We start from the raw sequence: 222,057 nt of genomic DNA, 5'->3' as shown, positions 1-222,057 counted from the left end.
AATCGACGTCGGCTATCCGGAAGACCGCGAACGGGCCGAGGAGTGGCTTGCAGAACACAGGGGACAAGAGGAAGAGAAGCCGCCGACACAGTAGCGTACTGATCGTTCGCTCGACACGCAAGTAGTCCCAACCCAAAAGCGACTAATCACCACTTCCCTTCCCCAATCCTATGAACGTCTCCATCGTTGGCAGCGGCTACGTCGGCACGACGATCGCCGCCTGCCTCGCAGACCTCGACCACAACGTACTGAACATCGAAATCGACGAGGACATCGTCGACAGCATCAACGCCGGCGAGGCTCCAATCCACGAGTCGGGCCTCGAGCAACGGATCGCCGACCACGCGGGAACCACCCTCCGCGCGACGACAGACTACGACGAGGTCCGCGACACCGACGTCACCTTCCTCTGTCTCCCCACGCCCCAGACCGAGGATGGCAGTCTCGACCTCGCCATTATGCGCGCCGGTGCGGAGTCGCTCGGCCGTGCGCTCGAGTCCAAAGACGACGACCACCTCGTGGTCGTCAAGAGCACGGTCCTCCCGGGCACGACCGAAGAGGTCGTCGCGCCGATCCTCGAGGCCGAATCCGGCACCCCGATCGGCGAAGGGATCGAGGTCGCGATGAACCCCGAGTTCCTCCGGATGGGGACCGCCGTCGAGGACTTCCTCGAGCCAGACAAGGTCGTCCTCGGCACGGCGAGCGACGAGGCGGCCACCACCCTGCGCGAACTGTACGCCCCTATCTTAGAACGAGACGAGACGGACCTCGTCGAGACCGACATTCGCGAGGCCGAACTCATCAAGTACGCGAACAACGCCTTCCTCGCGGCCAAGGTCTCGCTGGTCAACGAACTGGGCAACATCGCGACGGAGTACGACGCGGACGCCTACGAGGTCCTCGAGGCGGTCGGCCTCGACGACCGGATCTCCGACCGCTTCATGCGCTCGGGACTCGGCTGGGGTGGCTCCTGTTTCCCAAAAGACGTGAACGCCCTGCGGGCCGGGGCGCGTGAACAGGGGTACGAGCCCGAACTGCTCGACGCAGTGGTCGACGTCAACGACGACCAGCCCCGCCGGCTCGTCGACCTGCTCGAAGAGCACGTCGCCCTCGAGGGGGCCCGCATCGCAGTCCTCGGACTCTCCTTCAAGCCTGGCACCGACGACGTGCGCAAGTCGCGCGCGCTGGACGTGATCGACCACCTCCGCGAGCGCGGCGCGACGGTCGTTGCCTACGATCCGGTCGCGATCGAGAACGTCCGACCCGACTATCCAGAGCTCGAGTACGCCGACTCCGCCGACACCGCACTTGCGGACGCCGCCGGAGCCGTCGTCGCGACCGACTGGCCCGAGTTCGACGACCTCACCTTTAAGGGGATGGCCCGGCCGGTCGTCGTCGACGGCCGCCGGATCGACGTTGATCGGGATGCCCTCGAGGTCTACGAGGGGATGACTTGGTAAGGTCACGAGAACCCACTGATTCAGTGGCGAACAAATCACAGACGCGGTTCCAGTTCTAGTCGAATATGGACGTAAATATCCGCCACTAGTCAATCAGTAGCCTTTTGCGGGTCGGCGGGGGAGTACCCCCCGATGGAAGACGACGCGGTGTGTGCGGACTCGAGCGTTCTCTCGGACGGCGGCGAGGCCGTCGCCGTGGGCGAGGAGGCCAGCGAGATCACGCCCGACGAGGTCTGCGTGCTCATCCCGACGCTCGAGGAGGCGGCCACGATCGGGGACGTGATCGAGGGCTTCCGCGATGAGGGATACGAGAACGTCGTCGTCGTCGACGGCGACTCGACGGACGACACCCGTGAGATCGCCCGCGAGCACGGCGCGGAGGTGTTCGTCCAGTCGGGCACGGGGAAGGGTCAGGCCGTCCGCGAGACCCTCGAGTACGTGACGGTGCCGTACGTCCTGATGCTCGACGGCGACGGGACCTACGAGCCGGCCGACGCAGACAAGATGATCGAGCCGCTGTCGCGGGGCTACGAGCACGTGATCGGTAACCGTTTTGCGGACATGGACGACGATGCGATGCGTACGTTGAACGGCTTTGGCAATCGGATGATCAATCGCGCGTTCGGCTTCGTCCACGGGGCCAACTACGAGGACATCCTCTCAGGCTACCGGGCGTTTACCGTCGACTCGTTCGAGCGCCTCTCGCTCGATTCGGACGGCTTTACGATCGAGACCGAACTGGCCGTCGAGTGCGTGAAACACGGGATCGAGACGACGGTTGTCCCGATCAGCTACCGCGCGCGACCTGACGAGTCCGAGACCAACCTTCACCCGGTCAGAGACGGCGGGACGATCCTACTGGCGTTGTACTCGCTGGCCAAGACGAACAACCCCCTCTTTTATTTCGGTAGTCTCGGTATCAGCGGCATCATCGCTGGGGCTCTTATCGCGATGTACGTCCTCTGGGAGTGGGTGCAATTCCACCAGAGCCACGAGGTGATGGCCGTCGTCTCGGCCGCCGCGATCATCCTCGGCGTCCAGTTGCTCATGTTCGGCGTCCTCTCGGACATGCTCGTGACTCTCCACCGCGAGCAGCGACGCCGGCTCGAGCGGATCGCGCGCGAGGCGCGCGACGAGTGAAACAAAACGCGACGTCACGACGACAGACGCGGTCAGAACGGCAGTAGCGAGCGGACCTGTGCGACGACGCCGCTCGAGCTGTTTCGGCGGTACTCCTCGAACGGCTGATGGAGCTGGTTCAACAGTTCCTGCCGGGAGTCGAACCGGGTCGTCGGGACGCGATCGAGCATTTCGCCCAGCGACACGTCGTTGCCGTGTACGTCGTAGGGGATGCGCTCGTGGCCGAGCTCGGCACGAACGTCGTCTTTCGTGGCCGGAAATGAGAGATCGGACTCTCTGAGACGGGCGTCGACGGCGGCGATGCCGAACTCGATACTGTCAGGTTCCTCGTCGTCTCCGCTCGATGGTGGCCGGACTCCCATACCTGTGCCCTTCGGTACGGAGTCAAATATAAAAACGCCTGCGGAGACGAGCGGGCGTGTACGGTTATCGCCAACGGATTGTATCGGTGATCCGCGGCCGGACGGCGAGCGCCGACCCCCAACGGCCGCCGTCCGTCGACACGTCTTTGGGGACCGCGACGGAGTATGGCGTATGACCGAGTACACTACGGTGTCGATCCCGAAAGACCTCGCCGACCGCGTCGAGGAGACGATCGAGGGGACGAGTTTTCAAAGCACCAGCGACCTCGTCCGGTTTCTCCTGCGCAGCATCGTTATTCAACACCAGAAAGAGGGCGAACTCACCGAAGCGGAGTTCGAAGAGATCACCGAACAGCTTCGGGGGCTGGGCTATCTCGAGTAACGCCGGCACACTGATTCGGTAATCGACGCGCCCGACCGCGGACACCGAGGAACGGGGCCAGCGCTTTTCAGCCTCGAGCCGGTAGCTCGAACCGGAGGGTCGAGATGCATGCCTCACATCCCGAATTTCCCGTCCGATGACCCCGACGACGACGGGCGCGAGCGGACCCCGGGAAGCATCATCGACCGAATCATCGGTGATGACGAGTTCCCGGTTTCCTCCCGGGGATGACGCTCACGACTCGCACTTTTTCCGGTGGCGACACGCAGCGGACAGCGAACCACGGGCAGGCTTTCTCGAACGGGACTCAGTCGGTCAGTGACTGCCCCGGCGGCGCGGCGTCGACGATCTCGAGGGGCTGGCGTCGGCCGCTGCGGTCGAAGGCGGCGAACGACCGCTTGTCGACCTCCCACGGTGGGACGGCGACGAAGATGATCTGGGCCAGATCGTCCCGACGCGTCACCTCGAGTTCGCCGACGGGATGGGAGACGAACCGGCCCTGTGTCTGACGGGCGGGCGTCGAGAGGTCGACGCCGAAGACGGCGTTGACGGGGTTGTCTGAGGTCGGCAGGAAGAAATCCGTAAAGACCGGAGTCTCTGGCGGCAGCCCACTCGCATCCTCGAACTCGCTCGCCGCGGTGACGGAGACGCCGGTCGTCACGGGAGACGGATCGGCGTCGCTGGCCAGATCCAAGAGCACGTCGACGAGCCCGCGGGTTACGTAGACCACACGGCTCCTTTGGGTGCACGGTAGTTCAATGTATGCCACGCGTGCCGTGGTCCGCGTCGGTTTCAGGACGGCGGCCCGTCAGATCGGAAGCATGTCGAACGCGGTCGACGCGTAGAGTCTGGGCGCGTTCCGCCGAGAGTTGGCGAGCGCGTCCTCGAGGGCGCGCGCGGCGTCGCCCATCACGCCGGCTCCGTGGCCGACGAGGACGCGCTCGGGGGCGACTTCGCGCAGTGTCGTCTGCGGCGGCGTCAGTCGCAACACCGGGTGAACGCCGAGGACCTCGTCGTCGGCCAGGAAGTAGTCGACGGTCCCGACCGTTTCGGGGACGATAAGGGTCCCGTCGGCGGGATTGTAGAGGGCGACCTCCTGCCAGAAGCGGTTGTCGACCAGCTTCAGGGACCGAATTCCGGTGTCCGAGAGCTCGTCGTCGAACCGGGCGACCGCGGCGTCGATTTCCTCGGTAACGCCCGTGAAGAACTCGGGGAGGTAGACCGGGACGCCGTGCCGGTCGGCGATTGTAGCGGCGTCGCGCTTGTGCCGGTCGAGCGTGACGACGACGCCGGCTACGTCGCCGAACTCGGCGAGCAGGTCGTCGATCCCATCGGCGTCGACGGGGTCGATCACCCAGACCTCGCCGTCGACCGCGAGGGCATGGCTAGCGCGTTGCATCCGCTCATCGGGGTGGGCGATCCAGCCGACGCCGCCGTCGAACCGGTCGATCTCGCGGAACTCGGTCGCTCGCTCGTCAGCGCGAAAACTCATATCGGTGTGCTATGTGATCTCAGGCCATAAACGTGGGTAAACCGGGCGTCACCGACCAGCCGTTGGCCGGGGCGACAATCGGCGGACCTCCGATTTGGGATGCTCCCTCGGACGACCCGTCGAAGACGGCCGGCGACGCTTCTATGTCTCCTCCTGGCGTAGCGTTCCGTATGTTGTCCGGGCTTTCCTGGCTGGCACTCGAGGCCAAGTACCTCGAGCCGGCGGGGACGTTCTACGAAAAGCGACTGGGACTGCCCGTGCGCGAGCGCGGGACCGACGAACTCGTCTTCGCGGCGGGCGACACCGACCTGATCCTCCGTCGCCCGACGGGGTTCCCGCGCGGCGGTCTCCACACGCACTACGCGTTTTCGATCCCCGAGGCCGAGTACGACGACTGGTGGGAGCGCCTCTCCGAAGGCTACGACCTCGAGGAGGCGCGGTTCGGCCCCGCGCGGTCGCTGTACCTCTACGATCCCGACGGCAACTGCGTCGAACTCGGCCAGCAGGACGTGACCGGGCCGGGGATCGACGGCATTTTCGAGGTGGTGCTCGAGGTCGAGGCCCTCGATCGCGCGCGAGCCTTCTACGAGGCGCTGGGGTTCGAAACCGTCGACGAGGGCGACGACCGCAAGCGGGTGCGCCTCCACGGGCCGATGGCGCTGGAACTCTGGGAGCCCCATCTCGGCATCGCCGACGCCCGCGGCGGCGTCCACGTCGACCTCGGCTTCGAGACCGACGAGCCGGCGGCCGCACTCGAGGCGGTGGGCGATCGCGTGCGCGCCGTCGAACGGGAGAGCGACGAAGAGGTGGTCGTTCGCGATCCAGACGGTCACGTCGTGACGTTCGCGTCGTCGTAGAGCGCCGACCGACCGTCGGCCGTTCGCAGACCTGCGTTCCGTCTCGGCTCGTCACCGCGTTCATCCACGTCGCCCGCGTGGCTGGGACCGTCTGCCATCGGCCCGATGATCGTCGCGCTCTCGACGGGACTCCGATGGAAACGGCCGAATTCACGTATTGCTCCGGGCTCGCGGAGCCGCCCTCCGCTGGCCCGGCTCCCGAACCAAAAAGTGGCCGGTCTCTCGACGCCCGCTTGTCAGGTTACAGCCGCTCGGTGCTCACGTCGACGCCCGGCGGCGTCACCAGCAAAAACCCGCGGAAGTGAACGAGATTTCCGCCCGATTCCTTGACGTCACGTGCGAAGCCGGAGGCCAGTTCGTTGACGTCGCCGTCGACGTTCAGGACGAGCACGTTCCCCTTCGAGATTGCTTCGAGCCACTCCTCGGCCGGGGTCTCCCCGTCGAGGACACCGAGGAGAATGCTGCCCTCAATCTCGAGTTCGTCGTCGATGTGTTCCTCGACGGCCCGAAGGTCGAGGTCGAAATCACTCATACGGGGTGGCTCGAACCGGGGTTAGAAAAACGTTCGGCAACCTTTTGCGCTACGGGCCGGCGAAGCTGCCCCTCCACAAAAGGTTGATCAAAAGCCTTCGTCACACCCTCGGCCGCGCTGTCGGCGCGGCCTCGAGGGTTCCTCGCCCCGCTCGCTCGCGCGGCGCGTAGCGCCACGCTTTCGGTCGCTCGCGGAGACGGTCAGATGCGAACCGCTCAGTCCATCGGGAACTCCTTCTGGAAGCCCCGGAACTCCGTCCGGTGGGCCTCCTCGTCAGAGAGGATCGTCACCGCGACGTCCTCCGTGACGGGATCGTTCGCATCCGTCGCGGCCTCGATCAGCGACCGGTAGGTCTCGATCGCGTCCTCCTCGGCCTCGAGCACGCCGTCAATGACCGACTGCACGTCGGTCGTGTCCGCGGGCGGCTGGAGGCTGTGCTGGGTCGCCTCGAACGACTCCGAGCCCGGCGGGGATTCGTCGAGCTGTTTTAGCCGCTCGCCGAGCATCCGCGCGTGGTCGAGTTCCTCCTGAATATCTACCTCGAGGCTCTCTTTGACCTCCTCGGCGTGGATCCCGTCGAGGACGATCGCGTTCGAGAGGTAGTTCATCACGGTCTCGAGTTCGTCGTTGTACGCTTGCGTCAGTAACGCGGTGACCTCGTCGGATGTCATACGCGCGGCCCTACCACGACCCGATATAAAATATTGTCACGCGCACGCCTCGAGTGTCCTGCTTGCGATGGGCATTCCAGACGGCACACGACGTTCGATGTTGGGTTCCCGACCGAACGGGGAAACTGCTGACCAATCGTCCCACATTTCAGACGGAATTAAACGATATCGGTGTTGGAACGCCATCGAAGGAGCGAGACCGACCGAACGGCCACTCTCGAGCGCGCGCCAGCGCTCGAGCGAACGAACGCGGATCGAATGCCGGGTAGTTGGGCTGCAGTCGCGAAACGACTCCCGCAGACGACCGCAGTGATCAATACTGTATTAGGACGTACACTACACTACTAGGTCGATGCCGTCGTGCGATTTCCGGTACATCACGATTGATCAGTATGGTTGTGCGTTCTAGCTCTCGGTGAATACAGCGTTACCTTTATATATCTCGTCGCACCTCGGATTCAGATACAATGTCTTCACAAGACAGCCCATCCTCTGACACCAGTCAGGGGGGTCGAGTTCTTCCAGGGCACGTTAGATTCCACTGACGAAATAGAGTCAGCACGTGTCTTCGATACGACCCTCCGGGACGGCGAGCAGTCGCCCGGCACTTCGTTCTCCTACGACGACAAACGGCAGATTGCGTCCATCTTGGACGAGATGGGAACCCACGTCATCGAGGCTGGGTTCCCCGTCAATTCGGACGCCGAGTTCGAAGCCGTTCGTGATATCGCTTCGTCCACCAGTTCGACGACCTGCGGGTTAGCCCGCGTCGTCGACGCGGACATCGAAGCGGCGCTCGATTCCGGCGTCGAGATGGTGCACACGTTCGTGTCCACCAGCGACGTTCAGATCGAGGATTCGATGCACGCCACCCGGGAGGAGGTCGTCGAACGCGCAGTCGAGTCGGTCGAGCGCATCAAAGAGGCGGGCGTGACCTGCATGTTCTCGCCGATGGATGCGACCCGAACTGACGAGGAGTACCTGATGGAGGTCGTCGAGGCGGTCTCCGAAGCGGGTACCGACTGGATCAACATTCCAGACACCTGTGGCGTCGCCACGCCGACCCGGTTCAAGGCCATGATCGAGAAGGTCAGCGCCCACACCGACGCGCGGATCGACGTCCACACCCACGACGACTTCGGGCTGGCCACCGCCAACGCGCTGGCCGGCATCGAAGCCGGCGCGTCCCAGGCACAGGTGTCCGTCAACTCCATCGGCGAGCGGGCCGGCAACGCCGCCTACGAGGAGTTCGTGATGGGCGTCGAGTCGCTGTATCAGACCGATACGGGAATCGACACGACGCGTATCACCGAACTTTCCGATATCGTCGAGGAGAAAAGCGGAATGGCGACGCCGGGCAACAAGCCCGTCGTCGGCGACAACGCCTTCTCCCACGAGAGCGGCATCCACGCCGCCGGCGTCATCGAAAATTCCGACACCTTCGAACCCGGCGTCATGACCCCGGAGATGGTCGGTGCCGAGCGCAAGCTCGTCATGGGCAAGCACACCGGCACCCATTCGGTCCGAGAGCGGCTCGTCGAACGCGGATTCGAGCCCACCGACGAACAGGTCAAGGCGGTCACCCGCCGCGTCAAAGACTACGGGGCCGAGAAGCGCCGCGTCACCGTCGACGTCTTGGAGCGCTTCGCCGAAGAGGCTGGCGTCGAACGCCAGCAGGACCAAGAGGAGGTGCGCGCCTGAGGAATGTCCTCCCCGTTTGCCACCGGCCGCGAGCCCCTGCTGTCGCGCTCGAGCGACCGGACTCGTAACCATTATGAGCCTCGGGAGAGCTATGGTATCAGTAATGACGGTCAGCGCTCCCCTGTCGGCTCGCGTTCGCACGGTCGACAACGGCGCGCTCGCTCCGATTCGTATTGTAGGGGCCTCGTAGCCCCATCTTCAGTACCCCGTAGCTTTGGACCGGACGCCGCATCGTTCTCCGAGCGATCAGTAATCCAGCAGATGATACACCACCGTACACCACCCGATCGCCGCACACCGGCGGGAGGCAACCGATGAGCGAACGCGCAGCAAAGGTCACACCCGAAGACGAACAGGACGACGATCAGATCACCGACAGCGCCGCGCCCGATGCGGCCGCCGAGGCCGACTCCGCGGGTGACGCGGAGACCGAGACGACGGTCGACCCCGTCACGTCGGGTGCCGAGGCCGTCGTCCGCGCGTTAGAGAACGCGGGCGTCGAGTATGCCTTCGGCGTGCAAGGCGGGGCGATCATGCCCGTCTACGACGCCCTCTACGACTCGGACATCTATCACGTGACGATGGCCCACGAGCAAGGCGCGGCCCACGCGGCCGACGCCTACGGCATCGTCTCTGGCGATCCCGGTATCTGTCTGGCGACCTCGGGGCCCGGCGCGACCAACCTGGTCACGGGCATCGCGGACGCCGACATGGACTCGGATCCGATGGTGGCCCTGACGGGGCAGGTCTCGACGGAGATGGTCGGCAATGACGCCTTCCAAGAGACTGACACCACCGGCGTCACGACCCCAGTCACGAAGGACAACACCTTCTCGAGCGACCCAGACCGCGTCGGGAGCGACGTCAGCGAGGCGTTTGCGCTCGCCCGCGAGGGGCGGCCAGGACCGACGCTGGTCGACCTCCCCAAGGACATCACCAACGCTGAAACCGACCGCGAACCCGACGCGCCCGAGGTGCCCGATACCTACCGCGTACAGGAACGGGCCGATCCCGAAATCGTCGACGCCGCGGCCGAACGCATCGAGAACGCGAGCAAGCCCGTCATGCTGCTTGGCGGCGGCGTCATCAAGGGCGAGGCCAGCGAGGCCTGTCGCGAGTTCGCCACCGAACACGAGATCCCGGTCATCACCACGATGCCGGCCATCGGGGCGTTCCCCGAGGATCACGAACTCTCCCTCGAGATGGCCGGGATGCACGGCACGGGCTACGCCAACATGGCGATCACCCACTGCGACACGCTGATCGGGATCGGCACCCGGTTCGACGATCGTCTGACCGGCGGTATCGAGACCTTCGCGCCCGACGCGGAGCTCATCCACGTCGACATCGACCCTGCGGAGATCTCGAAGAACATCCACGCGGACTACCCGCTGGTCGGTGACGCCGAAACCGTCGTCGAGCAGTTGTCCGCGGCCGTCGACGCCTCCCCGGAGGCCAAGAAGTGGCGCGCTCAGTGCCAGCAGTGGAAGTCCGACTACTCGATGGCCTACGACGCGCCCGAAGACGAGCCGGTCCAGCCAGAGTTCGTCGTCGAGGCGTTAGACGAGGCCACGAGCGATCGCGCGGTCGTCACGACCGGCGTCGGCCAACACCAGATGTGGGCTTGCCAGTACTGGACGTTTACCGAGCCCCGAACCTGGGTCTCGAGTCACGGCCTCGGCGCGATGGGGTACGGACTCCCGTCGGCGATCGGCGCGCGGCTGGCGGCCGACGACGACCAGGAGGTCGTCTGTATCGACGGCGACGGCTCGTTCCTGATGACCCTACAGGGGCTGTCAGTCGCCGTCCGCGAGAATTTAGACATCACGGTCGCCGTGCTCAACAACGAGTACATCGGCATGGTCCGACAGTGGCAAGACGCCTTCTTCGAGGGGCGTCACTCCGCGTCGGACTACGGCTGGATGCCCGAATTCGATAAGCTCGCCGAGGCCTTCGGCGCGAAGGGCTTCCGGATCGACGACTACGACGACGTCGCGGAGACGATCGACGAAGCGATCACCTACGACGGCCCGTCGGTGATCGACGTGCATATCGATCCCGACGCCAACGTCTATCCGATGGTGCCAAGCGGCGGCGACAACGGCCAGTTCGCACTGACGGAGGACCAATTATGAAACGCGGCTTAGACGGTCCGGCTCCGGAGGAGCGACCGACCCCGCAGGGTCGACGCAACGAGCAAGGCATCCGCATCGACCCCGAGGCCGAGGCGACCCACGAGCCTCGGCGCACCGCCATCTCGGCGCTGGTCGAACACGAGCCCGGCGTCCTCTCGGACGTCTCCGGGCTGTTCTCCCGGCGGCAGTTCAACATCGAGAGCCTGACCGTCGGCCCGACCGAGGACGAGGACCTCGCACGGATCACGATCGTCGTCGAGGAGCCCGACCCCGGCATCGATCAGGTCGAGAAACAGTTACGCAAGCTCGTGCCGGTCATCTCCGTGCGCGAACTCGAGCCCGACGCGATGCGCCGGGAGCTCGCGTTGGTCAAGGTCACCGCCGACCGACCTGATCAGGTTGCCGCCGTCGCGGACATGTACGACGGGAAGACCGTCGACTCGAGTCCGGAGACGGCGACGATCGAAGTGACGGGCGCGCGCCAGAAGATCGAGGCCGCGATCGACACATTCAGTCAGTTCGGTATTCGAGAAATTTCACGGACCGGGACGACGGCGCTGGCCCGGGGCACCGACCAGACCGCAGCGCCGGAGACCGCACAGCCCGCCGACGGGGCGAACCAGGAGACATACACACAGACAGCAGACGATGACTGACGACTTCACCACCGACATCTACTACGACGACGACGCAGACGTATCAACGCTCGACGACGAGACCGTGGCCGTACTCGGCTACGGCAGCCAGGGCCACGCCCACGCGCTGAACCTCCACGAGAGCGGAGTCGACGTGGTCGTCGGCCTCCGCGAGAGTTCGTCCTCGCGAGACGCCGCCGAGGCCGACGGACTGACCGTCGAAACGCCGGCCGACGCGGTCGCACAGGCCTCCTACGTCTCCGTGCTCGTGCCCGACACCGTTCAGGCCGACGTCTACGAGAACGACATCGAGCCGAACCTCGAGGCGGGCGACACGCTGCAGTTCGCCCACGGGCTGAACATCCACTACAACCAGATCGAGCCCCCGGAGGGCGTCGACGTGACGATGGTCGCACCCAAAAGCCCAGGTCACCTCGTCCGCCGGAACTACGAGAACGACGAGGGGACCCCCGGCCTGCTCGCGGTCTACCAGGACGCGACGGGCGACGCAGACGAACGGGCACTCGCCTACGCAAAGGGGATCGGCTGTACCCGCGCGGGCGTCATCGAGACGACGTTCCGGGAGGAGGTCGAATCGGACCTCTTCGGCGAGCAGGCCGTCCTCTGTGGCGGCGTCACCTCGCTGGTCAAACACGGCTACGAGACGCTCGTCGACGCGGGCTATTCGCCCGAGATCGCCTACTTCGAGTGTCTCAACGAGCTGAAACTGATCGTCGACCTGATGTACGAAGGTGGGAATATGGAGATGTGGAACTCCGTCTCCGACACCGCCGAGTACGGCGGTCTCACCCGCGGCGACCGGATCGTCGACGAGTCGGTTCGTGAGAACATGGAGGAGGTCCTCGAGGAGGTCCAGAACGGCGAATTCACGCGCGAGTGGATCCTCGAGAACCAGGCCGGCCGGCCGAGTTACTCCCAGCTTCGACAGGCCGAGCAGGAACACGATATCGAGGAGGTCGGCGGTCGACTGCGCGACCTGTTCGCCTGGGCCGACGAGGAGACCGAACCCGAAGACGAGTCCGCCGAAGTGCCGGCGGACGACTAAGCACACGACAATGAGCGAGACCGATCAATCGACAACGATGGCCGAGGTCAGCCACACCAACCCCGTCACCGGGGAGACGGCTGGCCGGCTGTTCAGCCGCGGTCCTGCGGTGGCGGCCGACGGCGGCGAGACGCCGGCGCGTCACACCGAGGACGCGGATGAGGCCGACGAGGCCGACGGACGTACTGACACGGGAACGACGATGCGCGACGTCGATCACACGCCACCGAAGGAGGCTGACGGCGCGAACCGCGTCTTCGAACGCGGAACCGAACACGGACGATCATCCGACACCGACACGGTAGTAGAGGAATGAGTCAGGGCACACTGTACGACAAGGTCTGGGATCGCCACAAAGTCACGACGCTGCCGACGGGACAGGATCAGCTGTTCGTCGGACTCCACCTCATCCACGAGGTCACGAGTCCGCAGGCGTTCGGGATGCTCCGCGAGCGCGACCTCGAGGTTGCCTATCCCGAACTGACCCACGCGACGGTCGATCACATCGTCCCGACGGCCGATCAGTCCCGGCCCTACGCCGAGGACGCGGCCGAGGAGATGATGGCCGAACTCGAGGAGAACGTCCGCGAGGCCGGCATCGACTTTTCGGATCCGACGACGGGCGATCAGGGGATCGTCCACGTCATCGGACCGGAGCAGGGACTGACCCAGCCCGGCAAGACGATCGTGTGTGGCGACTCACACACCTCGACGCACGGCGCGTTCGGTGCACTCGCCTTCGGCATCGGGACCTCCCAGATCCGCGACGTGCTCGCGACGGGCACCGTCGCCATGGAGAAACAGAAGGTCCGCAAGATCCAGATCGACGGCGAACTCGACGAGGGCGTCGAGGCCAAGGACATTATCCTCGAGATCATCCGCCGGCTCGGCACCGAGGGCGGCGTCGGCTACGTCTACGAGTACGCCGGCGAGGCCATCGAGAGCCTGGGGATGGAAGGCCGGATGTCCATCTGTAACATGTCCATCGAGGGCGGCGCTCGCGCGGGCTACGTCAACCCCGACGAGACCACCTACGACTGGCTCGAGGAGACCGACTATTTCCAGGAGAACCCCGAGCAGTTCGACGAACTGAAGCCGTACTGGGAATCGATCCGCTCGGACGACGACGCGGAATACGACGACGTTGTCCACATCGACGCCAACGAACTCGAGCCGGTCGTCACCTGGGGCACCACGCCCGGCCAGGGCGTCGGTGTCACCGAGCCGATTCCGGCACCCGAGGAGCTGCCCGAGGACAAACAGAATACGGCCCGTCGCGCCCAGGAGCACATGCGCGTCGAGCCCGGCGATACGATGGAGGGCTACGATATCGACGTGGCCTTCCTCGGCTCCTGTACGAACGCCCGTCTGCCGGACCTGCGACGCGCCGCACGGATCGTCGAGGGCCGCGAGGTCGACGACGACGTGCGCGCGATGGTCGTCCCCGGCAGCCAGCGCGTCCAAGACGCCGCCGAGGAGGAAGGGCTGAAGGATATCTTCGAGGAAGCCGGCTTCGAGTGGCGAAACGCCGGCTGCTCGATGTGTCTGGGTATGAACGAAGACCAACTCGAGGGTGACGAGGCCTGTGCCTCCTCCTCGAACCGGAACTTCGTCGGCCGCCAGGGCTCGAAGGACGGTCGAACCGTCCTGATGAACCCGCAGATGGTCGCCGCGGCGGCGATCACCGGCGAGGTTGCTGACGTGCGCGAGATGAAGGAGGTGACGACGGTATGAGCCGCGAGGCCGACCGACGGGAGGCCTCGACCGGAGCGAGCGGGGAGGAACGATCCGCGAGCGCCGCCGAGGTTCGGGAGATCCGAACCGACGGCGGCGACGAGGTAGAGATTCCGGAGGTGAACTACGTCTCCGGCTCCGGCGTCCCAATCCGGGGTAACGACATTGACACCGACCAGATCATCCCCGCGCGGTTCATGAAGGTCGTCACCTTCGACGGGCTGGGCGAGTTTGCGTTCTTCGACCTGCGGTTCGACGACGACGACAACCAGAAGGAGCACCCGTTCAACGAGGACCGCTATCAGGACTCCTCGGTGATGGTCGTCAACAGCAACTTCGGCTGTGGTTCCTCGCGCGAACACGCGCCTCAGGCCCTGATGCGCTGGGGGATCGACGCGATCATCGGCGAGAGCTTCGCCGAGATCTTCGCGGGCAACTGTCTGGCGCTTGGCATTCCGACCGTCACGGCCGACAGCGAGACGATCGAGGCCCTGCAGGACTGGGTCGACGCGAACCCCGACGGCGAGTTCGATATCGATGTCGAAGCGGAGGAAGTGACCTACGGCGAGACGACGATCGACGTCACCGTCGACGACGCCCAGCGCAAAGCCCTCGTCGAGGGCGTCTGGGACACGACGGCGCTGATGAAGTCCAACGCCGGCGCGGTCCGGGAGAACGCTCGAGAGCTGCCGTACGTCGAGGAGAGCGCAGTTCCCGAGGCCGAGTAGCGCGTTCCCACTCCGATTTTGAGCGCGGTTTCGACCGTTCGTCACGCTCGTTCTTGTCCAACTGCTCGAGCGAAGAACGTACTCGAGCCGCCGACTCGTCCGTGCTACCATACCGGAAGCGGCAGAGCCGTACCGACACCGCGAGATATTTCGGCACAGCCCGATACCGTTTCGTATGTCTCGCTCCTTCGACGCGCCGCTTTTCGTGGTACTCGCCGTTCTCTGGGGCCTTTCGTTTCCCGCAATCTCGGTCGGCCTCGAGTCGCTCCCGCCGCTTCTTTTCGCGGCTGCCAGGTACGACATCGCCGCGGTCTTGTTGCTGACCGCAGCCGCCGTTCGGGTCGAGCGGTGGCGACCGACGGCGCGGAACGATCTAGCGGCCGTTGCGGGCGGCGGCGTCTTTCTGATCGCCGGTAACGGGTTCCTCTTTCTCGGCCAGCAGACGGTTCCAAGCGGCGTCGCCGCAATCTTGCAGGGACTGGTTCCCGTCCTCACCGCACTCTGGGCGATCCCGCTGCTCGGTGAGCGGCTGTCGGGACTCGGTGCCGTCGGCGCTGCGATTGGGTTTCTGGGCGTCGGCCTCATCGTCCAACCCGATCCGGCGAACCTGCTGGCCGGCGACACCGTCCCCCGACTGCTCATCGTCGGCCAGGTCTGCAGCGTCTCGCTGGGTGGCGTGTTGATCCAGCGGGCCGGGCCGACCCTCGAGCAGCTGCCGCTGGTCGGCTGGTCGATGCTCGTCGGCGGCCTCGTCCTCCACGCGGTCAGCCTCGGTGCGGGCGAGTTTCCCAGCGCCGACATCGTCGGCCCGACCTCGCTGGCCGCCCTGTGTTATCTCGGCGTCTTCGCCACTGCAGTCGCGTTCATGATCTACTTCCGAATCCTCGAGCGACACGGCGCGTTCGAGGCGGCGCTGATCGGCTATCTGGTGCCGGTCGTAGCGACGGTCGCCGGCGTCGTTTTGCTCGACGAATCGATCGGCGCGTTGACCATCGGCGGGTTCGCGCTGGTCGCCGTCGGCTTCGTCCTACTCAAGCGCCGCGCGATCGCCGACGCGGTGGGGGGATCGATCGGCGTCGGCAGTCCGTAGCGACGCGTTCGTCGGCCGCCACCGCTACCGGTATCGATACCCTCTTTTCGGCCCCCCGCCGATGTTTGGGCATGACTCACGAAATCGCCGTCATTCCGGGCGACGGGATCGGACAGGAAGTGACGCCGGCCGCCGTCGACGTTCTCGAGTCCCTCGATATTGACTTCGAGTTCGTCGAGGCCGACGCGGGCGACGCGGTCGAAGCGGAAACCGGTGACGCGCTCCCAAAGGAAACGTACGACCTCGCGGCGTCGGCCGACGCGACCCTGTTTGGGGCGGCCGGCGATTCGGCCGCGGACGTTATTCTGCCGCTCCGGGAGGCTGTTGACTCGTTCGTCAACGTCCGGCCCGCGAAGGCGTACCCCGGCATCGACGCCGTCCGTCCCGAGACGGATCTGGTCTTTCTCCGTGAGAACACGGAGGGCGTCTATTCGGGCCACGAGGACCGGCTGACCGACGACGTGTCGACCCTGACCCGCGTCGTCACCGAGTCGGCCTCGGAGCGACTTGCGGAGTTCGCCTGCAACTACGTCGAGGACGGGAATCGCGACGGGTTCACGATCGCCCACAAGGCCAACGTCATGCGCGAGACGGACGGCCTCTTCCGTGACACCGTCAAATCGGTCGCCGACGACGCGGGCGTCGAGACGGAGCAAGTGCTGATGGACGCCTTCGCGACGCGGGTCTGTCTCGACCCCGAACAGTTCGACGTCGTCGTCTGCCCGAACCTCGCCGGCGACGTGCTCTCGGACCTCGCGGCCGGTCTCGTCGGCGGGCTCGGCCTGCTCCCCTCGGCCAACATCGGCCCCGACCGCGCGCTGTTCGAGCCGGTCCACGGCACCGCGCCCGACATCGCCGGCGAGGGCGTCGCGAACCCGGCAGCGACGATCGTCTCCGCAGCCATGCTGCTCGAGTATCTCGGCTACGACGACCAGGCCGACGCGGTCCACGAGGCCGTCGAAGCGACGCTCGCCGAGGGGCCGCGCACGCCCGACCTCGGCGGCGACGCCTCGACCGAGGGCGTGACCGAAGCGATCATCGACCGGCTGTAACGCGGCTCGCAACCGTCGACCGACGCGTCCACTGGTTTCGAACGGACCGAAACGACGAGCCGTGACCGCGATCGCCGTCCCCGATTATGCAACCGTCTCCGTCTACGAGACGGTGATCCCGATCTTCGTCACCAGCTGACTCACGGCGTTCGTGACGACGCTGGCAGTTCGAAGGCCCGCCGTAGGTGCGAGCGACGCCCTGTCGGAATCAGCGCGCTGTCAAGTATCCCCTCGGCGATCGACGGGGCTGGAGCCAGGGCCGGGGCTCTCGTCGGTGGCTCCCCTGTAGCGTGGCGGACCGATCGGCCGATCACGGAGCGGCGTGTTTCTGGAGCTAGGACTGTTCGAAAGAAACGCGCAGAAACAATCACAAGATAGGGCATAAACAAATAAATCCGTGCAGAACGCAGAGGGGAGTCGAAGCCCTTCCAGTCACATGTTACCCGAACAGCGCAAACGGACGATCGTCGAACTCGTCTCGGATCGGGACGGCTGCTCGGTCGAGGAATTGGCCGGCGAACTCGACGTGTCGAAGGCGACGATCCGGCGGGACTTAGACGACCTCGAGGAGGAGCGCCTCGTCGAGCGATCCCACGGCGGCGCCGTCCCGGTGACAGCGGTCGGTCGCGAAGAGACGTACGTCCAGAAGGAAGTCCAGAACCTCGAGGCGAAGGTCGCGATCGGCGAGCGCGCCGCGACGGAAATCCACGACGGCCAGGTCGTCTTCTTCGATTCGGGGACGACGACGATGCAGATCGCGAAGCGAGCGCCGGCCGACACCGCGTTCATTCCGGTGACGAACTCGCCGCTGCTGGCGCTCGAGCTCGGGAAGGACGCCAACGACGTGAAACTCACCGGCGGAACGCTGCGCCACCGCACGCGGGCGCTCGTCGGTCCGAGCGCGGAGACATTTCTGGACCGGACGAACTTCGATCTGCTCTTTCTGGGGACGAACGGAATCACCGGCGACGGGAGTCTGACGACGCCGAACGAGGACGAGGCGCGAATGAAGGAACTCATGGTCGAGAGCGCAGAGCGGGTCGTCCTCGTCACGGACGAGACCAAGTTCGGCGAACAGAGTTTCATCCAGTTCGCGTCGCTTACCGACGTGGACGTGCTGGTGACCGACGCCGACCCGACCGGCGAGATCGCAGAGGCCTGCGCGGCGGCCGACGTGACCGTCAGCGCGGAGGTGCCGGATGATCGCTAGCGTGACGCTGAACCCGGCGGTCGACTACACGGTCGAACTCTCTGAGCCGTTGACCGACGGGGCCGTCGCTCGCTCCGACGAGCACCGCTACGACGCGGGCGGGAAGGGAATCAACGTCTCGAAGTACCTGGTCGAACTCGGCGTCGAGACCGTCGCGACCGGCGTCGCCGGCGGCTTCCTCGGCCGCTATCTCCTCGAGCGGCTCTCGGAGACCGCGATCGACGCCGATTTCGTCGAGATCGACGGCGAGACGCGACTCAACACGACCCTGCTCGAATCCGACGGCGAGTACAAGATCAACCAGAACGGCCCTCGGATCACCCCGCCTGCGATCGAGGAGATCGTCGACACGCTCCGGATGTACGACCCCGAGACGGTCGTGATCGCCGGCAGCCTGCCGCCGGGGACCGGTCCCGAGACGATCGACCGCGTTGCCGCGGCCGGCCCCTGGGAAACGGTCGTCGACGTCGGCGGAGCGACACTCGCCGAACTCGAGGCCGAGTACGCGCTTTGCAAGCCCAACCGTGAGGAACTCGCGGCGGCGACGGGACGGCAAGTAGACGATGTGCGATCGGCGATCGCGGCCGCGGAGGAACTCCGAGCGACGGGGTTCGACCGCGTCGTCGCCTCGCTCGGCGGCGAGGGTGCAACACTGGCCGCGCCGACCCAGACGCTGCACGCGCCGGCGGCGGACGTCGACGTGGTCGACACCGTCGGCGCGGGCGACGCCCTTCTCGCAGGCGTACTCGCCGGACGGGCTCGGCAAGAATCGGATGCGGCGTCGCTCAGATCGGGTGTCGCCGTCGCTTCCCGCGTGGTCTCGGTATCGGGAACTCGAGCGCCGCCGTTTACCGGTATCAGCGACGAACGCGAGTCGATCGCCGTGTCCGCGTACTGATCACCGACGACGTGACTATCTGACCGACAGAACATTACATCCACATTCGAACTAAAACAAACATGTTCGAAAGCACTTTTGCAGCCGATGGTGAAAGAATTCGGCAACGATAGCATGAAAGACGATGTAGAATCACGGCTGCACGGTCATCTCCTCTCGGTCAAAGAGGATCTGATGACCGGCGTGTCGTTTATGATCCCGTTCGTGACGATCGGCGGGATTCTCCTCGCGCTCGCGTTTATGGTCGCGGAGTTACCGTGGACGGCCGGCAGCACCGAGACGGTGTTCGAGGAAACCGGTTCGCTCGCGTGGTACCTAGCCGAGATCGGACAGCTCGGGTTGACGATCATGATTCCCGTCCTAGGCGGGTACATCGCGTACGCGATCGCGGACAAGCCCGGACTCGCACCCGGGTTCATCCTCTCGTGGGCGATCCAACAGGAGGCGATCATCAAGGCTGCCGGCCTCATCATCGGATTCGAAGCCAAAGGGGCAGCCGCCGGCTTCCTCGGTGCGATCGTCGCCGGCCTGCTCGCGGGCTACGTCGCCCGCTGGATGAAGGGGTGGTCGGTGCCGTCAGTCGTCTCGCAGATGATGCCGATCCTCGTGATTCCCGTCTTCACGACGCTGTTGCTCGCGCCGATCGTCATCCTCGGACTCGGCGTACCGATCGCCATCGTCGACAACGCGCTGACGTCCGCACTCGAGGGCATGCAGGGCTCGAACGCCCTCCTGCTCGGCGCGATCCTCGGCGGGATGATGGCGGTCGACATGGGCGGCCCGATCAACAAGGTCGCCTACGTATTCGGGACCGTTCTCGTCGCGGACCAGATCTTCGCACCGATGGCCGCCGTGATGATTGGCGGGATGGTGCCGCCGCTGGGCCTCGCGCTCTCGAACTTCATCGCGCCCCAGAAGTACTCCGCGGAGATGTACGAGAACGCGAAGGCGGCCGTCCCGCTCGGCCTCGCGTTCATCACGGAAGGGGCGATCCCCTACGCCGCCGCCGATCCGCTTCGGGTCATTCCGTCGGCTGTCCTCGGCAGTGCAACGGCCGGCGCGGCCGCGCTCTGGCTCGGCGTGACGATGCCGGCCCCCCACGGTGGCGTCTTCGTCGTGATCCTCTCGAATAGCCCGCTGCTGTTTTTGGCCTGCCTCGCGCTCGGAACGGCGGTCACGGCGACAGTCGCTACGCTGATCAAACCCGACTACCACGAGCGCGTCGCCGGTGCCAAGCCCGCACGCTCTACGACGGACGGGGGACAGACGAACGCAGGACAGACGAACGACTAATCACTGGACGACAGCCACACCGCTCAACACCATAGCAACCATACGATGACTGTGACCGAACCCGCAATCGACACCGTACTGACCGCCGAACTGATCACGCTCGAGGAACCGCCCGAAGAGAAGGAAGCCGCGATCGAGTTCCTGCTCGACCGCGCGGTCGAGGCCGGCCGCGTCACCGACCGCGAGGCGGCGCTCGAGGCCCTGCTCGCCCGTGAGGAGGAAACGACGACCGGCGTCGGCATGGGGATCGGCATCCCGCACGCGAAGACCGACGCGGTCGCCGAACCGACGATCGCCTTCGCGCGCTCCTCGGCCGGCATCGACTTCGATGCAATGGACGGCGAGCCGGCGACGCTGCTGTTCATGCTGCTCGTCCCCGCCGAGGGCGGCGAAGAGCACCTCGAGCTCTTAAGTTCGCTCTCGCGGGCCCTGATGCACGACGATGTCCGCGAGCGACTCCACGAGGCGGAGTCGAAGGCGGCGATCGAGGAGACGATCACGGAGGCGGTCGCGTGATGGAGCGCACCGTCACCGTGGTCCCCGAAGACGGGCTCCACGCGCGTCCGGCCGCGAAATTCGTCGAGACGGCGACCGCGTTCGACGCCGACGTGCAGGTCGCCCCGGCAGACGGAGACGACGAGCCGGTCGACGCGGCGAGCATGCTGGCCGTGACCGCCCTCGGCGTCGCCAGCGGCGAAGACGTCCGACTGATCGCGGAGGGCGATGACGCCGAGGCGGCGCTCGACGACCTCGAGGAACTGCTGTCGACGCCGGAGACCGAGTCCGCGGCCGAATCGAGTTCGGGGACCTGAACCGATGGCAGCCAACGAGTCCGCACCGAGATCGCACGATGGCACCGGCGTCACGCCGCTTTCCGGCGTCGGGACCGCCGTCTGGTACGATCCGAGCGCCGATCTCGAACTCGCGGAGCCGCCGGCGGCCGACGCGGTCGAGCCGGCCGCCGAGCGCGAGCGGTTCGAGGCGGCCCGCGAGCGCGCACACTCGGAACTCGAGCGCGAGCGCGAGCGGACCGCCGATCGCGTCGGCGATGAGGAAGCGGCGGTGTTCGACGCCCATCGGCAGTTCCTCGACGATCCGCAACTCACCGACGGCGTCGAATCGGCAATCGACGACGGCCGTCTCGCCGAGCACGCGGTCGAGGCTGCCTTCGAAGACCCCATCGCGCGGTTCGAGGGAATGGACGGCCGGATGGCCGAGCGAGCCGACGACCTCCGCGACGTTAGAGATCGGCTGTTGCGGCTGCTGACCGACGGGGACCGCGTCGATCTCGCCTCGCTGTCCGACGGTTCGGTCCTGTTGGCCGAACGGCTGACGCCCAGCGACACCGCTCAGCTCGATCCCGAACGCGTGGCCGGCTTTGCGACGGTCGACGGCGGGCGGACCTCCCACGCCGCGATCTTCGCCCGCTCGCTCGGGATCCCCGCCGTCGTCGGCGTCGGCGACGACCTCGAGCGGATCGACGACGGCGAATCCGTCCTGATCGACGGCGAGGGCGGCGCGGTGATCGCCGATCCGAGCGACGATCGCCGGGAACGCGCGGCCGGCGGCCGCGACGTCGCGATCCGCGAAGAGCTGGTCACGACGGCCGACGGCCGACACGTCGAGGTCGCGGCCAACGTCGGCACGCTCGCGGAACTCGAAGGGGCCGTCGAGGGTGGTGCCGACGGAATCGGCCTCTTCCGGACCGAATTCCTCTTTCTCGACCGCGAGGCCCCGCCTGACGAGGACGAACAGTTCGAGGTCTACCGCGAGGCGCTCGCGGCGTTTCCCGACGGCCGGGTCGTCGTGCGAACGCTCGACGTCGGGGGAGACAAGCCGATCCCCTACCTCGAGGCACCCGAGGCCGACAACCCCTTCCTCGGTCAGCGGGGGATCCGCCGCTCGCTCGGTCCCGACGCCGACCTCTTCGAGACCCAGCTCCGGGCGCTGTTGCGAGCGGCCGCCGCCGAATCGGGAACGCTCTCGGTGATGTTCCCGATGGTGGCGACCGTGCCGGAACTCGAGGCGGCCCTCGAGACCGTCGAGGACGTCGCCGCGACTCTCAAGGAAGAGGGGATCGCGTACGACGTTCCGGAAGTGGGCGTGATGATCGAGACGCCCAGTGCCGCGTTCCTCGCCGAGGAGTTCGCCGAGCGCGTCGATTTCCTCAGTATCGGGACGAACGATCTCACCCAGTACGTGATGGCCGCCGCGCGGGAGAACGATCGGGTCGCCGACCTTCGCGATCCCTGCGAACCGGCCGTCCTCCGCGCAATCGAGCGCACCGCCGCGGCCGCCGACGCGGGCGACGCCTGGGTCGGCATGTGCGGCGAGATGGCCGGCGATCCCGACCTGACGCCGCTGCTCGTCGGACTGGGACTCGACGAACTCAGCATGAGCGCGGTGACGATTCCCGAGGTGAAAGCCGCGATTGCCGATCTCGAGGCCGACGCGGCCGAATCGCTCGCCGATCGAGCAACTGACGCGGCCACAAGAGAGACCGTTTACGAACACATCACGGAGTACGAGCAATGAAATTCGTCGCAGTAACGTCCTGTCCGACAGGTATCGCACACAGCCAGATGGCGGCCGAAAATCTCGAACAGACTGCGGCCGATCTCGGCCACGAGATCGACGTCGAGGTTCAAGGCGCTATGGGCCAAGAGAACGAACTCTCGAGCGAGGCGATCACCGCCGCCGACGCGGTGATCATCGCTGCGGACACGTCGGTGACCCAGGAGCGCTTCGCGGACAAACCGCTCGTGGAGGCCCCGGTGAAAGACGCCGTCAACGATGCCGAGGCGCTCATCAACCGAGCCGTCTCGGAAGCCGACGGCGAGGCGTCGACCGCCGACTCGTCTGAGACGGCGGCGGCCGCGTCCGCCGACACCGAAACGGCTGACTCCGGCGCTCCGCGTCGCGGCGGCGATCCCTCGAAGGGGCTGTTCGCCAGGCTCAAGCGACTCCTCTCCTGACGACGTCGGTCCGCTGTCGCTAATCGTTCTGAGTCGCCGGACTCCGCGATACCGACGGCTATCGCGCGCATAGCGTTGCCCCGAGCCGTGCCTCGAGCGAACTCGTTCCTCGGCGTCGGCTCGCCGACCCATCGAAACCGAACGTCTCGAGACCCACTCCCTCGAGTCCGGCAACCGAGAGCGACGATTCGAGAGAGGGTCCGCGAACGCGGTGAGTCGCGCGTTCGGTTCCGACGGCACTCGCCCTTGAATTGCTATAGAATCGAATACAACTGCTAATCTATCGAGATCGTTTTGTTATCCGTATCGGTGTTCGACGACGCAAGTGTGTCCGACACAGTCTGGGCCGTCCTCGAGGGATCGACGGACCCGTTTCCTGTGTGATCGGCAGACGTCGGTTTGACGCCGCAATACGGCAGGAACCGAGTATCGAACGCGTACCACGAAACCCATCACGGTTATGGAACGAGATTGGCGCGATCGTCGGTTGACTGACGATCGCCTACGAACGATTCACTCCGAGACCGGTCGTCGAGGGCGTCAGAATCGATTTCCGCTCGCGTCCGCTCGAGTATCGGACGGAGATGAGTGCACCACCTCCTTCCAGCAGTGACGACCGATCCGTAAGAGAAGTATCTACATCAGTATATACTATTCAGAATGGTACTTATGAAAGAGTGACTCGAGTCAGCGGTCGGTGAACGGTCCTACCGCGGACGCCGATCTGCGCCGTCGAAACCGACCACTGGGTCGCGTTCGACCGTCGACTCGCGGATTCCGAAGTCAATCGTTCGGCTGTGTCGCGGGCGTCGCGTCCGTTAGCGAGCGTCGTCTGAACGCCACGACGGCGAATAGGGCCATGAGCGCGAACCCGAGGACGCCGATCGCCAGGAGCGCCTGCCCAGTTCCCAGCCGCGAGATCAGCGGCTCGGCCGCGATCGGCGAAACGAACATGCCGAGGAACTGCGTTGTCGTCACGCCGCTGAGGGCCCGACCGCGGTACTGCTCGGTGACGCGCGCCGCCACCCAGTAGTTTATCGTCGGTGTGAGCAGCATGAGTCCGGCACCGGCGATGACGATCCCGGCGACGATAATCCAGTACTGCTCGGTCACGCTAGCGACGACGAACCCGATCCCGGTCGCGGCGAAGATGCCGACGATGATCGCGATGGGACTGTACCGCTCGCGAATGCGATCGAAGTTCAGCGAGACGAGTCCGGCGACGACCGAGACGATTGCGATCGCGATCCCGGTCATCGTGCCGTCGACGGACGTCACGGTCTGCAGGTAGAACGGAATCTCGACGTTGATCTGGTTGTACCCGATCATTCCGATGAACATGACCAAGTAGACGCCGGTCAGGAACGCAAGCGGCAACTCGGCGAGAATGTCCTGCAACTCGGCGACCGACGGCAGCGAGGAGTCGCTTGCGGTGTCGACCTCCGGTTCGTCGATGAAGAAGACGACGAGCGGGACCATGAGGAGTGCAACGAGGTACGTGAGGAAGACGATTCGCCAGTTGAGGTCGGCCAGAACCCCGCCGGCGATCATGGCGACCGCTGCACCGAACGGCATCATGGCTCCCTGCCACCCCATCACGGTCTCTCGACGCTTGCCCGAGAAGTAGTCTGCGATGAGCGTCGTGACGCTGACCATGATTCCGGCGACGGCGATACCGAGGAAGACGCGCGTCCAGAGGATCAGATACAACGAGTCGAGGAAGTACGCCGAACTGGGACCGATCCCGTAGATGATCATCGAGACGATCAGGACGCGCTTTCGACCGTACCGATCGACGAGCACGCCGACGATCGGCGCGAAGATGGCGATTATCAGCCCGGTCAACGTACTGACGAGCTGGGCGAGGACGCCGGCGTTTGATACCGACGAAAACGCCGCTTCGATCGCCGGCAACACCGGATTGACGATTCCACCCGAGAGCGCGGGCAACGTTGCCGCCAACAGGAGCGTCGCGATCGTCGCCCACGGTGTCTCGTCTCGAGTCGTCATGGTCGCACCACTCCGTCGGTCATCGTTCGGTCAACCGGTCGCTCGGCAGATCGAGCCGAGCCGTTCCGACATTGAACTGGTCGCATTATCGCACAGCTATTCGATCCAAGAGTCTTCACAGCAGTAATTTTATCTACCATAATTGTTTCTCCTTGTGTCTGGTACTCTGTCTCAGCGTGTGGAAAAACAATTTACATTAACTATAGTAAAGCATTACGATTCAGGAGAGAATCCGGATCGAATCACCGTCATACGCGGCATCGATCGATGCACGCCTCGTCGCGGTCACTGACTGCGAGGCGGTCGTGTACAGCGGCACGGACTGACTCACTCGGCTCGACCGCAAAAGGGGACGCTCGCTCACAAACGTGCCCCGCGAGAGTGGCGCGAACGGCGCGCCGACATCGTCGGCGGTCTCGGCTATACGTCCACGTCGAACGTCGCCCGCACGTCTCGTGAGGAACGGCCGACGAGAACGGTGTTCGTTCCCTCTGCGACCGTCCAGCCGTCGCTCTCGTCGTAGTATGCGAAGTCGTCGCGCTCGAGCGAGATTGTCACTGTCGTCTCCGCGCCGGCCTCGAGCGACACCGTTTCGAAGCCGACGAGTTCGCGGTCGGGGCAGGCGACCGGCGCGGCCGACCGGCGCGCGTACACCTGAACGACCTCCGTCCCCGTCCGGTCCCCGACGTTGCGGAGATCGACTGCGACCTCGAACCCGTCAGTGGTCTCGCTGACGGTCACGTCGTCGTACTCGAACGTCGTGTACGACAGGCCGTGGCCGAACGGGAACAGCGGTTCGACGTCGCGGTCGTCGAAGTAGCGGTAGCCGACGAAGACGCCCTCGTCGTATCGGACCGCATCGTCGACGCCGGGAAACGCCGCTTCGTCAGCGGTCGGATAGTCCGCGGCGGCGCGGCCGAACGTGACCGGGAGCCGACCGCTCGGATCGGCGTCGCCAAACAGAACGGTCGCAAGCGCCTCGCCGTCGGCCTGCCCCGGATACCAGGTCTCGAGGACGGCGTCGACGTCCTCGAGCCACGGCATCTCGACGGGACCGCTGGTCCGAAGGACGACGACGGTCCGTTCGGCGGCGTCGGCGACGGCCGAGACGAGGTCGTTCTGCTCACCGGGAAGTTCAATATCGTCGCGGTCTTTGAACTCCGTCGCGTCGTCCTGAGCGACGATCACCGCGCAGTCGGCGGCCTCGGCCGCCGCCACTGCGTCGTCGATGCTCGCATCCGCGCTATCGTCGCGTTGCTCGTCTCCGTCGTCGAAGAACGACGATTCGGCGATCGGGGGCACGCCGCGTTCGAACGTGAGATCTGCCGCTCGCTCGGCCAGTCCCTCACGCGGACTGGTCTCGGTGACTGGCGTCACCTCCGAGGAGCCGCCGCCGCCCAGTTTCGCGGCGTCGGCGTTGGGACCGATCAACGCGATCGAGTCGGAGTCGTCGAGGGGTAACGCACCGTCGTTGGTCAGCATAACGGTCCCCTCGACCGCGATGTCGCGGGCCAGGCGGCGATGTTCTGGCGTGTCGAGTTCACCGTCGCGCGCATCGTCGTCGAAGCGTCCGACCGACTCCAGCAGCGTCAGGAGGCGCTCGATCTTCTCGTCGAGAATCGATTCGTCGACCTCGCCGGCCTCGACTGCCTCTCGAAGCGGCTCGCCGAAGTAAGCCGACACGTCCGGGACGGGCGGTAGTTCCCCGCCCTCGTCGTCGGGCGCGTCTCCTTCGTCGATGTCACTGGCCTCGTCAGGCAGGTACGCCTCGAGCTCGACGCCCGGCATCTCGATGTCGAGGCCGGCCAGCGCCGCGTCGACGGTGCTTCGGGTCCCCCACCAGTCGGAGACGACCGGCCCGTCGAATCCCCACTCGCCTTTCAGTACGTCTGAGAGGAGTCGCTCGTGATCGCTCATGTGGACGCCGTTGACGCGATTGTACGCGGTCATCACCGACAGGACGTCGGCCTCCTCGACCGCCGCGCGAAATGCCGGCAAGTAGATCTCGCGCAGCGTCCGCTCGCTCACCTCGGCGCTCACCTCGTAGCGGTTCGTCTCCTGGTTGTTCGCGACGTAGTGTTTGACCATCGCCGCGACGTCCGCGGACTGAATTCCCTCGATAGTCCCCACCCCCATTCGGGCGGTGAGCCGCGGGTCCTCGCTGTAGTATTCGAAGTTCCGACCGCCGTTGGGCGTTCGAATGATGTTAACTCCCGGGCCGAGCACGACGTCCTGTCCGTACGCGGCCGCTTCCCGGCCGAGCGCGGTGCCGAACCGCCGAGCCAGGTCCGGGTTCCACGAGGCCGCAAGCGCGATCGACGAGGGGAACGCGGTCGCCTGCTCGCCCAGTGCTCGCACGCCGAGTGGCCCGTCGACCATCGTCAGCGGTGGGATACCGACCCGCTCGTTGCCGGGCACGTAGCCGGTCGCTTTTCCATCCGGATCGAGCGAGCCGTGGATGAGTTCGATCGTTTCCTCGAGCGTGAGTTCGTCGACGAGTGATTTGCTGTCTGACTCCATTTTTATCGCTCCTCCGTGTGATGCATACAGTACGTATGAATCCGATCCATAATTTATAATGTTGCGCTTCCCGGAGAACGTTTCCGTTCGATCACCGTTCGCACGTCGAGCCCCGCGGACACAACCTATTTGAGCCGTCACGCCAATTTCGTATTGATGGTACGACGAGTAGTACACCAGTTTCGCTCGAGTCGCGGACAGCGAACGGACGACCGAAGCGGTGAGCGATCATGACCGACGGCGATACCGACACCGAACCGACCGACGCGGAGTACGCGAAGTTTTGGGTGAACACGGAAGACGACGACTACGAACCGGTCGACGTCACCAATGTCAAAGAGGAGTGGGAGAACTTGACGATCTATCTCCCCGAGGCGCTCCGCGACGAGATCGAACTGGCCTTTCGCGAGACTAGCTACGAGTGTATGCGCACCGAGAACTACGATCTTCAGAAACTGCGCGACTTCTATCCGTTATTGGTCGTCCTCGGTCTCGAGAGTCTCGAGAGTATTGAAGGTAAGGACATCACTGATATCCTCGCCTACAGCGCCGCCGAGTGCGAATTCGAGTGAGTAGGATCGATTCTCTACGTTCACTGCGACCGATCGCCGCGACACAGTCACGATCAGCACCGCGATACACACTCGACATTACACTCATATGGTCGTAAACGAATTCGCGCAGCTCGCCGATTCAGCGTCCCGATCGGTTCATGAGTATTGAAAGTAATACCATCGCGGCTTCGCCGATCGACAATGACCGACGACCGATCCGCCATCATCTCTAATCCCGTTTTATATCTATATACATATGTTAATTTTGTGTTTATTCCGAATTTGATCTCTCGAGACTGCATATTCCTCGAGATATCCACGATACCGATTAATTTCGAAAGTCAGTTCTTGTTCCCCCACCCATATATTCTGGCAATAGATTGGGAATTAAACCTTCAACATGGGACTGAACGCTCCAACCCATCTCTCGAATCTGCTCTCACGATAGTATTCATTTGGTGTCTAATTACTGGGAGTTCTTCGTTACTATTCGAATCTACATATGTTATCGTATCTAACAGCTCTGAACATGGCGTCGGAAACGACGCCGGATCGCGATCGGCCGTCGTACCGCGGCCGGCGGCGACCTCGAGTCTGGCCGGACCTCCGATTGCACCGTCTCATAACGCAGCGATCGTCGATCGACGCCGGTGCAGTGACGGGCGGCCGGAAGCGGCACTGACCGCATTCGTAGCGTCTGCACCCGTCACGCAGTGCCAACAACTGTTAATATACCACCCACAAACGTGCTCTCGAATGGTCGACGAGGGGACTCCGACGTACGAAGACCGCGATGCGTCCATCGACGAGCGGGTTACTGACCTCCTCGAACGCATGACGCTCGCGGAGAAGACGGGGCAGTTGACCGGCGTCTTCTCATCCGACGCGCGTGCCGAACCCTATGGGAGCCACACGCTCAAGGACCTCGAGTCGCTCGTTCGCGAACGCGGGATCGGCTGGGTCACGCCGTTTGCGACGGGGTTCTCTACGCACAACAGCCCGGCCGTCGTCCCGCGTATCGCGAACCGCTTGCAGCGGATCGCACGCGAGGAGACTAGACTCGGCATTCCCTTGCTCGTTCCGGTCGACGCGGTCCACGGCCACGCGAACGTGGCCGGGGCGACCGTCTTCCCCCATAACCTCGGCTTGGCGGCGACGTGGAGTCGGGACTTGGTTCGACGGGCCGCCCGCGTGACGGCGACCGAGATGCGCGCGACCGGCGCGACGGTGAACTACTCGCCCAACGCGGATGTTGCGAGGGAACCGCGATGGGGACGGACCTACGAGACCTACGGCGAAGCCGCCTCCCTGGTCGGCGAACTGGCGAGGGCGGAGGTCGAGGGACTACAAGGCGACACCGACGGGGCCGGACTCGCAGACGAAACGGCGGTCGCGGCGACCGTCAAACACTTTCCGGCCTACAGCGCCCCCCGGCGAGGCGAGGACGCAGCGCCGAACGACGTCTCGATGAGCACGCTTCGCCGCGTATTCGTGCCGCCGTTCGAGCGCGCGATCGACGCCGGTGCGGCCGCGGTGATGCCGTCGTACAGCTCCGTCGACGGCGAGCCGATCCACGGCTCACGGCGCTTCCTCACGGCGCTGCTCCGCGAGGAACTCGGCTTCGACGGACTCACCCTTTCAGACTGGCACGGCGTCGCCTTCCTCCACAGCCAACACGGGACCGCGTCGTCGCTGCGGGACGCGGTCGATCAGGCGACGCGAGCGGGGCTCGACGTGGCCTCGATCGGCGGTCGAGAGTACGCGGATCTATTGGTCGACTCGGTCGAGGCGGACGCGGTTGCCGAGCGACGGCTCGACGAGAGCGTTCGTCGGGTGCTCGAGCTTAAATTCCGGCTCGGACTGTTCGACGATCCCTACGTCGATCCGAGCAAGGGCCGGGCGGTCGTGGGCCGAGACGCCCACCGTGAGCTGTCGCTGACGTGTGCACGCGAGTCGATCGTACTGCTCCAGAACGACGACGGCCTGTTACCGCTCGAGGACGGCATCGACGACCTCCTGGTGACGGGGCCGAACGCCGATTCCCTCGACGCCCTCTGTGGCGGATGGACCGTCGCCGATCTCTCGACGGATCACGGAACGACAGTCCGTGGCGGTCTCGACACGGTGACCGACGCGGAGACGACGGTCGCGTTCGAGCCCGGCGCATCGACCAGATCGACGACAGACCTCGACGCGGCGGCGGCTGCCGCGTCGGCCGCGGACGCGGCGGTCGTCGTTCTCGGCGAGAACTGGTACGTCCACGAGTTCGGACCGGCAGCCGTGACGGGACCGACCGGCGAGTTCCCGACGCGAAATCGGCTCGAGCTTCCGCCGGCACAGACGCGCCTGCTTGAGCGCGTCGCCGAAACGGGGACGCCGACCGTGCTGGTCGTCGTCGGCGGACGGCCCGTTGCGATTCCGGACGAAGCGCGACTCGCCGACGCGGTGGTACTGGGATTCTATCCGGGGTACGAGGGCGGTCGAGCGATCGCTGACGTCCTCGTCGGCGAGACGAACCCGTCCGGCAGACTTCCGATTTCCATGCCGAAGTCGGTCGGGCATTTGCCGACGGTCCACGACCACGATCCGTCCCCGCGGCCGCTCGGCGAGGACGCTCACCCGCCTGCGTACGATCCGCTGTTCGCGTTCGGGCACGGTCTGAGCTACACCGATTTCGAGTACGAGGCGATCTCCTGTTCGACCGAGCGTCACGACCCCGCGGACGACCTGGCGGTGTCGGTGACCGTGACAAACCGCGGCGACCGCGCCGGCACGGAGGTCGTCCAACTGTACCTCCGCGATGTCGTCAGTTCCCGCGTGACGCCGGTTCGAGAACTGGTCGGCTTCGAACGCGTTTCGCTCGAGCCCGGTGACCGAACGCAAGCGACGTTTTCACTCAACCCAGCCGACATGAGTGTCGTGCACCCGGACGGAACGACCGTCGTCGAACCGGGACGGTTCGAAGTGCTGAGCGGGGGCCGCTCGGCCGAGTTCACCGTCACGGAGTGACTCGAGTCGGCCGAGGCCGTTCGACCGTCACGGAGGCAATGCCGGCCAGTCGATCAGACAGTCTCGAGTTCGGCTTCGTCCGCATCAGCGAGTTCGACCAGCGCGTCGGCCTCGAGAGGGTGACATTCGCCCGGGACGACGAGCAGATGGAGCGGTTCACCGAAGTCCCGCTCTGCGAGCTCGGTCATCGTCCCGGCCGCGAGGAGTGGGTCGGGGCTCCCTGCGCGGGCGATGACGACGCCGACGAGGTCGGGGTACGCGTCCGCAAGCAGGTCGGCACCGACATCGGCGGTCATGTACTCGTCTTCCTCGGCGCGTTCGTGGCCGATCTTGATGTCGAGGTAGACGACCGTGTGCAGGCCGTCCTCGCGGTTGGCGTCGATCGTCTCCGTCACGCTGGCGGGGAGGCCGTCGGCCCCGTGGGCGTAGGGAAACGGCAGCGTCGTCGCCTTCCCGAAGCGGTAGTTCTGGAGCCCGGTCAGGGAACTAGCGGCCGTCTGGGCGGTGACGCCGTGGATCACCCGCGTCTCGATCCCGCGGTCGTGGGCTCGCAATCGGAGGTCGACGTGGGTCGTCGAGATCATCGTGTCGCCAGCGGTCAGGAAGGCCACGTCCTCGCTTTCGGCCGCCGAGAGCATGTCCTCGGGGTGCTGCTCGACGCCCGCGCGGTCCCGAACTTCGATCTCGATATCGTGGGCGGACTCGAGGTCCGCGACCGTCGTTCCAATCAGTCGGCTGGTGTAGAACTCGGCGTAGACCCGGTCGGCCGCCCGCAGGGCGTTGCGGCCCTCGACGGTGATCGACTGCTCGTCGTAGAGGCCGAGACCGATGAAAGTGAGCATAGCGGGCGTAGTCCCAGCGCGGGGAATACCCTTTCGAGATGGGGTGGCTCCGGGGTCGCCGGCTCTAGCGGTGCGTCGGCTACGCGTCAGAACCCGATATGCGAGGTCGACGCGGGACCGTCGTCATCGTCTCCGTTGTCAATATCGCCCTCGTGGGCGAAGCTCACGTCGTCGTCGGTGAGGTAGACGACGCCGTCGTCGACGGTCACGTCGACGGACGAAAGCGTCGTGTCGGCCGCCTCGCCGTTGTCGCAGTAGCCCGAACAGGTGTCGAACATCGAGCCGTGTTTGGGACAGATGAGCTGTCCGTCGCGCATCGCCGCGCCGCGGCCCGTATCGAGCCGCTGGGCCTCGTGGGTGCAGCGATTGATCCACGCCTCGACACCGTCCTCGGCCGTCGGCTGACTGCTTGTCGAGCCGTTCTCGACATGGTTCTCACAGGGCACGAGGATAACCTCGTCTTCCTCGCCGTACTCGTCTTCGATGGTGAACAGCCACGACCGACTTTCGTGGACTGACTCGACGGTCGTGAGTCGCGTTCGCTCGCTCATCGCTGTCTACGTACGTGCGTCGCACGGAAAACGCCCCCGTCGAGAGGGTGCCGTCGGACGGCAGCCTCAGAGCGCGAACGCGATCGGGAGGGCCGGTTGGAACAGGAGCACGAGAAGCCCCGCGACGAGCGAGACGACGCCGGTGCCGACCGCCAGTTCCTCACCCCAACTCGGGAGTCGCTCGATCGTGACGACGCCCGTCAGCGCGACCATCCAGACGAGATTCATCTCGCCGAAGAAAACCATCGCGAGGAAGAAGACGCCAAAGCAGGTGAGGACGCACTGCACTCCGTGATGCAACCCCGTCCGGACTGCTCCGGTCGCGCCGTCCGCGTGGGGAGCGACGGACGCACAGCACGTCCGCAGGAGCGATCGTTTGAACCGCGAGACCTGGTAGATCCCGGTGAGCACGAGGACGCCGCCGATAACGAAGGGTGTGTACTCGCGAGTAAGTCCGTAGACGCCTCCCGGAACGACTGCATTTACCAGGAGTGGCACACAGGCCGAACCCAGCCAGACGACGTAGTACCCGCCCAGAAAGGCGACCAGCGCTCGCGCCGCGCCGAGAGCCGATCCCCGATACGCGGCGGTATACTCCCGAGCGAACCGCGTCATCGCCGGCTGCATCATCGCCCACATCATCACGCCCCACATGACGGTGTAGCCGACGACTGCCTCGAGCGTCCCGATGTGGAACACCGCACGTTCCATCGCGCCGGGTGCGGCCATCGGGATTTCCGCCGACAGCATCAGCCATTGCATCCCCGGCATCGGGACGTGGCCACCGTACAGCAGTAGCCACCAGACCGCATCGAGACCGAGCATCGCCGTCACGACGGCCGTCGTCCGATCGGGTTCGACCGAGCGGTTCTCTGTCACGCCCTCGAGCGCGGATCGGAGCGAGACGCTCACCGAGCGATCACCTGCAGTTCGGTGTAGCAAATCGCCGACTGGCGTCCGGTGCCCGGGCGAGTCGGCCGGGCCCGACTCGTTTCGTGTCGACTGTAGACGAGATATCCGCGGACCACTATTCGAGCACGTCGTAACCCGCCCGTTCGATTTCGTTCCGAACGGCAGACTTCGACGACGATTCACCGCGAATCGTCACCCGACCGGCCTTGGCGTCGGCGTCGACCGTACCGACGCCGTCGATCGGCCGCACTGCGCCGGTGATAACTATCTCACAGCCTTCGCACGTCATGTCCGGAACCTCGAGCGTGTATTCGTCCATGCTGCAGCCGACTAACGAGTCGACGGTGTATAAATTACTAAATCGTTGATATTTTCTGGAGTGAACGCTCCAGCACACTGGAACCGATCGATTAGTCCAGCCCGTGTGCCCCCTCGACGAGTTCCCGCAATCGGTGGACGAACCGGGCGGCGGGAGCCCCGTCGACGACATCATGGTCGAACGTCACCGTGAGATTGAGGTACTCGCGGGGCTCGATCTCGCCGTCGACGAGTCCCGGTTTCCGATCGATCCCGCCGACCGTCAACTGGAGCGTGTAGTTCGTCGGACTGATCCCCCAGCCGCCACCTGTGCCGAACATGCCGACGGCGGTGACAGCCACGGTGCCCGCCATGCGTTTCCAGCGTCGGGGAAACGACTGCGGAAGTCGCCATAGCTGCCGCCGGAGGAATCCGGGCAGTCGGAGACCCAGCGACTGTCCCCTCGTCTGTCTGCCCACCTCCGGATCCGTCTGGGTCGTTCGAATCTCCTCGTGAATCGACCGGAGCGTCCGTCGATTCGCCGCCCTGACGACGTGCGGGAGACCGATACGGGAACCGTCGATCTCCCGTTCTATTAGCACGTTCACGTCCACCTCGTCGAACTCGAGAATCCGTCCCCGCCAGTCCGAATACGCCTGGACGTGCGGGTGGTCGTCGAGGGCCTGAGCCAGACAATACACCAGAAACGCGGTGAACGAGACGGGGTCCTCCGTTTCTGTCCCTTGCTCGCGAATGCGTTGCCTGGCTTCGGTGACATCGACCTCCACGAGTCCATGAACGTCGCTTCGCCGGCCGGCCATCCGCATGTAGTCGATCGTTCCGCGACGCTGAAGTGGAACGGGTTCGATCGTCGCTCGCTGGTCTGCCATACGTACCGTAGCCCGACGAGCGCCATACGTATTCGTCCCCACTGACGGACTGTCCATCCGAGACGAATGCTCTCCTGCCGTTTTGTTCCGTTTTCCGACCGCGTGAGCATGGTAGTAGCGATTTCACGGCCGGAGCGTCCCGAACGTCTCGAGGACGCGCCGCCAGTGGTCGCTGTCCGCTTCGGCGTACCCAGTCGCCGAGCCGCCCATGACGAACTGCTGTGTTCGCTCGCGGTTGGCCGTCGGTAGATACGGGGCAGTGATCGCGTGTCCTGCATCCGGGTACACCAGGTGTTCGTATTCACAACCGTACCGGTCGAGCCGGTCGACAGCGACCTTGTGGAGTCTCACGGAGTCCCACATCCTGTCCGCACCACCCGAGACGAGGAGCACCGGACCCGCTATCGACTCGACGGCTATCGTCGCCTCGGCGACCGTCTCCTCGTCTGCGTCCTCGAGCGACTGCGAGTAGCCGGGTTTCATCTCCATCGGTGGCTGGACGTCCCAGACCGAGTGGTCGTCAGTGTACGGGACGTAGGAAACCGGCTCGCCGTCCGCGGTCCACGACGGCCCCGGCGGGAACTCCCGCTGGGAGATGCCCGCCCAGACGACGCCACTTCCGTTGACCGAGACGACGGGACCGACCGATTCGAGTCGGATCCCGACGAGGAGCGCGAGTTCACCACCCTTCGATGTCCCCATGAGTCCCACGGGCCCGCGAACCCTGTTCCTATCGTGGACCCATTCGACGGCGTTCTCGACGGACTCGAGTGGTACCTCCACGAGTTCTGCTGGGAGACGATCGTGGTGGCCCTGCCAGTCGAAGTACTGCACCGCGAGCGCGACGAACCCGTGTGACGCAAGTAGCTGTGCTGTCCCGTCTGCAGGTCGCCCGTCCGACCCGTGGAACACGACCACTGCCGGTGCTGGATCGCTCCCCGGTGGCTCGTAGACGCTGCCGACGAACGACTCGCTAGTCACTGCTTCGGACGTGACCCCCTGACTCCCGAACGTGCGTTCGATCGTCGTCGAACCGAGCGTCGCGCCGTCGCGTTCGACGTGGACGGTCAGTTCGTCACACACGTCGCGGCCGGGTTCGTAGGGGCTCGACCCCTCCTTCGGCGTCGCCCGCTGAACGAGGTCGGTCACTTCGCTCGTTGCCTCGCCCTCCATCGCCGACGCGGACGCGAGCTCGAGCGTATCGTCCGATACGTGGTAGGTCGCTCTCGATTCCCACTCACGGTCACTCCGATCCGTCAGCGAGACGCAGATATCGACGGTCTTGGCGGGAACGTTCGTGATCGTGATGTCGACCGGCTCGTCCACCACGCTCGAGGGTGGATGCTCGAACCCGAGTTCTGTTTGGGCATCCTCGTTCGTGTCCCCTTGCTCGTTCACTGGAGACGCGCTATCGTTAGTTCCTGATTTGTCGCTCATCCGTTACAGGGTCACTGTACCGCCGGCGTGCAAATAAGCGAATGGAGAATTATATTTTGGTATGGGATCTTTGAGAAGAGCTTTGCAGTTGCAGGTGTGACAGGATGGGCAAAATCGCTCGTCGTGATAGCTAGCGAACGACAGGTCAATGTAGGGTGCTCGTGATGGCGGCGTATGGGTGGAGACGTGGATCCGGAGGCAGTTGCAGAAAACCTCTCTGCGTTAGCGAACCCGTTGCGAATTCGAATACTACTGGCTCTCGCGGAGACGCGCCAGCCGAGTTGGGACCACCGGGGGATGCGCTACAGCGACCTCCGCTCGGCGGTCGACGTCGAGGACGGTGGCCGGTTCAACTACCACATCAACAAACTCCGCGACCAGTTCGTCCGGGGAGCAGAGGGACGATACTGGTTGACCACCGCCGGGTCGCGTATCGTAGATGAAATCTACGCCCGGACGTTCTCGGGCGGTCACGAGGGGGTCTCGGGACCAGTCGAGTGGTACTGTCCGGCTGACGAGGAACGGCTGGAAGCGACACTCGAGGACGGAATACTCTCCGTCTCGTGTCCGAATCACGGCGTCCTGTTCGACATGATGCTCTCGTTCACTGCTCCCCGGGGCCGTGACCTCGACGACCTGTTCGCATGGGCCAACCGGCGAGCACTGTGGTACCTCGAATCCGTCTCCTGGGATGTCTGTCCCCACTGCGCGGGCCACTTCGGAGAGGTGACTATCGCGACGCGGAGTCCGGGGCCGGCCACCCGACTAGAAACGCTTAGATGGGACGTCTCGACGATGGTAATGGTCGGTATGCGCTGTCAACAGTGTGGCGTCTCGTTTCGGATTCCCGCGTTCCACTACGCGCTGACACGATCGCCCACTATCGCGTTCCTACACGATCACGGTATCGACTACAGGACGCTCGAACTGGAATACGGCTCGACCCCGTGGGACTGCGAGAGCAAGGAACTCGACGACGGCGTGTTGGTCCGATTCGCAATCGACGACGAACAGCTCGAGATCGAACTCGACAACACGCTCGACACCCGGTCGTACCGACGCACGTCGCTGACCGAGGAGCAGTGACCGTTCGCAGCGGACGCGGTCCATGGATTTGTCCTGAACGTGTCCAACTGCTACGAAGACGAAGCCCCCGTCGGGAGTCGATTCGGTCCAGAATCTTCGAAACGCGATCTCGAGTGATTCACATCGCACACACCGAGAGACCGCGTCCCGGCGAGCAGCATCGAAATTCGATATATCGACTATTGGTTTATTCTCGCCGTTCGTTCTCGAGCACTGCCGGCGAAAACGTCAGCGTTACGGCGGCGCGTCAGCCAGTTCGCATATGGAAGTGCCGTGCGTCCGCGTCGCTCGCGAGGCCGGGGAAGCGACGCGAACGACGCTCGCCGACGCGGACCTGATCGACGACACCTACGAGATCGCCGTCGAGGACGGCTGGCTCTACATCCCGGTGACCAACGCCGACGCGACGCGGGAGGCCCTCGAGGACGCCACGATCGTCACCCGCACGGTCGACGAACGCGAGACGCAGACGACGCCCGCGGATCTCCTCGCGTTCGACCCCTCCTACGAACGGCTCGGCAGGGCTGTGCTCATCGACGACGATGACCCCGAGCGCGCACAAGCGATCGCAGACGCCGTTCTCGAGTCCGACCTTCCCGTCGAGACGGTATTGAACAAGGCCTCGAAGGTCAAAGGCGAGACGCGCGTACGCGACTGGGAACTGCTCGCGGGCGAGGACACGGAGGTCGTCCACCGCGAGTACGGCTGCGAATATCTCCTTGACCTCGCGAACGTCTACTTCTCGCCCCGGCTCGCGACCGAGCGCCACCGCGTCGTCGAGCAAGTCAAGGCGGACGAGCGCGCGTTCGACATGTTCGCCGGCGTCGGCCCCTTTGTCGTCCCGTTCGCGAAACGCGGCGCGGACTGTGTCGGCGTGGACATCAACGCCGAGGCGATCGACTATCTCCGCGAGAACGCCCGCCGCAATGGGGTCACAGATCGCGTGACTGCCATCAACGACGACGTACGCGACGTGGCCGCCGACTACGAGAACTGGGCCGATCGCATCGTGATGAATCTCCCCCACAGCGCCGACGCGTTCCTCGAGTCGGCCGTCGCCATCGCCGGCGACGACTGTGTCCTCCATTACTACGACATCCAGCACGAGGACGACCCCTTCGGCCCGGGCGAGCGCGCGATCCGTGTGGCCGCCGAACCAGAATACGAGGTCACCGTCGAAACCCGCCACACCGTCCGGTCGTATGCCCCGCACGAACTGAACGTCTGTCTGGACGTGCGCCTCGAGCGGTGATTGTGGGGGTCCGGGGCTACGCAACTTCCTCTCACGACTGGATCGATTCGCAACCCTTATGCCCGATATCGACCCTACGAATAAACGCAGACGAACGCGCCGGTGTAGCTCAGACTGGCAGAGCGAATCCTTCGTAAGGATTAGGTCGAGGGTTCAAATCCCTCCACCGGCTTTCTTCCGCCGAACAAATCCGTGAGCTGGCAGTTTTTCTGGAGGAATTTGAATCAGGGTAGCTTCGCTGCGACCGCGGTTCACAATCCCTCTACCGACTCGTTCTGTTCGAACGCGTCTCGAGGAAAGCTACGACGAGAGCGAGGTCGTCATCCGGAACCTGATTCGCCGGTAGGCGGATTGTGGACGGGCGATCGAGCAATCTGAAGCCCGCTCCCTGAGACGAAGGGGCCGAAGAGATCGCCACATTGGCCGGCGGCCCGGACGCGTTGCTCAAGCGCGCCGCGGAACTGATCTCGGACGGAGACTATCGCCGGGCGACGCAACTCGTCGATTACGCGATGGAGGCCGCTCCGGGCGACGAGTCCGTCCAAGAGGTGGCCGCCGAGCTGTACGAAGAACGCGCGACGACAGGGGAGCCTGATGTCGGCGACCCTCTCTCGGTCTGCGGCCACCTACGCCAAGGAGGGGCGACCGTTCCAATAGACAGTCCGTGAGGCGACAGCATTCGTCCGTGTCGCCAATCGACGGGCGGAGCAGAGTCGGCGCTCGAGAGCTGTGATAAACCATAGGGTGCGATATCAAATCTCGAAAGCGGAACGTAACATGGCAAGCGGCCGGGAATCGATACGGTATCACTGCAGTGCTGAAAACTCTGGAACTGGATGATTCGTCTGACTCAGAAGCTACCGCCGGTAGAGCCGCTAGAACGGTGTGAAGTACGACGGCAGGACCGTGCGTGTATGGCGCAGATGATGATGATGTGGCGTCCTGCCGTACTCGTTTGAAAGTGTGCGGTGAGTATAGCAGTGACCCCAAACAGATTTGGTCGGGGACGATCACGCGGGCCGACTCGAGACCGTCGACCGCCGCCGCACCTTGAGACGACCCACAAACGAGGGTGGAAAGAAATGAATCACCGATTCACCGCAGCGCCGGAGCATGGCCGACGGCTAGCGTCGCCCGCTCGAGGGGTCGGTCGAACCAGACTACTGAAACGCAGAGAGCACGAGCGCGACGGCGAGGGCGAGGACGGGATAGTCGACCCGCGAGAACGAAAGCGGCGGCAGCGTCGGGTTCCACGCGAAGCAGCGCGACTGCAGCGCGAGCGAGAGCCGGTCGGCCCGATCGAACGCGCGCGTCACACCGAGAATCCCGATCGTGCTGGCGCGGTCGACCGCACTGCGTTCGGTTCCCAAGCGAGCGGCCATCGCCTCGCGGATCGTCCGGAGATCGCCGCGGAGCACAGGGAGAAACCGGAAGACGAGCCCGACGCCGACGCCGAGGAGCTGGCCTGGTTTCCCGGGGATCGTCCGCTGGATCGCCGCTCGAGAGTGCCGAACCGGCGTCGATCGGACGTAGGCGGCGCTGACGAGCAAGATGAGCACCACGCGGTAGCTCGCCAGCCCCGACGCGACGGCGGCCGACCGATCGAACCAGGGCGCACCGAGGGAGACGCCCGCGAGCAGCGGCGCGAGCGCGAGAACGACCAGCGCGAACCGATAGGCGACGAGGGTTCGCCGGAGCGACAGCCGCGCCGCGGCCATCACGACCGCCGTCAGGGCCGAGAAGACGACGAGTGCGCGCGGCGTCGTGTGCGCCAACGCGGTGGCGGCGAATCCGATCTGGACCGCCAGTTTGGCCCGCGGATCGAGCCGGTGGGCGAGGCTCTCGCCGGGTTCGTAGGTCAGCATCGTGTGGCGTCCGGAACCCGTACCTCGAGTCCCTCGAGTTCTTCCAGCGCGTCTGCGGGCGGGCCGTCGACGGCGACGCGGCCGTTCCGCATCGCGATCACGCGATCGGCCAGCCCGAGCACGTCCCGGAGATCGTGTGTCGCGAGCAGGACGCCGGTGCCGTCGGCCGACAGCGCCTCGAGACGCTCGAGGACCGAGCGGCGCGCGGGGTCGTCCAGCCCGGTAAAGGGCTCGTCGAGGACGAGGTGGGTCGGCTCCATCGCGAGCGCGCCGGCGATGGCGACGCGGGACTGTTCGCCGCCCGAGAGCGCGTCGATTCGCTCGTCGCCTCGGGCGGCCAGATTCACCGCCTCGAGCGCGGCCGCGACGCGGCGGTCGATCGCTCGCCGCTCGAGGCCGAGGTTTTCGGGTCCGAAGGCGACGTCCGCGCCGACGGTCGCGGCGACGAACTGATCGCGCGGGTGCTGGAAGACCATGCCGACGTTCGAGCGAGCGGCGATCAGGTCCTCGGCGACCGGCGTTCCGTCGACGAGCACCTCGCCGGAGTCGGGCTCCAAGAGCCCGTTGCAGTGGCGCATCAGTGTCGTCTTCCCGCTGCCGTTGGCCCCCGCCAGGAGAACGAACTCGCCGTCGTCGATCGACAACGAGACGTCCTCGAGGACGGAAACGCCGTCGAACGCGTGAGAGACCGACTGAAACTCGATCATCGGTGCTGCGATTGATCGTCCGTCGTCATGTAGCGATGCGTCCGCCCTCGACGATGGCGACCGCGGCCGCGATTTTGATGAGATCGCCCGGGATGAACGGAAGGATGCCGAGTTCGGCGGCTTTGATAGGGGTCAGGTCGAGGACGTAGCCGAGCCAGGCGGCTCCGAGGAGATAGATGACGGTCAGCGCCGCGAGCAGCGTCGCGACGAGGACCGGCCGCGACAGCTCGGCGGGATCGCCGGCTTCGCTCCGCCAACGGACGACGGCTCCGATCAACATGACCGCGATCGGATACGACCAGAGATAGCCGGCGCTGTCGCCGATGAGGACGCCGATTCCGGCGGCACGATTGGCGAAGACGGGGAGTCCGACTGCACCGGCGGTCAGGTACAGCAAGATCGAGACCGCCCCCCAGAAGGGGCCGAGGTAGAGCCCCGTAAGATAGACGACGAGCACCCCAAGCGACACCGGGACCGGCGAAAACGGGATCGGAATCGATCCGACGAAGACGGTCGCTCCCAGCAGCGCTGCGAGAACGGCCGCCCGTGCAAAGGGCTTGATAACGTCGTCGTCGACGAGTTCGACCGAACGTTGATCCGTTGCCATACCCCACCCCTCTCTCGTAAACCGGAATGAATACTTCGGTTTCCGAGACGAGCAGTGAGTAAAACGACATATTCCGTCGGCACTGTCGATATCCCGGCTGACGCGAAACAGACCGCTTCCTCTCAGCGTCGGTGATGGTTTCGCCGACTCCCGGTCCGTCGGAGAGGTGCGGTAGAGGCGTCGATCGGCCGTCTACGACCGTCGGTTGACTAACGACCCGCAGTAATACCGTATTTCCTCGGTCCGCTAACTGAAACGACCGGCGGTCTTATGCGGTCGTTCGGTCCCGTGGTGGGAAAATGGGAATCGGTAGTCCAAAACCCGGCGTTCGGGGTCGAGACGGGGCGAAATCAGGAGTGGGGCATGGGGGTAGCGAAACGGCGTTCGCGGACGCGGGTGTCGGAGGGGCCGACGAATGAATCGGTGTCGGACGACCGCGTCCGTCATCTTGGTGGCGGCCGCGCTGGTCGGGAGTGCCGTCGCGCTGCCGCTACTTGGCGGCGGTACCGGGCGAGCCGCCGTCGGCGAGGCGACCGACGGTTCGCCGACCTCGCTCGAGGCGGCCGTCGTGCAAAACGAGTCGCCGCCCGCCGAGCCCGCGTTCGAACTGGTGACGTTCGATGAGGAGTCGGCGTCGGATGCCGGTGAAACCGACCAGGAGACGATGCAGGAGCCGAACGATACGCCCGTCGAGGCGGGCGTCGCGGAGGGTGTCGAACTCGTCCAAGCGCAGGGAATCAACGTGACACAGGAACAGCGAGCGGCGGCGCTCGAGGGCGCTCGCGCGGCGGTGACCCAGCACCAGACCGTCGCGGCAGAGCAGGTGCAGGCGGCGACGGCGGGTGCCGTCCACGGCGCGCTGATCCAGAAACAGTCGGTGAACGCGACCCAGCTCCAGCACGCGGTCGCGGGGGCGACCGGCGGCGGGCTCTCACAGGCCCAGTCGGTGAACGCGACCCAGCTCCAGAGCGCGACCTGGGGCGCGGCCCATGGCGGGCTCGCACAGAGTCAGCGCGTGACCGGCGAACAGATTCAGGTCGCGTGCAGGGGTGCGGCCGCGGGTGCCGCGAAGGAAGCGGGCGCGAACGACGTCGGGACGGTACCGACGATCCAGGAGGCCGCCCAGGGGTCCGCTTACGGCGTCCTGACGCAGTACCAGCGCGTCGCGGCCGAACAGCGCCAGCGGGTGTCCCTCGAGCACGTCCAGCACGCGGCGGCGGGTGCCGCAGCCGGCGCGATCGACGGGGCGACGCACGCGAACGTCAGTCAGACACAACTCGACGCGCGTCAGGACCAGCGCGCCGACGTCGAGCAACGCCAGCGGGTGACGATCAAGCAGGTCCAGAAGGCTGCCGCCGGCGCGGCGAAAGGCGCGCTCGTCCAGCAACAGCGGGTGTCGGTCCGTCAGACCCAGGCAGCGGCCCGCGGCGCGAGTCGTGGCTCGCTGACGCAGCTCCGGACGACCCGACTCGAGCAGTACCAACGGCTCTCGATTACGCAGGTTCAGGAGGCGTCCTTCGGCGCGGCGAAGGGTGCGATCGCCCAGAGTCAGGAGGCGACGGTCGAGCAGATCCACGCCGCGGCGACCGGGAGCGCAAGCGGCGTGCTGGTCCAGCGCCAGGTCGTCTCGATCGGGCAGATCCAGCACGCCGCGGTCGGGGCCGCGGAGGGCGCGGTCACGTCCGCGGTCCAGCGGCAGACGGTGACCGCCGAGCAGGTTCAGGCCGCCGCGGCCGGGGCCGGCGAGGGCGCGGTGACCCAGACACAACTCGTCGGGATCACGCAGATCCAGTCTCTCGCGCGAGGCGGGGCAAGCGGTGCGCTCACGCAGTCTCAGGCGGCGACGGTCGAGCAGATCCAGACGGCGGCACGACTCGCCTGTACGGAGACCGCCGACGTCGTCCAGACACAGCGGATCAGCGTCCAGCAACTCCAGCGGGTGACCGCTGAGACCGCCGCCGACGCGACCGCCTACGCGGTCCAAGAGGAGACCGACGACGCGACGGTCATCAGCCAGCGCGTCGAGGTCACCGTCGTCCAGCGGATCGAGACGGTCGACCGGCTCGAGGGGACGGCCTCGATCGACTTCGCGGACCAGACGTCCGACGGCCAGCGGATCACGGTCGAGGAAGTCTCGCTCTCCGAGGGCGGCTTCGTGGCCGTCTACGGGGGCGTCGCCGTCGGTACCGATCCGGAGCGCGTGATCGGGGTCTCGCGCTTCCTCGAGGCCGGCACCCACGAGAACGTCACGATCGAACTCGACGAGCCGCTGGCGGAGAGCGCGGCGGTCGTGGCGGTCGCCCACCACGACACGGACGGTGACGAGACGTTCGACTACGTCGACTCCGGGGGCGAGACGGACCCGCCGTACGTCACCGGTGCCGGTGCGCCGGCTCTCGGCGGTGCGTTCGTGACAGTCTCCGAAGGGACCGACGAAGCTACCGGATCGCTGTCGGTCGCCGACCAGACCGGTTCCGGCTCGAGCCTGACGGTCGACGAAGCGAACGCGTCCGTCGACTACGCGCTCACCGTCACTCACGAAAACGGCACGCGGCTCGCAGCGACCGAGCCGATCGCGGCCGGCGAGGCGGTCGCAAACGAGACGGTCGATCTCGAGCCGCCACTCGCCGAGAACGCGACGCTCGAGGTGGCCGTCGTCGCGGCGGCCGACGGCGAGGAACTCGCGAACGAGACGATCGAATACTCCCTTGCAGCCGAGGGCCCCAGGGCGGTGATCTCGGTCGATAACCAGACCGGCAGCGGTGAGACGCTCGCGGTCGACGCGGCGAGCGCGTCCGTCCCGTACGTGATCGCGGCCGAGTACGACGGGCAGCGCGTCGACAGCGAGGTGTTCGAGGCGAACTCGACGGCCACCGGCGCGGTCCTCGAACTCGACCCGCCGATCGAGGCGAACGCGACCGTCGAGGTGTCCGTCCGCGCCGCGGCTGACGACGCGGTGCTGGCGACCGAGACGATCGCGTACGGCCTCGCGGAGCCGGCCCCCGACCGGCCGACGGCGAACCTCTCGGTGGCCGACCAGACGGGCGACGGTGAGACGATCACGATCACGCAGGCCAACGCGTCCGTCGACTACGCGCTCACGGTCACCGGCGAGAACGGGACGCAACTTACAGCGACCGAGGCCTTCGACGCGAACGAGACGATCGGCCCGCTCGAGTTCCCCCTGGAGCCGCCGCTCGAATCGAATTCGACGCTCGAGGTGGCCGTCATCGACGCGGACGACGGCACCGTCCTCGCGACCGATACCGTCGGATACACGGTCGACGGCGGGCTCAGACGGTTCGACGTGACGTTCGTCAACTGCACGTACGCGACAGTCGACGCCTCGCTCGAGGCGGGCGACCGAGTCGCCGCGAGCACGGGCTTTTACACCGGTGGCGGTTTCGGAAACACGATCGTCGAGGACATGATCACCGTCGGCGAGGACGTCGAAGCGCCGTTCGACGGGACGATCGTCTTCCAGATCGGCGACGAACGCGACGTTACGACCGACGGCGATCGGGTGATCGTCGAGGTACCCGACTACGGCACCTTCGGGACGTATATTTCCGGAATCAGCTCACCCGAGGCGGCGCGCGTCGGCGGTATCGACTATCCGAACCCCGACGAGGCGTGTCTCGATTCGATCCGACCAGAGCGCCCCTCGCTCTCCGTTGTCGAGACGACCCCGACAGAGGACGGCATCAACGTGACGTTCGGCTACGAGAACCCGAACGACGCCTCGCTGGCCGTCGACAGCGAGTTCGTCGAGGGAACGACGACCGCCCGGCCGCCAGACGGCCTCGAGCCCGGCCGGCACACGTTCACCGTCAAGTGGACGCCCGAAAGCGACGACGAGCGCCTCGTCTGGCAGGTCGACCTCTCGCACTTCGGCTACGAGGAGCCTCTGACCGCGGCGACGCCGCCCGCCGGCGAACTCAAGTCGGCCGATCCGGCCGCGTTCGGCGTCGAAATCGCGGGGACGAACGATCCAGTCACGCGAGGTGAGCCACTCGCGGTCGAGGCTCAGGTGGCAAACGTCGGCGGCGAAAACGGAACGCAGAACGTCTCGCTCGCGGTCGATGATGCCGTCGTCAACGCGACGACGGTCTCGCTCGAGCCCGGTCAGACGGAGACGGTGTCGCTCACGGCGGACAGCACCGACCTCGGGCTCGGCGAGCATTCGGTCGCGGTGTCGACCGCCAACGAGACGGCAGAGACCACGATCACCGTCGAGGAGGCCGTCGAACCGGCGTCGTTCGGCGTCTCGATCGCGAGCACGAACGGCCCCGTCACACGAGGTGAGCCGCTCGCGGTCGAGGCCGAGGTCGAGAACGTCGGCGGCGAGACCGGCACGCAGAACGTGACGCTCTCGATCGGTGGGACTCCCGTCGATACGACGGGTATCTCGCTCGAGCCTGGCCAGTCCGAGCCGGTCACGCTGCGTGCCGAGACGGCGACCCTCGAGCCGGGCGAGTACCCGGTCGCGGTGTCGACCGCGAACCAAACGGCCGAGACGACGGTGACAATCGAGCCGAGCGGCGAACCGGCGTCGTTCGCCGTCGCAGACGTTTCGGTGTCCGACGCCGGCCAACCCGGTGAGGAGGTGACGGTAACGGCGACGATCGAGAACGAGGGCGATCTCGAGGGAACGGAGACGGTGACCTACAGCGTCGACGGTCGGGTGGCCGCCGAAACGCCCGTGACACTCACGGGCGGACAGACGGCGACGCTCACGTTTTCGGTACAGCTCCCGGCGGGAACGTCGACGCACACGGTCGCGACCGCCGACGATCAGGCCTCGGTGACGATCGAAGCGGCCGCGCCGGAACCTGCAGAGACAGACGATGGTGCAGAGTCGGGACCGCCCGAAGACCCCGGGCCACCCGAAGAGCCAGGGCCACCTGAAGAGCCCGGGCCGCCGGAGGAAACAGGGCCGCCAGAAGGGGACGGTAACGCCGAACCTGCTGGGCCACCCGACGGCGGTGGCGGCTAAGTGGCGTCAGCGTTCGCTCGAGCTCCAGTTTGCTCGTCGAGCGCTGCCGCGATTCCGTTCGGAAAATCGAGCTGGTACCCTCGATACGACGATCGATACGGTGGGCTTGTCAGTGCTGGTGGCCGGTCGCCTCGCCGAACGTGACGCCGAATCGCTCTTCGAAGAGGTCCATCACTGCTTCCTCCTGGGCCTCGAGTTCCGCGTCGGTATCCTCACCGTGGTGGACGATGTGGTGTGCGCGGCTGGCAAAGGAGAGCAGCATGACGTCGCCGACCGTCTCGGCATCGCTCTGGTCGCCCTCCGCGACGAGGTCGACGAGTCCCGCCGGAATCGTCACTTCGTCGGCCGCGCCATCTTCGGAACTGATCGAAAAGGTCGTCGTCTTGACTTCGTCGGTCATACTCCTACGGTCGGGAACCGTCCCTATAGATGCTATGGCTTGTGCCCGAAACGACCTGACGGCCGATCGCACGGTGCTGTCGACCCACCCCGCGCGTTTTTGGCCGTCGGTAACCAATATGCACGTATTCCATCCGTCGAGCTCGATGAAGAAACGATCGAACGGCTCGATGCACTGCGCGTCGAGGACGAGTCCTACGACGAACTCGTGATCGAGCTCATCAACATCTACGAAACGAGCGAGTATACGCTGTTCCACGCCGGCGACTGACGCTGGCGAGCAGCGCCGACGTGCCGGGGCAGCGATCGTCGAACGGACGACGCCGCGGCTCAGTTACCGTCGGCGACGGTCTGCCGAACGCTTTCCCACCGCCCCTTCGACTCGAGGTGTGACTGGAGTTCCGTCGCGTACTCCTGGGTCAGGCGTTCGGCCGCCTCGAGGCGTTCCTTCTCGACGGAGCCGCCGTTGCCGCCCATCCCGAGTGCACCCATGATCGAGTCGAAGACGCCGCCGCTCGAGGAGCTCGAGCCGGAGGCTCCGCCGCCGGACTGGCCGGCCATCGCGCCCATTCCCGTCTGGACGTTCTCGAGTTCGGGGATGATACCGTCGAGGTTGTCCGTGTTGGCGACGATCTGCGCTCGATCGGGATCTTCGGGGTGTTCGATCTCGAACTCCGTCGCGGTCATGATCAGGCTCCACTGTTGGTTTGAAAACTGCGACTCCCGGATCCGCGCGGCGAACTCCTGATCGACGGTCATGCGCTCCCCGACGATCCGATCGGTCCACGACGTGTCGCTCATGGGTTTCGGTTAGCGGGGCGGCCGCATCAGCGTTTCCCCTCCGTGCACCCGTCGCTGGCCGGCGGACGACCGTCGAGATCCCTCTCGCCCGCGGCGGGACAACGCTCATATAGGATCTTGTTGTATGTTATCGTGTATCGCAATGTACGACCGCATCCTCATCCCGACCGACGGCTCGCCGGAGTGCGAGCGCGCGATCGAGTACGCCTTCGAGCTCGCGCACACCCACGACGCGACCGTCCGCGCGCTCTACGTGGTCAACGTAACCGGCTACAGCGGCCTCTCCATGGAAACCGCACTCGAAGGGATTAGCGACGCGCTTCACAACGAAGGGCAAGCCGCGGTCGAACGGGTCGCGGCGCTCGCACCAGACGGCGTCACGGTCGAGACCGACGTACGCGAGGGATCGCCGAGTCACGCCATCGTCGAGGCGGCCGACCCAAGCGAGTGCGACCTGGTCGTGATGGGAACCCACGGTCGCGGCGGAATCGACCGACTGTTGCTCGGCAGCGTTACAGAGCGCGTCGTCCGGCGCGCGTCGGTTCCCGTCCTCACGGTGCAGGTCGATTCCGACGCGCCCGACGACCGATCCGAACGGCAATCCCTCACCGTCGAGTGAGCGCCGCGATAGCTCGCCGGCTTAGATCGGGCGTAGGTGTTCACAGTCGCCCGCCGAGACCGTCACGCGTCCGTCGTCGGTCTCGACCTCGAGCGTCCCCGACTCCGTCACGTCGACCGCCTCGCCGACGATCTCGCCCGACGGCCGCTCGACCCGGACGCGCTGGCCGAGCGTCAGCGCTAGGTCGCACCACGCGGGGACGACGGCGTCGAGGTCGGTTCGATAGCGATCGAACTCCTCGAGTAAGCGCTGGACGAAGGTCCGACGGTCGACGTCGCCGGCCTCGTTGCGGACGCTGGTTGCGCCCTCGGGGAGCCCGTCGGCGTCGAGGTTAGCGTTGACGCCGATCCCGGCGATGAGCCACTCCACGCGGTCCGTTTCGCCTTCCATCTCCGTGAGAATGCCCACGAGTTTCCGATAGTCGCCGTCGTCACCGACGGGGACGACCACGTCGTTGGGCCACTTGATCCGGGCGTCGACGCCGGCCTCGCGCGCCACTGTCGCCGTCGCGACCGCCGACGCGAGCGTGTACAGCGGGGCCTGCGCGGGCGTGATTTCGGGCCGGGAGACGATACTCACCCAGATGCCGCCCGACGGCGACGACCACTCGCGCTTGAGGCGGCCGCGCCCGCCGGTCTGTTCGTCCGCGACGACGGCCACGTCCACCGCGCCGTCGGCCGCGAGGTCGCGCGCACGGTCGTTCGTGCTCTCCAGCGTGTCGTGGTACTCGATCGAAAACGGTGCCTCGAGCCCGAACTCGATCGCCGGCGCGTTATACGCGTCGACGCCGGCCAACTCGTAGCCGTTCGGGCTGCTCTCGATCTCGAAGTCCGCATCGCGCAGTTCCTCGATGTGCTTCCAGACCGCCGCCCGCGAGACCTCGAGGTCGTCGGCCAGTTCCGGCCCCGAGACCGGTCCGTCCGACAACGCCGCGAGGATCGCCCGTCGCGTCTCGTTCATGGCCTCGAGAGGGGGCCGCTCGTACTTCAATCGGCGGGTCCTCGCGGCTCAACGGTCGATCGAAGAAGCCCCCGGCTGTCAGGCAGCGAGAGCATTGCGAACGGGATAGACGGTGAGACGGTGTCCGACGACGATGCCCGTCGATATCGTGGTCGAACAGCCTATACAGCACATACCATACGTAGTATGACAATACCGAGGGCTGTTTCGGGAATAGCGTCCGAGGTAGTACTACCGCGACCGGAAGCTGATATACAGACGAGTTCAGTCTCGCAGTTCGCGGAGTTTCTCGCGGCCCGGCGCGATCAGTTCGTCGAGATAGCTCGCCAGCGTCCCCTTCGCGTCGGCGGGGTGGAGGTCGCCGGACTCGAGGTCTTCGGCCAGCGACTCGAACTCTTCGTAGGTCAGATCGCCGCCGTACTTCTCGGGGCGTTCGACGACGACCTCCTCGAAGCGCGGGAAGACGTGGTACTCGAACAGTTCGAGGACGGGGTTCTCGCGCTCGTTGCCGTCGTCATCCGGCTCTGGGTCGCGGGTCGGCGGACAGTACGCCGAGTTGACCTTCTCCTCTACGTCCTCGGTCGAGTCCTCCATCGAAATGGTGATCCCCTCGCTCGAGGACATCTTCCCCTCACCGCTTGTGAGATCGGCAACGATGGGCGTATGGAGGGCGGGACGGACCTCGTAGTCGAGGTCGGGCAGCTTTTCGCGGGCGAGCATGTGAACCTTCCGCTGGTCGAGCCCACCGACCGCGAGATCGAGATCGAGGTACTCGATGTCCAAGGTCTGCATCAGCGGGTAGACGAGGTGGCTCACCTTGGCGGTCTCGTCGCCCTGGATCTCGGCCATCGCGCGCTGGGCGCGGTTCATCGTCGTCCCGACCTCGAGGGCGTGGAGATCGAGGACGTACTCCTCGTCGAGTTGGAACTCAGAGCCGTAGACGAACTCGGCGTTGTCCTCGTCGAGGCCGTAGGCGAGGAACTGGGCCTTCATCTGCTCGGCGATGTCTCGGATCTCCTCGAACGTGCCTTTCCCGTTGAGGTAGGCGTGGACGTCTGCCAGGAGGACAACGACCTCCATGCCGGCCTCCTGGAGATCGATGAGCTTGTTCGCCGTCAGCAGGTGGCCCAGATGGAGTACGCCGGAGGGCTCGTAGCCGACGTAGGCGCGTTTCCCCGCCGGCTCGTCGGCGAGGTCGCGGACCTCCTCGTCGGTGACGACCTCCTCGGCGTTTCGCGTGAGTAACTCGTAGGCGTCCATACGTGGCAGGAACCGGACCAGGAATTTATACCCCTTGAAACCGCCGCCGGACCCCTCAAAACGGCGTCGGGATCGATTCGACCTGATCGCGGGCCGTGCCGGCGAGATAGCCGGTGGCAGCGCCGACGCCGGCTCCGACGGCACCGCCGGCCGGGCCAGCGACCCCGCCGACCGTCCCGCCGAGTTTCGCTCCCGCGGCCGCACCGCTGGAGGCGTGGTCCGATCGCAGACACGGTGGCTCGAGTGATACCATAGACGACTGTTCAGTGTGGTGACTAATAACCATTCGTCTTTCGGGCCATCGCGAACGCGAACCGGCGAGCGCGAGTCTGGCCCACTGCGGGACGGTTACGTCGATAGCTCGCGAAACGTGGTCATCCCGTCTTGCTGGACGCGGATCCGGTATCCCTCGTAGGAAAACACGATACACGCGTCGGCCTCGGCGGACGGCGGCGACGAGAAGAGGTCGGCGATCAGATCGTCGATGCAGCGGTAGATCGGGGGGAGGTTCAGCGGACTTCCGTCGTCGAGGTCGGCGACGATTTCGACGATCTGGGTCGCCGGATCGTCCTGCTCCGTGTTAAGTCGTCGCGTTATGCGCTCGTCACTGGTTACATCGCTCGGCTTACTCATCGATACCAATGCGACGGCGTCCGTGTTCGTAACTACTGGCCCGGCCACTGCGTGCCCCGCCTGCAGACTCGGGTCGAGTCCGCAGTCGAACGGATCGTCCCACGCGACGGTCGCTGACGAGAGAGTTCGCGACGAACTGCCGGCCGAATACTCTTCCGGTCGGTCGTCGTACTCACACCGATCAATGAGCTACCGAGAGGACTTCGTCAACGCCCTGCGCCGTCGCTTCCTCCCACAGACACACTTCCTCTTGCAGGGGACGTTTGGCGGTTACGCGGTCAGCCACACGACCGCCGACGAGTACGCCCTCACGGTTCACTGCTCGGAGGCGACGATCGAGGACGTCCTCGAGCAACTGGGGTTCTCGCGCAACCCGATCGCCGCGCTCAAGGTCCGAATGGACGGCAACACGTCCGAAGGCTCGTGGGTGTGGCGACCGTCGCTGTTCGCCGACGAGCAACTGCATATCGTCCTCCACGACCTCGAGAACGAATCGGGCGTCGACGTCTACGCCCACTGGGAGTGTTCGTGGATCCGCCACCCGTACAAGCACTACGTCGCCCGCGGCTACGACGCCGAGAAAGGGGTCGCGCTCGCGCGGCGCTGGCTCGTCGACGGCGACGAACTCGAGTGCGGGCCGGGAATCGACTACGAGATCGATAACTCGCTCGCGCGGCGGGCGAGCGAGGCGCTGTGGCTGTCGTACTACCGTCTCGAAGAGGCGAAAGCGGCGATCGCGTCGAAACTGCCGTTCGTCGACGGCGTCGAGCGACCACAGATCATCGAGCGCGAGGGGGCGCGCGATTCGGTCTCGCCGACGATTACGGGGAAGCGCTGACTTCGGTGGCGGTCAGAGGTCCCCGGACCGAATGCGCTCTTCGGCCGCCTCGAGCGCTCGCTCCCGGTCGAAGGCCTCGATAACCGCCCGTAGGTCGTCCTCGTCGGCGTCGGCCAGTTCTCGCGCGTGCTCGGTGATGTTCGGCACGGCGCGGATGATGTTGTCGACGATCGGCACGTCGGCCACCTGTGGCGACCGCGATAGCGGGTTGAGATCGATCACGATCTCGGTCTTGCCCATCTCGTCTAGGGCCTCAGCGCGATCGCCGTCCTCGAGGGGAACGAGCACCGCGTCGGCCGCGTAGATCCCGTCGGCGTCGACTTTCGCCCGTTTGTGATCCAGATTTGGAATGTGCGCGTCGGCCTCGAGTCCCTTGACCTCGTCTGCGCCGTGCTCGCGGAGGTGGTCGGCGATGGCCGCGATGCGCTCGGGCGTGCGATTGAACAGGTTGACCTCGAGGTCGGCGTCGACGGCGTCGGCCAGTTGGACCATCTCGCCGGGGACCAGCGCCGCGACGTTGCCGTTGATCGAGAGCACCGGTCGATCGGCGAGCAGGAGGTGCGCCGCGGCCGCCCGCTCGGCGTCGTCGGCGCTGGGAATCGTCTCCTCTCCCAGCAGATAGTCGAACGCGCTGCCCCGTCCCTCGGCGTGCATCCCCTGTAGGTGGGTGATCCCCTTCTCGACGCCCCGCTCGATCCGGTGGCGAGTGAGCAGATCCTGGTATCTGGGGTGGTCCTCCGGGATCTCCTCCTCGTGCTCGACGTCGGCGGAAACGGTGTCGTAGTCGCTCACGAGGGGTGACTCAGTACCGTCGATAAAAAAGCCGATTGATCGCCGGGTCGTTACTCGGTGAACGTGATCCAGCCCTCGGGTGCCTGGGCCTTCACGTCGTTCATCGCCCCGCGGGCCGCGGTTCGGGTCTCGTAGGTCTGGGTGCTCTCGGCCATCATCGCACCGTACTCGTCGATCAGCTGCCAGACCCAGCCGTCATCGTCGGTGTGGAGCTCGAACGAGACGCTGTCGATCTCGAGGATGCTCGCCGACTCGATCAGGTCGCGGACGTCCGCTAGGGCCTCGCGAGCGGCCTCGGAGGTTTCGTAGGCTTCGGAGCCGGTCGCGACGGTGCGGCCGTCCTCGTCGATGAGCCGCCATTGCCAGCGATCGTCCTCGTCGGCGACGAGTTCGAAGGAAGCCACGTCGAAATCGACCCGGCCGGCCATCGGCGCGAGCCGGCGGACGTCCTCGATCGCGTCGTAGAGGTCGTCCTTGCTCGCGGCGGTGTCGACCGCTTCGGCGAGTACCTCGCGGTCGCGGTCGACGAGTTCCCACGACCAGCCGTCCTCGTCCTCGCCGTCGAGACGGATCGCGGCGTCCTCGATCGAGAAGATCGGCGCGTCGGCCGCGTTCACCGCCAGGTCCTCGACGCCGTCCATCGCCGCGTCGCGGTCGCTAAAGGAGACGTTTGCGTCGGCGATCTCTTCGCGGTCGCGGTCGAGCAGACGGAAGTGCCAGTCGTCGGTCTCGTAGAGCTGGACGGAGACGTCGCCGATCGTGAACTGACCGGCCGACGCGGCCGCCTCGCGAACATCGTCGAGACCGTCGACCAGTTCGTCGCGGGTCGGATACGGCTCACCGCCGACGGCGACGATTTCGCCCGCCGGCATGACGAACCGCCAGTGCCAGTCCTCGGTCGCGTACGTCTGGAAGATCGCCTCGTCCATCGTCCGCACGTTCGACTCGAGGTGCTCGAGCAGGCGGTTCATCGCGTCGCGCGCGGCGTCGCGCGTCGGGTGAGTGTTCGGGTCCTCGGCGACGAGTTTCCCGCCCTCGTCGATGAGCCGCCAGCCCCACTCGTCGTCCTCGTTGACGAACAGCTCGAAGGCGGCGGTCTCGATCTCGAGCAGTTCGGCGTCGGGGGCCTGCTCTTTGAGCGTCATCATCGCTTCGGCGGCCTCCCCGCGGGAGGTGTGTTCCTCGCCGCTGTCGGCCAAGACGTTGCCGTCCTCGTCGATGAGCCGCCAGCGCCACTCGCCGTCGTCGGCCTCGTAGACCTGGAACGCGGCGTTTTCGAACTCGATGAGATCGGCCTCGTTGGCCTGTTGGCGAACGCGCTCGATCGCGTCGGCGGCCGACTCGGCGTCGCCGTGGGGGACGTTACTCGCCGCGATGACGTCGCGGTCGTCCGTGACGAGTCGCCAGTTCCACGGTCCGGTGTCGTCGGCTTCCGTGCTGTCGTCCGCGACCGTCCCGCCGTCCGGAGCCGGCTCAGGGTCCTCGATCGCCGCGGCGGACGTCTCGGCCGCGTCGAACGTGTACTCTTCGCCCGCGGCGTCCGGGGTCGGATAGACCTCGTACTCCGCGCTCTCGATTTCGACGATGTCGGCGTCACGGGCGTTCTCGCTGAACTCGTCGGCCCACCGCTCGGAGCCGCCGCGTTCGCGCGTCCCGTCAGGGCCGCGCGCGACGACGTGCTCGGTCGCGTCGATGAGTCGGTAGCGCCACTCCTCGTCGTCCTCGTAGAGTTCGAACGTCGGTTCACCGGCGACGGTGATCGACGCCGAGTCCAGTTCCGGCAGCAGGTCCTCAGCGGCTTTCTCGGCGCTGCGCCGGGAGCCGAACTCGTGCGTGCTGGTGGCGATGACGTCGTCGGCGGCGTCGACGAACCGCCAGGTCCAGCCGGCGGCCCCCTCACAGAGCTCCACGCCGATGTGCTCGACGTCGAGCACTCGCGCGCGGTCGAATCGCTCGGCGAACGTCCGGGCGGCCTCCTCGGCGCGTTCCTGCGTCGAGTGACCCGTCTCGCTCGAGGCCAGCGGCGTGCGGTCGTCGTCGACGAGTTGCCAGTACCACTGATCGCGTCGCTGCTCGTAGGTGAACGCCGCGCCTTCGATCTCGATCACGTCGGCCTCGGGGCCACGGTCTTTCAGGAAGCTGACCGACTCCTCGGCACCGTCGCGTCGGTCGAACTCGCCGGCACAGGAGCCGACGATCGAACCGTCGTCGCGCGCGAGCGTCCACTGCCAGGAGCCGTCGCGGTCCTCGTAGAGCCGGAACGCCGAGGTCGTCAGCTCCATCAGTCCCGCGGAGCTGATCTGTGACTTGACGCGTTCGATGCCCTCCGTCGCATCCGGCCGCGTGACGGCGCTTTCGGTGCTCTGGGCCAGCGCCTCGAGGTGGAGGACGTGCCACTTCCAGTCGCCGTTTTCGTCGCGGAAGACGGCGAACTGGGCGCTCTCCATCGCGTCGCCGGTGAGGATCGCCGGATCTTCCGTCTGTCCCTCTTCTTCGACGAACATCCCCCGCTGACCGGTGAGAATCGGAACGAGCGCGGTAACGCCCGCGATGATGCCGATCCCGAACGTATAGACCGAGATCACTTCGACGCTGTAGTCGGTCCCGAGCGCGCGCCAGTTGTATGGGTACGCCCAGGCGAAGAATCCGACGCCTACGAAGGAGACGGCGAGCCCAACGGCGCTGGCCTGTATCCCGCGCCGTCGCACCGGTAACATGAGCACGATGCCGAACAAACAGAGCGCGAGCCCCGCCGCGGCCGTGACGCCGGAAATCTTAATCAAGGCGTAGGAATTCGATGTCCCTGCGTATCCGACGACGAAGGTCACCACGCCCGCCGCCCCGATGATGTACCCGACGATGAACAGCCAATAGCCGTAGACGTCCTTGCTTGAGTCGGGTTCCCCGACGTAATGTTCGTACAACTTAAACAGGTCTTGATGAATGTCAGTCAGTGATGCCATTTCAAATCTTGACCGGATAACTCGAACGCACCATAATAAAGTTCTGGCTACCAGTAATATGTATGTTATATAATACAACTAACATATGTGTCGACAGCGATCCGTCGACCGACCCGGTCCGCGAGCGTCGACGAGGAATGAATGCAGATCAAAAACGGAAGCAATGTGCCTCTCACTCGAGTTTTCAATAGTGATAACGAGAGGGTGGCAGCGAGTCGACGGCGTTTGGTTCAGAAGGGAGACGCGTGGACCGAACGATACCGGCGCGCCCGCGTGCGATTCAGCCGTCGGACGGGTACATCGTCTGATAGATAGTGGGGGTATTTAATTGGGTGCAGGCGCGGAGCCCCCGCCGCGACGGGCCGCCGAAGGTGGCAAGTAAACAGCGAGGTCACCTACCGCAGGACGGCACCGGCCGGGTGGGTCGCACAGACCGACGGGTCGTAGCCGGCGTCGGACAGCCCGGTTCCGAGCGCGAAGACGGTCTCCCCGAGCATGGCCATCGAGGCCTGACCATCGGCTGCCGAGACATCGGCAACAGTTTCCGTGACCTGGTCGGTCAGGAGACCGGCGTCGCGCGCGAACAATCTCGAGGCGTACATAAACGAGAGGAGCGTCGGCTCTTCGACGACCCTGGACAGGGCCTCCTCGCCGGCGGCCGTCAGCTCCTCGGTGTCGCCCGAGAGTACGTCGGCAGTCGAGAGTTCGCCGAACGAGATGTACTCGACGCGCGCCCGCGACGGAACCGCATCGAGCGTGTTGTGCTGTGGCCCGCCCGGCTCGAGGCGAATCGGGACGCCGCCACGGGCCTGTGCAACCACGTCACCCAGGCCCGTCCCGGCCCGTACCTCGGCACCGTGGGCGATCGTTACGAGTTCGTTCATCGAGAGTTTGCGTTCGAACACCCGGTTGGCTGCCAGTGCCGTCCCCAGCGCCAGCGCACCTGAGACACCGAAGCCCGCTCCGAGCGGAATCTCTGACTCGGCCTCGACGTGCGCGGTCGCGTTCAGGGTCTCGAGGACGGTCGCCACCGGATCGACCTCGAGTTCCGTGCCGTCGAGGACGACGGTCGAATCGTCGCCGGTGGCGGGTTCGACCGTCACCTCGACACCGTCAGTGAGCGTCAGTCCTGCACCTCGAGACCCGGCTTTCGTCGGGTCTTCGTCCGAATGGGCGCTGAAAAAGCCGGTAATGTGTCCGGGTACGAACGCCGTCGCCTCCTCGCGCATTACGCCGTCGCTTTCGGCCCGAACGGTATAACGTTGAAGGTTCTCATCCCGGTTCGCTTGGCCGACAGCGAACGTGAGGCACCGCGTGACCGACGTGTGCCGTCTCGCTTACCGACGCCGATCACGAGCTCGGTGTGGCGCTCGATCGCTCGGGCAACGTCCGAACGGATATCATGCGTCCACGTTGTCCAGCGTCCACGTTGGTTCCGTACCCATCGTCCCATAAATACGCTCAGTATAGAGAAAGAACACCCAATCTCGGCTGCGTGATCTCGTAGTACGTCGATGACAGATAACGACACCCACGGCAACGAACCGACGACGGACGAATCGACGATCGACCGACGAAGCCTCGTGAAAGCGACCGGGACGGCGATCGTCGGCGGTGCGGGACTGGCCGCCGCGTCGAACTCGGCGTCCGCTCAGATCGGCGGTCCCGACATTATCACCGTCGATGATGGCCTATTCGGTTGGAGCGCCGACGGGAGCCTCCCGGTCACCGACGAACTGCTCGTCTTCATCCACGGGTGGTTCGGCGACTCCTCCGTCTCGAGCCAGGCCGCTGACGTGCTACGTTCGCTCGAATCCGGCGGCTATTCGCCGGCCCGGACCGTCGCGATCGAGTGGCCCGCGACCACTATCAATTACTTCGGTGCCGAACGAGACACCGAGGACGTCGGCGAGGTCGTTGCCGGCCTCGCCGAGGACTTCTCCGACGCAGGCGGCGGGCGTATCCACCTCGTGGGACACTCGCTGGGCGGCCGCTGTGTCTACTGGACCTCGGCCAAGCTTGCAAGCGGCTACGAACTCGAGACCGTCGCCGGTCTCGGGACGGCGGCCGACGGCTCCGAGATCTGTGGCGACCCGTGGAACGCCGGTCTCAGCAACGCCTGCGAGGTGCGCAACTACCACTCCCAGAACGACTCGACGGTCGGCTCGGCCTACGGCGGCCTCGGCGACACTGCCCTCGGCACCGAAGGGGCCGGCTGCAATCCTGCGCCGAACTACACCGACATTGATGTCACGGGCAGCGTCGGGAGCCACCTCTCGTACCTCGGCGACGCCACGGTCGGTGCAGACCTCGCCGCGGCGATCAACGACGGGAGCTGTGGTGACACGAACGGGGGTGACGACGGTAGCGACGACGGGAGCTGGTGGAGCTGATAGTTCGGTTGCACGTGTCGCGAGTCGACGAGAACGACGAAACCGGGATCAGCGTCCGACGGTACTTCGTGGCGAGGTCCCGTTCGTCCTACCAGTTTTCGGGGTTGTCGCCTACGGCGACAACCGCTGGCGATCTCGCGGGAATACCGTTTGACTTCCACCGATCGTCCAACGAACTCCCGCTCGACTGGCCGCGGCCAGCCCTATGGGCTCAGCCGCTGCCGGTCCTGCGAGACTCCCTTTGGTCGTCTCGCTGGCTCTCAGGTCTGTCGCCTACGGCGACAGACGCTGACGATCTCTCGGGAAGAGAACGGCCTCCCGGATGTTGTCCAGTCCGAGGATCGTCATGATGAGGCGCTCGCCGCCGAGGCCGAAGCCGGCGTGGGGCGGCATGCCGTATTTGAACATCTTCGTGTAGTACTCGAACTGGTCGGGATCGAGTCCCTGCTGTTCGAAGCCCTCGATGAGCTTCTCGTGGCGGTGTTCGCGCTGGCCGCCCGAAACCAGTTCCATCCGCGGGTGCATCAGGTCGAAGCCGGTCGACAGCTCGGGGTCGTCGTCGCGGTCCTTGATGTAGAAGGGCTTGATCTCGCTGGGCCAGTCGGTGATGAAGTAGTGACCGCCGACGTCCTGCCCGAGCGCCTCCTCGGCCGGTGTCGAGAGGTCGTCACCCCAGACCAGTTGCTCGTCGAGTTCGCCCGTCGCGTTGATGCGCTCGATAGCGTCCCCGTAGCTGATACGCGGGAACTCCTCCGCCGGCGCGGCAAACTCCTCTTCGAGACCCAGTGCCTCGAGTTCCTCGCTACAGTTCTCGGCGACGGCCTCGTAGGCAGCTTTCACGACGCCCTCGACGACGTCCATGGCGTCGTTTTGATCACAGAACGCACCCTCGAAGTCGATCGAAGTCGCCTCGTTCAGGTGCCGCGGCGTGTTGTGTTCCTCGGCGCGGAAGATCGGGCCGATCTCGAAGACGCGCTCGACGTTCGAGCCGGCGATGAGCTGCTTGAACAGCTGTGGCGACTGGTTCATGAAGGCCTCCTCGCCGAAGTAGGTGATCGGGAAGAGCTCGGTGCCGCCTTCGGTACCCGTGGCGACGATCTTCGGCGTGTTGATCTCCGTACAGCGGAACTCGCGGAACTGCTCGCGGACCGCTCGCAGGATCTCCGAGCGGATCTCAAAGACGGACTGCACGTCCGGTTTGCGCAGGTCGAGCGTGCGGTTGTCCAGCCGCGTCGAGAGGTCGGCGTCGACCTTCCCCGACGGATCGAGCGGCAGTTCGGGGTCGGCGGGGGCGATGACGTCGACGGAGTCGGGCGTGATCTCGACGCCCGTCGGCGCGCGAGGTTCCTCCTCGACCGCACCGGAGACTTTGACGACGCTCTCGCGGGAGACGCCGAGTCCCGTCTCGACTAGATCGTCGTCCATCTCGTCTTTCTCGAATTTGATCTGGATCTTGCCCGTGGTGTCCCGGAGAATCAGAAATGCGATGCCCCCGAGATCGCGGATCTCGTGGACCCAGCCGGCGACGGTCGCGTCGTCGCCCGGCTCGGCGTCGGCAGTGTAGGTTCTGTCCTGCATACCTCCCGATTCACGCAGGCGGAACTTAAGCACAGTCGTTCGCACCGAGAATAATCGTTTTGCCGAGCGGGCGCGACTAGGGTGATATGGACGACCTCGAGCGACTCGCTGACGACGTACAGCGTGCAGAGACGGTCGTCGCCTTCACCGGCGCGGGACTCTCGTCACCGTCCGGCGTGCCGACCTTCCGCGGCGACGACGGCGTCTGGGAGCGGTTCGACGAGGGACAGTTCGCCTACGGCCGGTTTCAGCGCGACCCTGCCGGATTCTGGGCCGACCGCGTCGACTTACAGCGGGAGCTGTTCGACGGCGAGTACGAACCCAACGCAGCCCACGAGGCGCTGGCCGCGATGGGGAACGCGGGGAGTCTCGAGGCGATCCTCACCCAGAATACCGATGGACTACACGGCGAGGCGGCCGATTCGGTCTGCGAGGAGGGAGCGACCGCTGAGGACGAGACGACGATCCTCGAGCTTCACGGCAACTCCCAGCGGGTTCGCTGTACGGACTGTGGCAAGCGCCGAGACGGCGATCCGGTATTCGAACGCGCCGCAGACGGCGAACTCCCGCCGACCTGCGACTGCGGTGGCATCTTCAAACCGGACATCGTCCTCTTCGGCGAACAGCTTCCGGGTGCGGTCATTCAGCGTGCCCGGTCGCTCGCACGCGAGAGCGACGCCTTTCTCGCGATCGGCTCCTCGCTCGTTGTCGAACCCGCCGCCTCGCTCCCGCGGTTGGCCGCGTCGACCGGCGCGACGGTCGGCATCGTCAACCTCGAGTCGACGCCGCACGACGACACCGCCGACGCGGTGCTCCGGGAAGACGTGACCGACGTCCTCCCGCGGCTGTGCGATCTCGTCCTCGAGTAACGGGCACCGCTCGCGGCGATCGTCGATTCACTCGACCAGTTGCGTTTCGATCAACTGCGCACGTCCGCGTCGCAGTCGGTCGCGTCCGGCGGCTACGCGTCGTTGGCCGCCTCGACGGTCTCGCGGACCGCTTCGATTCCCTCGTCGTGGGCGAGGTCGCCGACGACGATGACGTCGGCGTACTGCGCCATCGCGTACGCGGAATCGTAGCCGTGGATGCCGCCGCCGTAGAACAGCGTCGAGTCGTCGAGGGCGTTTGCGGCCGCTTCGACGACGCCTTCGTCGCCGAGGGTACCGGAGTATTCGACGTAGACGATCTCTTGGCCAAACATGTGCTCGGCGACCGTCGCGTAGGCCGCCACGTCGTCGGCGTCGAGATCGCAGTTCGCCTCGGTCAGTTCCGCGACGTCGGCTTCCGGGTTCATGACGATGTAGGCCTCGGTCGTCGTCCGCGCCCAGTCGAGTTCGCCCTCGAGTCGCACCCACTCCTTGTGGGCCTCGGTGATCCAAAACGGCGAGCCGGCATTGAACACGGTCGGAATGAGATAGCCGTCGAGTACGTCGTCCTCGAGGACGACCTCGGGGTTCGAGGGCTCTTGGTAGAGGGCGACGTCGTGCTCGGCGCAGGCGTCGATAACGTCGCTCATGTTCTCCCGAGTGATGCCCATCGTGCCACCGACTTCGATCGCGTCGGTGCCGGTCGCACAGAGATCTTCGTAGGTCACACCGTCCGGAAGTTCCTTGTCCGGATCGAGTTTGAGAATATGGTTCCAGTCGTCCCAAGGGGTAGTCATACCGCGTCGTTTCCCGACAACCAGCAAAAACGCTACGGAACGCCCCCGTTTCGAGGGTCCCACGGTCGACCCAATCTAGAACCAACTCGGAGGCACACTCGAGGCCGACACGGCGGGCCAGCCGCGGCCGATGCCGTCGAACCCAGACTATAGCCGTTCGGCGCTGACGGCTCGCATCGAACTGTCTTCCTCGAGTTCCCAGATCCGCAGGACGAGGTGGGCCTTGCAGTAGTACTCGGCGGTCTCGAGCCCGGTCTGCCCGTTCTCGAGGACGAGCTCGCATGTGGCCCCGTTCGAACACTCTGGTGAATGTTCACACATTGGTACTCGTTTCGTCTACTCGTCTCGCAGTCAAGACTTTGTCGGTAAATCGAGACGGTCGGCCCGGCGGACCGGGCTCCGGCTAGCGGTTTCGCCCGGTATACTGGGGGATACCACCGACTGGCAAACTCGACGGCGGCTCAGACGCCCTGCCCCATCAGGTGGCTGCGCAACACGTCGGCCTCCTTGTTGCCCGAGCCCGTGTTGACGATGACGACCGTCTCGTCACCGTCGAATTCACCGCGTTCGGCGAGCTCCCACGCGCCGCTGGCCGCCGCCGCGGCGCTGGGAATCAACTCGAGGCCCGTCGACTGGGCCACCCGCACAGCGGCCTCGAGGATGTCAGGGTCGTCCGTCGCGACGCCGCCGCCGTCGGTCTCGCGGATCGCCTCAAGCACGCGCTGGCTCCCCGCGGGGGCTGGCACCTCGAGTTCGCCACAGATCGTGTCGGGGTGCTCGACCGGTTCGTGTTCGTCGCGACCCTCGTCGAGCGCCTCGACGATCGGCGCACAGCCCGAGGCTTGTGCGGCATAGAGGGCGGGCAGGTCGTCGGTCAGGCCCAGCTTCCGAACCTCGGTCGCGGCCTTCGCGAGGCCGACGAGTCCGACGCCGTCTCCCGTCGGATAGCAGATCGCGTCGGGGACGCTCCACTCGAGTTGCTCGGCGATCTCGTAAAACAGCGTCTTCGCGCCCTCGTGGCGGTATGGTGTGTCGAACGACCGGAGCGAGTACCAGTCATCGTGCTCGTCTCTGCCCTCCGCGAAGGCCCCGACGGCGTCGCCGAAGCGGCCGCCGACCACGTTCATGTCGCCGCCGTGGACGTTGACCATGGCCTTGTTCGTGAAGCCGGAACGCGAGGGGAGATACGCGTGCGCGCCCAGCCCCGCGCGAGCCGCGTAAGCCGCGGCGGCCTGGCCGCCGTTGCCCGTCGAGGGGAGGGCGACGTCGCTCGCGCCGTGCTCGGCAGCGGCCGTGACGGCCACCGACGCGCCGCGATCCGTGCTCGAGCCGGTCGGATTCCGGCCGTCGTCCTTGATGAGAACGCGCTCGACGCCGAGTTCGTCGGCCAGGTCGGGACAGTCGACCAGCGGCGTCGCGCCCTCCGCGGTCGTCACCGCCGACTCGCGCGGAAACGGGAGCAGTTCGGCGTAGCGCCACTGCGAGTCGAACGGTCGGTCGGCGAGCGTCTCGTGATCGATCTCGATCGCGCCGTAGTCGTAGGTCGGGTCGAGCGACCCGCCGCAGTCCGGACACCGATGGGACTCGGCGGCGCCGACGGCGGCTCCGCAGTCGACACACTCGAGCCCGGCGAACGCGTCTGTCGTCTCCATAGACGATCCTTCGCGGCGGCGAACTAAGGGCTGTTCATCGGCGCATCCGGCGTCGCCGCTGGGACGTGCGTGAAGACGAGAACGAACGAGAGAAACGGAGAGATCAGTTGTCGCCAGTCTTCGACTGCCACTCGTAGTCGCGGCGCTTGGCGGATTTGCCGAAGCCACACGACGAACACTGCTTTTTCTTCGTGTGGTAGGACTTCTCACCGCAGCGACGACACTTGACGTGGGTCGTCTTGTTCTTCTTTCCTTGGCTCGGGGTTCCTGCACCAGTCATGGAGTGATCGACACGACGTTGTCGCCGCGTATAATGGTTGTGTCTTCGACCGGCGTCTCGTCCTCGACGCCGCCCTCGACGGGGATCGTCGCGTCCTCGAGCACCAGATTCATGTGCTGATCGTAGCCGGCGAGGTCGCCGACGTATTCGTCGCCACTTTTGAGTCGTACCGTGACGCGTTCGCCGAGTGACGCCTCGAGGACGTCCAGCGGTCGTCCACTCATACGAAACACCGCAGGTGATGGACACTTAATCGTACCGGTCCGCAATCCGCCGAACCGGTCGTGGCGGAAACTACACCCAGTTCAGTCTATAATAGCACCCCGATTCGGCCCGTGACAGCGCCGTCGGAGACACAGACACGCTCGGCGGTCGTCGATCCGATCACTGATCGGCGGCGCGTTTGAGAATCTGCGGTGTGACGACGATGTCGAGGACGGCGATCCCGAGGGCGACCAGTTGCGCCGTTCCATCCAGCATGAAGACGGCGAGCGCGGCGATGGTGGTTCCACTGGCAATACTGTATCCCCATCGGATGGCCGGGTTATCCAGAACCATACTCTTGTTACTCCACAGTCAAAATAAGAATGTTTCTATTCCAACTTGTATCGCGTGCGGAAAGGGTCATCGCCGTCCGTCCGCCTCCGAGGGAGACCACGAACGGACGGAGCGGCGGCCGAGCCCGGCGTATCACGTTCGGTCGTCTCCTGCACGATGACCGTCGGCCGGCACCGAGTCCTCCCTCAATCGGCGAGACGGGACTCCCGTAACCTGTCGTTACACCCGTCAGTAACAGAGACCTAACCAAACGGCTAAGTGACTTCTCGTGGACCGTCCGCCTATGGGAGACACCAACTTCACCCTCATCGAGTTGCGCTTCGACGGCGACGCACGGTTCGGCCTGGGATCGCTCAGCGACGCACTGCCGTTCGGCGGTACCTCGTCCACGGCGGAGAGCGAGACCGAACCGGAGCTCGAGACGGAAGAGACCGAGGACGACTCCGGCGGCAAGGGCAAGAGCGCTATCGGCGCGCTCGTTGCGCTCGTCGTTCTCGTCGGCATCGCCGTCGCCGCCCAGAAGTTCCGTGGCGGCGACGAAGAGTCGGAGTACGAAGCCGAAGAAGAGCCCGACGTCATCGTCAACTGATTGCCGTCACGGTAGACGCCGATCGACGGTGACCTCAACGCGCATCTCGTCGGTAATCGACTGCCGGCGTCGGCGCGTCACACCGAACGGAACCGAGCCGAACGCTTTTGCGCTCCCTCGTCGTAGTGAGTGCCGTGAATCTCTATCGCAGCGCCCGGGCCGTCGCCGGGGCGTCCGGTGACGAGGCGATCGACTGGCGGTCGGCCGCCGACGCTGCCAAGGCGGCGACCGATCCCGGCCCGCTCGACCTCGAGCGCGGCGAGAGCGAGGCCTACGCCCGCGACGTTCGGGACGCGAGAGCGGCCGTGCGGACCGTTTCGGGGGTCGAGTTCGACGTGCCCGACACCGTCGAGATCCAGAACCGCCACCACTGGATCGACGCCAACGTCGCCACCTTCGAGCGGGTCATGAGCGCCCTCGAGACCCACACCGGCGCGTTCCCTGGCGTCGCCCGGACAATCAACACAGGAACGATGACCGTCTTGCTCGCCTTCCTCGGACGGAACGTTCTCGGCCAGTACGATCCCCTGTTGTTGGCCGACACGCCCGCGGACGACCACGCCCTGTATTTCGTCCGGCCGAACATCCTCAACGCGGCCACGAAGCTCGATGTCGACGCCGATCGCTTCCGCCGCTGGATCGCCTTCCACGAGGTGACCCACGCCGCCGAGTTCGGGGCCGCGCCGTGGCTCTCGGATCACCTCGAGACCCGTATGGAAGACGGCATCGCACGGCTCTCGGAGGGCTCGTTCGATCGTGAGGCATTTCGCGACCTCGACGCGGCGATGACCGTCGTCGAGGGGTACGCCGAACTGCTGATGGACCACGCCTTCGACGAGGAGTACGAAGACCTGCGTCGCAAACTCGACGCGCGCCGGCAGGGACGGGGGCCGCTCCAGAAGCTCTTCCGTCGCCTGCTCGGCCTCGGCCTCAAGGAGCGCCAGTACCAGCGCGGCAAGAACTTCTTCGAACACGTCGTCACCGTGTCCGACCTCGAGACGGCGAGTCTGGTCTGGGAGAGACCCGAGAATCTCCCCAGTCACGACGAACTGGACGCACCGGGGACGTGGATTCAGCGCGTCAATCGCTAAACCGCCGCTCGGAGATGCCGTTCCTCGGTTCCGGTAACTGATTTTGACCAAGAACTGTATTCTGCTCACGGGCTTCGCCCGTTCGCATGGTTCGTGGGCCGTCGGTCCGGCGCTAACGTCGCTCCCCGTGCTCTCACCCATTCCTCGCACGGCGTTACGCCGGGACTCGCGATTCACTCGTCACGGCACGGCGCGCCACCGCACGCAGCTTCTCCCATCAGGTCAGTCGGTCGGTATCCATCAGGTCGTTATCCAGATCAGGTACCAGAGCAACGCACCGCCAGTGACGACCCCGCCGAGTGTCGCCGCGCCGATTACCGTCGGCGGAGCGCCGCTCTGAAGCGCGATCAGCCCGCCCGAGAGTCCGACCAGTAGCACGAACGCGATCTTGAGTTGATCGGCCGCGCTCGTCAGTTCGCTCGAGCGCGTTCGGCCGCGTCCCGGGCCGCGACCACGGTTCATAGCTCGTGGGCGGCGCTGACGTGCATGCCGGCGAACTGCCAGTCCGGCGTCTCGGCGTCCGTCGTCGCTCGTTCGATCAGCGTTCCGCTCCAGCGGCTGTCGAACCGATGGCGCTCACCGCTCTCTGCGTCCGTCCAGGCCATCGCGACCTCGTCGGCGACCGTCGCGAACCCGTCGCGCTCCTCGACGACGAGATGACGGCTCTCGATCGACCAGCCCGCGGTCGTCTCGGTCTGTTCCTCGAGCGCTGCGGCGATTTCGCGACCGCCGAACAGCGACTCGCTGATGCCGAACTTGACGGTCGAATCGTCGTCGCGAAAGTACGGTGCAAGGGGGTCGCCGTCGCGAAGCGCGTCGTAGTAGTCGCGGACGACGGCCTCGGCGCTCGCGCGTGGTGACATGGCTCTACGACTAGTGAGAGCAGCGGGCCTCTAAGAGCCACCGGACGGGGCCACCGCCCCGCGAGACCGACGGCGGACGGCCTACATGAAGCCGCGATCGACCTCGTCGGTCTCGATCAGGTCCTCGAGTTCCGAATGCAGCAGTTCGTCGGCCTCCTCGAAGCGCTCAGAGAGGTCGTCGAGTTCGGTCGGCCGGTCGTACTGGTCGTACTCCATCGGTCCGAAGGCGGGGCTCTCGACGGCGTCCATCACGTCGTCGAACAGGTCCTGTGGGCGGGTCGGCGCGTCCGCGTGCGTCTCGAGGACCGTCTCGAGACGCTGCCCGATCGTTTCGGCTTGGTCTTCGTCCTCCGGCGGGGACTGAACCGCGAAGCGACCGCCTGAGTCTCGTTCGGGGAGGAACGTGCCGATCTCGTCATCGAGGTTGCGGGCGACGCGGGTCCCGACGCCGCGGACCTTGAAGGGGTTCTTCGCGTACGTTTTCAGGAAGAAGACGCCGGCCCGTGGATGCGCGAGGTACATATCTTCGCCGACGCCGCCGGCGCGGTCGCCGGCGACCGCGCGCCAGCCCTCGGGATCGACGTCTCGCTCGGTGACGTCCTCGAGTACGTCCTGCCACTCGCGTATCCGCATGATCGACGGTTGGAACGGCGGGAGAATGAACGTATCGATTGACTCGAAAGACGCCGCGAAGCGACGGGCCGAGGGGAGTCGAACCGAAAGGAATACGACGACTCCCCGACCAGAGACCGTAACCGACGCTTTCCCTATGTCCGGCCGCTACCAACTCTCGCTCGGTGAACTGTTTCGCGCCGCGCCGGCCAAGAGCGCGCTTCTGACGCTGACCCCACTCGCGCTGGCGCTCGGCCAGTTATGCAACAGTTACGTCAACGGCCTCTCGCCGGCCGTCTCGATCGCCTTCGCCGTCGCCATGATCTCCTTTGCCGTCGTCGCAACGAGCCACCACGCCGCGGAACACCGGATCAGCCGACTCGAGGGCGAACACGTCCTCGATCAGCCCTGATACGGTCCACTGGCGGCAGTTCCGGCGTCTCCGGGACCCGTTTCGGAGGGACGCCGGCACCCAGTTACTATTAGACCGTATGAGCGCCCAGCTACACCAGGCCGTATGAGCGGGCACTCTACGCGCCCGGTCCCGGCTCGGTCACGACCGCTCGCGCTTCTCTGGCCTCGTAGGCGTTGTACCCGGCCAGTCCCGCGATCAAGAGCCCGGCCGCGATCGTGTTCCAGAACAGGCCGCCGGTCATTCCGAGCAGCGCGGCCGAGATAATCAGCCAGACGCCGAGGATGGCGATCAGAGACGCGATGGCGGCGCTGATCGGGATGTCGTTGGTCTGCCGGTAGTAGTTGTAGCCGGCGGCGGCGGCCACGGCGAGTCCGATCAGGACGTTGTTCCACAGCGGCGTCGCGTCGGCCTCGAAGACGAGCACTGAGAGGGCGACCCACGCGCCGAGGGCGGCGACGAAGAGACCGAGCACCGATGTCTTGCGCCGGCGTTCTTCGTCCGCGATCCGGGTCGACTCGCCGCGCCGGTCGCGGCCGGGATTGGGTCGGTCCCCGAAACCGGTTCCGGAGTCGATGTCCGCAGACGCCGATTCGCTGCGGTTGGTCGCATCGTTGCCGGTGTCGGTCTCGGAGTCCCCGCTCGTCCGACGCTCGTCGTCGTTGGGGTCACTCATGGGGAGAGATACGGTTCGACATCTCAAAAGCGACCCGTCCGTTCCGTTCACGTTGCTTTTCTGGGGCCGTCGAAACCGTCCGTAATATAATTTTACCGGGGCGGGACGACGGCGACGGGGCCGGCGATGCGGGAAGCGAGAACGGACACGAGCCAAGTAGGCGGACCGATAGCGTTTTTGATCGCTCGGCCGTGACGAGGTACTGTGCACGTACGCGGAACCGTCGCGGGGGAAGTCGAGGTGCGGTCGGTGTCGACGAGCTACGGCGAGAGCGACCTCGCCGACGTGCCGCTTCGGCTCGCAGACGGGAGCGACGAGGCGACCGACGACGCGCCCGCGACTCGAGGCGACGGCGGGACGGCGGCCGTCGTCGACGAGCGCGAGACGACGGTGACGCTGTGGAATAAGTGGACCGAGTCGGCCGACCTGCTCGAGCCCGGGATGGAACTCCTCGTGACGAACGCGAAAGAAGAGGAGTATCAGGGGGAGAAACAGTTCGCGACGACGGGCGACTCCTACGTCGTCGTCGAACCCTCGTTTCTCGTCAGCGTGACCTCGATTCGCAACTGGGTGGAGTGTCCGCGGCTCTACTACTTAAACAAGCTCTCCGGCGTCCCGCTGAACTATCCGGTCGTAAAGGGGACGCTCGTCCACGAGGTCTTCGGCGACCTGCTCCGCGGGCGCGATCTCGAGGAGTCGATCGAGGCCCGCGTCGAAGAGCGCGGCCTCCAGCTCGGCCTGCTCGGCGAGACGCCCGAAGCGGTGAAAGACGAGATCCGCGAAAACGCGAAAGCCATCGAAGGGTGGCTCAAGCAGGGCCGATTGACGGAGGAGGACCGGGCGGCGACAGCCGCCGACAGCTCGGAGCGGGCGTTTACGCCCGCGGAGGGCAGCTGGCGCTCCGAGCAACTGCTCATCAGCGAGACGTTCGGGATTCGGGGCCGGGCCGACGCCGTCCGGCGTGGCGCGCCGGTCGAACTCAAGACCGGCAAGAACCTCAAAAAGGAGCCCCGGTTCAAGGATAAGGTCCAGGCCGCCTGCTACGCGCTGTTGCTCGAGGAACACGGCGGCGATGTCGACATCGGAACGCTGCTGTACACGAAGAACTCGGCGCTGGATCGCAACGAGGAGACCGGCGATCTGACGCCGGCAAAGGAGTTCACGATGGGCGACGGGCTGTTGAAGTACGTCGTGCGGCTGCGAAACGAGATCGCGGCGATGGAGACGAAAGGCGACGTGCCGACCGGCTACGAGGCCGACGCGAAGTGTGAGTACTGCTTCGAGCAGGACACCTGCATGGTCGTCTCCGGCCGGCTCGACCAGGAGTCCAAAGCCGGCCAGATCGGCCAGTCGTTACCCGACGAGGAACTCGCGTACTTCGAGCGCTTCTACCGGGCCATCGAGGAGGAACGGCGGGAGGTCCACCGCGAGTACGCCAAGCTCTGGGAGCAGACGGCCGAGGAGCGGGCCGACGACGACCGCGCGCTGATCGACCTCGAGTTCGTCGAAAAGCGGCCGCTCGAGGGCGGGCGCTGGGAGCTGCGAGCCCGTCGGACCGGCGGCGCGACCTCGAAGCTCCGCGAGGGCGATCTGGTGCTCGCAAGCGACGGCCATCCGGTTCGGGGCGACTCCGAACTCGCGATGATCGAGCGATTGGGAAGCGCGGATCCACGATCCGCGGATGATTCGAGCGGGGGAAGCCCGCGAGACGACGAGGTCGTCCTGACTGCCGACGAGCCGGTCGACGTAACCCGACTCGACGTCTATCCCTCGGAGCTGACCACTGATCGGCTCCTCGTCGCGATGCACGACGCGCTCCTCAAGGGCGACGAGCGGCGCAAGGACGTTCTGTTTGAACGCGCGAAACCCGAGTTCGACGACATCGGCGAGACCTTCATTTCGAACAACGACGCCCAGAACGAGGCCGTCACGAAGGCCGTCGGCGCGGAGGACTGCGCGCTGATCCACGGCCCGCCGGGCACCGGGAAGACCTACACCATCGCCCGCGCCATCACCGCGATGGTCGAGCGCGGCGAGCGCGTCCTGCTGTCGGCCTTCACGAATCGGGCGGTCGACAACGCTCTGGAGGCCGTCCTCGAGCAACTCGAGGCCGCCGACGGCGTTGACACCGATCGCGTCGTCCGCGTCGGCTCGGAAAGCGGCGTCCGCGACGACATGGAGTCCTACCGACTCGAGCGGGCGGGCGACCCCGAGGATCGGGTCGCGGAACTACAGAACGCGCAGGTGGTGGCGGCGACCACCGCGACGTGTGGCTCGCGGGTCATGAAAGAGCAGGCCTTCGACGCGGCGCTGGTCGACGAGGCCGCCCAGCTCACCGAGCCCGGGACGCTCGCGGCGATCAACCTGGCCGAGCGGTTCGTGCTGGTGGGCGACCACGAGCAGCTTCCTCCCGTAGTGCGCGCGGAGAACGACCTCACCGAGTCGTTGTTCGAGCGCCTCGTCGACCTCTACCCCGAGGCCGGTGTCATGCTCGACCGCCAGTATCGGATGAACCAGCGGATTCAGGTCTTCGCTTCCCGAGAGTTCTACGACGGCCAGCTCCGGCCGGCCACGTCCGAGGTCGCGGGCCGAACGCTGGACGACCTCGAGGGCGTCTCTCGCGACGCGCTCCCCGCGAATCTGCGAGACCCCGTCTCGTTCGTCGACGTCGAGGGCGATCGGGACCGGTACACGGACAGCGAGGAGGCCGCGCGGATCGCCGAGTTGATCGGGGCCTACGAAGCGGCCGGGCTCGAGCGAACCGAGATCGGCGTCATCGCGCCCTTCCGCGCGCAGGTCTCGGAGATCTCGAAGCACGTCCCCGACGGCGTGGCCGTCGACACCGTCGACCGGTTCCAGGGCTCGAGCCAGGAGGTCATCATCGTCTCCTTCACCGCGACCGGCTCGCTCGAGGGGCCGATCTTCGAGGACTACCGGCGGATCAACGTCGCGCTGACGCGGCCGAAACGCGCGCTGGTGCTGGTAGGTGACTCGGCGGCGCTCGCGTCTGATTCGGTCTACGAGCGCATGCTCGAGTGGGCGCGCCGATGATGTGACCGCCTGCGATGACCACGACGGGATGGGTTACTCGTCCGTGTCCACGCTTCGACAGACGGCAGCCGTGTCTCGGTCGGTGAATTTCGACGTGTATCCGTCGACGCGGTCGAGCCGCTACTCGTCGCGCTCGCTGCCGTCCTCCTCACCGGATCATCCTCGCACCGGCCGCCATCGGTCGACTCGAGTTCGGTGTGCTCGAGTCGACGAGCGCGTGACCCGGGGGCCGAGCCGATACGAGCACCGTCGGACGACCGTTACGACGGCGTCCCGATCCCGAAGACGTCACGCGACACGCGGTCCGGCTACCGGGAGTAATCGACCCTTCCCTCGTCCTCCGTTTCCCGGACCCAGTACAGGCGGGCGTACGGGACGTGGATGAAGCTCTCGTCGTCGAGTTTGACCCTAATGCCGCGGAGCTTTCCGGAGTCCGTGATGTCGCCGGCGTCGACCGATTCCTCGGCGAGGCCGTCCGGTGATTCGTAGGCGATCGTGGCCATACGTCTAGGTGCAGACGGGGCGAGGATAAGTTCGGGGCGCGCGAATTCGCGCACGGTGAACCGCCGTCCTCGATGTGACTCGACCGGGGGTTTACCGCCGTCGGCGGTGACCGATCGGTATGCTCGAGGCGCTTCGTCCGCGTCGACCCAGTGACCGCGTCGCGGTCTGGCTCGTCACCGCGATCGCACTCACGTCGATCGCGACCGGCATCGTCGCGATCCTCACGCAGCCCGCCCTCGAGACCGGCGGGGCACTCGGGGATCTCCAGGCCGTCGCGGAGTTCAGCGGGACGGTCGTCGGCTTCGCGCTGCTCGTCACCGCCTGGGGCATGCAGCGGGGCTACCGGCTGGCGTACGTCGCCACCGTCGTCCTCGTTTCCCTCTCTGTGGCCCACGGCGTCGTCCAGCTCCGGGCGCTGTCCGTTCCGCTCGTGGTCCTCTCGGTCGGCGGTCTCGTCGTCCTCGTCCTGACGAGCCGTCGGTTCACCCGGTCGACCCACCTCGATGCGACCCAGCTCGGCGCGCTGTTCTCGATCGTCGGCGTCTTCTGCTACGGGACGGCCGGCGCGTACGCGCTTCGAAGCGGGTTCGACGGGGTCGAAAACATCGTCGACGCAGTGTATTTCACCGTCGTGACCGCAAGCACGGTCGGCTACGGCGACGTCCACGCGACGACCGACACGGCGCGGCTGTTCGCCGTTTCGCTGGCCGTTCTCGGCCCAGCGACGGTCGCGGCCACTGTCGGCAGCCTGTTCGGTCCGATGATCGAGGCACACCTCGCCCGGGCCGGGAGACGTGCGACGGGACAGTGGAACCGAACCGGCGGCGACAAATTCGGCGGTGGGATCAAACCCGAATCGCGGATCGTCGTCTTCGGAGCCGACGAGACGAGTCGCCCCGTCGTCGCGGCGCTCGCCGGACGAGCGTCGGTCACGGTCGTGACCGGCGAGGAGTCGGCCGCGGCGCTTCCCGACGGCGTTCAGGTGATCGTCGGCGAACCGACGAGGACCGCGGAACGGACGCTCGAGCGTACCGCTCTCGAGTCCTGCGACGCGGTCCTCGTCGGTTCGGACGCGGGCGACCAGCGGCGGCTCGCGGCGGCCGTTCGGTCGCGAACGGACGCCAGAATCGTCGTGATCGCCGACGGGGAGCCAGCCGACGCGCTCGAGCGGGCCGGTGCGGACGCCGTCGTCGACCCCGAAATCGTGCTGGTCGAGGCGACGCTGGGTGCGCTGCTGGGCGACGGCGAGATCACGGGTCAGTCGTCGGCGTCGGCAGCCTCCCAGAGCGGGTAGAGATCGTCTTCGATCGGTCCGGTGAGCGACTCGTCACCGAGGGCGAGTTCCGGCTCGTCGCCGTCGAGGTCCCCGACGGTGCCGATCGCGGTCGCCTCGAGGCCCGCATCGGAAAGAGCCGCGAGACAGTCCTCGAGCGCGTCGTCGGGGACGGTCGCGACCAGCGCGCCGGAACCGAAGATCCGCAGCGGGTCGACGCCCGCAGCCTCGCACAGCGCTGCAGTCTCCTCGCGGATCGGCACGGCGTCGCGGTCGACCGCGAGCCGGACGTCGGAGGCGCGGGCCACCTCGAGCAGCCCGGCCGCGACGCCCCCCTCGGTCGGGTCGTGCATCGCGGTCGCGTACTTGCGGACGATCCGGGCCTCGGGAGCAACGCTGATCTCCTCGAGGAACCCTTCGGCGCGCTCGCAGACGTCGGAATCGACCTCGAGGTCGCCACCGAAATCGGCCGCGAGGATGGCCGTTCCCTCGATTCCCGCAGCTTTCGTCAGGATGACCCGGTCACCGGGTTCCGCACCACCGGTCGGGACGAACCGCTCGGTCGTCCCCATCGCCGTCAGCGAGAGCAGCGGCCGCTCGAGCTGATCGACGTACTCGGAGTGGCCGCCGACGATCGACGCGCCGAGCGCCGTCGCCGCGGCGTCTATATCGGTGGCGATCTTCTCGAGGGCGCGCTCGTCGGTGCCGGTCGGGAGGAGGACGACGGCGGTCAACCAGCGCGGATCGGCCCCCGAGACCGCCACGTCGTTGGTCGCGACGGGGACGCCGAGCCGGCCGACCTGCGAGGCCGCAAGCGAGATCGGATCGGAACTGACCACGAGCGTTCCGTCGCCGTCGGGCCAGTCGATCGCTGCCGCGTCCTCGCCGTCCGCGGGCCCCTGCAGTACCGTCTCGTCGGAGTCGGCCGCTCCCGTCCGCTCGAAGACGTGTGCGAGCAGGTCGTCCGGGCTCACCTTGCCGGGCATACCACGAACTGGGACGATGCGCCGTTTGTAGCTGTCGAAGGATTCGTTTCTCGTGGCCGGGCGGTTACGGAACTGTCGAGCGTTGTGCTCTCCCTGCCATCCACCAGCACGTGGCGTGAGAGCGCCCCCCGAACAGTGCACGACGGAGAAACGAGGAGGAAAAGCAACGGACGAACAGCCGGATGGCCGGATGGGTTAGTCGGGAAGGGGCGGCCACGTCGTTGCGACCGTTTCCTCGATGAGTTGCAGTTGAGCGCGACGGAGCCGCTCCGATACCGAGGACGCCGAGATGCCCAATTCCGCTGCGATCGCTTTCAGCGATGTCTTCCGTGGGATGTGAAAATACCCCATCTCGTAGGCCGTTCTGAGCGCCTCCCGTTGGCGATCGGAGAGGCCGTCACCGGGCGATTCAGCTGCGCCGTCTCGAGTGAGACGATGGAGCCGAAAGCCGCACTGCTGTTGCCAGAACGACGAGAATTCGGTGAATGCCGTTCGGTCAGCGAACCACCCCGACTGTCGCCATCCATCGGCGGTCACTTCGATCCGCTCGATAGCGGCTTCGACGGTGGCAAGCGCCTCGAGTCCGGCGAGATCGTCGATGTGGTCGCCGAGCTGGTCCGCGAAACTGAGTTCCGGTGTCGCCTGATATCGTCGCGTGGAGCCGGCCGTTCCGATCAACGCCCACTCGGTAACGTCGTAGGCGTCGGTCAGAGCCTCCTCGACCGCCGTCTGTGAACCGCCCATCACAGTCGTTATAAACAGCGGCCGGTCACCGTGGTTGAACTGAAGTTGCAATAGGATCGTCGCCTCGGGCACTGCCCGCGCGACCCCGACGAGTGGAAGTCCATCACAGTAGATGTCAAATTCTGCGACGAGTCCCATACGACACCGTTTCGACAGGTGATAATGGGGATGTCGAAACGAGTCGGTGAACCGCACGTCGGACTGCACAATAGCCCACCCGACTCTCAGAGTAGCAACCCGGGCCGATCTCGCTCGATTCGAGCGCTGCCCGCATTTAAATGCCCTCATCACTGAGAGAACCCCTTAGCTCGGTCCGCGTCCGACGTGGGGATGCATGCAGACGATACAGTCCGAAGCCGGCATCGAGGGGACGTACGAACGCCACGGTGACGGCCCGCCGCTGATTCTCCTTCACGGAGGAATGGCACCGAAAGAATACTGGGACCCGGTCGTTCCGCAGTTAGACGGGTATACCGCGATCATCCCGCAACGACCGGGGTTCGGAACGTGTCTCGACGATCCGACCGAAACCAGCGCCGACGACGTGTTGAATCACGAGGTCGACTATGTGCGCGCACTCGCCGACAGTGTCGATGGCGATCCAATTCTGTTCGGTCATTCCTACGGTGCACTTACCGCGATCGAGGCCGCGACAGAACTATCGGTGAGAGCGGTCGTCGCATATGAGCCGGCGATCCTCCCCGATGACTACCGAGCGGAAGCCGACCTCGCAGATCGAATGCAGACGCTCATCGAGGCGGGCGAACGACGCGAGGCTGTAAAGCGGTATATCGAGCAGGTGCTCCACCCAGAAGGCATCGATGATCTCGACGCCTGGCTGGCAGAGTGGCCGGTCTGGCCGGAGTGTGTGGACCTCGCCGAAGAGGTCGTTCGCATGAACCGTGCTGTCGAACGGTATCGGCTTCCGAACAGTCTCGACGTTGCTGCTCCGGTACTCGTCTTGACCGGCACCGACGGGCCCGGTTTTCTCCGCGAGAGTGCCCGCGCCGTCCACGAAGCGATCCCGCATAGCCGTCTCGTCGAATTCGATGGGGTGAGCCACAGTGGCCCCTCCGAAGCGCCGGGCCTAATCTCGGCAGAAATCGACGCCTTCCGTCGTGCGAACTCGAGTTCGGAGACGCCGCGGTAGACGGATCGAACCACCGCTGTACCGCCGCTCTATGGACGGCGCTCGCTCTCGACGGCCGCCGAACAGCGATCGACGTTCGAATCGGCTCAGTTCTGGGGCGCGACCGCGTCCATCGTCTGCCGGATCTGCTCTTCGTCCGCGCCGCGCGGAAAGCTGACGGCGATGGCGTCGATGCCGTCGACCGCCTCGTAGCGCTCGAGTTGCTCGCGGGCGGTTTCTGGATCGCCGGCCGCACAGAGGTCGTCGAGGATGTTCTCGTCGACGAGTTCGAGGGCGCGCTCGCGGTCGCCGTCCTGCCAGGCGTCGTGGATTTCGGGGGCCTCGTCGTACCCCTGGCGCTCGAGGGCGTCGCGGTAGAACGTTCCCATGCCGCCGATATAGAAGGCGACGTGCTGGCGGGTTAGCGCGCGGGCTTCGTCGGGGTCGTCGAGCGCACAGCAGGTGACGCCGGCGGTGACCTGCACGTCGTCGGGGTCGCGGTCGCCGAGGTCGGCCCCGCGCTCGATATCCTCGATCCGGTCTGCCATCCCCTCGGGGGTGAGCATGATCCCGTGCCAGCCGTCAGAGAATCGACCGGCGAGTTCGACGGCCTTGGGACCCATCCCGGTGACTTCGATCGGCGGCGGCGTCTCCGGCGGGTCACAGCGCAGGCGAAAGCCCGAGAGTTCGAAGTCGTCGCCGTCGTAGTCGACCGTCTCGCCCGAAAGCACCTGTCGGACGATCTCGACGGTCTCGCGGGTTCGCTTGAGCGGGTTCCCGAACGCTGCGCCGTGCCAGTTCTCGATCACGACGGGGCCACTCGGGCCGAGCCCGAGCCGGAACCGACCGTCGGAGAGTTCCTGCAACGTCGCCGCCGTCTGCCCCAGCAGCGCCGGCGAGCGCGAGTAGGTGTTGAGGATGCTCGAGCCGATGTCGATCGTCTCGGTCCGTTCGGCCATCGCCGAGAGCACGGTGACGCCGTCGCGGCCCCACGTCTCGGGGAGCCACGCGCAGTCGTAGCCGGCATCTTCGGCCGTCCGCGCGTAGTCAGCGATCGAGTCGATCGTCGGCTGTGCGGCGACGGGGAGGTGGACATCTCTGTCAGTCATCGTCATTCACAGACGAAACACGGCCTTTTGGCTGTATGGGAACCGGCGGCGGGAGAACTTTCGTTCACGCGCCCCGCGAAGACGTTGATAACGGTGGTGAAGACAGTGCTGAATGTGGTGAAGACAGACTCGAGGAACGAGATCGAAACGCCGCATACGGTCCACTGGACGGCAGTTCCGTCGTCACCGGGATCCGGTTCCGAGGGACGCCGGCACCCAGTTCCACCAGACCGTATCAAACGTCGTGCTCTTCGCTGATCTGGGGGACGCCCTGGACGGTGATGGTCTCGCCGACCACGTACGACGAGGCAGGGCTGGCGAGGAACTGCGTCACGTCGGCGATCTCTTCGACGGTGCCGATGCGGCGGGCGACCTCCTCGCGGTCGATGGTGTCGGCGGAGACGCCCATCTGGCTCTCGACGCCCGGCGTCGCCACGAAGCCCGGCGCGATGCAGTTAACGCGGACGTTATCGTCGGCCCACTCGTAGGAAAGCGTCGTCGTCAGGTTGACCACCGCCGCCTTAGCCGCGCCGTAGGGGCTCATCAGCGGCGAGCCGCGCTGGCCAGCGACGCTGGCGAGGTTGATCACCGAGCCACCGCCGTCTTTCAGGTATTCGGCGGCGGCGTGCGTGCAGTGATAGGTGCCGTTGACGTTGATGTCGATGATCGTCTTCCAGCCGTTCGGCGAGATGTCGTCGAAATCGGCCATGAACGACGCGCCGGCGTTGTTGACCAGCACGTCGAGCCCGCCGAACTCCTCGACGGTGGCCTCGACGAGCGCCTCGACCGCCTCACGGTCAGTCACGTCGCACTCGATCGCCAGCGCGCTCCCGGGCCGCTCGCTCTCGTTGATCGCCTCGGCGACGGGGTCGACGTTCTCCTGTTCGCGCGAACAGACGACGACATCGACGCCGTCCGCAGCGAACCGTTCCGCGATCGATTTCCCGATGCCGCTCGAGGAACCCGTGATGATTGCGGTTTCGCCGTCGACGCTGAACTGTCCAGTGCTCATGTGCGATCACCTGTGGCCCGCAGTACAGTTACCATTGTTAGATCCGTACGACCATTCGCAGCGACTGTTAATAAAGATGGGTATAGATACCGCACCGTTAAGTGAATGGGTGCTGCTGGCACAGTATGGACGCGGCGCGACGTAGCGTCGCAAGCGGACCATGCCCGACTCATGACAGACGAGAGATACCGAAACCGACCGGGCCGACGGACGGCGGACGATCGCAACGCGACGCTCGAGGGCGACCGATCGGCGGTCGAGAGGGCCACTCGATGAGTCAGCGACCGGACGACGACGGCGCGGACGAGTGGGAGGCCGTCTTCTGGGATATCGGCGGCGTCATCCTCGCACTCGACACCGTCCAGGCCGCCCACGCCGATTTCATCGCGGACGTCATCAAGCGCCATGGCGTCGACGCGACGGTCGAAGACGCCATCGACACCTGGCGGACGACCGTCGGCAACTACTTCCGCGAGCGCGACGGCACCGAGTTCCGTTCCGCGCGCGAGGGCTACCACCGGGGCGTCGAGGCCATCGTCGGCGAGGAGATTCCGCGCGAGGAGTGGCAACCCCGGTTCGACGAGGTCGTCCAGTCGTCGATCGAACCGATCGCGGGCGCGCCTGAGACGATCGCACGGCTGGCCGAGCGGGACATCCACGTCGGCGTCATCAGCGACGTCGACGACGCGGAGGGCCGGCGCATGCTCGCGGATTTCGGCGTCCGCGAACACTTCGACTCGATCACCACCTCCGAGGAGGTCGGCCGCACCAAGCCCGACCCGGCCATCTTCGAGACGGCCATCGAGAAGGCCGAGGTCGCCCCTGCGCGGTCGCTGATGATCGGTGATCGTTACGATCACGACGTGAAAGGGGCCGCCGACGTGGGGATGCACGGCGTCGCCTTCGGGGCCGACGACGGCCCCGCTGTAGCCTATCGGATCGAATCGCCAGACGAGGTACTCGAGATCGTCGACACGACTCGAGACGACCAGTTCGGACGGTCGGGTGAGTGATCGGCGCGTCGGCTACAGCCGTGCCTCACGGTAACTTACAACCCACAAACATTGTAAAAGATCAGTCGCAGCGTAACTATTTTCGTTAAGGGGGAGAGATACTGGCACACGACAATGACAGACATGCACCGAATCTCGTCGGACGACATCGTATCGGCCGCCCGCGCCGGGACAAGCGAACCGCTGCTATGAGCGAGAACTACTACGAGCGTCTCGTCGACGAGGACGCGCTGGCGGCGTACCTCGAGGACCGTCTCGGGGCGGTCGACGCCTACGACATCGAGCGCCACCAGGAGGGCCATTCGAACGAGACGCTGTTCGTCACGTGGGGCGACCGAGAACTCGTCATCCGCCGGCCGCCACCGGGCGAGACCGCCGACACGGCCCACGACGTCCTCCGGGAATACCGCGTGACGAACGCGGTGGCCGACACCGACGTTCCCGTCGCGACGCCGGTGCTCGCCTGCGACGACCACGACGTCATCGGGAGCGACTTCTACGTGATGGAGCAACTCGAGGGGGACGTGCTCCGCGAAGACGAGCCCGAGCGGTTCGCCGAGCCGGACCACCGACGGCGGATCGGCGAGGAACTCGTCGACAATCTGGCGAAGATCCACGACCTCGACTACGAGGCGATCGGGCTCGGCGAGTTCGGTCGTCCAGCGGGGTACACCCAGCGGCAGGTCGATCGCTGGGGGAAACAGCTTTCGTGGGCGTTCGAGGTGACCGAAGACGAACGGGAAGTGCCCGACCTCCACGAGGTCGGCGACTGGCTCCGGGACAACGTCCCCGAGGACCATCCCCACACGCTCGTCCACGGCGATTACAAGCTCGACAACGTCATGTTCGCCCCGGGAACGCCGCCGGAGCTCGTCGGCGTCTTCGACTGGGAGATGGCGACGCTTGGCGACCCGCGCGCGGATCTGGGTTGGATGCTGTCCTACTGGCGCGACGCGAAAGACCCCGAGCCGGAGATCCCGGAACTGGTCACCCGATTCATGGAGCGCAAGGGGTATCCGACACGGCGCGAACTGGTCGATCGCTGGGAGGACCAGACCGGCGACGAGTTCGAACACGAGCGGTTCTATCGCGCACTCGCCGTCTACAAACTGGCCGGCCTCGGTGAGATGTTCTTCCGACGTTACCTCGAGGGCAACAGCGACGATCCGATGTACCCGAAGATGCGCGAGCGCGTACCGGCGCTGGCCGCGCGGGCCAAACGGATTCTCGAGGGTGACGAGCCGCTGTAGCGGGCCGAATCCATCGCAGCGGACGAGATCCGAAGGTGGTTCAGGATACCGGTCCGACGGTCACCGCAAACCGGAGTCGAACAACGCCCGAAAACTGAACAATAGTTTTCACTGGCCGCGAATCAGATACGGTTTGTGAGGCGTCCAATTGAACTCTTAACAATGGTAAGGCCGTGTCGGTGGTATTAAGACGATTCCGACCGACGACACGCCCATGTCACTCGAAAGCATTGACCGCGTTGCGGTTCTCGGCGCGGGGAACATGGGACACGGGATCACCGAAGTAACGGCCATGGCCGGCTACGACGTCACGATGCGGGACATCAAAGACGAGTTCGTCGAAGACGGCTACGAGTCGATCGAGTGGAGTCTGCAGAAGCTCGAGGAAAAGGAGCTGATCGACGAGTCGGCCGACGAGGTCCTCTCACGGGTCGAGACGACGACGGACCTCGAAGCGGCCGTCGCCGACGCCGACCTCGTGATCGAAGCCGCGCCCGAAGACCTCGAGGTGAAACACGACATTTTCACCGATCTCGAGGAGTACACGGACGAAGACACGCTACTGGCGACCAACACCTCGAGCCTGCCGATCTCGGATATCGCGGAGGTCGTCGACACGTCCGAGCGCGTCCTCGGTCTGCACTTCTTCAACCCGCCGGTGAAGATGGACTTGGTCGAGGTCATCTACGGGGAGGACACCAGCGACGAGGCCGCCGAGGCCGGCTACGAGTGGGTCGAGTCGATCGCCAAGACGCCGATCTACGTCCGCAAAGACGTCCGCGGCTTCGTCGTCAACACGATCGTCGGACCGTTCGGCGGTGAACCCGCGTTCATGGTCTCGGAGGGCGAGGCGACGATCCGCGAGGCCGACGCCACGATGGCCCACGAGCGCGGCTACCCGATGGGGCCGTTCGAACTCGGCGACCTGACCGGGATCGACGTGGGGTACCACGTCCGCAAGGAGGGCGGCCAACCGATCCCGCCGATCACCGAGGAGAAGGTCGAGGCCGAGGAGCTCGGCCAGAAGACCGGTAAGGGCTTTTACGACTATGAGGACGGTGACGGTGCCGACTACGAACCCGAGGACGCGGGCGACTTCGATTGGCTCCGCGTCGAGGCCCGCATGATCAACCGCGCGGCCTTCCTCGTCGGCGAGGACGTCGCCAAACCCGAGGAAGTCGACACCGGCGTCCAACTCGGGCTGGGCTTCCCCGAGGGAATCTGCCGCCGCGCCGACAAGATCGGCCTCGAGACGGTCCTCGAGAAACTCGAGACCCTCTACGAGGAGACCGGCTCCGACCGCTTCGAGCCCCATCCCTACCTCGAGGAACTCGTCGAGGAAGGCAAGACCGGCGAGGAGGCCGGCGCGGGCTTCTACGACTACGGCGACGACGAACTCGGTCCCTTCCACGACCTGAACTACGAACTCGAGGACGGCGTCCTGTCCGTCGAACTCGACCGCCCCTCGCGGATGAACGCGCTCTCGGAGGACCTGCTCGCTGAGATCGACGAGCTGTTCTCCTCGGTCGACACCGACGAGGTCCGGTGTGCGACGATCGAGGGCGCGGGCGATCAGGCGTTCTGTGCCGGCGCGGACGTCTCCGGCTTCAGCGACGCCGATCCGACCGACCTGATGGACGTGACGCCCGCCTTCGAGACGGTCAACGACTTCGAGCGTCCCGTTCTCGCGAAGATCGACGGCTTCTGTCTCGGCGGCGGCTTAGAGCTCGCACTGGCCTGTGACCTGCGGGTCGCGACCGAGCGCTCGTCCTTTGGCGCGCCCGAAATCAACCTCGGCCTGATCCCCGGCGGCGGCGGCACCCAGCGACTCACCCGCATCCTCGGGGAGACCCGCGCGAAGGAACTCGTCTTCCGGGGCAACCATATCGACGCCGACCGCGCCGAGGAGTGGGGGCTGATCAACCGCTCGGTCGAGCGCGACGAGTTCGACGACACCGTCGCAGCGTTCGTCTCCGACCTCGCCGGCGGCCCGCCGATCGCGCTCAAGATCGCCAAGAAGGTCATGAACGAGGGCGAGGACGCCAGCATCGAGGCCGCGATCGCCATGGAGAGTCAGGGCTTTGGCCTCCTGACGAGCACCGACGACGTCCTCGAGGGGACCGCGGCGTTCGCGGAGGACCGCGAGCCCGAGTTCGAGGGCAAGTGAGATGACCGACGGACCGGACGACCCGTCCGCGTGGCCCGAGTGGGAGTCGTTCGTAAAGCGCCACGGCTACCTGTCGTGGCTCGACATCGAGGTCGACCACCTCGAGGACGGACGCGCGGTCCTCGTTATCGAGCGAAACGAGGACTTCGAGAATCCCATCGACAACGAGGGGCCGAATCCGGTCCACGGCGGCATCGTCGCGACGCTGATCGACACCGCAAGCGCGTTCGCGCTGCGGAGCACGTTCGAGGATCCATCGACGGCGTTCCTGACGACGACCGACCTCAACGTCTCGTACCTGCGGCCGGCGACGGGCGACCTGCGGGCCGAAGCCGAAGTGCTCCGTGTCGGCGGGTCGACCGGCGTCACCGACGTGACCGTCAAGGGTGCGGGCGGCGAGGCCGCCGTCGGGCGGACGACCTACCGGCTGTTCCGCGATGGGGTCGGCGACGGGTAAAAACAAGCGACGTTACCGCTCGTTGCGGTCCTTTCCGAGATCCTCGTAGATCCGCGGATCGGTCTGGAACTTGAGGACGTTGTGGATCGCCGAGTTGCGAATATTCGCGATGACGCTGCCGTAGTCCGTATAGCAGTCGTGGATCCACTGCGAGACCTCCTGTCGGTCGCGAAACATCATCACCGTCTTCCACTGATACTCCCCGTCCGAGAGGAAGAAAAAGAGAGTGTGCTTGTCTCCCCTAATGTACTCCATCGCGTCGCGCCAGTCGTCCGCAAAGTTCTCAGCATTGAATTTGAACTCGAACAGCGCGAAGATGTAATACTCCTCGTTGGGGATGATCGCCTCGCGGAAGACCCCCTCGTCGCGCATCCGTCGAATCGACTCGCTGACGGTGACGTGGGAGACGTCAATATCGTACTCGGCCTCGAGTACTTGCGTCAGTTCCCGCGACGACAACTGCGGATCGTTCGAGAGTTCACAGAGAATCGCGATGTCGCGGTCCTTGAACTCCCAGTTCGGTGGCTCCCCGCTCATGATTATACGACTGTCGTGGCTGACATAATGTTATACTTCCGTTCCCGTCAGGAACTCGCAGAGACGCTCAGCGTAGGCGGTCGACCGGTCTTCTGGGACCCAGTGGTATGCCTCCGACAGCGGGGCGAGTTCGGCATCCGCGAGGTCGTCGGCCAGTCGCTCGGCGTAGGCGTAGGGCTGCATCACGTCGTCTTCGCCCCACAGCAGCAGCGTCTCCGCGGTAATCGCGTCGTACTCGATCTCGGTCGTGTGGTTCGTGTTCGTCGCGACGGCGTTGCGAACCAGCGAGACGTGACCCTCGTCGGTCAGCCACGGCGCTTTCATCCCGTCGACGAACTCGGGGTCGGCCTCGCCGTAGGCCCCCTCGACGAACGCCCCGTCGAGCCGACGCTCGAGTTCCTCGCGCTCTAAATCGGCGGTCGAGGGCAATCCGAGGTTCGAGACGAACTCGACCGGCCAGGAATCGTAACAGACGGCGTTCGAGAGGACGAGCTGATCGACCATTTCGGGGTTGTGCGCGGCGAATCGCAGTGCGACGCCGCCGCCGATATCGTGGGCGACCAGCGCGATCCGGTCGACGCCGAGGTCCGCGAGGAGGGCCTCAAGTAGCTCCTCTTGGGCGCGAATCGAGCGGTCGAAGTCGTCGCTCATCGCGGAGTTGCCGTAGCCGAGCAGATCGGGCGCGATAGTCCGGCGGTCCTCGGCGACCTCGGAGACGATATCGCGCCAGAGGAACGACCAGGTCGGAATGCCGTGAACGAAGACGACCGGCGGCTCGTCGCTCCCGTCGGGGCCGTCCTCGTGGTAAGCGACCTCGAGGTTGTGGCCGTCGACCGAGACCGTCGTCGTCGACTGCTCGTCGCTCCAGGTCTCGTGGTCGACCATCTAGAGCCCCTCCGTCGGTCGGACGCTCGGTGTCCGGCCCGTCGATCCGTCGCCCATGTCGTCCCAGCGATCTCGGCTCTGTCGTGCAGTCCTATCGCATACGTTCATCGGTGACACACCGCCGATTCGGTTTCCAACATAAAGGCAGTTTGGGAAAGACCTACCGCTGTTAACTGTTCGAGCGATCAGGCCGGCGAGAGGATCGGAACGAGTACGGACCGCAGGCGGTCGCGAAGGCCTATTCCTCCTCAGAAGCCGCTGTCAGCCCCGCCATCGACTCCTCGCCGATCTCCTCGAGAACGCGTTCGTGAAACGCCTGCAGGGCGGCGCTCTCGTCTTCGGCGAGGACGACGTCGCTGGCCGACAGCGTCGCGAGGCCGAACGCCCGCGGCGTCGGCGAGTCGAGCAGTTGCCGGGAGACGGTCAGTTCGCCGGCGTCGATCGCGCTGACGATGTCTTCGATCTCGTCGACGTTCAGTTTGTCCTCGACGATCTCGCGGTAGGTCTCCTCGATGACCGCGAACTCCTCTAGATCCTCGGCGAACCCGAGCAGCATCTCGCTCGAGACCTGTTGTTCGCTCGCAGACTTCTCGTAGCCCTTGTAACGTTTGAGGATCATCAGCGATCGGGTCGCATTGATCCGGAAGTAGCGCTGGAGCAGGTCGGTCCCCGAGAGCGACACTCGAAGGTCCTCGCGCACCTGTTCGGGCTCTATGTCCTCGATGATCCCCTCGAGGTCGACTTTCCGATTCAGCGGCATCGAGAGGACGAACCCGTTGTCTGCGACTGCGACGCGGATGTTCGCGGTCGCCTCCTGAGCGCACCGATAGGCGAGCAACCGGGAGAGTCCGTCGTTGACCTTCCGGCCGTAGCTCGAGTGGACGTAGTAGTGGCGTTCGTACTCCTCGCGGTCGCGGACGACCTCGATCGCGAGCCGATCGGGCGTGCTGACGCTCTCCGGCCCGGCGTACTGATACTGGTAGTCGAATAGCCGCGCGATGGCGCGGACGCTGTCGTCGTCAAGTGGGAACTCCCGGAGCCACGCGCGGACTCGCGGCGGCCCGCCGTCCTCGTAGCGCTCTCTGAGGGCGTCCTGAAACGCGAGGATTTCACACCCAAGGTCGTAGGACAGCGGGAGCCGCTCGGAGTACCACGAGGGGACCGTCGGTCGGGAACTCGTGCGATCGACGTAGACCTGCGACCCCCGGCGATAGCGGTACTCGAAGTGGTCACCGCCGAGGACGAACACGTCGCCTTTCTCTAAGGTATCGAGGTACTGCTCGTCCAGTTGGCCGACCCACTCGTCGCTCGCACGCGTCTTCACGTCGCAGGTAAACGAATCCGGGATCGTCCCGATATTAGTCATATAGATAACGCGCGCGAGGCGGCCGCGCTTGCCGATCAACCGCTTGCCAACCGGGTACTCCTCGTAATGGTGGTCACCGTCCGGCGGGTCGTTCTCGTCGCGCCAGACCTTCGCGTAGACGTTCTTTTCCTCGAGGCCAGCGTACTCGGCGGTCAGATACCGCATGAGCGATTCGTACTCAGCCTCCGAGTAGTTCCGGTAGGGGTACGCGCGGCGCAAAATTCCTTTCAGTTCGGCCTCGGGCCGGATTTCGGCGATCGCCATCCCGTAGACGTGCTGGGTGGCCACGTCCTGGGCGTTTTCCGGGATCGACACCGAGTCGACGAACCCGTCCCGGGCCTTCGTTAGCATGACTGCACACTCGAGGAGTTCGTCTCGGTCGAGCGCGATCACGCGCCCGGTGACGGTCTGGCCGACGCGGTGGCCCGCCCGGCCGACACGCTGGAGCAAGGCAGCGACGGACTTGGGCGAACCGACCTGCACGACCAGATCGACGTGGGGCATGTCGATTCCCAACTCGAGGCTGGTCGAGGAAGTAACGACATCGAGGTCGCCCGACTTCAGCCGTTCCTCGACGTCCTGGCGAACGTCCTTCGAGAGGCTGCCGTGGTGACAGCCGGAGTTGTCCTCGTCGTAGGCGTCGAATCGCTCTCGGAGGTTATGGAGGACCCGTTCGGCTCCGGAGCGCGTGTTGGTGAAGACGAGGGTGTTCGTGTGCTCTTGCACGTGCTCGTGGAGGGTTCGATAGAACCGCTCTTGGACGACCTCTCGAGACGTGTTGATCAGATCGTCGGTCGGACACTCGAGTTGCAGGTCGAACTCACGGGCGAACCGGGCGTCGACGATCTCGCAGTTGCGCGGTTGGCCGCCGGGAGTGTCGCGGCCGACGAGGAACTCCGCGACGCGCGACAGCGGCTCGATCGTCGCCGAACAGCCGATTCGAGTGATCTCGCCCTCGGTCATCGCCTCGAGTCGTTCGAGGCTGACCGCGAGATGGGTCCCGCGCTTGCCCGCCGCCAGCGAGTGGATCTCGTCGACGATGACGTACTCGACGGTTCGCAGCTTCTCGCGGAACTTCGGAGAATTGAGCAGGATCGCGAGCGTTTCGGGGGTCGTGTTCAGAATGTGGGGCGTCTCCTCGAGCATCTTCTGGCGGTCGCTCGAGTCGGTGTCGCCGTGACGGATGGCGTGGCGGAGCTCGCCCATCGATTCCTCGCCGTCGCGTTCGGCGACGATGTCCTCGATACCCTCGAGAGGCACCTCGAGGTTGCGGTGGATGTCGTTTGCGAGGGACTTCAGCGGCGAGACGTAGAGACAGTAGACCGAGTTCTCGAGGCCGTCAGGCTCCTCCCGGTCGCGTTCGTAGAGCGTGTTCAGAATCGACGTGAAACTCGCGAGCGTCTTCCCGCTGCCGGTCGGCGCACAGATCAGCGTGTTCGTCCCCTGGTGGATCTTCGGGATCGCACCGCGCTGTGGCGGCGTGAAAAACCCCCCGTTCTCGGGGACGAATTCGCCGAACTCGTCGAGCCACCACTCCTGAACCGCGGGTTCGAGCAGATCGAAGACGTCGGCGTCTTCGACCGACGCGGCGTCGGGATCGAAGGACAGAGAATCGTCGGAAACCGGCAACTCGAGGCGCTCGTTCCCGTCCATTACCGTCGTCTCCGAGGCCGGCGTGTAAGAGGGTTTGGAGGGCGGGGTGAAAGTGAAACGACGGCCGGTCTGCGCCGTCCGGGCAGGCGTTGTGGGGGACCCATCGGTCGAGCTACTTCACTGACGGTGTGTGACAGCCCTAATCTAATTACCCCCGCGTTCGTGACCTTCACGAAATGCTGTCTTCACGGGCGATCGGTATTATCGTTCTTGCGGTCGGTCTCCTCACAGCCGGGGTCGTCGGAGCCACGACGGTCGTCGATCCCGACTCCGACGGCGTGTCGCCGGTGACCGAACTCCGCGACGGCACCGCCGTCCTCGACGGTGACACCGACGATGACGGGCTCACAGACGGCGAGGAGAGGCGGTTCGAGACCGATTCAGCTGTCGCCGATACGGACGGAGACGGGCTCACAGACGGCGAAGAGGTCACCCGTTACAACACGAATCCGACGGATTCGGACACGGACGACGACGGGCTGACCGACAGTGCGGAGGTCACGACGTACGAAACTGATCCCGAGACCGGAGATACGGACGGCGACGGGCTTACCGACGACGACGAAGTAGACAAGTACGGGACGGACCCGCTCACGACGGATTCAGACGACGACGGGCTGAGCGACGGCGACGAACTCGAGGCATCCGAGACGGACCCGACGGATGCGGACACGGACGACGACGGACTGGTCGACGGTGCGGAAGCGACCGAGTACGGTACCGATCCGCTGGTCGGCGACACCGACGGTGACGGTCTGTCGGACGGGGTTGAAGTGCACCGTCGGTCCCGCTTTCCCGACTCCGATCCGCTTCGAACCGATATCTACGTCGAGGTCGACACGATGGATGGAGCGACGCTCGGTCGGGCACAGACCGATCGAATCGCCACCAAGTTCGAGAACGCGCCGCTCGAGAACCCCGACGGATCGACCGGCGCGTCGCTGCATTTCGTCTACGACGAGACGATTCCCCGAACGTCGTCGACCAGTATGAGCGATCTAAACGGCTATCGGATCAAGTACTTCGATCGAGCGCGTGAGGGGTATCACTATCTGGCCGTCGTGGCGGACGTCGGCGGCGATTCGGGATCGACGAACATCGTCGGTAAGGCCAAACGCGGAACGATGATGGTGGAACCGCAGCCCGACCCCGACGCAACGGGTTCGACGGCCATGCACGAACTGGGGCACTCGCTCGGGCTGTTCAATAGCGACTTCGAGGGCGTCGACTCCGAACAGTACGCCTTCTGGCGGTACCGGAGCGTGATGAACTACAACGCGCCGCCGACGTACTACGGGTTCTCCTCGAGCGGCCTCACCGGCTTCGACGACTGGGAGTATCTCGAGGAACAGATGTACACGCCGTCAACGGACGCCGTCACCGTCGAACGGTGACGCGAACAGCGGTTCGGCCTCGTCCTGCTGGCCGGCCGCGGTCACAGTGATTCCGCACCGGCGACCGGCTCCTCTTACCGGTCGGATGCCGCTGACGGGCTACGCTCGGCGGATGCCGCGATCTCCACGGTACCCGCGCTGTCGATGCACACTCGCTTTCCGCGATATGCAAATTCGACGGCTCGGGCTGCATTGCTCGAGTCCGCCGTCGAGGGAAACAGTTCGTCGAGCGCATCGGCATCGACGATGTCGTGAAGCGGCGGCCGTAACTCAGCGGGATCGATGCCTTCCTCGGCCGCCACTGCCCGAACGACTCGCATACTGGTCGGTGGTTCGGTCACCATACGTCGCCCGCCAACGAGGGTGTAAATAACTCCCCGTGATACTTTACTGACGTCCGACCGACGTGCGTCAGACGAATGCCTATCGGCCGATATCGAAGGTGCTCCACTCTCGACGTGTGTCCGTTCGGTTGGCCGCTTGCATACAGAACACCAACAGTTGGTGGCAAGCGGGCGGCCGAAGACCGTCGTCAAACGAATAGAAGGTGTTTTCACGTTACCTTTCCATCTCGATAGCAATGCTCGACAGAGGGGTATGGTACTACGCTGTCGCATGGAGGCAGCGGGTCGTTGCTTTTTGTGACTCAGCTGAATCCCAGTTGGATCGGTCGCTACCATCCTGGTGTTCGCCGAATATCCGTGTCTCCATATGATCGGGTACCGCGTGGTTGTCCGTCTTCTCACGGCGGTCACAAGGCGTATTCGTGCTCAATTCAGCTGGCAAAGGCGAGCTACAGACTTGGAATCATCCGATAGAAACCACGCGTATCTGGCACTCTCTCTATCGATAGCGATCATCTTTGGGTCGATCTTCGGTATCGGTATACTCGAGTATGCAGACACCAATCCACTCGCATCCAGTAAGCCAAACCAGACCGAAGAGTCCGTTGACTCCGATAATCCGTACGGAAAGCAAACGTTAATCGTCGCTATAGACGCCTCAAAAACGGCCCAGACGAGAGAAACCGAAGTCGCTACCGCTCTCGAGTACTGGAGTGAGCATAGCGAAGTCTATGCCGGATATCCCATCGAATACGACCTCCGAGCGAACGCGACCAATCCGGATATCGAGATTACGTGGGTAACGGAGGTACAGACATGTGACCACTCTGACGACACGCATCTCGTCGGTTGTGCAGACATCGTCGAGCAGGATGCTCCAGATACCGTTTCAGTTACCGTCGAAACGGGCTTCATCCGTAGAGATAGCGTGGAGTTGCTCAAACACGAGCTGGGACATACGCTCGGGCTTTCTCACAGCGACGAGCCAGACCGGATAATGTCTTCTTTCTGACTCTCACCAACACCGGAATTACACTATCTGAACTACCACCGTGGCGGTTCAAACAATGCCAGTTCTGTACTCGAGGGCGCGCTGGTAGTCTTTGACGACCTCCTAGGGTCCTCGTAGGCTTGGGAACTGCGGTGCGCGCGAGCATGGCGGCGTACCGAGGACTGGTGGGTCGGCCGCAAGCGAGTAGGCGGCCAATTTCTGGTAACGATCGTGACTAATTTCGGAAATGGATACAATCGCCTGCCAGCGGCGGGTTCAAGGGACCGCTGTAGGGCTTCCAGCAGCCGCTGCTTATCACATCTGAAAGTCTCCAGTACTTGACTATCAGGTACCTATTTATGACACTGGTATCGTCTTGGGAGTAGCATCGGTACGAGCACGCGAGAAAGCGGGGACGTAAGGATGGTTCCAAATCCCTGTCCGCAATCGTTCATTCGGTGAGTGGACCGATAAGCTTTCTCACTGTTCACGGCCGGTGTGTGATTGACAATGGATCTGAAACAATACCGTGCGAAGCTGATTGGCGACGAAGAACAGCGCGCAGTGTCACCTGTCATCGGTGTCATTCTTATGGTGGCAATCACAGTTATTTTGGCTGCTGTGATCGCTGCATTTGTAATGGACATGGGCGGGAATCAAAGTGCACCTGCACAGGCAGGTATTTCTGTTAATGATGAAAATACAAGCAATAGCGACCTCAGTGTTACTATTACCTCGTTAGGAGACAATACGGACAAAGTGACGTGTGTGAACGGCACTGGTACCGTCAATACATCGAGTAGCGTTGGTACGTCCATGGGCTGCTATGTCGGAGACAATATTGTGGCGACCACGGAAAGTGGCAAAAACACCACTATTCGGTCGAACATCGGCGACTAACTAGTCGCCTACGGCCCCTTTAGGCCGTTGCAGGCAGATACTAACCACTCTCAAGTATAGGGCCAGCGTTTCCTAGCAAAGTTTACGTGGAGAAAGTATCACAATACGTTTTGGTGGTACTACTACCACCATCTGTAGGTACTCAACCGGAACATCACAGCCTACACTCGTACGAGAAAAGGAATCTAACCGTGGCCGCGGTCAGATTATTCGGTTTGCGATTCCTCGCTCGGCGCGGCGATCACGACGGCGACGAGGCCCATCCCAACTGGTTGCCCTGTCCTACCAGGGTAATGCCGCCCATCGCGAACGCCGCTTTCAGTTTCGGAGTGATGTCGAACACCCCTGCTGACTCTCTTGTGCCGTGGACGTAATTCAGCCGTACGCCCAGTGGTGAACTGCCACGGAAATCACCACTCGGCACGACGGCAAAAGGGTAGCGAATCCCTGCGTTATCAGATGACGAGGGGAATCGAAGATATCGGACAGTCGCCCGGACCCTCTTTCACATCGAATACTCATTCGACCAGCAATGACTCTCATTACAAACCGGCGCGTCCTCCGCACGGAAATCACACCCGATGAGATGCACCTCCGCGACGCGAAACCCGACCTCCGAAGCGTCCTCGAGCCGATCCAATACGGTCAACAAGAACGGCGGGTTCATCTACGGTCCGCCAGGCGGCAAATCCACACTGCGCCATCAGCCGTCTTATTAGTGGGTAGTAGATTCTCTGAAGGGGATATTTCACAGCTACCGTCAACTACTCTCGACCGATGTTCGATACCAAAGCCCTATTACCGAGATGTCTGCGATCACCTGAATCACCATAGGATCATACTTGTCGCGAGCGACACCGATTGTCTGTTCGCTCTCGAGGAGGTGCGTAAGCGCTGCGTTGATCATGACGAATGTCGACGGACCATCATATTCGTCTCCGGTGACGGATTCTATCACATCTCGAGTTTCTGCTGTTATTCGTCGGTGAGTTTCAGACCAGTTCGCTTGGGTATGGTTTAACGAGTATGTATAGGTAGTCGATTCGCGTCGCTCGCGGGTGAGCAGCCGGCAGGTCCGTTATGAGTAGTGGTCAGGGATGCGGCATAATCACGGTGGGGCCGGCCGGTCTGTCCCCAATCTGTGCACTTCGCGAGCCCTCGCCAACAGTAGGCTCTCGTTCGGCGAGACCAAAGCGGCGGCTCTCGAGATGCTCGCTGAGGCGCTGAATCTCCGCACGTAGGTGTCGCAGTCACCGCAGCAGTGGACTCAATCGTCGTCGTCATCGAAGACACGACGGAACAAGTCGCTGACGGCCGCCACAGTGACGGCACGTTGAGTTATCGCTCGACGGCTAAGCGCGACTGTCACGCCGATCACTTCCCGATAATCTGTCGACTATGCGGTGATATCTGAAACAGAGAATTGGGTTCTCGGCCGACTCGAGGATCTGCGACACGAAGAGTTGAACATACGAAACAGGTAGAGTGGGACCGCCGAGAATTGAACTCGGGTCCTACGGACCCCATCCGCAGAGGATACCACTACCCCACGGTCCCGCACGTGAACCGATGGGCGTCTGCCGTTTAAGGGTGTCGTTTCGGTCGGACAGTGGGACTCCGTCTCTGTGTTCGGACTCGGTCAGACGAGGACCCGCTCGAGATCGATCACGACACCCTGTTCGGCGTCTGGGTCGCCGATCAGTTCGCCGAGACACACCGCCGCGCCGTCCGGCGTGTAACAGGCGACCAGCGAGTCTTGCTCGACGCCGTCATCGATCTCGAGGACGCCCGGTGCGTAGACCGGCGCACCCTCGGCCACCTCGCGGGCCGCGTTCGTGGCGATGACGACGCGTGGAATCCCCTCGAGGATGCGTTCGGCGGGATCGACGACGTCGTACAGCGGTCCGGAGTCATCGTCCGCGTGCCAGAACGCCAGCGCGTCGAGGAAGTCGTGAGCGTCGTGCAGCGTTCGATCGTCGAACGGATCCGTCGCCGTACGGCGGAGATGTCCCATGTGTGCGCCGGTTCCGAGTGCCAGCCCGAGATCGTGACACAGTTTCCGGACGTACGTCCCACTCTCGCAGCGAATCCGTATGAGGAGTCGTCGCTCGTCGGTCTCGAGGACGTCGAGGTCGTAAATCTCGCGTACGCGTAGGCGACGGGAAACGGCGCTCTTGCGTGGGGGCTTCTGGTAGATCGGCTCTTCGAACTCGGCGATGATCGACTCGGCGTCGGCCGGGACCGGCGCGTGGCACTCGAGGACGGCGACGTACTCCTTGCCGCCCTCGAGGAAGACCGGCGCGAGTCGGGTAGCGTCGCCGAGCATGATCGGGAGGCAACCGGTCACCTTGGGATCGAGCGTGCCCGCGTGTGCGGCGCGGTCGATTGACTCATCGACGCCGCGATCGGTCAGCGTCTCGGCGACCGCGTCGCGCAGCCAGCCGCTGACCTGATGTGAAGAGGGACCCGGCGGCTTGTCGAGGTTGACGACGCCGAAGGTGAGCAATTCGGCGGGCGTCCGTTCCTCGGGTGGACCACGCAGAGCCATCAGAAGCTGGACTCGAGGTTGACCGGGGCCTTTCCTTCGTCACCGTTAGGATCGTAGCGCTCGACGGCAGTGACGAGCATATCGAGAACGGCGTCGGGCTCCCAGCGGGCCGTGTTCACCGAGAGATCGTAGATCGTTAGATCACGAATGTCGATCCCGTAGTACTCCCGATAACGCTGGGCCTCGCTCGCCTCGCGGGCTTTCGTCTCCTCGGTGGCGCGGTCGGGGTCTTTGTCCTCGCGCTCGGCGATTCGCTCGCCGCGAACCCGGGCCGGTGCGTCCAGCCAGAACCGAAAGTCCGCCTCGTCGCCCGCCAGCCAGCCGGCCAGCCGCGACTCAAGAACGAGATCGGTCTCCTCGACGGCGATTTCGCGCAGTCGATGGTCGAGATCGCGGTCAATCTGGTCGTTTTCCTCGGCGAGCTTGTTAAATTCGAGGGGGGTATAACCGCGTTCCTCAGCCAGATTGCGGAAGATGTCGCCGCCGCTGATGTGGTCGAGATCGAAAGCGTCGGCGAGTAACTCCGCGGTCGTACTCTTCCCGCTTCCCGGCGGGCCGGAGACGGTGAGTAACATAGTCGTTCTGCGAGGGGGCAGGTAAAATGGGTTTTGAATCCGCGAACGCGGCCGTCGACCGCGTCTGCGTGTACGACCGAGTACGGCGGTGACGCCGTATCGAGACGAGCGTCCGAAACGGCGGCTGGTCAGGCAGTCGAGGGAGACATATCGATATTCAGGGATTTGCGGAGCAGTTGCGAGAATCCCATCGAACAGAGGAAGTACCAGACGATCCAGGCCGGCATCGGACCGACGAGGCCGGACTGCCAGTCGACCGCGCCGGCGATCGGTAGTATGGCGGTCGCTTCCGCACCGGTGAGCCCCTCCGTCCGAATCTTCCAGTACATCCAGAGGAACATCGGAATCGTCAACAGCATGATCCAGACCATCGGGCGGAACTGCTCTTTGAACATCCCGAGGTTATCCGCCATGGCCTCCATCTGTTCTTCGCGAGCACGCTCTAACTCGTTCTCCAGACGCTCTATCTCGGCGTCGCTCGCGCCGCGTTCCTCGGCTTCTTTCTTTTGCTTCCGGAGATCCTTCTGCTCGTCTTGGACGGCTTGCAACCGTTCTTGATATTTGCCCATGCGTTCCGTGTTCATCAGGTTCGCCTGAAGCAGCGACGAATAAAGGCCGGTGATGAGGGCAACGGTAAGGATCACGGCGTAGAACGGCAACACTGCGTCGATCGGTCCGAGGACAGCGTTGACCGTGCTCCCGACGACATTCCGAATCGAATTAAACCAGTAGCCGGGCATCAACAGGAGCGCGGCGAGGCCGGCCAGTTTGTCCCACTGCGACCAGCTCGATTCGTCCTCGTCGATGTCGATGTCGGCGGCCGCGGTACCGCCGCCATCACCGTCTCCGTCGAGTGCTCGATCGAACGCCTCTCGATCGGCGATCTCGAATCCCTCGTCACCGTCGATTAGCACACCTTTCTCGATCAATCGCCCCCACTGCCCGCTCGTCAACTCGTCACCGACATCCGCCCACTGGACCTCGCCGCCGTTTCTGTCGGCCGCCTCGCGGACGCTCTCGAGTGCGTCCGCCATTGAGGAATCCTCGCGGACGAGGGCGTCTATCTTCTCGGCTGTACGCGTCATCTGGTTGGTTCTAGACCTCGTCCGGTATACAAGTGTTTTTCTTCGGCCGGCAGTGAGTGGCGGTTTCGCCGATGCGGTAGGTCATCCTCGTTATCGCACGTGCTCTCGCGATACACTACCCTCGAACGCCTCGTTCCCCTGGTATGCGGATAGTTTATTACAGTTTTTCCTAGGGGAACTCTGACCAGACGGATTTCGGAACAGTTCGTTACGGTTCATGTACCACGGAACGAACACCCTCAAATTTTTATAAAATGAATAGTAATAGAGAGGCTACTAATGGAGCGAATAGGGAGGGGGCAGTCGACGAATAGGGTATCGGAACGGGGTGCGAGCCAGCAGGTCGGGGTTGTATTGCTGCTTGGTCTCGTGATCATATCCGGAACGCTCGTTATTGCGGCCGGAATGGTCGCGTTGGACGCGGTTCAAACGCAGGCATCGGGCGAACATGGCGAACAGGTGATGCGACAGTTCGATAGTGATCTCCAGACGGCGATGCTGGACAACACTACCGGACCAGTATATGCCCCGAACGGGGAAATATCCGATAGCGGAACCATCACAGTCACTGTTTCAAACGGGTACGGGGACACGGAACAAAGCAAGAAGATCACGATGGGGACGCTTCACACCGAAGACGAAGCAGGGAACAAATTCGCCTATCAGGCAGGCGGCGTCTGGCGCAAGACCGGCGAGAGTACGAGCGTCGTCTCGAAGCCGAGTATCCGATACTATACCGAACAGTCCGGCGGAGACGAAGTCGGTCGAATCGATCTCTCAGTGACGAACCTCCGTGGCAACGTCGAGAGTGGCACCAACAGCGTAACGCAACAACCGTCGACGGACGGACTTAACGTAAGCGACGTCGGCTTCGTCAGCCATGTCGCGATCGAAGTCTCCGACACGCCGTATCACGACGCCTGGTACAGATTCCTGAAAACGGAGTTCGAAGCCTCGAGCGCGAACACCTGCGATATCAGCGACGGCAGCGATAAGAACATCATCTGTCACGATGAGGCCAATCGCGAGGTCACCGTCATCGCGACCATCGACGGGACGAACCCGTTCGCGAATCAAGTCGGGATCGATCCGACGATCTACGGCGGATTGCACGCCGAGGAGATAACCGACAATCAGCCATCGCCTAACTTCTACGGGTCAAAACTAACCGTCCGCGGCTACAGCAACCACAACGTCAGCAACCACTCGACGGGTCTGTTTACCGTCGATGGTGATCTTGCAGTAAGTGGACATGCCGAGATCAACGGTGTCCCAGTTGTCAATACGGAGCTGACATCGAACGGGAAACCGGATATCTCGCCAATGGCATACGCTGCGGGTCTTCGGCGTGGAACCGAACCACCAAGATACAAGTACATCAACACCACTGCGGACGGGTCGACGGCCGCGTTCTGGCTGTTCGATAACGAAAATCACGAAAACGTCGTCGTCGCAAACATGTCGCGACCGTTCGACAGCGTCGATACCATCGATACGAAACTCAACGACAATGCACTCGATTACCTCAAGAGTAACTCCAATGTGACGGACATCGAAAATTATGGAGGCAGTACCGTAAGTACGGGACTCTACTACGGTGACGACCTGGACAGTAGTATCGATACGATTGACACTTCGGCTGGCGACGTACATATCGGCATAGGGAGCAACACCGAGTTGCGTAATATCAACGTAACCGGAAGCAATCGAGCCTATATCTACACAACCAGTGACGTAAATATCAAGAATAATGTAGAAGTGTCTGGTGAGCGAGCAGATGCACTCTGGGTCTACGGAGCCACGACTAGTCGGATCACGATCGAAGAGGACTACGAAGGGGTCGTCTATGCACCCGGAAGCCGACTGAAAATCGAGGAAGACGTCGAAGTTACCGGGGCCGTCGTCGGTGGAAAGACCACGATAGAAGATGGTGTCACGATCAATTTCGACCGGACGATCCGGACCGACGTTCCGATTCCGAAAGAAAACCGGGACATATCAGTCGATGTGAACAAGACCAGAGATCCGCTCGACGTGACGTTCGTGCTCGATCGTTCAGGCTCGATGGGAAGATCCACGACGATTACCGGATCGAGTTGGCAGCGGCAGCCGCTCTCTCCGCCGCGTGGTCTTTCGATGAGACTCGGTTCAACTGCTAACCACTCTATCGAAGTTCGATCGTGCTACTTCTTCGGATGCTATAACACGCGGACTATCGACCCTGGAGAAACGTTCAATTATGTGGATCAGGCTCGAGTAAAAGGGGCTGGCAGTACTGATAGTGTTGCCATCAAATACGGAACGGATCCAGACGGACTTCGCGCAGATGCAACAAAGGATTTTATCACGCTAATGAATCGATCGAACGACGACCGTGCAGGTGTCTTCGAATTCAATAGTAACGGATACGAGCTCCACTCGCTGAGCCGTGATCTTGACGATGTCCACGACAGCGTCTCGGTCACGGCAGGCGGAGGGACGGACATCTCGAGCGGGATGAAACGCGCGCTCAACGAGTACAGGACTCCATCTACGTCCGGTCGGGACCGAATTATGATCGTCCTCAGTGACGGTAAAAATAGCAATCCCAGAGCAGACAGGCGAACCAGGAGACAGGCACAGCGAGCAGAGGATCTGGGCGTTACCGTCTACACGATCGGACTCGGTGAGAGCAACATCAATAAGCCACTTCTACGGGACACCGCCACCGACGACGGGGAGTTCCACATGATCGACAATGCGAGTCAGCTTGAGGATATTTTCGAAGGGATCGCTGACAAAGAAATCCAGAAGGAGAGCAACGTCACGTTCGATATTAATATGACACCCACGATGACCGGCACCTCGAGCGACTACGTAGTCAACATCGATACGAAGACGGTCACCGTCAATGGATAGCGCCAATCACGCAGTTCCTGGCAGAGTGATCTCGAAGCGGGGAACCGTCTCAGCGTTCTCCCCATTGGTCTCCGATAGATCCGTAGTCGAGAAATTATCTCAGTATAAACGCCAATAATCATATATGGTTCGGGAAACTGGGAGTCAGACGGATACCCTGGGGGAAAACGGACAGTCCGCAGTGCTCGGTCTCGTCTTGTTGATCGGGCTGGTAGCTACGGTCAGCGTCGGACTACTGCTTATCGCCGGTGACGCGACGACTGACGTACAGCAGCAGGCAGAGACTGAACGCGTCGAACAATCGTTTCTCGAGATGAGTCAAAACCTCGAGACGGCGTCGTCGGCACGGGACGCCGCTCGAAAGATGAATCTCGATGTCGATTCCGGTCGGAACGCAGTGCGGTATCGCGATGGCGGCGAGATCAAGATCGAGATCGGCACCAACGATTCAAATCCGTATACGCGTGATCTGGGCGCGATCGAATACGTCACCGAGGACGGAACGAAAATCGTGTATCAAGGTGGCGGCGTCTGGCGGCAAACCGACACCGGCGTGACGGCTATTTCGAAACCGAACGTTCGATACACGGATGGGACGCTCAACGTACCGGTTCCACGGGTTACCAGCGAACAACGGCTCAGTGGCGGCACTATACGGATGGAAGCGGGTAACACGACTCGAGTGCATCCAGGTGCGCTGCAAGAGCAGGTGACGATCACCATCACGAGCGAGTACTACGAGTGGTGGGCGACCCATTTCGAGGACGATCTTTCGATCGGGACCGTGACGACGAACGAGAGCGCAGAGCGGGTGACCGTAACCATCGATCCGCCGACCGATCCGTCGCTCGGCGTCGACGCGAACTTCAACCAGGCGTTGACCATCGACGGGACGCTGGCGACGAGTAGCGGTGGAACGACGACGGGAGATATCCGTGCGACCGAGAGCGTCGAAGTCAACACCAACGTCGACGGAGACGTACTCTCGGACGGAGATGTGCACGTGACGTCCTCGACACGTCGGGTGACGGGCGATATCATCGCCGAGGGAGACGTCGACATCGACTCCGATGTACGAGGCGATGTCATCGCGGGTGGCAACGTCACCGTGGCGTCGTCGGCCGGGACGGTCAGCGGCAATATCGTCGCCGGTGGCGATGTCACCGTCGGCAACGGACCTAGTATCGGAAATGATATTTACGCGAACGGAACCATCATCACCGGCTGGAACACCGTCGGCGGCGAACTGTACGCTACCGGATCGATCTCCGCACCCGGCACGCCTTCGTCCGCCGAACACGAGAACGTCTCGAATATCGACAGCCCGATCAGCGCGGCCTACGGCACTGGTCTAGACGGACTACTCTCGAATCGGCTCGGTGCCGGAACGGACCGAGAGCCGCTCGACGACGCAATCAACGGGATGGTCTCGGCCGCGGAAGCCGACGGCAAGACGTTCCAGACGGTACGGTCGGGTGACACTCTCGAGGCGGGCACGCATTACGTCGATCACATCGACGCCAGTTCGAACGGCCCACACAACACGGTGACGTTCGATGTCCAAGACGGCGATATCAACGTCATCGTCCGCGGCGATATTTCAGTGGCTGCAAACGGACAGATACGCGTCGCGAACGCCGATTCGGGAAACGTCGTTCGGTTCTACTCGGCCGGCGATTTCTCGATGCGAGGCGGGACCAGTGTCTGTCCGACGACGGGCAACCGCTGCCCGACCAGTGATCGGGATGCGAAGGTCCTCCAGTTCTATGGTACGTCCGAGTCGACGTACACGTTCAACGGTAACTCGGTCTTCCACGGACTCATCTACGCCCCGTCGGACGACAACGACAACGTGATCGCTGGCGGCGGCTCGATAGAACTGTTCGGCTCCGTCATCGCCGGCGGCTTCGATACGAACGGCAATACGGAAGTGACATACGACGACACGCTCGAGGATCGATACGAGGAGCCGACCGATCCCACGACGGACGATGCGAGCGACGACGGGCCGATCGTTAACTATCTGAATATAACCGTTTACGAACTCCGCGTGGAAAACGAGTAGACCACCGAACCGGCCGAATCACCGGGTCGGCGAGACGGTCTCGGCCACGTTCGGTGACCAGGAAACGAACGCGTCATTTCACGCGGATCGTTTTCGACCGTTCAAAATCGTTTTCGGCACTCTCGTAACCTCCTGGCCCATACAGCCGGCAGTTGCGTACTATATCAACAGCACTGGACGTAGAGATAAACGGTTTTGAACCGTATGATCGGACGACCGTCTTATCTACGCGACTGTCTCTGTATCCAACATGAATTCGGGACGTGAGGGAGGGGGAAAACTCGTCACCGAGGAGCGGAGTCAATCGTCGATCCTCGGCCTCGTTCTCTTGATCGGAATGGTGGCAGCCGTCAGCGTTAGTCTCCTTCTCGTCGGTGGGAACACTATCACTGACGTCAAACAGCAGTCGGAACAAGAGCGGATCGAACAGTCATTCGTCGAGTTGAGTCAACAGATGTCGTCGGCCGCTACGAACGAGGACGTCACTCACGCTATGACCTTCGACTCCGGCCGATCCGGCGCGATTACGAAGACCAATGCCGGGCGGATCAAGATCGAAGCCACCAATTTCAGCGAGACGATCAAACTCGGCGCAATCGAGTATCGGGGCGATGACGGGAGCATCGTCGCCTATCAGGCCGGTGGCGTCTGGCGGGAACGCGGAAACGAGACGCGGATGATCTCTGCACCGTCGCTCGATTACGACGCCGAAGAGGAGACGCTGTGGCTCTCCGTGGTAGATATTAGTGAAGATCAGGAGCTCTCCTCGGGGACGGTAACGATGCGCCACGAAACGACCATCCCCATGCAGGATTTCGTGGAGAACGAATCGATCACGATGACGGTCACGAGCGAGTATTATCGCGGCTGGGAGTCGTACTTTCGGCATCAGGCCGGCGACGCCGTCGTTCGAAACGTCGATCACGCCAATCGGACGGTGACCGTCCGACTCGGCTATCTCAAGGCGGAGTCGGCCTTCGATTCGGGCGTGACCTACGGAGATAGTTACGACGCGCACAAGAACGCGGACGTCGACGGACCGACCACCCAGGGGACGATGCCGCCGCTCGATTCGGTCATTTCTCAGATGGTAAACGACACCGAATCGGGCGCGATGCACGTTGACGAAGACCTCGGAACGGTCGATACCACGCTCACGAGGGGGAGCGGGACGTACGTCGCAGACAGCATCGAAGAATCGGGCCATCTCCAGTTCAATTTGACCGACGGGAACGCGACGCTCATCGTCGACGGAGATATCAACGCTGACGGCCCGACGATTACCGTCACCGACTGGAGCGGGAACAACTCGCTGAAGGTGTACACGACAGGGGACCTAGACGCCAGCAACTCCGGCGACATCTGCGTCGACCCGTGCGATACCGACGTCAGCGCCAAACGGATACAGATATTCGGCACGTCGGACATGATCGTCGACTTCGGACCGGGCGGCAGCTCCCGGTTCGAAGGCGTTCTCTACGCCGCGAGTGACAGGGACAGTTGGCCGAAGCGAAATAGCTGTGACAGTCAGGTCTGCATCCACTCGAATCCTAACCTGTACGGCTCGATCGTCGCCTCATCCGTCGAAATCGGGTCCGCGAGCGCGGATCTGACATATGATTCGAGCCTTGACTCGGCCGATATCCCGCTTCACCCCGAGTCGTACGAGTTGCCGCCGCGGATCACCTATCTCAACATCGCCCACCACAAGATCGACATCAAAAACGAATAGCGGCCGTCTTACGCCGCGTTCTCGATCGTCGCCTTCACGTTTTCCCAGACCTCGTCGGGTGATTGCTCGCCGTCGACACGCTCTAGGTCGCCCTGTTCCTCGTAGTATTCGATGACCGGCTTCGTGTTCTCGTGGAAGACCGACAGTCGCTCGCGGACGGTCTCTTCGGTGTCGTCGTCGCGCTGCTCGAGTCGCTCCTCGACCTCGGGATCCTCGGGCGGATTGTACTCGACGTGGTAGATGTCGCCCGTCTCGGGATCGAGTCGCCGACCGGTCAGCCGATGGACGAGTTCCTCCTCACCGACTTCGAGGTAGAGGGCGACATCGAGGTCGGTCATGCCCTCGAGCTCCTCGGCTTGTTCTAGGTTGCGCGGGTAGCCGTCGAGAACGAAGCCGTCAGCCTGAGAGAGCGCCTCGTCGACGATCGCGTTGACGACATCGTCGGGGACGAGTTCGCCGCGGTCCATGTACTCGCCCGGCGTGTCGTACTCGGTATCCATGTCGGAGATGTCCATCTCCTTGTTGTTCCGCAACGCGTCGCCCGTGGTGATGTGGTCAACGCCGAACTCCTCTGTGATCTGTGCGCTCTGAGTCCCCTTGCCGGCACCGGGTGCACCCAGGATCAGGATTCGTGGCTGAGCCATACGGAGCCGTTCAGTGGCTGTACATAAAGGCTTAAAGAATCGGGCACGTCCCTCCGACTATGACACGCTTCGACGCCGCCGAGCCCGCCGAGCGACGGAAGCTATACGTCGACGCCATTACCGCACACCGCGAGCGCGGAAGTGGCTTCCTGACGCTTGAGGCCGACGCGGCCGCATTCGAGGAGGACGAAGATACTGATGCGGAGACGGCCGACGGACTCGGATCAGACGATGAGTCGGCGGACGAAACGGACGAATTGGGCGCACCGTGGGTCCAGTTTGGCGACGGCACGATCAATATCGACTGCACCGACGCGGAGCTCGATACGCTAAAGGCCGTCCTCGAGGAGTTCCCGGCGTTTAAAATCGACGACCTGATCCGTCCCGAGGAAGCAGCGGGGAGCAACGTTCGGATTAGCGCGAAGGCGGATGCAAACCGGATCGCACAGTTCGTCGATACGGTCTTTCTCGAGGTATACGAGTTGCCGTCGGCGGGTCGCGTCTGGGTCGTCGAGGTGTAGACTGACGTCCGACCGAGCCGGGTGACGGCGACGAGCGGTATCGGGGCACTATAATAGCACGAGTTGCAACTGCCGATATGGACTTAGAGCGAGTCACTGGTCAGCCCCATCGCTATTCGGGACTGATCACGATGCGAGTACAGGGTCCGACAGCCGGATGCTGTGGGACACCGTGGTCGATCGTTCGACGACCAGCGCTCGGCGGTCAGTTCCACTCACAATGAGCGACGAAGAACTGGCGAAGGACCTCGGACCGCTGGCCGCGCTGACCATCGGCGTCGGAACGATGATCGGGGCCGGTATCTTCGTTCTCCCGGGTGAGGCCGTCGCGACGGCCGGCCCGATGGCCGCGATCGCGTTCGTCCTCGGTGGAGGGATCGCGCTGTTGACGGCGTTTTCGGCGAGCGAACTCGGAACGGCGATGCCGAAATCCGGTGGCGCGTACTTCTATATCAACCGCGCGCTCGGTCCGCTGTTCGGCTCGATCGCCGGTTGGGGGAACTGGATCGGACTCGCGTTCGCCTCAGCGTTTTACGTCTACGGGTTCGGCGAGTACATCGTCCGGATGGCCGGCATCTCGTTCGGTCCGGTCGAACTGTCAGTGCTCTCGCTGTCGGCCGCACAACTGATCGGGCTCGGCGCGGCGCTGCTTTTCATCACCGTCAACTACGTCGGCGCGAAAGAGACCGGCACCCTCCAGAACGTTATCGTCATCACGCTCGTCGGCATTCTGACCGTCTTCACTGCGTTCGGGGTCCTGAACGCGGATCTTACGACGCTGCGGCCGATCGTTCCGCCGGACAAAGGAGTCTCCCCGCTGTTGCCGGTGACTGGCCTGATCTTCGTCTCGTATCTCGGCTTCGTCCAGATCACGTCTGTCGCCGAAGAGATCAAAGAACCCGGCCGGAACCTTCCGCGTGCTATCATCGGCAGTGTCGTCCTCGTGGCGGCGATCTACGCGCTCGTATTGCTCGCCGTCCTCGCCGCCGTCGAGACCGAGCTCGTGGCCAACAACGATACGGCAGTCGTCGACGTGGCGAGCCAACTCATCGGTCCGGTCGGAGCCGCCGCGTTGTTGCTCGGTGGGCTGCTCGCGACGGCCTCTTCGGCGAACGCGTCGATCCTCGCTTCGTCCCGGATCAACTTCGCGATGGGTCGGAACAAGCTGGTTAGCCCCGAACTCAACGAGATCCACCCGCGCTACGGGACGCCATATCGATCGATCGCGGTAACCGGTGGTTTCATCGTCCTCTTCCTGCTAATCGGCGACATTCGGACGCTCTCGACCGCCGGCAGCGTCCTCCACCTCGTCATCTACGGCCTCCTCAACATCTCGTTGATCGTCATGCGCGAAGCGAAACCCGACGGGTACGATCCAGACTACCGCGTGCCGCTCTACCCGGCGACGCCGATCCTCGGCGCGATCCTCTCGTTTGCGCTCATCGCATTCATCGATCCGCGATGGGTGATCGGCCTCTGTGTCGTGTTCGTGGCTGTCGCCGTCCTGTGGTATCTCGTCTACGCCCGCGAGAAGACCGAAGAGCAGGGCGTCCTGAGCGAGTTCATCCTCCACCGAGCCGATGAAATGCCCGAACCGGCGGTCACCGCTGCCACGACCGTCAAGCCCGACGGTGGAACTTACCGCGTCATGGTCCCGCTTGCCAACCCCGATCACGAAACGGATCTGATAACTCTCGCCAGCGCAATCGCGAACCAGCGAAACGGCACCGTTGTCGCAACACACATCGTCCAGGTCCCCGATCAGACCGCTCTCGAGCAGGGGGCCGACCACGTAGCGGAGCTCAACGCCGAATCCGAACGGCTACTTGAGCGTGCACGACAGGACGCCGAGACGTTTGGCGTCGACATCGAGACGAAGACAGTCTTCTCCCATCGGTCGTTCGAGGAGGTCTTTGACACCGCGCGGACGGACGATGCTAACCTCGTCGTGATGGGATGGGGACCACACGCACACGGACGGGCCGAAGATCGCATGGACGAACTTACCGGCGACCTCCCCTGTGACTTCCTGGTCCTCAAGGACCACGGGTTCGACACGTCGCGGATCCTCGTTCCGACCGCCGGCGGTCCGGACTCGGAACTCGGTGCCGCCGTCGCCGAACTACTGTCGACGGAATACGACAGCGATGTCTCGCTGTTGTACGTTCGCGACGATGACGAGTCCGTCGACGAAGCCGAATCCTTCCTTGAGGCGTGGGCGACCGATCACGACCTCGCAGACGCAACCCGACTGGTCGAACACGGCGACCCCGGAACGGCAATCGAGCGGGCAGCCGCCGATCACACGATAGTCGTCATCGGAGCGACCGAACAGGGACTGGTATCGCGCCTCATGGGCGGGTCACTGATCGACGACATCGCCGAAACCGTCGACTGTTCTGTCCTGCTCGCCCAGAAGCGCCACGAGCGGTCGCTTCGCGAACGGCTGTTCGGCTGATGAGGCCGGACGCGCATTGACCGAAAACGGGGTGATTTCCTTGAGTCCACGACCGGTTCGCGACCGTCGTCGGTCAGCCGATGCGAACACGTTCGTTGTAGCCTTGAATATCGAACTAGACGTGTGTATGAATACACACGAGCTGAATCGAACAACGACAGAAAAAAGGTCGCCGACTCCAATAGCACAGTGATGGAGCACGAAGGACGGTCGATGGTAGTACGGACCAAGACACGGCTCGGTATCATCCCGACAGCCGTCAGACCGGAGCTCCCGGGCGGTTTCCAAATAGATAAGTGGCCCCGGCGACCATCCACCGATATATAAGCGGCTTCAAAAGAGGTGAACACGATCTACAGCGCACTTACGACCCCGCTGCAGCAGACTCGCGTCGACGTGTTCCAGGAGATCTTTCTGGTCTTCCTGGGACTCGGGACGATCGTCGGTATCGTCGTCATCTCGTATACCCTGTACAACGCGTACAAGTATCGAGATACCGGCGAAACCGACACCGACGAGGATCTGCCATCGGTCGGGGAGTTACCGACAGGCGGAAAGGGCGGCAAGAAACTGTTCCTCTCGTTCGGCATCAGCGCGATCATCGTCATCTCGCTGGTGATCTGGACGTACGGGATGCTCCTGTACGTCGAGGATCCCGGCAATACCGGGCAGGCGGAGGACCAATTCGAAGTCGAAGTCACCGGGCAGAACTTCGCGTGGTACTTCGAGTACTCGAACGGGATTGAATCCGTACGTACACTCCGCGTGCCTGCCAACGAGCGGATCTGGATTCAGGCAACATCTGGTGACGTCTGGCACACGTTCGGCATACCCGATCAACGGGTAAAAGCCGACGCAATTCCGGGCGAGTACGACGAGACCTGGTTCGAAGCCGAGGAAGCCAACACGACGCACGAAATTCGGTGTTACGAGCTCTGTGGCAAGTACCACACCCAGATGACAGGGACGGTTAAGGTCATGAAACCCGAAGCGTTCCAGAGTTGGATGGACAGTCAGCTGGAACTGTCGCTGACGGTCCAAAATGCAAACGAGACCCCGATCACCGAGGGATACGAGCTGACGCTCGTCAGTCAGGAGTCTAACTTCAAGCAAACGTACTCGGCGAGCGAGTTCGAGAACGGAACGCTCACTCTCAACGACATCGAACAAGGCGGGAAGTACAACGTGACGGTCACGTCGACCAACGGGCAGTTCGAGAAGACGACGACGCAGTTCGACATGACTGGCCCGAACAACCCGGGCAACAAGGTCATCACGGTCGGAAGCGGCAACTCGAGTGAAAGCAACACGAATGGAAGCGAAACGCAGTCGAACGGCGGAGGTGGACACTGATGAGTGACCTTCCGCCGCGGACGACCATCAAACGGTGGCTAGTCACGACCAACCACAAGGACGTCGGCGTCCTCTATTTGGGGACGGCGCTGTTCTTCCTGCTGTTCGGCGGCCTTCTCGCGTTGCTGTTCCGGGCCCAGCTGTGGCAGCCCGGTGGGACCGGCCTGCTGACGAACGATCAGTTCTACCAGTCGGTGACGGTCCATGGACTGATAATGGTGTTCTGGTTCCTCTCGCCGATCGCGAGCGGCTTCGCGAACTACTTCATACCACTACAGATCGGTGCAAAAGATCTCGCGTTCCCGCGGCTCAACGCACTGAGTTACTGGTTCTACCTGTTCTCGGGCGTTCTCATGGGACTCTCGTTCTTCCAGGGCGGCTCGTTCATCGGCGGGTGGACGATGTACTCGCCGCTGAACGTACCCATGTACAACTCGGTGATGGAGGCGACGGCCGGCAGTAACGCGACGATCCTCGCGTTGACTCTGTTCGTCATCTCGATCACGCTCGGGTCGGTGAACTTCCTAACGACGATGCACCGGTCTCGCGCCGAGGGGCTCGGCCTCTGGAACATGCCGATGTTCTCCTGGTCGTGGCTGCTGACGATCTGGATGATGCTGTTCGCCTTCGCGGCGCTGCTGGCAGCGCTTCTGTTGCTGTCGGTCGACCGGATCTTCCTCACGCAGTACTTCGCGACCAACAAGGGCTCGAGCCTGCTATGGGCTCACCTGTTCTGGTTCTTCGGGCATCCGGAGGTGTACATCGTCTTCTTCCCCGCACTGGGGATCATGTTCGAGATCTTCCAGACGTTCACCGGACGGCGGCTGGTCGGTCGGAAGTGGGTCATCATCGCGATGGTCCTCGTGGCCGTCCAGTCGTTCCTCGTCTGGATGCACCACATGTTCCTGTCGACGATCAACCTCCCGATCAAGACGCTGTTCATGGCGACGACGATCGGGATCTCGTTACCCTTCGACCTGATGGTGTTCTCGCTGATCTACACGATGGTCAAGGGACGGGTTCGGTTTACGACCCCGTTCCTGTTCGCGCTCGGTGCCCTCGTGTTGTTCATCATCGGCGGGATTACGGGAGTCTTCCTCGGAGCGGTCGTGCTGGACTACGAGTTCCGTGGCACCTACTGGGTCGTCGCGCACTTCCATTACGTGATGGTCTCGGGCGTCACGGCCCTGGTCGGCGGCCTCTACTACTGGTGGCCCAAGATCACGGGGAAGATGTACTCCGAGCGCCTCGGGAAGCTCAGCTTCGCCGTCTACTTCCTCGGCTTCAACCTGCTGTACTTCCCGATGTTCCTCGCCTGGGAGACGCCACGACGGGTCTTCCACTACCCCGAGGGCACGCAGCTGTTCCACCAACTCTCGACCGTCGGGGCGTTCGTCTTCGGCGTATCGTTCCTGCTCGTGTTCTTCACGCTCGGAAAGAGTCTGGTGTCTGGCCCCGACGCGCCGGATAACCCGTGGGCGTTCTCGCGGACGGCCGAATGGGCGATCCCCTCGCCGCCGCCGCTCGATAACTGGCCCGACCGGCCGAGTTACGCCAGTGGGCGGCTCGAGTTCGTCGACGATGCGACGACCGCGACCGACGGCGGCGTCGCGACTGGCAAGGAAGCGGCCGGCGCAGCGACGGCCAGCCACGAGGAGGAACACGCCGATCACGCCAGTATCTGGCCGTTCGGCATCGGCATTGCGACCGCCGTGTTCTTCCTCGGTCTTAGCGGCATGACGCCGTACGTCTACACGTTCGTCAGCGAGCACATGCACGCCGGCGGGTTCATCACGCTGGCGGATTCGGCACCGGCAAAGAGCATCGTGTACCCGGCACTGACGGCGCTCGGAACCGTCCTCCTCGGCGTCACGCTGTTCAACTTCGGCCGCGAGCAGTTCGACGCACCTGAGATGGCCATCGCCGAACAGTGGCCGTTTGGCGGTATCAACAACGAGAAGCTCGGCGTCTGGTTCTTCTTGGCGTCGGACGTGGTCGTCTTCGGTGCCGCGATCGGTGCGTACGTCTTCATGCGCATCCACAGCGGCTGGCACGACTGGCACTTCGAATCGCTCACCATGGCCGGCTTGTTCAACACGTACGTCCTGTTGACCTCGAGTTTCTCGGTCGTGGTGGCCCACGTGATGGCCGAACGCGGGAACAAGAAGGGGCTGCTTGGCTCGCTCAGCGCCACAGTCCTGCTTGGACTCGTGTTCATGGGCGTCAAGGCCTTCGAATATAGTAGCAAGTTCGATGCCGGTCACTACTGGTTCAGCGGGATCGAGTACTCGTTGTACTTCGTGACGACCGGCCTCCACGCGCTCCACGTGATCCTCGGACTATTCATCGCACTGTTCATGATCTACCGGATTGTGTCGGTCGATGCGTATCTCGAGAATCACATGCCGGTGGAGTACTTCGGACTCTACTGGCACTTCGTCGACATCGTCTGGGTGTTCCTCTTCCCGCTGTTCTACCTGATGTAGCGCCTCGCCGCTACACAGGTTTCGTTCGTTTGTCGGTTCGAATTCGATCGCTTCTGGCCGAGATAACGACGCGTCTCACCGTTCTACCGCTGGATAGCAGTCGCATCTTGTGACTATCGTCGGTCGCGGGACGCCGACCAGCGAATCGGCTCCCGCTCGAGAAATGAACGAGTGTCGTCTCAAGCCGGCAGCAACAGCCGAGCACGCGTTCCAGGTTGAAGACGGTCCCGTGGGCGTCGGCCAGCCGTCTGTTTGTGTACTCGTCTCGAGTGAGGCCGCCATGCTCGAAGAAGACACGGAAGGACCGCGTCGATGAGCGCGATTATCCCGCCCAGACGAGCGCGTACACGAACGTAAACAGGAAGTAGATCAGGAAGACGGAGATAGCCGCCTTGAAGTGGAACGTAAACAGGTCGTACTCTTCGTCGTCGCGCTCCTCGTCGAAGGCCTCGCGCTCGGCGTCGGAACACTCCGCGGTGTGATCAACACCGATATGAAACGTCACGTACCGCTCGGAACGGAACGGTCGACCGCAGTACGGACAGGTCTCGCCGGGCGCTTCGTCTGCCGGTACCTCGTACTCCCGTTCGAGCGCGCCGTCGGTCGCCATTCGATCGGTTGTTGTGGCGACGCGAGCAAGTGTTTGCCGGTTCGAGGCGCGACTAGCTCGGGACGAACGGCGGGCTCATCGTCCCCTGTGAGACCAGATAGAGGCTCACCATCGTGAAGAAGACCATGACGACGATGAGTGGGTACTGACTCCTGATCGCCTGGAGTTTGCCGGGGAACAGATCGAACGAGACGGTGTGTGCGACCCACACCGCGAGGACGTGGCCGAGCAAGATCGCGGCGATCTCGAGGTAGCCGAACCAGCCCGGCAGGGCGTATCGGGTCGGGTTCGGGGGCGGATGCAGCGGCATCGCCGCGGTGTCGATCAGCGACGGCCACAGCGAGAGCCCGAAGCCGACGTAGTGAGCGAAGTGGTAGCCGGCCGCGATGGCAAGCAGCGGCGCGGCAAAGCGAAATCCGAGATAGCGCCGGGAGAGGTACGTCTCCGCGCGCTCGCGGGTCCGATCGATGGCAACCCAGTACACCTTCCAGAACAGGCCAAAGCCGCCGACGAGCAAGACGAGATAGACGAGGACCGGCGGCAGCCCGATTCCGACGAGGGCTTTGATGGTCCGGACGCCGACCGGCGTGACGATAAAGCCGCTGAAGGTGAGCTCCCAGACCAGCGCGAGGACGAAGGCGACAAGCGAGGTATCGGTGACGAGGTCGGCGTCGTTCAGCCGCGAACCGGGGTATCGAAGTTCGAACCCGTTGTCGGTTCGCTGTACGGGCGCGACGGCCCCGTACAGTCGGAACCACAGCGAGAGGGGATCTCCGCGTCGAAACCACGTTGACGGCGAGAAGATGGCCGCACTGAAGATCGTAAACAGCGAGTAGATGACGAGGATGGCCAGCAACACGTCCGGAGACGAGGTCAGCGGCGCGACGATCTCGAGCCAGACGAACGTCAGCAGCGCGACGACGGCGGGCCAGGACTTGAAGGCCGGCGGATAGGGTTCGTCGGCGGTCGGCAGCGCTTCGGCGATCCGCCGCCAGGGGTTGAGCGCCGGCCATGGGTTGCCGATGGTGTATGTGGCGATCGTCAGTAGGGCGCGGCCGGCAACGAACGTTATCAGGACGGTCGCGCTCACTAACCCGATGTTGGGCCCGACGAGCCCGGCGGCGACGATGAGCGCGAGGCCCAGCAGTCCGAGCACGCCGAACAACAGCGAGCCGGCGGCCAGCAATCGGTCTCTGGAGGTCTCGAGCGTGCGGTTATGGTAGGTCCCAATTACGTCGCGGTCGGTGACGAGCATCGTCAACAGCGCCGACGCGCCGACGGCACCGCCGCCGGTCGCGAGGTACAGCCACGTCGGAACGGTGACGTCGCCGCCCGATCCCGAGAGGCCGGAAGCGACGTTGCTGGCGGTGACGACGCCGGAACCGGCTGCGAGAATCGCGAACGCGGCGGCCAGTCCGACACCGGTCCGGCGTACGAGAGCCGAGCGTCCACTCATTGCCAGCTAGTCGGAGCGCCGACCCATCTACGTGTCGCTTCTTCCCCGTCGGCCGACGGTTCGTCGCCGTGTCCGGGTTTGGTTCCGCGTCCGCCACCACGAGTCTGCCCGTCCGGCCGTCTGCGTGATCGGTATGAGGAAGGTATAAGTATTCGTCACCCACATTCCCCACTAATGGCGAGCCTTCGGACGTACGGCCTGATTTACGTGGCACTGATACTGCTAGCGACGGGGAAGTTCGTCTTCTTCCACTTCGAGGGGATTTTCAATTACGAGATGGCGGTCGCTGGAACCCTGCTCATAGCGGTCACCAAGACGTCGCTGATCGCCGGCTACTTCCAGCACCTCAAAGACGAGCCCCGCTCGATCACCTACCTGATGCTCACCGCGGTGTTCATGGTCTTCCTGCTAACCCTCGCCGCGGGCTACTCGATCCAGTAAGCATCGTTCGCCGGTTTCGCGACTGCTCGTCTGCTCGATTCGTCCGCCTCTCGATCGTGACCGTCGATTCCGCAGCCTTGTTGCCGCATTCGGCGTCGCGGTGTGTTCGATCGCGAAACGGACCGTTCTCGGAACGCACTGAGCCGTCGGTCTCTGAACGGCCGGTGGCTTCGGGTGAGCACCGCTTTCGTCACCGATTGTCGGTCCGGGGGCAACATCCGTCTCGGCCGACGGTCGGCGACACGTTTCCGGCTCCGTCGACGGACGGCGGCCGGATTCGCCTGTCACGATTACATTCATTTCGGAATTGACGCGAGCGCGAGCCCCTTTCTATGGTCGGTGTCAGCTATTAGGCGCTCTCCGTCGTCATTACTCTCGAGTTGATACAATGGCGGACATCGGTGTCGTCCACATGGATCTCACGTCGAAAGGCGGCGGAGAAGCCGTCAGTATGAACGTACTCGAAGCGTTGGAGGACGACCACGACGTCACTCTGCTGACGCTGACCGAGCCGGATTTCGACGCGCTCAACGCGTACTTCAACACCGCGGTCGACTCGGTGACGGTCAGACAGGCGGGCCGGTTGGCACCGGCGATCAACGACCGCTACGGGCTCAAATACTACGTTCTCCAGAACGCCTTGCTGGGGCGCTACGCTCGGCGATGCGCCGACGAGTTCGACCTCCTCGTGAGTACGATCAACGAACTGGGCCTAGGACCGAACGCAGTTCAGTACGTCCACTTCCCGTTCGACTGGTCGGTCAACCTCGAGAACCGCGAGCACATCTTTCACCCGACCGTCGAGGAGGATTCCCTCTACGAGCGCGTCGCGACGCGGCTCGGCGGGATTGACGTCGAAAGCCTAACGGGGAACGTGTTGTTCGCCAACTCCGAGTGGACGGCCGACGCCGTCGAGGAGGCCTACGGCGTCCGGCCACGAATCCTGCATCCGCCGGTCGACACGAGCGAGTTCGAGCCGCGTCCGTGGGACGACCGGGAGGACGGTATCGTCACGATCGGGCGGATCGAGCGAAGCAAGCGCATCTGCGAGCTGATCGAGATCACCGACGGCGTCCGCGAACGCGGCCGCGACATACATCTTCACGTCGTCGGCCCGACCGTCGACGAAGAGTATCGCCGTGAGGTCAAGGCGATGGCCGCCGACCGCGACTACGTCTTCCTTGAGGGCGAGGTCCCCCGCTCGCGGCTGGTCGAGCTAGCCTGTAGCCACCGTTACGGCATCCACGGCAAACAATACGAGCACTTCGGGATGGCCGTCGCCGAGCTGGTCGCCGCCGGCGCGGTCACGTTCGTTCCCGAGACCGGCGGCCAACACGCCGTCGTTCGCGACCGACCGGAGCTGCTGTACGGCTCGCTCGAGGAGGCGATCGAGAGCATCTCACGGGTGATGGACGAGCCGGCGCTCCAGCGTGACCTTCGAATGTCTACCACCGAGATCCGCCGCCGGTTCGGCCGGCGACGGTTCAAACAGCAGTTCCGGTCGATCGTCGACGAGGTGCTTGCGTCCCCGACGCCGACGCCGGCCCGGCGTCCCGTCGGCGTGACGGCCGAAGACGCCTCGAAGATGGACTGATCAGTTCGCGAGCGTCTCGAAGTGGGTCTCGAGGCCGGTTACCGTCTGCCTCCACGGGTAGCGCCGTTCGACGTAGCGCCGGCCGGCCCGCCCCGCCGCGTTGCGCGCTGCGGTCGACAGCGACGCCCACGCGCACATACCGTCCGTGAGAGCGGCGACCCCGACCGATCGAGCCAGTGCCGGGCCGCGAACGTCCGCTATCGCGGACAGGCCGCCGATCACCTCGGGCGTCGCGCCGACGGGCGTGCCGAACACCGGCGTTCCGGCGGCGAGGGCCTCGAGCGTCGCCAGGCCGAACCCCTCGAGGTCGGTCGTCGGGAGGACGAAGCAGTCGGCCGCGGCGTAGACCGCGGGCAGGTCGTCGTCGGGGACGTACCCGAGGAACGTGACGGCGTCGTCGATCCCGAGTCGCGCGGCCGTCCGCTCGAGGCGCTCGCGCAGGGGGCCGTCACCGGCGACGCACAGGCGGGCCTCGGGATGCCGGTTTCGGACGGCCGCAAACGCCTCGAGCAGCAGGCCGTGGCCCATGCGCTCGCTCAGCCGGCGGACGGTCAGAAAGGCGGGCTCGCCCGGAAGCGACGGCGTGGTGGCGTCGGCGTCGAGCGTCTCGTGGACGCCGCCGTCGGCGGTCGCCGGCGCGTCGGCGGGACCGGTCTCGAGGTCGATAGGGAGCCCGGTCCCGACGTCGGTCGCAGCGACGTCGGGCGCGTATCGCTCGAGGTCGACGCCGCCGGGGATGACGGCCGGCTCGCAGACGCCGTCGTAGGTCCGCAGGAGGCGGTCGCGCATGAACGCGCTGAGCGTGACGATCCCGTCGCACGAGGCGAGGGTCCGACCTTCGATCGCGTGACGGAGTCGAGCGTTGAGTTCGCGGCGAACGTCGCTCCGGTTGCTCGAGCGCGTTCGGAGACGGTACTCCGCCGGCCAAGCGCTGTGGAAGGTACACGACCGCGGGATCGAGTCGGCGGCGAGTGCCGACAGCAGCGGCCCCGTTACGGGTCCCTGAAGGCTGAGCACGTCCGGTCGATCGCGCGAGGCGAACGCGCCGACGTGGTCGGCCGCCTGCGACAGCGACCGGGGAAGCCGCCGGCCGATCGAGAGGGCGTGTCGCTCGGCGATCTCGAGGTCGTAGCGGTGGACGTCCATGCCGGCGACGGTCTCACGCGTGGGCACGTCGCCGCGCCGGCGGGTCAGCACGGTCACTTCGTGGCCGCGCTCGACGAGGCGGCGGCCCGTCTCGTAGATGTAGCGTCCCGACCCGCCCGAGCCCGGATCGGGATAGAGATCGTGAGCGGCGATTGCGATATACACGTGGACCGTTCAGTGAAACGATGACTCGAGCCAAAAAGGCCGGCCGTGGCCATGCCGCCCGAGTACGGTGATCTGAGGGAAGCGCCACCGTCGGCGGTACACTGCAGGGGCTGGCACTATGACGGTGGCCGTGGTCGACGCCACCGTCCGATGGTACGGTACGACTTCGACGGTACGACGGCGCTGGTCACCGGGGCGGCCCGCGGGCAGGGTCGCTCGCACGCGCTGCGCTACGCCGAAAACGGCGCAGACGTCGTCGCGACGGACGTCTGTGACACCGCCGACGCATCGACCTACGAACTCTCCGGCCGCGAACAGCTCGAGGAGACGGTCGCGCTCGCCGAGGAGCGCGGCGCGGACGTGATCGGCCTCGAGATGGACGTGACCGACGAGGCCGCGGTCGAGGCGGCGGTCGAAACCGCGGTCGCCGAATTCGGCGGTATCGATATCCTGGCGAACAACGCCGGTGTCGCCCCCGTCGGCGCGCTATTGGAGATCGACGAGGAGACGTGGGACCTCGCGGTCGACGTGAACTTAAAGGGGATGTGGCTCACCGCGAAGCACGTCGGGCGACACATGATCGATCGTGGCGAGGGCGGCCGGATCGTCAACACGTCCTCGACGGCGGGGCTTGTCGCTTCGCCAGGGCTGGGCCACTACACTGCCGCGAAACACGGCATCATCGGCCTGACGAAGACGCTGGCTGCCGAACTCGCGCCCCACGACGTCACGGTCAACGCGGTCTGTCCGACCGCCGTCGACACGGCAATGACGAGTGGCATCGTCGAGAGCATCGACGACGATATCGCCGAGATCGCCGAACAGTCCGGCCCCGACAACCTCTTAGACGAGATCATGCAGCCCGAAGACGTCAGCGCCGCGTTCATGTGGCTCTCGAGCGACGACGCCCGGTTCGTCACCGGCGTCGCGTTGCCGGTCGCCGCGGGCGCGACGGCGATTTAAAGGACGAACAGTTCTTCGCGAGCCGTTATCCGGCCGCGGTCGCATCGCGTCGGTATGTCCACCTCCATCGCCGCCGTCGGCCTCGGCGGCCTCGGTCGCGTCCTCCTTCGATCGCTCGCCGACTGCGACGCCGAGATCGTCGCCGGCGTCGACGTCGCCGACGGTGCGCGCGAGCGGTTCGAAGACTCGTTCGACGCACCTGCCTACGATGACCTCGAGTCGCTGCTCGCCGCCCACGACCTCGATGCCGCGGTGATCGCGACGCCCCACGCGCTCCACCACGAGCAGGCGACGGCCTGCCTCGAGGCGGGACTCGACGTCTTCGTCGAGAAGCCGATGGTGACCGACGTGGCGGACGCGGTCGACCTGCTGCAGACCGCCGAAGCGGCGGGCCGTGTACTGGCAATCGGATACCAGCGCCACTTCCACCCGGCGTTCGTCGAGATCAAACGGATCGTCGACTCGGGGCGGATCGGCGACGTTCACGCCGCCACCGCCCACCTCTCGCAGGACTGGATCGGCATCCAGCGCGGGACGTGGCGGACGAATCCGGCCCTGTCGGGCGGCGGCCAACTCTACGACTCCGGCTCGCACCTGCTCGACGCCTTGCTCTGGACGACCGGCGCGACGCCCCGGTCCGTCTCGGCGCAGATGACGTTCGACACGCCCGGCGTCGACACCGACGCGGCCCTCGCGATCGAACTCGAGTGCGACGGCGAGCCGGTGACCGCGAGCGTCTCCGTCAGCGGCGACGGCATCGACGGCGAGCCCGCCGAAGGGTACGCCATCTGGGGCACCGATGGCCGGCTCACCTACGACGGCGAGCGGATCCGCGTCACCGAGCGCGGGTCGACCACCTACGAGACCGAGGTCCCCGAGGCCGACTTCGAGACGCTGACCGACGAAAAGCTCGAGGATTTCCTCGCGGCCGTCCGCGGCGACGGCGAGCCGGCCGTCACCGGCGACGTGGGACTCGAGATCACCGCGCTGACGGAGGCCGCGTACCGCGCCGCCGACGAGGGCCGCAGGGTCGACGTGCAGGCGTTGATCGACGAGGCTCGGACGGCCCGAAAACCGACGGCCGACTGATCGCCGACTGCGGGTCGTCCGGCCATCGCAGGCGCCGACGTTCACGTGGCCGTGACAGTCGTCAAACGCGACACTGATTGTTTTCCGTCCGATCCGCGTACGTCTGACCCGATGACGCGGACAGCCACGATCGTCGACACGTACCGGCTCGCGCCGCGAGTCAGGGGATTTCGCCTCCGCGTTCCCGACGCGGAACTCGCGTTCGACCCCGGCCAACACACCACCGTTCGGTTCAAGGCCGACGGCAAAGAGGTCGTTCGCCCGTACAGTCCGACGACCCTCCCCGGGACCGACGAGTTCGCGCTGGCGATCAAGCGGTACGAGGACGGCCTCGCGTCCTCGTACATGCACACGCGATCGTCCGGCGACGAGATCGAGCTCGGGGAGTTCGAGGGGAACCTCGCTCTCGAGGACCTGGACCGAGATATCGCCCTGCTCGCGAGCGGAACCGGCCTCACGCCGCTGCTCTCGATCCTCCGCCAGTACGCGCGAGACGGCAGTGGCGACGCGCACCTCGTCTTCGGCGAGCGGACCGCCGACGAACTCTTCCACCGAAGCACGCTCGACGAACTGGCCGCAACGTACGACTCCGTCGCGGTGACCTACACCCTGTCGGACCCCGAGTGGGACTGGCTCGATCGCGTCGGTTACGTTCAGGAACACCTCGAGGATCTCTTCGACGAGTTCGAGACGCGGGATTTCTACGTCTGTGGCGTCCCGGAGATGGTCGTCGAGACGACCGATCGGCTCCGGGAACTCGGCGCACCCGACGAGCGGATTCACAGCGAGGGGTGGGAGTCGGACGCGGTCTCCGACGAGGGGGACTGAGCGCGGTGCTCGTCGCCGTCACGGCGTCGCATCCGTGACCACCGCCCGGAGAAACTCGCGGATGCGTGCGCCCGTCTCGTCCCACCCGTGATGGTCCTTGTAGGTCTCCCGCGCGGCGAGGCTCAATCTCCGGAGGCGGTCACGATCCGCGAGCACGGACCCGAGTGCCGCCGCGACGGCCGCCGGATCGTTCGGTGCCACAAGGAAGCCGTTTTCGCCGTCGGAGACGATCTCATCCGCGCCGCCGGCGGTGGTCGCCAGCGCGGGCAGTCCGAACCCCATTCCCTCGAGGTAGACGATCCCGAACGCCTCGTACGTCGACGGAACGGCGAGGACGTGGTGGCGTCGGAACTCGGCGGCGAGTTCGTCGTCGTCGAGTCGCCCGGTCATCGTCACCGCGTCCGCGCGGCCCGACCGGTCGACCAGCCGACGAATCGCCGCGGCGTACCCGCAGTCTGCCGGACCGCCGACAACCGTCAGCCGCCAGTCGCCTGCCGGGAGCCGCGCGAGGCCGGTGACGAGGACGTGGAGCCCCTTCCGGGGGAGCAGGTTCCCGACGAACAGGACTCGGAGCGGTCCCTCACCGGCTCGAGCGGCGATCGCCTCCCTCGAGAGGCCCGGCGAGCGGTGCCCCCGGCCCGGTCGGGCGACGATTCGGGGCCGGTCCGCGTCGCCGAGGAGCCACTCGACCGTCGCCGCCGTGGCGCGGCTGGTCGCGATCACCCCGTCGACCGACCGCAGGTAGCGGCGCTCGACCTCGCGGTAGAGTGGCCGCCACCGCGATCCGGCCGCTCGAGCTTCGGCGGTTCGGGCCGAGTGGACGAGCGAAACGACGGGGACATCGCCGCTCGGGACCGACACCGGCGACTGCAGCCGGTTCGCGAGCAGGAGAGACGGGTGACAGAGTTCGTCCTGAACGAGCACGTCGTAATCGCCGTCGAGACGCCGGTAAACGGCCGGTGAGATGTTATCGAGCAGGTGACGGCGGTAGCTCCGCCGCGGAAGCGAGATCGTCGCCACTTCGTCGCCCGCCTCCCGGTGGTACTCGACGAGTCGCCGGTCGTACAGGTATCCGCCGGAGGTGTGCTCGAGTCCCCCGTAGACGACGAATCCGATTCGCATCGGCGCGTCGGCCCCGGATTGATCGGTCGCGCTCACGCGTCGCGCTCGTAGGCCGCCCGAGCGACGTCGTCCTCTCGGAGCGCGACCCGCGCCGACTCGACCGTCGGCGCGTCGAGGTCGGCGAGCAACCGGTCACAACAGATTCGGGCGAAGTGCTCGAGGCTCGGGTTCAGCCCCTCGAACTCGGGGAGGTCGTTCAGCGTCTCGTCGCGGTACCGGTCGACGAGCAGGTCGAGCGCCGCCCGGAGGTCGTCGATATCGACGAGGTAGCCACGCTCGTTTAGCGACGTGCCCCGGAGTTCGGCCTCGAGTCCGTATCGGTGGGAGTGCCACTCCCCTTCCGGCCCGGCATCCGGCACCGTGAGGGAGTGCTGGGCGACGAACGACCGGGAGGCGGTGACTGCGTACATCGCGTCGACGTTCCACACCCGGACGGAAATAAGGCCACGCGGCCGGCGCTCGAGGCGGAGCGGCGGCATCCGCGGCGCTGCTCGCTCGGCGGCTTAGTCGTACGTAAACACCACCTGGATCGCCTCTCGAGGACGTTCCGCGAGCAGCCGATACGCCTCCGGTGCCCGCTCGACTGGGAGTCGGTGGGTAATTAGCTCGCGCGGGTCGAGCGCCTCCAGTCGCTCTTGGGCCACCTCGAGGCGGCGCTCTTTCGACCACCGGCCCCGGTATCGGGGAGCGATGGTGCTGACCTGGCTGCTCACCAACTCGCCGCGGTTGCGATGGAAGCGGCCGCCGAGTTCGAGTTCCACGGGCGTCTCTCCGTACCACGAGCCGACGACGAGGCGGCTGTCGTAGGCCATCGCGTCGATAGCGTCGTCGAGCGCGTCCGGATCGCCGGTCAGTTCGTAGGCGAGGTCCGTCCCGCTCGCTTCGTCACCCCCGTCTCGCTCGGGAGTCGCCGCTCGACGCCGGGTCGGATCGCGGCTTCGGAGTCGCTCGACCACGTCGGTCTCGGTCGGGTCGAGGGCCTCGTCGGCACCCATCGCCACCGAGCGCTCGCGACGGCGCTCGTAGAGGTCGACGGTGATCAGCGACTCGAGCGGGAACTGCGAGAGCAGGCCCGTCGTCAGCAGGCCGACGACGCCCTGGCCGAAGACGGCGACGCGCTCGCCGACGACGGGCCGGCCGTCCATCAGGAAGTTCACCGCGGACTCGACGTTCGCGAGCAGCGCCGCCGCCTCGAGCGGCCAGTCGTCGGGAACGGGAACGAGTGCGTCGGGAGCGGCCGTGAAGTGGCTCTCGTGGGGACGGAACGCGAACACTGGTCGCTCGAGCCACTCCTCGTCGACGTTCGTGCCGACCGCGGTCACACGGCCGGCGGCGGCGTAGCCATACGCGAGCGGAAAGTCGAACGTGCCGGTGAGGGCATCGATGGTCTCGTCGACGGACAGGTCCGTCGGCACGTCTCCGCGGTAAACGAGCAGTTCCGTTCCTGGACTGATCGCCGACGCCGTAGTCCGGACGCGCACTTCGTCGGGCGCGGGGTCGGGGATCGGCTCCTCGCGGACCGCGACGCGCTCGGGTCCGGTGAAGACGACGGATCGGGACCGATCCGACATCGATCAGGACCCGCCTCCCGCCGGTTTGCTCGGTGTCTTCGTCACAGCCGCCGTCGTACCGCTCGTCTCGGTCGCGCCCGTCGCAGCCGTCGCGAGAGGGCGGTCGATGCCGGCAGGCGGATCTCGTGGGCGTGTCGGTGCCATGGTCGCGACGGGCGTGGCGTACCACGACGAGACGTTTGACGTTAGGGGGCCGCCGAGCGATCCGCCACGTCGGACGGCCGACCGCGCGACGAGTGATCGGTCGCCAGCGACGATCACTCGCGGTAGCCGAGCGCCTCGAGTGTCTCGTCGGGCGTCTCGGGCGTCGCGCCCCGCCGCTCGCCATCGTCGAACACGGCGACGGGGACGCGGGTGAGCGCGGGGACGTGACATCCCGACGGGTGTTCGACGAGCCACCAGTCGCGCGGCCGGCCGAACGCCTCGCCGTGATCGGCCGTGACCACGACCGTCAGTCCACGACGGGCCCACTGCGCGACGTACTCGCACGAGACGTCCCAGACGCTCTGTACAGAGGCCAGATAGCCTCGTCGCGCCCGATCGAGATCAACGATGCCCGCGGCCATGGCCGCCTGCTGGGAGAGTCGCTCGAAGTCCTCTCGGTCTGGGTCCCAGTGCCACGCGGTGATGTCGGGGAAGATCGGCAGCCACTCGCCGTCGATGCGGGCGACGTACGGGGCATGGGGCGGCCCGACGTGACCGACGATCCGCGTCCGGCCGTCGTCGACGAGTTCGTCGACGCGCTCTAACACCGGCTCCGGCGGGGCGTTTCCGAGCCGGTCGACCCACGCGACATCCCACAGCCCATGGAGTTCGCGCAGGCCGAGGGCGGACTCGTACTGAGCGTACCGGGAGTTCGAGGTAACGACGCTTGCGCCCTCGAGAATCCGGGAGTCGGCCGCGGCCGCCAGCCAGCCGTCCGTGGCCGAGGCCGGCGACGTGCGGACCTCGATCGGCCAGCGGGTCGCCCGCCGGAGCGCGTCGGCGCGGCAGGCGTCGAACACGAGGAGGAGATCCCAGTCGGTGCGACACAGCCGCTCGTGCTGATCGCCGCCGGCGGCGGGCTTCGTCGCCCGTCTGAGGAGCGCTTTCCACGCGCGATAGGCTCGAGGTTCCTCGCTCATCGGTCGCCTTCGCTATCGGAACTTCATGACGACGTGTTCCCGGTCGGGGTCTCGAAACGGCTCCTCGTCGCGTTCGGTGGCCGTCCGCCAGCGCAGTTCCCGGCCGGCGAAGAGGTCGCGCCACTCCGCAACCTGACGGTACTCCCAGCGCGGATCGGGAGTCCCCGCCGTCGCCTCGGAGATCACGAGCGTGCCGTCGGCGGCGACCACGCGGTCGATTTCGTCGGTCGCCTCCCGGATCGACGCCGACGGCACGTGGTTGAGCACGCCCCACGTGACCGCGAGGTCGAACGCGCCGTCGCGAAACGGCAGCGCCTCCGCTCGCGCCCGTGCGAATCGGACGCCCGGATATTCCCGCCGAGCGGCCGATAGCAGCGCCCGGTCGGGATCGATCGCGACGTGCTCGTCGGCGCGGGCGGCGATCCAGGGCGTGAGTCGGCCGTAGCCACAGCCGACCTCCAGCGAGCGCTCCGGCGAGCAGTCAGCGAGCGCCTCACGGAGGTTCGTGCCGTCGATATACAGCTCGTGGGCGAACTCCGGCGGGATCGTCGCGTCCGTCATGTCACCGATCTCGAGCGCGCCGTCGCGAGCGTCTTCGCCGCCGCACTCACCGCCGCCGCTGTGCGGTCTGCCGTCTCGCCCGTCCGCGTTCGGTACCGCACTCGCCGTCGGATCGCGAGCAGCGCAGGCGAGACGCGACGGGTGGCGACGAATCCGCAGGCCGGCCGTCGAGCGAACCTGATCGCGTTCGAACATTCGTAAACGCCTCCGTCCGACGCACACCGCCCATCCAGTTAGTCGATGGGGCATGCGCCTCGAGAGCGGTTCTCTCACCGTCGAGACGGACGGCTCCGGCGCGTCGTGATCGCACCGGCGCGCGCCGGTCTACGACTACCGGCTCTCCTCGCGGTCCCCGTCGTCGGCGTCAGTCGCCTCCGCCTCGTCCCCCGAGTCCCCCGTCGCCGATCCAGGACCGTGGACGTCGGCCCGGTCGCCGACGTCCTCCTCGGCGCGGATGTCAGACTCGGGATCCGTCACCTCGTCGGGGTCGACGTCCACGCCCCGTTCGGTCTCCTCGTCTGCCGATGCCGTTCCACCCGTCGCCGGCTCCGCGGACTCGTCCATCTCTCTGTCGGGATCGACGCGCGCGCCGCCTTCGACGGCGTCGTAGTACTCGTCGTCCGTAATCGACGCCGACTCGTCGGGTCGATCCGATTCGGGGTCGCGACCCGTTCCCGGAACGTCGGCGTCCGCGCCGCGTTCTGGTACCGAGTCCGGCCCGGCGGCCGAATCGCCGCCGACCCGCGGTTCCGAGTCGTTGGCTCGAGCGGTCGTCGACCGATCGGTCGTCTGCTGCCCGTCTCCCGGCTCGAGTTCGGCGTCGGGGTCGGCGTCCGGATCGACGCTTGCGGCCGAAAATTCGGCCTCGATCCGAACCGCGTCGGCGGTGATCTCGCCGACGGCGTCGGTCTCGAGCGGGACGGTCTCCTCGGAGCCGCGGTCCCAGTCGAGGACGGCCGTGATCGAGTCGGTCAGTTCGGGGTCCGGCTCGACGCGTGCGGTCTCGGCCTCGACGTCGACGACGGTCCCGAGCGGCTCGCCGTCCGCGCTCTCGACGCGCTTGCCGACGTCTTCGTCCGTGATAGTGGGCCACATCGTATCGGACGTAGCGTCGGTTTCGGGAAGCCGTTCCTGCCTGCACGGACCGGGGTTCCCGATCCGCGTTCCGGACCGTCCGACCCGGTCAGGCTAGTTCGAGGGCCGTCCGTAGGTCCTCCTTGACGGCGTCGACCTTGCTGCGATCGTACAGCGCCGCCGCCGGATGGAACGCCGGGACGACGGTTCGCCCTTGGCTCGCAACCTCTTGCCCGTGCAGATCGGTGATCGTTTCGTCGGTCTCGAGGAGTTCGTCCGTCGCGACGCTCCCCAGCGGGACGAGCACGCGCGGGTCGACCCGCGCGAGTTCGGCCTCGAGCACCGGCCACCAGGCCTCAATCTCGGCGACGTAGGGGTCGCGGTTCTCGGGCGGACGGACCTTGACGAGGTTTGTGATGTAGAGGTCCCGCCGGTCGAAGCCGAGTTCCTCGAGCGCCCGGTCGAGTTGCTTCCCGGCCTGCCCGACGAACGGCTCGCCCTGCTCCACCTCCTGTTTTCCCGGGGCTTCGCCGACGAGCATCACGTCCGCGGAGAGCGGGCCGACGCCGGGGACGAACCGCTCGCGGTCGAACTGATCGTCCGGCACCGCCTCGAGCGCGTCCGCGAACTCCGTCTCGAACTCCCAGTCGGTCGCGGGCTGGTCGCTCATGGCGCGGGCTACAGCCGTCCCGAGCAAACACCTTTTCGCTGCGAGTGCCGCCCCGATCGGCGGGCAACGACCGGTTCAGCGATCGCCGCTCGCGTCGTCCGTGACCCGGCGGACGAACGTCGGCGTCCCCGGATCACCGGCGTCGCGCCAGCCGAGTGCGCGCAGCGCGTATCGCACGTCCGTGTCGGCAATCGGGTCGGAGTCGGCGTCTCCCGTATCCCGGGCGGCGCGGGTTCGCTCGAGCGCCGTCTCCAGCGGGACGCGGTCTCCGTCGACGCGCTCGAGCGCGTCCGCAACGTGCGAGACGATCCCGTTGTCGCAATCGCGATCGGCCCCGTCGTCCGCCTCGCGTACGTACCGCCCCGTCTTCGCATCGACGCGCCGCCGGAGGTCCGCGTAGGTCCGCTCGCCGACCCGGTCGGGAGCGCGGACGCGCTCGAGGTGCGCTACGAGGTCGCGGTTGGCCGCGACCGCCTCGTCCCAGCGCTCGACGACCGCGACCGCGAGGGACTCGAGGGCCTCGAGCGGTGCGACCAGTAGGTGATCCTCGGGCACGCAGTCGGAGACCCACGGCTCGTCGCGCAGGAGGAGCACCTGTCCGCTGGCGGCCTGCTCGAACCAGGTTCGCGCGAGCGTCTCGTACTCGCTTGCACAGATCGCGAGGTCGCCGCGCGAAAGCGCGCGCTCGTAGGTCGCACGGTCGGCGTTCGAATGAGCCTCGACCCACTCGCGGTCCGCGTACGCTCGAGGAATAGCCTCCACGCTGGTCAGCAGCGTCCGGATCCCAAACCGCTCGTTGAGCGTCGCCCCGATATCGAGGATCGTGTCGGCACATTTCTTCTCCCACAGCGAGCCGGCGACGTGGAGCCACTGCGGGCGGTCCGCGTAGGTCTCCTCGAATCGATCGAACGGGAGCGGGCTGCCGATTTCGCGGCGCTCCGCGAGGGCAGTCTCGACCACATCGTCTACTAAGATTTCATTCGCGTGCTCGCGATACGCGCGCGCGTCGACAGGCGCAGTGAACCAGATGCCGTCGGCGAAGGCGGCCTCGCACAGCGCCAGCCGGCCCTGATAGCGATCCCGGTACGCGCAGTAGCGGTACTTCTGCGGGTGCTGGAGGTCGTGGACGTTGGCGATGACGTCGAACGGCCGGACCCGGGCCGCCCACTGGTCTGCGTCCGCGAGCAGCCACTTGACCAGCGTCCGGCGGCCGGCGCGGCGGCCGTCAACGACGGCATCCACGTACGCGCCGGGCTCGCGGATGCCGCGGTCGATCGCCCGCAGTTCCGCCTCGCTGTAGCCGTCCTCGGTGAACATCGCGGTCGGCTCGAGGCCCGCGCCGTAGGGTTCGGCCTCGAGCAGCGTGACGCGCTCGCGGTCCGCGCGGACGTCGGCCGCATCGTAGGCGGCCATTTCCCGCGGCAGGAGGAGCCAGTAGACGTGGAGAGACGGGGCGCGCTCGAGCCAGTCGGCCACCCAGGCAACGGCGTCGGTGACCGTGCCGTTGGCCGAGAGGTCGTCGCGCCGATAGACTTCGGGGACCAGAAGCACGCGCATGGCTTTCCGCGCGAACTCCCACGGACGCCGGCTTAACGGTCACACCGGCAGGGAACGGCTCCGTCGACGGCCCGTGATAGGAAGGCCCCACCACGATTACCGTCGGCGGCGTACGTCCGCGGGATGCTCGAGGGACTCGGATCGATCGCGGATCGCGCGACGGGCGGCGCGGGCTCGAGCGGCGGTGCCTCCGTCAGGTCTCGCGTCCGAAATCGGCTACGGACGCGGCGGGCAGACCGCGCGTTTCAGCGCCGGACCCTCCCCGACGGCGAGCCGGTGGCGGACGCGCCGCGACACGTCGTCTGCGTCGTCGTCGACGCGCTGCGGGCCGATACCGTCGACGAGTCGCTGACGCCGCATCTGGCCGCGATGTCAGGAACGGCGGCGGTGTCGCCCGCCACGTGGACGTTTCCCGCGGTCGCGTCGCTGCTCTCCGGGCGGTACCCGCACGGTCACGGGGCCGTCCGCCGGACAGACGACTTCGAAAACGCTGTCGCCGATATGACCGGCCTGCCGCCGCAGCCGGATTCGGACATCGACCTACTGCCGGAGCGACTGGCCGGCGCGGGCTACCGGACGCGGGGCACCTTCGCGATGATCGTCCCCTTCCTCGCGCTGTCGGGCCGGTTCGAGTCCCACGCGCTCTACCGTGACGCCGCCGCCGAGCGGGTGCTCGCGGACCACCTCGAGTGGCTGGCCGACCGCCGCGGCGAGCGGACGTTCTCCTACGTCCACCTCGGCGACCTCCACGAGCCCGTCGACCCCCCTGCGGACTACTGGGCGACCCACGACATCGACGGGACGATTCCCGATATCCGCACGTGGCGGTTCGAGGACGTCGCGGAGCCGTCGCCGACGGTCGAGCGTTACCGAACCCACCGCCGGCGGCTCTACCGAGCGGCCGCCGAGTACGTCGACAATCGGCTGGCCGCGTTTCTGACGCGGGTCGAGGACTTCGTCGAGGAGACGCTGGTCGTGATCGTCGGCGACCACGGCGAGGGTTTCTGGGAGCGCGCGGCGTTTCACGCGGACAACTTTGCGGACCCTCGACCCGCCTACTGCGTCGGCCACGGCGGCGCACCCTACGAGAGCGTCGCGCGCGTGCCGCTGTGCGTCGGCGGGAGCAGCGTCGACCGCGGATCCGGGCTCACTACGGGGCTCGAGGACGGACCGGCCCTCGCGGATAATAGCGGAGACGGCGGGGAAGAGCGCCGCTCGCTGATCGACGTCGCGCCGACGGTCCTCGAGAACGTCGGCTTCCGGGTTTCCCCGGCTCTCGACGGGGCCTCGCTCGCCTCGAGCGTCGCGAATCGACGGCTCCTCGTCGAGAGCGCCCGCTACGGGTACGAAAAGCGAGCGGTCTACGACGGCGATCGAAAGCTGCTCGCCTCGCGGGGCGACGACGTGGCCGTCGCCCTCTCGTTGCCCGATGAGAGGCCCGAGCCCCTGCCGGCCGACCGAGAGGCCGAGTTGCTCGCGGAACTACCGCCGTGGCCGGACGCCGAGCCGACGGAAGCAGGTGGCGCGTCGGCGGGCGACCGGAGCGACGAACCGGCGGTCTCACGGGACGTACAGCGGCGTCTGGACCGGTTGGGATACCGGTAGCGGGACACCGAAAGCGCGACAGGTCGGCGCTCGAGCCCCGGAACGCGAGACCCGGACTCGAGTCAGGGTAGCACGGCCTCCGCGGCGCGCACCCCAGGTCGGCCAAACAGCGAACCGAGGCAGATCCCGAGTTCGCGGACGGGCTCGTCTGGCTCGTGGGCGGCCGCACGGGCGAACGACCGGACCGCGCCCGGCGACCAGGGGCGCTCCTCGAGGTGCTTCTTTCCTTCCCGGTGGTAGGTCCCTTGCAGGGCGCGCTCGCGGACCGCGTCGGGCGCGCGGGCGTACAGCTCCGCGTAGGTAGCGATGATTCGCTTTCGCCCCTCGACGTGGTCCCACGACGAGGAGAGCGTCTCGGGGGGCTTGCCGCGTTCGACCAGCGGCGCGTCGACGTAGTCGAACTTCGTCCGCAGGGCGAGTTCGATTTTCATCCCCGAGTCGTCCGCGCCGTGGCGGTGGCGAAGCGGGCGGAGGCTCTCGACGACCTCGCGCTCGAGCAGCATCGTCGAGGGGATACAGGGGAAGGTGTTCAACGCGAGGGCGCGCTCGACGACGTTCCCCCGGACCGCCTCGTCCGGCAGGATTTCGCCCCACTCCTCGTCGCGAATGCCGGAATAAACGACGCCGACGCCGTCATCGAACAGCGGGAGCTGTTTGCGAAACTTCCCCGGAAGCAGCCGGTCGTCATCGTCGAGAAACTGGACATACTCGCCGCCCGCGCGTTTCGCTCCCGCGTCTCGTGCGGCCTGCGCGCCCCGGTCTTCGGCCTGTGCCACGTAGGTCACGCCGGTCTCTCGAGCGACCGGCTCTGCGTGGGCCTCGCCGGAGCCGTCGACGACGATCACCTCGTACGGCGGGGGGTCCTGGGCCCGCGCGCTATCGATGGCTGTCCGCAGGCGGTCGTTGCGAAAGTACGTCGGAATGACGACCGAGACCGAACCGGTCGATCGGGAGAGCGACTCGAACATCACCGATCGTTCGGGGCGCGGGTCGCGGTCTCGACTGCGGTCGGCAAGACGGCAACAGCGGACGCAGTGGGATCGGCGGAGCGGCTCGAGCGATCGGTCACGTGTTCGGCGACCGTCGACGCGGTTGCGACCGGCATACCGTGATGACCGCCGCCCGTCGCAAAGTACCGCCCCCTGACGCTGACGGGGGGAGAGGCGCTCGCCGACGGCACCTCGCTCGGGAACCGACGGCTCGAGACGGTCGCGTTCGGCCCGGAAACTGCTCGCTGTACCACTAAGAGGTCGGTCGGTGTCCGTTTCCACGGTGACCGACCATGGCTGACGACGACGGCAGTCAGACGACGACCGACCACGAGACCATCCGCGAGTGGGCCGAGGACAAGGGCGGGCAGCCGGCACGCGTCGGGGGGACCGGTGACGGCGACGACGGCGGCCTCCTCCGGCTCGACTTCGGCGACGAGGACGAGGAGTTAACGGAGATCTCCTGGGACGAGTTCTTCGACGAGTTCGAGGACAGCAACCTCGCGCTCGTCTACGAGGAGGACAGCCGCTTCTCGAAGCTCGTCGACCGGGACTCGGCATGAGCGACGGCGGGATCGACGCACCGCTTTTCGGCGGCCGACGGAGGGACCTCCCGTGACGGCCGACGGTGCCAACCGCGCTCGCCGGGCGAGCGACCGATCGGTCCCGGCCGACGATCGCCCACTCGCGAGCGTCGTCCTCCCGACGTACGACCGCGCGTCAGTCCTCTCGGATGCCATCGAGAGCGTCCTCGAGCAGTCTCATGACGCCCTCGAGCTGGTCGTCGTCGACGGTGGCTCGACCGATCGGACGCCGGCCGTCGTCGACTCGTACGACGATCCTCGCCTCGAGTACGTCCGCCGGGACGCGCCCGCTGGCGTCAGCGCCGCCAGAAACCGGGGGATCGACCGCTCGAGCGGCGAGTTCGTCGCGTTCATCGATTCCGACGACCGCTGGCGACCCGACGCGCTCGAGCGGCGGGTGACGGCGCTCCGCGAGGCCCCGCCGGCCTACGGCGTCGCCTACTGCGGAATCGAAAAGCGCGCGGGCGAGCCGATCACCCGCACGGGCGAGTCCGGCGACGTTCGGAAGGCCCTGCGACACCTCGCGGTGCCGACCTACACCTCGACGCTGGCCGTCCGTCGCGACGCGATAGCGGGGGTCGGCGGCTTCGACGAGGCCCTCCCCTGTTTCGAGGACTGGGATCTCTGCCTGCGGCTCGCCCGCGAACGACGGTTCGTCTACGTCGACGAACCGCTCGTGGCGAAAGGCGAACCGGGCGATAACGTCTCCGCCGATCCCGACCGCCTTGTCGCGGCGATCGAACGCCTCGAGGCGAAGTACGATCTCCCGGACGGCACGCGGGCGCGGCTGCTGGCCGACGCCGGCGCGACCCACTGCGAGGCGGGCCGCGTCGACGACGGTCGACGCTACCTCGAGCGGGCGATCCGCCTCGATCCGACGCGGGGAAACGCCATTGCGGCGTACCTGCTCGCGCTGACCGGCTCGAGCGCCGCCTACGATGCGGGGATGGGCGGCGTCTACGCTCTCCAACAGCGACTCGAGCGAGCGCTGGCTCGCGTCCGAGTGAACGAGGTGGTGAACCGATGACGACAGCGGTGAGCAGATGACCGCGGCCGACTGCTCCCGACCCAACGTCCTGTTGCTGGTCGTCGACGCCTGTCGGGCGGACGCCCTCGAACCCTACGGCGACAGCGCGTTCGGATCGGACGGCTCGCGCGCTGCCGGCGGCCCGGCCACCGCGGATACGGTTTCGGCCCCCGAGACGCCCGCCGCATCGGCGCTCGCCGACGAGGGGACCGTCTTCCGGCACGCGATCTCGCCGGCCCCGTGGACGCTGCCGAGCGCGAGCAGCCTGCTTACTGGGCTGGACCCCGACGAACACGGCGCGACCTCGCGCAGGTTCGCCATCGATCGGGGTCGGCCCCTCCAGCGCGACCTCTCGGCGGCCGGCTACCGGACGATTCACATTTCGCCGACGACCTGGATCGGCGACTGGCTCCCGCAGGGCGCGGGGTTCGACCGGGTCGATGAGTTCACCGGCCCACGTCACCGCTACTTCGACGGCGGGTGCGACGTGCGCGACCTCTCGCGGGGCGTCGCCCGCGGCCCCGAGTGGTACGCGACGGTGCTCCGGCGCGCGCTGGCCTCTGACGCGCCGCTTCGCAGCCTCGGCAACGCCGCAGCGTTCGCGGCCGCAGAGGCGACCGGCGACGCCTGGCTCGACGACGTCCGCGCGAGCGAGCGCGCCGCTCGACTGGCTGACGAGCGCTTTGCCGAGGCTGCCGACGGCGACCGCCCCTTTTTCGCCTACGTCCACCTCATGGACCCCCACCTACCGTTTTACGTGCCCGAGCCGTTTCGAACCGACTCGGTCCGCCCGCCGGGCTGTGACGACTACGCGGACGAACTCGAGTACATGGACGCCCTGATGGGCGATATCTGGGCGATCCGGACCGGCGACCGCACACTGACCCCCGACGAGCAGACCTCCCTCCGGACGCGGTACGCCGACGCGGTCCACTACGCCGACCGCGTGATCGGCCGTATCCTCGAGCGCCTCCGCGAGCGCGGGCTCGCCGACGAGACGTTGGTCGCGCTCACCGGCGATCACGGGGAACACCTCGGCGAGCGGGTGACGGAGCCGGGCAGCGGCGGAGGGAGCGGCCGCGCCGGCGACCGGACGCTGCTCGACCACCAGGCGTCGATCCGACTCCCGCTGCTCCGCGTGCCCCTGATCGTGCGCTATCCCGGCGTCTTCGAGGGCAACGAGCGCGGCGACCTCGTCCAGCCCCACTACCTCGCCGAGACGGTCCGCGGGCTCGTCGGCCTCGAGTACGATTCCTCGCGGTCGCTGCTGCCCGGCGACGAGCCGCGGCCAGTCGCCCGCGCGTCCTACGAGGGCGTCGTCCGCTCGCATCCGCCCGATGGCGTCCCCACGGAAGCGCTCTTCCGGCCTCGAAAAACGGCTATCGCGGGCGAGTGGAAGCTCGACCGGGTCGGCGAGGACCCCAGCACGGACCGCGCGCGGCGAATCGACTGGACGGCGACCGACACCCACCCGGTGTCGCTCGAGGCGGTCCCCGATCGGGTGCGGGCGCGACTCGAGGAGACGCTCGCAACGATCGAGGAGAGCGAATCGACGGAGATCGGCACGGAGACCGACGGTACGGGCACCGATGACGGGACCGGCAAACGGGACGTGCCGGCCGCCGTCGACGAGCGCCTCTCACAGCTGGGGTATCGGTGACGGACCGTGCGTATCTGTCTCCTCTCGGACGGCTACCCGCCGTGGGAGCGCGGGGGTGCCCAGCGGATCGCCGCTCAACTCGCCGAGGGGTACGCCGAGCGCGGCCACGAGACCCACGTCGTCACGACGGTGCCCGACCGCGGGGAGACCGGCCGCTCCGTCGCCGACGGTGTGGTCGTCCACCGGCTCTGGACGCCGCGGTGTCGCGCCGTCCTCCCGTACCTGACGCTTCGGAATCCGCTCATTGAGCGGGCGCTTCCCGACGTGCTCGTCGACGTCGCGCCCGATATCGTCCACGCGCACAACGTCCACTACCTCTCGAACGCGAGCCTGCGGATCGCCGACGAACACGGCCTGCCGATCGTGAAGACGTTTCACGACGCCGGAACCGTCTCCTACGGCGAACTGACGACCGTCGCCGAACGAGCGCCCGTAGATATCAGGCCCGGACCCGCCGAGACGGAAACCGAGACCGCCGGCGATCCGAGCGCGCAACCCGAGGCGCTTGCCATCGACGGGGGTGCGAGCGCCTCTGCGGACCCGGTCTCGGTATCCGAATCGGACACGGGTGCGAATGCGCTCCCGGCGGCCGCGTACCGCGTCTCGCCCGTCCAGCAGGCCATAGAACAGGGCGCTCGATACCTTCCAGCGCGCACCGAGATGAACCGCCGGTGTCTCGCCGCCCGCGTCGACGTCGGCGTCGCGGTCAGCGAGGCACTCCGGCGGGGACTGGCCGTCAACGGCGTCGAGTGCGAGCGCGTGATTCACAACGGGATCGACGCCTCGCGGTTCGAGCGGCCTGATCCCGACGCGCCGTCGGAAGCCGCGTTTCGCCGGCGGCACGGACTCGAGGACGCGCCGTTCGTACTCTTCGGCGGGCGGACGAGCGACGAGAAGGGGGGCGCGTACCTCGCGGCCGCGTTCGAACGGCTCGTCGACGACGGCGTTGACGCCCGCTTGCTCGTCACCGGCGACGACGGGTACGTCGAGCGGATGCGAGCGGTCGCCGGCCCGGCCGCCGACCGCATCGTCTCGCCGGGGTGGCTCCCCCGGCCGGCGCTCCGAACGGCGTTCCGCTCGGCCCGCGTCGTCGCCTCGCCGTCGGTCCACCTCGACCCCTTCCCGACGGTCAATCTCGAGGCGTTCGCGGCGGGCACGCCCGTCGTGACGACCGCGTTCGGCGGCGCATCGGAACTCGTCGACGACGGCGTGAACGGACGCGTCGTCGATCCCCGCAATGTGTCGGCGCTGGCGGACGCCCTCGAGTCGTTTCTCGTCGGCCCCGAGCGGGCGACCGCGTTCGGCACGGCGGGTCGCGAGACGGTCCGCGATCGCTTCACCGTCGCAGAGCAGGTCGCGGTGTCTCTCGACCTGCTCGAGGCGGTGTGGACCGGCGACCGACCGCCCGACTAACGTTCGCGACGGTCGTTCACGAATTCAGAGGTGCGCAGCAGGTATTTACCGTCGTTCGGCGTGCGTATGGGCATGACGTTCGTTCCGATGTCACCGCCGACGGAGCAAAGTCGCCGGTCCGAATCGGCAGTGGATCGACGGGCACCCGCGGCGATATCTCGAGTGGCCGGGCTGCGAGGTGATCGGCGGTGAGCGACGTCGGCGTCTGGTTCGTCGGCGCGCGCGGCAACATCGCGACGACCGCGATCGTCGGCGCGCGGGCGATCGCCCGCGGCGAAACGTCGACGACCGGCATGGTCACCGAGCGACCGCCCTGCGACGCGCTCGAGTTTCCGGCCGTCGGCGACCTGACCTTCGGCGGCCACGACGTTCGGGAACGAAGCCTCCGCGAGGCCGCCGCCGAACTCGCGGCAACCGGCGGCGTCCCTGCCCGTGAGACGATCGACGCAGTCGCGGACGATCTCGACGCGATAGACGAGCGCATCGTCAACGGGACGGCGCTGAACTGCGGCCCTCGCGTCGCCGAGCTCGCCGATCACGAGCCGCTCGAGACCGACCGGACGGTCGCAGCGATCGTCGATCGACTGCGAGAAGACTACGCCGCGTTCTGCGACAGCGAGGGGGTCGATCGACTGATCGTCGTCAACGTCGCCTCGACGGAGCCCGAACTCGCGGACCCCGAGCGGTACGACGGCCGCGAGGCGCTCGAGCGGGCGATCGACGAAAACGACCGCGAGCTCCCGGCCAGTTCCCTTTACGCGTACGCGGCGCTCGTCGACGGGCATCCATACGCCAATTTCACGCCCAGCACCGGCAGTACCCTCGGCGGACTCCGGGAACTCGCCGCCGAGGCGGGCGTCCCCCACATGGGGTCCGACGGCAAGACCGGCGAGTCGCTCGTCAAGGCGGCGCTCGCGCCGATGTTCGCCGGCCGCAACCTGCGGGTCAGAAGCTGGGAGGGCCACAACGTCCTCGGCAACACCGACGGGCGCGTCTTGGAGGACGACCGCAACAAGGCCGGCAAGCTCGCGAGCAAGGGCGGCATTTTAGACGGCATCCTCCCCGACCTCGAGCACAACCGCGTGCGAATCGACTACACGCCGTCGCTCGGCGACTGGAAGACCGCCTGGGACTACGTCCACTTCGAGGGCTTCCTCGAGACCGAGATGACGATGCAGTTCACCTGGGAGGGGTCTGACTCGGCGCTCGCGGCCCCGTTGACGCTCGACCTCGCGCGGCTCCTCTCGTTTGCCGACGAGCGCGGTGAGGGTGGCCGCCAACCCCAGCTCGCCTCGTTCTTCAAGGCCCCCGACGGCGTCGATGAGCACGACCTCTCCCGGCAACTCGACGCGCTCTCCGAGTACGTCGCGGACCACGCCGCCGAGGACCCGGTCGAACCCACACCCGAACCCGCGACCGACGACTGAGCGATGCGCGTCCTGCTGGCCGCCCACGCGCTGCCGCCGGACACCTACGGCGGCACCGAGCTCTACACCGTCCGCCTCGCCGAAGCGATCGCCGATCGCGGTCACTCCGTCACCGTCGCCGCGCCCCGCGGCGCGGACGCGACCGTCGACGGGGCGACCGTCGTCCGCCTCCCGGATCCCGCTCCGACGCCGCGGCCCGACGACGGAATCGACCCCGCCGGAGCCGAGGGCGTCGTCCGGCCCGCGATCGACGCCGCCGTCGCCGACCTGCTCGAGGCGCGCGACCCAGATCTCGTCCACCTCCAGCACCTCAAGGGCCTCTCGGCCGGAATTCCGACCGTCTGTGCCGACGCCGGTGTGCCCTGCATCGCCACGCTCCATGACTTCTGGACGCTCTGTCACCGCGAGCAGCTTCGCCGACCCGACGGCGCGCGCTGTTCGGGCCCCGACTCGCTCGCGAAGTGCGTCGGCTGCTACGCCGACGCCGTCGGCCGGCACGTCGCGCCGGCCGCGGACGACCCCGGAATGAAGACGCGCGATCGGTGGGACCAGCGCGAACACGAGCGCGATGGCGAATCGGGTCCGCGAAACCGCCTCGGCCTCGAGTCGGTCGTCGCCGACCCCGTAGCGCGGCGAACGGATCGCCTCCGCCGGGCGCTCACGGAGTGTGACCGCCTCGTCTCGCCCTCGCGGTTCCTCCGGGACGTCTTCGTCGAGTACGGCACCGACCCGAATCTGCTCGTCCACCGGCGAAACGGGATTCGGACCGGTCGGTTCGGCGAATCGACCTTCGATCCCGACGACCCCTTGCACGTGGGCTACGCCGGTCGGATCGCCGAGTCGAAGGGGGTCCACCTGCTGCTCGCGGCGCTCGAGTGGCTCCCCGACGCCGACCTCGCTGTCCACGTCCACGGCCGGTTCGAGCCGGACGCGGAGCCGTACCACGCCCGGCTTCGAAAGCGGGCGGCCGGCGAGCCCCGTGTTCGGTTCCACGGCCGATATGGCGACGCCGCCGACGTGTTCCCCACGTTCGACGTCTTCGTCCTCCCGTCGGTCTGGCTCGAGAACAGCCCGCTGGTGATCCAGGAGGCGTTTGCCGCGGGCGTGCCGGTCGTGACCGGCGACCGCGGCGGGATGGCGGAACTCGTCGACGACGGCGTCGACGGGCTCACGGTTCCCGTCGGCGACGCCGCTGCGCTGGCGGCGACGCTACGACGGCTCGCGGCCGACCCCGATCTGGTCCGCCGGCTCAGGGCGGGCGTCGCGGAGCCGACGACGCTCGGCGATCACGCCGACGACCTACTCGCACTCTACCGCGAGCACGGTCCGGCGGACGCGAGCGAGCAGGGTGGCGACGAAACGAGCGAACGCGGTCGTTCGGTCGGTGACGCATGAGTACCGTCCTTTTTCTCACGCGCGAGCTTCCCTACCCACCGAACGCCGGCGATCGGATCGTCACCTACGGCTACGTCCGGGGACTCGCCGAGCGCGGCCACGAGGTCCACGTCCTAACCCACCGCTCGAGCGAGTCCGCCGCCGACGTGGCGGCGCTGCGCGAGTACTGCGAGTCGATCGTGCGCGTCCCCGGCGACTCCTCGCGGCTCCCGCCGACGGCGCGCAAAGTGACGCGGGCGGCGCGGAAGCGCTCCGACGTGATGGCCATGTTCGACTCGAGCGCGATCCGGACCGCGACACCGCGCCGAATCGCGGCGCTCGAGCCGGACGCGGTCGTCGCCCAGCATCCCTATCTGGGACAGCGCTTTCGGGACGAGACGGTCCGTCGGGCGGCCCGCGCGGCCGGCGCGGCGCTGGTCACGAACGCCCACGTCGTCGAGTACGCCGCCCACGAGCGCCACCGCGAGCACGCGGACGACCGCCGGACGCGGGCCGAACTGGCCCTCGAGCTTCCCCGTCTCCGCCGCGAGGAGCTGGCGGCCTACCGCGCGTCCGACCTGACGCTCGTCCTCGGCGCGGCAGACGCGACCCGGCTGCGCGAGCAGGGAGTCGGGCCGGTCTCGCGCGAGCGCGTCGGCCTCGAGATCGACGCCTACGAGCCCGCCCCGCTCGACTCAGATAGCGATCGCCTCGTCTTCTTCGGCTCGTACGACTGGTTTCCCAACGAGGACGCCGCGCTGGTCTTCGCACGTCGCGTCTTCCCGCGGATTCGAGCGGCCCATCCCGATGCCGAACTCGCGCTCGCCGGCCGCGGTGCGACCGACGAACTCCGTGATCTCGGCAACCGACCTGGCATCGAGTTTCGGGGCGGAGTCGACGACCTCGAGTCGGTCGTCCGGGACGCCGCGGTGATGGTCGCGCCGCTGCGCGTCGGCGGCGGGATCCGGATCAAGGTCCTCGAGTCGATGGCCTGGCGGCTGCCGATCGTCACGACGGCCCAGGGGTTCGAGGGTGTCGAGGCGACGCCGGGCGAGGACCTCCGGGTCGCCGACGACTGGGACGAGTTCGTCGACGCGACGGTGGAACTGCTCGAGGACCCGGACGAGCGTCGGCATCTCGCCACCAACGCTCGCGAGACGATCGCGGATCGCTACGTGGTCGACGAGGTGGCCGCCGAACTCGAGGAAACGCTCGGACTCGAGCGGTGACGGGTCGGTACGTCCGCGTCAGTGTGTCGTCTGCTGATCCACTTCCGCGCCGGTCGCCAGCGCGTGGACGGCGACCGCGGCGCGAGCGATGGCGGCGCGAGCGACGCCGTCCTGTGCGAGGACCGTTCCTAGATACGTCGCGAGGCCGAGTCCGCCGGTGACGACCAGCGGAGCGGCGACCGCGGCCGGCAGGGTGACCGTGAGCACGACCATGACGGCGGCCATCGCGAGCGCGCTCCGGAACTGAGCGCGCAGCGGTGCGGGGAAGACGGGGACGACGGTGTCGTTTCGCCGGAGCGCTCGGTGGAGCAGTAGACAGCGAACCGTCTCCGCGACGACCGTCGCGACGACGACGCCGATCGCGCCGACGGTCAGGACCAGCGCGACGCCGAGGACGAAGTTCACGGCGACCGTCACCGTCGAGATGCGGAAAACGGCGTCGGGCCGGCCCATCCCCTTCACCGCGCTGTCGAGGGGCTCGCGCTGCGTCTGGACGACGCGGTACGCGGCGATGCCAAGCAGGTAGGGGACGGCGGCAAGGTACTCCGCTCCGTAGACCGCCCTGACGATGGGCTCGCCGAGGAAGGCGACGAGGACGAGCATCGGAATGGCGATCACGCTCGTATAAGAGATGGTGGCTGTCACCGAGTCGGCGATCGAGCGCCCGCGACTCGAGAGGTTGCTCGTCTTGCTGATGAGGCCGTCCATGACGACGCCGGAGATCAGCGTGGCCAGCCCGGTCAGTGAGAGCGCGACCTCGTAGTAACCGACGCCGGCCGTAAGGCCGATCGCGCCGAGCAGGAAGATGTCGAACCGCGTGTACGCTTTTCCGACGACGTTCGACGGGACGTTGTACCTCGCGTACTCCCAGACGTAGGCCGCGGTGTCCCGCGAGGGAAGCGACGGCCGGACGCCGAGGAAAAAGAGGATGACCGGCACCGTAAGAAGCGTCGCGGCGACGAAGCCGGCGGTCATCCCCGTGACGCCGAAGCCGAGCGCGACGAGGCCGAACTGGAGGCCCGTTTTGACGATCTCCCGCAGGAGATCGATCCAGTTGGTGACGCCGAATTTCCCTGTCCCGGCGAGGAGAAACTGCAACGGGAGGAACAGCGAGATCGCGACGAACAGGCCGACGCCCAGCGACGCCGCGTTCGAGACGCCCGTATACGCCGTCAGATGGGCGCGACCGGCGACGGCGAGTAGTGCGACGACGAGCCCAGATGCGACCCAGACGCCGAGCGTGAGGCCGAGCAGTTCATCGTTTGACGTCTCGGTCTCCGCGAGGCGCTTCTGGCACGCCCCGCCGATCCCGTGAGGGATCCGATTCGCGAACTGGACGACCGAGAGTAGGAGGAAAAAGCCCCCGAAGGTCGCCGGCCCGAGTTCCCGCGCGAAGTAGGCCGTAGCGACGAACCCGAACCCGTACATCGCCAGCTTCGCCGAGACGCCCTTGAGCGTCTCGAGTCCGAACGAAACGTTAGCTGCGTTCGTCATTAATTCGTGAATACCCGCACGCTGTGTCCGGTAATACGATAGTACGACCGATTAGCATGCACGCGAGTCGGGGAGTTCCGCTTGAGAGTCTTCTGGTCACCGTCACGGTTGCCACGCGCTCTCACATCAGGGGACCGATCGCGAAACGCCGCGATCGAAGGAACGAATCGTCGTCGGTCGAAACGAGTAATAGCGTTTTTCCGCGGCGAAATTCCTCGTTAGCTCGATTCGAGCGCCGAGGGCGACCGATGCTACGGCCGGTCACCGCCGTTCGAGACCGCACTCGAGGCCGGTCCGGAGACGGATTCTGGCCCAGCGCTTGCCGCCTCTCGAATTCGCTCGATGATATCGAGCGTCCACCGGCTCACCTCGGGCGAGACGGGCGGCCGCTCGCCGTGCTCGATGGCCTTCGCGGCCTCGTTGAGCAGGTAGTAGTGACCATCCTGACTCTCCTCGGTGTGACGCTCGAGGGCGTCCTCAAGGCGGGCCCTCGCATAGCGGACGGCCTCGGTTTCGGCGGCCGCGAGCGCGGTTCGGAGTTTCTCGAGGTGGCGGCGGTTCCGCTCGTTCTGGAAGTGATACGGCCCGGAGTCGGCGTCGTGTCGGTCGACGGTCATCGTCGGCACGTCGACGTGCAGGGAGCCCTCCGTGCCGTAGACGCGGACGCGGTTGTCCCGCGCCGAGCCGCTCAGGACCGAAATCGAGCAGAGCGCGTCGTCAACGGATACGTACTGGATCGACGCGCCGTCGTAGTCGACGTCGTCGTACTCGTCGGCCGTCCGCGTCCGAACGTCGATGGCCTCGTCCGATCGCGGGACACCGCCGAGGCCGAGCGCGAGGTAGATCGGGTGGGGGAGTCCCTCCTCGAGATCGCCGCCGGCGAGGTCGAGCACCCAGTCGCCGCGGTAGGTTTCGTCCGGCGCGCCCTCGCCGGCCACCGTCACCTCGACGGCGCGCACGTCGCCGATCTCGCCCGCCCCGATGCGTCGGCGGACTGTTCGGACCACGGGATAGTAGAGCCAGTTGTTGACGACCGAGAACGGTACTCCCGCATCGGCGGCCGCCGCCCGCATCCGCTCGAGTTCCGCGACCGTCGTCGCCGCGGGTTTCTGCACGAGGACCGGCACGCCCGCCTCGAGCGCCGCCACGGTCAGGTCTGCGTGGGTCTGAACCGGCGTCGCAACGTGGAGCCAGTCGAGCGTCTCGGTCTCGAGGAGCCGATCGGGGTCGACGAAGGCCGCGCAGTCGTACTCGGCCGCGGCCTCACGGGCGGCGTCGCGCTCGAGGTCGCAGACGGCGACGAGGTCGGTCCGGGGATTCCTGGCCAGCGCCGGAAGGTGGTTGTTCCGCGAGACGATGCCCGCACCGACGACCGCGGTTCGGAGGACCATGGCCAGTCGGACCACGTCGCGGCCGAAATAGGCGGCCCCGTCACTCGCGCCGTACCCGCCGGAATCGGGCGGAAACGGGAGAGGGGACGTACACGTCTCCGAGCGGTGACAACCGATATTGGACGACCGACCGGCGCATGAATGCCGCATCGATTTGCCCGACACCGACGGAGAGGAACAAAATGGCATTCACGCCGCCGGTCGAATGTCCGATCTGTCGTAACACGCTCGACCTCGATCGAACGCTCGAGGACCACCTCGTCGGCAGTCACTCGCACTTCGAAGTCGCCCGCTACCTCGCCTCCCTCCACGACCGAACCGAAAGCCGGCCGATCTCTGACTGAGACGGACGCCTCGGTCACCGAACGCGAAGCCGGTCGGTAGCCACCGGTCGGCCGGCCGTCGCGTCGACCCCCCTCGCTTCACGTGGAGTTCTCACGTCGTGAGAACCGAAACGAGCGAGCGGGCGTCGGAACGCCGTCACGGCGGCGCTCGCCTGCATTACGTCGTGGACGGCCCTTCGAGCCGGCGCGGCGCGTCCCCGCCGTCCAGCGTCTCGCGGACGACGGTTCGTATTTCCTCGCGGAAGCGGTCGCGGCCGAACCGCGCCTCGACGCAGTCGGGCTCGAGGCGGACGTCTCGCCGCAATTCGGGCTCCGAGAGCACCCGGTCGATCTTCGCGACGGCCTCGGCCGGCGTTCCGAACAGCAGTTCCTCGCGCCGATCGACGATATCGCGCTGACCGCCGTTGTCGGGAACGAACGGAATCGCGCCGGCGGCGACCAGTTCGGCGACGGCCATCCCGAAGTGCTCGCCGCGCTTCCCGTGGAGCCCGTAGCGATGAGTACAGCATAGGTCGACGAGTTCCTCGCGCGGGAGTTCGCCCTCGAGGGTGACGTAGTCTCGCGCGGCAGCCATCGCCTCGAGTTCGCGCCGGTAATCGGGGTCGTAGGAGGGGCCGACGACGTGGTGGTGGACGTCGTGGCCGCGTGTGCGGACGCCGTCGACGATGCGGATCGTCTCTTCAACGTTCTTGTACCGAGCGAGTCGGCCGACGGTAACGAACCCGTTCTCGCGTGCGTCCCACGGCCGGGGTTCGAAACCGGCGGTGTCGACCGGCGGGTGGACCACCCGCGGGCGCACGTCGTAGACGTCCTGAACGACGGTCGCCATCCACCGCGAGTTCGTCAGGAGCGAACTCTCTCGGAGCCGGTCCGCGTCGTAGCCGCCGAGCCGGTAGCTCAGCCGGTCGTACAGGTGGTCCACGAAGCTATCTTCGCCGACGCGCTTCGAGGTCACCAGCCGACCGAACCGCGGCGTGTGGACGTACTGGATCGCCGGCGGCTCGACGGCGAGTTCGTTGTCGGTGCTCACGACCAGGTCGAACGCGTCGCGGTGGCGGGCGACGTGGCGACTGAGCAGGGCGTTTCGAAGGTTGTACAGCGGGAGATCGACCAGCTCGAGGGCGGATGCGGCCCATCGGGCTTTCCTGACGGGAACCGGCTCGACGTCGGTGTTGAAATAGCGGTTCAGTTCGCCGAAGTCGGGCCGCGTCAGCGCGAAGAGCTGCACGTCGTGATCGCGCTGGAGGGCCTCGAGAACGGTCATACAGACCCCCTCGCCGCCACCTTTCGCCATCGGGTCCGTGTGCGCTACGGCGATCCGAGCCATCTGCGAGGGACATCGACGGCCACGAGCAAAGGCTTGGGCCGGCAGCCGACGGGTGCGACTAACGGTTCTGCGATCGGCTCGCGGTCGCCACAGCCATCACGACGACGACCACTCTCGGAGTTCGCCGTCGACGACGACGGTCTCCCCGACATCGTCGAACGTGACGCCGCCGTAGGCGACGCTGCTACCGGGTCCGGAATAGATCCCCGCGCTGCCACAGTTCGCCGCTCGAGCCGTCGTGAGCGTCGCGTCGACGTTCTCTCGGAATCGGAACGCCTGATCGTCGGCCCCGGTCGCCGTCACGGTGCTCAGCTTCAGGTCCGTCATATCGTCGAAGATGACCGCGTTCGTAAACGCGCCGTCGACGGTGACGTTCGAGATCGCAGCACCGTCGAACCCGGCAGCGTACACCCCCGATCCGGATGCCACGTCGGGGTCGTCGGTCCTGATGGTCACGTTATCGATCGTCAGTTCTCGGCGTCCGCTCTCGCTGTGGCCCAGCGTGATTCCCCTCGCGTTCTCGAGACACGAGACGCCGTCGATCGTCAGATCGGCAATCTCCTCGTCTGGATCGGCTCTGATCGCCGTATACTGACAGCCGGTGATATGCCCGTCTCTGAGCGTGATCGACTCGGTTTCACCGCGGTGGAGGTGGACGCCGTACTCGGGCCCGTTCGCCGGATCGATCTCGAAGTCCGCGAGCGTGCAGTTGCGGGTCGGCGTCTCGTCGTCCGCGACGAGCGCGTCGCCGTCCCCATCCCACACGCTGTTCCAGGCGGTTCCCGACCGTTGGCTGTCGAACTGTACCGGCGCGTCCGAGTCGCCCTCGCCGCCGCGTGTCGCACGGAAGCCGTCGACGGTGACGTTCCTCGAGGAGACGATATCGATGTGATGGTAGTAGATGCGGTCGCCGTAGATGTTCTCCAGCCGAACGGTGTCGGCGTGTGCGGGCATGATCCCGGTCGACTTCGGCGAGTCGATCCGAACGTTACAGACCGCCCAGTTCGACGCGCCATCGTAGCCGCGCTCGTCGTAGCCCCTGTTAGAGACGAGCGCCCGTCCTTCGTCGCCGTCGGGTCGTGTCCCCTCGAGGACGGTCGCGCGGCCCGCACCGAGGAGGATCGTATCGTCGCCGATCAGCGGCGTCCGCTCGAGGAGGTACCGCCCGGGCGGGAAGTACACGATTCCGCCGCCGGCCTGGGCGACCGTCTCGAGGAGATCGTGGACGGCCTGACCGACCTCGGTCGTCCCGTCGCCCTCGATTCCGTGGGCCTCGACGTTCCAGACCGGCGTCTCCGCGGTGCGGGCGTGAACGACCCGCGCCGCCTCGAAGTGGCTCGTCCCCGGCACCGGCCGGTCGGCGCTTCCCTGACCGCTGAAATAGGTCCAGTCCCCGCCGTCGGCGTCCCAGCGCCAGGTGATGCCCTGGTCGGTCGCGTGATAGAGTTCGTCGTCGTACTCGCCGCTCGCGGGACGCTCGGCGATCGGCCCGCGGACGATTGCGTGCTCGTCGACCGCCTCGACCGTGTCGGTGTGATCCCAGTCGTCGCCTGGGTCGAACGTCCCTAGCCCGAGGCGCGGCGTTCGGTCGGCCACGGTTACTCCGCTCCGTACCGCTGTCCGTACGCCGTGCCGTATCCCGATCGGCCGGCCGTCTCTTCGGAACACCCTGCGAACGCGATACATCCGCTCGATACCGCGACGAGGACGTCGCGTCGCCACGGATTCGAACTGCTCATACCCACCGACTCTCCCGGTTCCGTATAAACTCCGCGCCCGAACTATCGCGGCGGTGACACCGCTTGATGACGGCTTTCGGGGAAACGGGCCGTCGTACCGATCAATCGCGCAGGTCCGACAGCGTCGTCGCCCCGCGCTCGAGCGAGGCGGCCGGATCCGCCGGCTCGTCGTGTTCGTAGATCAGCCACTCGGCACCGGCGCTGCGGGCGGCCGCCGCGCACGCGTCGATGTCGACTTCCCCGTCGCCGAGTTCGACCGGCCGGCCGTCGGCAACGTCCTTGACGTGGACCAGCGGCGTGCGACCGGCGAGTCGGTCGAGCAGCGACGTGGGGTCGTGCCCGGCCGCGGCCGCCCACCCCGCGTCGAGTTCGATCAAGAGGGAGTCGTCGGTCTCGTCGAGCAACAGTTCGAACGCGCTTCGATCGTCGCCCTCGAGCGCGACGAGCTCGTGGTCGTGGTTGTGATAGCCGAGTTCGAGCCCCCGCTCTGCGAGGCGGTCGGCCAGTTCCGAGAGCCTGCCCGCCGTCTCCCGAACCGCAGCCGCGCTCGCGAAGTGACTCTCGTCCAGATAGGGCACCACCACGCGCGCACAGCCGAGCGCGGCGCAGGTCTCACGGGCGGCGTCGGGGTCGTCCTCGAGCGCGTCGATCCCGACGTGAGCGGCAGCGGCCTTGAGCCCGGCCTCGTCCAGTACCTCGGCGGCTTCCCGCGGCGACGTCTCGCCGAAGCCGGCGAACTCAACCCCGTCGAAGTCGGTCTCGCCGACGCGTCGGAGCAGCGTCGGCAGGTCGCCCTCGAGGTCGCGCAGCGTGTAAAGCTGGATCGCAGTGTTGACCATGGCGGCGTGCTACGACGCGACGGCGGAACAATTCTCACCCTGCATCGTCGGTGGACTGATTCGTCCCCTCGTCGACCGTGTCGACCGTGTATTCGTCGATCCACGGCGGCATCGACCGGTCCTTCGCCCAGCCGAATAAGTGGCGCTTGTCGTTGGCGTAGTAGTACCGATACGCGTCGACGTAGTCGTCGGCCGTCCACGCCCCCGTCAACTGGGGCGGGTCCGTTCGACCTTCGGCGGGCCACTCGAGGCCGTCGACGGCCGCCTCGTCCAGCGAGCAAACGGTCGCCCAGCAGCCGTGGCGCTCCGTCGGCTCGTGCTCCCAGCGGTAGCGCCACTCGTCGTGGGCCGCCTCGGTGTACGCCCGTAGGTACTCCCAGTTGGCGGCCGACCGCGCCGCCCAGCGGGTCAGTGGGTTGTCCGGATGGGTGAAGTACAGGTCGTCGGACTCCGGGTAGCCGTTCTGCTGGGCCGCGGTCGTCAGCACCATCGAACACTCGAAGACGCTGCTCGTGACGTGGCGATCGACCAGCCACGCCGCGACTCGCTCGAGGTCGCGATCGAGCCAGAACGCGTTAACCATTCGGTCGCCTCGACGGGCCACAGACGGGTAGGTCCCGCACCGGCGATGGCAGACGAGCCGGCGGTCGGAGACGGAGTGGCGATACCGGCACGGAACACGCAGCCGAACCACCTCCCGTCTACGTCGACAGTCTACGCGCTGGCGGGCGTCTCGCCCCGGATCGCGAACCCGCGTTCGCATGCCCTCGGCTTTTGCCGGTCGGCCGCCTACGAACGCCACCCGGTTACGGGTCACTGCTGGTTCTCGGGGACGACAGGGTGCCACGGCCGATCTTCGCCCCACGGAACCGGCGGGGGGTATCATGGTTACCGTTCTTTACGCCATCCAGCACGCCTTCATGGCCAAGACGTTCGAAGCGATCGACGAACGCGTCACCGCCAAATCGGCGTTCGTCCCGATGAACGTCGGCGCGCGGAACGCGTGTGAGACGATTCCCGAAGTGAGCGTAGACGAGGTCGGAGCCATCGACCGGCAGGTCCGTCGAATCGACCCCGATGTCGTTGTGTACAACCACCGCCACAAGGCCAACGACGTCGAGTTCCACGAGGAGTACCCGTTAGTTCACGTCCGACACGGGGCATCGGTCGGCCGGGGCGAGATCGAAGAGACCGCAGAGATGACCGGCGAAGCGGTGGACGCGGCGCTTGCACCTGGAGAGTACTGGGCGACCCGATACGAGGAGGTGTACCCCGAAGACGTGGCCGTGTCCGTCGTCGGTGTGCCCGAGGCCGACACACTCGTGGCGGCCGACCCGCCTCGCGACCGACGGGTGCTCTACGCACCGACCAACCACAACTACGGCGGCGGATCGTATCTAAACACGGCCCACGAGGTCATCGATCTATTCGAGCGGAGCGACTACGAACTCCTGTTCCGTCCACACCCTGCCGACCGCGACGAAGCGCCAGCGAAGTCACTGACCGAGGAGTGTCGAGATCGGATCGCCGAAATTCCGAACGTCGTCTTCGATACGAACGACACGCCGCTTTCGAGCATGCTCGCATCGGACGTTCTGCTCTCGGACTACTCCGGCATCGTCACCGAGTGGCTACACAGCGGCCGTCCGTTGGTCCAGTTCACCGACATCGTCTCCGATGAGAACGAGGTGCCCCGAATCGGACACGTAACGAGCGTCGACGACCTCGAGTGTCGCACGATCGACGCCCTCTACGAGAACGGGTATTCGGATCGAATCACAGAGCACGAGGCCGCGTTCCGTTCGAAACTCGGAATACCGATGGACGGGCGGGCCAGCGAGCGCGCCGCCGCGGAGGTGATGGCGTGCACGGAGTGATCCTCGCAGCGGGCCGGGGAAGCCGGATGGGTTGCCTGACCGAGACCCTCCCCAAGGCGTTTCTCGAGGTCGACGGACGGACGCTGTACGACCGCCAGCGGGCCGCGATCGCGCCGTTTATCGACCGTGTCACGGTCGTGCTCGGCTACGAAGCCGAGACGGCCCGTGACCGCCTCGCGTCGATCGAAGCCGACCACGACGATACACTCCCGGTCGACACCGTCGTACTGAATGACTGGGACGAGTACGACAACGCCGAGTCGCTTCGGCGGGTGTTGCGCCGCGCCGACGACGACGCGCTCGTCCTGAACGGCGACGTGGTGGTCGCACCACGCACGGTCCGGCGGCTGCTGCGGCGATTCCGCGAGGCCGGGCCGGGACGCAACGTCGTGGGCTGTTTGCCGGGCGTACAGACCAATCACACGGCGATTCAATCGAACGCCGCGGGGGTGGTGACCGACTACGGCGAGATCGTCGGGCACCGGCACGCGGGGATCGGCGTCATCGACGCCCGAACCCGTGACCGCGCGATCGAGGTACTGGCCCGCAACGCCGACAACTGGTATCCCCACCTCTACCCCGAGACGCCGACCGATCGGGTCTTCGTCTCTCCCGACGCGCACCTCGAGATCAACCGCCCTGCAGACGTAGACCGCGCCCGCGACCGGCTCCCGCTTGCCGACGCCGAGCGGTGGTCGGTCGACCGCGCATCGTCATTCGGCATCCGCTGACGAGGAGGACAGAAGGCCTATAAGTCGAGGGTCCTGCTCCCTCGACACGGAATGGACCTTATCGCCCACCGCGGGTGTTCGGATGAGTATCCTGAAAACACGCTTCTCGCGATCGAACGCGCCGCCCGCCGCCTCCCTGCCGTCGAATTCGACGTACGGCGGTGTCGCTCCGGCGAACTGGTCGTCGTCCACGACGAACACGTAGCGCGAGTGACGGACGGCGTCGGTGCGGTCGCAGATCTGCATTGGGACGATCTCCGTGAACTGACCGTCCTTGACTCCGACGAGCGGATTCCGCTGTTCTCGGAGGCCCTGGCCGCCGTCCCCGACGACGTGGACGTTCAGGTCGAGCTCAAGGAGACGGGAATCGCTGTGGACGCAGTTGCCCTCGGCCACGACGCCGAACCGGACATCCGGTTCACCTCGTTCCTTCCCGACGCGTTGGCCGAAGCCCGGGACGTCGCTTCCGACGCCGCGCTCGGCTACCTGTTCGACCACCACGTGGGCGTCGACACGGGCCTGGCAACCGCGCGCGAACTCGAGTGCGAGTTCCTCCACCCCCACGCTGACCTCTGTCTGGAAACCGACGTGCTCGAGCGTGCCGAGGCGGCCGGAATGGACGTCATCGCCTGGGGCGTCGACGACGCGGCGACCTGCACACGACTCCGGTCGGCGGGCGTTGACGGTGCGACCGCCGATAGCTGGACGCTCGGCGCGGAGCGGCCGGAGCTCGGCAGCAACGGCGCTGCAGAGACGAGCGAGGGAGCGGGAATGGCCACAGGAGACTGAGCGACGGAAAAGAAGGGGCCATCGTCATCCGGCGATCGGGACCACTCTCGAGCGTTCGAGTCCCCTGTCTCCCCATTGCACACCGCGAGCACCGGCCGAACGGCCGGATCCGTCGGACCGCTACCGTTGCCGTGACTCCGACAATCACGCGGCGCGTGCCGAGCGATCCCATAAACGGTGATCCGCGCTACTTCGCGACCGCGTCCTCCGTCTCCGCTACCGAACTCGTCGACCGACGACGCTCGAAGACCGGCGAGCCGGCGCTCCCGGTGTCCTCGTAGCCGAGCGACCGAAGCGCGTAGACGACATCGGTCCGCGTGACCGCATCGCAGTCGATGATCGGCGCGCCGTCATCAGTGTGGGAAGCCGTCCGCTCGAGTAGATCGGGGAGTTCGACCGCCACCCCGGAGTCACCCGCCATCTCCTCGAGCGTCGCCTCGATCGGTGCCGCGTACTCGGCCGGGGTGAACGATTCGATCCGCTCGTCGACGTGATCGCGTAGATCCTCGTAGGTTCGCCGGCCGCAACGCTCGGGGGAGCGCACCTCGCGGACGTGCTCGAGCAGCCGGCGGTTCTCGGCGACCGCGTCGTCCCACTGTTCGACCGCTCGCGCCGCAAGGTCGGGGAGATCCTCGAGCGACCCCGCGAACCGGTAGTCGTCCGGAACGCAGTCGGACAACCACGGACGGTCGCGGGCGATCAGGACCTGGCCGCTCGCGGCCTGCTCGAACCACGTGCGAGCCATCGTCTCGTGGTCGCTCGCACAGACCGTCAGATCGCCCGCGCGCAGCGCGCGTTCGTAGGTCTCCGCGCTCGCCTCGGGATAGGCGTCCACGAACGTCCGCTCTGCGAACGACTCGACGATCGAGTCCATGTTCGTCATCACCGTCCGAACGCCGTAGTCGTCGTACAGCCGGCGGCCGACGTCGAGGACGTCGTCGACGTTCTTCTTCCCCCACCCCGAGCCGGCAATGTGCAGCATCGTCGGCGTCTCGGCGTAGCTCTCGTCGAACTGCGAGAAGTCGAGCGGGCTCCCGGTCTCGACGGCATCCTCGAGCAGGTCGTCCAGCAACCCCTCTTGAAAGTACTCCTGGCCGTATTCGCGCATCCGACGCGCGTCGACGCCGGCCTTGAACCACAGGCGGTCGGCGAACGACGCGGCACCGATCTCGGCTTTCATCGGCGCGTCGTTCGGATACTCGCGTCCGTGTCGTTTAAACGGGAGCCGAAGGTCGTGAACGTTCGCGATTAACCTGACCGGCCGGACGTCGGCCGCGTCGTGCTCGCCGAGTTCCAGCAACCACTTGAAAAGATCGTACCGGCCGGTCACGCGCTGATCGACGACTACGTCGACGTACGCACCCGGCTCGTAGATGCGCTCTGCGATCGCCCGAAACTGCGCCTCGGCGGCACCCGTCTCGACGAACGAGTCGGCAAATCGGTGGCCGTCCATGAACGACGGGGCCTCGATCAGCGTTACCCGTTCGCGATCCGCCAGCACGTCTCTCCGTTCGTAGTCCGCGCCGTCACGCGGCGGGAGCAACCAGTAAACGTGTATCGACGGGTCGACAGCCAGCCACCGGTCGACCAGCGTTCGGAGGTCGTTTACCGTTCCGTTCGCCAGCGCGTTGTCAGGCCGGTACAGTTCGGGGATCACGAGGACGCGCATCGTCGACGGTAGTCCGTCGGTCCGATGAGCTATAAGACGGCTGCGTCCATACGAAAGCCGCTCACGTTCGTGCGAGCGACCAGCGAGACTGGAATCAGTCCGCTACGCCGCGTTCGACGTGGTCGATCGGCACCTCGAGGGCTGCAACGCGGAACCGCAAGCGGTTCCGGGCGGTCACCGTGACCACTCTTGTACGGTGTCGATTAGTCTACTCGGCTCGCTTCAATACGTAGAATATCGGAGACGGCCGGCGATGTCGTTATTCTGAGCCGAACATCTGGCGCGACATTAGAGAACCGGCTACCCCAATGGGTACCCTGGTGAGAGTGCAGTGAACTAAGTGGGGCCGAGTCGTTTATTGACACATGTCGTCGCTTCGTGAAGCAGTCGATCCGCGGCAGATATGACTGCTCCTGCTTGGTGCCAGTATGATCGTGACCGGGGTTGCCGGGTTACTCGGAGTGTTAGGATAAGGGAGTCTGAGCTACGATAGTTCAGACTATCTAGTCCGCATACACCACGGGAACGGCGCTCCGGTCGTGCTGGTGGTGTTCCGTCCGTGTTGTCAGTATAGGTCGGTGTCAAACGTGTCGTCGCGCTCGTACTCAATTACGGTGAGAAGAGAATCGAGATATTCAATTTCGTCGTGCTGGTCGGCTTCTTCGAGTGCTTCGCGGACTCGCTCGCGCGTTTCATCATCGGTCGGGATGCTAAGGTCGTTCATGGCTGTCATTGGGGAACGATCTCTGTTTTGACTGTGAACAGGATTGTTTCCCGGCATTCGGGGCAGTCGATCTTTGTGCCGTGCTTGAGCGCATACGGTGTGTCGATTTCGGTCCGGCAGCTCGGGCACCGGATGCGGACGACTGGTTTACCGTCCTCGGTGTCTGCAACGATCTGCATATGTAACTAAGCCGTCTCGACTGACTTAATCAACTGTATTTCTGGTCACGTCTAGAGCGACGATATTGTCAATTCTGTAGGCGTCAGTCGTCGCTTGTAGCGATGTTCTGCAACGTCTCACTCACACGATCGTCCTCAACTGTTGTATCAAGATCCCACTGTCGTCGTTCGTTACCTTGGTGCGTAATGAGTTCGGACGAGACCCACTACTGGCAACTGCGCGTGATAGGACCGAAAATCAAAATTGTGTAAATTTAGATGCAGCTTCTCGATACTCCGCGTACTGGTTTCTCGTCCACGCAATAGCAGTATCAGTGTCGTTGACGATTGTGCCTTTCAGCCCACCGTCTTCGTACAGTGTAATCCCAGCGTATTCGGATGTGGTCTGTTCGATCACCCAGAGAGCGTAGGGGAGTGGCTCCTCAGTAACATATGCGATAACAGTATCAAACCCCATGAGTGCTGCAAATTCGTCCTCATAGCTTTGTTCTATGGCTTCAACAAGAGAGGATTCGAGAATCAGCTCCAACTCGAATCCACCCTCTTGGAGTCGTCCCATGAAGTTGTCAAAATATTCGCGCTGGACAACCGGTGCCGTTCCGATCATCCTGTTAGCCTCTTCCAGTGGTTCCGTGCCGGGCTGATGTGCGATGTCTGGAGTTCGAACTGACGAGTACACGTCTGCCTCAGCGAGGAATGCCTTATCGAGGGAATCAGCAGGAAGTGTGTTTAACAGCGCGGTGTTTGTTTGAATCCGCTCAGTTTCCGCCCGGTAATCACGATGAAATTGAAGAGCTGCCTGTCCCGCCATGGTAAGTTGGAACTGTTGTCTTGTTGGTTGCATGGGTTCGACACACCCGACATCGAGAAGCTCATCGATTGCTCGATTGATCGTTGAGCGGGAAGACTCCAGTTCATCCACGAGCTCGGGTTTCGTTTTCGGTTTCTCAGAGAGTGCTTCAACGAGCCAGTATCGCTTCGAAAGGATATCACGCAATTGTTCTCCATCTGTACCTGCCATATCCTACTCGACCGAATTGGCGTTTTTAGTTCTGATTATTCTCCTCTAGCATCTGAGAAACCATCCAGACCCTGGTCACTTGCCCAGTGGGTGCATTTACACTGTATATATCACAATCACCGTTCGAAATGGTTGAATATTGCATCCCGACGGGGAGAGCAGGCGCGCCACTGCTGAGTACCGCTGGTTTGTCGGTTGGACACAAGGGATCGAACGCCCTGATACCAGTTACTGACCATCCCACGGACGGTCCCTCAGGTACGGTCGCAAAAATCGAACCCGAGAGTGATGGCAGGCTCATGATTGGCGATTGTGTGAATACGACGCCTCCGGGCGTCGTGCGGTAGGTGATTACTGATGAATATCCAGTCCATCGTGATGGACGTAATCACTAAATACGTGTTTCTGGCTATCATGCTGGTCGTCCAAGTGGCTCTCGCTGTCATCGTAGTGGCCTTGGTCGGTTGGGCGGTCTGGACGGCTGTCTTGATGACCGTCGGCAGTGACGATGAGGGTGATGTGGCTACTGACCGTGCCTAAACACGGTCACGACACGGTAGCCTCCGTCGTCATGCCGCCAGTGGTTGGATCGTTCGCCTTAGCCTAGAGTGAGTTCACGGATTACCCGTCTCACACCCCTTGGGTACTGATGAGTACACAATGGCCTCATTGAGGATGGGGAGCCAGCACCGGCGTCTCACGCTGCTTTCTGCTGCTACAGCTACTCGTCAGCATTAGAAGCTTCGACCTCTTCGGTTAGGAGTTTACGTGCTCGTTCTTCACCGACTTCGCTAAGTAGGCCCGAGAGAGACACCTTCGACACTTGGTTGAGATACTTCTGAGAATGAACATTCGAGTTCGCGTTAATCGCTATCGGTTATGATGTAATCGCCGTCATCTGCTTTCTTTACCTCGATGGCCACTTTATTATCGACCAACAAACTGAGTCGATTGATCGTACCAACGCACTTCACTAATTCACCTTCTATGTCGTTGAAGGAGTCCAGTGTCTGTCTCTCGTGGACATTGTGGATTAGCTGATTGCGAAGATTACTACGAATGTGAACTAAGTCATCATGAGTTGTCTTCCCAATCTCGTCGGTGTAGTACAGGTATTTCTCCCGCTGAGGTTGAGACAGGAGTTCGTCAGCTATCTTTTCAGCATCGTCATTATCCTGAATAGTGCCCCTGATTTCGGGTGCAAAGTTCGACGAAGTCCTTTCACTTTCAAAACCAAGGGGATCAGAACCCTGTATCCGGTTCTCAGTCAGTTGCTTAGACAGATTCACAATGACCTCTTGAGCAAGGCTGTAGAACAGGACTAAGTCCTCAGTGAGATCCTTCTTTTTGGCTTTCTTAACGGTCATTGCCTCCATCCGCTTTGGATGTGCTTCCGGAGGCATATCCTCTGCATCAATCTGCTGAAAATACTGTTCATAGGTGCTTTCAATCTGCTTTGATTCCTTATGAATTTCCAAGAACTTCTTTGAGAGAGTCAAGTAGGAGATTGAGTCTGCTCCTTCTTCATCCTCTGAAGCAGGAGAATTGACAAGGAAATGCTCAAACAGCTCTAAGGCTTGGACATCATCCATCGATTGAAGGTTCTCAACGAAGTTATCCATCACTTCATCTGCAGGGACAGGCTCACCCCAGCCAGGCGGCGGATCTTCAGACATGAGAAACCAATATGGATTACCCGATAGAGGGGATAGTTGGTTCCACACTGTTGTAGACATCGCCTCGACTGGTGACCTCTCGATCCTGGAATTTCAGGACACCAGCATCGTGAAGTGATTCCAGCTTCCGTCCAAGCTTCCACGTATCCGTAGTGTCGTCTTGGTACTCGGCCTGCAGATTCTCAGCAATGTCCTCAACGCTCAGGTGAAGCTCTGGGTCGCTCCGACGGAGAGCACTAAGGTAATACGCATTAGCGAACTTCGGGAAGTGGTTCAGCATCGCTAGACCCAGCTTCTGCCGAAGCAAGTAGTATCCCTCATCGATGATGTCCCCGATGATGTCCTCCTCTTGGAGACCCTGCATATCTGCGGACTCCATCTTCGGGCCTTGGTACATCGTTCCGTCCTCAATCCGGACATAACCAAGTTCCTCGAAGACCTCTAGATAGTCTCTCGTGTTAGAAGTGGTCTGAGCGTTTTCCAGTCTTCTAACAGTGTCCGGTGCTTCATGGCGAATGAAGTCCACAATCTCAATGACCGAGTTCAACTGGTTCCGGACAGGCGTCAGCTTGTAGACCTTGCTGTATATGGCACGCGCCATTGACCAGTCCAACCGGGTCAGAATATCCTTGTGACGCTCTTTGAAAGCATCGTACAGGTCACTCCTGTCGGGGAGCTTCATCCGGTAGTAGCCGTCATCCATTGGAGAAGCGTACAAGGTTTTCACGTCTCCTATGTTTACCATCTTCAGGACATTGTCCTGTTTCCGACAGTCTGAAACGTCGCGTGGATACGCAATCCCGACTTTCACGTAGTAACCGTCCTCTGACTCCTCGACATCTTGGACGAACAGCCTTCTACTGTAGTGGTAGCGAAGGTGGCCTTCAATACGGTTCTTCACGCTCTCTTCTCCCGTACCTGCTGGGAACGTCAGAGCTTCATCACTAATCCGGGTTTGTTGGATGCTCATTGATCTGTCTCCATGAACTCAGCCATCTTCTTTTGCTCCTGTCCGTCGATCCAGAGAGTCCAGCGAGCGCGTTCCGCTCTGCTCCAAAGACGGAGAAACGTGGTCTCGCTGAGAGTCATCTCCACTGGATCATCGTTCTCGTTGTCGTAGTAATCGGCTAACGGATCCCAATAAATGACGATGTCGTCTTCGACTTGGATTGGGATCAGGATCGGTGTTTCACTGGCACCGAACTGCCCAGCCTGCACATCATACGCATCGATTTTGTCAAAGTACTCGGGGTCAAGTTCGACCAGTGGCAAGGAGGCAGTCTCTGTACCTAAAATCTCATCGAGGGCTTCCAGATCGATTTGGGTCGCTGTGTAGGCATCGAACGACGTTTCGTCTAGTTTCCCATTCAGCCTGGCCTCCAACTGAGAGAAGTTCCCACCAAACCGCGACCGGTGCCCGCAGAGAGTTTTCAGCTCTTTGCGAGCAGCTTCCTCTGGGTCTTCGTCTTCATCGGCATCTTCTCCAGGGTTAATTGGGAAGTCTGGATGGAACTCACGATAATCCGCAAGCATGTTCTTCACAGCCAGAAGCAGACAGTCGAGTTCGGACTCAAGATGGGTGAACCTCGAAAAGACCGTCTGTGTGTGCTGTGGGTTTTGACCGTCTTTACTCACGGTAAGTCCTCTAGTCGAAGGTGCGGGTCGAATACGTTATAATTTATGGATGTTCCGTTCAACAGAGCCAGTGAGAACCGGTGAATCAGTTGGAATGAACAATATCTTCCCTGACGAAGAGTGGAAGCCTGCTCAACCAGCCTCAGATACAGAGTTGTGGCGTTATATCGATTTCACGCAGTTCGTTTCTATGTTGGAGAATAATGCACTCTGGTTTTCTCGTGCTGCTGGGTTCTTCGACTCATACGAGGGGGCACTTCCGCCTGCGAAACTGAGAGAGATTGCTGAAGGAGTATCAGACCGAGTCTCTGACCCGGAACAGTTCGTCCGGGCTTTCTACGATGCATTACGATATTCGACCTACATCAACTGTTGGCACGAGGCTTCCGAAGAGACTGCTGCTATGTGGCAGGTGTATCAACAGAAAGGAAAAGAAGTGGCTATCAAAACCACTGCCTCTCAGTTCCTCTCTGCTTTGGACAGTAATCACGAGATCGTGAGCGGTCAGGTGGAGTATATTGACTACTCTAATAGCCCAGATATCACAGTAAACCGTATCTCTCCATTCTTTTTCAAGCGGGAAAGTTTTGAACCTGAATCAGAGTTTCGAGCAGTCATCTCTAATTTCGAACCGCCGGACGGCACCCCTGTTAATGAGAACTTCGTAGATAAGGTCGCACGAGAGTCCTCGCCTGGAAGGCCAGTTACCGTAGAGCCTTCGACATTGATACAGGAGGTGTATATCTCGCCTGTAGCAGGCGGATGGCTGGAGACCTTAGTTGATGATGTTCTTGATACGTACGGTTTAGAGGATGTTCCCGTTTATCCCTCCAGTCTGAATGAAGATCCGTTCGAGTAACGGTCTAACAACACAGTTACTACTGGCTGATTTCGATCTCTATGGAACCTTCTTCACGAACTACCCTGACATCTTCAGCCGTCAAAAAGACAGATGCGCCAATGAGTTCGCCTTCTCGGTTCTTCCATCCATCAAATTATGCATTGAGTGAGCTGTTCACCTCCGTCTGCTTCTTGATCCCACTCTTCCTTGTCGGGGTCCTTGCAGACGATCTGTGCGACTATGGAATCGGCTGCAAGCCCGGACGTTTGCTTCCATTAGTTTTGTCATCGGGCATACTGTGATTCCTCTTGCAGGAGGAGAAGAACGGGTTGCCCCGCTTCAGGGCTCTACATCACCTGGGATACTATAAAATATTTTATATCCTATGTATGTTAGTATTTACCTAGAGTGCTGAGTCTCCAAAGTAGCGCTAGGTTCGATATCGATTCCTCAACCGTTCATCCATGGACGAATGACGTTTCCTCTTCGTCAGCGACACTCGGTCTGCTGGCGTGGTCATCGCCAATTTGACTCAATGGCCGTTCGATATCGCAGTCCAAGCACGGACGTGTTGCAGCACCGTTTGACCTGTTGCGGCGGATACTGGTCGCGGACGTCGTCAAGGTTCTCTTGGCTCTCAATGAGGTGGGTGAGTGCAGCGTCAATAACGTCGCTACGAGGCGGGTCGTCCGCTTTGTCACGAGCCACTATCTGACTCGCCTGGTCAAAGAGTTGCTTCCGTTCATCGGTCAGTTTCAGGCTGGTTCGGTCGGTTGCCATAGTGGGTTTAAGTGCGTGAGTATGCACGGGGGGTGCTAGTGCGTTGTTCTGCGGTGAACAAGAGCCTGCTCGCTATAAAGGGGATGAAGGCCATCATCGTAATCGGCGCGAAGACTGACGCCAATCGCCGTGAATATATGCACTTGGTGAGCCGTTGAACCACCGCGAGGTGCATACATCGGGTCGGTCGTATACATCTGTGCGCATCCCCACGGGGTCGGGCTGGAAGACCTGCTTCCAATAGTCTGGATAGTCGTTGGCTCTGCATACAGATTGTTTCTCTTGGAGCACCCTATAAAGTCGGAAAGTTGACTACAAGGTGTAGACGGCACTGTCTAGTTTAGCACATCCTGAGCTGGCGATTAGCGTCTAGCGAGTGTTCCACGCATTATGGAGCGATAAGAACTCACGGTGTTTGATGAGCGGACGCACCCCCTCGCCCAGGCTGGTATACGAATCTTCGGGTGACATTCACAGACCCCATCTATGAAACAGGGTGCTGAGAACACGATCCCCGATTAATCGTTATCACTACCATCAGAAACGAGTTCGTCCGGCCACGGTTCCTTCCCAACGTTCGGGTCTCGGTCACCGAGAAGACCGTCCCAGTCTTCTTCAGGGTGCCCGAGAGTTGTCTCCTCGATATCGTCCGGCCACGGTTCCTTACCCATACCCTGCGTTCGACGCCGTCGGGGTTAACCCTGATGTTCACGTTGTCAAAATACATACTACAGGGAAGAGATGACAGGAACGAATGACGACTCTCGATAATCCGGTTTCGGAAATCAAGGAGAGCCGGGACACGCTTGACGACATCCTGTCGGTGATGCACCGCTACCAGCCCTTGGCGATACTCGGTTGCTCGAAGTTGAACTGCAGGCACTCATCGAATGAGAGTTCGAATACATCGACCGCGCAGTAGCCGACTTGGACGAGTAACCAACAAGGTTGGAGGACGCCCAGATACACTAATTCTTTATCAGAGACACGTCCAACCCAACGTATGCTTGAAGTGATTACCAACCTTGCCCCTGCCATCAACGCTGTCTCCACCGTCGTTCTCGTAATCGTCACCGGCGTATACGCATATCTAACGTGGGGTATGGTGCGCGAAACTCGGCGAGCAAGGAAACAGGAAGTGACACCGGTGATGAATCTGGATATCGAACCCTTCTCAATCGGTGCGTGGGCTCCAAAGATCGAAAATATCGGGAACGGTCCCGCAATCGACGTGGACGGGACAGTGAAACTCCACCCTGGCGGTGAGGAGCACAATATTCAGACGAAGAACATCCCGTCCGGTGATTTCACTGGGTCGCTCTCACCGCAAATCGCCGAGGATGCGCATGAGGACTACGAGTCACTGGTCGTGGAAGGGTCGTACAGGGACGTATTCGGTGACCGTGACACGTTCAAAGAGACGTACGATTTAGAGCTCTTGGCGAAGTTTGACGGGGCAGATTCCATGATGAAACGCGATCGTCGGGAACGTCACTTACGGCAGATTGAGAAGCACCTCAAATCAATTGCGGAGGGTATCGAGATGGACGGGTTTGAGAAAGTATTGGAGATGGAGTCTCGTGGCCGTATATTGGAGGTACTCAGGGAGCACGGCCCGCTCTCTTTGAGAGAGTTAGCATCACAGACCGGTATGACGCCCTTCGATTTGGCTGTGGATGTGACGTGGTTGAATGAAGCAGGTGCGGTCGAGTACGATGTTGACCGGGACGACATTTTCGATGAGGAGAATCTGGACGTTGAAATCCGTACGACCGGTGTGGCGGTGAACGAGTAACGGAACGATTTACCTTACCAACGGCTCACGGTTTAGGTGTGAAACGCGTAGGCGGAGGGCGACCGCGTCCGGACTGACATCCTTGATGAGACTGACGTGGACCACGGCCTGCACGGCGAGCATGGTGAGGTCGTGACTGTGCTTCGTGACGACGACCACCGATCGACCAGTCCTTGCTCCGGTTTGATGCCAACGATGTGGTAACTCCCGGTGCGGTACAGCGTTACCAACGCTCCGTTTTAGAGGTGGATATGCATCTCCGTGTGCGTGGAATCGGATAGCAACTCACATAAGTGACTGCTTCAAGACGATGGCGCGAGAGTAGAGATGGATATTCAAGTATCAGAAATTACCCCCGGGAAAGTTTATAAGCATACACTCCTTTGCTCTAATCAGAAAGCCCACCACCGGACAGCCCGCTAATCTCCTGGATGCGTAATCTGTGCATCCGTAGTATTTTGAGGGAGAGTCCGGCTCCCTCGCTAGCCGACCGTATAGCATACGCCAGCATCGGCCATGCAACCAGCAAACCGACACAACCATGACAGAAAACACCACTCAATATAGCCAGACCAACTCGCAACGGTACGGCAACGAGCAAACGATCGACGAAGTGTTCGAAAGAGAAACCTCTCCAATTGCCGGTGAACTACAGGAGGTGCTCGCAGATACAGCCCACCTGACTGATGAAGAGGCATTCGCATTCGTACACGGTCACTTAGAGGGATACCCCCCTCTATCAGACGAAATGGATGTAGCTGATGAGATAGTCCAAAGCCAGGGCTTCGAGAGTACGTCCGAATTCAACGCAATCAAGAAAGCCGCCAAAGAGAAGATCGCTGACGCGATCTGGATCTACGAACTGATTGACGCGTACCGATTCCCGTCCCTCCCTGAAGAGTGCACCGAATGCAGCGGCCCACTCGGAGGAACATGGGTCGGATCAGTAGAAGGATCGGGTCCGCTCTGCAGAGACTGCGCGGACGTGGATGCCGACCTCCTCAACCACCTGTAGGTGTACCTAAGACGGCCTCTCAGTAATTGAGGGGAACTCATTCTTTGAAGCCGTCACGGAAGAAATGACTACGGAACACCCGGCCGAATTGTACTTGATTAGACTGATTCCTTTACTCGGGATCGTAGATGGTCGAAGGCCTCCTCAGCGATATCCAAGTCTCGGGCACCTGTAATCACGATCTTTCCATTTGCGAAGACGAGAAGCACCGCACCGACATCCGACGGTCGGTAAATAAGTCCGGGGAACTGTTCGGGTTCGTACTCAGTGGACTCCAAGCCGAGCCCGATCGACAACGCGTTCAGGTTGACGTCCTCACTGAGGCTCGCAGTACAAACGACATTCTGGACTCCGAATCCCGTTTCCTGTCCTTGTTCAATGATCCCCAGCCTAGTTATTTCCGCCAGAAACCCCTCGTTCGTCTCGTTGAGTTCCGCGTAACTAGAACACCCGCTGATAATGTACTTCCCACTCCGGTACACCGTGATCAGAGGGCCGCCCTCTTGGAGACGAACGTACAGGCCGTGATAATTGGACGGGTCATACTCCAAATACGGCGTGGAGAGGTCCTCTTGAAGTGCCTCAAGATCCAACTCCGCGTGGAGGTCACCCGACCCGACGACGTTCGCAATTTCGACACTCATCGGTTAGTAGGTGGCGAGCCCAGTATCAGTGCGGCTGTCACTAGTTCGGGTTCTTCGGGTGTTACGTGCTTCTCCTCTTCTAATCGCGCCAATTCTTCGTCACGCTCACGTCGAAGGGACTCCAACTGGCGTTTCGCGTTTCCGATCGGTGCCGACATATCCTTTCCTCGCTCATCCTGTTGTTCATACGTCTCTAATCGCTCTTCCCACTCGCTGATCTCCTCTTCGAAGTGACGTTCAGCATGTTGGCGCTTAATTTCCATCTCGCGTTCCCGTTCTTCTCTTGCCTCCTCAGCAAATGACTCGACCTGCTCCCACGCCTCCATCTCGGCAATTCCGTGTAAGTCCGATACCATTGACGTCAGCTGATCCAGCGTTTCATCGGCGGAGACCTCCTCTGGAGGGAGGGTATCAACGATCTCGGGCTTCGTCGTCGAAACATCCCCACCTGAAGTAACATACAATGGGACCAGCTTCTCGGTTACCGCTTCACCGGCACCAGACACGTACCCAAGACGGTAGTTGAAGAGAACACCGGGTCCTGGCTCACCATCTTCTGCGACTTTGACAGCGACTTGCCCCTGAACACGGGTCGAGTCAAGGCAGAATTCGATGAGTGATTGAACGAGCGGGTGGTCAAGAGCGATGAAATCGACGTCGTCCTGTTCCATCGCCACCTCGCGGGTAAACGTTGCTCGGTCATACTGACTACTGACCTGATCACCCGAGAGTACATCTGGCACGCCAAGTTGGAAGACATCGCCGCCTGAGCGAGCAGGGCCGGGACGGACACCGCGGATGTTACCGCCGAACTCGTTGAAGAACTCCCGAACCAGTACCTCAATGTCGTCTTCGCTGACGTCGCCGTGTTGACTACGTTCGATGACCTCCAAGATCTCTTCGTCTTCGTCAGAGAGATCGAATCGATCGCGGATCAGAAACTCGTTCTCAACCGTTTGAAGTGCTTCCTTTCGCTCCTCGATTGTCTTCTCGATATCTCCCACGACTTCATCAGTTGGTCGGTTCTCCGCGATGGCGGCCATAATGGTGTCATCGAGATCGACGTCTTCCAGAACACGGCCGAGGACGTCGGAACGCATTCCAAGGTCGGATTCGATTTGGTTCGTCTTCTCAACCAGAAGGTTCAGAATTTCGCTCTCTCGGGTGTTCTTGAAGAAGAGATTCCGAATCTCCACGGTTTGTTCCTGTCCGTAGCGGTGGAGACGACCCATTCGCTGATCGATGCGAATTGGATTCCATGGAAGGTCGTAGTTGACCATGATATGGGCGAACTGGAGGTTGAGACCTTCCTGTGCAGCGTCGGTGGCGAGCATCAGATTAGCCTGGTTCTCGAACTTCTCCATCTCTTCCCGCCGTCGTTCCTGGTCTAAATCCCCGTACACTTGGGCCACGTCGTGGTCGGCGAACACGCGGTCTCGGAGGTATTCGAGCGTGTCCGTGTACTCGGTGAAGATGAGTATTTTCTCATCAGGGTCGTTGGACAGGATACGATCGATAAACTGCTTCAGTAGCTGGGCCTTCGAATCAGTCTGAATGCTCTTGGCTCGCTGCCAGAGCTGTTTCACTCGGTCAAGTTCTTCCTGTATCTGAGAACGATTCAGTGTGACCGTAACCGTCTCCAGCGCCTCTTCAACGCGCTCTCGTTCGGCATCGGTCAGTGTCTCGGGTTCAGTGCTGTACCGAGGGATCAACTCCTGGACGTCGTCGGGGAGATCTTCGGCAACTGCGTCATTCTGAATGGCTCGCATTCGGTTCTCCAGAGACTTCTGAATCGCGTAGATGCTGGAGACCAGCCGCTTCTGATAAATGACCATCGTGAACCCCGCGGCCTGGTTCTCCTCCTGTTGAGCGAGGTTGTAGTACTCACGGATGTACTCAGTGACATCGTCGTAGAGCTTGCGCTCAGCCCGAGACATGTCCACACCGAGTGCTTCGATGTTCTTCTCGGGGAACATGCGCGTCCCGTCGGTCTCGTACATGTCGTCCTTCAGCCGGCGAATCATCAAATCATCCAGTGCGTCCGGATTGATCTGTGACTCGTGGCTGAAGCGATATGGGTCAAGCAGACTCACGAGGAAGTAGAACTGATCGGACTTCCCCTTATGAGGCGTTCCGGTCATCAACAGGAGCGCGTCGGAGTTTTCGGCGACGGCCTCACCGACCGTGTATCGCTGAGTCCGTTCGATGGAGTCATCGCTTCCCCGACGAGCAGTCAGGTGGTGCGCTTCGTCAAAGACGGCGACGTCCCAAGAAACGTTGAGGTTATCGAGCGCATCGCGGACCGAGACCCTGTCTGACTCGGGATCGTCGTTCGTTTGCTTAGCGAAATCGATTGAGGTAATGATGAGGTCCTCTTGCTCCCAGACGTTCTGGTTTGGGTGGGACTGACGGTGGTTTTCTACAGTCTCGCGGTCGTAAATGACGAAGTTGCGGTCGAACTTCTCGCGCATCTCTTCTTGCCACTGCACCGTGAGTGGCGCTGGTGCGACAATGAGCACCCGCTGGGCACGACCGCGGGCGATGAGCTCCTCGATGACGATACCGGCCTCGATAGTCTTCCCGAGGCCGACCTCGTCGCCGATGAGGTAGCGGTGGTCGTATGAGTTCAGGATCTCGTAGGCGGCCTGAACCTGGTACGGTTCGATTTCAATGCGGTTGTTCGTCAGCGACAGAAACCGGTCGTATCGGTATGCAAGGTCGAGGCGGGTCGCACGTTCCCGGAGGTCGTGGTGAATCGGCGAATCGATCCGCCGGGCTGCGAGGCGGTCAACAATGGAGTCGATCCGCTCGATGTGGGGCAGACCACTCGGGAGTTTGCGGAGTTGGCCTTCTGTGGTGTAGACGTGGAGGAGTTGGCCTCCGTTTGGGCGGTCTTCGACCTTCGTGATCTCACCCTGTCCACCGGCAAACTTGACGTAGTCCCCGACCTCAAAGTTAGTCATTCCTTTAGAGCCTTTTCGATAACTCCAATCTCCTCCGCAGAGATATCGTACAGGTTATAGACAATTTCGTTAATCAGTGTGTCCGTCTTCTCAATTTTCTCATCTAGTTCGGCCGCATCTTGTCTAACACGCTCATATTTCTCTAAACCGCTTTTGATGGAGTCCAAATCTGGGAGTACAAGATTTTCAAGTCTCTCCAACGGAGTAATCGTCTTCGTCGCACTTTGGCGGAAATCTGCAAACCCACCTGCGTGACTAACTGCCTCAGGCACGAAACTCTCAATTAGAGTCCTCTTCTCGTCTGAAAGGCCCGTGAACACCATTGCCTCAATCGTTTCAAACTCATCTTTGGCTAACCGACCGTACCGGTCAGTTTCTCGGGGGTCTTCATCATTAGGCTTGTAGCTAACATCTACGGACATCACCAGTTTTGAGTTGTCACCGCTGAACGAAACCTCCTCAATGCGAAGCCCATCATAGTCTTGGCCTGTCTCTGAGAGTAGCGTATCAGCGACCCCAGGTGCAGGCATATGCAATTCCTGGAGTGACTCTCCTCTGAGGTCCTCAGGGATACCACTAGTTGGGATTCCCAAGTAGTCCAGCAGGGCGATGTTGAGACTTTCCCGTTCTTGTTTGAGCTCAGTTATACGGTCTGTAAGCTCAGCTAGGAAATCGTGTGCTACACCGTCTTTCTCTGGCTTTGGTTTCGATGCGTTTCTCTCCAGATATTCCTCATAACTCCTCAATGCTGTTGAAACCCGACTTTCCCGTTCTGGTTCAGATGTGTCAATTGAGATTGAAGGTACAGGGACTTGCTTCAACTGTGGAGCTTGGAACTGGAAATCTCCGCCCCTCATCCTCAGAGCGCCAAACATTGCTGAATATAAGAATAGAACTACGTTACTATTGAGAATGGCTCCGTAGTATCTGATGTCAAGATTAGAGTCGTAGAATAGATTAGTATCTACAGATGCATATTCCCCATCTATATCAACGAATGCCTCCAAGATCGACGCCACTTTCGCAAATACCAATTTTTCACTATTGTATTGTGACCTCCGGAGATCGGTGATAATCGGATGGTCAATGTTCAGTACAGGCTTTGTATAGTACTCTCCCTGATGCCTGACTTCTTCTGAATTCCAGAACGATTGGAAGGGGTCAATTCCTCCTGTTTTGATGAACTTCTTATTCGTCTTACTGGGAGGTTCTTCACTTAGCGCAACCGTGAACTCCTCTGCTTCACTTGCTGTACTAGACGCTTGCACAGTTCCTTCGCTGTCTAACTGGACAGTGTCCTCAACTGCGCTCCAGAAAACATCCTGTTCCTCTAGATCAAGCAATAATGGCCCCCAGAGGTTGTTACCGATTTTGGTCAGTTTACTGGGAGCGCAGACATCCATCTGTTCACTACCAGTCGAGATAGAAACCGTCGAGATGGGCTTATCAATCTCAACATGGTCAATTGCTTCGAAATCCCTATTGGTTCTGAAAAAGGGAATGACAGGGTATACACTTGGATCCTCGAACACGCCAAGTTGAGATACATCACATACTTTCCACATCTGGTGGTTGTTGATGATGTACTCTCGGTATGCCTCCGCATAAGGGGCAGACAAATGCTTGTTCGGGACAATCAGCCCAACAAGGCCGTCCGTTCGGGATAACTCCAGACCTTGTTCCAAGAACAGGATGTAGATGTCATAAGCGTCTTTCGCCGAGCTAAATCGTTTCTTCCACAAGTCCTTCTCATGTGTAGTAACATCGTTCAGTTCGATGGCGTTGATATAGGGCGGGTTTCCAAGAACAACGTCAAATCCCGGATTCTCTTTCTCTTCACCGGCCTCATCGTAGAAAATGTCTGGATACTCTAAGCGCCAGTTGAAGAACGATTTTTCCTCGGCAAGTTCTTGTGCATCAATGAACCAATCTTTCGACTGTATATCCTCCCACTGACTGTCGCTCTTAAGCGACTTAGCCATCTGCTCGTAGGCACCGCTCGGGACATCTACGTCAAACTCCTCAGCAGTGTATACATCAACAATTGCTTCGAGACGCTGCCGGAGAACATTCGCCTTAAATTCTCCATACTTTTTCTCCATCGCTTTCACATCTTCAAGTTCCTCGTTTTCGATGGCGATGATGTCCCCGTGTATTGCCATCAAGTTCTCCATCGTCCCTTCAAACGTCATTCCGAAGTCAATAAGCGTGGAATTGGGGCCCTCAGTCTCTGCAGCACCATTGCGTTCTAGGGCATCTATTTCCTCAACGTTTGAGCCGACGAGCGAGTTACCGGTCTTCAGGTGGTGATCGAGGAAAGCGAGCGGCTGTTCAGCAGCGAGCGTCCGTAGCCACAACGAAACCTTTGCCAACTCTACAGCCAGCGGATTCAGGTCAACCCCGTAGATACAGCGCTGGGCGACCTGCCGGCGGGCCCAGTTGATGTCGTGCTCTTGGTTGACTGTCTCGATACCCTGCTGGGCGGCCTGCTTCTCTTGGGCGTCAATGATCTCGCGGGCTAGATAGTCAATGGCGCTCGTGAGGAAGTGACCACTCCCCATCGCCGGGTCGAGGATCTTCAGGTCGAACACACGATCGGCGAACTCCGCAGCGAAACCACGGTCACCACGAGCATTCCGGCCGGCGAGATCCATCCGGATGTCGTCAACCAGCGGTTCGAGCGTGTTTTCGACGATGTACTCAACGACGTACTCCGGGGTGTAGTACGAGCCAGTGGCCTTCCGCTCACCGCTGTCTGTCGTCAGGTACACCTCGCCCTCCTGCACGACGACGTCGTCACCCTCGCCAGCACTCACGTACTCACCGTCATCAAGCGCTAGCGGTTCATCAGCGACATTGAGCTGGTACTCCAGCAGACCTTCGTAAATGCTCCCGAGGTGGCGAACATCGAGAGAGGAGTAATCGACGAAGATTTTTCCACCGCCGTTGCTGTTCTTACTCCGCGTGAGGAGTTCAACGACCTTGGCCAGATAAGCGTCTCCAACGTCGTGGTTGGCGAGGAACTTCGCTTCCTTGCTGTCGTCGTCGTCTGGATCCGTTCGGAACAGCCCACCGTTGTATGCCGGGATGTAGAGGTCCTCCTCGGGGATGCCACGCGACTTGCTGCCCTTGTCAATGAGGGTGAACAGTTCGTCCAGACGGGCCTGAAGATTGTCTTGCCAGTCGCGGTATTTCGGGTCGCCACTATCGAGTTCTTCGGCGACTTCCTGTTTGAGAGAGTTCAGGCTGTAGGACTGCTCGTAAATCTCGTTGCTCGTGTTCAGCAGTTCGCGGCCCTCCGCTTCGGCGTACAGGACGAAGATGAGCCGGTATAGATAGATAAGTGAGCTGTCGTGAATCAGCTCAAGATCGTCTTCATCAAGGTCGTTCTCGGGGTACTGGAGGTATCCCTCAGCGAGGATCTTTATCGCTTCGTAGATGTTGTCCTGCAGGTCCTCCCCCAACTCTTGGGCGAAGACGTTTGACTCGCCGTAGACGTCGTCAAGGAAGCAGTCACCGCTGGTGTCTTCGAGGAAGGCCTCGTGGCGGAAGAAGAGGTAGAAGTACTTGAAGTCCTCAAGGTCACCCTTCTCCAGAATCGTCGGAAGGTCCACCTCGTAGTAGGAGTCGAGGCGGTGACTGGTCGGACCGTAGTACAGCCGCCATTTCTTCCCGTCAGTGAGTACGGCCCACTGTGCGGCATCCACTTCCTGTAAGTAAACGTGGATCTGGTAACTGGGATTCTCGAAGTCACGTTCGTGTTCGCCGCTTCCGCGAGTGTCGAGGGGGCGACCCCATCGTTTCGCGTCCGCGACGGCGACGGAGTTCTCGTAGAAGTCCCCACCTTCATCACGGCGTTCGAAGGCACTCCGTGCGGCATCTTCAGTTTCGAAGAATCCGTAGTCAGGACGGCGCTGTGTTCGGTCAGTACTCTCCTCAACCTCGAAGGGAATCCCCAGCTTCCGGAACATCGGCCGGATGAACTTCTCCTCCAGTTGAGACTCGTTCCGCTTGGGAGCCGTGCTCTTCTCGCGCTCCCAGAGGTCCATGATGTCGTCGTACGCCTCTTGGAGCTCTTCGTCACTGACCTCGTCCCATTCCTCCGTTTCTGGAAGGTGTTCGTCAAGGTAGTAGTTAGAGAACAGGTCTCGGTTCGTGCGGTAGGTGAGTGCCGTCTGCATGTTTTAAGCGGGGGTGACGATCAGGAACTTCTCTGAGTCCTTGCTATCGATGATGGCGTGTGCGATTTCTTTGGCATCGACAACGTCAACGTCTACTGTGTCGCCGATCTCTGCGCCGAGTTCTTCTAGTTCAGACCCGGAAACGTTGATCCGGCCTGAATTTCCCGTATTGCGACCGATTTGCTTCCGGGTCATTGGTGATACCAAGGACTGTTCAGCCAAGGAATATAGTCTTTACTTAGACTGCCTCGACCCTGCGGTCACGTCTGGTGTTGAAGTCCAGAGGGACCCTGATGATTCCAAGAAACCCAAGCAAACCTGTATCCACCGAAACCGATTTCGCGGCGTGCCGGTCTACAAGATGACAAATTAGCCTAATCATTGTAAGTCATCAGAACGCGATCCTTCGCTTCCAGTTGAGTGTCTGGCTTACCAACCGTAGGGTGAACCCGTCCCGGGAGTCCCACACCCGAGACGGTAACGTGGTTGGCTCGAACAACCCTTCGCCGGGCCACCACACCTGGCCCAACTGTACACACCACGAGGAACTATTCAAGCCCAAGAAGGCTCAAATAGTTCATGGCTCACAGCATGCCGGGTAACCACCCCCGGCATATACATTTCCGAGATTGATCACTTAATAAGTTTGTAAATCTACCACGCCACAAGCCCCAATCAAGCGTTTAAGCTGATTTCCGCCCTCTTTCAACAGGAAAACGATTAGAAATACAAGTATCCTTAATTATCCACGTTGTATGGTAACGTGGATACGATGTTCAATACCCTCTCAAAACGTGACTGGCGAGCTGCTTTCCCAACCAAGGGGCAGGTAGCCGGCGCACTCAGTTTCACAGCTGCGATGATTCTCAGCGCAACCGCTGTCCTGTATGGTGAAGGAATCACCCACACACAAGTCACAACCCCCATATTAGGCGGCTCCCTCTGGGTCGTCAGCGCAGGACTAGCCGCCATCTTCGTTGTCGTCGCTTTGCTCTTCGCCATGATGGTCGCTCTCGGTCTCATCAGCGCAATCAGTACACCGCGACTGTACGGCCAGACAGATTACACCATCATTGGTGCTGGCGGTGTTCTGGGCGCAGTCAGCGCGATGGCGGTCTCCGCGACCGCGCAGGTGACGAATATGGGAGTGTTAGTCACGTCACTACCCGAGGGGTCTGGGGAATCCCTTGCAGCCGTTGCAGCTGTGGGGCTGCCACTGACGTACGTGTTCTACGAGTTGTACAAGCCAGACGCAGAACCAATCGGATCCCAGCAGACCGAGCCAACACTCGACCCAGACGTCGTCCGTGAGAAAACCGAGAACTGGTCAGACCGCGAGGCCGCTACACCTGCGCGACAGCAGCAGACCAACGCCCACACGCAGAAGAATGACACCGTATCCAACACCAACCAGCCGAATGACCACGGCACTGGGCCATCCGAGAACGCAACGACGGCGGCCAACGAAGACGCGGGCAAGTCGGACTACGATAAAATGGAATTTCGATGGAGCTCAGAGACGGACGTGAGTTTCGCTGACGTCGGCGGGATGGACGAGTTGAAGACGGAGTTGGAGCGTGACGTCATCAAGCCGCTCACCACGCACCGTAAGAAGGCGGCCGAACTCGGTGTATCCGCGCCGAACATCATCTTCCACGGCCCGCCGGGCACCGGGAAGACGTTTATGGCGAAGGCCCTGGCCACGGAACTCGGGCTGCCGTTCGCTAAGCTGAGCGGTGCGAACATCCAGAGCAAGTGGATCAACGAGTCCGCGACGAAAGTCCAGACGCTCTTCGAGGAAGCCAAGACGGTCGCAGCACAGGAAGGCGGTGCCGTCGTCTTCCTTGACGAGTTAGACACGGTATTGAAGAACCGGGACGGGAGCGGGAACGCGCACGAAGAGGACACCAAGGTCGTCAACGAGTTCCTGAACCACCTCGAAGACACCGAAGCGCACAATATCGTGTTCGTCGGTGCAACGAACCGTCTGGAATCCCTGGATGTCGCCGGAATCCGGTCCGGTCGGATCGACAAGAAGATCCACGTCGGGAAACCGGATGCGGACGCACGCGCGGCAGTATTGAAAGCCCAGCTCGCAGACCGGCCACACCAACTAGGCATCGATGATGTGAAGCGTGCGGCATCGATGACTGATGGGCTGGTGGCCGCGGACCTAGAGTTGGTAGTGAAGAACGCTGCCAAGCATGTGTTAGACCGTAACGGCGAGCGAATCCAGCCACAAGACATCAAGAGAGGGACGACAGAACTGAGCGTTAGCCAACGGTGAGTGGAGGCCGCGAGAGAGATTATCCGGATATCTCGTTGCACATCGGCTATACGCTGACCTTGCTTTTCGCAATATTCTCCAGCAGATCCACGGTCGGGTCTACTTCGGGCTTCTTGCAATGATTTGTGCCGAACCGATCAGAAATGCAAGGATGCTTAATAATCGTCGTTAGCGGACTTGTATGTCCCACACGCAAACATTCGCAATAGACATCGAGACGATCTCAACCGTCGAAAACCCTGATTTCGATGACCCAGAACACTGGATTCCCTTCTGCATTGCCCTCGGGCACGAGTCTGAATCGATGAGTGATCCGGACGTCGAAGTGATATTCCGGGGCGGTTCATCGATTGAGGAGGAAGCACGCCTGTTCACAGATGCGCTTGACTGGATTGCTTCGCGGAGCGACGGTAGCGACAGAGTGTTGTTGACGTACAACGGCGACGGATACGATTTCCCGATTCTCAAACACAGAGCTTGCCGCGTCCGGCAGGCTGAACCCGCGGAAAACGTAGTTGATAGACTGTGTCTCCTCCTACGGAGTTCGCGTCATATCGATTTAATCCTCCGTATGAAGGATAGAGAAGGTTATTTTGTGCCCCTGGACGATGCGCTCGACATACACGGCATTGAATCGGATGAACCGGAGTGGCTTGGCAAGCCCGTAACCGGTGCCGATATGCCTGAAATGGGTCTCGAATTACTGTCTGACCGGCCGAACGACGACCTACGTCGCGCCGTCGAACGGTACGCTGCGTCCGATGTCGGGCCATTATTCCAATTGTACGAGGAACTTACTACAGAGACCGTTCACACTAATGGATGAGCCCTGCAGCGTCGTAGCGGAGTTTTGAGCCTGCATCAGTCCACGTGCTGTCGGTCCCGAACGCGTTGGCCACTCAGTCTTTTGCTGCATTCTGGTGCGCGAAAACAGCAACAAACCAGTTATACCGCGAAGTCTAATCACCTACACCCAGTTTACGTCTTGTTGGTGTTTTATGCCGTGAGAACGCTATTTAGTGACTCATATGCTCGTATATGAGACCATGTCGATTGACTCTCCGAAACGCAGTTTAATCGACGTAGTCGTGCGTCTTCCGGTTTACAACGTTTGATATCGTGGCTTGGTCCACACCGAACTCGTCAGCTAACTCGTACTGGTAGACATCCTCGGTTGCGTAGCGGCGACGGATTTCGCGGACATCGTCGTGGCTTAACGGCCGGTCAACACGCTCCCGGCGGAACGCATCACCGATATTCTCTGCTTGAGTTCCGAGATACAGGTGATTCGGATTCACACACGCCCGGTTGTCGCACGTGTGATTGACTTGCTTATCCTCTGGAATTGCACCGTTGTACAGCCGGTAACTGATTCGGTGTGCCCTCGCTCTCCCATTGTAACGGAATTCACCGTACCCGTCTGCATTAGTGTATCTCTCCCATTCCCAGCATTCGTCCGGAGCACCTGACTCGTATTTCTCTTCGAATCGCTCTCGCGTGTGGTGAGCGTCTTCCGGGATTGCGCGGTTGATGTCTTTACCGTCTGCGCTCGCGTGTTGGTGAGCGCTCACGGTCCTTCACCTCGGGTATCAACTGGTGCAGTACAATTGATGAGATCACACTCTCCCCTGTCGCCCCATATTGGTGTGCTGTATCGTGACCACACCACTCCCGTGTCTGCGGTCACGTCAATATCGGGTCCCTCAATGCCCGTCCCGTCAAGCTCGCAGAGGATGAGGTCATCATCGTTCCAACGATATCTCCCCTTATGCGGAACGCCGGGCTCTCTCCATTTCCACGCGACCGTCCGCGAAGCGAGGGCTGATGCAATCTCCGACCAAAGCGCGCTAATGAGCCCGCTCTCTGACCACGTTAACTCGCTACTGTTCGACTGCCACGTTGTCGTTGAGCCTTGTGATGACAATTTACTCACCTCCGAGGTGACGCACGTGCCCGTCAGCTTGCTCGTACACCTCACTCTTCTTCAACCGGGAGATGGCATGCCACGTCTTCTCTTTGGGCACTCCCTCATCATACCGGGCAGCCTCAACAACAGTCTCAATGTCCACACTGTTGTGACCGCTCTGCGCTGCGAGCGCGTCGATAACTCGCGTGACGGCGTCCACACAGTCTTGCTGGGTCATACCCTCACTGTCACCACCGTCCGCCCGGACCGGTGTTGCGCCTTCGAGTTCATCCATTCGGTCAGTGACCGTGACGGGATTGGTGTCCGCGTCCGCATTAGCGTCTCCCTCGCTTGCAACGCTGGCCTTGACATCATCCACCTCGTCCGCGTTCAGGTTCGACTTGGACTCTGCATCCGAGTCGTCCACCGGTTCGAACTGCTCGGTCTCGTCGGACCACGCGAATTCGATGCGTTCGAGGACGCGGCCCCTGTACTCGTTCACCGTCTCCCGGTTCTCCGGCCACACCTCAATGCCCGCGTTGGTAGCCGCCTGCGCGAACTCTTCCCGGGTGAACGCCGGCGGTGGCGTCTCGTAGTCGCCGCCGAGCTCGGAGATTATCTCCGTCGTCTGTTTCTCCTTCCAATTTTCCGGCGGGAGGAAGACGTCGGGACGGTCGTCGGTCTCCCAGCGCTTCACGCCCTTATACTCCACCACGCGCGGCGTGTACTCGTCGTGGAAGTAGGCCGTCCCGGTGGTCTCAGCGTCGATGGCGTCTTCAAGGTCGTTCTCGGAGAAGCTATCCCCGAGGGAGCGAGCAATCTTCCGGGTGACGCGCTCAGTCTTCGAGAGGCCGTCCGCAGTGTCTGGGCCGTCGTCGGTGGCCTCCGCGAAGGCCCGCTCTGCTTCGGGGACGACGCGGTCGAACTTCTCAACGAGGCGCTCCTCTCGACTCCCACCGAGGTACCAAGCGATCACACCGCGTAGAACCTCGTGTTTCGAGAGATCGTTCGCCGCAGCGTATTGCTCCATCTCGTGTTTGACGTCCTCGTGGACGCGGACGAACTGCCGACTTGACTCGGTGTCGGCGAGAGACGGAATCCCGGAGAGATTATTTTTCTCGTCCGTCTCACGAGAGAGTCCGGCCGCCTCCAGGAGACGGTTAGCGTGGTCCTCCAGGGGGTGGACATCGCGGTACTCACGCCAAGACACCTCGATCTGGATGCCGGCGTATAAACGGTATTCACCCCACTCTTCCTCGACTTTAGCGGTGTACTCGGCCCATCGGTCGTCCGGGACTTCCCACCCGAGCTTCACGCGGGACGAAGTGGTCACGCTGACCACCCCGTGAGCGACGACGTGCCGGACTGACACGAACGTATCAGTCTGTACGTACGTACGTAACGTTCTGGCACGTAACAGTAGTAGTAGCAGCAGTGATCGAGGGGGAGATGCGGGTCGGCAGGTCGGGCGCTTTCGCTCCCAACCCGCCCCCATCCGGTGGTTTCCAGGTTCTCTGTTCTCGTTCGTAAGCATCGTGGGGACACTCTCGGAAGCCGTCTCGAAAAAAAATCTTCTCTGAGGACGGTCCCGCTGGAACGGGTCGCGGGACGCTCCTTGGTAGTGTCGTCGTCGCTCTCGTCCTGGTCGTCACTGGCGTCAGAAGTGTTACTATGCGTCTCGTCAGTCGCGGTCAATGTGTTGTGTGTGGTGTCTCGCATCGTGTCACCCAAGCCGTGAGGCTGATTGCTGGGCAACACGAGTACCGCGCGAGACTGACCATCCCCGCGATTCGCACCCGCGGTCAGTAAGGGATTGTATCGGGCTCGTGTGCGTCCGTACCTCCCCCTATCAACCTTGCACGTTTAAAACCTCGTAGAGTGGCGATGCCCCCTCCCACTCCTGCGTCCCGTAGACAACTCACCTCGCACGGTTCATATTCTCTAGACGATAGTGGATCATCTTGCCAGCACCGCCAACCCAAACTATCAAACTAATGAAAGCCATTCACGACACCAGACCAACACGGATCAGTGATGATATGTCCTACATTTTGGGCAGGCGCACCCCCAGCGAAATGAACTCTGAGATAGTAGCTGAGTAAATGCGGTCGAACGGTGACACGTACGGAGGGAGTCGAGTATGTGTCAAGGGAGGGCGCGGCACCTGCCGCGCTCGCGTGTGGACGGTGAGCGTTTCACGCGTGTCAGTATCGATGGTCGTGGTGTCCTCAGCTGCCCCTTAGCGCGCCCGATCGCGTGTTGACGGTGTCGCCAGGCCGGTTAGGGGTGAGTACTAGCGGTGTGTGAGCTGGACGGTGGTCGTTGGTAGTTTCGCGCGTGTCGTGGTTGGACTGCTCGTGCGCGTGTCGTGCCGGCACCCCGGGTTGGCGCAGGGCCATGACACTGGCCACTGGCCGCTGGGCGAATAGTCCTCGAAGCCCAGCGGCGCGTGAGCGGGCAGTCACAGTGACGATAGAAAATATCAAACTCTTGGGAGGTAAATCCTCCACCTACTCCATATCAACACACGTCTTCGGACGAGATCGGCCGGTATAGACCCGCGCCAAACGCAGTCGAAGGCTAGAGATTTCCTGGCGCGGCTTCTAATGGCCTTAGAACCCGCGCGAAGTTAAGAACACTCAACTAGTTGAGGTGAGGTGGTCTCAGGGTTTCTGCGAGGGGTTTCCGCGTAGGGTGTTTTCACTTCCGCGTAGGGTTTCTGCCACCGGTGTTTTCCTTCTGCGTAGGGTTTCCGCCACGCCATATCCTTTCTGCGTAAGGATTCTGCGAAAACCATACTAACATCTCCAGAAACTCCCCGCGAAAGCTTACACCATGCGACACAGAAACTCTAACCGTAAGATGACACAGTTAGAACTTACAGACATCGACACTGGTGATGAGGATACTGCCAGTGTCAACAGCATCGTCATCGCGCATGCAGCAACACGGCGTGAACTTGGCAGTGCAGTACGGTCGTGCTTAGAGTCAGCCCGTCAGACTATCGGTCAGTCCTGGGTCGATGAAACACTCAAAATGGGCATGGAAGAGACGGTGGCTAAAGGAAGCTGGGAATATGAGGATACCTGCGTCAACATTGACGGGGTTGCAATTGCGATAGGAATCGATCCTGACCGGACGCACGTGAGGTCAGCGGTCAATGCGCTGGATAATGATGTTATTGATGCCGACGATATCGTCGTCAACAGTATCGCAGCACTCGGTGAAACACATGAAGAGATCCAGGATCGTGTTTCGGCGTTCGTTGCTGCTGGCGCGACAATCCACCTGACAAGTGCTTGTGTGAATATTGATGGTGATTCCAGCGACGGGATAATAGGGGTATTGGATGGGCTCGATAGTGCTGGTTTAGAGTTACAGCGAGAAACGGAGATGCGGGACGTGCGGGACTGGTGTGATGGGTTCGATCGTTCACGCGGTCGCGCGCCGCTGGGATTCACCTACGACGATGACGGTGAACTGGAGACCGCTGATAATTTTGATGAGGTGCGAGCTGTGTTGTCGATGGTGCTGGATGACAGTCCTGACGGGCTATCGAAGCGGAAGGCTGCAGAGCGCCTTGATGTGTCTCCGCGAACGATCACCCGTGCAATCGAAGGGCACCCGAATCGGTACGGGCTCGGGCAGCTAACGGATTCAATAGAGTAACGTTACGCCTGCATCCCGCACTGATAGTCTTCTGCGAGTGAATCGCTATCGTCTTCGACGTAATCGATAGTCTGTGAGAGTTGAGCGTGGCCTGCTAAGAGCCTAGCTTGGTTGATGTCGATAGTGTCGATGTCGTTAACCCAGTGGCTAATCGCTGACCGGCGGAGACGATGTGACGTAACGAACCACTCATAGACTTCATCCTCCGGGTCTGGATCCGCGGGTCGCAGCGGTCGCTGTAGCCCAGCGTTCCACGCGGTTTGCTTAATCACATCGTTGATATCCGCTGGCTGCATCTCATCATTATGCGTCGTGCACAGGATTCGTCCCTCCTCCGGTGTGACCTGCCCGGAAAATGAGTGTCTCATCTGCTCACACCACCTTCTGAGTGTCAATCTGAATTCTTGGGGAAAGACGACGTTCCGTCGGGCAAGACCTGGATTTTCGCTGGGATCGATTTTGGCGGACTCAATATTGATTATACACCTGTCCCAGTCAATGTTCTCGATACGCATCTTCGACAACTCCACACTCCGAGTACCGGTATACCACGAGAGGCGTACGATCACCTCGTTCCGAAGTCGCGTTTCCCGTCGCTTACCGGGCACAGCGTCAAAGAGTTGTTCAACAGCATCTGGGCGAAGGGCGATGACGTCGTCGTTGTCCCGCGCATTGTCAAGGTCGTTCGCCGAGATCACGTGCTGTTTCTTGTACTCCGATGTTCTGGTGATACCATAGTCGTCTTTTAGACTGATATCATCGCAAGGGTGCTCACCGTCGTTGACGAGTTCAAGGCTATCGTCCGCGGCGTCGTTACTGATGATCGAGTAAAACGACTGGATTGACGTGAAGTAGGAGTGAATTGTCGTGTCTGCGAGGTCCGTGATGCCTTGTATGTACCCGCGGACGTCGCGTTCCTCTGCAGCGAGAGGGTCGATGTCGTTCACTGCGCAGAACTGCAGCCAGTACCCGACTTCTCTTCGCCGAGTGTCTCGTGTCCGATCGCTCGTTCCCGTTTTCTGTGAGGTGAGGGATGTGAGATAGCGTCCTCGCAGTTCTTCCATTTCCTCGCTAAGTTCTTTGTCTTCTGGCGTTACGTACCGACCTTTGTCGTCTCTCATACGTCTCTCACCCAGTGTCGGGTTCCATCGGCAATCGTGCTCTGGACAGTCTCTGTCGTTCTGTTCTCTAAGTAAATGAGAGCCTGACGGACGATGAGTTCGCTTTCATCGTCGTCCATTTTGAACGCGATTGCTTGTGCGCTCCCATCAATCCGAGTCTCGTGCTCTTCGATCGCAGTCTTAATGCCGATTAACTGGTCTGAATGGGTCTGACTAATCTCTCGCCGGACGTGATCGGACAAGTCATCGTAGCGTGGAATATGAGCGAGTGCTCGCATCGCCACCTCGCTCAACTGGTCTTCTGGCGGCATCGACCCCGGCGTAAGTGCGTCGTCAAGCTGACTCTGCAGTACTTCTACTTGCCCGGAGAGCAAATCGATGTCAGTTGTTACCTCGGTAAAATCGATATCTTCGCCGCTGTCGAGGTGTTCAGCGGTATCTACGTGGACGTATTCGTTGTTGAGTTCGCGGTCAACTGCCCGACGGACAACTCCTGCGAGAGTTTCGTCGTCACCGATCGCGGTTTTCCACTCGTCCTTTTTGGACGGTGTGACACGGACGTTCAGCGGTTCTTGGTTCCGATTCGCCATTTCTCGTCGCTACTGCTGACGAGGATTAATGTAAAAGCTTGGAAAACTGGGTACCCCAGTGGGTTACCTCAACCTCCAAACATTTCCCGCATCATCGGATGCATCTCCATGAGTTGCTCCTCGGCAATCTCCTCGTACAACTTGTACGTGATCGAGACCGCGAGTAGCAGGCTCGTTCCGCCGACACCGCCGATGGTGCCGAGCATGTTCGCCCAGACGGCCAGTAGGCCGACGAGCGCGCCACCGATGACGGTCACCTGCGGGATGTACCGCTCCATGACCTTCTCGATGACGCCGACGTTCTGTCGGAAGCCGGGGATTTGCATCCCGGAGTTCTGGATCTGTCTGGCCGTCGCCTCGGGACCCATGTCCGTCGTCTCGACCCAGAAGATGGCGAAGATCGCGCCACCCACGACCATGAACGTGACGTCAATGCCGATGCGGATCATCACTTGCCACCAGGCCTGCGAGACGTTTGCCGTCCACCACATCCAGTCCTGTGGCGAGTAGATCGGCGCTACGTAGTAGAAGAACCCGCTGGTGGGCTGACCCTGTGCCGAGTATACGCCGAGCCAACTCGGCATACTCGCCAGCTGCCGGTTCAGGATCTGACCCATGAACTGAACGTTCGCCTGCACCGCGCGAACGAGGATCATCGGCAGGACACTCGCGTAGATGAGCTTCACGGGGAATCGGCCGCGTGCACCCTTGACTCGAGCGTGGCTGAGCGGGATCTCGACGCGGACCGATTCGGCGTAGACGACGATGCCGAAGATCAGCAGTGTCGTCAGCAGGGCCATGAGGTTCCCCTGACCGACCATCAGCGTCTGCAGCCCTTCGCCGGAGATGATCGAGCCGACCTCGACCTTCCCGGTCAGGATCTGGTACCAGTTGAAGAAGAACCCACCATCGGTCGGCTGGATGAACCCGGTGACGAGCCGCTGGCTCACGCCGGCGATGATGAATAGGCCGATCCCGCTGCCGACGCCCCACTTACTGACGACCTCGTCCATGTAGAGGATGAGAATGCCGCCAATGAAGACCTGGGCAAAGATCAGCAGCTTGAGCTGTGTCCCCTCGAGCGTGAGTCCGCCGAGTTGCAGCTGAGGTACCGCTGGCAGGAAGCCGCCGGCGAACACCATCGGAAGACCGGTCAGGATCACCATCATGCCGACCAGCAGCTTCTGGAGGCCCTGATAGAGAACCTGATCGCGCGGGTCGTCCGTATCGAGGCCGAGCAGGTTCGCCCCGCCGAGCAGCTGTAAGACGATGCTCGCGGTGACGATCGGTCCGATACCGACCTGCAACACCGACCCTTGCGAGCCGGCGAGAATCGCGCGGAACTGCCCGAAGAAGTCCTGCGAGCCGGACTGTACTCCGAGCAGTGAGATGTTCGTCAGGAAGAAGTACAACATGAGGATGCCCGCCGTCCACATCAGCTTCCGCTTGAAGGGGACGTGCCCCTCCGGACGGCGCACTGCTGGCATCCGCGTCAAGACCGGTTCAGCGGCTTCCTTCCATCCCATACGTTATTCCTCGTCCTGTTCAGTGTCGGCTTCGTCGTCTTCGGCCGCCCGCTCCTCGCCGCGCTCGGTGAGGATCGCCTCGCCGCCGGCGGCCTCGAGTTTCTCTTCCGCTGCGTCGGAGAAGGCGTCTGCGGTGACGGTCAGCTCGTTGCGGACCTGTCCCGATCCGAGGACCTTGACGACGTCGACCTCGTGGCCGTCCTCGACGATATCGCGTGCGTCGAGTTCGTAGCCACCGTCGGTCTCCTCAGCGAGATCGTCGGCGACGTAGAGGATCGCGTCCTCGTCTAACTTCTGGACGTCGATCTCGGCGACTTCCTCGCGGATGTCCTGCGGTCGCTTGAAGCCGTGTTTGCCCTTCGGTTCGTAGTTGTGGAACTCGTGTTTGCTTCGCCCGGCACGGCCGCGTCCACCGCGGTGACCCGCACCGCGTCGATTCTTGTGGGAACCGCCGCTGTGGGTCCGCGATCCGCGCTGGCGTCGTTTTTTGCTCGTCATGGTTATCGCATCGATTCTAGCAGGGCGTTAATCTGCCCCGTTGTATGTTTTCCGAGTTGGCCGCCCTCGACGGTCGGCTTTTTGATGCCGTCGTGACCTCCCCGCGGTGGGTGAAGTCGAAGCGTCGGTGACAGTCCCTCGTCACGAAGCGTCGTTTCCTCGTCGAGCAGCGCTTCGGCAAGTTCGCCGAAGTCGCCGTACGCCGTGTTCTCGGCGAGCCACTCCTCGTCGACGTCTGCCTGCTTGCCCTCGAGGGGCTCGGATCGCTTCGCGAGCAGCGTCTCGAGTACGTCTGCGCTTGGCTCGCCGTGGGCGACGTAATCGTTGACCTTGGCGATCATCCCCTCGTAGGCGTCGGTTTCAGGGACGAGCGTGCAGTGGTTGACGCTGTGGACGTTGAGCATCGACAGCGTGTCCTCGACGTCTTCCTGTCGGTTCACTTCGCCGCGAACCTGGACGATCGCCTTCATCACTCGCTCACCTCGGCTTCCTCACGGCCGCCGCGGTTCCGTCGCGGTCGGCGTGACTGGGAGGCGTTCTCGAGCGCGTTGAACGTCGCCTTCGCCAGGTTCACCGTCGTTCGGGTATTGCCGTGGCTCTTGGTCCAGGCGTTCTCGATGCCGGCCAACTCGAGGACGTGACGGACGGTGTCGCTGGCGGCCAGCCCGAGCCCTTCGGGGGCCGGGATGACCTCGACCTCGACGGAGCCGGCCTTGCCGGTCGTCCGTCGGGTCAGCGAATGAGGCCGGTCCGAGCGGTCCTCCCAGGAACCGGAGCCGCGGGGCACCTGGATCATGTTCAGCTTTGCGATACCGATCGCCTTCTGGATGGCAGACCCGACTTGGTCGTCTCGGCCCTCGGCGTAACCGATGAAGCCGTCACGGTTGCCGACGGCGACGACGCAGCGGAACTTCACGCGTCGTCCGGAGTCGGTCATCCGCTGGACCATGTTGATGTCCAGTACCTCGTCTTCCAGTCCGGGGAGGAGCTGGTCGACGAGCTCGGGTTCCTTCAGCGGGAGGCCCGAGTTGAGGGCAGTCTCCATATCGTCGATTTCGCCCTCCTGGACCATCCGACCGAGACGGGTGACGGGTTCCCATCCGCTATCGTTGTAGTCGTTTGCGCTCATTCGAGAATCGCCTCTCGTACTTCGTCGAAGTGATCCGGCAGTTCGGTCGCGTCGAACTCACCGCTATACAGCGGCTCGTCTAGCTGCTCGGCGTACTCGGCGATGTGCTCGCCGCGCGTACGCGACCAGTCGGCCAGCACGCTGTCGTTGTGCGGAATGTCGAGGCCGGCGTCGATCGCCCCCTCCTGTACCGCGAACACCTTGTTTCCGGGCGTGGCCGTGTTGAGGCCGATGTCGAGGACTGCTTCCTCGAGACCGGCGTCGACGGCGCGTGTGCCGGCCAGCAGGCCGGTCAGGTACGCCGCAGAGATGTTGCTCGTGGGGGCATCCCAGCCGTACTCCTCGAGATCGCTCGAGTGTGCGCTCGCGAGCGTCTCGTCGCCCTGTGGTCCGGGAGTGATCAGCTGCGCCGTAGTGTGCTTGTTGCTCTTGCGAGCGACGAGGCGGGGCTTGCCCGATTTCAGCAGGCGCAACCTCTGGTGGTAGTCCGTCCGGACCTCACGGCGACGCCGCATCGGCACTTTGTATCGTGGTCCTGTCGCCATTATTGGTTACCGTAGTTGTCGTCGATGTAATTCAACAGGTACCGGACGCTACGGAACTCGCCACCGCCAGCCTTCTTGTAGAGCTCACGGTACTGCGTGGGCGTCAGTTCGCCCTTGTCGCGGAGTTCGCGAAGCTTCCGTCGCTGTGCGCGGATCTTGTTCTGCCACTCGTCTTTCTCGTTCTGGCGTGCGCCCTTCTTGCCGCGGCGCTTGCCCTGGCCCTTCTGGTGGCCGTAGGAGCGCTTTTCGTTGCGCTCACGGGCGCGACCGCGGGAGTTGCCCGACGAATCGGCAGCCCGAATGCGACCCTCGTCGACGAGTTCGCGGATCTCGTCGCGGGTGATCGCTTCGGCGATATCGCCCTGGGCCTCGGGGTCGAGCCAGACGCGGTTCTGACCGACGTCCAAGACGTCGGCAGCCAGTCGCTTCTGTGCGGAGAGATCAGTCATCTGCTTCCACCTCGACTTCCTCGTAGGTCGGGTTCAGGACGCGAACGCCCTGTTCCTCGGCCTGTTCTTCGATCCGTTCGCGCTTGCGCGCACCGACCGCCGAGGCGATTCGAACCGCCTCACGGTCGCCGTCGACGCCCTCGAGGTCGTCGACGTTCTCGACGTAGACCTCCTCGAAGCCGCTGGGGTGTTTGCCCCGGACGGCCTCGGGCGTACGGTAGCCAGCTTGGACCTTCGGACCCTTGCCTTTGACGCCCTTTCGCTGCTTGGACAGCTGACCGCGGGGTCGACGCCAGGATTCCGGCGTCCGCTTTTTCTTGTGGTAGTCCTGTCGATTGAACTGCGGTTTCCCCTCGCCCTTCCGGCGGGCGAGCAGTCGCTCCTCGTCCTCGGAGAGGTCGGGCGTCTTCTCGGTCAGCCCGCGGGGCTGCAGTTCGGTCTCGACCTCCTCGGCCGGCTCTGCGTCCTCGACGCCCTCGTCCTCGATCTCGGCCTCGGTCTCCTCGGTGACCTCGAGGTCACCGACGTCGGCTTTGATGCGGGCCGCGAGCGCGTTCCCGATGCCCTCTGCATCGGCCAGGTCATCCTGGTCGGCTTCCTTGACGTCCTCGATGGACTCGAAGCCGGCCTCACGCAGGGCCTCGGCCTTGCTTTCGCCGACGCCGCTGATGTCCTCGAGCGTCTGGAGTTCGTCGTTGTCGTCTGCCATCTATCAGACACCTCCCGTGGCGGGTTTGTTGGTGATGTAGACCCCGTCCTGGAAGACGCGGGTGTCCTTGCCGCTGACTTTCGTCAGCTGCTCGATGTCGGCCGCCGTCTGTCCGACGTGTTCCTTGTTCGGACCGGACAGGACGAGCTGCTCGTCGTCGACGGCAACGTCGGTCTCACCGTGGATAGTCGTTCGTCGCGGTGCCTTTTCGCCGAGGAAGTTCTCGATGACGACATCGTCGCCCTCTACGCGGACCTGCATCGGGAAGTGAGAGTAGAAGACTTCCATCTCGTACTCCCAGCCCTCGGTCACGCCGTGGACGGCATTGGTGATGTGGCTCTCGAAGGTGCCGACGGTCGAGTTCGTCTTCGCGTCCTCGGCGTCGCTTTCGATGACCACCTGGTCGTCGCCGGTCTCGACGGTCACGTCGGGATACCAGAGGCGGCGCGTAACGCTGCCTTCTGGGCCTTCGACGGTCACGTCGAACCGATCGACCTCGACGGTTACGTTTTCGGGAATTTCCAGTTCGACTCGCATTGTTAGTAGACGTACGCGATCACCTGGCCCCCAATACCCTGCTCACGCGCCTCGTAGTGGCTCATAATGCCACTGCTCGTCGTGACGACGAGGGCACCGAAGTCTCGAGCGGGGAGATAGCGCTTCTCCCACTTCTCGAAGTCATCGGCACCGACCGCGTAGCGGGGCTTGATAGGGCCGCACTCGTTGATCGCTCCTTTCAGTTCAACCTCGAACTGACCGGCTTTACCGTCGTCGACGAACTCGAAGCCGTCGATGTACCCGCGGTCGTAGAAGACCTCGAGTACGCTGCCGATCTCGTTCGAGGCGGGCGTTACCTCGTGGGTGAGATGACCCACGCTCTCGGCGTTGTCGAGTCCCGAGAGCGCGTTGCTGAGTGGATCGTTTCCAGTCATATTATCGATACTTCTTGAATCCCATGTCGCGGGCGATCTCGCGGAAGCACTGCCGGCAGAGGTTAATGTCGTACTTGCCGACGAGTCCCTGCTCGCGGCCACAGCGCTGGCAGGACTCGATCTGTCCCGTGCGCTTTGCCGCGTGCTCGCCCGTGCGGTCGTTTTCTGTTTCGCTTTCACTCATCGTCTGCGCCCTCTACGCTGACGTCGAAGTTCGCCTCGAGGAACCCGATTGCGTCCTCGGGGGTCAGTCGGTGATTCGACGGGATCGAACGGGTGGCCTTGTCGCGCTTGGCGATGCGATAGCCCGGACGCACTAGATTGACGGTAACGTCCAGCCCGTAGATCCCGACGTTCGGGTCGTACTCCTGGCTGGGGAAGTCGGTGTGTTCCTCGACACCGAAGCTGAAGTTCCCCGTATCGTCGAACTGCGCCGACGAGACGTTCGCCAGCGGCAGGGCCGTCTCGAGGAACGCGTGGGCGTCGTCGCCACGGAGGGTGACCTTTGTGCCGATCGGATCGCCCTGGCGGATACCGAAGTCGGGTTCGGTTTTCTTCGCCTGGGTCCGGACGCTCTCCTGGCCCGTGACCTCCTCGATGATGTCCTCGGCCTTGCCGAGTTCGCGACCGCCCTGACCGACGCCCATGTGGACGACGACCTTCTCGACGCGCGGTTCGCGCATCTCGTGGAAGTCGGAACCGGAGTCGGTTTCGCTGCTCATTCATCATCACCCGTAAAGTTCTCGTCGATGACGACGACGTACTCTTCGACGGTTTCGAAGCCGCCGTCGTCCGTGGAGATGCCGACGGTGTTCGATCCGCTTCCCAGCGTAACGTCGATCGCATCGATCTCGCCGACCTTACCACCGTGATTGCCGCGGACGGCAGTCACGAGCGCGCCTTCCTCGTAGGGGAAGTGTGCGACGATCGATTTGTCGTCGTTATTGACGACGATCGAGTCTTTCGTCTCGTACTCGTCGTCGTCGACGATGACGTTCGTCCCGTCGTGCAGCGTCAGCTGGGTGTCGCCACCTGGGACCTGTTGTTTGCCCTCGATTTTACCGAGGCGGCTCTGGGCCGAGTCCTCGTCGATCTCCGTCAGCGCGAGCCGACCGCCCTCGTCGGGGAAGACGCGGTAGTACTCCTCGCGACCGGGGAACGCGACGATGTCGAACATGCCAATTGGGCGCTGTTCGTCGTTGATCGGATCCCCGTTGATGAGGATCGCGTCCTCGGAGAGGGCGTACCGGGCTTCTTTCCGGGAGTCCACGTAACCGAGCACGTCCCGCAGGAGGACGACGAGCGGCACGCCGTCTTCGCCGTGCGGACCGGCGTCGGCCTTGACCGTGAAGGTCTCGGTCTTTCGCTCGACTGGCCAAGACTTCGGTACCGACAGTCGTTTCTGGTGTTTCGTCATTCGCTATCACCTTCGAGACGCGCCTCGCGACGCTCGTCCTCGAGATCGAGGTCCGTGATCCGAACGTTCGACGGGTCCAGCGGCCGCGGCACTTCCTCGCCGTCGGCCGACTCGATGGTCACGTCCTCGACGTGGATCGTCCCGTCCTCGAGAATCGCGCGCATGACCTCGCCTTCCTCGCCGGCGTGGTCACCGCGCATGACCTCGACCGTGTCGCCCGCATTGACGCGGGTGCGACGGGTGTCATACTCCTCACGGAGGTCGTCGGACAGCGTCGCGTGGAGCTGCTTCTGTCGCTTGTGCAGCGGCGCTCGCTCCGTCTGCGTTCGCTGTTTGTGTGGTTGCTTGCTCATTGTCTATACGATCATCGTCGCCGTGCTGGCGATTGCTCCGAAGCGCTCTGCGACTTCGCGGGCGATCGGCCCCTTGATCTCCGTCCCGCGGGGCTCTTCGTTCTCGTCGATGATGACCGCCGCGTTGTCCTCGAACTTGAGCCGCGTGCCGTCGGGCCGACGGATCGATTTCCGTTGGCGAACGACGACGGCCTCGAGGACCTGTCGACGCATCTCCGGGGTACCCTTGGTGACCGAGACGGTCACCTTGTCACCGATCCCCGCCTTCGGCTGGCGGCTCTTGGTGCCTTGGTAGCCCGCAACGCTGATGACCTTCAGTTCACGCGCGCCAGTGTTGTCGGCACACGTGATCAGGGAACCCTTCTTGAGTCCCTGCGTGACGTCGGCTTTCATCGCCTCCATCACTGATCACCCTCGTCTTCGGCGGTCGCGAAGTCCTCGTCGGAGAGTTCCGGCTCGGGTTCTGCCTGACTCGCGAGCTCGGCGAGGTCCTCCGCGGTCGCTTCTTCGGTTACTTCGACGACCACGTGCGATTTCGTCTTCGACAGTGGTCGGGTCTCTGCGATCTTGACCGTGTCACCGACCGAGAGCGGCTCGAGCACGCCCGGTACGTGTGCCGGGATGCGCGAGCGTCGTTTCATGTGTCGGTCGTATTTCGGGACCGCCACATCGTACTCTCGCTCGACGACTACGGTCTTGTCCATGTCCGTCGAGACGACGGTCCCCTCGAGGATCTGCCCTCGAACGGAGAGTTCGCCGTAGAACGGACACTTCTCGTAGTCGTATTCCTCCGGGTTTTCGGGTTCCGGAGGGGTGTCAACGTCTAGTCCTATTGCCATGGTGAGTCACCATTCGTTTCCGTGCGTCGGGCGGGTCGTGAGAGCAGTCGCGATCCATCGACCGTAACGTAGGCTACATCCTCGCCAGCGCCGTCCGCCGTAGCGGATTGCTCCGTCGTAGCGGGTTGAGTGTCGGCCAGTTTGGACGCAGTCCCCGATCCCTTTGCGGGATCGGCGGCGTCATCTGTGATCGCGAACTCGAACGTCGAGCCCGATTTCGGCACCATCACGACCCGAGACTCGCCGTCTCGACGAACCTCTATCGAAAAGGTCTTCGTCGTCTCGATGACGACGCGACCCTCCAGACCCACCCGCGAGGAGTCGTCGCTCTCGACGACTCGCACGGGGAGTCCGTTGAGTTCGTGTCGCGGCAGGGTCTCGGGTGTCAGTGCCATTGTGAGTTCGTTATTCTTCGTCCTCGAGGTCGCCCTCTTCGCGCTGGATCGTCTTGATCCGCGCGATGGTGCGACTCAGTTCGCCGATGCGGCCCGGATTTTCCGGGGCACCGCCGGCGGCGAGGACGGACTTCTGGTTCAGCAGTTCGGTCTCGAGTTCCTCGAGTTCCTCCTGCCGTTCAGCAGGCGTCATATCGCGGAGCTCCTCGACGTGGAGGATCGCCATCAGGCGTCACCTCCCTCGTCTTCGTCTTCCGCTTCCATCTCCTCGACGAGTTCCTCGGCTTCCGCCTCGACATCTTCCTCGAGGTCATCGAGTTCCTCCTCAATGTCCTCGTCGCCGTCGGGAACCTCAACATCCTCGAAGTCCTCGTCGGCGTCGGCCGCGACTTCCTCTTCGATGACTTCCTCGACATCCTCGACGTCCTCGACGTCCTCGTCGACCTCGTCGGCCGGCGCTTCGACGTCGCCCTCGGGGGCCTCTCCCTCCTCGGGTTCGCCCTCGAGAAGTTCCTCGACGCCCTCGGCCTCGTTGGCCTCGACGGCGTCGGGGACGATCTCCTCGGGGTCCATGTCCTCGTTGATCTGGAAGTCGTCGGGCAACTCGGCGCCCGGCGGAATGATCTTGACGTCGACGCCGATCGTGCCGAGTTTCATGACCGCGACGCCCTGACCGTGGTCGACGACTTCCTCGGCGGGCTCACCGTTGTGTTTGATGTATCCACGGTTGAACTTCTCGACGCGCGATCGCGCGCCCGTGACCTTCCCAGAGAGGACGATCTCCGCGCCGAGCGCACCGGCTTCCATGATCCGGTCGATCGTCGTGTGACCGGCCTTCCGGAAGTACCAGCCGCGCTCGAGCGCGTTGGCCAGTCGGTCCGCGACGATCCGTGCGTTGAGGTCAGGTTCGTCGACCTCCTGGACGTCGATCTGGGGATCCTCGAGGTCGAACTTCTCCTCGAGAGCGGTCGTCACTTTTCGGATGTTCTCGCCGCCTTTGCCGATGACCATCCCAGGCTTCTCGGCCTTGAGGACGATCTGGGTACCCATCGGCGTTTTGGCGACGTCCATGCCACCGTAGCCCGCGCGGCCGAGTTCTTCCTGGAAGAACTCGTCGATCTGGGACCGCTGCAGGCCGTTCTCGATGAATTGATGTTCGTCAGCCATTAGCTCTCGTCCTCCTCGGTTTCGGTCTGTTCTTCGACGATGATTTCGACGTCGACCTGGGGGGTGTTCCACGACGACGCCCGCCCCATCGCACGGGGCTTGCGACCGACCGATTCGCCAACCTTGTGGGCGGCGACGTGGACGATTTCCATCGACTCGGCGTCGAATCCCTGGTGGTCGGCGTTGGCCGCGACGTTCTCGAGCAGATCGAGGAACTCTCCGGAGACCTTCTCCGGGTATTTGCCGGCGTCCCAACCCTCGACGTCGGAGCGGTGCCCCGCGCCGGCGTTGTGGGACTTAAACGGCACGGACTGTTCCTCGTCGATCACGTCCTGGAGGTACGCCTGCGCGTCGCCGACGGTTCGGCCCTTGATCTCGCGGGCGACCTCCTTGCTGTGCTTGTGGCTCATATGACGCTCCCGGAGCATGGCTTTCGCCGTGGCGTCCGGATCCGCGTCGACTGAGTAGTTGATTCCCATACGTTGATCACTTCAGTGGGACGAACTTCGAGGATCGGGTCGCGCCGATACCGGCCTGACCGTGTTCGACGGAGGTTCGCGTCAACTGGAACTCGCCGAGGTAGTGGCCGATCATTTCGGGTTCGACGCGGACGCGCTCGAACGCCTGTCCGTTGTAGACCTCGAAGGTCAGTCCGACGAACTCCGGCAGGATCGGCATGTCCCGTAGGTGCGTTCGGAGCGGGTCGTTCGCCGTCTCCTCTTCGCCCGCGTTACGGGCCTCCTCGAGCAGTTTCTCCTTCTCGACGGAGAGACCGCGTTCGATACTTCGCCGCTGGCGTGCGGGGAGCAGTTCCACGACCTCGTCGAGCTCTAACTCCTGCAGCTCCTCGAGCGTGTGACCGCGGTAGGTGAACTCACCTTCGCGGCCGGTTCGGTACTCCTGACTCATTTGTTGCCACCTCGACCGGTGCGTCGGGACGAGATGTCACCGACCTTCCGTCCCGGCGGGGCATCCCGCGAGACGGACTTGGGTTTGCCGGGGTGCTGTCGGCCGCCGCCACCGAACGGGTGGTCGACGGCGTTCATCGCGACACCGCGGACGCGGGGCCACTTCGTGCCCCGGGCCTTCATCTTGTGATACTTGTTGCCGGCCTTGACCATCGGCTTCTCCGTGCGGCCGCCACCGGCAACGACGCCGATGGTGGCGCGACACTGCGGATCGAGGCGCTTGACCTCGCCGCTGGGAAGCTGGATGACCGCGGCGTTGCGGTCGTGGGTGATCAGGTCGGCGTTGGTCCCGGAGGCGCGGGCGAACCGACCGCCGTCGCCCGGATTCGCCTCGATGTTACAGACCGGGACCCCTTCGGGAATCTCGGCCAGCGGGAGCGTGTTGCCGGGTTTGATCTCCGCGGAAACGCCGACCTGTAGCTCCTCGCCAACGGTGATGCCTTCGGGAGCGAGGATGAGTCGCTGATCGCCGTCTTCGAACTCGACGGCGGCGACCGGTGCGGATCGGGCGGGGTCGTGTTCGATGTCCACGACCGTCCCGCGCACGATGTCGTCGTCCTCCTCTTTCTTGTGCTCGAGCTTCGCCTTGTATCGGTGCGACGGGGCACGGAACGTCGAAGTACCGCGACCGCGTCGTTGTCCTTGAATGCGTCGTCCCATTCTTAGAACACCCCGATTCGCGAAGCGACTTCCTGTGCGTCGTCCTCCTCGTCTAAGCGGACGACCGCCTTCTTCTTGCCGTTCATCGTTACCTGCGTGTTGATGTTCCGTACGGAGATCTCGAAGCGCTCCTCGACCTCGTCCTTGATCTCGGGCTTGGTCGCGTCCGGGTTGACGACGAACTGGAGCTTGTTCTCGAAGTCCATGTCGTTCATCGCCTTCTCGGTCACGAGGGGGTGCTCGATGACGCTCATCGGTCAGCCACCTCCTCGAGTGCGCTTTCGGTCCAGACGGTCAGCCGTCCGGGCTGTGCGCCGGGCGCGAGATCCTCGGCGTTGACCTCTGCGGCCGTCGTCACGTCGGCACCGGCGAGGTTCCGGGCCGCACGGGACGGGCCGACCTCGCTCGAGGTGACAAAGAGGATCGACGTCGGGGTCTTGTACTTGCGACCGCGGGTCTTCCCGCGACCCGAGCGGACGCTGCGACCCTCGTCGGCGCGTTCGATGTCGTCCGCGAGGCCGGCAGCCTCGAGGAAGTCGACGACCTCGCGCGTCTTCTCGAGATCCTCGAACTCGTCGTCGACGACGACCGGAATCTCGGCGTCACCGTCGAACTCGTGGCCGCGCTCGGCGACGAGTTCGGCGTCGGTCGTCGCAGCGATCGCACTGCGGACGGCCAGTTTCTTTTCTTTCGTGTTGATCGATTCGGACCAGTCCTTCTCGGCTTTCGGCGGGTGACCCTTCCGCCCCTTGACGGTCTGGGGAACGCGGCGACCGCGACCCTCCTGTCGTGGGACGTGGGCCATGCCTCGGCCGCTACCGAACGATTCGGCCGGCGTTCGGAGGCCGGCGAACTCGTCGGCGCCGTAGTCCTGTTTTCGGTTTGCCTGCGCGGCGCGTACGGCGCGGCCGATCAAGTCCGGGCGGTACTGGGTCTCGAAGACCGCCGGGAGCTCGACCGTGCCCGCGTCCGAGCCGTCCAGGTCTCGTACTGTTGCGTCCATGTGTTATCCCTGGTTGGATGCGGTGGAGACGTAGCGCACCTCGGGGTCGAGGCGCGGCTGTCCTCCGGGTCGGATCGCCGGGCGGAAGCGCACGAGGCGCTTTTCCGGCCCGGGGAGCGAGCCTTTGAGCAACGCGTGCGGCCCGTCGACTTCGCCGTAGTTGACGAAGCCGCCGTCGACCGTCGCGTCTGCGCCGTCGCCGATGTCGACGAGGCGCTTGTTCAGTTCCGTCCGCTGGTGGTAACCGGTCTGGCCCTGCTGGGGGACCGTCGAGCGGACGCGGCTGGGGTTCCAGGGGCCGAGGTTGCCGATGCGGCGACGCCAGCCCTGCCGGGCGTGCTTGCCCTTACGTTTCTGGACGCCCCATCGCTTGACGGGACCCTGAGTCCCTTTCCCTTTCGTGACGCCGCTGGCGTCGACGTACTCGCCAGCACGGAACACGTCGTTCATAACGTGCTCGCCGCCGTCCTCGACGGTCTCGAGGGCGAACTCGAGTCGCTCGTCGACGGAACCGCCGCCGACGCGCGTTTCCATCACGTCCGGTTTCTTCTTTGGCACCGAGGGAACGTCGGCCGGAACCGTGTGGGTGATGACTCGAACGTCGTCGACGCGCCCCTCCTCGTGGAGGCCGCGGAGTTCGTCTTCGGCGGCGTCGGGGTCGTAGTCGTCACCGGGGAGGTCCAGGACGCGGTCGAGTTCAGGAACGAACTCGTCGGTCCAGACCTCGGTTATCGGCTTCTTCCCGTACGGTGTGTCTTCGTACGCTCGCAGTGCAACGGCGCGCATGGGCGGCGTCTCCACGATCGTCACGGGGACGGTCTGTTCCATCCCCTCGGTCGGCGAGTTTGCTTGATCGTCGACCATGACGACGTGGGTCATGCCGGCCTTGTAGCCCGCGAAGCCCTGGAGCGTCGGCTGTCCGTCAGTGTCCGGCCACGAGTTGAAGCGTGGGACCTCGCTGGTCGCACGCTTTCGTGGGCCGAACCCGAGTGAGCCTTTGCGTGGTCTATTTGCTTGTGGCATGCTATCACTCTTGCAGTGAGAGGGGCGCGAGGGTGGCGAACAGAGCCTCCTCCGTTCGCACGACCTCGCTCCCCTGGTTCGGAACCGTGTTCAGCCAGAGGTCGAACCCCGGATCGGCAGTGGGTTCGACTCCGTCATCGTCCGCCCCGTCGAACGACGAGGGGACGGCTGACGCCTCGATTCCGAGGATATCCGGCAGCCCTCGTTCGGGCGCGCCGACGGCGACGGTCATACCATCGCGGTCGACGCGGCCGGCCAGCGTCTCGAGCCGCCCGACGGTGAGCTCTTCACCGAATCGGGAGGCCGCGATGCGAACGCCGGCGTCCTCACGGCCGAGTGCTGCGGAGAGGTCCGTCCGCTCGACCGACAGCCCCGGGAGGGGGCCATCGACGAGCTTCGCCCGGACCGGTCGTCGCGAAGAGATCCTGACGGTCACGCGCTCCCCCTCGGAGACCTCCATCTCCGGAGGCGTGTTGAGGGAGATCGGGTGTTGCAAGCCGCAATTGACCCGGACGCGCCCTTCAGGTCCGACCTCGGTCACGATCCCTTGTCTTGACGACCCCGAATCGTTCGATTCGGAGCCGGTCTGTGACACCGCGCGGAGCGGCGGCAAGACGCCGACGTACTCCAGTTCGTCCCGCATCCCCCAGACCTCGTTGCGGAGGTAGGGCGGCGTTGCGGCGTACCGCAAGACGGTACGAACGAACCCGCCGTCGAATCGCCCGGTTTCGCCCTCCCGATCGGGATAGACGAGCAGGCGATCAGCCCGGAAGATCGTCGCCGCGCGGGCGACGTATCCGAGTTTGCGAGTCGCCTCGCGTTTGTCCTCGGCTTCCCGGCAGAGTGACGACGGAACGAGTACGCTGACAGTCATGCCGAAACGCTTCGGCACCGCGTCACTAGACTGTAGCGATCTATTGCGGAGAGGGTCTTAAAAGAATAGCGGATTCGATTCCGGCTGTCAACGCCTCGCACCCGCGAATTCGTGCCGAACGGACACACTCTCGTTTGGGAATGTATCACCCACACTCTTCGGTGCCGGCGAGAACGACCGACAGTTCACCGATCGTGTCGAGTCGATCGCTCGAGAACCGCCATGCACACGCATGCCGATGCCGGGTTGATTCGCAACCCTTATACATCCTTCCGGCAGTAGGTATGAGTGCAGCGGGGCGCTGGTAGTGTAGTGGTATCACGTGACCTTGCCATGGTCACAACCTGGGTTCAAATCCCAGCCAGCGCATTTCTGTCTCGAGCAAATTCGTGAGCGGCGGAGATCGAATTGATATGGTGAGTGCTGTCGCGACATCGAGTGGAGAGAGCCATCAGACTGCGGTTCAAATCCAGCTAACACGGTTCTGTCGTGAGCAGATCCGTGACACGCGGTGATCGGACTGGAACTCTGCTACTCCAGAGACGGTCAAACGCTGATTTGACCTTTCGGTGATATTTTACGACCAAGTGTAGTTGATCCGCTATGGACCGACGGTGGTTCCTCGCCGCGATCAGCAGCGCTGGCGTGGCGACGACGGTAGGCTGTAGCGTGGTCGGGGGATCGAAAACGCTCTCCGAACCGACCGTCCACACGGAATCAAGCGGGCGGCGCAGTCTCAGTTTCACGTCGAAGGGGACGGAAATCGGCTCGCTGGGCGTCACTGGGACCGTGACATCGGAAGGGATCGATCTTGAGACGGAGCTCTGGCACCGCCGAGACACCGCCGTTCGGTCGATCACGCTCGAGTTTTGGATGCCACCGCGCGGGACGGACAGCGGTACGGCGGTCGCCGTCGTGTCGCCGGTCGAGGGGGATAGCTCGCCACCGCCGTCGGTTTCCCTCTCGTCCCCCCGCCACGAGAGCGGGTCAATCGTCGAGATCGACGATCTGGACGACCTTGCGGACGAGACGATCAACACGCTCGAGTTCATCGTCAGGCCGGGGTCGGAAACCGCGACAACGCTCGTGATCGACGGACGCATCGAACTCGCAAGCGGGGCGTGGTTCGGCAGTGACTACACGCTCGATGGACGGCTTCGGCTGGACTTTCCGGCGCTTCGAAACCAGTAACAGCGGCTATAGTAGTAACTGAAACGATTCACACACTGATCGCAATGCTGTCGTGCGATCTGGTGTGCACTGACGTTCAGTTGCGACTATAGTTTCTGACGATTCTGTCTCGCGTTCGCTACTCCCAGCGAGGGGACGGTCGGAACGCCGTCACTCCGACGACGGGGGCTCTCGAACCGTCAGCACGGGAATCGGCGACGTTCGAACGAGGTGTTCGGTGACGCTGCCGAGGAGGTACCGATCGAAACCCGTCCGGCCGTGCGTGCCGACGACGACGATATCGATGGCATGCTCGTCGATGTACGCGAGGATTGTCTCGTGAACCGACGGGCCGAATTCGACCGTCGCGTCGGCGGGGTCGACGCTGGCGTCGGCGGCGAACGACGACGCATTCGAGAGGACCGCTTCGGCGCTCTCCTCGAGCATCGCCAGCTGAACGTCGCTGCGAACGTCGACGCCGAGGCTCGTCGTGGTGATCACCGACAGCAGGTGCAGGGCGGCGCCGTCCGCGTCGGCGATTTCGACTCCCGTCGCGAGCGCCTCTCGCGCACAGCGGCTGCCGTCGGTCGGGACCAAGACGTCTCGGTACGGCGCAGTGACTTCCCCACCGTCGGGGCGGATCGTCAGTACGGGAACGTTCGCCCGTCGAACGACGCGCTCGGTCGTACTGCCGAGCAGGAACCGCTTGAGGCCCCGGCGGCCATGCGTCGGCATGACGATGAGATCGATGTCACGCGAGTCCGCGTAGTCGACGATCGTGCGGTAGGGCGTTCCCTGGCGGACCTCGGTAACCGTCTCGATCCCGCGTTCCCGTGCGCGATCCGCGGCGTCGCGAACGATCCGCTCGCCCTCTCGCTCGAGGACGTCGACGACGTCGCCCTGCATTTGGATGACGCTGTCCTTGGTCGTGTCCGCCGCGGTGAGGACGTGCACGGTCGCATCGCGTGCACCGGCGATCTCGAGGACGTGGTCAAAGGCGACCGACGCCCCCTCACTGCCGTCGGTTGGAAAGAGAATCTCCGTGAACATGGGACTACCCTCGAACGTTCAGGGTCCCCTCCTCGACGGTCGTTGCAGGTTGCCACCAGACGAGTTCGAACTCGAGGCTCTGGTTCGCCTCCGTGTCTCCCTCGGACCGGTCTGCTTCGGTTTCGAGTTGCCCCATGCGTTCCGCAACGCCGGAAACGAGCTTAAAGCGGGGAGGGACACTCCGGACAACGGGAACATCAGTTCGGCACACCGATCGGCGTTCGTCAGTCGACGGTCACGACGTCCGGTCCGGTCTCGGTCTCGTCGCCGTCTTCGGCGAGGTCCTCGAGCGCCAGCCGTAGGTTCCACTTATTCGCCTTCCAGAACGAGTCGAAGAGGACGCCGAGGACGGGGACGGAGCCGCCGACGGCATCGATGCCCACGTTCGCGACCATGCGAAGCAGCGCCGACCGGGAGACTCCCATGCGAGCGGCTTCGGCGACGATATACAGCGAGACGATCGCTGCGGCGGTGTCGCCGGCTCCGGGAAGAATGCCGACAATCGGGTCGATACCGATGCGAAAGTCCGTCAGCGGCACCCGGATCCCCTCGTCGAGAGTGTGCGCGACGATTCGCATTCGCTCGATCGTTCCCTCGTCGACCGAGTCGGGAAGTTCGCCGTCGATCTCTTCGAATTCGGAAGCGATATTGCTCGTCGTGTCGGTAGCCATGCGACTCGATCGGATACGGATGGGAATAAGCCCGCGGGCGGCCCTGGCAAGCGCAGCGCGGCCGACCGTTACGGTCGCGAGAGCCGTATCCACCTGTCGAGCGTTCCGTTCGCGGACGGGGGGCCGTTCGCGAACTCGAGAACGGAACCGATGGAGACGAACGTGACGAATCGCGGCCATCGTGTGGTCACCGGCAATCACCGGTTGCCGAGAGAAAAGGTCGTGTTATCGAGACCGTCGTCGGTACGCCACGACCGACTATGCGCGTGAAGCCGCAGACGACCCACCGACGACGCGTTTAACATATCTTATTAATCCGGTCGAGTCTCTCACAGATGGCTATCGTTGACCGCGACGAGTGGCTTTTATACTATGAGTAACTACAGTCTAAAACACGATTGAACGATCAGATATAGCAATGCAGACGGAACTCTCACCCGCAGACGGCACGGACGACCTCCAGTACGACCAGACCAACGATCGCTACGTCTTCCACCACGACAGCGATAGCACCGCGACGATCACGACGACGATTGTCCACGCGCTTGCGTCGATCGCGGACACCGACGTCTCACAGGGGGAGTTCTCCCTGTACGACAGCGTCGATCCGGACGCGCTCGAGCGTATCTTCGGCCAGAAGGCCGACGGGACCGAGCGGACGGGCGGGCACATCGCGTTCACCGCCCTCGAGCACGAGGTCTACGTCTACGCGAACGGCGACGTCATCATCTATCCGCCCGCGGAGACCAACCGGCCGGGTCCCGCTCACTGAGTCCAGCCGTTCGACCGCCGGAGCCGCCCTGATCGTTTTTCTGGACGCTACCGCCCCGTGAGCGCCGCGGCTGCGCGGCGTCCACGAATACCCGGTCGAACGGACCGCCACCCCGCAGAGCCGTGCCGCATAGCACGGCTTTAGGGGCGTGCGACGCGTCAGTTGACGCGATGACAGTAGTCGCACTGCTGAGCGTCGCACCGGTGATCGAGGACAGCATGGCCGGCGAGGTCGCGAAGGCCGTCGACGCGCTCGAGGAACACGACGTCAGCTACGAGACGAATCCAATGGGAACGGTGATCGAAGCCGAGACGACCGACGACCTCTTCGCGGCCGCACAGGCGGCCCACGAGGCGGTCGACGCCGATCGAGTGAGTACCGTCCTGAAAATCGACGACAAACGGACGCGAGACGTGCGCGCGTCAGAGAAAGTTGACGCCGTCGAGGAGCGACTCGGTCGGCCGGCCCGGAGCGACGAGTGACCGACACGGCGTCGGGGGATCGATCGGCTCTCGACGACGGCGACTCGAGCCGTCGGTAGTAGAAGAGTATCGTCCGGCTCCGGGCGAAGACTCACGTCCCCAGAGCGAGTTCGTCCGTTCATGAAGCAGACGACGCTCGCGGTCACCGACATGTCCAGTGCGGACTGTGAACGGACCGTGACCGACGTCCTCGAGGCGCTCGACGGAGTGTCCGCGGCGCGAGCGGATCACGAGATCGACGAGGTGCGAGTCGAACACGACGAATCGACGGTCGGCGAGTCGATCCTGACGGGAGCGATCGCAGACGCCGGCTACACCGTCGAGGAGTAGCCGGTCGCAGGACGGGTGGCGGTCCGGCCCGTCGGCCGGTCGCCGAACCCGAACGGACAAACGGTTTTACTACGGAGGCTGAACCCCGTCGCATGGAAAGTCTCAATCGGATGGCGATCGAGCTGGTCGACGAAGCCCTCGATTACGCCGAGGAGCTGAACGTCGGGGCCTACGACCTCGAGAACGAATCGACGGTCCTCGACTTCGGGCTCGAGTTCGACGGCGGGATCGAGGCCGGGCTGCTGTTGACCGAGATCCAGACGGCGGGGATGGCAACGCCGAGCTACGAACTGGGCGAGATCGGCGACGCGTCGGTCCCCTACGTCGAGCTCTCGACGGATCAGCCGGCGCTCTCGCTGCTCTGTTCGCAGAAGGCGGGCTGGGAGCTGACCACCGACGACTTCGAGGGGCTTGGCAGCGGCCCCGCTCGAGCGTTGGTAGCCGAGGAAGACGAGTTCCGCCGCGTCGGCTATACTGACGCCTTCGATCTGACCGCGCTGGCCGTCGAAACGGACGCGGAACCGACCGCAGCCGCGGCCGAGCAGGTCGCCGACCTCGCCGAAGTCGAGCCGAGCAGCGTCTTCCTGCTGGCCTACCGGACTGCGAGCATCGCCGGCAGCATCACGAACGCCGCTCGCGCCGCCGAACTTGCAACGTTCCGCCTCTCGGAACTCGGCTACGACCCTCGTGACATCGTTTCGGCGACCGGACGCGCACCAGTTGCGCCGGTCGCGAGCGACGAGCGGACCGCCATCGCGCGGACGACCGACGCGATCGCCTACGGTGGCCGCGCCCACCTCACTGTCCGCGAAGATGCCGACGTCTTCGACTCAGTGCCGTCGACGGCCGCCGAGGAGCACGGGCGGCCGTTCGGCGCGGTCTTCGACGACCTCGAGTGGAACTTTGCGGAAGTCCCCGCGGACCTCTTTGCGCCTGCGACGGTGACGATCGACGTGATCGGCGGCCCGACCTACGTCCACGGCGAGACTGACGAAGCACTTCTCGTCGACTCCTTCGAGCTGTAGCCGTGCGATTCAAGCCGGTACCCGAACCGCCGGACGATCTCGCGTTCGTCGACACAGTCCGTCGATCCGTCCCCGAAACCGCCGGCACGGTCGACGATTGTTGTGCCCACCTGCTCGCAGAAACTGCCCTCGAAACACGAGACGAGGCGGCGACGTGGCTCACCTTTCTCCGCGCGCTTGAGCTCGCGGCCGAGGAACCGGCGGGCTATCGCCGGCGCGGCCCGGCCCCCGACGAGGGTGCCGGAACCCCGCTCAAGCGCGACCGGCTCCGTCGGACGTTTCGAGAGCGGGTAGACGGAGCCGCGGCGGTGCTCGCCACGCTCGAGGATGCTGAGCGACCGCTGACGGCCGCGAGGGTCGCCGACGCGCTCCACGAAACACAATCGGACGGCGAGCGACGAGCCAGACGGACCCGCGTCGAGGAGGACCGGATAGAACGCCTCCTCGAGTGGGCAGTGCTGCTCGGGCTTGCCGAACGGACCGAAAACGGAGCAGGGTACCGTCTTACGCGTGGGCGTGAGGAGAGATAGACGACTATTCGTCAGAGAGTTGGCCGGGATTCCACTCGCCGTCGAACTCCCGGTGCGTGTACGGCTTGGCGTCCTCGCCGGCGTAGGTGGCGACGAGTTGCCCGTCGCCCTCGAGGTGGTACTTATAGGTCGTCAGGCCCTCGAGGCCGACGGGGCCGCGGGCGTGGATTTTGCCCGTGCTGATGCCGACCTCGGCACCGAGGCCGAACCGGTAGCCGTCGGCGAAGCGGGTCGAGGCGTTGTGGAAGACGCTCGCGGAGTCGATACTGCGCATGAAGGTGCTCGCGCGGTCTTCGTCCTCGGTCACGATCGAGTCGGTGTGCTTCGAGCCGTGGGTAGTGACGTGGTCGATCGCGGTCTCGTGCGAGTCGACGACGCGGACCGAGACGATGAGATCGCCGTATTCGGTGTCCCAGTCGGCCTCGCTTGCGGCCTCGACGTCGACGATCTCGCGAGTTGCCTCGTCGCCGCGGATCTCGACGTCGGCGGTCTCGTAGCGGTCCGCGATGGCCGGCAGGAACTCCTCGGCGACGGCCTCGTGGACCAGCAGCGTCTCGACGGCGTTGCAGACCGCGGGGTACTGGACCTTCGCGTCGAAAGCGATGTCCTCGGCCATCGAGAGGTCCGCATCGTCGTCGACGTAGACGTGGCAGATCCCCTCTGTGTGGCCGAGCACGGGGATGCTCGTGTTGTCCTGAATGTAACTGACGAACGCCGAACTGCCCCGCGGCATGAGGAGATCGATCGCATCGTCCATCTCGAGGAGGGCGTCGACGTCCTCGCGGGCTTCGATGTGCTGGGCCCAGCCGTCGGGGATGCCGGCGTCGGCCGCGGCGTCTTCGATGATCTCGAACAGGATACGATTCGAGTGCAGCGCCTCGCTGCCGCCCTTGAGGATCACCGCGTTGCCCGATTTGAGGGCGAGTGCGGCGATCTGGACGAGCGCGTCGGGCCGGGACTCGAAGACGGTTCCGACGACGCCGATCGGGACGGCGACCTTGTACAGTTCGAGATCGTCGTCGAGTTCGCGGGCCGCGAGCGTCTTTTCGAGGGGGTCGTCCTGGTCGGCGACGCTGCGGACCATCTCGGCGATGCTCTCGATCTTCGACTCCGAGAGCTTCAGCCGGTCGACCAGCGCCTGCGTGTACTCGCCGTCCTCGAGCAGCCGTTCGCCCTCTTCGACGTCTTTCTCGTTTTCCGCGAGGATCTCGTCGGTTCGGGCCTCGATCGCGTCGGCGATCTCGCGGAGCGCACTGCGTCGGTCCTCATCTCCTAGTTTCGCGATCTCTAGGGCCGCGGTCTGTGCCGCTTCGACGTCTCGTTCGATGGCTGTCTCAGTCATCGCTTACACCGTTGATGGGGACGAATACGGTTCCCACGGGTTTGGCAGTAGCGATCTTTGCGAGCACATCGGGCTCGGTCGACTTCGCGATCACCGCGGGAATACCGTGCTCGCTGACGTCGCGTGCGCCTTCGACTTTCGTCTGGATGCCGCCGAACCCGTCGGAGGTCGTCTCCGTGATGATCTCCTGAACCGTGTCGTAGTTGGTGCCGACCGCCTCAATGCGCTCGGCGTCGTCGTCGTCCTTCGGATTGCCGGTGTAGACGCCGCCGACGTCGGTCAGCGTCACCAGCAGGTCGGCGTCGACGCCCATCGTCGTCGCTGCCGAGAGCATGTCATTGTCGCCGATCCGGATCTCCTCGGTCGCGACGGCGTCGTTCTCGTTGATGATCGGAACGACGCCCCAGTCCAGCAGCGTCTCGATCGTGTTCCGCAGGTTCGTAAAGCGCTCGGGGTTCTCGAGGTCGTGCTGGGTCAAGAGCAGTTGCGCGACCTTCCGGTCGTAGCGGTCGAAGCTCTCGGTGTAGCGGTGCATGAGGAGACTCTGGCCGACGGTCGAGAGGGCCTGAGACTCCTCGATGGTCCCGCTTGACTGTTCGATCCGGCCCGTGCCGGCCCCGATCGAGCCCGAGGAGACGAGAATAACCTCCTTGTCCCGCGAGAGGAGGTCCTCGAGGTCGTCGACGAGTTTGTTGAGTTTCTCGTCGTCCAAGTTCGACTCCGAATCGGTCAGGGAGTTCGTCCCGGCCTTGACGACGACGCGCTCGGCGTCGGCCGCGAGCCGTCGCGCCTCGTCGACGGCTGTCTCCTCGAGTCCCTCAAACATCGTCCTCACTGCCGAATTCGGCTGCGAGTTCCGTGGAGCGTTCTTCGGCCGCCGTTACCGCCGCGGCAACGTCTTCCTGAACGTCGCTGTCCCAGAGGACCTCCATTCCCTCGATTGTCGTCCCGTTGGGCGAGCAGACGGCGTCGATCAGGTCGTCTATGTCCTCGTCCGACCGGAGGACCGTCTCGGCGGCCCCTTTAAACGTCTGGGCGGCCAGCGTCTCGGCGTCGGTGTCCTCGAGGCCGCCGTCGACGCCCGCCTCGGCCATCGCCTGAATGAGATAGAAGACGAAGGCCGGGCCGCTACCGTTGACGGCGGTCGCGATGTCCATCTGTGTCTCGTCGATCTCGGCGAATTCGCCGACGTCGGCGAGCAGGTCCCGGACCTCGTCGGGGACATCGTCGCCGGTGACGGCCGCGGCCATGTCCCCCGTCTCGGCCGCGAGGTTCGGCATGATCCGGACGACGTTCGCGTCGGTTCGCGCCTCGACGTAGTCGGTCGGGACGCCGGCGGCGATAGAGAGAAGGGTCTGCTCCGGCGAGAGGTCGAGGTCGTCCAGCACCGCGCCGACGATGGTCGGTTTCACAGCGACGACCACCACATCGGCGTCGGTGGCGTCTGCCACGTCCGACGTGGTTCGCTCGCAGTACTCGGCGACCGACTCGAGGGCGTCGGGATCGAGATCACACGCGGTCACCGTGTGATTCCCGGCCCGAGAGAGGCCCTTGATAAGGGCGCTCCCCATGTTTCCGCAACCGATGACGCTCGTCTGTACCATCTTGTGTAAGGAGAGGAACCGAGGTGAACATACAACTTTGGTTTCGATCGATGTCGGATGGCCGCGTTCGGTCTCGCTCGATCGGCCACACCGGGAGCCGAGTGTGACCGACCGAGGGCCGTGGGGCTGCTCGGATCGAACCGTCCGATGGGCGGCGGACGCGTCGGAGGTGACGGCCGTCCGTTCGCGGTTTCACGAGAACAGCATCGACACTCCGCCCGTAGTCGAATACGAGGGCATCACCCACTGCGAGATCGGGTCCGAATCGAAAACGGTCGCAGTCGAGAAACGCCAGTCTCAACTCGAGCGTCGCACCAAGAGATTTTACTCTTTCCGACTCGTCGTACTGACGAAATGGAATCGCCCTCGCCGACCGAAGCGAAACTCCAGACGCGGATTCGACAGCAGGAGGTCGTCGCCAATCTGGGTCAACAGGCGCTGGAGACGGGGGACATCGACCGGTTGATGCGTGACGCATCGGTCGCAGTCGCAGAGACGCTGGACGTCGAATACTGCAAGGTTCTCGAGTTGCTCCCCGACGGAGAGGAGGTGCTGTTGCGCCAGGGCGTCGGCTGGCAGTCGGGGCTCGTCGGCAATGCGACGGTGCCGACCGACAGGGATTCCCAAGCGGGCTACACGCTCCTCTCGGAGGAGCCGGTCATCGTCGACGATCTCGAGCGCGAGACGCGCTTTTCCGGCCCCGATCTCCTGATCGATCACGACGTGGTAAGTGGTATCAGCGTCGTTATCGGCTCGGTCGAGAGTCCGTGGGGCGTGTTAGGGACCCACACAACTGAGCATCGGGAATTCACCGAACACGACGCGAACTTCGTCCAGAGCGTGGCGAACGTCCTCGCGGCGGCGATCGACCGCGCGGAGACGGAACGGCGACTCCGCGAGCGCGAGGTGCAACTCGAGCGGTACCGGACCTACACCGACGACATCCTGAACGCGGTCGACGACATGTTCTACGTCGTCGACAAGTCGGGACGCTTCCGGCGGTGGAACGAGACGCTGACCGCGGTCACCGGCTACGCCGACGCGGAGATCGAGTCGATGCGGCCACCGGAACTTGTCGCGGAGTCCGACCGGGAAACGCTCGTGAACGGGATCGCGGAGATCTTCGAAACCGGACGCGCACGCGTCAAAGTCGATATTCTGACCAATGACGGCGAGGAGATACCCTACGAGTTCGTCGCGGTTCGGCTCGAGAACCCCGACGGAACCGAGGTGCTGGCCGGAATCGGCCGCGATATCAGCGACCGGAAGGAACGCGAGCGAACGTTGGCCAAGTACGAGACCATCGTCGAGACGATCGACGACGGCATCTACGTCAAAGACGAGGCGGGCCGGTTCACGATGGTTAACGACGCGTACGCGGACCTAACCGGCTACGACCGCGAGGGTCTGCTCGGCGAACACGCCTCGCTCGTCGTCGACGACGAACCGATCGCACAATCGAGGGAACGGCTGTCGGCACCGGTCGACGAACGCGCGAGCGAATCGACCGTCGAAGCCGAACTTGTGACTGCAGACGGCGACCGCGTTCCCGCGGAAGGGACCTTCGCGACGATTGAGACCGCGGACGGTGACCGCGAGGAAGTCGGCGTCGTCAGAGACATCACGGAGCGAAAACGACGCGAGCGAGCGCTCGAGGAATCCGAGCGCCGGTATCGAACGCTCGCGGAGAACTTCCCCAACGGTGCGGTCGGCGTCTACGATCACGACCTGCGATACACGCTGAGCGGCGGGGCGCTTCTTGGCGAGCGCCTGCCCGACGCGGGCCGTCTCGAAGGCAATCGGCTTCCGGAGATTTTTCCCGACGAGACGGTCGCGGATCTCGAACCGCTGTTCCGCGCCGCCGTCGAAGACGGGACCACCGGGAGCGCGACGACGGAACTCGGCGGTTACAGTTGGCGGGTGTGGACGACGCCGCTCCGGAACGCCGACGGCGAGATTTTCGCCGGTCTGAGCTTCGCACAGGACATCACCGAACAGGTCGAGCGCGAGCGTCGACTCGAGGAACTGGTCGACCGGCTCGAGGCGTCGAACGAGCGGTTAGAGCAGTTCGCGTACGCGGCCTCGCACGACCTCCAGGAGCCCCTGCGGATGGTCTCGAGTTACCTCCAGTTACTCGAAGACCGGTACGCCGACGACCTCGATTCCGACGGCCGGGAGTTCATCGCGTTCGCTGTCGACGGAGCCGAGCGCATGCGGGAGATGATCGACGGCCTCCTCGCGTACTCCCGCGTCGAAACGCGGGGCAATCCGTTCGAACCCGTCGACCTTGAGGCCGTCCTCGAAGACGTGCTCGCGGACCTGCAGATGCGGATCGAGGAAAGCGGTGCCAAGATCACGGTCACGTCGCTCCCCCGCGTCGCGGGCGATGCGAGCCAGCTCCGGCAGGTGTTTCAGAACCTGTTGTCGAACGCGATCGAATACAGCGGCGACGGGCCGCCACAGGTCGACGTCGACGCGAACCGGCGCGGCGAGGAGTGGGTGATCTCGGTCCGCGACGACGGGATCGGTATCGCCCCAGAAGACCACGACCGGGTGTTTACGGTGTTCGATCGCCTGCACAGCCACGAGGAGTACGACGGCGCGGGCATCGGCCTCGCGCTTTGCGAGCGGATCATCGAACGCCACGGCGGCGACATCTGGGTCGAATCCGCCGCCGGTGACGGTGCGACGTTCTCGTTTACGCTGTCCGCTTCGAGCACGGACGACGGCGAGAACGATCGGTGACACGATCGGTCGAACCGTCGCTCCGAGCGCGCTACAGCGCCTGTAGACCCGATCACTGTGAAAAATAGCCGACCGACCGGCGGTCAGTCGCTGCTTCCGGCTGCCGCCTGCTGTTCTTTCACGTGTTCGACGATCTCCCCCGTCTCGGAGACGAATGCCTCGTGATCGACCTCCGCGCCGTGAAGAACCGACGAGAACAACCGAACGTTGCCGGCGATCGCGACCGCCTCTTCCATCTCGGCCGCCGTTACGTCCTCGAGTTCTGCTTCCGCCCGGTGGAAGTGCGTGCAGTACGGACACTGGATGGCCGCCGCGGCGCTGAGCGCGGCGAGCGCTTTCTCCCGTTGTGTCAGCTCCGTCTCCTCGAGCTCGAGGTCGCGGACGATCCCCCAGCTATGGTCCGCGGCCGGTTCCGGCATCGCCGCGAGCCAGCTCGGAACCTGGCCGAGGTATGCTTCTATCTCCGTCTCCGTTTCACTCGATACCATGAGTCTTACCCCCTCGTGGGTTTCGCGTTCGTCGCCGGTGCGCGAGGGAACCGGGACGGGAGCGGAAACCCGTCCATTCGTACGATTCGAGGAGCAATCAAGCTGTCACACTAGCATTTGATATGGAATCCGATAGATTTGACAACGCACGTCCTAACGATACGACCGATCCGACTCGGATCCAGCCGCCGGCGACCGGCTCCGGCAGCATGCGACGGAGGCCGGCCGAGACGCGACTCAGACGGTCCACTGGCGGCAGTTTCGACGTCCTTGGGACCCGCTATCGGGGGGCATTACCCAGTGACAGCAGCGGGACGCCGGTACCCGGTGATAGCAGCCCGTCTTAGTCCATCGGATGAACGTCGGTCACCGTTCCGACGCCCTTGCTCCGACCTTCGCGGAAGACGAACTTCTGGCCCTCCTCGACGAGGTACGGCCGGAACTTGAACCGGACGGTGGTCTCGCCGGTGTCGCCAGGTAGCAGCCGGCCGTTCTCGGGGTAGAAGGCTGCGGCCTCGCCGATCGTCTCGAGGTGGACGACGGGTTCGTACCCCTCGCCGATGCGAGTGGGATGGTTGAGCACCATGACTTCGGCTTCGAACTCGCGGACGGGGTCGGGGTCGGCGTCGCGGGGCAACAGGACCATCCCGCGTTCGATGGCGCTTTCCTTGATTCCCTTGAGCGCGATGCCGACGATCCGGCCGGCTTGGGCCTCGTCGACCCGGTGGTAGTGCATCTCGATCGAGCGGACTTCGACCTCCTGAAAGCGGCCGTCGGACATGGGACCGATCAAGAGTTCGTCGCCGGCTTCGACCTCTCCCGCCATGACCGTCCCCGAGGCGACCGCGCCGACGCCGGTCACCGAGTAGCTGCGGTCGACGTACATCCGGAACTCGCCCGCGTCGGTGGCGGTCTTGGGGAGGCGGTCGAACAGTTCGTCCAGCGTCTCTAAGCCCTCCATCGTGATCGCGCTCGTTTCGACGATGGGGACGACCCGCTCGTTGATTTCCTCGACGGCGGCGTCGGTGCCGTGGCGGGAGACGCGCAGCGGCGACTTGTCGACCTCCCGGAGGAGGCGTTCGACCTCCCGTTCGACCTCCTCGATGCGCTCATCGCTGACGGTGTCGGTCTTCGTGATCGCGACGATCGTCGGCAGGTCGGTCGCGAGCAAGACGCCGAGGTGTTCCCGCGTCGTGCGGGTCGGGCCGTCGTCGGCGGCGACGGTCAGTAGCCCGTAGTCGAGTTTCTGCCCGACGAGTCCGCGGATCGTCGTCCGGAGCCACGGCTCGTGGCCGACGGTGTCGACGAACGAGACCAGCCGGTCGGCCTCCTGGACGACCTCCGCGCGGTCGGCCTTACGATTGGGATTTCGCACCCGGACCGGTCCCTCGTCGTCGAAGCCGTAGACCGCGTAGGAGAGGTCGGCGGAGAGGCCCCGCTCGACCTCGTGGGGCTGGACGTCGAGAAACGCGCGAGTCGCCCCGTCGCCGTCGTCGGGTTTGCCCGTGACGAGCGAGCCGACGAGGGTACTCTTCCCGTGGTCGACGTGGCCGGCGGTCCCGACGACGACGTGTTCGTCGTCGGTCTCGAGGACGCCGCCCTCCTGTATCTGAGCGACGCCGACTAACCCACGCTCGGCCGTCTCCGACGGTCGCTCTGCTTCGGACTCGACCGAGTCCGAAACCCCGTTGATCCCCCACGTCTGTACGTCCTCGATGTGTGCGTCGGCCTCCTCGGCCAACAGCGAGAGGACGTCCATCGTCTCGGAGAAGGTATCGGGATCGACGCCGGCGAGGCCGCCGTCGTCGGTGACCCCGACGACGTAGGTCGCTTCGCCGTCGCCGGACAGCAGGCGGTGGCGGAGTTGCGCGGCCAGACTCTCCCGTCGTCCACCCTCGAGGTGGACGTCTCGTGATAAGCGTTCCTTGAATTCGACGTTGCCACCGTCCTGTTCGCCACGGTCCAGGGCTCGCTCGAGGAGAGCCCGGTCACGGCTCATAGTCCCTGGTATGGAGGCACACGGCAAAAGCCTTCCCATATTTTGGCAACGTTTGTCATGGTACAACTCCAACGTGGCGGAAAAATACGCCGGTACCTGCTCGACTACGGACGCCGTCTACGATCTCCGGTCGAGGTGCCCCGGTCGAGGAACCGCTCTAAACTGCCGGGCCCGCTTTCAAGCCCCTCGAGCGCGTACGTCGAGCTATGAGCGTCAGCGGCCTTTGTCAGATCTGCGAATCACGCCCCGCACAGGAGCGGTGTCCCAACTGTGGCACGCTCGCGTGTGAGGTCCACTACGACGACGAACTGGGGCTCTGTGCCGACTGCGCCGCACAGGCACAGCCGGGCCGGTCCGAGGACGTAGACATCAACCGGTTCTGACCGCGCCGAACCGCCGAATGACCTCCATCCGCGACCTGCTCGGCGAGTCTCTCGGCGTCGGCGAGACCCATCGCCTCCGGCTCGTAGAGCGCGACGGAACCCTCGTGGCCAACCATCCGAACGACGCCAGTCCGATGGACGTCGCCGTCGTCGAGGGGCTTGATCTGCTCGAGGAACGGCCGCCGACGAGCCCCGTCGCGGTCGAAATCGTTGGACGGGTGGTCGACGATCAGATCGCGGGGCGGGTAGTAGACGCCGACCCCGGCAACGCTGCGAAATCGGACAACGGCGAGGCGAGCCGCTAGTTCTCCCGATATTGATTGAGCCGCTTTTTGAGACGCTTCGCGGCCTGACCGCTGGCGCTGGCGAACTTCTCGCCGTCGTCGTCTCGCGGCATCGCCGCTTGACTGTCCGAGGCGCTTTGCGCCTCGCTATCTTCTCCTGCGAAAATAATTCCGCGCGAGGAGTTGACGAGTCCGACGCCGTCGGCCAGACCGTGCTCGACGGCCGCCTCGGCGTCGCCGCCTTGCGCGCCGATGCCGGGGACGAGGAAGGGCAGATCGGGCACCTGCTCGCGCAACTCCTCGAGTTCTTCGGGTTGCGTTGCACCTACGACGAGCCCGACGTTGTCGTTCTCGTTCCATAAATCAGCCAGCGCGGCCACCCGCTCGTAGACGGGTTCGCCGGTCTCGAGTTCGAGGTCCTGTAGGTCCGCGCCGCCCGGGTTCGAGGTGCGACAGAGGACGAACACGCCCGACTCCTCGTCCGCCAGAAACGGCTGCAGCGAGTCCCGCCCCATGTAGGGGTTGACGGTGATCGCGTCGACCGTCTCGAGCAGTTTCGCGTACTGGCGGGTCGTGTTCCCGATGTCGGCGCGCTTGGCGTCCAGCAAGACCGGCACGTCCTTGCCGCGGGCGTAGGCGACGGTCTCCTCGAGCGCCTGCCAGCCGTCCGGATCCTCGTAGAAGGCGGCGTTGGGTTTGAAGACGGCGGCGTGCTCGTGGGTCGCGTCGATGATGCGACGGTTGAACGCCCATCGGGGGAGGTCGTGCTCTCGCAGGTGGTCGGGGAGACGCGACGGGTCGGGATCGAGGCCGACGGAGACGACGCTGTCGACCGTCCGAATGCGGTCGTGCAAGCGGTCGAAGAAGTTCATGGCGGGAGTGGCCCCGCGACGGTCGAAAAGGTTGCTATCCCTCGGCCGACGGACGCGAAGCCGACCGACGAGAGCATGTCATGGTACACCTAGCCGGCCCAAATACTTTAGACGCCAAGTACTTCGTTCGCTCGCTAACGTGTACTGGTATGGAAATTCGACGAGACGCAATGTCGCTCTCACAGCGCCTCCGCGAACGGGTCCGATCGACGTTGACGAACGACCCCGAGCCGGCGGTCGATGAGACGGAGACCGCCGGCCGCGAAAGCGGGCGCAGTGTCTCGGACTCGTTCGGTAATCTCTTCCATTGCTCTCGGTGCAGTGTCGTCTACATCGCGACGGAAAAGCGGGTCTGCTCGCAGTGCGAAGAGGATGTCGAACAGGTCCGATCGACGCTGGCCTGTCAGGGGCCATAAACGCCGGCCGGCACACTCCTGTCGCCGACTACGCCTCGAGGAGTTCGATCAGGTTCCCTTCGGGATCTCGCAGGAACATGATTTTCGTGCCGCTCTCGGTCGTCCGGGGCTCGCTGATCGTCAGAACGTCGTCGGGCAGATCCGAGGCGAACCGATCGAGATCGTCGACCGAGAGGCCGACGTGCGTCGCGCCCGGCCGGTTTAGTTCCGCGGCCGGAGACTCGTTCGCCTCGGGATCGTACTCGACGAGTTCGATCCGCGTCCCGTCGGCCTCGAGATGGGCGAAATCGGCGCTCGCACCGTCGACCCCGACGGCGTCTGCGAACGCCTCGCCGCCGACGCCGAACCGATCGGCGATTTCGAGGTCGAGGACGTCCCGATAGAACGCGAGCGTCTCCGCGAGGTTCGTGACGGTGATGCCGACGTGGTGTGCGCTGGGGCGTGCCATAGGTGGGACGTGCGAGCGCGCCGGAAAAACGCTTCCGTCTGCGCCGTCCGGTGGTCTGTCGTCCACGGCCCGGCTCAGTCTCCCTCGAGGAACTCGCGAAGCCGATCGCCGTAGGCGTCCGGCCGGTCGGCCATGACCCAGTGGTTCGCGTCGTCCAGCCCGACGAGGTCGGCGTCCGAAATATCGTCTTCGAGCCGCTCGGCGTAGGAGATCGCCTGAAATTCGTCGTCGGCACCCCACAGCAGCAGCGTCCGGGCCGAAATCTCGCTCGGGTCGATCTCCGTCGTATGGCTCGTGTTCGTCCCGATGGCGTTGCGCGACAGCGAGATCATCGCTTCCTCGGACGCCCACGGCGCGAGCATCCCCTCGATGAACGTCTCGTCGGGGTCACCGGACAGGGTGTCCCGGAAGAGCCCCTCGAGCATCTCTTGGAGGTCGTCGACGCTCATCTCGTTGATCGTCGACGGCAGTCCGAGATCGACGATCGTCTCGATCGGCCACGAGTCGTAGCTGACCGCGTTCGAGAGCACGAGCCGATCGACCGTGTCGGGGTTGTGTGCCGCGTACCGAAGCCCCACGCCGCCGCCGAGGTCGTGGCCAACGAACGTCAGCGACTCGAGGCCCAGTTCGTCGACGAGTCCGTCGAGCAGCACCTCCTGGGCTCGGATCGAGCGGTCGAAGCCGTCGTGCATCGCCGAGTTGCCGTAGCCGACCATGTCCGGCGCGATGACTCGGTAGTCGTCGGCCAGCGGCGGTGCGATCTCGTGCCAGAGGAACGACGACGTCGGAATGCCGTGACAGAACACGATCGGCTCGCCGTCGCCATCGTCGTAGTAGGCGACCTCGAGGTCGTGTTCGTCGACGGTGACGGTCGCCGTCTCCTGGTTTTCGGACCACGTTTCGTAATCCATACCGCGTCGCACTCCCATGCCGACGCCAATAGTGCTTTCACCGGTCGGCGTTCGAACGAGTCTCCGGCCTGCGGATCCCAGCTACCGGACTGGGCCCCAGCTACCGGGCTGGGTCCCCGCTTCCGGGCCGGGTCGATTCCACGTCGTCGTCACGGCCGCGACGGGCGCGGGTCTGCCTCCGCGAACCGGTCGCCGTTTAGCGAATAGATCTGCTGTCTGGCGTCCGAAAACGAGATCTGCGAGTCGACAAGATCGCGTTTCTCGAGTTGTTTGATCGCGTAGCGCACCGTTCGGGCGGGGAGCATCGTCTCCTCGACGAGGCGGGACTGAGTGAGCGAGCCCTCGTACGCGAGAACCGTCAACACCAGTTTGGCGCTTGGGGGAGTCTCGTCGACGGCGTCCGGGGCGGTCTCGGCAGTGAGAACGATCTGATCGGTCATCGATCGATCCGTGGCGACGGATCGCCTTCAATGACTCCCTGCGATGGGTCGGGTCTGCACAACCGCGGCGAAACCGCTCGACTCGAAGCGACGCCGGTCGCGCGGGCGAACGCGCTAGACGCCAAGTTCGTCGGCGAGGTCGTGGAACGTCTCGATCGGTAAGTCCGGTTCGCCGGCGATCGACTCCCACGGCCGTCCCTTGCGGTCGACCCACGCCCCTTGCATGCCGGCATGTTTGGCTCCCATGACGTCGTACCAGCCGGCGGTGACGTGGACGATCTCGTCGATCGGCGTGCCGGTCCTCGCGGCCGCGTGGCGGTAGAGGTCGGCGGCAGGCTTGTACGTCTCGACCTCGTCGGCGCTGATCGCGTCCGTAAGGAGGTCGTCCACGTCGGCGTGGGCGATCATCGACGACAGCATGTCGGGGTCGCCGTTCGAGACGACGTAGCAGTCGTAGCCGCCGTCGCAGAGGCGTTCGATACCGTCGCGAACGTCGTCGAAGACGTCGAGTTCGTGATAGACCGCCAGCACCTCGTCGCGCTCGTCCGTGGTGACGTCGACGTCGAAGACATCCAGCGCGTACTGGAGGGCGTCGCGGTTCATCTCGTAGAACGGCTGGTAGGCGTCGACGTGATTCGCGACGAGTGTATACTCGAGCGAGCGCAGTCGCCACAGGGTCGAGATCGGTTCGGGGTCGTCGACGTGGTCGGCGAGCGCACGGACGGCCGCATCGACGTCGACGAGGGTGCTGTAGGAGTCGAACGTGATCGTCGTCACGCTGTCGGGGTCGAACGTCATCCAGAGGGAGTGTCACGACGAGACGTAATAGTTCCCGCGCGCGGTCTCGGCCGACCGCAATTAGAATAAGGGGAGCCGACCCCGTGAAACTAATCGAGCGGCGGTCGCGAGCCATCCTATCGGGGAGTGCCCGGACACCGAAGACGTATCTCGAGGCCCGTGCGACGTTACCTCGTGCCGCATCTTCAGTTCGAAACTACGGCCGCAGTCGATTCGGCGGCGAAACACGCGTTCACCGACGAGATCACGGACGTATACGCCGACCGGATGGCGACGGGGACGGGTCACGTTGCGGTCACGGTCCGCGCGCTCGAAAATGCCTCGTTCTCGCTGGGTCGACTCGAGCCCGGTGAGGACGCAGTGATGCTGAACGCAGACGTTAGGGCGGGACGGTCGTTCGATCGGCAGCGATCGTTCGTGCGAGACGCGTTCGAAGTCGCGCACGGCCGGTGGGGCGTTCCGACCGAGAACATGTACGCCGTCGTGACCGAACACGGTGGCGAGCAGTTCCACGAGTACGATCGTGTGCTCTCGTCGTGGGGGGAACACGAGGCCGAAGACAGCGCTGACTGACGTGAACCGCCGCGAAAACGGCCGTTCGGCGCGGCGATCGACGGCTACTCGCCGAACGGGTCCTCGTAGTCGTTGCGAATGTAGTACCGAATCCAGTTCGCGTAGGTACGGTCGGCCGGATCGTCCGCGACCTGTTCGTAGCGGACTATTCCCTCCTCGTCGAGTACGTAGACGGCGGCGATACCGGTGAGGCCGTGGCTCGTCTCCTCGGTACCGCTGTATTGGTCTGCGACCTCGCCGTTGGGATCGGCCTGTAGTTGAACGTCGAGGTCGTAACGGTCGCGCATCTCGGTGACCCGCGGCAGCGAATCGGTCACGATCGGCAGGATATCGACGCGGTCGTGGAACCAGAGGTCGTAGGCGACCTCGCTGAACGTCTGGAGCTGTTCCGCACAGAAGCTACACCAGTGGCCGCGGTTGATGATGACGACGGCCGGCCCCTCCTCGAGGCGGTCCGAGAGCGATACTTCACCGCCGGCGGTGCTCGGGAGCGTGAAATCAGGCGCTTGTTCGCCTTCGAGTCCCATACCCTGATGTGGTCCCTGGTCGGGGTAGGTCTGCGGGCTGAAAGTGGAAGCACGGGCTGGTCGACGCGTCGCACGTCGAGTGCGACGGCGTTTGCGTGTGGCTGCTCACGCCCGCACGGATACTTTGGGACTGCACGGTGTACGGACGCCCCCATGTCTGATGACTCGATCGAGCGACGGACGTACGAGGTCGTTGTGGTCGGCGGCGGACCGGCGGGGATGACGGCCGGCCTCTACGCCACGCGACTCGGCCACTCGACGGCCGTCGTCGGGCGCGGCGGCGGCCGTGCGGCGATGATGCGAGACGTCCACAACCTGCTGGGCGTCACCGAAGACACCAGCGGCAACGAGTACCTCGAGACCGGACGCGAGCAACTCGAGTCGTACGGTTGTGACGTCGTTCGCGACTTCGTCTCCTCGGTCGACGAGACGGACGACGGGCGCTTTCGCGTCTGCGGGGCCGATGCGGAGTTCGTCGCGGACGCCGTCGTTCTCGCGACGGGGTTCGACGACGCGCGCCCGGAGCCACCGCTGCCGCGGACCGGCCGTGGCCTCCACTACTGTCTGCATTGTGATGCCTACATGTTCGTCGACGAGCCCGTCTACGTGATGGGCCACGGCGACAGTGCGGCCACCGTCGCCGCGATCATGCTGAACTTCACCGACGAGGTCGATCTGCTGACGCGGGGCGCAGAGCCGACGTGGAGCGACGAGACCGAGACGATGCTCGCGAACCACCCGATCGACGTCGTTCACGCGGACGTAACGGGCGTCCGGAACGGCGACGATGGCTGGCTCGAGGCTCTGGAGTTCGCCGACGACGTGGGGCCACGTCCCACCGGGAGCCAGACGGAGTCCGGCGATGGATCGGTGCGGGAGTACAAAGGTGGGTTCGCGATGTACGGCAGCGAGTACAACAACGGACTGGCGACCGATCTGGGCTGTGCGGTCAACGACGACGGCACGGTCGCGGTCGATGACCACGGCCGGACGAGCGTCGACGGCGTCTACGCGGTCGGCGACCTCACGCCGGGCCACAATCAGGTTCCGGTCGCACTCGGCGAGGGCGCGAAGGCCGGCATCGCGATCCACTGGGAGCTGCGGGAATTCCCGCGTGAGGCCGACGAGATCGAACCGGCCGGCCTCGTCCGTAGCGAGGAGGTGCCGGGGATTCCCGACGCGTTGCTCGAGCAAGCGGTCGAGCACCATACCTACGATTGACTCGCTCGGACGCGCTCGGAGATTTGGGGGACGCCGTCGCGGTGCTCTCGTCGGCCCCATTACGTCGTCAAGAAATCACCGGTGAGATCGGGAAAGACGTGGTGAGCGAAGTGGATGGCGAAGACGACGACGATCGGCCCGAGGAACAGCCCCCACCAGCCGAAGGCGAGCGTGCCGAGGAAGTAGCCGAGAAGGACCAGTCCCATATGGATGCCACTGCGCGACGAGAGGAACGCTCTGGCGAAGAAGTCCGGGATGGTGTCGACGACGACGAACGTCAGCGCGAAGAATGCGATCGGGTGCCAGAGCGGCGTCGGAGTCGTCAGCGCGACCCCGAGGAGGAGTAGGCCGTACGGGACGTAGACGATCTTCATTCCGAAGACCGGTATCAGCGTCCCGATCCCGATGAGCAAGGAGAGCAAAATCGGCGTCCAGACGATGGGGCCGCCCGAAGCGAGGAAATTGAGGCCGTAGTACGTGACAGCGGCGGTGCTGCCCGCGACCACGATAACCGCCAGATTGCTGAGAAAGACCGTCTCGAGGTCGTTATCGACCGTCTCGAGGTAGGAGACGATATCGTCGTCGCGGTCGATGCTGTCGTAGAACCACCGACGCAACTTCTGATCGTCACGTAGGAGGTAAAAGAGGAACGTGAGCATGAGAAAGAACTTGGCGAGGATCGAGAAGGTGGCCGCAAGGATCGCCCGGAGCCGTCCGAAGAGACTCGGCAAGCTCTGGCGGAGCACGCTCACGATCGAGCCACCGGAGCCAGACGTGATCGCGTCGACGAGTCTGTCGATGTTTCTGTGGCGAACCAGCCGCAAGTACGGCTGGAGGATCGACCGGAACGCCCCGAGGGAGTACGTGGCGAGAAACTGATCGAGCTCTCTGAGTGCGATGACGGCCGCGTAGACGATGACGGCCATCATCGGAATGATAATAAACAGTATCGTGATCGTCGTCGTCACGTTCGGGTGGTCGATGAAGCCGTCGAGCCAGCGGTACAGCGGCCGCGTCGCGTAGTACAGGAAAACTGCGAAGAGAAGCGGCCCGATGTACTGGAAGAGAGCGAAGCCGATCAACGCCGCGAGAACCAGTCCGAGCACGACCCAGCCGACGCGCTTGCCATCCCGGCCGTCGAAGAGGGTCATAGTCAGTTACACGGCCGCAAACGGGAAAAGCGCCCGTCTTGAGAAGAGTGACGGTACTCGACGTGTGACCGTCAGGGCGACAAATTGGAGCCCCTCACAGTCCCGTCAGCCCTCGAGCTCGTCCGCAAGGTCGTGGAAGCTCTCGATCGTCAGATCGGGATCCGTCTCGTACGGTCCCCAGAGCGTGTTCTGTCGGTTGATCCAGACGCCCTGCATTCCGGCGTGGATCCCGCCGGGCACGTCCCACCAGCCGCCCGCGACGAAGGCAATCTCCTCGATCGGCGTCCCGATCCGGTCGGCGGCGTGGCGGTACAGTTCGGGTCGGGGTTTGAACTGCTCGATCTCATCGGCGCTGACCGTGTCCTCGATCAGGTCGCCGAGGTCGGCGTGCTCGAGCAGCGACGCGAGCATGTCCTCGCTGCCGTTCGAGACGATGTAGCAGTCGTAGCCCGCATCGCGCAATCGCTCGATGCCGTCACGGACATCGTCGAAGACCGGTAGTTCGTGGTACGTTGCGAGAATTTCCTCGCGCTCGTCCTCGTCGACGTCGATGCCGGCCGTCTCGAGGGCGTACTGTAGCGCGTGGCGGTTCATCTCGTAGAAGGAGTCGTACTCCTCGATGGCGTTGCCGACCATCGCGTACGACAACGATCGCTCTCGCCAGAGCTTCGCGACGAGTTTCGGATCGTGGTCGTCGACGTACTCCGAGAGGGGGTCGGCGACGCCGGAGACGTCCACGAGCGTTCCGTACGAGTCGAACGCGATCGTCTCGACTGCATCGGGGTCGAACGACATAGGTCAATCTCCCAGACCGCCCTCGAAATAGCTTGGCCCGACACCGAGCCCGAACGCCGAGTCGACGACTGGTCGAAATGCTCCCTGCCCCGGACTTGACGTGGGTCGCGAGAGACGTGAACCCTATGGACCGAAGCAAACAGCTGTACGAGCAGGACGCGACGGACTGGCAACGCGGCATGTACGAGGACATCAAGACGACCTTTCGCGCGCCGATCGTCAACTGGTACTTCCGATCACTGACGGCCAACGAACCCGCGTTTACGCGGTATCTGTGGGGCCAGCTCAAGCCCCTCTTCCAGACTCGTGCGTTCGGACGCTACGCCGTCTCGTACCGAGACACCGTGCTCTCGGCGATCGAAGACGGGCCGGCCGACCTCCCGCGCTACCGGCGCGCCGACACCGCCCTCCGGCCGGCCGAGTGGCGCGAACTCCGCGGCCAGCTTGCGACCTTCGACGTCGTTGCACCGCGGTTGGCGCTCACGTTCGCGGTCTGCGACCGAGCGATGCACGGCGATCTCCCGGACGCCAACCCGGAGGGCGCGCCGTCGACGGCACCACTTCCGCCATGGCTCGACCGCGATCGCGGGCAGTCCGTGACGATGCTCGAGGCCGGCGATGTCCCCGGCGACCTCTCCGAGACCGTCGACGAGATTCGCGCGTTCCACGGCCTCGAGGAGGGACTGCCGAGCATCTACCGCTGTCTCGCACAGTGGCCGGGGTACCTCGAGCCGGCGTGGACCGACCTCGAGCCGATCCTCGAGAGCGAGGCGTTCGAACGCGGCTGTCGCGACGCCGACGCGGTCGTAGATGGCCACCTCGAGGAACTCCCGTATACGCCGCGGCTCTCGCCGAACGATCTCGCAGAGCAGGGGTTCGACGACGAGACGATCGACGACATCCAGCACTACGTTCGGGCGTTCAACCGGGGCGCAGTCAGCAAAGTCCTCCAGACCATCGTCACGTACGCGGCGACGCTCGACGCCGGCGGCGAGCGGTCGCTCTGACGCGTCGCCGGCCGGTGCACGCAGGAGGCGGCGCTCGAGCCGATCGGCCGTCGCTCCCCGGACAGCGTTTTGGGGCCGGCCGTCGTCGTCGGCCTATGGCAGATACAGCCGTCATCGCCGGCGTCGGTCCCGGACTCGGTGCATCGCTTGCGCGAACGTTCGTTGCGGAGGGCTGTCAGGTGGGGCTGTTCGCCCGCTCGACGGACTTTCTCGAGGAGCTATCGTCGGACTTAGGCGACGACGCCGTCGCCGTCCCGACCGACATCACCGATCCGGCGCAGGTCGAGGCCGGGTTCGACGCGGTCCGCGACGCGTTCGGCCCCGTCGATGTCCTCGTTAACCACGCGAGCGGTGGCGCGTGGTCGGGTTTGCGGGATATCTCGCCCGAGGCGTTCGAGAGCGCGTGGCGCACGTCGGCCTACGGCGCGCTGCTGTGCTCGCAGGAGGCGGTCGACGACATGCTCGCCGGCGACGGCGGGACGATCGTCTTCACCGGCGCGACCTCGGCGGTCCGCGGCCGCGGCGGCGCGATCGGCTTTAGCGCGGCCAAATTCGCGGTTCGAGGGATGGCCGAGTCCATGGCCAGAGAGCTCGGCCCCGAGGGAATCCACGTCGCTCACGTCGTGATCGACGGGCAGATCGAGACGCCGTCGGTCCGCGAGTCCCGGCCCGACCGCGACGAGGACGAGTTCCTCGACCCAGATGCCATCGCCGACTCGTACTGGCACCTCGTCGAACAGGACCGCTCGGCGTGGACGCTCGAGCTCGATCTCCGGCCGCACGTCGAGGCGTTCTGACCCTGCCGGCTTGCCGACCGAGAAGCGAATCGGTCGTCGCTCCGTCTGAACCAGCGTTGGCGACAGCAACGCCCTATGCGGAAGGGATAGCTTCAACCCGCTCGAGCCCCCGGTGACGCCTATGCTACGGGCGGTCGTCTTCGATCTCGATTACACGCTGGCCGTTCCCCGACGCGACCGGGCGACCATCCTCGAGGAAGCCACGACGACCGCCGGCGCGCCCTCGCTGTCGCGCGATGACTACCTCGCGGCCCACCGCCGGAACCTCACCACCGAGACCCGCGAACCCATTTTCGCCGAACTGCTCGCGGACAGCGACGCCGACCCGGCGGACGTCACGACGGCCTACCGCGAGCGGATCGCCGACGACCTCGAGGCGTTGCCCGGCGTCGAGGCCATGCTCGCCGACCTGCGCCGCAGGTACCGCGTCGGCCTGCTCACCAACGGCCCCGTCCGCGCCCAGCGGGACAAACTCGAGACGCTGGGCTGGGAGGGTGCCTTCGACGCCGTCGTCGTGACCGGTGAACTCGAGGCCGGAAAGCCCGATCCCCGCGCGTTCGAGGCGATCGCGGAGGAACTAGGCGTCGACCCCACCGAGACGGTCTACGTCGGCGACGAGGTCGAGGCCGACGTTCGCGGCGCGACCGAGGCCGGGATGGCCGCGATTCAGGTGCTGCTCGAGGACGGGTCCGACCCCGATCCACGCGCCGCCGCGCACGTCCCACAGGAGGAGGTCGCGACCGCGGTTCCCGAGGTCCTCGCAACCCTCGAGTGAGCGATGTCCGATTCCGTCTCTCGCTGGACCCTGACGATGTGTCGACTCCGTGGTCTCGATGGCGCTGCTGATCGTCTCGGTCGCACTGACGGTCCGACCGTCCGAGGAGGAAGCGAGCGCGTGGTGGGGCGCTACGCGCTCCCGTCCTCGAGTCGCCGGCTCACCGCCTGTACCACGTCAGTCGCTCGCTTGACTTCCGCACCGCTCTCGACGAAGACGAGCGTGCGCGGGGGCGTCGTCGCCTTGGGCCGTACCCTAAGGTCGACCTCGGCCGCCGCCTCGGCCGCCGCGTCTTGGCCGGCCTCGAACTCGAGGCGAGCGCGGTCTTCCTGAACGAACGCTCGGGCGATCCGGTCGTCGTCGCGAGTGACGTCGTACGCGCGAGCGCCGTCGGCCGTCTGCTCGACGTCGCGATCGGCGTTCGTCACGGCAACGCGCGTGAGGTCCCCGTCCTCGCGGCCGTCGAGGTCGCTCGAGAGGAGTTCGGCGATCCGTCGGCCGTCGGTGATCCGGTCTTCGACCATGCGAGTCGGTCGGTTCGCCGGGGATTAACCGTCTTCGGTGTCGAGAACGGCCTCGCGGGCGGTCGGTGCGAGGTCTTCGACGCCGATCCCCTCGCGGCGGGCGTAGACGACTGCGGCGGCCTCGATCGTCAGTCCGAGCTCTCCCTGAAGTGCGTTAATCGCGCCGACGGCCTCGTGTTTCTCCATGCCCTCGGCGACCAGTGAGTCGAGGACGCGCTCGAACGCCGACCGCTCCCGGAGGAGGTCCTCGTCGGGGACGAACGATTCGGGGACCGTCACCTCGCCGGGGTCGAACGTGACCGCGAGGCCGTCGTCGCCGCGCTCGAGCAACCCCTCGCCGGTCGCGACGTCGATCAGCCGCTTGGCCTGGTCGGGGGAGAACCAGTCCCGATCGAGCGAGAGGGCGACGACGAACTCGTTTTCCTCGAGGCGGCGGGTGCCGTTCTGGATGAACGGCGCGGCGACCGCGACGCGAAGGCTCATCGGAGACGACTCTCTCGAGGGGCGAGAAAACGATGGCGGTTCCGGACTGGCCGCCGTTCCGACCGACGTCGGCGGTCGGCGATCAGTCGGACGCGCGGCCGCCGTTCCGATCGGCGCGGGACGGCGGCGGGAACTCGGCCGCGGTCGGCTCGGGCGTTTCCGGAAGAACGCAGCGGTCAGATTCGCGGTTGACGTGGCGGTACCGCTCTGGAGTGTTCGCGAGCGGGTGTGCAGGATTTTGATCGCTGTCGATACGGGCGGCTCGGACCTCCTCGAAGCCGCTGAGACGGGCCTGAATGCCCCGCCAGTGATACCGCGTCGCCGCCGGGATCGAAACCGGCCGAGGCGATTTGCCGTCCGGGTGCTGGGTCGCGAGGATCGCGTTGTTGACGTTACTGGCGAGTACGTCGTGGTCGATGAGCACGCCGACCGAGGCGTCCCGCGGCGCTCGAGCGGCGAGCACGTCGAGGCCGAGATGCAGCGCCCGATATTCGGCGACGTTGTTGTCCGGCGGCGCGTCCGCGGTCGCGACACGTGCGACGCGGGTGCCGTCGCGCGTTTCGATGACGGCCCCCAGCCCGCCGCCCGAGTTCCGGAAGGACCCGTCGGTAGCGACGTAGAAGTCACGATGATGGGTCCGCGGGGGATGGGCGATGTGGGGTGTGGGCGACTCGTCGAACAGGTCCCGCAGTGTGGACCGGCCGTGAGCGGCCATGCGAACGTGTAGGCCACATATACACTTAATTATGTCGTCCGTGATAACAAATGCCAATGTATGCCACGGATGCGGACGGGCCGCCACAATATACTTCTGTACTTATTCTCGAGAAATAAAATGTCGGGCGTATTGATCTGATCGGGCTATAACGGGCCCAAAACGCCAGCGAAAGGCGAATTCTTTCGTTCGGAAGATGCAGACGCACGGCCGATCGATCGAAAGCCAATCTGTGTTGGCAGTAGGTGTATGACCGTGAGGTGCTTGGTGGAGATATGAACCAATCGAACGGCAGTCGGATGGAGGCGGCCTGCTCGCTGCTCGCGGAATCCGAACGGCGGTTTCTTCTCTATCAGTTGGTGACCGACCGAACGGCGAACATAGAGGACCTCGTGACCCAGGTTGCGGCCTGGAAGCATGACGTCCGTGCCGCCGAAATCGACAAGGAAACCCGACAACGAGTGTACGTCTCACTCGTCCACAACCATCTCCCGCGTCTCGCCGATTACGACATCATCGAGTACGATCTCCGCAGCGGCGATATCGTCCTCGCAGCGGGATTCGATGATATCAAACCCCTGCTCGAGCAGTTTAGACAGACCGAAGACGAGCCCGAGATCCGCGAACGGCCGCCCCTCTGAGTCGGTCCGCTGACCGGCGCTTGATCGTCGATATTCGGTCGCCGATACCCGGCCGCCGATACTCAGTCACCGATCGTTCGTCCTCCGCGTCCATCCGTCGAGCGGTCCACGATTGCCGCCGAATTCCTTTAAAGCCGAAACAAATAGGGTGCTCCTACCGAGACGGTCTCCGTGAGCCGATACCGAAATCTCTCGCTGTTTCTAGTGCTTGCGACGCTGTGGGGGTCCGCGTTCGTCGCGATCAGCGCGGGGCTCTCGCACGTACCACCGGTCCTGTTCGCAGCGCTGCGATACGATATCGCCGGCGTGCTGATGCTCGGCTACGCGGCGTTCGCCGTCGATTCGTGGCGACCGCAGGGTCGAGCCGAATGGGCGCAGGTCGCCGTCGGCGCGGTCCTCTTAATTGCGGCTTATCACGCGTTCCTGTTTGTCGGCCAACGGAATACGACGGCCGCCGCGGCCGCGATTCTCGTGAGTCTCTCACCGGTTCTGAGCACCGGTTTCGCGCGGCTGCTCGTCCCGAACGACGCCCTCTCGACGGTCGGCGTCGTCGGCGTCGCCGTCGGTCTCGTCGGCGTCGGTGTCGTCGTCCGACCCGATCCGTCGAACCTGCTTGCGGCCGACGTCGTCGCAAAGGGGCTCGTCTTCTGTGCCGCGGGGGCGTTCGCCCTCGGTAGCGTTCTCACTCGCCGGATCGACGCCTCCCTCCCGATCGAAACGATGGAGGCCTGGTCGATGCTCGGCGGCGCGGTCGTGCTCCACCTCGTGAGCCTCGGCATCGGCGAACCCGTCAAACCGGCCGCATGGACGCACCTCGAGGCGATCGGCGCGATCGCGTACCTGTCGATCGGTGCCAGCGCGGTCGGCTTTCTCATCTACTTCGATCTGCTCGAGCGACTAGGCCCCGTCGAGATCAATATGGTGTCGTACGTCGCCCCGATCGTCACCGCGGTGGTCGGCTGGCTCTACCTCGGCGAGGTCGTCGACACGACGGCGATGGCCGGATTCGGACTCATCGCCGTCGGCTTCGTCCTCGTCAAGCGGCGAGCGATCAGGCGGGGATTCGACGGCGTCCGATCGCCCGGCCCGAGCGAGTGATCGGCCGACGAGCGGTCTGTGCCGGCCGCAGTCGCGCTCGATAGGGCGCTATCGACGGTGTGCGTGGCCGACGTACAGCGCGAGTAGGTGACCGACGACGAGCGCGAGAAACAACAGTCCATCGAGCGACGAGGACAGGCCGGTCACGAGCAGCGGGACGTAGAGGACCGGCATGGCGATCGCCGCCCAGAACCCGGCCGCACGGATCGGGGTGGCGAGCCCCGGTGCTGCTCGCTCGAGGCGACCGCACTCGTCGCCGCGGCGTTTGCTCGACGAACTCGAACCGCCCGACCGCTGCTCGGAGAGGGAAGGTGGACTCGCCATCAGAGGTACTGCTGGTGGTTTCGTTAGCGACGGTGTCCCAAATACCGCTTCAACCGTTTCGATCGGTTAGGACGGATTCAGCCGAATCCGAACGACCTGACCCCATCGTTTACGGCGAAAAGATCGGTTGATCGCGGTTCGCTACGGTCTCGAGCCGACGACTCACTCGCTGCGGTCGTCAACGCCGTGGTCGAACGCGTCGGACGGCCCGCCGTCCGCCGACTCGAGGACGACGGTCTCCCCGGCGGTCATCGAGTCGCCGACCTCGACTGCGACGTCCGCGAGGTCGACCGTTGGCGGGAAGAGCACGTCGACGCGGCTGCCGAATGCGATGTGGCCGATGCGGTCGCCGCGCTCGACGGCGTCGTCGCGCTCGAGATAGGGATGGATGCGTCGGGCGAACGCGCCGGCGATCAGCGTCACCTCGGCGTCGGGGGCCGAGTCCTCGGGCGGCGTCGACGTGCCGTCCTCAGTTGGTTCGCCGCCGTCGTCCGCGGCCGCCTCGTCTCGCTCGTCGCCCGTGGCGGGCAGGTTCGGAGAGTCGGTCTCGAGGCGGACGTGAACCCGCTCGTTGCGGTCGGATTCCTTCGAGAAGGCGGGCCGATTCGCGCCGGAGACGTGTTCGACGTCGGCGACGCGGCCGGCGAAGGGAGCGCGGACGACGTGGACGTGCCAGACGTTCATGAAGACGCCGAGTCGGACCCGATCCCCTTCCTCGCGCAGGACGGAGACGGTCCCGTCGGCCGGCGAGACGACGCCGGTCGGCGGCGGCGTGCGATCGGGGTCGCGAAAGAACGCGAGGGTGCCGACGCCGACCGCGAGCGCGACGAGACTCGCCGTGACGCTGATGATAACGGCAAACGGGGCGGCGAGCAGCGGAAGGATAGCGTACTTCCACGCCCCGGGTGCGAATTTCATGAGAAAAACGACGGGGCCGCGTCGTATGGCCGTTACGGATCCCCATCTCAGCGACGCCGTATCCGGTGGCTAACCGTCGCACGTCTGACGCGAGGGCCGTCGTCTCCTCCGTACGCGACTAACCGATGAACGGACGAGTCGCGTCGACGACGACTCCCGGCCGGCGATACTAGGGGCTCGCAACCCGAGGCGCTGTCCGCGTAGCGCGATCGTTCCGCGGCCGTGCCGACGAGAGCGCCCGCCACCGGCGTTCCGGCGGCCGCAGGCGGCTTTCACCGTGCGGAGGGCTTTCGGGCTGGGTTTCGGTCGGTCTATCGGAGGAAACCTCCCGTTGGCAATCGAGAATAACAATACGGCGCTTCGTGGCGCAGGCGGTCGTCAGCGATGAAACGACGAACGTATCTCAGCGCGGCTCTGGTGGCCACTCTGGCCGGCTGCTCCAGCACCGAAGAGTCGGACGGCGGTTCCGACGGAAGACAAACGGGAGCGGGCGACGACAGCGATCCCGAACCGTTCGACGACTTCGAAGCGCTCGAGTCGTGGACCGCGTCGCTCGGAACGCTCACCGCGGACACGAATCGTGCCTACGCCGGGTCACAGTCCGCAAAGCTCGAGTCGGGCGAAGACAATCAGGTCAGGATCGTCCGGGAACTCTCCGAGCCCCGTGACTTCTCGGGGCTGCGACCGAGCCTGGCGGTCGCGACGGATCACGAGGCCGATCTGATCGTGCAACTGCTCGACGGAGACGGGAACCGTCTGGTCTTCAGACAGCGCGCACACAGCGACACGCCGCTCGTCCAATACAATTTCGGCGTCGCGACCGTCGACGGCGAGCCGGACCTGAGCGCGATACGCGAGGTACAGATCCTCCGCTGGACGGGCGACGACGACAAGGGGGCAGTATGGATCGACGACCTCCGGTTCGTCTCCGCGCCGGACACCGGCAAGGTCCTGTTCCAGTTCGACGGCGGTTACGAGACGGACTACACGGGCGCGTTGCCGCTCTTGGAAGAACACGGCTATCCCGCCGTCTCGTTCGTCACCC

General features: G+C 64.0%; 227 protein-coding genes, 3 tRNA genes and 1 pseudogene (2 of these 231 only partly in view). 97 read left to right on the top strand and 134 right to left on the bottom strand.

Annotated elements, in window-relative coordinates:
- The 3 genes from aglF to aglJ all read left to right on the top strand — a co-directional run.
- On the top strand, positions 1–94 hold the end of the coding sequence (gene aglF, locus ACJ70B_RS14500; RefSeq protein WP_408957701.1) for a UTP--glucose-1-phosphate uridylyltransferase AglF. 653 nt of this gene lie to the left of the window's left edge; only the last 94 of its 747 coding nucleotides appear in the window; its start codon lies beyond the left edge, outside the window; its stop codon occupies positions 92–94.
- Between the two features lie 76 nt (positions 95–170).
- Complete coding sequence (aglM, locus tag ACJ70B_RS14495) at positions 171–1,460, top strand: UDP-glucose 6-dehydrogenase AglM (protein ID WP_408957700.1); 1,290 nt, start codon at positions 171–173, stop codon at positions 1,458–1,460.
- 132 nt (positions 1,461–1,592) lie between these two features.
- A complete protein-coding gene (gene aglJ / locus ACJ70B_RS14490) occupies positions 1,593–2,600 on the top strand; it encodes an S-layer glycoprotein N-glycosyltransferase AglJ (RefSeq protein ID WP_408957699.1) in 1,008 nt (335 codons plus the stop codon).
- Positions 2,601–2,632: 32 nt separating this feature from the next.
- On the opposite strand, the gene ACJ70B_RS14485 is transcribed toward aglJ, so the two are convergent.
- Entirely contained in the window at positions 2,633–2,962 is a 330-nt protein-coding gene (locus ACJ70B_RS14485) for a hypothetical protein (RefSeq protein WP_408957698.1), read from the bottom strand.
- A 172-nt stretch (positions 2,963–3,134) separates the two neighbouring features.
- Here ACJ70B_RS14485 and ACJ70B_RS14480 point away from each other — a divergent pair, with 172 nt between their 5' ends.
- On the top strand, positions 3,135–3,344 hold the full coding sequence (locus ACJ70B_RS14480; RefSeq protein ID WP_006186097.1) for a ribbon-helix-helix domain-containing protein: 210 nt from the start codon (positions 3,135–3,137) through the stop codon (positions 3,342–3,344).
- A 108-nt stretch (positions 3,345–3,452) separates the two neighbouring features.
- On the top strand, positions 3,453–3,575 hold the full coding sequence (locus tag ACJ70B_RS14475) for a hypothetical protein (RefSeq protein WP_408957697.1): 123 nt from the start codon (positions 3,453–3,455) through the stop codon (positions 3,573–3,575).
- A 76-nt stretch (positions 3,576–3,651) separates the two neighbouring features.
- On the opposite strand, the gene ACJ70B_RS14470 is transcribed toward ACJ70B_RS14475, so the two are convergent.
- Together ACJ70B_RS14470 and ACJ70B_RS14465 are read right to left on the bottom strand one after the other, a co-directional pair.
- Positions 3,652–4,074: a hypothetical protein gene (locus ACJ70B_RS14470; RefSeq protein ID WP_408957696.1), complete on the bottom strand. Its 423-nt coding sequence runs from the start codon at positions 4,072–4,074 to the stop codon at positions 3,652–3,654.
- Between the two features lie 78 nt (positions 4,075–4,152).
- Complete coding sequence (locus ACJ70B_RS14465) at positions 4,153–4,836, bottom strand: hypothetical protein (RefSeq protein WP_408957695.1); 684 nt, start codon at positions 4,834–4,836, stop codon at positions 4,153–4,155.
- A gap of 170 nt (positions 4,837–5,006) precedes the next feature.
- Between ACJ70B_RS14465 and ACJ70B_RS14460 the strand changes: the two genes are divergently transcribed.
- Positions 5,007–5,693 carry a VOC family protein gene (locus tag ACJ70B_RS14460; protein ID WP_408957694.1) on the top strand — a complete coding sequence of 229 codons (687 nt, stop codon included), beginning with the start codon at positions 5,007–5,009 and terminating at the stop codon, positions 5,691–5,693.
- On the opposite strand, the gene ACJ70B_RS14455 is transcribed toward ACJ70B_RS14460, so the two are convergent.
- The 3 genes from ACJ70B_RS14455 to ACJ70B_RS14445 all read right to left on the bottom strand — a co-directional run bounded on the left by ACJ70B_RS14455 (position 5,666) and on the right by ACJ70B_RS14445 (position 6,896).
- Positions 5,666–5,791 carry a hypothetical protein gene (locus ACJ70B_RS14455; protein WP_408957693.1) on the bottom strand — a complete coding sequence of 42 codons (126 nt, stop codon included), beginning with the start codon at positions 5,789–5,791 and terminating at the stop codon, positions 5,666–5,668. The two genes, ACJ70B_RS14460 and ACJ70B_RS14455, sit on opposite strands and share 28 nt — an antisense overlap.
- A 143-nt stretch (positions 5,792–5,934) precedes the next feature.
- A complete protein-coding gene (locus ACJ70B_RS14450; RefSeq protein ID WP_408957692.1) occupies positions 5,935–6,225 on the bottom strand; it encodes a DUF5779 family protein in 291 nt (96 codons plus the stop codon).
- A gap of 215 nt (positions 6,226–6,440) precedes the next feature.
- The gene (locus ACJ70B_RS14445) at positions 6,441–6,896 is read right to left on the bottom strand and encodes a ferritin-like domain-containing protein (protein WP_408957691.1); all 456 of its coding nucleotides are present in this window, start codon (positions 6,894–6,896) and stop codon (positions 6,441–6,443) included.
- Between the two features lie 492 nt (positions 6,897–7,388).
- Between ACJ70B_RS14445 and ACJ70B_RS14440 the strand changes: the two genes are divergently transcribed.
- From ACJ70B_RS14440 to ACJ70B_RS14365, 16 genes are all read left to right on the top strand, one after another.
- Positions 7,389–8,597: a LeuA family protein gene (locus ACJ70B_RS14440; protein WP_408960117.1), complete on the top strand. Its 1,209-nt coding sequence runs from the start codon at positions 7,389–7,391 to the stop codon at positions 8,595–8,597.
- 314 nt (positions 8,598–8,911) lie between these two features.
- A complete protein-coding gene (gene ilvB, locus ACJ70B_RS14435; protein ID WP_408957690.1) occupies positions 8,912–10,732 on the top strand; it encodes a biosynthetic-type acetolactate synthase large subunit in 1,821 nt (606 codons plus the stop codon).
- Complete coding sequence (gene ilvN / locus ACJ70B_RS14430) at positions 10,729–11,388, top strand: acetolactate synthase small subunit (protein WP_408957689.1); 660 nt, start codon at positions 10,729–10,731, stop codon at positions 11,386–11,388. Before ilvB ends, ilvN begins: the two co-directional genes overlap by 4 nt.
- Positions 11,381–12,433 carry a ketol-acid reductoisomerase gene (gene ilvC, locus ACJ70B_RS14425; protein ID WP_408957688.1) on the top strand — a complete coding sequence of 351 codons (1,053 nt, stop codon included), beginning with the start codon at positions 11,381–11,383 and terminating at the stop codon, positions 12,431–12,433. Before ilvN ends, ilvC begins: the two co-directional genes overlap by 8 nt.
- Before the next feature lie 10 nt (positions 12,434–12,443).
- Positions 12,444–12,749 carry a hypothetical protein gene (locus ACJ70B_RS14420; protein WP_408957687.1) on the top strand — a complete coding sequence of 102 codons (306 nt, stop codon included), beginning with the start codon at positions 12,444–12,446 and terminating at the stop codon, positions 12,747–12,749.
- Positions 12,746–14,167: a 3-isopropylmalate dehydratase large subunit gene (leuC, locus tag ACJ70B_RS14415; RefSeq protein WP_408957686.1), complete on the top strand. Its 1,422-nt coding sequence runs from the start codon at positions 12,746–12,748 to the stop codon at positions 14,165–14,167. The genes ACJ70B_RS14420 and leuC overlap by 4 nt, the downstream gene beginning before the upstream one ends.
- Entirely contained in the window at positions 14,164–14,895 is a 732-nt protein-coding gene (gene leuD, locus ACJ70B_RS14410) for a 3-isopropylmalate dehydratase small subunit (RefSeq protein WP_408957685.1), read from the top strand. The genes leuC and leuD overlap by 4 nt, the downstream gene beginning before the upstream one ends.
- Positions 14,896–15,070: 175 nt before the next feature.
- Positions 15,071–15,985, top strand: a complete 915-nt coding sequence (locus ACJ70B_RS14405; RefSeq protein ID WP_408957684.1) for a DMT family transporter — start codon at positions 15,071–15,073, stop codon at positions 15,983–15,985.
- Between the two features lie 71 nt (positions 15,986–16,056).
- Positions 16,057–17,037, top strand: coding sequence for a 3-isopropylmalate dehydrogenase (leuB, locus tag ACJ70B_RS14400; protein WP_408957683.1), 981 nt, complete (start codon positions 16,057–16,059; stop codon positions 17,035–17,037).
- Between the two features lie 436 nt (positions 17,038–17,473).
- Positions 17,474–18,247 (top strand): HTH-type transcriptional regulator GlpR, encoded by a 774-nt coding sequence (glpR, locus tag ACJ70B_RS14395; protein WP_408957682.1) that lies wholly within the window; start codon positions 17,474–17,476, stop codon positions 18,245–18,247.
- The gene (gene pfkB, locus ACJ70B_RS14390) at positions 18,237–19,145 is read left to right on the top strand and encodes a 1-phosphofructokinase (RefSeq protein WP_408957681.1); all 909 of its coding nucleotides are present in this window, start codon (positions 18,237–18,239) and stop codon (positions 19,143–19,145) included. The genes glpR and pfkB overlap by 11 nt, the downstream gene beginning before the upstream one ends.
- Before the next feature lie 114 nt (positions 19,146–19,259).
- Positions 19,260–20,438, top strand: coding sequence for a PTS fructose transporter subunit IIC (locus tag ACJ70B_RS14385; protein ID WP_408960116.1), 1,179 nt, complete (start codon positions 19,260–19,262; stop codon positions 20,436–20,438).
- 45 nt (positions 20,439–20,483) lie between these two features.
- Complete coding sequence (locus tag ACJ70B_RS14380) at positions 20,484–20,954, top strand: PTS sugar transporter subunit IIA (protein ID WP_408957680.1); 471 nt, start codon at positions 20,484–20,486, stop codon at positions 20,952–20,954.
- A complete protein-coding gene (gene ptsH1 / locus ACJ70B_RS14375) occupies positions 20,954–21,250 on the top strand; it encodes a phosphocarrier protein HPr (RefSeq protein ID WP_408957679.1) in 297 nt (98 codons plus the stop codon). The genes ACJ70B_RS14380 and ptsH1 overlap by 1 nt, the downstream gene beginning before the upstream one ends.
- A 4-nt stretch (positions 21,251–21,254) precedes the next feature.
- Positions 21,255–22,973 carry a phosphoenolpyruvate--protein phosphotransferase gene (gene ptsP, locus ACJ70B_RS14370; protein ID WP_408957678.1) on the top strand — a complete coding sequence of 573 codons (1,719 nt, stop codon included), beginning with the start codon at positions 21,255–21,257 and terminating at the stop codon, positions 22,971–22,973.
- Positions 22,970–23,413 (top strand): PTS fructose transporter subunit IIB, encoded by a 444-nt coding sequence (locus ACJ70B_RS14365; protein WP_408957677.1) that lies wholly within the window; start codon positions 22,970–22,972, stop codon positions 23,411–23,413. The genes ptsP and ACJ70B_RS14365 overlap by 4 nt, the downstream gene beginning before the upstream one ends.
- A gap of 783 nt (positions 23,414–24,196) precedes the next feature.
- On the opposite strand, the gene ACJ70B_RS14360 is transcribed toward ACJ70B_RS14365, so the two are convergent.
- Both ACJ70B_RS14360 and ACJ70B_RS14355 read right to left on the bottom strand, forming a co-directional pair.
- A complete protein-coding gene (locus tag ACJ70B_RS14360) occupies positions 24,197–25,423 on the bottom strand; it encodes an MFS transporter (protein WP_408957676.1) in 1,227 nt (408 codons plus the stop codon).
- A gap of 420 nt (positions 25,424–25,843) precedes the next feature.
- Positions 25,844–27,943, bottom strand: coding sequence for a beta-glucosidase (locus tag ACJ70B_RS14355; protein WP_408957675.1), 2,100 nt, complete (start codon positions 27,941–27,943; stop codon positions 25,844–25,846).
- A gap of 230 nt (positions 27,944–28,173) precedes the next feature.
- On the opposite strand from ACJ70B_RS14355, the gene ACJ70B_RS14350 reads away from it, so the two are divergent.
- Positions 28,174–28,515 carry a hypothetical protein gene (locus tag ACJ70B_RS14350; RefSeq protein ID WP_408957674.1) on the top strand — a complete coding sequence of 114 codons (342 nt, stop codon included), beginning with the start codon at positions 28,174–28,176 and terminating at the stop codon, positions 28,513–28,515.
- A 738-nt stretch (positions 28,516–29,253) separates the two neighbouring features.
- Positions 29,254–31,506, top strand: a complete 2,253-nt coding sequence (locus ACJ70B_RS14345; protein WP_408957673.1) for a glycoside hydrolase family 3 N-terminal domain-containing protein — start codon at positions 29,254–29,256, stop codon at positions 31,504–31,506.
- A 53-nt stretch (positions 31,507–31,559) separates the two neighbouring features.
- On the opposite strand, the gene dph5 is transcribed toward ACJ70B_RS14345, so the two are convergent.
- The 6 genes from dph5 to ACJ70B_RS14315 form a co-directional block, all read right to left on the bottom strand.
- Positions 31,560–32,348 carry a diphthine synthase gene (gene dph5 / locus ACJ70B_RS14340; RefSeq protein WP_408957672.1) on the bottom strand — a complete coding sequence of 263 codons (789 nt, stop codon included), beginning with the start codon at positions 32,346–32,348 and terminating at the stop codon, positions 31,560–31,562.
- 86 nt (positions 32,349–32,434) lie between these two features.
- The gene (locus tag ACJ70B_RS14335) at positions 32,435–32,899 is read right to left on the bottom strand and encodes a Rieske (2Fe-2S) protein (protein ID WP_408957671.1); all 465 of its coding nucleotides are present in this window, start codon (positions 32,897–32,899) and stop codon (positions 32,435–32,437) included.
- A gap of 66 nt (positions 32,900–32,965) precedes the next feature.
- Complete coding sequence (locus ACJ70B_RS14330; protein ID WP_408957670.1) at positions 32,966–33,811, bottom strand: DUF2182 domain-containing protein; 846 nt, start codon at positions 33,809–33,811, stop codon at positions 32,966–32,968.
- A gap of 115 nt (positions 33,812–33,926) precedes the next feature.
- Positions 33,927–34,130, bottom strand: a complete 204-nt coding sequence (locus ACJ70B_RS14325; RefSeq protein ID WP_408957669.1) for a heavy-metal-associated domain-containing protein — start codon at positions 34,128–34,130, stop codon at positions 33,927–33,929.
- A 91-nt stretch (positions 34,131–34,221) separates the two neighbouring features.
- Positions 34,222–34,998, bottom strand: coding sequence for a 2-oxo acid dehydrogenase subunit E2 (locus ACJ70B_RS14320; RefSeq protein ID WP_408957668.1), 777 nt, complete (start codon positions 34,996–34,998; stop codon positions 34,222–34,224).
- 123 nt (positions 34,999–35,121) lie between these two features.
- Positions 35,122–36,435: an acyl-CoA thioester hydrolase/BAAT C-terminal domain-containing protein gene (locus ACJ70B_RS14315; protein ID WP_408957667.1), complete on the bottom strand. Its 1,314-nt coding sequence runs from the start codon at positions 36,433–36,435 to the stop codon at positions 35,122–35,124.
- 174 nt (positions 36,436–36,609) lie between these two features.
- Between ACJ70B_RS14315 and ACJ70B_RS14310 the strand changes: the two genes are divergently transcribed.
- The 4 genes and pseudogenes from ACJ70B_RS14310 to ACJ70B_RS14295 form a co-directional block, all read left to right on the top strand.
- Positions 36,610–37,521: a hypothetical protein gene (locus tag ACJ70B_RS14310; RefSeq protein ID WP_408957666.1), complete on the top strand. Its 912-nt coding sequence runs from the start codon at positions 36,610–36,612 to the stop codon at positions 37,519–37,521.
- Between the two features lie 262 nt (positions 37,522–37,783).
- Positions 37,784–38,773 carry a class I SAM-dependent methyltransferase gene (locus ACJ70B_RS14305; RefSeq protein ID WP_408957665.1) on the top strand — a complete coding sequence of 330 codons (990 nt, stop codon included), beginning with the start codon at positions 37,784–37,786 and terminating at the stop codon, positions 38,771–38,773.
- Between the two features lie 98 nt (positions 38,774–38,871).
- Positions 38,872–38,945, top strand: a tRNA-Thr gene (locus ACJ70B_RS14300).
- A gap of 235 nt (positions 38,946–39,180) precedes the next feature.
- Positions 39,181–39,441: pseudogene (locus ACJ70B_RS14295) on the top strand (alkyl sulfatase dimerization domain-containing protein); the annotation flags it as partial.
- Between the two features lie 492 nt (positions 39,442–39,933).
- Here ACJ70B_RS14295 and ACJ70B_RS14290 read toward each other — a convergent pair.
- The 3 genes from ACJ70B_RS14290 to ACJ70B_RS14280 are packed head-to-tail and all read right to left on the bottom strand — an operon-like array spanning position 39,934 to position 41,952.
- On the bottom strand, positions 39,934–40,638 hold the full coding sequence (locus ACJ70B_RS14290) for an energy-coupling factor transporter transmembrane component T family protein (protein WP_408957664.1): 705 nt from the start codon (positions 40,636–40,638) through the stop codon (positions 39,934–39,936).
- Positions 40,632–41,345, bottom strand: a complete 714-nt coding sequence (locus tag ACJ70B_RS14285; protein WP_408957663.1) for an energy-coupling factor ABC transporter ATP-binding protein — start codon at positions 41,343–41,345, stop codon at positions 40,632–40,634. The genes ACJ70B_RS14290 and ACJ70B_RS14285 overlap by 7 nt, the downstream gene beginning before the upstream one ends.
- A gap of 25 nt (positions 41,346–41,370) precedes the next feature.
- The gene (locus ACJ70B_RS14280) at positions 41,371–41,952 is read right to left on the bottom strand and encodes a biotin transporter BioY (protein ID WP_408957662.1); all 582 of its coding nucleotides are present in this window, start codon (positions 41,950–41,952) and stop codon (positions 41,371–41,373) included.
- A 415-nt stretch (positions 41,953–42,367) separates the two neighbouring features.
- Here ACJ70B_RS14280 and ACJ70B_RS14275 point away from each other — a divergent pair, with 415 nt between their 5' ends.
- Entirely contained in the window at positions 42,368–46,948 is a 4,581-nt protein-coding gene (locus tag ACJ70B_RS14275; protein WP_408957661.1) for a CARDB domain-containing protein, read from the top strand.
- Between the two features lie 109 nt (positions 46,949–47,057).
- Here ACJ70B_RS14275 and ACJ70B_RS14270 read toward each other — a convergent pair whose 3' ends face one another.
- On the bottom strand, positions 47,058–47,348 hold the full coding sequence (locus ACJ70B_RS14270) for a hypothetical protein (RefSeq protein WP_408957660.1): 291 nt from the start codon (positions 47,346–47,348) through the stop codon (positions 47,058–47,060).
- 99 nt (positions 47,349–47,447) lie between these two features.
- Between ACJ70B_RS14270 and ACJ70B_RS14265 the strand changes: the two genes are divergently transcribed.
- Positions 47,448–47,618 carry a hypothetical protein gene (locus ACJ70B_RS14265; protein WP_408960142.1) on the top strand — a complete coding sequence of 57 codons (171 nt, stop codon included), beginning with the start codon at positions 47,448–47,450 and terminating at the stop codon, positions 47,616–47,618.
- Between the two features lie 59 nt (positions 47,619–47,677).
- On the opposite strand, the gene ACJ70B_RS14260 is transcribed toward ACJ70B_RS14265, so the two are convergent.
- Positions 47,678–48,148, bottom strand: a complete 471-nt coding sequence (locus tag ACJ70B_RS14260) for a DUF5799 family protein (RefSeq protein ID WP_408957659.1) — start codon at positions 48,146–48,148, stop codon at positions 47,678–47,680.
- Positions 48,149–48,290: 142 nt separating this feature from the next.
- Here ACJ70B_RS14260 and ACJ70B_RS14255 point away from each other — a divergent pair, with 142 nt between their 5' ends.
- On the top strand, positions 48,291–48,767 hold the full coding sequence (locus ACJ70B_RS14255; protein WP_408957658.1) for a universal stress protein: 477 nt from the start codon (positions 48,291–48,293) through the stop codon (positions 48,765–48,767).
- A gap of 21 nt (positions 48,768–48,788) precedes the next feature.
- Here the strand turns inward: ACJ70B_RS14255 and ACJ70B_RS14250 are convergent, their stop codons facing one another.
- The 4 genes from ACJ70B_RS14250 to ACJ70B_RS14235 form a co-directional block, all read right to left on the bottom strand.
- Positions 48,789–49,727, bottom strand: coding sequence for a biotin--[acetyl-CoA-carboxylase] ligase (locus tag ACJ70B_RS14250; protein WP_408957657.1), 939 nt, complete (start codon positions 49,725–49,727; stop codon positions 48,789–48,791).
- Between the two features lie 264 nt (positions 49,728–49,991).
- Complete coding sequence (locus tag ACJ70B_RS14245; protein WP_408957656.1) at positions 49,992–50,987, bottom strand: tyrosine--tRNA ligase; 996 nt, start codon at positions 50,985–50,987, stop codon at positions 49,992–49,994.
- A 55-nt stretch (positions 50,988–51,042) separates the two neighbouring features.
- Positions 51,043–51,240, bottom strand: coding sequence for a hypothetical protein (locus ACJ70B_RS14240; RefSeq protein ID WP_408957655.1), 198 nt, complete (start codon positions 51,238–51,240; stop codon positions 51,043–51,045).
- A gap of 95 nt (positions 51,241–51,335) precedes the next feature.
- The gene (locus ACJ70B_RS14235) at positions 51,336–51,620 is read right to left on the bottom strand and encodes a HalOD1 output domain-containing protein (protein WP_408957654.1); all 285 of its coding nucleotides are present in this window, start codon (positions 51,618–51,620) and stop codon (positions 51,336–51,338) included.
- 184 nt (positions 51,621–51,804) lie between these two features.
- Between ACJ70B_RS14235 and ACJ70B_RS14230 the strand changes: the two genes are divergently transcribed.
- Entirely contained in the window at positions 51,805–52,458 is a 654-nt protein-coding gene (locus ACJ70B_RS14230) for a hypothetical protein (protein ID WP_408957653.1), read from the top strand.
- A 12-nt stretch (positions 52,459–52,470) separates the two neighbouring features.
- Here the strand turns inward: ACJ70B_RS14230 and ACJ70B_RS14225 are convergent, their stop codons facing one another.
- From ACJ70B_RS14225 to ACJ70B_RS14215, 3 genes are all read right to left on the bottom strand, one after another.
- On the bottom strand, positions 52,471–53,250 hold the full coding sequence (locus ACJ70B_RS14225) for a 4-phosphopantoate--beta-alanine ligase (protein WP_408957652.1): 780 nt from the start codon (positions 53,248–53,250) through the stop codon (positions 52,471–52,473).
- 50 nt (positions 53,251–53,300) lie between these two features.
- The gene (locus ACJ70B_RS14220) at positions 53,301–56,213 is read right to left on the bottom strand and encodes a DUF1508 domain-containing protein (RefSeq protein WP_408957651.1); all 2,913 of its coding nucleotides are present in this window, start codon (positions 56,211–56,213) and stop codon (positions 53,301–53,303) included.
- A gap of 395 nt (positions 56,214–56,608) precedes the next feature.
- The gene (locus ACJ70B_RS14215) at positions 56,609–57,442 is read right to left on the bottom strand and encodes a pantoate kinase (protein WP_408957650.1); all 834 of its coding nucleotides are present in this window, start codon (positions 57,440–57,442) and stop codon (positions 56,609–56,611) included.
- A gap of 285 nt (positions 57,443–57,727) precedes the next feature.
- On the opposite strand from ACJ70B_RS14215, the gene ACJ70B_RS14210 reads away from it, so the two are divergent.
- Entirely contained in the window at positions 57,728–58,606 is an 879-nt protein-coding gene (locus ACJ70B_RS14210) for an esterase/lipase family protein (RefSeq protein ID WP_408957649.1), read from the top strand.
- 273 nt (positions 58,607–58,879) lie between these two features.
- Here ACJ70B_RS14210 and aspS read toward each other — a convergent pair whose 3' ends face one another.
- On the bottom strand, positions 58,880–60,184 hold the full coding sequence (gene aspS / locus ACJ70B_RS14205; RefSeq protein WP_408957648.1) for an aspartate--tRNA(Asn) ligase: 1,305 nt from the start codon (positions 60,182–60,184) through the stop codon (positions 58,880–58,882).
- An 86-nt stretch (positions 60,185–60,270) separates the two neighbouring features.
- Here aspS and ACJ70B_RS14200 point away from each other — a divergent pair, with 86 nt between their 5' ends.
- Positions 60,271–61,053, top strand: a complete 783-nt coding sequence (locus ACJ70B_RS14200) for an SIR2 family NAD-dependent protein deacylase (protein ID WP_408957647.1) — start codon at positions 60,271–60,273, stop codon at positions 61,051–61,053.
- Positions 61,054–61,145: 92 nt separating this feature from the next.
- Here the strand turns inward: ACJ70B_RS14200 and ACJ70B_RS14195 are convergent, their stop codons facing one another.
- The 6 genes from ACJ70B_RS14195 to ACJ70B_RS14170 all read right to left on the bottom strand — a co-directional run bounded on the left by ACJ70B_RS14195 (position 61,146) and on the right by ACJ70B_RS14170 (position 64,337).
- Entirely contained in the window at positions 61,146–61,847 is a 702-nt protein-coding gene (locus ACJ70B_RS14195; RefSeq protein ID WP_408957646.1) for a phosphoglycerol geranylgeranyltransferase, read from the bottom strand.
- A gap of 147 nt (positions 61,848–61,994) precedes the next feature.
- Entirely contained in the window at positions 61,995–62,168 is a 174-nt protein-coding gene (locus ACJ70B_RS14190; protein ID WP_408957645.1) for a hypothetical protein, read from the bottom strand.
- A gap of 140 nt (positions 62,169–62,308) precedes the next feature.
- On the bottom strand, positions 62,309–63,499 hold the full coding sequence (locus ACJ70B_RS14185; RefSeq protein WP_408957644.1) for a threonine synthase: 1,191 nt from the start codon (positions 63,497–63,499) through the stop codon (positions 62,309–62,311).
- A 103-nt stretch (positions 63,500–63,602) separates the two neighbouring features.
- Entirely contained in the window at positions 63,603–63,779 is a 177-nt protein-coding gene (locus tag ACJ70B_RS14180; protein ID WP_254761593.1) for a 50S ribosomal protein L37e, read from the bottom strand.
- Entirely contained in the window at positions 63,776–64,003 is a 228-nt protein-coding gene (locus ACJ70B_RS14175; RefSeq protein WP_408957643.1) for an LSM domain-containing protein, read from the bottom strand. Before ACJ70B_RS14175 ends, ACJ70B_RS14180 begins: the two co-directional genes overlap by 4 nt.
- 160 nt (positions 64,004–64,163) lie before the next feature.
- Positions 64,164–64,337, bottom strand: a complete 174-nt coding sequence (locus ACJ70B_RS14170; RefSeq protein ID WP_408957642.1) for a hypothetical protein — start codon at positions 64,335–64,337, stop codon at positions 64,164–64,166.
- Positions 64,338–64,620: 283 nt separating this feature from the next.
- On the opposite strand from ACJ70B_RS14170, the gene ACJ70B_RS14165 reads away from it, so the two are divergent.
- Both ACJ70B_RS14165 and ACJ70B_RS14160 read left to right on the top strand, forming a co-directional pair.
- Positions 64,621–64,926: a hypothetical protein gene (locus ACJ70B_RS14165; RefSeq protein WP_408957641.1), complete on the top strand. Its 306-nt coding sequence runs from the start codon at positions 64,621–64,623 to the stop codon at positions 64,924–64,926.
- Positions 64,927–65,060: 134 nt separating this feature from the next.
- Complete coding sequence (locus ACJ70B_RS14160) at positions 65,061–66,017, top strand: zinc-dependent metalloprotease (protein ID WP_408957640.1); 957 nt, start codon at positions 65,061–65,063, stop codon at positions 66,015–66,017.
- A 240-nt stretch (positions 66,018–66,257) separates the two neighbouring features.
- Here the strand turns inward: ACJ70B_RS14160 and ACJ70B_RS14155 are convergent, their stop codons facing one another.
- The 3 genes from ACJ70B_RS14155 to ACJ70B_RS14145 form a co-directional block, all read right to left on the bottom strand.
- Positions 66,258–66,479: a hypothetical protein gene (locus ACJ70B_RS14155; protein ID WP_408957639.1), complete on the bottom strand. Its 222-nt coding sequence runs from the start codon at positions 66,477–66,479 to the stop codon at positions 66,258–66,260.
- The gene (locus ACJ70B_RS14150; protein WP_408957638.1) at positions 66,476–66,880 is read right to left on the bottom strand and encodes a nuclear transport factor 2 family protein; all 405 of its coding nucleotides are present in this window, start codon (positions 66,878–66,880) and stop codon (positions 66,476–66,478) included. The genes ACJ70B_RS14155 and ACJ70B_RS14150 overlap by 4 nt, the downstream gene beginning before the upstream one ends.
- An 81-nt stretch (positions 66,881–66,961) precedes the next feature.
- Positions 66,962–67,513, bottom strand: a complete 552-nt coding sequence (locus ACJ70B_RS14145) for a hypothetical protein (protein ID WP_408957637.1) — start codon at positions 67,511–67,513, stop codon at positions 66,962–66,964.
- A 136-nt stretch (positions 67,514–67,649) separates the two neighbouring features.
- Here ACJ70B_RS14145 and ACJ70B_RS14140 point away from each other — a divergent pair, with 136 nt between their 5' ends.
- Positions 67,650–67,904 (top strand): hypothetical protein, encoded by a 255-nt coding sequence (locus ACJ70B_RS14140; protein ID WP_408957636.1) that lies wholly within the window; start codon positions 67,650–67,652, stop codon positions 67,902–67,904.
- A gap of 118 nt (positions 67,905–68,022) precedes the next feature.
- Here the strand turns inward: ACJ70B_RS14140 and ACJ70B_RS14135 are convergent, their stop codons facing one another.
- Entirely contained in the window at positions 68,023–68,580 is a 558-nt protein-coding gene (locus tag ACJ70B_RS14135) for a hypothetical protein (RefSeq protein ID WP_408957635.1), read from the bottom strand.
- 204 nt (positions 68,581–68,784) lie between these two features.
- Here ACJ70B_RS14135 and ACJ70B_RS14130 point away from each other — a divergent pair, with 204 nt between their 5' ends.
- Positions 68,785–71,631, top strand: a complete 2,847-nt coding sequence (locus ACJ70B_RS14130; RefSeq protein WP_408957634.1) for an AAA domain-containing protein — start codon at positions 68,785–68,787, stop codon at positions 71,629–71,631.
- 308 nt (positions 71,632–71,939) lie between these two features.
- On the opposite strand, the gene ACJ70B_RS14125 is transcribed toward ACJ70B_RS14130, so the two are convergent.
- Positions 71,940–72,134 carry a hypothetical protein gene (locus tag ACJ70B_RS14125; RefSeq protein WP_408957633.1) on the bottom strand — a complete coding sequence of 65 codons (195 nt, stop codon included), beginning with the start codon at positions 72,132–72,134 and terminating at the stop codon, positions 71,940–71,942.
- Positions 72,135–72,253: 119 nt separating this feature from the next.
- On the opposite strand from ACJ70B_RS14125, the gene ACJ70B_RS14120 reads away from it, so the two are divergent.
- Positions 72,254–73,429 (top strand): ion channel, encoded by a 1,176-nt coding sequence (locus tag ACJ70B_RS14120; protein WP_408957632.1) that lies wholly within the window; start codon positions 72,254–72,256, stop codon positions 73,427–73,429.
- Here ACJ70B_RS14120 and ACJ70B_RS14115 read toward each other — a convergent pair.
- Positions 73,393–74,394 carry an AIR synthase family protein gene (locus ACJ70B_RS14115; RefSeq protein WP_408957631.1) on the bottom strand — a complete coding sequence of 334 codons (1,002 nt, stop codon included), beginning with the start codon at positions 74,392–74,394 and terminating at the stop codon, positions 73,393–73,395. The two genes, ACJ70B_RS14120 and ACJ70B_RS14115, sit on opposite strands and share 37 nt — an antisense overlap.
- A 195-nt stretch (positions 74,395–74,589) precedes the next feature.
- Complete coding sequence (locus ACJ70B_RS14110; protein ID WP_408957630.1) at positions 74,590–75,276, bottom strand: helix-turn-helix domain-containing protein; 687 nt, start codon at positions 75,274–75,276, stop codon at positions 74,590–74,592.
- A 196-nt stretch (positions 75,277–75,472) separates the two neighbouring features.
- Here ACJ70B_RS14110 and ACJ70B_RS14105 point away from each other — a divergent pair, with 196 nt between their 5' ends.
- Positions 75,473–76,288, top strand: coding sequence for an alpha/beta fold hydrolase (locus ACJ70B_RS14105; protein ID WP_408957629.1), 816 nt, complete (start codon positions 75,473–75,475; stop codon positions 76,286–76,288).
- An 86-nt stretch (positions 76,289–76,374) separates the two neighbouring features.
- Here the strand turns inward: ACJ70B_RS14105 and ACJ70B_RS14100 are convergent, their stop codons facing one another.
- Complete coding sequence (locus ACJ70B_RS14100) at positions 76,375–77,376, bottom strand: TIGR04024 family LLM class F420-dependent oxidoreductase (RefSeq protein ID WP_408957628.1); 1,002 nt, start codon at positions 77,374–77,376, stop codon at positions 76,375–76,377.
- A 235-nt stretch (positions 77,377–77,611) separates the two neighbouring features.
- Positions 77,612–78,388: an SDR family NAD(P)-dependent oxidoreductase gene (locus ACJ70B_RS14095; protein WP_408957627.1), complete on the bottom strand. Its 777-nt coding sequence runs from the start codon at positions 78,386–78,388 to the stop codon at positions 77,612–77,614.
- A gap of 272 nt (positions 78,389–78,660) precedes the next feature.
- Here ACJ70B_RS14095 and ACJ70B_RS14090 point away from each other — a divergent pair, with 272 nt between their 5' ends.
- From ACJ70B_RS14090 to ACJ70B_RS14075, 4 genes are all read left to right on the top strand, one after another.
- A complete protein-coding gene (locus ACJ70B_RS14090; protein WP_408957626.1) occupies positions 78,661–79,401 on the top strand; it encodes an HAD family hydrolase in 741 nt (246 codons plus the stop codon).
- 188 nt (positions 79,402–79,589) lie between these two features.
- Positions 79,590–80,651, top strand: coding sequence for a phosphotransferase family protein (locus ACJ70B_RS14085; RefSeq protein ID WP_408957625.1), 1,062 nt, complete (start codon positions 79,590–79,592; stop codon positions 80,649–80,651).
- A gap of 214 nt (positions 80,652–80,865) precedes the next feature.
- Positions 80,866–82,818: a 3-hydroxyacyl-CoA dehydrogenase/enoyl-CoA hydratase family protein gene (locus ACJ70B_RS14080; protein WP_408957624.1), complete on the top strand. Its 1,953-nt coding sequence runs from the start codon at positions 80,866–80,868 to the stop codon at positions 82,816–82,818.
- 1 nt (position 82,819) lies between these two features.
- The gene (locus ACJ70B_RS14075) at positions 82,820–83,275 is read left to right on the top strand and encodes a PaaI family thioesterase (RefSeq protein WP_408957623.1); all 456 of its coding nucleotides are present in this window, start codon (positions 82,820–82,822) and stop codon (positions 83,273–83,275) included.
- Between the two features lie 12 nt (positions 83,276–83,287).
- Here the strand turns inward: ACJ70B_RS14075 and ACJ70B_RS14070 are convergent, their stop codons facing one another.
- The 3 genes from ACJ70B_RS14070 to ACJ70B_RS14060 form a co-directional block, all read right to left on the bottom strand.
- Positions 83,288–83,812, bottom strand: a complete 525-nt coding sequence (locus ACJ70B_RS14070; RefSeq protein WP_408957622.1) for an Lrp/AsnC family transcriptional regulator — start codon at positions 83,810–83,812, stop codon at positions 83,288–83,290.
- A gap of 30 nt (positions 83,813–83,842) precedes the next feature.
- Positions 83,843–84,697 carry an alpha/beta fold hydrolase gene (locus ACJ70B_RS14065; RefSeq protein WP_408957621.1) on the bottom strand — a complete coding sequence of 285 codons (855 nt, stop codon included), beginning with the start codon at positions 84,695–84,697 and terminating at the stop codon, positions 83,843–83,845.
- A 238-nt stretch (positions 84,698–84,935) separates the two neighbouring features.
- A complete protein-coding gene (locus ACJ70B_RS14060; protein WP_408957620.1) occupies positions 84,936–87,716 on the bottom strand; it encodes an ATP-dependent helicase in 2,781 nt (926 codons plus the stop codon).
- 176 nt (positions 87,717–87,892) lie between these two features.
- Between ACJ70B_RS14060 and ACJ70B_RS14055 the strand changes: the two genes are divergently transcribed.
- On the top strand, positions 87,893–89,110 hold the full coding sequence (locus tag ACJ70B_RS14055) for a hypothetical protein (protein ID WP_408957619.1): 1,218 nt from the start codon (positions 87,893–87,895) through the stop codon (positions 89,108–89,110).
- 74 nt (positions 89,111–89,184) lie between these two features.
- On the opposite strand, the gene ACJ70B_RS14050 is transcribed toward ACJ70B_RS14055, so the two are convergent.
- A complete protein-coding gene (locus ACJ70B_RS14050; RefSeq protein WP_408957618.1) occupies positions 89,185–89,454 on the bottom strand; it encodes a HalOD1 output domain-containing protein in 270 nt (89 codons plus the stop codon).
- Between the two features lie 457 nt (positions 89,455–89,911).
- Between ACJ70B_RS14050 and ACJ70B_RS14045 the strand changes: the two genes are divergently transcribed.
- Positions 89,912–90,466: a matrixin family metalloprotease gene (locus ACJ70B_RS14045; RefSeq protein ID WP_408957617.1), complete on the top strand. Its 555-nt coding sequence runs from the start codon at positions 89,912–89,914 to the stop codon at positions 90,464–90,466.
- Between the two features lie 489 nt (positions 90,467–90,955).
- Positions 90,956–91,345 (top strand): type IV pilin, encoded by a 390-nt coding sequence (locus ACJ70B_RS14040; protein WP_408957616.1) that lies wholly within the window; start codon positions 90,956–90,958, stop codon positions 91,343–91,345.
- 1,486 nt (positions 91,346–92,831) lie between these two features.
- On the opposite strand, the gene ACJ70B_RS14035 is transcribed toward ACJ70B_RS14040, so the two are convergent.
- The 4 genes from ACJ70B_RS14035 to ACJ70B_RS14020 form a co-directional block, all read right to left on the bottom strand.
- Positions 92,832–92,902 (bottom strand) — tRNA-Pro (locus ACJ70B_RS14035).
- An 82-nt stretch (positions 92,903–92,984) separates the two neighbouring features.
- Entirely contained in the window at positions 92,985–93,893 is a 909-nt protein-coding gene (locus ACJ70B_RS14030; protein WP_408957615.1) for an RNA-guided pseudouridylation complex pseudouridine synthase subunit Cbf5, read from the bottom strand.
- Positions 93,893–94,468 (bottom strand): (d)CMP kinase, encoded by a 576-nt coding sequence (gene cmk / locus ACJ70B_RS14025; protein WP_408957614.1) that lies wholly within the window; start codon positions 94,466–94,468, stop codon positions 93,893–93,895. The genes ACJ70B_RS14030 and cmk overlap by 1 nt, the downstream gene beginning before the upstream one ends.
- Before the next feature lie 128 nt (positions 94,469–94,596).
- A complete protein-coding gene (locus ACJ70B_RS14020) occupies positions 94,597–95,553 on the bottom strand; it encodes a DUF106 domain-containing protein (RefSeq protein WP_408957613.1) in 957 nt (318 codons plus the stop codon).
- Between the two features lie 279 nt (positions 95,554–95,832).
- Between ACJ70B_RS14020 and ACJ70B_RS14015 the strand changes: the two genes are divergently transcribed.
- From ACJ70B_RS14015 to ACJ70B_RS14005, 3 genes are all read left to right on the top strand, one after another.
- On the top strand, positions 95,833–98,451 hold the full coding sequence (locus ACJ70B_RS14015; RefSeq protein WP_408957612.1) for a vWA domain-containing protein: 2,619 nt from the start codon (positions 95,833–95,835) through the stop codon (positions 98,449–98,451).
- 124 nt (positions 98,452–98,575) lie between these two features.
- Complete coding sequence (locus tag ACJ70B_RS14010) at positions 98,576–100,516, top strand: collagen-binding domain-containing protein (protein ID WP_408957611.1); 1,941 nt, start codon at positions 98,576–98,578, stop codon at positions 100,514–100,516.
- A 250-nt stretch (positions 100,517–100,766) separates the two neighbouring features.
- Positions 100,767–102,248, top strand: a complete 1,482-nt coding sequence (locus ACJ70B_RS14005; protein WP_408957610.1) for a hypothetical protein — start codon at positions 100,767–100,769, stop codon at positions 102,246–102,248.
- A gap of 8 nt (positions 102,249–102,256) precedes the next feature.
- On the opposite strand, the gene ACJ70B_RS14000 is transcribed toward ACJ70B_RS14005, so the two are convergent.
- On the bottom strand, positions 102,257–102,892 hold the full coding sequence (locus tag ACJ70B_RS14000; protein ID WP_408957609.1) for an adenylate kinase: 636 nt from the start codon (positions 102,890–102,892) through the stop codon (positions 102,257–102,259).
- Positions 102,893–102,951: 59 nt separating this feature from the next.
- Between ACJ70B_RS14000 and ACJ70B_RS13995 the strand changes: the two genes are divergently transcribed.
- From ACJ70B_RS13995 to ACJ70B_RS13980, 4 genes are all read left to right on the top strand, one after another.
- A complete protein-coding gene (locus ACJ70B_RS13995) occupies positions 102,952–103,413 on the top strand; it encodes a hypothetical protein (RefSeq protein WP_408957608.1) in 462 nt (153 codons plus the stop codon).
- Positions 103,414–103,633: 220 nt separating this feature from the next.
- Positions 103,634–105,871 carry an amino acid permease gene (locus tag ACJ70B_RS13990; RefSeq protein WP_408957607.1) on the top strand — a complete coding sequence of 746 codons (2,238 nt, stop codon included), beginning with the start codon at positions 103,634–103,636 and terminating at the stop codon, positions 105,869–105,871.
- Positions 105,872–106,213: 342 nt separating this feature from the next.
- Positions 106,214–107,224 carry a cytochrome c oxidase subunit II gene (gene coxB / locus ACJ70B_RS13985; RefSeq protein WP_408957606.1) on the top strand — a complete coding sequence of 337 codons (1,011 nt, stop codon included), beginning with the start codon at positions 106,214–106,216 and terminating at the stop codon, positions 107,222–107,224.
- On the top strand, positions 107,224–109,710 hold the full coding sequence (locus ACJ70B_RS13980) for a cbb3-type cytochrome c oxidase subunit I (RefSeq protein WP_408957605.1): 2,487 nt from the start codon (positions 107,224–107,226) through the stop codon (positions 109,708–109,710). The genes coxB and ACJ70B_RS13980 overlap by 1 nt, the downstream gene beginning before the upstream one ends.
- Before the next feature lie 322 nt (positions 109,711–110,032).
- Here ACJ70B_RS13980 and ACJ70B_RS13975 read toward each other — a convergent pair whose 3' ends face one another.
- Both ACJ70B_RS13975 and ACJ70B_RS13970 read right to left on the bottom strand, forming a co-directional pair.
- The gene (locus ACJ70B_RS13975; RefSeq protein WP_408957604.1) at positions 110,033–110,320 is read right to left on the bottom strand and encodes a hypothetical protein; all 288 of its coding nucleotides are present in this window, start codon (positions 110,318–110,320) and stop codon (positions 110,033–110,035) included.
- Between the two features lie 52 nt (positions 110,321–110,372).
- On the bottom strand, positions 110,373–111,776 hold the full coding sequence (locus ACJ70B_RS13970) for a hypothetical protein (protein ID WP_408957603.1): 1,404 nt from the start codon (positions 111,774–111,776) through the stop codon (positions 110,373–110,375).
- Between the two features lie 174 nt (positions 111,777–111,950).
- Here ACJ70B_RS13970 and ACJ70B_RS13965 point away from each other — a divergent pair, with 174 nt between their 5' ends.
- Both ACJ70B_RS13965 and ACJ70B_RS13960 read left to right on the top strand, forming a co-directional pair.
- Positions 111,951–112,217: a cytochrome C oxidase subunit IV family protein gene (locus tag ACJ70B_RS13965; RefSeq protein WP_408957602.1), complete on the top strand. Its 267-nt coding sequence runs from the start codon at positions 111,951–111,953 to the stop codon at positions 112,215–112,217.
- Between the two features lie 388 nt (positions 112,218–112,605).
- A complete protein-coding gene (locus ACJ70B_RS13960; RefSeq protein WP_408957601.1) occupies positions 112,606–113,811 on the top strand; it encodes a glycosyltransferase family 4 protein in 1,206 nt (401 codons plus the stop codon).
- Here ACJ70B_RS13960 and ACJ70B_RS13955 read toward each other — a convergent pair whose 3' ends face one another.
- Positions 113,812–115,122, bottom strand: coding sequence for a glycosyltransferase family 4 protein (locus tag ACJ70B_RS13955; protein WP_408957600.1), 1,311 nt, complete (start codon positions 115,120–115,122; stop codon positions 113,812–113,814).
- A gap of 150 nt (positions 115,123–115,272) precedes the next feature.
- On the opposite strand from ACJ70B_RS13955, the gene ACJ70B_RS13950 reads away from it, so the two are divergent.
- From ACJ70B_RS13950 to ACJ70B_RS13940, 3 genes are all read left to right on the top strand, one after another.
- Positions 115,273–116,085, top strand: coding sequence for a mycofactocin-coupled SDR family oxidoreductase (locus ACJ70B_RS13950; protein ID WP_408957599.1), 813 nt, complete (start codon positions 115,273–115,275; stop codon positions 116,083–116,085).
- 54 nt (positions 116,086–116,139) lie between these two features.
- Positions 116,140–117,174: a Gfo/Idh/MocA family protein gene (locus ACJ70B_RS13945; protein WP_408957598.1), complete on the top strand. Its 1,035-nt coding sequence runs from the start codon at positions 116,140–116,142 to the stop codon at positions 117,172–117,174.
- A 111-nt stretch (positions 117,175–117,285) separates the two neighbouring features.
- Complete coding sequence (locus tag ACJ70B_RS13940) at positions 117,286–118,002, top strand: ferredoxin--NADP reductase (protein WP_408957597.1); 717 nt, start codon at positions 117,286–117,288, stop codon at positions 118,000–118,002.
- Between the two features lie 18 nt (positions 118,003–118,020).
- Here ACJ70B_RS13940 and ACJ70B_RS13935 read toward each other — a convergent pair whose 3' ends face one another.
- From ACJ70B_RS13935 to ACJ70B_RS13900, 8 genes are all read right to left on the bottom strand, one after another.
- Positions 118,021–119,160 carry a glycosyltransferase family 4 protein gene (locus tag ACJ70B_RS13935; protein ID WP_408957596.1) on the bottom strand — a complete coding sequence of 380 codons (1,140 nt, stop codon included), beginning with the start codon at positions 119,158–119,160 and terminating at the stop codon, positions 118,021–118,023.
- Positions 119,157–119,534 carry a 6-pyruvoyl trahydropterin synthase family protein gene (locus ACJ70B_RS13930; RefSeq protein ID WP_408960115.1) on the bottom strand — a complete coding sequence of 126 codons (378 nt, stop codon included), beginning with the start codon at positions 119,532–119,534 and terminating at the stop codon, positions 119,157–119,159. Before ACJ70B_RS13930 ends, ACJ70B_RS13935 begins: the two co-directional genes overlap by 4 nt.
- Before the next feature lie 93 nt (positions 119,535–119,627).
- Positions 119,628–120,695 carry a zinc-binding dehydrogenase gene (locus ACJ70B_RS13925; protein WP_408957595.1) on the bottom strand — a complete coding sequence of 356 codons (1,068 nt, stop codon included), beginning with the start codon at positions 120,693–120,695 and terminating at the stop codon, positions 119,628–119,630.
- A 257-nt stretch (positions 120,696–120,952) separates the two neighbouring features.
- Positions 120,953–121,819, bottom strand: a complete 867-nt coding sequence (locus ACJ70B_RS13920) for a hypothetical protein (protein WP_408957594.1) — start codon at positions 121,817–121,819, stop codon at positions 120,953–120,955.
- A gap of 12 nt (positions 121,820–121,831) precedes the next feature.
- A complete protein-coding gene (locus tag ACJ70B_RS13915; protein ID WP_408957593.1) occupies positions 121,832–122,575 on the bottom strand; it encodes a class I SAM-dependent methyltransferase in 744 nt (247 codons plus the stop codon).
- Between the two features lie 135 nt (positions 122,576–122,710).
- On the bottom strand, positions 122,711–123,475 hold the full coding sequence (locus tag ACJ70B_RS13910) for a hypothetical protein (RefSeq protein WP_408957592.1): 765 nt from the start codon (positions 123,473–123,475) through the stop codon (positions 122,711–122,713).
- An 88-nt stretch (positions 123,476–123,563) separates the two neighbouring features.
- Positions 123,564–124,124, bottom strand: a complete 561-nt coding sequence (locus ACJ70B_RS13905; protein ID WP_408957591.1) for a uracil-DNA glycosylase family protein — start codon at positions 124,122–124,124, stop codon at positions 123,564–123,566.
- Between the two features lie 75 nt (positions 124,125–124,199).
- Positions 124,200–125,681: a glycosyltransferase family 1 protein gene (locus ACJ70B_RS13900; RefSeq protein ID WP_408957590.1), complete on the bottom strand. Its 1,482-nt coding sequence runs from the start codon at positions 125,679–125,681 to the stop codon at positions 124,200–124,202.
- A 123-nt stretch (positions 125,682–125,804) separates the two neighbouring features.
- Here ACJ70B_RS13900 and ACJ70B_RS13895 point away from each other — a divergent pair, with 123 nt between their 5' ends.
- On the top strand, positions 125,805–127,286 hold the full coding sequence (locus ACJ70B_RS13895) for a sulfatase-like hydrolase/transferase (RefSeq protein WP_408957589.1): 1,482 nt from the start codon (positions 125,805–125,807) through the stop codon (positions 127,284–127,286).
- 62 nt (positions 127,287–127,348) lie between these two features.
- Here ACJ70B_RS13895 and ACJ70B_RS13890 read toward each other — a convergent pair whose 3' ends face one another.
- Positions 127,349–128,254: a glycosyltransferase family 2 protein gene (locus ACJ70B_RS13890; RefSeq protein WP_408957588.1), complete on the bottom strand. Its 906-nt coding sequence runs from the start codon at positions 128,252–128,254 to the stop codon at positions 127,349–127,351.
- Positions 128,254–128,391 carry a hypothetical protein gene (locus ACJ70B_RS13885; protein ID WP_408957587.1) on the bottom strand — a complete coding sequence of 46 codons (138 nt, stop codon included), beginning with the start codon at positions 128,389–128,391 and terminating at the stop codon, positions 128,254–128,256. Before ACJ70B_RS13885 ends, ACJ70B_RS13890 begins: the two co-directional genes overlap by 1 nt.
- A 177-nt stretch (positions 128,392–128,568) precedes the next feature.
- On the opposite strand from ACJ70B_RS13885, the gene ACJ70B_RS13880 reads away from it, so the two are divergent.
- The 7 genes from ACJ70B_RS13880 (at position 128,569) to ACJ70B_RS13850 (ending at position 136,989) form a co-directional block, all read left to right on the top strand.
- Positions 128,569–128,838 carry a hypothetical protein gene (locus ACJ70B_RS13880; RefSeq protein ID WP_408957586.1) on the top strand — a complete coding sequence of 90 codons (270 nt, stop codon included), beginning with the start codon at positions 128,569–128,571 and terminating at the stop codon, positions 128,836–128,838.
- A 52-nt stretch (positions 128,839–128,890) separates the two neighbouring features.
- Positions 128,891–129,886, top strand: a complete 996-nt coding sequence (locus tag ACJ70B_RS13875; RefSeq protein WP_408957585.1) for a glycosyltransferase family 2 protein — start codon at positions 128,891–128,893, stop codon at positions 129,884–129,886.
- 16 nt (positions 129,887–129,902) lie between these two features.
- Positions 129,903–131,546 (top strand): sulfatase, encoded by a 1,644-nt coding sequence (locus ACJ70B_RS13870; RefSeq protein ID WP_408957584.1) that lies wholly within the window; start codon positions 129,903–129,905, stop codon positions 131,544–131,546.
- 6 nt (positions 131,547–131,552) lie between these two features.
- On the top strand, positions 131,553–132,959 hold the full coding sequence (locus ACJ70B_RS13865) for a glycosyltransferase family 4 protein (RefSeq protein WP_408957583.1): 1,407 nt from the start codon (positions 131,553–131,555) through the stop codon (positions 132,957–132,959).
- Positions 132,960–133,147: 188 nt separating this feature from the next.
- Positions 133,148–134,386, top strand: a complete 1,239-nt coding sequence (locus ACJ70B_RS13860) for an inositol-3-phosphate synthase (protein WP_408957582.1) — start codon at positions 133,148–133,150, stop codon at positions 134,384–134,386.
- 3 nt (positions 134,387–134,389) lie between these two features.
- Entirely contained in the window at positions 134,390–135,781 is a 1,392-nt protein-coding gene (locus ACJ70B_RS13855) for a glycosyltransferase family 4 protein (RefSeq protein ID WP_408957581.1), read from the top strand.
- On the top strand, positions 135,778–136,989 hold the full coding sequence (locus tag ACJ70B_RS13850; protein WP_408957580.1) for a glycosyltransferase family 4 protein: 1,212 nt from the start codon (positions 135,778–135,780) through the stop codon (positions 136,987–136,989). Before ACJ70B_RS13855 ends, ACJ70B_RS13850 begins: the two co-directional genes overlap by 4 nt.
- An 18-nt stretch (positions 136,990–137,007) precedes the next feature.
- Here the strand turns inward: ACJ70B_RS13850 and ACJ70B_RS13845 are convergent, their stop codons facing one another.
- Both ACJ70B_RS13845 and ACJ70B_RS13840 read right to left on the bottom strand, forming a co-directional pair.
- Positions 137,008–138,483 (bottom strand): lipopolysaccharide biosynthesis protein, encoded by a 1,476-nt coding sequence (locus ACJ70B_RS13845; protein WP_408957579.1) that lies wholly within the window; start codon positions 138,481–138,483, stop codon positions 137,008–137,010.
- A 251-nt stretch (positions 138,484–138,734) separates the two neighbouring features.
- The gene (locus ACJ70B_RS13840; protein ID WP_408957578.1) at positions 138,735–139,874 is read right to left on the bottom strand and encodes a Gfo/Idh/MocA family protein; all 1,140 of its coding nucleotides are present in this window, start codon (positions 139,872–139,874) and stop codon (positions 138,735–138,737) included.
- Between the two features lie 182 nt (positions 139,875–140,056).
- On the opposite strand from ACJ70B_RS13840, the gene ACJ70B_RS13835 reads away from it, so the two are divergent.
- Entirely contained in the window at positions 140,057–140,218 is a 162-nt protein-coding gene (locus ACJ70B_RS13835) for a hypothetical protein (RefSeq protein ID WP_408957577.1), read from the top strand.
- A gap of 157 nt (positions 140,219–140,375) precedes the next feature.
- On the opposite strand, the gene ACJ70B_RS13830 is transcribed toward ACJ70B_RS13835, so the two are convergent.
- The 5 genes from ACJ70B_RS13830 to ACJ70B_RS13810 all read right to left on the bottom strand — a co-directional run bounded on the left by ACJ70B_RS13830 (position 140,376) and on the right by ACJ70B_RS13810 (position 144,706).
- Entirely contained in the window at positions 140,376–141,545 is a 1,170-nt protein-coding gene (locus ACJ70B_RS13830; RefSeq protein ID WP_408957576.1) for a glycosyltransferase family 4 protein, read from the bottom strand.
- Between the two features lie 96 nt (positions 141,546–141,641).
- Positions 141,642–143,141 (bottom strand): glycosyl hydrolase family 28-related protein, encoded by a 1,500-nt coding sequence (locus ACJ70B_RS13825; RefSeq protein WP_408957575.1) that lies wholly within the window; start codon positions 143,139–143,141, stop codon positions 141,642–141,644.
- 2 nt (positions 143,142–143,143) lie between these two features.
- The gene (locus ACJ70B_RS13820; protein WP_408957574.1) at positions 143,144–143,284 is read right to left on the bottom strand and encodes a hypothetical protein; all 141 of its coding nucleotides are present in this window, start codon (positions 143,282–143,284) and stop codon (positions 143,144–143,146) included.
- A 101-nt stretch (positions 143,285–143,385) separates the two neighbouring features.
- Complete coding sequence (locus ACJ70B_RS13815) at positions 143,386–144,123, bottom strand: sugar phosphate isomerase/epimerase family protein (RefSeq protein ID WP_408957573.1); 738 nt, start codon at positions 144,121–144,123, stop codon at positions 143,386–143,388.
- 34 nt (positions 144,124–144,157) lie between these two features.
- Positions 144,158–144,706 (bottom strand): hypothetical protein, encoded by a 549-nt coding sequence (locus tag ACJ70B_RS13810; protein ID WP_408957572.1) that lies wholly within the window; start codon positions 144,704–144,706, stop codon positions 144,158–144,160.
- Between the two features lie 301 nt (positions 144,707–145,007).
- Between ACJ70B_RS13810 and ACJ70B_RS13805 the strand changes: the two genes are divergently transcribed.
- The 3 genes from ACJ70B_RS13805 to ACJ70B_RS13795 are packed head-to-tail and all read left to right on the top strand — an operon-like array spanning position 145,008 to position 147,520.
- Positions 145,008–146,000 (top strand): CDP-glycerol glycerophosphotransferase family protein, encoded by a 993-nt coding sequence (locus ACJ70B_RS13805; protein ID WP_408957571.1) that lies wholly within the window; start codon positions 145,008–145,010, stop codon positions 145,998–146,000.
- Positions 145,988–146,731, top strand: coding sequence for an NTP transferase domain-containing protein (locus tag ACJ70B_RS13800; RefSeq protein WP_408957570.1), 744 nt, complete (start codon positions 145,988–145,990; stop codon positions 146,729–146,731). Before ACJ70B_RS13805 ends, ACJ70B_RS13800 begins: the two co-directional genes overlap by 13 nt.
- A 51-nt stretch (positions 146,732–146,782) precedes the next feature.
- Positions 146,783–147,520, top strand: a complete 738-nt coding sequence (locus ACJ70B_RS13795) for a glycerophosphodiester phosphodiesterase (RefSeq protein ID WP_408957569.1) — start codon at positions 146,783–146,785, stop codon at positions 147,518–147,520.
- A gap of 187 nt (positions 147,521–147,707) precedes the next feature.
- Here the strand turns inward: ACJ70B_RS13795 and ACJ70B_RS13790 are convergent, their stop codons facing one another.
- The 4 genes from ACJ70B_RS13790 to ACJ70B_RS13775 all read right to left on the bottom strand — a co-directional run bounded on the left by ACJ70B_RS13790 (position 147,708) and on the right by ACJ70B_RS13775 (position 151,113).
- The gene (locus ACJ70B_RS13790; RefSeq protein ID WP_408957568.1) at positions 147,708–149,189 is read right to left on the bottom strand and encodes a glycosyltransferase family 1 protein; all 1,482 of its coding nucleotides are present in this window, start codon (positions 149,187–149,189) and stop codon (positions 147,708–147,710) included.
- Between the two features lie 565 nt (positions 149,190–149,754).
- Positions 149,755–149,913: a hypothetical protein gene (locus ACJ70B_RS13785; RefSeq protein ID WP_408957567.1), complete on the bottom strand. Its 159-nt coding sequence runs from the start codon at positions 149,911–149,913 to the stop codon at positions 149,755–149,757.
- 5 nt (positions 149,914–149,918) lie between these two features.
- Entirely contained in the window at positions 149,919–150,092 is a 174-nt protein-coding gene (locus tag ACJ70B_RS13780) for a hypothetical protein (protein WP_408957566.1), read from the bottom strand.
- A gap of 238 nt (positions 150,093–150,330) precedes the next feature.
- Entirely contained in the window at positions 150,331–151,113 is a 783-nt protein-coding gene (locus ACJ70B_RS13775) for a helix-turn-helix transcriptional regulator (protein WP_408957565.1), read from the bottom strand.
- Between the two features lie 357 nt (positions 151,114–151,470).
- On the opposite strand from ACJ70B_RS13775, the gene ACJ70B_RS13770 reads away from it, so the two are divergent.
- Positions 151,471–151,653, top strand: a complete 183-nt coding sequence (locus ACJ70B_RS13770; RefSeq protein ID WP_408957564.1) for a hypothetical protein — start codon at positions 151,471–151,473, stop codon at positions 151,651–151,653.
- Between the two features lie 323 nt (positions 151,654–151,976).
- Here ACJ70B_RS13770 and ACJ70B_RS13765 read toward each other — a convergent pair whose 3' ends face one another.
- From ACJ70B_RS13765 to ACJ70B_RS13755, 3 genes are read right to left on the bottom strand one after another with little or no spacing between them, the layout of a single operon-like run.
- Entirely contained in the window at positions 151,977–152,789 is an 813-nt protein-coding gene (locus ACJ70B_RS13765) for a hypothetical protein (protein ID WP_408957563.1), read from the bottom strand.
- 16 nt (positions 152,790–152,805) lie between these two features.
- A complete protein-coding gene (locus ACJ70B_RS13760) occupies positions 152,806–153,759 on the bottom strand; it encodes a hypothetical protein (RefSeq protein WP_408957562.1) in 954 nt (317 codons plus the stop codon).
- On the bottom strand, positions 153,756–154,424 hold the full coding sequence (locus tag ACJ70B_RS13755) for a hypothetical protein (protein WP_408957561.1): 669 nt from the start codon (positions 154,422–154,424) through the stop codon (positions 153,756–153,758). The genes ACJ70B_RS13760 and ACJ70B_RS13755 overlap by 4 nt, the downstream gene beginning before the upstream one ends.
- A 94-nt stretch (positions 154,425–154,518) precedes the next feature.
- On the opposite strand from ACJ70B_RS13755, the gene ACJ70B_RS13750 reads away from it, so the two are divergent.
- Positions 154,519–155,283: a hypothetical protein gene (locus tag ACJ70B_RS13750; RefSeq protein WP_408957560.1), complete on the top strand. Its 765-nt coding sequence runs from the start codon at positions 154,519–154,521 to the stop codon at positions 155,281–155,283.
- Positions 155,284–155,781: 498 nt separating this feature from the next.
- On the opposite strand, the gene ACJ70B_RS13745 is transcribed toward ACJ70B_RS13750, so the two are convergent.
- Positions 155,782–156,045 (bottom strand): hypothetical protein, encoded by a 264-nt coding sequence (locus tag ACJ70B_RS13745; protein WP_408957559.1) that lies wholly within the window; start codon positions 156,043–156,045, stop codon positions 155,782–155,784.
- Between the two features lie 518 nt (positions 156,046–156,563).
- On the bottom strand, positions 156,564–156,716 hold the full coding sequence (locus ACJ70B_RS13740; protein WP_408957558.1) for a hypothetical protein: 153 nt from the start codon (positions 156,714–156,716) through the stop codon (positions 156,564–156,566).
- 332 nt (positions 156,717–157,048) lie between these two features.
- Here ACJ70B_RS13740 and ACJ70B_RS13735 point away from each other — a divergent pair, with 332 nt between their 5' ends.
- Together ACJ70B_RS13735 and ACJ70B_RS13730 are read left to right on the top strand one after the other, a co-directional pair.
- A complete protein-coding gene (locus tag ACJ70B_RS13735) occupies positions 157,049–157,840 on the top strand; it encodes a hypothetical protein (protein ID WP_408957557.1) in 792 nt (263 codons plus the stop codon).
- A gap of 541 nt (positions 157,841–158,381) precedes the next feature.
- Entirely contained in the window at positions 158,382–158,855 is a 474-nt protein-coding gene (locus ACJ70B_RS13730) for a hypothetical protein (protein ID WP_408957556.1), read from the top strand.
- A 98-nt stretch (positions 158,856–158,953) separates the two neighbouring features.
- Here the strand turns inward: ACJ70B_RS13730 and ACJ70B_RS13725 are convergent, their stop codons facing one another.
- Genes ACJ70B_RS13725 through ACJ70B_RS13710 form a run of 4 tightly spaced genes read right to left on the bottom strand, consistent with a single transcriptional unit; the run spans position 158,954 to position 166,838 of the window.
- On the bottom strand, positions 158,954–159,499 hold the full coding sequence (locus ACJ70B_RS13725) for a TATA-box-binding protein (RefSeq protein ID WP_408957555.1): 546 nt from the start codon (positions 159,497–159,499) through the stop codon (positions 158,954–158,956).
- A complete protein-coding gene (locus tag ACJ70B_RS13720) occupies positions 159,496–162,462 on the bottom strand; it encodes a helicase-related protein (protein WP_408957554.1) in 2,967 nt (988 codons plus the stop codon). The genes ACJ70B_RS13725 and ACJ70B_RS13720 overlap by 4 nt, the downstream gene beginning before the upstream one ends.
- Positions 162,459–166,643: an Eco57I restriction-modification methylase domain-containing protein gene (locus ACJ70B_RS13715; RefSeq protein WP_408957553.1), complete on the bottom strand. Its 4,185-nt coding sequence runs from the start codon at positions 166,641–166,643 to the stop codon at positions 162,459–162,461. The genes ACJ70B_RS13720 and ACJ70B_RS13715 overlap by 4 nt, the downstream gene beginning before the upstream one ends.
- A gap of 3 nt (positions 166,644–166,646) precedes the next feature.
- Positions 166,647–166,838: a hypothetical protein gene (locus ACJ70B_RS13710; RefSeq protein WP_408957552.1), complete on the bottom strand. Its 192-nt coding sequence runs from the start codon at positions 166,836–166,838 to the stop codon at positions 166,647–166,649.
- Positions 166,839–167,415: 577 nt separating this feature from the next.
- Between ACJ70B_RS13710 and ACJ70B_RS13705 the strand changes: the two genes are divergently transcribed.
- Positions 167,416–168,930 (top strand): ATP-binding protein, encoded by a 1,515-nt coding sequence (locus ACJ70B_RS13705; RefSeq protein ID WP_408957551.1) that lies wholly within the window; start codon positions 167,416–167,418, stop codon positions 168,928–168,930.
- Positions 168,931–169,111: 181 nt separating this feature from the next.
- Positions 169,112–169,756 (top strand): ribonuclease H-like domain-containing protein, encoded by a 645-nt coding sequence (locus ACJ70B_RS13700; protein WP_408957550.1) that lies wholly within the window; start codon positions 169,112–169,114, stop codon positions 169,754–169,756.
- Between the two features lie 247 nt (positions 169,757–170,003).
- On the opposite strand, the gene ACJ70B_RS13695 is transcribed toward ACJ70B_RS13700, so the two are convergent.
- Together ACJ70B_RS13695 and ACJ70B_RS13690 are read right to left on the bottom strand one after the other, a co-directional pair.
- On the bottom strand, positions 170,004–170,501 hold the full coding sequence (locus ACJ70B_RS13695) for an HNH endonuclease signature motif containing protein (RefSeq protein ID WP_408957549.1): 498 nt from the start codon (positions 170,499–170,501) through the stop codon (positions 170,004–170,006).
- A gap of 354 nt (positions 170,502–170,855) precedes the next feature.
- Positions 170,856–172,169, bottom strand: coding sequence for a hypothetical protein (locus ACJ70B_RS13690; protein WP_408957548.1), 1,314 nt, complete (start codon positions 172,167–172,169; stop codon positions 170,856–170,858).
- 1,529 nt (positions 172,170–173,698) lie between these two features.
- On the opposite strand from ACJ70B_RS13690, the gene ACJ70B_RS13685 reads away from it, so the two are divergent.
- Positions 173,699–174,505, top strand: a complete 807-nt coding sequence (locus tag ACJ70B_RS13685; RefSeq protein WP_408957547.1) for a hypothetical protein — start codon at positions 173,699–173,701, stop codon at positions 174,503–174,505.
- Positions 174,506–174,507: 2 nt separating this feature from the next.
- Here ACJ70B_RS13685 and ACJ70B_RS13680 read toward each other — a convergent pair whose 3' ends face one another.
- The 27 genes from ACJ70B_RS13680 to ACJ70B_RS13550 form a co-directional block, all read right to left on the bottom strand.
- Positions 174,508–175,626 carry a tyrosine-type recombinase/integrase gene (locus ACJ70B_RS13680; protein WP_408957546.1) on the bottom strand — a complete coding sequence of 373 codons (1,119 nt, stop codon included), beginning with the start codon at positions 175,624–175,626 and terminating at the stop codon, positions 174,508–174,510.
- Positions 175,623–176,216: a hypothetical protein gene (locus ACJ70B_RS13675; RefSeq protein WP_408957545.1), complete on the bottom strand. Its 594-nt coding sequence runs from the start codon at positions 176,214–176,216 to the stop codon at positions 175,623–175,625. Before ACJ70B_RS13675 ends, ACJ70B_RS13680 begins: the two co-directional genes overlap by 4 nt.
- 68 nt (positions 176,217–176,284) lie before the next feature.
- On the bottom strand, positions 176,285–177,742 hold the full coding sequence (gene secY, locus ACJ70B_RS13670; protein WP_408957544.1) for a preprotein translocase subunit SecY: 1,458 nt from the start codon (positions 177,740–177,742) through the stop codon (positions 176,285–176,287).
- 3 nt (positions 177,743–177,745) lie between these two features.
- Entirely contained in the window at positions 177,746–178,240 is a 495-nt protein-coding gene (locus ACJ70B_RS13665) for an uL15m family ribosomal protein (protein ID WP_408957543.1), read from the bottom strand.
- Positions 178,241–178,242: 2 nt separating this feature from the next.
- Positions 178,243–178,710, bottom strand: coding sequence for a 50S ribosomal protein L30 (locus ACJ70B_RS13660; RefSeq protein WP_408957542.1), 468 nt, complete (start codon positions 178,708–178,710; stop codon positions 178,243–178,245).
- Entirely contained in the window at positions 178,710–179,369 is a 660-nt protein-coding gene (locus ACJ70B_RS13655; protein WP_408957541.1) for a 30S ribosomal protein S5, read from the bottom strand. Before ACJ70B_RS13655 ends, ACJ70B_RS13660 begins: the two co-directional genes overlap by 1 nt.
- A complete protein-coding gene (locus ACJ70B_RS13650) occupies positions 179,366–179,914 on the bottom strand; it encodes a 50S ribosomal protein L18 (protein WP_408957540.1) in 549 nt (182 codons plus the stop codon). Before ACJ70B_RS13650 ends, ACJ70B_RS13655 begins: the two co-directional genes overlap by 4 nt.
- On the bottom strand, positions 179,914–180,363 hold the full coding sequence (locus ACJ70B_RS13645) for a 50S ribosomal protein L19e (RefSeq protein ID WP_408957539.1): 450 nt from the start codon (positions 180,361–180,363) through the stop codon (positions 179,914–179,916). The genes ACJ70B_RS13650 and ACJ70B_RS13645 overlap by 1 nt, the downstream gene beginning before the upstream one ends.
- A complete protein-coding gene (locus ACJ70B_RS13640) occupies positions 180,356–181,072 on the bottom strand; it encodes a 50S ribosomal protein L32e (RefSeq protein WP_408957538.1) in 717 nt (238 codons plus the stop codon). The genes ACJ70B_RS13645 and ACJ70B_RS13640 overlap by 8 nt, the downstream gene beginning before the upstream one ends.
- A gap of 3 nt (positions 181,073–181,075) precedes the next feature.
- Entirely contained in the window at positions 181,076–181,609 is a 534-nt protein-coding gene (locus ACJ70B_RS13635) for a 50S ribosomal protein L6 (RefSeq protein WP_408957537.1), read from the bottom strand.
- Between the two features lie 2 nt (positions 181,610–181,611).
- A complete protein-coding gene (locus ACJ70B_RS13630; RefSeq protein ID WP_408957536.1) occupies positions 181,612–182,004 on the bottom strand; it encodes a 30S ribosomal protein S8 in 393 nt (130 codons plus the stop codon).
- A 1-nt stretch (position 182,005) separates the two neighbouring features.
- Positions 182,006–182,188, bottom strand: a complete 183-nt coding sequence (locus ACJ70B_RS13625) for a 30S ribosomal protein S14 (RefSeq protein ID WP_130498710.1) — start codon at positions 182,186–182,188, stop codon at positions 182,006–182,008.
- The gene (locus ACJ70B_RS13620; RefSeq protein WP_408957535.1) at positions 182,181–182,726 is read right to left on the bottom strand and encodes a 50S ribosomal protein L5; all 546 of its coding nucleotides are present in this window, start codon (positions 182,724–182,726) and stop codon (positions 182,181–182,183) included. The genes ACJ70B_RS13625 and ACJ70B_RS13620 overlap by 8 nt, the downstream gene beginning before the upstream one ends.
- Entirely contained in the window at positions 182,723–183,421 is a 699-nt protein-coding gene (locus tag ACJ70B_RS13615; protein WP_408957534.1) for a 30S ribosomal protein S4e, read from the bottom strand. The genes ACJ70B_RS13620 and ACJ70B_RS13615 overlap by 4 nt, the downstream gene beginning before the upstream one ends.
- Positions 183,418–183,774: a 50S ribosomal protein L24 gene (rplX, locus tag ACJ70B_RS13610; RefSeq protein ID WP_408957533.1), complete on the bottom strand. Its 357-nt coding sequence runs from the start codon at positions 183,772–183,774 to the stop codon at positions 183,418–183,420. Before rplX ends, ACJ70B_RS13615 begins: the two co-directional genes overlap by 4 nt.
- A 3-nt stretch (positions 183,775–183,777) precedes the next feature.
- Positions 183,778–184,176: a 50S ribosomal protein L14 gene (locus ACJ70B_RS13605; protein WP_408957532.1), complete on the bottom strand. Its 399-nt coding sequence runs from the start codon at positions 184,174–184,176 to the stop codon at positions 183,778–183,780.
- The gene (locus ACJ70B_RS13600; RefSeq protein ID WP_408957531.1) at positions 184,176–184,613 is read right to left on the bottom strand and encodes a 30S ribosomal protein S17; all 438 of its coding nucleotides are present in this window, start codon (positions 184,611–184,613) and stop codon (positions 184,176–184,178) included. The genes ACJ70B_RS13605 and ACJ70B_RS13600 overlap by 1 nt, the downstream gene beginning before the upstream one ends.
- Positions 184,604–185,008, bottom strand: coding sequence for a ribonuclease P protein component 1 (locus tag ACJ70B_RS13595; protein WP_408957530.1), 405 nt, complete (start codon positions 185,006–185,008; stop codon positions 184,604–184,606). The genes ACJ70B_RS13600 and ACJ70B_RS13595 overlap by 10 nt, the downstream gene beginning before the upstream one ends.
- Positions 185,009–185,018: 10 nt before the next feature.
- Complete coding sequence (rpmC, locus tag ACJ70B_RS13590) at positions 185,019–185,234, bottom strand: 50S ribosomal protein L29 (protein ID WP_408957529.1); 216 nt, start codon at positions 185,232–185,234, stop codon at positions 185,019–185,021.
- Positions 185,234–186,175 carry a 30S ribosomal protein S3 gene (locus ACJ70B_RS13585; RefSeq protein ID WP_408957528.1) on the bottom strand — a complete coding sequence of 314 codons (942 nt, stop codon included), beginning with the start codon at positions 186,173–186,175 and terminating at the stop codon, positions 185,234–185,236. Before ACJ70B_RS13585 ends, rpmC begins: the two co-directional genes overlap by 1 nt.
- A complete protein-coding gene (locus ACJ70B_RS13580; protein ID WP_408957527.1) occupies positions 186,175–186,654 on the bottom strand; it encodes a 50S ribosomal protein L22 in 480 nt (159 codons plus the stop codon). The genes ACJ70B_RS13585 and ACJ70B_RS13580 overlap by 1 nt, the downstream gene beginning before the upstream one ends.
- A 7-nt stretch (positions 186,655–186,661) precedes the next feature.
- Positions 186,662–187,084, bottom strand: coding sequence for a 30S ribosomal protein S19 (locus ACJ70B_RS13575; RefSeq protein WP_310906273.1), 423 nt, complete (start codon positions 187,082–187,084; stop codon positions 186,662–186,664).
- Entirely contained in the window at positions 187,081–187,803 is a 723-nt protein-coding gene (locus tag ACJ70B_RS13570; RefSeq protein WP_408957526.1) for a 50S ribosomal protein L2, read from the bottom strand. Before ACJ70B_RS13570 ends, ACJ70B_RS13575 begins: the two co-directional genes overlap by 4 nt.
- Before the next feature lie 2 nt (positions 187,804–187,805).
- A complete protein-coding gene (locus tag ACJ70B_RS13565; RefSeq protein WP_408957525.1) occupies positions 187,806–188,057 on the bottom strand; it encodes a 50S ribosomal protein L23 in 252 nt (83 codons plus the stop codon).
- Entirely contained in the window at positions 188,054–188,806 is a 753-nt protein-coding gene (gene rpl4p, locus ACJ70B_RS13560) for a 50S ribosomal protein L4 (RefSeq protein WP_408957524.1), read from the bottom strand. Before rpl4p ends, ACJ70B_RS13565 begins: the two co-directional genes overlap by 4 nt.
- A 3-nt stretch (positions 188,807–188,809) precedes the next feature.
- Positions 188,810–189,829: a 50S ribosomal protein L3 gene (locus tag ACJ70B_RS13555; RefSeq protein ID WP_408957523.1), complete on the bottom strand. Its 1,020-nt coding sequence runs from the start codon at positions 189,827–189,829 to the stop codon at positions 188,810–188,812.
- 4 nt (positions 189,830–189,833) lie between these two features.
- The gene (locus ACJ70B_RS13550) at positions 189,834–190,703 is read right to left on the bottom strand and encodes a putative RNA uridine N3 methyltransferase (RefSeq protein ID WP_408957522.1); all 870 of its coding nucleotides are present in this window, start codon (positions 190,701–190,703) and stop codon (positions 189,834–189,836) included.
- A gap of 298 nt (positions 190,704–191,001) precedes the next feature.
- Between ACJ70B_RS13550 and ACJ70B_RS13545 the strand changes: the two genes are divergently transcribed.
- Together ACJ70B_RS13545 and ACJ70B_RS13540 are read left to right on the top strand one after the other, a co-directional pair.
- Positions 191,002–191,072, top strand: a tRNA-Gly gene (locus ACJ70B_RS13545).
- Between the two features lie 234 nt (positions 191,073–191,306).
- The gene (locus ACJ70B_RS13540) at positions 191,307–191,894 is read left to right on the top strand and encodes a hypothetical protein (RefSeq protein WP_408957521.1); all 588 of its coding nucleotides are present in this window, start codon (positions 191,307–191,309) and stop codon (positions 191,892–191,894) included.
- Between the two features lie 150 nt (positions 191,895–192,044).
- Here ACJ70B_RS13540 and ACJ70B_RS13535 read toward each other — a convergent pair whose 3' ends face one another.
- The 3 genes from ACJ70B_RS13535 to ACJ70B_RS13525 form a co-directional block, all read right to left on the bottom strand.
- Entirely contained in the window at positions 192,045–192,923 is an 879-nt protein-coding gene (locus tag ACJ70B_RS13535; protein WP_408957520.1) for a universal stress protein, read from the bottom strand.
- A gap of 4 nt (positions 192,924–192,927) precedes the next feature.
- Entirely contained in the window at positions 192,928–193,059 is a 132-nt protein-coding gene (locus ACJ70B_RS13530) for a hypothetical protein (protein ID WP_408957519.1), read from the bottom strand.
- An 88-nt stretch (positions 193,060–193,147) separates the two neighbouring features.
- Positions 193,148–193,594: a DUF4112 domain-containing protein gene (locus tag ACJ70B_RS13525; RefSeq protein ID WP_408957518.1), complete on the bottom strand. Its 447-nt coding sequence runs from the start codon at positions 193,592–193,594 to the stop codon at positions 193,148–193,150.
- 418 nt (positions 193,595–194,012) lie between these two features.
- Between ACJ70B_RS13525 and ACJ70B_RS13520 the strand changes: the two genes are divergently transcribed.
- From ACJ70B_RS13520 to ACJ70B_RS13500, 5 genes are all read left to right on the top strand, one after another.
- Positions 194,013–194,366, top strand: coding sequence for a HalOD1 output domain-containing protein (locus ACJ70B_RS13520; protein WP_408957517.1), 354 nt, complete (start codon positions 194,013–194,015; stop codon positions 194,364–194,366).
- A 170-nt stretch (positions 194,367–194,536) separates the two neighbouring features.
- On the top strand, positions 194,537–194,848 hold the full coding sequence (locus ACJ70B_RS13515; protein WP_408957516.1) for an MTH1187 family thiamine-binding protein: 312 nt from the start codon (positions 194,537–194,539) through the stop codon (positions 194,846–194,848).
- Between the two features lie 120 nt (positions 194,849–194,968).
- Positions 194,969–195,178 carry a heavy-metal-associated domain-containing protein gene (locus tag ACJ70B_RS13510; protein ID WP_408957515.1) on the top strand — a complete coding sequence of 70 codons (210 nt, stop codon included), beginning with the start codon at positions 194,969–194,971 and terminating at the stop codon, positions 195,176–195,178.
- Positions 195,179–195,270: 92 nt separating this feature from the next.
- Entirely contained in the window at positions 195,271–196,203 is a 933-nt protein-coding gene (gene mch / locus ACJ70B_RS13505) for a methenyltetrahydromethanopterin cyclohydrolase (protein WP_408957514.1), read from the top strand.
- A 2-nt stretch (positions 196,204–196,205) separates the two neighbouring features.
- Positions 196,206–196,733 (top strand): hypothetical protein, encoded by a 528-nt coding sequence (locus tag ACJ70B_RS13500; protein ID WP_408957513.1) that lies wholly within the window; start codon positions 196,206–196,208, stop codon positions 196,731–196,733.
- 4 nt (positions 196,734–196,737) lie between these two features.
- Here the strand turns inward: ACJ70B_RS13500 and ACJ70B_RS13495 are convergent, their stop codons facing one another.
- Genes ACJ70B_RS13495 through proC form a run of 3 tightly spaced genes read right to left on the bottom strand, consistent with a single transcriptional unit; the run spans position 196,738 to position 199,679 of the window.
- Positions 196,738–198,075 carry a glutamate-5-semialdehyde dehydrogenase gene (locus ACJ70B_RS13495; RefSeq protein ID WP_408957512.1) on the bottom strand — a complete coding sequence of 446 codons (1,338 nt, stop codon included), beginning with the start codon at positions 198,073–198,075 and terminating at the stop codon, positions 196,738–196,740.
- On the bottom strand, positions 198,068–198,901 hold the full coding sequence (gene proB, locus ACJ70B_RS13490) for a glutamate 5-kinase (protein WP_408957511.1): 834 nt from the start codon (positions 198,899–198,901) through the stop codon (positions 198,068–198,070). The genes ACJ70B_RS13495 and proB overlap by 8 nt, the downstream gene beginning before the upstream one ends.
- Entirely contained in the window at positions 198,894–199,679 is a 786-nt protein-coding gene (proC, locus tag ACJ70B_RS13485; protein ID WP_408957510.1) for a pyrroline-5-carboxylate reductase, read from the bottom strand. The genes proB and proC overlap by 8 nt, the downstream gene beginning before the upstream one ends.
- Before the next feature lie 354 nt (positions 199,680–200,033).
- Here proC and ACJ70B_RS13480 point away from each other — a divergent pair, with 354 nt between their 5' ends.
- Positions 200,034–202,424 carry a PAS domain S-box protein gene (locus ACJ70B_RS13480; protein WP_408957509.1) on the top strand — a complete coding sequence of 797 codons (2,391 nt, stop codon included), beginning with the start codon at positions 200,034–200,036 and terminating at the stop codon, positions 202,422–202,424.
- Between the two features lie 83 nt (positions 202,425–202,507).
- Here ACJ70B_RS13480 and ACJ70B_RS13475 read toward each other — a convergent pair whose 3' ends face one another.
- Positions 202,508–202,912: a carboxymuconolactone decarboxylase family protein gene (locus ACJ70B_RS13475; RefSeq protein ID WP_408957508.1), complete on the bottom strand. Its 405-nt coding sequence runs from the start codon at positions 202,910–202,912 to the stop codon at positions 202,508–202,510.
- A gap of 343 nt (positions 202,913–203,255) precedes the next feature.
- Positions 203,256–204,911 carry a GTPBP1 family GTP-binding protein gene (locus tag ACJ70B_RS13470; protein WP_408957507.1) on the bottom strand — a complete coding sequence of 552 codons (1,656 nt, stop codon included), beginning with the start codon at positions 204,909–204,911 and terminating at the stop codon, positions 203,256–203,258.
- A 206-nt stretch (positions 204,912–205,117) separates the two neighbouring features.
- Here ACJ70B_RS13470 and ACJ70B_RS13465 point away from each other — a divergent pair, with 206 nt between their 5' ends.
- Positions 205,118–205,294, top strand: a complete 177-nt coding sequence (locus tag ACJ70B_RS13465; RefSeq protein WP_408957506.1) for a hypothetical protein — start codon at positions 205,118–205,120, stop codon at positions 205,292–205,294.
- 17 nt (positions 205,295–205,311) lie between these two features.
- Positions 205,312–205,599, top strand: a complete 288-nt coding sequence (locus ACJ70B_RS13460) for a hypothetical protein (RefSeq protein ID WP_408957505.1) — start codon at positions 205,312–205,314, stop codon at positions 205,597–205,599.
- Here the strand turns inward: ACJ70B_RS13460 and pyrF are convergent.
- The gene (gene pyrF / locus ACJ70B_RS13455; protein WP_408957504.1) at positions 205,596–206,450 is read right to left on the bottom strand and encodes an orotidine-5'-phosphate decarboxylase; all 855 of its coding nucleotides are present in this window, start codon (positions 206,448–206,450) and stop codon (positions 205,596–205,598) included. The genes ACJ70B_RS13460 and pyrF overlap by 4 nt on opposite strands.
- A 149-nt stretch (positions 206,451–206,599) precedes the next feature.
- On the opposite strand from pyrF, the gene ACJ70B_RS13450 reads away from it, so the two are divergent.
- A complete protein-coding gene (locus tag ACJ70B_RS13450; protein WP_408957503.1) occupies positions 206,600–206,866 on the top strand; it encodes a hypothetical protein in 267 nt (88 codons plus the stop codon).
- A 28-nt stretch (positions 206,867–206,894) separates the two neighbouring features.
- Here the strand turns inward: ACJ70B_RS13450 and ACJ70B_RS13445 are convergent, their stop codons facing one another.
- The 4 genes from ACJ70B_RS13445 to ACJ70B_RS13430 form a co-directional block, all read right to left on the bottom strand.
- Positions 206,895–207,314, bottom strand: a complete 420-nt coding sequence (locus ACJ70B_RS13445) for a VOC family protein (RefSeq protein ID WP_408957502.1) — start codon at positions 207,312–207,314, stop codon at positions 206,895–206,897.
- A gap of 74 nt (positions 207,315–207,388) precedes the next feature.
- Positions 207,389–208,225, bottom strand: coding sequence for an alpha/beta fold hydrolase (locus ACJ70B_RS13440; protein WP_408957501.1), 837 nt, complete (start codon positions 208,223–208,225; stop codon positions 207,389–207,391).
- Positions 208,226–208,374: 149 nt separating this feature from the next.
- Positions 208,375–208,665, bottom strand: coding sequence for a MarR family transcriptional regulator (locus ACJ70B_RS13435; RefSeq protein ID WP_408957500.1), 291 nt, complete (start codon positions 208,663–208,665; stop codon positions 208,375–208,377).
- A gap of 114 nt (positions 208,666–208,779) precedes the next feature.
- Complete coding sequence (locus ACJ70B_RS13430) at positions 208,780–209,463, bottom strand: haloacid dehalogenase type II (RefSeq protein ID WP_408957499.1); 684 nt, start codon at positions 209,461–209,463, stop codon at positions 208,780–208,782.
- A 174-nt stretch (positions 209,464–209,637) separates the two neighbouring features.
- On the opposite strand from ACJ70B_RS13430, the gene ACJ70B_RS13425 reads away from it, so the two are divergent.
- Positions 209,638–210,036: a tautomerase gene (locus ACJ70B_RS13425; protein ID WP_408957498.1), complete on the top strand. Its 399-nt coding sequence runs from the start codon at positions 209,638–209,640 to the stop codon at positions 210,034–210,036.
- A 44-nt stretch (positions 210,037–210,080) separates the two neighbouring features.
- Here the strand turns inward: ACJ70B_RS13425 and ACJ70B_RS13420 are convergent, their stop codons facing one another.
- A complete protein-coding gene (locus ACJ70B_RS13420; protein ID WP_408957497.1) occupies positions 210,081–210,563 on the bottom strand; it encodes a peroxiredoxin family protein in 483 nt (160 codons plus the stop codon).
- 153 nt (positions 210,564–210,716) lie between these two features.
- Here ACJ70B_RS13420 and ACJ70B_RS13415 point away from each other — a divergent pair, with 153 nt between their 5' ends.
- Entirely contained in the window at positions 210,717–211,784 is a 1,068-nt protein-coding gene (locus ACJ70B_RS13415; protein WP_408957496.1) for an NAD(P)/FAD-dependent oxidoreductase, read from the top strand.
- A 59-nt stretch (positions 211,785–211,843) separates the two neighbouring features.
- Here ACJ70B_RS13415 and ACJ70B_RS13410 read toward each other — a convergent pair whose 3' ends face one another.
- Together ACJ70B_RS13410 and ACJ70B_RS13405 are read right to left on the bottom strand one after the other, a co-directional pair.
- Positions 211,844–212,935 carry an AI-2E family transporter gene (locus tag ACJ70B_RS13410; RefSeq protein WP_408957495.1) on the bottom strand — a complete coding sequence of 364 codons (1,092 nt, stop codon included), beginning with the start codon at positions 212,933–212,935 and terminating at the stop codon, positions 211,844–211,846.
- A 105-nt stretch (positions 212,936–213,040) separates the two neighbouring features.
- A complete protein-coding gene (locus ACJ70B_RS13405; RefSeq protein ID WP_408957494.1) occupies positions 213,041–213,730 on the bottom strand; it encodes a haloacid dehalogenase type II in 690 nt (229 codons plus the stop codon).
- A 125-nt stretch (positions 213,731–213,855) separates the two neighbouring features.
- Between ACJ70B_RS13405 and ACJ70B_RS13400 the strand changes: the two genes are divergently transcribed.
- From ACJ70B_RS13400 to ACJ70B_RS13390, 3 genes are all read left to right on the top strand, one after another.
- Entirely contained in the window at positions 213,856–214,737 is an 882-nt protein-coding gene (locus ACJ70B_RS13400; protein ID WP_408957493.1) for a halocarboxylic acid dehydrogenase DehI family protein, read from the top strand.
- A 95-nt stretch (positions 214,738–214,832) separates the two neighbouring features.
- Positions 214,833–215,534: an SDR family NAD(P)-dependent oxidoreductase gene (locus tag ACJ70B_RS13395; protein ID WP_408957492.1), complete on the top strand. Its 702-nt coding sequence runs from the start codon at positions 214,833–214,835 to the stop codon at positions 215,532–215,534.
- A gap of 121 nt (positions 215,535–215,655) precedes the next feature.
- Positions 215,656–216,309, top strand: coding sequence for an HAD family hydrolase (locus ACJ70B_RS13390; RefSeq protein ID WP_408957491.1), 654 nt, complete (start codon positions 215,656–215,658; stop codon positions 216,307–216,309).
- A 131-nt stretch (positions 216,310–216,440) separates the two neighbouring features.
- Here the strand turns inward: ACJ70B_RS13390 and ACJ70B_RS13385 are convergent, their stop codons facing one another.
- The 3 genes from ACJ70B_RS13385 to ACJ70B_RS13375 form a co-directional block, all read right to left on the bottom strand.
- Entirely contained in the window at positions 216,441–216,833 is a 393-nt protein-coding gene (locus ACJ70B_RS13385; protein WP_408957490.1) for a hypothetical protein, read from the bottom strand.
- 24 nt (positions 216,834–216,857) lie between these two features.
- Positions 216,858–217,316 (bottom strand): DUF2240 family protein, encoded by a 459-nt coding sequence (locus ACJ70B_RS13380; RefSeq protein WP_408957489.1) that lies wholly within the window; start codon positions 217,314–217,316, stop codon positions 216,858–216,860.
- Positions 217,317–217,398: 82 nt separating this feature from the next.
- Positions 217,399–218,031 (bottom strand): ribonuclease H, encoded by a 633-nt coding sequence (locus tag ACJ70B_RS13375; RefSeq protein WP_408957488.1) that lies wholly within the window; start codon positions 218,029–218,031, stop codon positions 217,399–217,401.
- A 275-nt stretch (positions 218,032–218,306) separates the two neighbouring features.
- Between ACJ70B_RS13375 and ACJ70B_RS13370 the strand changes: the two genes are divergently transcribed.
- Positions 218,307–218,672, top strand: coding sequence for a hypothetical protein (locus ACJ70B_RS13370; protein ID WP_408957487.1), 366 nt, complete (start codon positions 218,307–218,309; stop codon positions 218,670–218,672).
- Between the two features lie 171 nt (positions 218,673–218,843).
- On the top strand, positions 218,844–219,770 hold the full coding sequence (locus tag ACJ70B_RS13365) for a DMT family transporter (RefSeq protein WP_408957486.1): 927 nt from the start codon (positions 218,844–218,846) through the stop codon (positions 219,768–219,770).
- Positions 219,771–219,818: 48 nt separating this feature from the next.
- Here the strand turns inward: ACJ70B_RS13365 and ACJ70B_RS13360 are convergent, their stop codons facing one another.
- Both ACJ70B_RS13360 and ACJ70B_RS13355 read right to left on the bottom strand, forming a co-directional pair.
- A complete protein-coding gene (locus tag ACJ70B_RS13360; RefSeq protein ID WP_408957485.1) occupies positions 219,819–220,094 on the bottom strand; it encodes a hypothetical protein in 276 nt (91 codons plus the stop codon).
- Between the two features lie 162 nt (positions 220,095–220,256).
- Positions 220,257–221,012 (bottom strand): protein sorting system archaetidylserine decarboxylase, encoded by a 756-nt coding sequence (locus ACJ70B_RS13355; RefSeq protein WP_408957484.1) that lies wholly within the window; start codon positions 221,010–221,012, stop codon positions 220,257–220,259.
- 384 nt (positions 221,013–221,396) lie between these two features.
- On the opposite strand from ACJ70B_RS13355, the gene ACJ70B_RS13350 reads away from it, so the two are divergent.
- Positions 221,397–222,057, top strand: partial view of a polysaccharide deacetylase family protein gene (locus ACJ70B_RS13350; protein ID WP_408957483.1) — the 5' portion only. The gene runs 545 nt beyond the window's last position; the window shows 661 of its 1,206 coding nt (coding positions 1–661); its start codon is at positions 221,397–221,399; the stop codon falls past the right edge of the window.

Origin of the sequence: Natrinema sp. 74 (genome assembly GCF_046097095.1) — an archaeon.
GTDB lineage: Archaea > Halobacteriota > Halobacteria > Halobacteriales > Natrialbaceae > Natrinema.
The sequence above is the reverse complement of the archived record's forward strand: the minus strand, read 5'-3'. Positions and strand labels throughout refer to the sequence as shown.

What these genes read in the sequence shown, in the direction of transcription:
- ACJ70B_RS13975 (WP_408957604.1), bottom strand. Translation starts at nt 110,320, where the DNA reads ATGGCGACCGACGGCGCGCTCGAACGGGAGTACGAGGTACCGGCAGAC.
- ACJ70B_RS13820 (WP_408957574.1), bottom strand. Translation starts at nt 143,284, where the DNA reads ATGAGCAGTTCGAATCCGTGGCGACGCGACGTCCTCGTCGCGGTATCG.
- ACJ70B_RS14270 (WP_408957660.1), bottom strand. Translation starts at nt 47,348, where the DNA reads ATGACCGACGAAGTCAAGACGACGACCTTTTCGATCAGTTCCGAAGAT.
- ACJ70B_RS13950 (WP_408957599.1), top strand. Translation starts at nt 115,273, where the DNA reads ATGGTACGGTACGACTTCGACGGTACGACGGCGCTGGTCACCGGGGCG.
- ACJ70B_RS14450 (WP_408957692.1), bottom strand. Translation starts at nt 6,225, where the DNA reads ATGAGTGATTTCGACCTCGACCTTCGGGCCGTCGAGGAACACATCGAC.
- ACJ70B_RS14285 (WP_408957663.1), bottom strand. Translation starts at nt 41,345, where the DNA reads ATGATCGAGTTTCAGTCGGTCTCTCACGCGTTCGACGGCGTTTCCGTC.
- leuD (WP_408957685.1), top strand. Translation starts at nt 14,164, where the DNA reads ATGAGCCGCGAGGCCGACCGACGGGAGGCCTCGACCGGAGCGAGCGGG.
- ACJ70B_RS14185 (WP_408957644.1), bottom strand. Translation starts at nt 63,499, where the DNA reads ATGGAGACGACAGACGCGTTCGCCGGGCTCGAGTGTGTCGACTGCGGA.
- ACJ70B_RS14360 (WP_408957676.1), bottom strand. Translation starts at nt 25,423, where the DNA reads ATGACGACTCGAGACGAGACACCGTGGGCGACGATCGCGACGCTCCTG.
- mch (WP_408957514.1), top strand. Translation starts at nt 195,271, where the DNA reads ATGGAAAGTCTCAATCGGATGGCGATCGAGCTGGTCGACGAAGCCCTC.
- ACJ70B_RS14275 (WP_408957661.1), top strand. Translation starts at nt 42,368, where the DNA reads ATGAATCGGTGTCGGACGACCGCGTCCGTCATCTTGGTGGCGGCCGCG.
- ACJ70B_RS13655 (WP_408957541.1), bottom strand. Translation starts at nt 179,369, where the DNA reads ATGAGCGCAAACGACTACAACGATAGCGGATGGGAACCCGTCACCCGT.
- ACJ70B_RS14305 (WP_408957665.1), top strand. Translation starts at nt 37,784, where the DNA reads ATGGAAGTGCCGTGCGTCCGCGTCGCTCGCGAGGCCGGGGAAGCGACG.
- ACJ70B_RS13805 (WP_408957571.1), top strand. Translation starts at nt 145,008, where the DNA reads ATGGTTACCGTTCTTTACGCCATCCAGCACGCCTTCATGGCCAAGACG.
- ilvB (WP_408957690.1), top strand. Translation starts at nt 8,912, where the DNA reads ATGAGCGAACGCGCAGCAAAGGTCACACCCGAAGACGAACAGGACGAC.
- ACJ70B_RS13710 (WP_408957552.1), bottom strand. Translation starts at nt 166,838, where the DNA reads ATGACCCGGAAGCAAATCGGTCGCAATACGGGAAATTCAGGCCGGATC.
- ACJ70B_RS13810 (WP_408957572.1), bottom strand. Translation starts at nt 144,706, where the DNA reads ATGGTTAACGCGTTCTGGCTCGATCGCGACCTCGAGCGAGTCGCGGCG.
- ACJ70B_RS13540 (WP_408957521.1), top strand. Translation starts at nt 191,307, where the DNA reads ATGGACCGACGGTGGTTCCTCGCCGCGATCAGCAGCGCTGGCGTGGCG.
- ACJ70B_RS13470 (WP_408957507.1), bottom strand. Translation starts at nt 204,911, where the DNA reads ATGAGCCGTGACCGGGCTCTCCTCGAGCGAGCCCTGGACCGTGGCGAA.
- ACJ70B_RS14310 (WP_408957666.1), top strand. Translation starts at nt 36,610, where the DNA reads ATGGGTGGAGACGTGGATCCGGAGGCAGTTGCAGAAAACCTCTCTGCG.
- ACJ70B_RS13400 (WP_408957493.1), top strand. Translation starts at nt 213,856, where the DNA reads ATGGACCGAAGCAAACAGCTGTACGAGCAGGACGCGACGGACTGGCAA.
- ACJ70B_RS14170 (WP_408957642.1), bottom strand. Translation starts at nt 64,337, where the DNA reads ATGGTTCTGGATAACCCGGCCATCCGATGGGGATACAGTATTGCCAGT.
- ACJ70B_RS13785 (WP_408957567.1), bottom strand. Translation starts at nt 149,913, where the DNA reads ATGAACGACCTTAGCATCCCGACCGATGATGAAACGCGCGAGCGAGTC.
- ACJ70B_RS14165 (WP_408957641.1), top strand. Translation starts at nt 64,621, where the DNA reads ATGGGAGACACCAACTTCACCCTCATCGAGTTGCGCTTCGACGGCGAC.
- ACJ70B_RS14125 (WP_408957633.1), bottom strand. Translation starts at nt 72,134, where the DNA reads ATGGCCACGATCGCCTACGAATCACCGGACGGCCTCGCCGAGGAATCG.
- ACJ70B_RS14215 (WP_408957650.1), bottom strand. Translation starts at nt 57,442, where the DNA reads ATGCGCGAGGAGGCGACGGCGTTCGTACCCGGACACATTACCGGCTTT.
- ACJ70B_RS13780 (WP_408957566.1), bottom strand. Translation starts at nt 150,092, where the DNA reads ATGCAGATCGTTGCAGACACCGAGGACGGTAAACCAGTCGTCCGCATC.
- ACJ70B_RS13550 (WP_408957522.1), bottom strand. Translation starts at nt 190,703, where the DNA reads ATGACTGTCAGCGTACTCGTTCCGTCGTCACTCTGCCGGGAAGCCGAG.
- ACJ70B_RS13415 (WP_408957496.1), top strand. Translation starts at nt 210,717, where the DNA reads ATGTCTGATGACTCGATCGAGCGACGGACGTACGAGGTCGTTGTGGTC.
- ACJ70B_RS13515 (WP_408957516.1), top strand. Translation starts at nt 194,537, where the DNA reads ATGACAGTAGTCGCACTGCTGAGCGTCGCACCGGTGATCGAGGACAGC.
- ACJ70B_RS14210 (WP_408957649.1), top strand. Translation starts at nt 57,728, where the DNA reads ATGACAGATAACGACACCCACGGCAACGAACCGACGACGGACGAATCG.
- ACJ70B_RS14040 (WP_408957616.1), top strand. Translation starts at nt 90,956, where the DNA reads ATGGATCTGAAACAATACCGTGCGAAGCTGATTGGCGACGAAGAACAG.
- proC (WP_408957510.1), bottom strand. Translation starts at nt 199,679, where the DNA reads ATGGTACAGACGAGCGTCATCGGTTGCGGAAACATGGGGAGCGCCCTT.
- ACJ70B_RS14140 (WP_408957636.1), top strand. Translation starts at nt 67,650, where the DNA reads ATGTCCGGCCGCTACCAACTCTCGCTCGGTGAACTGTTTCGCGCCGCG.
- ACJ70B_RS13685 (WP_408957547.1), top strand. Translation starts at nt 173,699, where the DNA reads ATGACACAGTTAGAACTTACAGACATCGACACTGGTGATGAGGATACT.
- ACJ70B_RS14260 (WP_408957659.1), bottom strand. Translation starts at nt 48,148, where the DNA reads ATGAGCGACACGTCGTGGACCGATCGGATCGTCGGGGAGCGCATGACC.
- ACJ70B_RS13740 (WP_408957558.1), bottom strand. Translation starts at nt 156,716, where the DNA reads ATGGGTAAGGAACCGTGGCCGGACGATATCGAGGAGACAACTCTCGGG.
- ACJ70B_RS14120 (WP_408957632.1), top strand. Translation starts at nt 72,254, where the DNA reads ATGCTCGAGGCGCTTCGTCCGCGTCGACCCAGTGACCGCGTCGCGGTC.
- ACJ70B_RS13375 (WP_408957488.1), bottom strand. Translation starts at nt 218,031, where the DNA reads ATGGCCGCTCACGGCCGGTCCACACTGCGGGACCTGTTCGACGAGTCG.
- ACJ70B_RS14080 (WP_408957624.1), top strand. Translation starts at nt 80,866, where the DNA reads ATGTCACTCGAAAGCATTGACCGCGTTGCGGTTCTCGGCGCGGGGAAC.
- ACJ70B_RS13855 (WP_408957581.1), top strand. Translation starts at nt 134,390, where the DNA reads ATGCGCGTCCTGCTGGCCGCCCACGCGCTGCCGCCGGACACCTACGGC.
- ACJ70B_RS14065 (WP_408957621.1), bottom strand. Translation starts at nt 84,697, where the DNA reads ATGGTCGACCACGAGACCTGGAGCGACGAGCAGTCGACGACGACGGTC.
- ACJ70B_RS14350 (WP_408957674.1), top strand. Translation starts at nt 28,174, where the DNA reads ATGACCGACGGCGATACCGACACCGAACCGACCGACGCGGAGTACGCG.
- dph5 (WP_408957672.1), bottom strand. Translation starts at nt 32,348, where the DNA reads ATGCTCACTTTCATCGGTCTCGGCCTCTACGACGAGCAGTCGATCACC.
- ACJ70B_RS14325 (WP_408957669.1), bottom strand. Translation starts at nt 34,130, where the DNA reads ATGGACGAATACACGCTCGAGGTTCCGGACATGACGTGCGAAGGCTGT.
- ACJ70B_RS13435 (WP_408957500.1), bottom strand. Translation starts at nt 208,665, where the DNA reads ATGACCGATCAGATCGTTCTCACTGCCGAGACCGCCCCGGACGCCGTC.
- ACJ70B_RS13775 (WP_408957565.1), bottom strand. Translation starts at nt 151,113, where the DNA reads ATGGCAGGTACAGATGGAGAACAATTGCGTGATATCCTTTCGAAGCGA.
- leuB (WP_408957683.1), top strand. Translation starts at nt 16,057, where the DNA reads ATGACTCACGAAATCGCCGTCATTCCGGGCGACGGGATCGGACAGGAA.
- pfkB (WP_408957681.1), top strand. Translation starts at nt 18,237, where the DNA reads ATGATCGCTAGCGTGACGCTGAACCCGGCGGTCGACTACACGGTCGAA.
- secY (WP_408957544.1), bottom strand. Translation starts at nt 177,742, where the DNA reads ATGGGATGGAAGGAAGCCGCTGAACCGGTCTTGACGCGGATGCCAGCA.
- ACJ70B_RS13410 (WP_408957495.1), bottom strand. Translation starts at nt 212,935, where the DNA reads ATGACCCTCTTCGACGGCCGGGATGGCAAGCGCGTCGGCTGGGTCGTG.
- rplX (WP_408957533.1), bottom strand. Translation starts at nt 183,774, where the DNA reads ATGAGCAAGCAACCACACAAACAGCGAACGCAGACGGAGCGAGCGCCG.
- ACJ70B_RS13830 (WP_408957576.1), bottom strand. Translation starts at nt 141,545, where the DNA reads ATGGCTCGGATCGCCGTAGCGCACACGGACCCGATGGCGAAAGGTGGC.
- ACJ70B_RS13680 (WP_408957546.1), bottom strand. Translation starts at nt 175,626, where the DNA reads ATGAGAGACGACAAAGGTCGGTACGTAACGCCAGAAGACAAAGAACTT.
- ACJ70B_RS13625 (WP_130498710.1), bottom strand. Translation starts at nt 182,188, where the DNA reads ATGAGTGAAAGCGAAACAGAAAACGACCGCACGGGCGAGCACGCGGCA.
- ACJ70B_RS13360 (WP_408957485.1), bottom strand. Translation starts at nt 220,094, where the DNA reads ATGGCGAGTCCACCTTCCCTCTCCGAGCAGCGGTCGGGCGGTTCGAGT.
- ACJ70B_RS13380 (WP_408957489.1), bottom strand. Translation starts at nt 217,316, where the DNA reads ATGAGCCTTCGCGTCGCGGTCGCCGCGCCGTTCATCCAGAACGGCACC.
- ptsP (WP_408957678.1), top strand. Translation starts at nt 21,255, where the DNA reads ATGGCAGCCAACGAGTCCGCACCGAGATCGCACGATGGCACCGGCGTC.
- ACJ70B_RS13940 (WP_408957597.1), top strand. Translation starts at nt 117,286, where the DNA reads ATGACGCGGACAGCCACGATCGTCGACACGTACCGGCTCGCGCCGCGA.
- aglJ (WP_408957699.1), top strand. Translation starts at nt 1,593, where the DNA reads ATGGAAGACGACGCGGTGTGTGCGGACTCGAGCGTTCTCTCGGACGGC.
- ACJ70B_RS14010 (WP_408957611.1), top strand. Translation starts at nt 98,576, where the DNA reads ATGGTTCGGGAAACTGGGAGTCAGACGGATACCCTGGGGGAAAACGGA.
- ACJ70B_RS14150 (WP_408957638.1), bottom strand. Translation starts at nt 66,880, where the DNA reads ATGTCACCACGCGCGAGCGCCGAGGCCGTCGTCCGCGACTACTACGAC.
- ACJ70B_RS14155 (WP_408957639.1), bottom strand. Translation starts at nt 66,479, where the DNA reads ATGAACCGTGGTCGCGGCCCGGGACGCGGCCGAACGCGCTCGAGCGAA.
- ACJ70B_RS13920 (WP_408957594.1), bottom strand. Translation starts at nt 121,819, where the DNA reads ATGAGCGAGGAACCTCGAGCCTATCGCGCGTGGAAAGCGCTCCTCAGA.
- ACJ70B_RS13495 (WP_408957512.1), bottom strand. Translation starts at nt 198,075, where the DNA reads ATGACTGAGACAGCCATCGAACGAGACGTCGAAGCGGCACAGACCGCG.
- ACJ70B_RS14190 (WP_408957645.1), bottom strand. Translation starts at nt 62,168, where the DNA reads ATGTGTGAACATTCACCAGAGTGTTCGAACGGGGCCACATGCGAGCTC.
- ACJ70B_RS14105 (WP_408957629.1), top strand. Translation starts at nt 75,473, where the DNA reads ATGCAGACGATACAGTCCGAAGCCGGCATCGAGGGGACGTACGAACGC.
- aspS (WP_408957648.1), bottom strand. Translation starts at nt 60,184, where the DNA reads ATGCAGGACAGAACCTACACTGCCGACGCCGAGCCGGGCGACGACGCG.
- ACJ70B_RS13790 (WP_408957568.1), bottom strand. Translation starts at nt 149,189, where the DNA reads ATGCGCGTCCTCGTGATCCCCGAACTGTACCGGCCTGACAACGCGCTG.
- ACJ70B_RS13870 (WP_408957584.1), top strand. Translation starts at nt 129,903, where the DNA reads ATGACCGCGGCCGACTGCTCCCGACCCAACGTCCTGTTGCTGGTCGTC.
- ACJ70B_RS13880 (WP_408957586.1), top strand. Translation starts at nt 128,569, where the DNA reads ATGGCTGACGACGACGGCAGTCAGACGACGACCGACCACGAGACCATC.
- ACJ70B_RS14445 (WP_408957691.1), bottom strand. Translation starts at nt 6,896, where the DNA reads ATGACATCCGACGAGGTCACCGCGTTACTGACGCAAGCGTACAACGAC.
- ACJ70B_RS13355 (WP_408957484.1), bottom strand. Translation starts at nt 221,012, where the DNA reads ATGAAATTCGCACCCGGGGCGTGGAAGTACGCTATCCTTCCGCTGCTC.
- ACJ70B_RS14230 (WP_408957653.1), top strand. Translation starts at nt 51,805, where the DNA reads ATGAGCTACCGAGAGGACTTCGTCAACGCCCTGCGCCGTCGCTTCCTC.
- ACJ70B_RS13840 (WP_408957578.1), bottom strand. Translation starts at nt 139,874, where the DNA reads ATGGTCCTCCGAACCGCGGTCGTCGGTGCGGGCATCGTCTCGCGGAAC.
- ACJ70B_RS13895 (WP_408957589.1), top strand. Translation starts at nt 125,805, where the DNA reads ATGCTCGAGGGACTCGGATCGATCGCGGATCGCGCGACGGGCGGCGCG.
- ACJ70B_RS13910 (WP_408957592.1), bottom strand. Translation starts at nt 123,475, where the DNA reads ATGTGGCCCACTATCACGGACGAAGACGTCGGCAAGCGCGTCGAGAGC.
- ACJ70B_RS13700 (WP_408957550.1), top strand. Translation starts at nt 169,112, where the DNA reads ATGTCCCACACGCAAACATTCGCAATAGACATCGAGACGATCTCAACC.
- ACJ70B_RS14015 (WP_408957612.1), top strand. Translation starts at nt 95,833, where the DNA reads ATGGAGCGAATAGGGAGGGGGCAGTCGACGAATAGGGTATCGGAACGG.
- ACJ70B_RS13510 (WP_408957515.1), top strand. Translation starts at nt 194,969, where the DNA reads ATGAAGCAGACGACGCTCGCGGTCACCGACATGTCCAGTGCGGACTGT.
- ACJ70B_RS13960 (WP_408957601.1), top strand. Translation starts at nt 112,606, where the DNA reads ATGGCGGACATCGGTGTCGTCCACATGGATCTCACGTCGAAAGGCGGC.
- ACJ70B_RS13630 (WP_408957536.1), bottom strand. Translation starts at nt 182,004, where the DNA reads ATGACTGGAAACGATCCACTCAGCAACGCGCTCTCGGGACTCGACAAC.
- ACJ70B_RS13440 (WP_408957501.1), bottom strand. Translation starts at nt 208,225, where the DNA reads ATGGATTACGAAACGTGGTCCGAAAACCAGGAGACGGCGACCGTCACC.
- ACJ70B_RS14175 (WP_408957643.1), bottom strand. Translation starts at nt 64,003, where the DNA reads ATGAGTGGACGACCGCTGGACGTCCTCGAGGCGTCACTCGGCGAACGC.
- ACJ70B_RS14480 (WP_006186097.1), top strand. Translation starts at nt 3,135, where the DNA reads ATGACCGAGTACACTACGGTGTCGATCCCGAAAGACCTCGCCGACCGC.
- ACJ70B_RS14145 (WP_408957637.1), bottom strand. Translation starts at nt 67,513, where the DNA reads ATGCGGATACGCGAGTGGCAGGACGTACTCGAGGACGTCACCGAGCGA.
- ACJ70B_RS14465 (WP_408957695.1), bottom strand. Translation starts at nt 4,836, where the DNA reads ATGAGTTTTCGCGCTGACGAGCGAGCGACCGAGTTCCGCGAGATCGAC.
- ACJ70B_RS13525 (WP_408957518.1), bottom strand. Translation starts at nt 193,594, where the DNA reads ATGGCTACCGACACGACGAGCAATATCGCTTCCGAATTCGAAGAGATC.
- ACJ70B_RS14235 (WP_408957654.1), bottom strand. Translation starts at nt 51,620, where the DNA reads ATGAGTAAGCCGAGCGATGTAACCAGTGACGAGCGCATAACGCGACGA.
- ACJ70B_RS13900 (WP_408957590.1), bottom strand. Translation starts at nt 125,681, where the DNA reads ATGCGCGTGCTTCTGGTCCCCGAAGTCTATCGGCGCGACGACCTCTCG.
- ACJ70B_RS13835 (WP_408957577.1), top strand. Translation starts at nt 140,057, where the DNA reads ATGGCATTCACGCCGCCGGTCGAATGTCCGATCTGTCGTAACACGCTC.
- ACJ70B_RS13390 (WP_408957491.1), top strand. Translation starts at nt 215,656, where the DNA reads ATGCTACGGGCGGTCGTCTTCGATCTCGATTACACGCTGGCCGTTCCC.
- ACJ70B_RS13535 (WP_408957520.1), bottom strand. Translation starts at nt 192,923, where the DNA reads ATGTTCACGGAGATTCTCTTTCCAACCGACGGCAGTGAGGGGGCGTCG.
- ACJ70B_RS13660 (WP_408957542.1), bottom strand. Translation starts at nt 178,710, where the DNA reads ATGAAGGCGATCGTCCAGGTTCGCGGCGAAGTGAACCGACAGGAAGAC.
- ACJ70B_RS14315 (WP_408957667.1), bottom strand. Translation starts at nt 36,435, where the DNA reads ATGAGCGACAAATCAGGAACTAACGATAGCGCGTCTCCAGTGAACGAG.
- ACJ70B_RS13420 (WP_408957497.1), bottom strand. Translation starts at nt 210,563, where the DNA reads ATGGGACTCGAAGGCGAACAAGCGCCTGATTTCACGCTCCCGAGCACC.
- ACJ70B_RS14280 (WP_408957662.1), bottom strand. Translation starts at nt 41,952, where the DNA reads ATGGCAACGGATCAACGTTCGGTCGAACTCGTCGACGACGACGTTATC.
- ACJ70B_RS14255 (WP_408957658.1), top strand. Translation starts at nt 48,291, where the DNA reads ATGTACGACCGCATCCTCATCCCGACCGACGGCTCGCCGGAGTGCGAG.
- ACJ70B_RS13945 (WP_408957598.1), top strand. Translation starts at nt 116,140, where the DNA reads ATGTCCACCTCCATCGCCGCCGTCGGCCTCGGCGGCCTCGGTCGCGTC.
- ACJ70B_RS14005 (WP_408957610.1), top strand. Translation starts at nt 100,767, where the DNA reads ATGAATTCGGGACGTGAGGGAGGGGGAAAACTCGTCACCGAGGAGCGG.
- ACJ70B_RS13885 (WP_408957587.1), bottom strand. Translation starts at nt 128,391, where the DNA reads ATGCCGGTCGCAACCGCGTCGACGGTCGCCGAACACGTGACCGATCGC.
- ACJ70B_RS13565 (WP_408957525.1), bottom strand. Translation starts at nt 188,057, where the DNA reads ATGAGCGTCATCGAGCACCCCCTCGTGACCGAGAAGGCGATGAACGAC.
- ACJ70B_RS13905 (WP_408957591.1), bottom strand. Translation starts at nt 124,124, where the DNA reads ATGAGCGACCAGCCCGCGACCGACTGGGAGTTCGAGACGGAGTTCGCG.
- ACJ70B_RS13730 (WP_408957556.1), top strand. Translation starts at nt 158,382, where the DNA reads ATGACAGAAAACACCACTCAATATAGCCAGACCAACTCGCAACGGTAC.
- ACJ70B_RS13795 (WP_408957569.1), top strand. Translation starts at nt 146,783, where the DNA reads ATGGACCTTATCGCCCACCGCGGGTGTTCGGATGAGTATCCTGAAAAC.
- ACJ70B_RS13970 (WP_408957603.1), bottom strand. Translation starts at nt 111,776, where the DNA reads ATGAGTGGACGCTCGGCTCTCGTACGCCGGACCGGTGTCGGACTGGCC.
- ilvC (WP_408957688.1), top strand. Translation starts at nt 11,381, where the DNA reads ATGACTGACGACTTCACCACCGACATCTACTACGACGACGACGCAGAC.
- ACJ70B_RS13445 (WP_408957502.1), bottom strand. Translation starts at nt 207,314, where the DNA reads ATGGCACGCCCCAGCGCACACCACGTCGGCATCACCGTCACGAACCTC.
- ACJ70B_RS14115 (WP_408957631.1), bottom strand. Translation starts at nt 74,394, where the DNA reads ATGCCCGGCAAGGTGAGCCCGGACGACCTGCTCGCACACGTCTTCGAG.
- ACJ70B_RS13765 (WP_408957563.1), bottom strand. Translation starts at nt 152,789, where the DNA reads ATGTCTGAAGATCCGCCGCCTGGCTGGGGTGAGCCTGTCCCTGCAGAT.
- ACJ70B_RS13750 (WP_408957560.1), top strand. Translation starts at nt 154,519, where the DNA reads ATGAACAATATCTTCCCTGACGAAGAGTGGAAGCCTGCTCAACCAGCC.
- ACJ70B_RS13715 (WP_408957553.1), bottom strand. Translation starts at nt 166,643, where the DNA reads ATGCAGACGGCACTCACCTACCGCACGAACCGAGACCTGTTCTCTAAC.
- ACJ70B_RS13450 (WP_408957503.1), top strand. Translation starts at nt 206,600, where the DNA reads ATGGAAATTCGACGAGACGCAATGTCGCTCTCACAGCGCCTCCGCGAA.
- ACJ70B_RS13930 (WP_408960115.1), bottom strand. Translation starts at nt 119,534, where the DNA reads ATGTACGCAGTCACCGCCTCCCGGTCGTTCGTCGCCCAGCACTCCCTC.
- ACJ70B_RS14000 (WP_408957609.1), bottom strand. Translation starts at nt 102,892, where the DNA reads ATGGCTCAGCCACGAATCCTGATCCTGGGTGCACCCGGTGCCGGCAAG.
- ACJ70B_RS13845 (WP_408957579.1), bottom strand. Translation starts at nt 138,483, where the DNA reads ATGACGAACGCAGCTAACGTTTCGTTCGGACTCGAGACGCTCAAGGGC.
- ACJ70B_RS14455 (WP_408957693.1), bottom strand. Translation starts at nt 5,791, where the DNA reads ATGGCAGACGGTCCCAGCCACGCGGGCGACGTGGATGAACGCGGTGAC.
- ACJ70B_RS14345 (WP_408957673.1), top strand. Translation starts at nt 29,254, where the DNA reads ATGGTCGACGAGGGGACTCCGACGTACGAAGACCGCGATGCGTCCATC.
- ACJ70B_RS13480 (WP_408957509.1), top strand. Translation starts at nt 200,034, where the DNA reads ATGGAATCGCCCTCGCCGACCGAAGCGAAACTCCAGACGCGGATTCGA.
- ACJ70B_RS14085 (WP_408957625.1), top strand. Translation starts at nt 79,590, where the DNA reads ATGAGCGAGAACTACTACGAGCGTCTCGTCGACGAGGACGCGCTGGCG.
- ACJ70B_RS13770 (WP_408957564.1), top strand. Translation starts at nt 151,471, where the DNA reads ATGAATATCCAGTCCATCGTGATGGACGTAATCACTAAATACGTGTTT.
- ACJ70B_RS13570 (WP_408957526.1), bottom strand. Translation starts at nt 187,803, where the DNA reads ATGGGACGACGCATTCAAGGACAACGACGCGGTCGCGGTACTTCGACG.
- ACJ70B_RS14050 (WP_408957618.1), bottom strand. Translation starts at nt 89,454, where the DNA reads ATGGTGACCGAACCACCGACCAGTATGCGAGTCGTTCGGGCAGTGGCG.
- ACJ70B_RS14485 (WP_408957698.1), bottom strand. Translation starts at nt 2,962, where the DNA reads ATGGGAGTCCGGCCACCATCGAGCGGAGACGACGAGGAACCTGACAGT.
- ACJ70B_RS14420 (WP_408957687.1), top strand. Translation starts at nt 12,444, where the DNA reads ATGAGCGAGACCGATCAATCGACAACGATGGCCGAGGTCAGCCACACC.
- ACJ70B_RS13395 (WP_408957492.1), top strand. Translation starts at nt 214,833, where the DNA reads ATGGCAGATACAGCCGTCATCGCCGGCGTCGGTCCCGGACTCGGTGCA.
- ACJ70B_RS14060 (WP_408957620.1), bottom strand. Translation starts at nt 87,716, where the DNA reads ATGGACGGGAACGAGCGCCTCGAGTTGCCGGTTTCCGACGATTCTCTG.
- cmk (WP_408957614.1), bottom strand. Translation starts at nt 94,468, where the DNA reads ATGTTACTCACCGTCTCCGGCCCGCCGGGAAGCGGGAAGAGTACGACC.
- ACJ70B_RS13555 (WP_408957523.1), bottom strand. Translation starts at nt 189,829, where the DNA reads ATGCCACAAGCAAATAGACCACGCAAAGGCTCACTCGGGTTCGGCCCA.
- ACJ70B_RS14090 (WP_408957626.1), top strand. Translation starts at nt 78,661, where the DNA reads ATGAGTCAGCGACCGGACGACGACGGCGCGGACGAGTGGGAGGCCGTC.
- ACJ70B_RS13925 (WP_408957595.1), bottom strand. Translation starts at nt 120,695, where the DNA reads ATGTCGGATCGGTCCCGATCCGTCGTCTTCACCGGACCCGAGCGCGTC.
- ACJ70B_RS13475 (WP_408957508.1), bottom strand. Translation starts at nt 202,912, where the DNA reads ATGGTATCGAGTGAAACGGAGACGGAGATAGAAGCATACCTCGGCCAG.
- ACJ70B_RS14320 (WP_408957668.1), bottom strand. Translation starts at nt 34,998, where the DNA reads ATGGCAGACCAGCGAGCGACGATCGAACCCGTTCCACTTCAGCGTCGC.
- ACJ70B_RS13580 (WP_408957527.1), bottom strand. Translation starts at nt 186,654, where the DNA reads ATGGGAATCAACTACTCAGTCGACGCGGATCCGGACGCCACGGCGAAA.
- ACJ70B_RS13980 (WP_408957605.1), top strand. Translation starts at nt 107,224, where the DNA reads ATGAGTGACCTTCCGCCGCGGACGACCATCAAACGGTGGCTAGTCACG.
- ACJ70B_RS13465 (WP_408957506.1), top strand. Translation starts at nt 205,118, where the DNA reads ATGAGCGTCAGCGGCCTTTGTCAGATCTGCGAATCACGCCCCGCACAG.
- ACJ70B_RS14070 (WP_408957622.1), bottom strand. Translation starts at nt 83,812, where the DNA reads ATGAGCGGGGAGCCACCGAACTGGGAGTTCAAGGACCGCGACATCGCG.
- ACJ70B_RS13370 (WP_408957487.1), top strand. Translation starts at nt 218,307, where the DNA reads ATGAACCAATCGAACGGCAGTCGGATGGAGGCGGCCTGCTCGCTGCTC.
- ACJ70B_RS13995 (WP_408957608.1), top strand. Translation starts at nt 102,952, where the DNA reads ATGACACGCTTCGACGCCGCCGAGCCCGCCGAGCGACGGAAGCTATAC.
- glpR (WP_408957682.1), top strand. Translation starts at nt 17,474, where the DNA reads ATGTTACCCGAACAGCGCAAACGGACGATCGTCGAACTCGTCTCGGAT.
- ACJ70B_RS13760 (WP_408957562.1), bottom strand. Translation starts at nt 153,759, where the DNA reads ATGAGCATCCAACAAACCCGGATTAGTGATGAAGCTCTGACGTTCCCA.
- ACJ70B_RS13675 (WP_408957545.1), bottom strand. Translation starts at nt 176,216, where the DNA reads ATGGCGAATCGGAACCAAGAACCGCTGAACGTCCGTGTCACACCGTCC.
- ACJ70B_RS14055 (WP_408957619.1), top strand. Translation starts at nt 87,893, where the DNA reads ATGCTGTCTTCACGGGCGATCGGTATTATCGTTCTTGCGGTCGGTCTC.
- ACJ70B_RS14290 (WP_408957664.1), bottom strand. Translation starts at nt 40,638, where the DNA reads ATGCTGACCTACGAACCCGGCGAGAGCCTCGCCCACCGGCTCGATCCG.
- ACJ70B_RS14110 (WP_408957630.1), bottom strand. Translation starts at nt 75,276, where the DNA reads ATGGGACTCGTCGCAGAATTTGACATCTACTGTGATGGACTTCCACTC.
- rpmC (WP_408957529.1), bottom strand. Translation starts at nt 185,234, where the DNA reads ATGGCGATCCTCCACGTCGAGGAGCTCCGCGATATGACGCCTGCTGAA.
- ACJ70B_RS13585 (WP_408957528.1), bottom strand. Translation starts at nt 186,175, where the DNA reads ATGGCTGACGAACATCAATTCATCGAGAACGGCCTGCAGCGGTCCCAG.
- ACJ70B_RS13650 (WP_408957540.1), bottom strand. Translation starts at nt 179,914, where the DNA reads ATGGCGACAGGACCACGATACAAAGTGCCGATGCGGCGTCGCCGTGAG.
- ACJ70B_RS14335 (WP_408957671.1), bottom strand. Translation starts at nt 32,899, where the DNA reads ATGAGCGAGCGAACGCGACTCACGACCGTCGAGTCAGTCCACGAAAGT.
- ACJ70B_RS13595 (WP_408957530.1), bottom strand. Translation starts at nt 185,008, where the DNA reads ATGGCACTGACACCCGAGACCCTGCCGCGACACGAACTCAACGGACTC.
- ACJ70B_RS14250 (WP_408957657.1), bottom strand. Translation starts at nt 49,727, where the DNA reads ATGAACGAGACGCGACGGGCGATCCTCGCGGCGTTGTCGGACGGACCG.
- ACJ70B_RS13725 (WP_408957555.1), bottom strand. Translation starts at nt 159,499, where the DNA reads ATGAGTGTCGAAATTGCGAACGTCGTCGGGTCGGGTGACCTCCACGCG.
- proB (WP_408957511.1), bottom strand. Translation starts at nt 198,901, where the DNA reads ATGTTTGAGGGACTCGAGGAGACAGCCGTCGACGAGGCGCGACGGCTC.
- pyrF (WP_408957504.1), bottom strand. Translation starts at nt 206,450, where the DNA reads ATGAACTTCTTCGACCGCTTGCACGACCGCATTCGGACGGTCGACAGC.
- ACJ70B_RS13815 (WP_408957573.1), bottom strand. Translation starts at nt 144,123, where the DNA reads ATGGTCAACACTGCGATCCAGCTTTACACGCTGCGCGACCTCGAGGGC.
- ACJ70B_RS14075 (WP_408957623.1), top strand. Translation starts at nt 82,820, where the DNA reads ATGACCGACGGACCGGACGACCCGTCCGCGTGGCCCGAGTGGGAGTCG.
- ACJ70B_RS14405 (WP_408957684.1), top strand. Translation starts at nt 15,071, where the DNA reads ATGTCTCGCTCCTTCGACGCGCCGCTTTTCGTGGTACTCGCCGTTCTC.
- ACJ70B_RS14365 (WP_408957677.1), top strand. Translation starts at nt 22,970, where the DNA reads ATGAAATTCGTCGCAGTAACGTCCTGTCCGACAGGTATCGCACACAGC.
- ACJ70B_RS14180 (WP_254761593.1), bottom strand. Translation starts at nt 63,779, where the DNA reads ATGACTGGTGCAGGAACCCCGAGCCAAGGAAAGAAGAACAAGACGACC.
- ACJ70B_RS13915 (WP_408957593.1), bottom strand. Translation starts at nt 122,575, where the DNA reads ATGTTCGAACGCGATCAGGTTCGCTCGACGGCCGGCCTGCGGATTCGT.
- ACJ70B_RS14245 (WP_408957656.1), bottom strand. Translation starts at nt 50,987, where the DNA reads ATGGACGCCTACGAGTTACTCACGCGAAACGCCGAGGAGGTCGTCACC.
- ACJ70B_RS14475 (WP_408957697.1), top strand. Translation starts at nt 3,453, where the DNA reads ATGCCTCACATCCCGAATTTCCCGTCCGATGACCCCGACGACGACGGG.
- ACJ70B_RS13620 (WP_408957535.1), bottom strand. Translation starts at nt 182,726, where the DNA reads ATGAGCAGCGAAACCGACTCCGGTTCCGACTTCCACGAGATGCGCGAA.
- ACJ70B_RS14385 (WP_408960116.1), top strand. Translation starts at nt 19,260, where the DNA reads ATGAAAGACGATGTAGAATCACGGCTGCACGGTCATCTCCTCTCGGTC.
- ptsH1 (WP_408957679.1), top strand. Translation starts at nt 20,954, where the DNA reads ATGGAGCGCACCGTCACCGTGGTCCCCGAAGACGGGCTCCACGCGCGT.
- ACJ70B_RS13405 (WP_408957494.1), bottom strand. Translation starts at nt 213,730, where the DNA reads ATGTCGTTCGACCCCGATGCAGTCGAGACGATCGCGTTCGACTCGTAC.
- ACJ70B_RS13640 (WP_408957538.1), bottom strand. Translation starts at nt 181,072, where the DNA reads ATGGCAGACGACAACGACGAACTCCAGACGCTCGAGGACATCAGCGGC.
- ACJ70B_RS13645 (WP_408957539.1), bottom strand. Translation starts at nt 180,363, where the DNA reads ATGACTGATCTCTCCGCACAGAAGCGACTGGCTGCCGACGTCTTGGAC.
- ACJ70B_RS13965 (WP_408957602.1), top strand. Translation starts at nt 111,951, where the DNA reads ATGGCGAGCCTTCGGACGTACGGCCTGATTTACGTGGCACTGATACTG.
- ACJ70B_RS13735 (WP_408957557.1), top strand. Translation starts at nt 157,049, where the DNA reads ATGCTTGAAGTGATTACCAACCTTGCCCCTGCCATCAACGCTGTCTCC.
- ACJ70B_RS13430 (WP_408957499.1), bottom strand. Translation starts at nt 209,463, where the DNA reads ATGACGTTCGACCCCGACAGCGTGACGACGATCACGTTCGACTCCTAC.
- ACJ70B_RS13990 (WP_408957607.1), top strand. Translation starts at nt 103,634, where the DNA reads ATGAGCGACGAAGAACTGGCGAAGGACCTCGGACCGCTGGCCGCGCTG.
- ACJ70B_RS13530 (WP_408957519.1), bottom strand. Translation starts at nt 193,059, where the DNA reads ATGGGGCAACTCGAAACCGAAGCAGACCGGTCCGAGGGAGACACGGAG.
- ACJ70B_RS13460 (WP_408957505.1), top strand. Translation starts at nt 205,312, where the DNA reads ATGACCTCCATCCGCGACCTGCTCGGCGAGTCTCTCGGCGTCGGCGAG.
- leuC (WP_408957686.1), top strand. Translation starts at nt 12,746, where the DNA reads ATGAGTCAGGGCACACTGTACGACAAGGTCTGGGATCGCCACAAAGTC.
- ACJ70B_RS14240 (WP_408957655.1), bottom strand. Translation starts at nt 51,240, where the DNA reads ATGGTATCACTCGAGCCACCGTGTCTGCGATCGGACCACGCCTCCAGC.
- ACJ70B_RS14020 (WP_408957613.1), bottom strand. Translation starts at nt 95,553, where the DNA reads ATGACGCGTACAGCCGAGAAGATAGACGCCCTCGTCCGCGAGGATTCC.
- ACJ70B_RS14460 (WP_408957694.1), top strand. Translation starts at nt 5,007, where the DNA reads ATGTTGTCCGGGCTTTCCTGGCTGGCACTCGAGGCCAAGTACCTCGAG.
- ACJ70B_RS13615 (WP_408957534.1), bottom strand. Translation starts at nt 183,421, where the DNA reads ATGACGAAACACCAGAAACGACTGTCGGTACCGAAGTCTTGGCCAGTC.
- ACJ70B_RS13705 (WP_408957551.1), top strand. Translation starts at nt 167,416, where the DNA reads ATGTTCAATACCCTCTCAAAACGTGACTGGCGAGCTGCTTTCCCAACC.
- ACJ70B_RS13720 (WP_408957554.1), bottom strand. Translation starts at nt 162,462, where the DNA reads ATGACTAACTTTGAGGTCGGGGACTACGTCAAGTTTGCCGGTGGACAG.
- ACJ70B_RS14195 (WP_408957646.1), bottom strand. Translation starts at nt 61,847, where the DNA reads ATGACTACCCCTTGGGACGACTGGAACCATATTCTCAAACTCGATCCG.
- ACJ70B_RS13575 (WP_310906273.1), bottom strand. Translation starts at nt 187,084, where the DNA reads ATGAGTCAGGAGTACCGAACCGGCCGCGAAGGTGAGTTCACCTACCGC.
- ACJ70B_RS13385 (WP_408957490.1), bottom strand. Translation starts at nt 216,833, where the DNA reads ATGGTCGAAGACCGGATCACCGACGGCCGACGGATCGCCGAACTCCTC.
- ACJ70B_RS13665 (WP_408957543.1), bottom strand. Translation starts at nt 178,240, where the DNA reads ATGACGAGCAAAAAACGACGCCAGCGCGGATCGCGGACCCACAGCGGC.
- ilvN (WP_408957689.1), top strand. Translation starts at nt 10,729, where the DNA reads ATGAAACGCGGCTTAGACGGTCCGGCTCCGGAGGAGCGACCGACCCCG.
- ACJ70B_RS13600 (WP_408957531.1), bottom strand. Translation starts at nt 184,613, where the DNA reads ATGGCAATAGGACTAGACGTTGACACCCCTCCGGAACCCGAAAACCCG.
- ACJ70B_RS14030 (WP_408957615.1), bottom strand. Translation starts at nt 93,893, where the DNA reads ATGGCTCTGCGTGGTCCACCCGAGGAACGGACGCCCGCCGAATTGCTC.
- rpl4p (WP_408957524.1), bottom strand. Translation starts at nt 188,806, where the DNA reads ATGGACGCAACAGTACGAGACCTGGACGGCTCGGACGCGGGCACGGTC.
- ACJ70B_RS13520 (WP_408957517.1), top strand. Translation starts at nt 194,013, where the DNA reads ATGCAGACGGAACTCTCACCCGCAGACGGCACGGACGACCTCCAGTAC.
- aglM (WP_408957700.1), top strand. Translation starts at nt 171, where the DNA reads ATGAACGTCTCCATCGTTGGCAGCGGCTACGTCGGCACGACGATCGCC.
- ACJ70B_RS13635 (WP_408957537.1), bottom strand. Translation starts at nt 181,609, where the DNA reads ATGCGAGTCGAACTGGAAATTCCCGAAAACGTAACCGTCGAGGTCGAT.
- ACJ70B_RS13890 (WP_408957588.1), bottom strand. Translation starts at nt 128,254, where the DNA reads ATGTTCGAGTCGCTCTCCCGATCGACCGGTTCGGTCTCGGTCGTCATT.
- ACJ70B_RS14200 (WP_408957647.1), top strand. Translation starts at nt 60,271, where the DNA reads ATGGACGACCTCGAGCGACTCGCTGACGACGTACAGCGTGCAGAGACG.
- ACJ70B_RS13745 (WP_408957559.1), bottom strand. Translation starts at nt 156,045, where the DNA reads ATGGCAACCGACCGAACCAGCCTGAAACTGACCGATGAACGGAAGCAA.
- ACJ70B_RS14355 (WP_408957675.1), bottom strand. Translation starts at nt 27,943, where the DNA reads ATGGAGTCAGACAGCAAATCACTCGTCGACGAACTCACGCTCGAGGAA.
- ACJ70B_RS14100 (WP_408957628.1), bottom strand. Translation starts at nt 77,376, where the DNA reads ATGACTGACAGAGATGTCCACCTCCCCGTCGCCGCACAGCCGACGATC.
- ACJ70B_RS13605 (WP_408957532.1), bottom strand. Translation starts at nt 184,176, where the DNA reads ATGGAGGCGATGAAAGCCGACGTCACGCAGGGACTCAAGAAGGGTTCC.
- ACJ70B_RS14135 (WP_408957635.1), bottom strand. Translation starts at nt 68,580, where the DNA reads ATGAGTGACCCCAACGACGACGAGCGTCGGACGAGCGGGGACTCCGAG.
- ACJ70B_RS14095 (WP_408957627.1), bottom strand. Translation starts at nt 78,388, where the DNA reads ATGAGCACTGGACAGTTCAGCGTCGACGGCGAAACCGCAATCATCACG.
- ACJ70B_RS13850 (WP_408957580.1), top strand. Translation starts at nt 135,778, where the DNA reads ATGAGTACCGTCCTTTTTCTCACGCGCGAGCTTCCCTACCCACCGAAC.
- ACJ70B_RS14380 (WP_408957680.1), top strand. Translation starts at nt 20,484, where the DNA reads ATGACTGTGACCGAACCCGCAATCGACACCGTACTGACCGCCGAACTG.
- ACJ70B_RS14220 (WP_408957651.1), bottom strand. Translation starts at nt 56,213, where the DNA reads ATGGCATCACTGACTGACATTCATCAAGACCTGTTTAAGTTGTACGAA.